The sequence below is a fragment of the Massilia phyllosphaerae genome (assembly GCF_034659755.1).
GTDB lineage: Bacteria > Pseudomonadota > Gammaproteobacteria > Burkholderiales > Burkholderiaceae_D > Telluria > Telluria phyllosphaerae.
On record NZ_JAXSQX010000001.1, the window covers coordinates 284,426 to 512,293 of the forward strand.

The window sequence follows — 227,868 nt, forward strand, 5'->3', positions numbered from 1 at the left end:
CATGGATGCGTCAATCGATAAGAAAGAAGAATTACGCCAGCAACTGCGGGCTGCAGCGCTCGAATATCACCAGTTTCCCACCCCCGGCAAGATCGCCGTCACGCCGACCAAGGCGGTGCTGAACCAGCGCGACCTGGCCCTGGCCTACTCGCCCGGCGTCGCCGCGCCCTGCGAGGAAATCGTCAAGGATCCGGCCAACTCCTACAAGTACACCTCGCGCGGCAACCTGGTCGCCGTCATTTCCAACGGCACCGCGGTGCTCGGCCTGGGCAATATCGGCCCGCTGGCATCCAAGCCGGTGATGGAAGGCAAAGGCGTGCTGTTCAAGAAGTTTGCCGGCATCGACGTGTTCGACATCGAGATCGCCGAGACCGACCCGGACAAGCTGATCGACATCATTGCCGCGCTGGAGCCGACCTTCGGCGGCGTCAACCTGGAAGACATCAAGGCGCCCGAGTGCTTCTACATCGAGCGCCAGCTGCGCGAGCGCATGAAGATCCCGGTCTTCCACGACGACCAGCACGGCACCGCGATCATCGTCGGCGCCGCCATCCTGAACGGCCTGAAGGTGGTCGGCAAGGACCTCAAGCAATGCAAGCTGGTGGTGTCGGGCGCGGGCGCGGCGGCGCTGGCCTGCCTCGAACTGATCGTCGACCTCGGCTTCCCGCTCGAAAACATCTTCGTCACCGACCTGGCCGGCGTGGTCTACAAGGGCCGCACCGAGCTGATGGACCCGGACAAGGAACGCTTTGCCCAGGACACCCCGCACCGCACCCTGGCCGAAGTCATCCCCGGCGCCGACATCTTCCTCGGCTTGTCCGCGGGCGGCGTGCTGAAGCAGGACATGGTCGCCAGCATGGGACCGAGCCCGCTGATCCTGGCGCTGGCCAACCCGAATCCGGAAATCCTGCCGGAAGACGCGAAGGCCGTGCGCAGCGACGCGATCATCGCGACCGGCCGTTCGGACTACCCGAACCAGGTCAACAACGTGCTGTGCTTCCCCTACATGTTCCGCGGCGCGCTGGACTGCGGCGCGACCACCATCACGCGCGAGATGGAAATCGCCGTGGTGCACGCGATCGCCGACCTGGCCCACGCCGAGCAGTCGGACATCGTGGCCTCGGCCTACGGCATCACGAACCTGTCGTTCGGACCGGAATACCTGATCCCGATGCCTTTCGATCCGCGCCTGCTGACCCATATCGCGCCGGCCGTGGCCAAGGCCGCGATGGATGGCGGCGTCGCCACCCGTCCGATCACCGACCTCGCCGCCTACGCCGAGAGCCTGCAGCAGTTCGTGTACCGCAGCGGCAGCTTCATGAAGCCGATGTTCCAGGTCGCCAAGACCACGCCGCCGGAACTCAAGCGCATCGTCTACGCCGAAGGCGAGGACGAACGCGTGCTGCGCGCGGTGCAGGTGGTGGTCGACGAGAAGCTGGCGCGCCCGATCCTGGTCGGCCGTCCGGCGGTGCTGGAACAGCGCATCGTGAAGTTCGGCCTGCGCCTGAAGCTGGGCGAGCATTTCGACGTCATCAACCCCGACTTCGACGAGCGCTACCGCGACTACTGGCAGACCTACCACCAGATGGTGATGCGCAAGGGCGTGACCCAGGACATGGCCAAGCTGGCGATGCGCCGCCGCCATACCCTGATCGGCGCCATGATGGTCCACAAGGGCGATGCCGACGGCATGATCTGCGGCACCTACGGCACCACCCAGGCGCACCTGGAATTCATCGACAAGGTGCTGGGCCGCCGTGCCGGCGCCAACGTGTATGCGGCGATGAACCTGGTCATCACCCAGGAGCGCCAGCTGGCGATGGTCGATACCCACGTCAACGAGAACCCGAACGCGGAGCAGCTGGCCGAGATCACGATCATGGCGGCCGAGGAACTGGAACGCTTCGGCATCACGCCGCGCGCGGCGCTGCTGTCGCACTCGAACTTCGGCACCTCGAACAGCGAATCGGCCTGCAAGATGCGCGAGACGCTGGCGCTGGTGCAGCAGAAGGCGCCCGGCCTGGAAATCGACGGCGAGATGCACGGCGACGCCGCGCTGGACTCGAAGCTGCGCGCCAAGATCATGCCGCAGTCGACCCTGACCGGCGACGCCAACCTGCTGGTGATGCCGAACATCGAGTCGGCCAACATCGCCTACAACATCCTCAAGACGGCGGCCGGCAACGGCATCGCGGTCGGTCCGGTGCTGCTGGGCTGCGCGCGTCCGGTGCACATCCTGACGCCGTCGGCGACCGTGCGCCGCATCGTCAACATGACCGCGCTGTGCGTGGTGGATGCGGTGTCGCAGCGCTGATCGTCCCTTTGGTCGTACAAGGAACCGCGGGTCTTCGGGCCCGCGGTTTTTTTTCGCCTTATGGATCAGCTCACGGCGATTAAGTTCCCGGCAGTTAATGCAACCGGACTAAAGCTTGAGCTACTCCTAAGGATGAGCCGATCGCAGGCCGTCAGCTCTGCTTTTCCCCGATAATACGCATATCGAATATTGCAAGTATTGCATGATTTCTCACCTGGAATCGGCTCGACATGCATACCTCAAAAAAAGCGCTGGTCACCGGCATCACCGGTCAGGACGGGGCCTACCTGGCCGAACTGCTGCTGGCAAAAGGGTATGCCGTGACCGGCACCTTCCGCCGTTCGAGTTCGGTCAATTTCTGGCGCATCGAGGAACTCGGTATCGCCGGCCACCCGAATCTGCAACTAACCGAGTATGACCTTACCGACCCGGCATCGAGTATCCGCCTGCTCGAATCGACCCGGCCCGACGAAGTCTACAACCTGGCGGCGCAGAGTTTCGTCGGCGTGTCCTTCGACCAGCCGGTCGCCACCGCGGCCATCACCGGCATCGGCGCGGTCAACCTGCTGGAAGCGATCCGCATCGTGCACCCGGAAGCGCGCTTCTATCAGGCCTCCACCTCCGAAATGTTCGGCAAGGTGCAGGCCGTGCCGCAGGCCGAGAACACGCCGTTCTATCCGCGCAGCCCCTACGGTGCCGCCAAGCTGTATGCGCACTGGATGACGGTGAATTACCGCGAGGCCTACGGCATCTTCGCCAGCTCCGGCATCCTGTTCAACCACGAGTCGCCGCTGCGCGGGCGCGAATTCGTCACCCGCAAGATCACCGATGCGGTGGCCCGCATCGTGCTCAACCGGCTCGACGTGCTCGAGCTGGGCAACCTGGACGCCCGGCGCGACTGGGGCTATGCGCGCGACTACGTCGACGGCATGTGGCGCATCCTGCAGGCTCCGGCGCCGGATACCTTCGTGCTGGCCACCCGCCGCACCGAGACCGTGCGCGACTTCGTGGCGATGGCCTTCCGCGCCGCCGGCATCCATCTCGAATGGCGTGGGCAGGGCGATGCCGAGACCGGCCATTGCGCCGAGACCGGCAAGCTGCTGGTGCGGGTATCGCCGAAGTTCTACCGTCCGGCCGAGGTCGACCTGCTGGTCGGCGACCCGTCCAAGGCCCAGCGCGAGCTCGGCTGGAAGGCCGGCACCACGCTCGAGGCGCTGTGCCGGATGATGGTCGAGGCCGACCTGCGCCGCAACGAACGCGGCTACGGGTTCTGACATGAAACGCATGGCCAGCGCCGAAGCGGCCGGCGCCACCGTCGAGGCGGCACGCGCCATCGGTCCGCGCGAAGGGGAGGGCCGGCGCGCCCTGATCACCGGGCTGCGCGGCTTTACCGGCAGCTACCTGGCACGCGAGCTGGCTGCGGCCGGCTACCGTGTATTCGGCACCGTGCTGCCGGACGGTGCGAATGAGGTCTTCAGCGCCGATGTCTTTGCCACCGATATCTTTGCGGCCGACCTGCTCGACCGCGCGGCGGTGGACGGCGTGGTCGAGCAGGTCCGTCCGGACGTGGCCGTGCACCTGGCCGGCATCGCCTGCGTGGCGCACGGGGACGCCGAACAGATCTACCGCGTCAACGTGGCCGCCACCCGCAACCTGCTGGAAGCCCTGGCGGCCAGCCCGCATGCGCCGTCCAGCGTGCTGCTGGCCTCGTCCGCCAACATCTACGGCAATGCCCAGGCCGGGCTGATCGACGAAAGCGTGGCGCCGCGGCCGGCCAACGACTATGCGGTCAGCAAGCTGGCGATGGAATACATGGCCAGCCTGTGGATGGACAAGCTGCCGATCGTGATCGCGCGGCCGTTCAACTACACCGGCGTCGGCCAGAGCGACAGCTTCCTGCTGCCCAAGATCGTGGCGCATTTCCGCCGCGGCGCGTCCTGCATCGAACTCGGCAACCTGGCGATCGCGCGCGATTTTTCCGACGTGCGCATGGTGGCCGGCAGTTATCGCCGGCTGCTGGCTGCGGCGCCCGCCGGCCAGGCCTTCAATGTGTGTTCGGGACGCTCGCATTCGCTGGCGAGCGTGCTGCGCATGATGGAAGAGATTGCCGGCTACCGCATCGAGGTGCGGGTGAAGCCGGCCCTGGTGCGTGCCAACGAGGTGCTGACGCTGGCAGGCGACAACACCAGGCTGGCCGCCGCCATCGGCGCGCTGGCGCCGATCCCGCTGGCCGACACGCTGCGCTGGATGTACGGGAGCTGACCATGCTGCCCCGCATCGGCCTCGGTACCACCATGATCGAGCCGGCGCTTCACGGCGGCCACATGGACGGCATCGGCGTCTACACGCGCGCCCTGCTGCGCCACCTGCCGCGCGCCGGCTGCGACGTGCTGCCGTTTTCCTGGCCGCGGGCGCGCGGGCGCGCCGTGCTCAGCGCCGGGCAGCCGCTGGCCCGGTCCTTCGAGCGCGCCTCGCTGTCCGACCTGCTGATGCCCGAGCGCCACCGCGTGCATGTGCCGGCCGACGTCTTCCACGTGACCGACTACCGCGTGGTGCGCATGGATTGTCCGGTGGTCGCCAGCCTGCACGATGCGCTGCCGCTCACGCATCCGGAATGGTGCAACCCGCGCCTGCGCAGCCTGAAAAACTGGCTGCAGCGCAAGGCGGCGCAAAAGGCCGACCACGTGATCGCGCTGTCGCACTTTGCCGTGGACGAACTGGTCGCGAGCTTCGGCGTCGATACGCGCCGCATCACGGTGGTGCCGTGCGGCGTCGACGAGGCCTGGCTGCAGGCGCCGCCGGCCGCGGCGGTGGCGGCGACGCTGGCCGCCAACGGCTTGCGCCCAGGCTATTTCCTGTTCGTCGGCACGCTGCAGCCGCGCAAGAATCTCGAGCGCCTGCTGGATGCCTACCTGGCGCTGCCGGCGGCGCTGCGCGCCGAACGCCAGCTGGTCATCGTCGGCCGTGCCGGCGCCCGCGCCGATGGGCTGCTGCGGCGCCTGGCGGCGGCCGGGCGCAACGGCGCCGCCGTGGTGTGGCTGAACCGGCTCGACGATCCGGTGCGGCTGCGCCACGTGTATGCCGGCGCCGCCGTGTTCGCCTTCCCCTCGCTGTACGAAGGGTTCGGCATCCCGGTGGTGGAAGCCTTTGCCGCGGGCGTGCCGGTGGTCGCGGCCAATACGACCTCGCTGCCGGAAGTGACGGCCGGCGCCGCCGTCGAGGTCGATCCGCTCGATACCGGCGCCATCGCCGATGCCCTGCTGGCCCTGGTGCGCCAGCCGCGGCTGCGGGCGCGCTGCATCGCGGCCGGCCGTGCGCGCGCCGCCCAACTGACCTGGCACGCGACGGCGCGCCAGACCGCCGCCGTGTACCACGGCCTCCTGTGATGGCCCGCCATGCGTGTCCTGCACTTCTACAAGACCTACTTTCCGGATTCGGTCGGCGGGATCGAGCAGGCCATCCGCCAGATGTGCGTCGGCACCGCGCGCCTCGGCATCGCCAGCGAGGTGCTGTCGCTGTCGCGCGACGGCCGCAGCGCGCCGCTGGCGGTGGAGGGGCACACCGTGCAGCGGGTGCCGCTCGACTTCGAGCTGGCCTCGAATGCGGTCTCGCTGCGCGCCATCGGCCGCCTGGCGCGCCTGGCGCAGGATGCCGACGTGGTGCATTACCATTTTCCGTGGCCCTTCATGGACGTCGCGCATTTCGCGGCGCGCACCGGCAAGCCGGCCGTGGTGACCTACCATTCCGACATCGTGCGCCAGCGAGCCCTGCTGCGCCTGTACCGGCCGCTGATGCACCGTTTCCTCGGCAGCGTCGACGCGATCGTCGCCACCTCGCCCAACTACCTGGCCACCTCAAGCGTGCTGGGCCGCTACCGCGACAAGACCCGCGTGATTGCCTTCGGCCTGGACCGCGTCACCTATCCCGAGCCGGACGCGGCGCGCCTGGCGCAGTGGCGTGCCCGGGTCGGGCCGAAGTTCTTCCTGTTCGTCGGCGTGCTGCGCTATTACAAGGGGCTGCACATCCTGCTCGATGCGGTCGCCGGCACCTCCTATCCGGTGGTGATCGCCGGCGCCGGCCCGATCGAGCGCGAACTCAAGGCGCATGCCGCCCGCCTCGGCCTGGACAGCGTGACCTTCGTCGGCGCGCTGGACGAGGCCGACAAGGTGGCGCTGCTACAGCTGTGCTATGCGGTGGCGTTTCCTTCCCACCTGCGTTCGGAAGCCTTCGGCATCTCGCTGCTGGAAGGGGCGATGTTCGGCAAGCCGATGATTTCGAGCGAGATCGGCACCGGCACCAGCTATATCAATGTGCACGGCGAAAGCGGGCTGGTGGTGCCGCCGTCGGATCCGGCGGCGCTGCGGGCGGCGCTACAGGCCTTGTGGGACGACCCGCAGATGGCGCGCGCGATGGGACGGCGCGCCGAGGAACGTTATTGGCGGCTGTTCACGTCGGCGCAGATGGCGGAGGGATACGCGGTGCTGTACCGCGAGGTCGCCGCACGCGAGGCGCCGGTGGTGCTGGCGCCCGCCGGAGCGTGATGATGCTTGCGTTTCGGGTAGGGTGGACGGGTCTCCCGTCCACGCGTTCAGGCGACGCATGCTCTGACTGGATGCGTGGACGGCAAAGCCGACTAGCCGTCCGCGTCCACCCTACGCGGCGGCTTTGTGCGGCACCGGCTCGGGCTCCTGCTCGGCCCAGCGCTGGCGGATCGCCCGGATCGCCGGCATCTGTGCGATGAACAGATCGACCAGCGTCGGATCGAAATGCTTGCCCTTCTGGTCGACCAGCAGCTTGATCGCTTCCTCCTCGGTCCAGGCCTTCTTGTACGGACGCACCGAGGTCAGCGCGTCGAACACGTCGGCCACCGCGCAGATGCGGCCCTCGAGCGGGATGGATTCGCCGGCCAGGCCGTACGGGTAGCCGCTGCCGTCCCACTTTTCGTGGTGCGAAAGCGCGATGTTGCGTGCCAGCGCCAGCATGCCGCCGTCGTGTTCGCCGATGATCTCGGCGCCGATCAGGACGTGGCTCTGCATGATCTTCCATTCTTCCGGGTCGAGCGGACCCGGTTTCTGCAGGATGCGGTCGGGGATGCCGATCTTGCCGACGTCGTGCATCGGCGCCGCGTGCAGCAGGTCGTCGGCTTCGGTTTCGGTCATGCCGGCAGCCAGGCCCAGCAGGCGCGCGAAATGGCTCATGCGGATCACGTGCAGGCCGGTCTCGTTGTCCTTGTATTCGGCGGCCAGGCCGAGGCGCTGGACGATTTCCAGGCGCGACGCGCGCAGCGCTTCCATGCGCACCAGCGACAGGTGGTTGCGCACGCGCGCACGCACGATCGGCGGGCTGATCGGCTTGGTGATGTAGTCGACCGCGCCGGCTTCGAAGCCTTCCAGCTCGTCGTCGGTGTCGTTCAGGGCGGTCACGAAGATCACCGGGACCGATGCCAGCGCCGGGTCCGCCTTGAGCGCGGCGCACACTTCGTAGCCGCTCATGCCCGGCATCATGACGTCGAGCAGGATCAGGTTGGGACATTCTTCACGTGCCAGTTCGAGCGCGCGGGTGCCGTCCTTGGCGAAACGCAGGCGGTAATGGTCCTGCAAAATCTGGCGCAGCAACTGCAGGTTGCTGGCTTCGTCGTCGACCGCCAGGATCAGCGGCAAATGGCGGTTGGTCATGGGTGGATCTCCGGTACGGATTCGTCGAGGACCTCCAGCACGGCGTCGAGCTGCTGCAGGGCCAGTTCAAAGTCGAAGTCGGACAGCGCCGCGTGCACTTGCGCCACGCGGGCGGCCAGCGGATGGCCGGTGAGGGCCGCCGCCAGGCCGGCCAGCGAGGTGTCTTCCAGACCGCCGCGGCGCAATGCCTCGCGCAGCGAGGTGCCGGCGCGGCGGGCGCGTTCCAGGTCGACCGTCGGGCGTACGCCCTGGGCCGGCTTGGCCGGCGCCTGCGCCTGTGCCGGCGCGGGCAGGACGGCGCGGATCGCTTCCAGGGCAAGGTCCAGCTGGGCGCACAGCTCGCGCAGGGTGTCCTGCAGCTTGGCTTCGGCGCCCGGGAACACCTTGCCGCTGTCGCCGTCCACCATGCCTTCGAGGTTGCCCAGGGTGTCGGCCAGCAGTTCCAGGCCGAGATTCGCGGCCACGCCGCGCACCTTGTGGGCCAGCATGCGCAGCGCGCAGTAGTCGGCGGCCGCGGCCTGTGCCGACAGCACCTGCGCCAGGCCGGCGTGCTGGCTGTCGAAATGGGCCAGCGCTTCGTCGTAGGCGGCCTGCTTGCCGCTCCAGCGGCGCAGGCCGGCGTGGCGGTTCAGCACCTCGCGCTCGCGCGCGGGCAGGTCGTCGGCCGGCAGGGTGGATGCCAGGCCGAGCACGCGCGCGATCTCGTGCGACAGCGCGAACCAGTCGACCGGCTTCGATGCGAAGCCATCCATCCCGGCCTCGACGCTGGCGCTGCGGTGGGCAGGCAGCACGCTGGCGGTCATGGCGATGATCGGCACGCGCTCGCGGCCTGCCGCTTCGGCCTGGGCGCGGATCAGGCGGGTCGCCGCGAGTCCGTCGATGGTCGGCATCTGGAAGTCCATCAGGATCAGGTCGAAGGATTCGCGCGCGGCCAGGTCAACCACTTCCGCGCCGTCGCTGGCGGCGGTCATGGTGTGGCCGCGGCGCGCCATCAGGAGCTGCAGCAGTTCCAGGTTCTGCGGCACGTCGTCGGCCACCAGCACGCGCAGCGGCGGCAGGGCGGCGGCGGTGCGCACGCGCGGCTGCTGCGGCGCGAAGCGTGCCAGCACCAGCGGCAGCATCACGTGGAAGGTAGTGCCCTGGCCCGGCTGGCTTTCGGCCCAGATGCGGCCGCCCATCAACTCCACCAGCTGCTTGCTGATGGTGGTGCCGAGGCCGGTGCCGCCGAAGCGGCGCGTCATAGAGGCGTCGGCCTGGGTGAACGGTTCGAAGATCGCGGCCAGGCGCTCGGGCGCGATGCCGATGCCGGTGTCCTTCACCGAGAAATGCAGCTGGCCGTCGTCCAGTTCGACATGCAGGGTCACGCTGCCCTGCTGGGTGAACTTGATGGCGTTGTCGAGCAGGTTGGTCAGCACCTGGCGCACGCGCAGCTCGTCGCCGCGCAGGCAGGTCGGCAGCGCCGGATCGTAGTGGATATCGACGTGCAGGCCCTTGGCGCGCGCGTTCGCGGCCAGGGTCGAGGACAGTTCGTCGATCAGCGACAGCAGGTTGTAGTCGTTCTGCTCGAGTTCGACCGCGCCTTTTTCCAGCTTGGCGGTGTCGAGGATCTCGTTCAGCAGGCGCAGCAGGGCGCGGCCGGCGCTGCGGATGGTGTCCAGGTGGCGCCGCTGGTCGGCCGCCAGTTCGCCGTCGAGCAGCACGTCGGTGAAGCCGAGGATCGAATTCATCGGGGTGCGGATCTCGTGGCTCATGTTGGCCACGAAGCTGGCGCGCGCGGCGGCAGCCTGCTCGGCGTTCTCCTTGGCGTCGCGCAGCGCTTCTTCCATCTGGCGGCGCTCTGTGATGTCGAGGATGACGCCGTCCAGCCAGTACGGTTCGCCGGCGTCGTTGCGCACGCTGGTGCCGTTTTCCCACAGCCAGCGGGTGCTGCCGTCGGCGTGCAGCAGGCGGTACTCCACCAGGTAGGGCCGGTTGTCGCGCAACGCGCCGGCGATGGTCTCGGACACGCGCACGCGGTCGGCGGCGTGGATCAGGTTGCCGAAGCTGCGGCGCGCCGGGGCGCCGATGAAATCGTTGGCCGGGTAGCCCGTCACACGTTCGACGGCGTCGCTGATGAACAGCATCGGATGCTCGCCCTGCAGCAGGCTGCGGTAGGAAATGCCGGGGATGTTGCCGATCAGCGAACGGAACTGCTGCTCGCTGGCACGCAGCGCCTGTTCCATCTCGCGCCGTTCAGTGATGTCGGTGATGAAGCAGACGAACAGTTCCTGCTCGCCGAGACGCGCATGGCCGACCGCGCGCCGGATCGGCACGATGCTGCCGTCCTTGCGGCGGCCGGTGACATCGGCGCTGCGGGCGCTGTCGCTGATCTCGCCGCTGGCCAGGGTGCGCAGCAGGCCGCCCCGTTCCGACGCTTCTTCGTTGCCGATCAGGAGGCGGATATTCTTGCCGACGATCTCCTCACGCTTCCAGCCGTAGATGCGCTCGGCCGAAGCGTTGAATTCCTGGATCGTGCCGGCGCGGTCGACCGTGACCACGCCGTCCACGGTGGTGGTGAGCAGGGCGCGCATCCAGGCTTCGCTGCGCGACAGTTCGCGGAACAGCTGGCGGTAGCGCAGCAGGCCGTTCAAGCCCAGTACGACGAAGGTGAAGGCCACCGTGATGATGCTGATCCACAGCGCCAGGGAGGTGCTGCCGGCGGCTTTCTGCGCGGTGAGCGTCGCACGGCCGACGAAGCGGGCGGCTTCCATGCCGGTATAGTGCATGCCGGCGATGGCGAAGCCCATCACGATCCCCCCAGCAGCAGCCGATGCGCTTCCTTCAGGCGCGTCACGTGCGACAGGCCGAAGCGCACCCACAGCGCCAGCGTCGCCAGCACCACCGCCACCACGATCGACAGCCCGAACATCAGCGGGTCGTAGCGCAGCTCAAGGCCCATCTGCATACCGGCCATGCCGGCGTAGTGCATGGCGCCGATGCCGGCACCGACCGCCACGCCGCCCGCCAGCAGGTTCCAGCCGCCCAGGCGCTCGCGCGCGATCAGCCACAGCGCAACGAACGAGGCGCCGATGCTGGGCAGGCCCGAGATGATGGTCGGTATCGGTGCGTAGTCGACGTCGGTGCACAGGTCGAAGGCGAGCATGCCGATGAAGTGCATGGCCCACACACCGGTGCCCAGCGCCAGGCTGCCGGTGCCGAGCACGATCCAGCGCTGGGCGCGATTGGCCACGGCCTGGCCGGCGATCAGCAGCCCCATCCAGGAAGCGAAGATCGCGACCAGTACCGACAGGAGCACCAATTTCGGCGTGTAGAAACCGTAGCTGAGCAGGGATGGATCGTCAGGCAGCGTGAAGATGGACAGCATGGATTGTAGGTATCCGAATTGATTCATGGAAACTATCGTACAGACGCCAGTATGTCACTTTTTCCGTGTGGAAAGTTGTTCCAAATAAAAAAATCCGGTAAAAACGATAACTCGCAAGCCAAGATGTGGCATGCGTGCCACCGATACGCCACAAAGTTGTACTTATAGCACGCATTGTGGTTGGCTCCGTCTTGCTGTTATGCTGGTTGAACAGGCAACCGCCGGTGCCTGCTCCAGCACGCGATGCGATGAAAACGAAGATTCTTGCGGCCTTGTTGACGGTTGTATTAGGGAATTTGACGGCGGCGCCGGCCTGGGCGCAGACCCTACCGCGCCTTTACCTCGCTACCGAACCGCTGCCCTATGCGCCGAGTGAAGGCGAGCAGGCCGCCGGTATCGCCACCGACATGGTGCGCGACATCATGCGCCGTGCCGGCATCGACTACACGATTCACCCGCTGCCCTGGAAGCGCGCCTACACGGCCGCGCTCGAACGTCCCGAAGCCTGTGTCTACGCGACCACCCGCACCCCCGAACGCGAACGCCAGTTCAAGTGGGCTGGCCCGATCGCAACTGCCGACTGGGTACTGATGGCGCGCGCCGACCGCAAGTTCGCACTGCGCAGCTTGGAAGACGCGCGTCCTTACCGCATCGGCACCTACCATGGCGATGCGCGCGACCAGTTCCTGCGGGCGCGCGGTTTCGACGTCGACCCGGCGTCGAACGACCAGACCAACCCGCGCAAGCTGTTGATGGGCCGCATCGACCTGTGGGCCGCCAGCCTGGGCCCGAACAGCCGCCAGACGCTGGCGCGCCTGGGCTACACCGACAAGCTGGTGCCGGTGCTGGTGTTCAATCGCATCCACGCCTACCTGGCCTGCAATTGCGCCGTGCCGGACCGGCTGGTGGCCCGGATGAATGCGGCGCTGGACGCGATGGAGCGTGACGGTACGGCAGGGCGCATCCGCCGCAAGTACGACGTCCAGCCCGCGCAGACGGCCAGGCGCTGAGTTGCAGAAACACGGCGTGCGACCCGGGGTGCGCGGCTTCTGTACCATCGTCAACTTGCTCCCCTTATCGAGACGGCCGTGAATTCGCACTTGATCCCCACCGACAATTTGTCCCTCAGTTCGTATCGCATGCTGGCGCTACGCGAGACCGTGCTGCACTCATGGGAAAAGCACGTGCGCGCCAGCCTGGCCAGCGCCCGCAAGCTGAGCCATCCGGTCCTGATCGACACCATGCCGGTGCTGTACGAGCGCCTGTGCTCGGTGCTGTCGCCGGCGTATTTCGAACGCGACGGCATCGACGTGCGCTCGATCGGCGAGGAGCACGGGATCGAGCGCGCCAACCTGTCCGATTTCGATGCCGAAGGCATCCTGGCCGAGTTCCAGATGTTCCGCAGCGTGCTGTTCGACGTGCTCGACGCCCACGACGTGATCCTGACCGTGCCGGAACGGCGCACGCTGCACCTGACCATCGACGGCGCAGTGCGCGAAAGCGTGCGTTCCTTCGTCGCGGCGACCGATACGCTGCGCGAGCGCTTCGCCGGCGCGCTGGCGCACGACCTGCGCCAGCCGGCCTCGAACATGGTGCTGGGCGCCAGCCTGATCCTGCGCCTGAACCCGTCGCCCGAGATCGCGCAATGGGCCCAGCGCATCGTCAAGAACGGCGAGCGCATGAGCACGATGCTGAACGAACTACTGGACGCGCTGTCGATCCAGTCCGGCGACCGCCTGGCGCTGGACCTGGCCGAATTCGACCTGATGGCGCTGGTGCGCAGCGTGACCGACCGCGCACGCGAATTCCAGGGCGCCGACGTGCGCCTGACCGGCGACAGCCTCAAGGGCTGGTGGAACGACGCGGCGCTCGAGCGCGCACTGGAAAACCTGTTGAACAATGCCCAGAAATACGGCGATGCCGGCACCCCGATCGACGTCAGCGTCGGGCAGAGCAACGGCCGCGCCATCCTGTCGGTGCGCAACCAGGGCAAGCCGATCCCGGCGGGCGAGCTGGATGCGATCTTCCAGCAATTCGTGCGCTCCAGCGATGCCGGCGCCCCCACCACCCCCACCACCTCCAGCTGGGGCCTGGGCCTGCCTTACGTGCGCAGCGTGGCGCAGAGCCATGGCGGCAGCGCGGTCGTGTACAGCGATGCTAATGCAGGCACGACCTTCGTGATCGACATTCCGGTGGATGCGCGGCCGTTCCAGCAGGGGTAGCCCGGCGCGGGGCAACAAAAAAACCGCGGTCTCACGTGAGCGGCGCGGGTTCGATGAACTTCTCTGACATGCTTGAAACTTGCTGGTGGTGCTCCGGCCAAAACCGAAAAGAGCCTGAAGAGCTAGTCTGGGGGCGGATCCTAACCTTTTTCGCCATTCAGGTACCAACAAAAATACCAACAAAATGCATTGCTATCCACAACTGGGCCTCAAATGCGAGCTTCTTCGCGTGCCAATCAAGCTACGACTTAGAACGCCTAACGAAGCCCTTTAGTTGCTCAGAAAACAACAGCTGCGTACGCTGAACCTGGCCAAACGTCTGCAGTCTGGTGGTCAGGTCTCGTTGGTCTGCGGATGTGAAAGCAACGTCACAAGTAGCAATTACGGATGTGGCTGCGTTGTCACTTGATGTGGAGTCAACGAGTCTTGCGCAAACTAGGCATACCAGCCCGGCATGTCGGATAATTCCGTACCTCTATCTACATCTCTAGAAATGAACAAACTTGATGATTTGAAACTTCTACGCCTGCAAGAAGAACTGAAGTACGTCAATGCCGAACTCGTTGAGCAATTGGCTCGTGTCGTACTTGACGGTTTGGTGAAGTGGAGCAACACGCATATTTTTTCCAAGCTTGGCGGCGAGTTGACGATCGAAATCCCGCTGGGGCCACCGAATGCAGGCGTTGGATACAAGTCACTTGAACCGCTACGTCCGCACATGGTGATTTACCTGGCAATGATCACGGACATCTATCGTGACGCGCTCGCGTTCCCGGTAGTATGCAGACGTCTTGTAGATGAGACCGAGACCTTAGAGGCTTTCCACCAGATTCCGGCATGGCAAGGATTCCCGTTTGCCTTCAAGACTGCGATGCCCACCTTGCAGGCTGGCCATGTACATGGCGATCTTTCAGCCTTCTGCGAAGTGATGGCTGAACAACATGAGCGACAGACCGAGAGCATATTGGACACGAACGACGTGAGATGCCGGTTTGTCATGTTTGAACTCATGTTGGTATGGACGTTCTTTCACGAGCTTGGCCATGTTGTGCAACAGCACTACCGTTTGAGAAACAAAACAGATTATCTCGACGCCGCTGAGACGTTCTTGGAATTCCCGGAGGAGACGCCCAGCACAGATCAAGCAAATGCCGGCTCAATAGGTGATGCTCCACCGGATCTTCCTGCGCAAGCCCGTGAGCTGATGGCTGATGGAGAATCCATAGATCTCACGTTGAAATATATCCATGTGACGGGGCGGCTTTGTTTTCCTCTGCTGTATTTACTGTACTGTTCCGTGGGCTGTATGTTCCAGCGGTTTTATCAAAACTACACTGAAAATTTGAATATTGTCGGTCGCTGGCACCCCCACCCAGCCCTTCGGGAGGAAGTATCTGAAGCCTTTCTTTCTGACACGATACGCGACCACTTGGTTGCAACGAAGAAAGTTCCTAATGATGAGGCTAGTGTTATGACGGTGTTGTATGCCAGTATCCGCGCAAACCTGCTTACTGGGCTTTTCCGAGCCCATAGGATTGAACAACGCGACGATGGAGATGGGCTACCCTCTTATATGCGTTTGTTAACAGAGGAACATCGTCCAGGCATGCTGAGCTATCAGGACACACTTATGCCTTACATCGAAGCTCAAATGGATGAGGTTCGGCAATGGCACCTGTTACCAGAAAACCGCATGGACGATTGGCTGGAAATGCTGAGACGCCAGCAAAGCCAGCGCATACAGTCGTCCGCAGAACCCTAACACCATGAAATGACGCACAGGTTTAGGCTGTCACTTTCGCGTGCGAAAGTGACAAGTCTTATGCAGCCAGTCAATACTTACCATTTTTGTATTGGGGCCCTGACCGCCGTTAACTAATATCAACTATTGATAGCCTAGCTTCATTAATTACAAGTCGAGTAAGGCGCAGGAGAGTCTGTGAATGATTATCTATAAAATGACCTCTTGCGCCTGCAGAGTTTGCGATTTTAGTTAAACGTACTCTGTCAAACGAAAGCCCGGCAGTACGAGATAAGTAACCGAAAACTTTGTGCGCTGTGACATTATGCGGGGTAGCAAAGGCACGAATTGGCTTTACCGGGGGAAGCTCCCTAACCCATCGGGTTAACTTGGCAAAGTCAAGATCATGAAGTTTGTCGAACCAATCAGTTCTTCCACATGCACATTGTCCTAAGACAAAAATTTGTCCTTTGCGTCGGTCAAGATTTTTCCAAACGACAAAATCCATTCCTTCGTCTTTAATGCTCGAAAGATCAGGCTCAGCTTCCGCAATCGGATCCCATAGCCATTCCCCTGTCTGGCTATGGAGATATTCGATCGCCTGCTTAAAAGTAGTTATTCCAGCATCGATCGGATAGGCAGGTGCCCCAGAACGAATAAACTTGCTTCCTTCACCCAAGTAATGGCAGACGGCGTCTCCAGAAAGAATTTCAAAGTAGCGTGCCAACTCAACATATGCGCCCGTGGTAATGTTAGGAGACGTGCTAACCGCTAAGCAATACTCATAAACGCCGGTTACGCTTGGAGTATAGCTAAGAGCGCCATCAGTAAGCTTAAATGGATAGTCGTTCCCGAGTAAATCTGCTCTTCTTCCAAGTTCTTCTATTACACGACCTGAGAGCGAGTCCAACTCCACGTCGGCTTGCACTTGAGCGTCGAGACGGGTTTGCCCTTCGGTAGGATCGTCTATTGATAACTCTAACTCTTCCGCAAGACGCTCATCATAGAGTGAGACTGCGGTAGGCGCCACATTTTGACGAATAGCTTCAACTTCTGCTTGGTCTGCGTTCAGTGCATCATCGGCTAAGGACACGCGTCGAGACCAACCATACATATCGACGACATCACTCATCATCGTCCTCACTTAGGATCGCTTCCAAACTACGGAAGATATCCGTCGCTTGTTTTCGCACCGATCGTGCAACCTCAATTAACTCAGATGCTTCTTTTGAGCCAGGCTCATATTCACTAAGGAGTGCATTAGCAGAACGTAAACTATCTCGTGCGATAATTAACTGCTCGGATATCCTGTCCGAAGCGGGCTTTGACTCTTGTTCGATCCTATCTACTGAGTAACCAGCGCGAAGTAAACTACGTTTGGTAGAATTTCCTAATGCCACTGCTAGTTGGCCGATTTGCCTAGAGTCGGAGATTGCTGACTCAATGCTCCGAGCTTTATCTCCGAACATAGCTTTTAGTGCTAACGAAGCTTCGTCAACCTTATCTGCTGGGATCGGAGCAACTGGATCTCCAACGGCACCCAAAGAGAGCCACTCTCTAACTGGCCCATACCCTAAGAGCGTGTAAACCCAAGAGAATGGGTAGTCAACGTTGCTGCCTCTGCCTTTTCTTGTACTAGACTTAGGGTCAAATTGTCCGCCAGCTTGCAACTGTTTAACAAAATTATAGCCTTCAAGCAGACGGGCAATTGTCCTGTTTTTATCTCCCGTAACCTCCGCAATTTGCTCAAGAGTTAACGTCCCTGAAGAAATGACCTCTGATATCCATGTGGCTTTGGCATACGAGTCCCACGGCTGCGAAGATACAATGTGACGGACCCCCAAATAAGAAAGTAGGGCTTGAGACTCTCCATCACCAAACTTAATAGCCGGTAATTTCTTTTTAGGGGACCAGTCAGTCGCTTGATTTCTCCGATGAAAATTTTCAGCTTTACGCCAGTGATTTTTGGCTCTCGGATCTTTAGCTAAAATTAGACATGCAGCAAGTCTACGATTACCCTCTTTGACTACATAGTCTTGTGTATTTGGAATTTGTTCGACAATGAGCGGTTCAGCGTCAAAATAGCCATTTATGGCTAGAGAACTTATCACATCGTCAACCCCAAATTGCTCGACTATCCAGTCTACGACTTCATTTTGAGTAGCGAACCCAGCAGCAGTTTCCCCAAATCTAGGGTTGCGTACGTCCAGCCGCAGCCGTTCGATGGCAATGCGATCTACCGGCTTTTGACTAATCGCAACGGTTGGCGAAGGTGGCATTTTTTCTCCTGATAATCTTGCTAAAAATATAACTTATTGATTTTTAGCAAGTTTCTTTACGGTTTTTTTTCTTGACTAGGCATTGTACAATAGTAGGTCGTAGTGGGGCCTACGGGTCTTAAGACTATGTTTTATTGTTGTTATTTGGGAAACTGTATGCCTACCGCTGTCTCGCTGTTCACTGGATGTGGAGGTTCAGACGCTGGACTCATCGCTGCCGGGTTCGATGTTCTGATGGCAAATGACGTCATCCCTTACGCTCGCGATACTTATTTGGCCAATCACCCTGAGACTGACTACAGGCTAGGTGATGTACAAAAGATTGAAACTTTTCCGCAGGCGGATTTATTGGTAGGTTGCTATCCTTGTCAAGGCTTCTCCCAAGGTGGCGCTCGGCAGGCTGATAGACGCATTAATTATTTGTATCTCGATTTTGTACGCGCTCTAAGACAAATTCAACCACGTGCTTTTATCGTTGAGAATGTGTCAGGAATGCGGAGTTCCACATATAAGCATTTGTTAAATGACCAAATCGAACAATTTCGCGCTTCCGGCGAACATGGGTATAACGTCAAGTGGAGTTTATTAAGCGCTGATGAGTACGGTGTTCCTCAGGAGCGGAAAAGGATACTTATTGTTGGGATCCGTTCTGATATTGGCCTTGAATATGAATTTCCTAGTCCAACCCATGGTCCACGTGGGACTCAGCCCTTTCGAACTATCGAAAATGCCCTAGCGGGCTTGCCAGAGTGGCCACTAGGCGAATTCTGCGAGGATCCCTTCCATTGGTATTACCTATCACGAAATCGACGTCGGGATTGGCATGAAACATCTAAGACGATCGTAAGTCACATGCGGCACATGCCTTTGCATCCAATTAGTCCGTCCTTAAGACGAATACACACGGATAGTTGGGTTTTTGAAACTGCAGAACGTGCGCGGCGGTTTTCTTATAGGGAAGCTGCGCGGCTTCAAGGTTTCTCGGATAACTTCGTTTTTCCAGATACCCCTAATAGCTCGCTGGCCATGAGGTATCGAGTGGTAGGTAACGCTGTACCTCCGCCACTATTTCAGGCTGTCGCAGGAAATCTGCCAAACATCTGGGATTGAGACTAATTTTAAACGCGGCGCCACAAACGAAAAATCTCTCTGCAGGGCGGCTAGATAGCAGAGGCATTTGTACATGAAGTAATAGAGGCGAGAGACAAGTTCACAAGCGAGAAGTGATTTTTGGTTCAACCTTCGTTGATTGTCAAGAAATCGAAGGATCATCAAATCACGCTAAAGAACTACATCAAGGGCTTTGTTAGCTTCGAGGGTGACGACGAGGAATCAGGGCCTTAAGAAAGGCGGCAGTGGGGGTGCTGTTGACTACCGCTCCGCCTGACCGATGTTTGCTGAGCCTTTCAGTCAGCTTGCGCGGCTTTTAGCAACTCGGCTTGTTTCGCTACCGTCCCACGGCTGCAGCCTACCAGCCCCATGATTTCCTTCCAGCTCGATTGGCCCGCTTTCAGATGCCGCTGGATTAAGGCGTTACGTACGGTGTCTTCCTTGCGTCCCTTATACACCCCTTTTCCCTTCGCTTTCTCGATCCCTTGTGCAGCACGACGGCGGCGGTCTTCGTAGTCCTTACGAGCGATAGCTGCCAGCATATCGAGCATCATGTCGTTGACGGCGGCGAACATGCGTGCCGTAGTCTGGTCAGTGGTAGTCATCATCCACGATGTAGGCAGGTCGAGCGCTACCACCTTGATTTGCTTCTTCTTGAGCGTAGCTTTTAGCGCTCCCCAGTCTGCCTCGTCCAGTCTAGACAGGCGATCTACCTGCTCGATAAGCAGGATGTCGTTTTCCTGGGCGTCGTCAATCAGCTCAAACAATTTAGGGCGCTTTAGTGATGCGCCTGATTCATTCTCAGTATAAAACTTGGCGATAGCCAAACTGTGTTCGGTGGCGAAGCCTTCGAGCTGTTGTCTGGCGCGAGTGGCGTTTTGTTGGCTTGTAGATGCTCGGAGGTAGGCTCGGACGAACATAATAAGCTCCTTTCAAACTCTGAGTTAGATAGTCTATTATATCTGGTGTAATAAACGTGGTCCGATATAAGTGGTCTATTATTTCTTTTTGTTAGGTTGGCTAATATCGTGCCACCGGTCTAGTTGAGGCAGGCCCAATTTAGACCATCCTAGTCAACCGCTTAATAACTTATTGTATGCGCATGTTAACGGTCCATCGCCGGAAAAACCCTTTGGAATAAGTATGAATAGACCCAATCTCCAAAGCATATTAATCTGCGTTTCAAAGGGAGTGGAATAGGTGCCTCTCCTTACAGCACTCACGCTATAGCTATACTGACTAAACATAGTCATCGACTTCTTACAAACTGCCAAGTCGGCGAAAAGCTGAATTCGTCTTTTTAAATACGAATTCGGCCCTAATTCGCAAAAAAGATGTGACAGTGCGTATATCGCAGTGCACTTAGCATTGCGATGTAAAGTTGATTATTTAACTGGCCCAGGAGATCGTATGAAGCGTAGCGAAAGTAGCCTTGAACTTACTGTGAAACAGATGCACAAGGAATCACGCGGCTTACCATTCGAAGTTGAAGGTGCTTGGGAGTGCACTTGTTACTACATGGCATTATATATGGATGAGCATGCTGACAACGGCGCAGGTTTGAATATTAAAAAATCCGCGTTAATGGCAGCAGGTCGGCTGTATTGGCTACTTCGTGAAACAAGGCCTACGCTTAGTGGATTGTTCAGCGAGGGGGACATACTTACCCTGCTTAACTGTCATCAAGGAAACATGTTCTATCCAGAGAGAATGGACAAGATCGAGTCGGATCTTTGTGATGAGTTTGGCGTTGCACTGGATGATGCTTACGAACCGACACTCGGGCAGCTGATCGAAAAGCTTCGTAGTCTCAACGCGTTGCAGCGAATGACGTTAGCTGATGCACTTGAACAGACTTGGTATCGAGGCATAGGTTTAGAAAAAAAACAGGCGAAAGATTTTCTTAAGACACTAGGAATTTACTTGAATTAGCGCTGTAACCAAGATTGATTTTCATACACTCGTATCAAGCTCAGCCTACCGGTTGTTTGCGGCTGAGCGCTGTGCTATATGGCGCAGTTTCTGAAGCTGACAGCGAAGAAGCCTTATAAGCCGTAGGCAGTTAAATCTCGTTCCCGCACAACACCCCTTTGATATTGAGGGTTCGCAATACTTCGGAAACTCGCCATGCAGCACACGATATGGCAGCGTGTGCCGAGAAGCTTTTCTGTCGTCATGGAAATACCTATCCCACGATAGTGGGCCGACACCTCTCGTAGAGAGGTAAGAGTCGGTTACTCATACCTCATAAAATCAAATAACTCTGCAAAAATCAATTTGCAAGAAATTCGAGGACTTTGGCGTGCTATTTTATTAATAAAAATTCAACAAGAATTGCGTATTAATACTAGCAAATAGCAAATCAGGGGAGACAACTCATGACTAACAGAATTACGCAAAGAATAGCAAATGACGCTATTACGCAAGGGTTTCAATTTGCAAGATACGAGCGCTTTTCGCTCTCGCCTAAATCAACGAATAAAAGCTTGGGCCATCACCATGCAGATTACGGTAAAACGCGCTCAGGGAATGCTTGGTCGGTATCAGATATTTTGCGAGAGGCGGCACGTGAGCCAGTAGATTGGAAAAAACATTTCCCACACGTGATCGAACCTCAGCCACCGACAGTGGCTTATGGCTGCCATCCGCTCGAAGTGGAAGAGATAGCCAAGCACTGGATCACGACAGTAAAACAGTCCAACGGTAAAAAGATGCGGTCTGACACGCCATGCATGGTCGCTGGTGTCATCAGTTGGCCCCCCCATCGCTCTGTAGAAGAATTCAATGAATTTCTTGCATATTCAGTCGAAAACCTAAAGGAAATATATGGCGAACGACTTCGAAGCGTCGTAGCTCATTATGATGAGCTCACAGATAGTCAGGGAGCGCTTCACCTCCACTTCTATTCCGTACCACTTGATGGCGAAGATTTCGGTATGGTCGACAAAGCTTATGCTGCCGATAAGGACGAGCGCAAAAGAGCTAACGCTACCAAAGACAAGAAGAAAAAAAAGATCGACAAATATGGAAAGAAATATGCGACCGGAGCGCGAAAAGTTATGGGAGCTCAGGCACTCGCTGAATGGCAGGACTTGATTCACGAAAAGATTAGCAAAAAATTCGGACTGCTGCGCACTGGGCCTCGACGTGAGCGTTGGACTCGCGACGAAACTATGCTTAGGTTGCGTATAGCTGAGTCAGAGCGCCTAAAGAAGATCGCTGAGGAAGCTTTGATGGAAGCGGCTGAGAAGCAGGCGAAGATCGATGAAGAGAACGAGAAGATACGTAGGCAACAGTTTGATCTAGCACACCTCCAGTCCCAGCGTGAGATCGAAGAGCGAGCTTTACAAGAGGCCTTCTATACTCAGCTCTTTGATTCTGAGGAACAAAAAGCCCGTCGCGAAGCAGAATTTGACCGTAGACAAAAAGCTATTGATGAGGAATTAGTGCAGAACGAGCGAGATCGCAGCGCTAACGAACGTGCAACTGAGCAAATCATGAAGCGTTTAATGAGAGTCCAGACTGACGAATTAAAGCTCCAAGAGCGTGGCGATATGCTCAAAAAATTAATTTCAGGTGACCCGAGTTCTAGACTTGAGGCAGTGGCTGAGATGGAGCTTAAGATTGCGAAAATAAAAAATGAGGCAGATGTCACGAGCCGCAAACTGCAGGAGGCGCAGAAAGAAGCGGCTGAGTATAAACGTAAAGCTATTGCTTTCAGCGAAGCTCTTCGATCTATGACTTTGGTACTCGACCAAGCGATTGAATGGCTCGTTGGGAGGCCTATAGCGGAATACATAACAGCGAAGAAGGCAAAATTGGTGAATGTCTTAAAAGATAGAATTTCAATGCCTCTTGGTGAGTTTATGAAAAAGCATCCTAACAAGGACTTTCAGTAATATTGAAGAGTAATCATACTAAGCAAATTCTATTTATTTATACTCGAACGGAATTGAATGAAAGTGCATGAAATATTTTCTCATAAACTTTTCATGTTCGTACTTCGATATTGCGTTTTCTTTGATAAGCTCGTCACGAGGCACAGTTTCATCCCCATCATCATATATTTGATATTTTGGTGCTTTCAAGGAATCGTACGTATTTGATATATCGCGCAGATACGAAACTACATATTCTGGATCAGCATTATTGTCGATGTAAATGGCAGAGTCAGGACTGTCAGCGAAAGACGGTTTAGGGTTTGACTTTAAGTCAGGCAAAAAATGCATTGCAACCAGTTTCTTTTTTTGATAGCTCACACCAAGCACGATACAGACGCCCTGGTGCATAGTATTTTTTGATAAGCCTTGCAGAAGGGATATGTCATTGCTGCGAATTTCCAAGATGGGAATTTCATCTGGGGTCGATATTGCTTTAGCGGCGTCGTAAAAGAGCGCAAGTCCAGCTATTTGTTCTCTAGGAATTATGGGCATCTTTATCCCTCAATTTATCTACTATGATTATGTCGATTTACATAATTCAATATTATAATAATTTTTACTAAAATTTTGGAAGCTTGCGGACAATGCAGAAATTTTTAGGTTTTGGTGCATATCCCAGATTTTTTGAAATAATATAAGGGAAGTATCGGTCGTATTCAGCGCTTAAAAATTTAGCGAATTAATGACCTTTCTAAACACACGTGCCACGGGAGGCGCTTGCATGTCGCAAAAAATTTATATTGACACAGAATTTACGGGTTTCTCTGATCCCAAACTTATTAGTATTGGTCTTGTAGCAGAGACGGGGCAAGAATTCTACGCTGAGGTCAAATTTGATTTTGATGAGTGCAGTGAGTTCGTGAGAGAGACAGTGATTCCGCTTCTAGGCCAAAACGAAAAATTTTCCCTAGAAGAGCTACAACCACGCCTTGCCGCATGGATTGAAAAAGTCAGGGTGCCAGGGCCGATGATGCTGTGTTTCGATTCTGATTACGATCGGAAAATGCTTGAATGTGTTTTTAAAAATGATTTTCCCAACGGCGTTGTCCTTCAACGTATACCGGTGTCGTTCATCAATCAGCTAAGGCAGTACGAGTTCCATATACTAAACAAGCAGCCCGAGCATCATGCACTTTGTGATGCGCGAGCTCTAAAATATGCAATTCGTAAGTAACATCAGCAGTCGCGACAAAACATAAGTTATCAAAAATTCGCTTTTTCATTGCTGGCCGCGACGATAGAATAGATGTCTATCTACTCAACATTTTAGGGCGCATATGAAACGGGAAGAATTTTTGGATGAGCTGACTGATAATTTCCCGCCGCTGGCGATTTATTCTTTCGACGAGAAATTTCGCTACGATTCCGAGCGCGCTCGGCTGCTGGAAGAAGTGCTAACTGGAGCTTTTGAGAAGTACGAGCGCATCGAGGCCGGCGGCGAATTCCGCTATACGATTGTTGCTGATTCTGAATTCACTTTAGAAGTAGAGGGCGAGGGAGAAGTCTGGACAAAGACTTTTGAATACATCGCAGAGGCATTTGATATCGCTGAAGCTGCATATCGCTTCTTCATAGTGATGCCGCGTGTCCTCACCGAAGGCGAGCATGCATTGATTAGCGAAAAAGACCTACCGATCGACGAAGAATCGTATGAGATGCATGATCACTGTGAACGCCATGGGGAGCAGAAGCAAGTAGACATCATCATGCCGCCGAACTTCGCCGTGCAAGGTGCTTGTATCAAGGCGACCGTCTATATTTGCACTGACGGAAACTACATATTGAGCGTTGTACACGTCATTCCAGGAATGGCAAAACGGCGTTTGCTTGATAAGTTTTATTCAGATCCTGAGTTTGCAGCGCTGATAGCTGCAGAATATGTAAAGCAGTGCGACACTACCAAGTTTCTTGGTATTGAAGAGGAAATTTACGAGCAGGTGTACAGTCGTGTCACGCACTAAGGGGTTTTAGATGTGCTCTATGACTTTGGATCCAGCCTTGGAAGTGCATCGCCTGGTCAATGCTGGATTGCTGACGAAAGCCATGTCTTATCGCTTCGATCCTGATGTTGAATGGTTCCTGTCATTCCACAATCTTGTTCAAGGCCGTCGCCTGGTTGCGGAGGTTTCGTTCGACTTGTCGAATGATGCAGGGTTCGAGCTACGTGTGACCGAAGAGGCAGTAGGGCAGGAGCCCGAGATTGTTTCGGTGTGCCGCCATGAGTCGTTGGAGCACCTAGTGCGTATAGCGAATGGGTTTCTCTGCCACTATAACAAGCGTGGTTCTCCAACCAAGAAGGCAGGCAAGGTCCCGGTTACCGTTCGCGTTGATGAAGACTTGCGTGCTGCTTTTGAGGCTGCTGCTGAGGCAATGGGTGAATCACAAGCGGTAGTGCTGCGGCAGCTGATGCGGTACTTCACAGGTATGGGTACGAATCCGAAACTTGAGTCAAATGTCTCGAAAAAAAGATGTCTGGTTGTTTAATCGCGATTCTACAGACGTTGCGGACCGCGACCGTAGTTGTGACTGAGACAACATCTTGGCTCGCGCTCAGACCACAGCCGTGAGCTGCATTACGGTCTTGCGTCGGGAACCCACATGGGCTTGGTAAGACCATTCTAGCGCCTGCGATTTTTTAATGTGACTCGTTTACCTTCAACAGTTTCGACATCGCTAAGATTTACGCTGATGGATCGGTAAGTTCCAATGGTTACGTGGCGAACTTGCGTACGCCAAAGATGCGTTTTCCACTCGTAACGTTGCAGAGTGAATGGAATGTTACTGTACCCGTCTGATCCACGTGGAGACCGTCGCGGCTGACGGGCTGGATCACATGGACCTCGATGACTTGACTGTGAATGATGGGGTAACCGCTGCGTTCGAAATGGCGTCGATTAGGACGCTGCTGCTGACCAAGGAATGGTTGCCGTGTCGTGAAAACGTATAGGGAAAATTTGATCGCAGCTATACGCGGAATCCTAGCTACTGGGGAGCAACTTCTACTCCCGAGTCTGCGTGCTCAACACAGCGAGTCGAGAAGTTATCTCTGTTCACCATAAGTTGGCCTGGCTTGCCACAGATTTCGCAGATGCGTGCAGACAGGGCTTCTGCCATCTCGATCATGCCGTCCTGTTCATCATTGGAGTTCTTCACGCTAAAAGATAGCTCCCCCCATTTTTCTTTTACTTCAGTGACAACGACTTGTGGAGCTCCGTTTCGGGCGGTCCAGGACTGCAGGCGTTCGCACAGAACGTCCATCAAGTCGAACCAACCTTCGCGGCACCTCGTTCGTTGGCAGTCAGCGAAGATCCTGGGGTAACGCTGGCATAGTAGGGCATCAAGCTCTTTTTTCATCGTTCTCTCCTTCCCACGGCTGTTCGAACTATTACTAGAGTGACGTTTGGCCCACAAGTCCGTTGCTCTCGCAGAAATTACCCAACAAGACAATGGCTTGAAGACCATTGAAATGCTTAGAGGCTAAATGCGTGTTACGGGCAACGGCGTCTGTAGCTGCGGGTGGTGAAACTCCACGCCTTCTTTAACGACATGCCGTTGGCCGAGCCGGTAGGGGGTACCAGTGGCCTTGCGACGAAATGCACGGTCTAGGTGTTGTTGGCTTTAAACCGAACCTTGCCCACGATAACGGCAGCATTGCGATGCATGGCATCAAGATTTCCGCCGGTAAGATTGGAGCGCCCAACAGAAGATGTATCGCTTGGGCAAGTGGGATTGAGCGCACTTTCAATCAAATTAGTAGTGCGCTCAGCTGATGATACTCTCTAGTCTAATGCTCGTGTTGCCGCATTAAACTGTTCCCTTGACCCGATTATGCTGCCCTTGGAAATGAATGTCTTATGAATAAAAAATGATACCAAAAATAATGCTGAGCAGGTTGCGGCAGTGCTCATCATCGTATTTCCATAGGGATCCGCACCGAAAACCCTGAAGATAAATGAAAGGACAAAGGCAAATGCAAAGAAAAGAAAAAACCAGATAATTGCGCCAACAATCGCAATTGCAGGAGCTAACTTACCAATTCCTACTAAGGTAATGAACCAAGCAGTCCCTGCTTTGAGCTCGGGCGTACGTTCAACTTTATTTCCCTGGCGAAAAGCTACGATCATGCCGGAAGAATTTTTTTTGGGTGCTGGAACTATCGATAACGTAATTTCTTTACCAATACAGTATTGAAAATCATCATTTATGTAATTGGCTACGTAGACATTGTCAAAGCGTTTTTCGTCTATTTTTATATACTCGTAATGCCAGGAATTTCCCTCTGCTTTCGTGGCCGAGGAAAACTGGGATAAGTTGCCGGATACGATATTCGATTTATTCATTATCTTGCCCCGATAATTATTAATTTTCATCTACGAATGTAGACTTACAAGCGAGGTCGCCGATTTTGAGTTTCCCAATAAGACTAGATGGGAACGGCGCAGACATCGTCTCACCGTTTTGGAGAGTGACAGTGACGTTGATGTAACCTTTCATCGGGCCATCGGTGAACCCTGTTTTAGCTATTTCAAGCACTTTGACAAGTTCCGACTTCTTGCATTTTTGTCCGGCAAAATCTTTGTATTCAGTAGCGGCGCTGGCCGGCGCGGAAATAAAGGCGCAGATCGTTAATCCGAGAAAAGAGTTTTTCAATTAACCTCCGAAATAAAGCTATGCAATCGATACAGGATTTCGCTTGCTGCGTGCGAGGATATTATGGGCAACCACGTTTGTAACTGCCGGTAGTGAAGCTCCACAACTTGTCGATCGACAGGCCGTTGGCCGAGCCGGTTGCAGCGCCAGTGGCCTTGCCGACGAAATGCACGTTATAGGTAGTGTTAGCCTTGAACGGAGCCTTACCCACGACGAATGCTACGTTCGTGCCCAGATAGGTCGTGTCCTGGGTGCTGGTGGCGCTGGTGATCAGGCGCACATCCAGCGGCGTGGTCTGGCCTGCTTCGGTCACCGTGAAGCTGGTCACGCTCAGGGTGGTCGAGGCTTCTGAGGTCAGACTGACCGGCGCACTGGTCTTGGTGCACATGTTCGCCTGAGTCATGTCCATTTCCTGATAGAACGGATTGGGCGACTCAACACTGTGAGTCAGCCACACGGCGGTCTGGCCGTTTGCCGGGTACACGCCAACATAATCGCCCGCGTTCAGTTGGGCCTTTGTCGCGCCGAAGTCCATGTACAGCGGGTTGGTCGCATCTTCGCCAGCGACGCCGACGGCGGTGAAGCCCTGATACATCATGCTGGCACGGTGGTAGACCGTGTTGATCAGGTTATCGACCGCCGAGGTGTCGGGGTTCGGGTATTCCAGGCTGAACGCGATTACCTCGCCTGCGATCGTTGCCGGGTAGCCAGCGGCCACGAGGCGATCCTTGACAGTAGCGCCTGTGAAGCCCGGCGTACCAGCAACTTCGACGTGGCCGTTAGCACCGCTGTTGTTCAGAGCCACGTACGCCTGGTGGTTCTTGGCAGCGATGTCGGCGTTCGCATTCTGATTTAGCGGACCAAGTCCTTGGGCTGCGCGGAACGCGTTGATTTTCTTGAACGCGATGTCAGCGGTCGAGCCAGCGACGTAGGTCGGAGCGACCGCGTCCTGCAGGATAGCCGCCTGAGCGGTCGAAACTGGAGTGGCCGGGGTGGTCGTGACTGGGGATGTGATGGGATTGGCGGCAACTGGAGTCGACGAACCACCGCTGCTCCCGCCGCCACATGCGGTAAGCGTAATTAGTACAAGGGCGCTAGGAAGGGTTAATGCGCGCATTAAGTGTCCTTATTTTTATGAGTGCTGAAAAGTAGGGGAGGAAAGTCTCGTCTTTTCAGCACGCAGACAGTTCTCCTTTGTATGGAGCTCCCACAACACGGGGAGGGAGGTTCGATCCAAGAAGTTATCTAGCTTCTCAGATCACTGGAGCATAGCCAGTATAGCAACTATCCATGCCATTTGTCACTCATAAAGGGTCCACTTATACAGGGTCCACTTATACAGGGTCGTTTGTTGTTTCTTGTCGCTCTAAGATCGCGTCTATCCTAGGAAAGCGCGATGAAGAAAACGGAACAGGACCCGCTCTGCAGACAATTTGGCGAGAATTTAGCCAAAATCAGACACGCTCAAAACTTCTCGCAACTGAAGCTTTCGCTCGACTCGGGGCTCGCACGCTCATATATCGGTGACATCGAACGCGGAGTGCGTAATCCGACGTTGGTCAATATTTTTCGAATCGCGGATACACTGAAAGTTGATGTCAGAGTGTTGTTCGAATTCGAGAGAAAGAGTGAAGATGCGGTGGTAGCTAGGCACGCCGCTAGCGACAATACGAGCGAAAGTTAGGAGTTGCCTCCACATCCAAGGTCGACCTGAAAGTAACTACAACTTGCTCTTCGTGCTATACTTCGACTATATTGGAAATATCGAATATAGGAGCGGTAGATCATGGAAAACAAAGACGCAGTGGCCGCTTTAGCAGCGCTCGCCCAAGAGTCACGCCTGCAGACTTTCCGGCTCCTTGTGCAGGCCGGTGCCCACGGCCTTGCCGCCAGCAAGATCGCAGAAGCGGTTAGCATGCCACCCTCGTCGTTGTCGTTCCACTTGAAAGAGCTGACCCACGCAAACCTCATCGCGCCGCGCCAAAAAGGTCGGTTCGTCATCTATGCGGCACGGTTCGACACGATGAACGCGCTGCTTGGTTTCCTTACTGAGAACTGCTGCGGAGGCAACCCCTGCTCTCCAAGCGGCAATGCGGCCTGTGAACCGGGCATATCCGATTGCGGCTCGTGAGCGGCCATTGGCCGATTGATTCATCACCCCTGGGATCTGATGTGAACGTACTTTTCCTCTGCACCGGCAACTCCTGCCGCTCGCTCATCGGCGAAGCGGTGTTTAATCACTTGGCGCCTGCCGGCTGGCATGCCATCAGCGCCGGCAGCCAGCCCACCGGCAAGCTGAACGAGCGGGCACTCGCCTTGCTGGCTGATAAAGGCATCCCGACCCAAGGCTACTACAGCAAGTCATGGGACAACCTGCCAGTAGCACCAGACATAGTGGTCACAGTCTGCGCCAGTGCAGCGGGCGAAACCTGTCCTGCCTATCTCGGCCCGGTCTTGCGAACGCACTGGGGTGTGGACGACCCGAGCCATATTGTCGGTACCGAAGACGAGATTAATTCTGCTTTCGAGACGGCCTACATGATCCTGCGTGCGCGTATCGGGGCCTTCCTGGCCCTTCCGCTGGACGAGCTAGCGACAGACCGTGCAAGGCTCAAGGCAGAACTCGATCGCATCGGTGGTAATGGTGCAGCCTGAAAGATAGTCGTGCTAATCGCGTCTCTCATTTTCCTGACTACCCTTATCCTCGTTATCTGGCAACCACGAGGGCTGGGCATTGGCTGGAGCGCAGTTGCCGGCGCTCTTGTGGCCTTACTGACCGGCGTCATCCATATTGACGACATCCCAATTGTCTGGCACATCGTATGGAATGCCACAGGCACCTTCGTCGCCGTGATCATTATCAGCTTGCTGCTCGACAAGGCAGGCCTCTTTGAATGGGCCGCGCTGCACATCGCACGTTGGGGGGGCGGGAACGGGCGACGCTTGTTCGCGATGTTGGTATTGCTTGGTGCAGCGGTAGCCGCACTATTCGCCAACGATGGCGCCGCGCTGATCCTGACGCCCATCGTCATTGCCATGTTGGCAGCCCTGAGGTTCTCGCCGAAGGCGATGTTGGCCTTCGTGATGGCAGCCGGATTTATCGCCGATACCGCCAGCCTGCCGTTCGTCGTATCCAACTTAGTCAACATCGTCTCCGCCGATTACTTCCGCATCGGCTTCGCGCGCTATGCCGCAGTGATGGTGCCAGTGAACCTAGTGTCAGTGGCCGTTACGCTGGCTGCGCTAGTCTGGTTCTTCCAAAAGGATATTCCTGTCGACTATGACTTGGCCCAGCTCAAGCGCCCGGAAGAAGCGATCCATGACCGAGCCACCTTCGTGATCGGCTGGTGGGTGCTGGCAATGCTGCTGGCTGGCTTCTTTGGTGTGGACAAGCTCGGAATCCCGATTAGCGCCGTAGCTGCAGTGGGCGCCGTCTTCCTGTTTATGGTCGCTGCGCGCGGACACCGAATCTCGACCCGCGACGTGCTGCGCGGGGCGCCGTGGCAGGTGGTCGTGTTTTCGCTAGGGATGTACCTGGTCGTGTATGGCCTGCGCAACGCGGGGTTGACCGGCTACCTGACGACTGTGCTCGACCGCTGCGCCCAGCACGGGGTCTGGGGCGCCGCCCTTGGGACCGGCTTCATCACCGCCATCCTGTCATCGATTATGAACAACATGCCGACGGTGCTGGTCGGCGCTCTGGCTATTGATGCCACTTCGGCCCATGGTGTAGTGCGGGATGCAATGGTGTACGCGAACGTCATCGGCGCTGACCTGGGCCCGAAGATCACGCCAATTGGCAGCCTTGCTACCCTATTGTGGTTGCATGTGCTGTCGACGAAGAATATCCAAATCTCGTGGGGCTACTACTTCAAAATCGGTGTCCTGCTTACGCTGCCGATCCTGCTGGTGACCCTCAGCGCTCTTGCCGTACGTCTCAGCTGAACCAAGGAACTATCATGGATAAGATCCCGAATCTCCCCAACGTCAAGCCCGAGCTGCTCGACCTTCCGACGATCCAGAAGCTCGAACCTATTGACGACCTGAACCACCCGCCGCGCATCCTGATGCTGTACGGTTCGCTGCGCGAACGCTCGTTTAGTCGCTTCCTCACCCATGAAGCGGCGCGCATCTTGGAACACTTCGGTGCCGAGGTGAAGATTTTCGATCCGATGGAGCTACCGATGGTCGGCAGTGTGCCTGAGACGCATGCGAAGGTGGTCGAACTGCGCGAGCTATGCCTGTGGTCGGAAGGCCAAGTCTGGTGCAGCCCGGAGCGCCATGGCACGATCGCGGCGGTGATGAAGAACCAGATCGACTGGATTCCGCTTGAAATGGGTGCGATTCGCCCTAGCCAGGGGAGAACCCTGGCAGTGATGCAGGTCTGCGGTGGCTCCCAGTCCTTCAACGTGGTGAACACCATGCGCCTGCTAGGACGATGGATGCGCATGTTCACGATCCCCAACCAGTCCTCGGTTCCAATGGCTTACAAGGAATTCGATGAGGCCGGTCGAATGCGTCCATCGGCCTACTATGATCGCGTAGTGGATGTGATGGAGGAGCTTTACAAGATGACGCTCCTGATGCGCGGTCGTACCGCCTACTTAACGGACCGGTACAGCGAGCGCAACGAGCGGTCCCGTAATGCGATCGACCGGCATATCCAAAAACTGTAGAGTGCTTATAGAGTTTGTTTTGGCCGTTGAGACATTTGAAAAGCCCAGTGTAAGTCGTTGTTGTTCCGGCGATAATAAAGGTTCCGTCGGGAGTTCTTTGATTGTATAGCGTTGCTCCCAGCTTCAGATTTTGCAGCTATTACCGCAGTAACGTGGAGGCAACGTGATTCACCCTCACGAGATTAGCCGTTTTTCCTAATGGTTCGTATCAGGATAGAGAGTCTTGATGTCTACTTAGGCGCGCTGAATTGTTGAATTTCAGAATCCAGTTCGTTTTTTCAGAAGTCAAAGGGTGCGTACTACTCAATTGATTTCTTCGCACCCTTCGGCTCTCTTGTTACTAAGTAGGGATGTCGGAAGGCGATAAACGCCAAGCCCAAGAGCCATCCATGCCAAGTTTGACAGCTTCGATTCCAAGCTGCCTTTTCACTTTTTTCGCTTTATCCCATGAGTACCCAGCTGCAAGAACCTCTTTTTCTAGTTCAGCTGATAACATCTGGCCGCCAGCATTTTGAATTTTCTCTATAAGCATCTTTTTTAGCTTACTATTCAATTCTTGACGATTATTTTCGCTAACCTCGACCTGTCCCAGCAAATCTCGCGCACTGCCATCGAGAATTTTTCCCCATTCAATGTAACTTGTTTCAATCCTATCCTTTGTAGCCTCGTTTTTTATTGAGCAAAAGCTAGTCTCGACTACCGAGTATTCAATACCGCCGGTATCAGGGCCAATATTGGACTTTGCTCTGGCCAAAATTCTCCTACTGCCATCCTCATCCTTAGCCGCAATCAGAACTACGCGAGCAAGTGCGCCAAATGCTTGAGACCCAATCACTCTATCGTGTGGGGTTCTCCCTGCGCTTCCTTTCGAAACATGAGTAATACCTATCACGGCACATTTATGCTCCTCAGCAAAATCAATTACGGCCTGTAGGCTTCGACGTACTTCATTTGCTCTATGCATATCTCCTGAAATTGCAGATACGATTGGGTCAATTATAAGTAGATCAACTCCGTCGGATTGTCGAAGCAAGCGTTGTAGCCCAGGCATATCTTGTGATGGGTCGAACGCTTTCTTTTCTCGATCCTGTCTTATGCCTTTTATATGAAAGCAACGGTCTAGATCAGCTCCAGCGGCTGTTAATCTAGGTACAATTGTATTGCTAAATGTGTCTTCAGAAGACCAGATAAGCACTTTGCCCTTATTTTCACATAACGTTCCATCAGGCCAATACCCACCGTTTGATATGGTCGCAGCAAGTGATAAGCTTAATGTGCTTTTGCTTGCTCCCATATCTCCAGCTAAGATCGTTAGCTTGCCGGCAGGAATCCAATGGCGCCAGAGCCACGATATTGGTTCAGGTACAATTTCTGAACATCGCTCTAAGATAACTTCCCTATCAATGATATTCAATGTGTTGTTGCTAAGATGCTTATGGCTCATTTGGAATGATTTATCTTTCATGTGTTCATTAACTTTATGAGGAGCGCCGTTCCAGCTTTCCACAAGTCCCGTTTTATAATTTCCAAACACGGCATATGTTTTTTTCCTCGACAAAATATACCAGCCTGAAGACTGATTTATTGCATCGTCAGTTACAGAAAAAATTTGCATCGCACCATCTGCGACAACCTTTTTAGGATAAAGTCCAAATAGGGAAAGTGCATTGCGAAATTCATCTTCAATCTCAAAAGGTAAGTCATCCAAAGCGAGACTCTCCCGATTTTAAGGAAAAACGTGTCGGCATTGCAGAATGCGAAGTCAGTGACCTTAATGAATAGTCATGGAAATTACATTTTTTGTAATGTGATTGCAGCATTTGACGGGTCATCTTTGCGCCCTTGACTGATAATGACTTGAAAATGCGCGAAGGGCGACGAAGAGTGCACGTAACGAAGTTGATGCAGTAAATCAACTTTCTGCACTCTTCTATGGGGTAATATGGAGCGAACATCAATCGATGACCTTTCGTTGCTCCATATGCTGAGCAAGGAACTCATCGACTAAAGCTTGGTCCCAAACGGTTGTGGATTTTCCCAATTTAAAAGGCTTCGGGAACTGGCCTTCGCGAACCCATCGCCAGATTGTGGCCGGACTGACTGGAAGCTTGCCCGGCTTGCCCCTAGTAGAGGCAAGTTCGGATATGCGGATAAGACGTTGTGACATGAAACACCCTTAAATAGAAGCTCGTAGCGCTGGATGCGCTGCGATGGGTGAACTGTCGTCTTTTTTACGAGGAGGAGGCAGGAATTCGGGTTAAGAAAACCCGAATTCGGATCGAGTTTAGGCTTGTAGCTGTCAGACCTTAGCTCATGAAGCTGCTTTGCGCAGTCGTGCCAGAATATCTTCTGTTCCGCCCTTTGTTTCTATGGCTAGACGAGCCTCTTCTAATTTACTTCTAATCGTGTCATCACTTATTCTGACGCCCATCCTCTCAACCATTTGCTTTAGTCGAGAAGTAGCATTGTGGTCAAATTTTTGCTCCAGGCTGAGATAGAGAGCACCAATCAATGTTAACAGAGTGTTCTTCTCGTTGGTCGATAGTGCTTTGGGCGCCGCGACATGCTGAGTAGGTAGGAGGAAATTGTACTTCGAGGAAAAATTATTATCGATAAGCCATCGGTTTAATTCTTTTCGAGAAAATCGCTGATCATCAAACTCATGAACATATTCACTTGCCCAAGTTTTTATCTCATTGGCGGTCGATCGCTTTAACTTCAAGACGTCGTTGTCAAATCTATCATCCCATTCTTCGTAACGAAGTATGAATTCCTCGTCAGATAATTTGGCTGCGGTATTTCTTGAAATATCTAAACTTTCAGATAGCGCACTGTTTTTATATACTGTATCATATCGGCATATTAGATCCTCGACTTCAATACTCCAGAGATGTGTTTTTTCTGGTGTTCTGTCTTTTAGTGGATTTATCATAAGCCCTACTAACCGGCCTTGAATTATAGGCTCGCCAGAACGATTTTGAAGTGCATCATTGGTTAATTCCCTAACTCCGGCATAATACGATTTTTTCATATGACGAATTATGGGCCATATTTCGTCCGTCTTTCCCTCGGTAGGAAGGGGTTTAACTCCTGCTATGAGACACGCTGCTTCATAGCCTGTAAAATCCGACGCAAAGTCCCACGCCTTTTCTTCGTTCATATTAAGCTGTTCAGTTTTAGATAAATTGCGTTTCAGGATACATTGTTGTATTAGTTGGTGACGTTTAGCAAACTATCTAAATAATCTGCCCAACGCTGCATCATTTCCCGACGCGCGGGCAGGTGAGCAGTTCGATTGTATGCTCGACCATTCACGTCCTTGACCATGTGTGCTAATTGATGCTCGATCAGATCAACACGCTCTCCAAGTACCTCATCGAGAATTGTACGGGCCATTGCACGGAAGCCATGGCCGACCATGGTATCGCCGTCGTAACCTAAGGTACGCAATGCTGCGTTGATTGTATTCTCGCTCATCGGGCGGCCTGGTCGCAAACTTGCAAACACATAACGTCGATTACCGGTTATCTTTTCCACGTCTCGCAGGATCTCGACAGCTTGGCGTGACAAAGGCACGATGTGGCCATTTTCCATCTTCATTTTTTGGGGCGGAATCTTCCATTCCGCTATGTCGAGATCTATTTCTGCCCACTCAGCCTGACATACCATGTGCGGACGCTGGAAGACGAGCGGGGCGAACTTTAGAGCTGCACGGGTGACAGCTTGGCCTTCAAACGAATAGATAGCTCGTAGAAGCTCGCCAACCTTCTTCGGCTCAGTGATTGCTGGGAAATGTCGTGGCGTTGGCTTTTTCAGCACATCGCCAATCCCTACAGTTGGATCGATGTCCGCTAGCTCAGCGACCATCGCCATGCGAAACACTTTACTGATGTAGCCGAGCACACGATGGGCGGACTCGATCGCTCCCCGTGCTTGCATGCGATTCATGAGGTCTAGGATATCGCGTGGTCGAAGGCTACTGATCGGCTGTTGGCCAATGATAGGAAGTACGTCGCGCTCGAACCAGCTTACGACACGCTTATGTGTTTCCTCGCTCCGCTGGCTGGCCGTGCTGCTCATCCAGTCACGTGAGATGCTTTCGAACACAGCGCTGGCTGCACGTTTGGCTTCCTTGAAGTCGTCCTGTTTTTGTTCGTTCGGGTCCTTTCCCTCTGCCAAGAGGGTACGCGCTTTATCTCGACCTTCGCGCGCTGCCTTCAGAGACACTGCCGGGTAGACACCCAGAGCCAACGTTTTTTGCTTGCCCAAAAAGCGATAGTTCATCCGCCAGTATTTACCTGACGTCTTGACCAACAGGTAGAGTCCGCCTCCATCGGAATGTTTGTCGCCGGCAGCGTTCTTCCCGCTGTACTTCGTTTGCCTGATGAAAGTGTCGTTCAGTGGCATCCCTGTCTCGCGTGTTGGTATCTGCGGGCCATCGATGGCGGGATACCATCAGACGTACCAACAAGATGTTGAGATGGGATGATACAAGGCGGGTCAAAAAGATCCAGCGGATTCTCTACTTTCAGAGTAGAGGAGCTGACGATGATGCGGGATGAAACGGCTTGATGCTTGCTAGTGGTGCCTCCGGCCGGAATCGAACCGGCACGCCTTACGGCGCTTGATTTTGAGTCAAGTGCGTCTACCAATTCCGCCACAGAGGCTGCAAGCGCAGGCGCGCATCTTAGCACACGCCGTGGCAAACTGACCAGTGCTGCGCGCGAGGCGGATGCTGCATCAGCGATCCATCTGCTGGCGCAGCTCGCGCAGGGCGGCGATCGGGCCGGTGACTTCGAGCGCATGGTCGCGCACGGTCACAGTGATTTCCTTGTGCTGCCATTGCGGCCAGCGCTCGGCGCGGGCGCGGTAGTGCACGGTGCCAGGGGCGCGGCCGGCCTGGGTGTAGCCGAGCTTGTCCAGGGCATCGTCGAGCGTGCCGACCAGGTGGAAGGCGTCGAAGCGGGTCTTGACCTGTAGCCGGCCCGGCAAAACGTGCATCATCGGCAGCAGGCCGCCGAGCAGCACCGGCACCACGATGTAAGCGAGCGGCGCGTCCGGATCCAGCAAGTGAAAGGCCATCATCAGGGCCGGCAGGCCGAGCGCAAGCGTCATCGCGGCCAGCGTCCGGCCGCGCATCGACCACAGGCTGGGCAGGAAACAGGCGCGATCGCGGGCGTGCTCGATATCGGAAAACGTTACGCTTTTCATGATGGGCTCCTTGGCTGGGACGGCATGTGCTGTATGCCGCAACGTCATTTTTGAACACCCGCTACCAAGGAGAATTGATCTTTCTCAAGCGAGGCTTTTCCTTGGATAAAATGCCTTGAGGCAAGATGCAACGAGGCCGGCCGTCCGTGCCGGCGATCCGCGGTGCCGGCCGCGGGCATAAAAAAACCACCCGGTTCACGGGTGGTTTTTTGCGGCAAGCGCGTTCAGTGCGAGCGCCGGTACAGGCGGAAGCGTTCGTCGCGGTCCGACGGGCGGCGGCCTTCCCACAGCAGGGTCCAGTCGCGCGGACGGAAGTCCTGCATCATGTCGCGCCCACCCCAGACGCCGTCGCCGTGCTGCATCACCCGGCCTTCCGCCAGGGCACGTTCCACCGGGCCGGTTTGCCCGGCGCGGCGCCCGCTGCTGTCCTGCACCAGCAGGAATTCGCAGCTGTCCTGGCCTACGCGGGCGAAGGGCAGGTGACCGAAGTAGGCGAGCGATGCGCGCTGGGCCGGGCCGACGTTGGTGCCGATGCAGCCGGCGTCGGCCGGCAGGCGCGCGGCGAGCTGCTGGGCCACGCTGGCGTAGCTGCGCGCATAGTTCAGGTCGGGCAGGAACAGTGTCATCAACAGCACCCACAGCAGGATCAGGCCGCCGGACGACAGCACCACCGCGCGCCACAGCACCGAGGGCTGGCGCGACAGGCGCCAGTTCACCAGGAAGATCCAGCCGACGGTCGCCGCGGCCGCCACCAGGAAGGCGACGATGCCGACTTCCGGATGGAAGCCGGGCACCAGCTTGAGCGCGTTTTTGGCGAGCTGGGCCGGCCAGCCGGTCAGCTTGGCGATCCAGAACAGCCACACCAGGGCGCCCAGCAGGGTCAGCACCATCACCGAGAACCAGTCGATCGCATTGATGGCGCCTCGCTTCATGGTCGGCAGGCCGAAGGCGGCCATCAGCGCCATCGGCGGCAGCAGCTTGAGCAGGTCGCCGTTTTCCGATACCGGGTCGCACAGCAGCAGCAGCACCAGCGCGCCCACGAACCAGGTCGGCAGGATGATGTGCATCAGGCCGTGCTGGCGGCGCCAGGCCCAGGCGGCCCAGGCGGCGAACGGCCAGGCCGGCCAGCAGTACCAGACGCCGACGCGCACGAAGGCTTTCAGCGCGGTCCAGTCAGGCAGGCTGAGCTGATTGGCGTTCCAGCTCAGCCAGTCGCCGACGGGGGACAGGCCGTAAGGCTTGGCCAGCGCCGCCGGCACGATCCAGACCAGCGATATCAGCACGGCGGTGCCGGCGGCCTGGCCGAAGTGTCGCAGGGCGTGCGCCGACGGCAGCTTGAGTACGCGCGTGCACAGGAACAGCGCCACCAGCAGGACCAGCGGCGACGCGAAGCCGCGCGTCAGGGTCTGCAAGCCGAGGGCGACGCCGACCAGCACCGCGTTGCGCGGCGTGGCGTCTTCGATATAGCGGACCGAGCGGAACAGGAACCAGGCGACCAGCGAACCCTGCAGGGTCACGGCCAGCGTTTCATGGCTGTGCAGCAGCAGGCCGAGGCAGCCGATATAGATCAGGACCGCGGTATCGGCCAGGGTGCGGCCGTAGTCGTCCGGCTCGGGCTGGCCGCCGAATGCCAGGCGCAGCGGCTGGGCTTCGGCGCGCCGGCCCAGGTGGAAGGCGGCATGCCACAGCGAGACCGTGCCCAGCACGAACACGCCGATGGTCGAGATGCGCGCGCCCATCACGTCGCCGACCAGCCAGCCGAACAGCTTGATGCAAAGCGCTCCCAGCCAGAACGCCAGCGGCCCTTCCTCGGGTGCCGGCAGGCCGGCGATGTTGGGCAGCAGCCAGTCCTGGATGCCGCCATGGGCCATGGTCCACATGATGCCGAAGCTGCCGGCATCGTCCTTCCACGGATCGCGCCCGATCAGGCCCGGCAGGATGTACAACAGGCCTAGTGCATACAGGGCCCATCGTGGCAGCGCAAGGGTGGCGGCGGCGGGGAGGCGGACTGGTTTCATCGATAAGCTGCGCACGCTGCGTGGTGCGTTGAATTATTGTTGTGGCGTAGTATAGGGCACCTCGAAAAACCGGTGCGGGCGCCAGCAAGGTTTGTCGAGGGCAAAAAAAAAGGAAGCCGGCTGGCTTCCTTTTGGAAAGCCCGCAGGCTTCCCGGGTAGTCGAGCCTCGGCGACTTAGCCGTTGGCGACCGAAGTCTTGGAGCCGACCGAACCGAACTTCTGGCGGAACTTCTCGACGCGGCCAGCGGTGTCGACGATCTTGTGCTTACCGGTGAAGAACGGGTGCGATTCAGCCGACACCTCGATCTTGACCAGCGGGTATTGCTTGCCTTCGAAATCGATGGTTTCGCGGGTGTTGATGGTCGAGCGGGTGATGAATTTGAAATCGCACGACAGGTCGTGGAAGACGACTTCGCGGTAATCCGGATGGGTATTGGTTTTCATGGTTTTGCCTCGGTTGAGTTGGTAGCCAAAAGGCACTTCGTCGGTCCTACTGCTTCTCGACCCGATTGCCGATCACTTGCCAGGGTTGGGTGCTGAACCGGCGATTATAAGCCAGCAGCGTCCCGGAGGCAACCATTGCCGCAGGCGCGGTGCAGGAGGCGCTTCAGGCGTGCGGCAGGCGCGACAGCACGGTCAGGATCATGCCACTGAAGCCGATGACCATCGTGATGGCGGTGACCGCCATCCATTTGCTGAGGTGGGCCGCTTCGCCGTGGATGTCGGCTTTCAGTTCGGCTTTCAGGTCCGACAGGTCGGCTTTGTTGGGCAGCATGGTGAGTGTCGTGTCGAAACGGGTTTCGAGGACCGTCAGGCGCCGGTCGAGCAAACCGTTGGCGCGCTGGGCGGTGACGTCATGCAATTCGTCGGAAATCATGGGGCTCTCCAGGAAGGTATCACCCCGAATTTTCCGGGCTGGACCGCCCCAAGCCTTGACATGTATATATCGTAGCGCAAAAAGCAGAAAAGGCGAGTCGCCTCGCCTTTTCCATGCGGGCGTGAGCCCGTCGATCCGGCAGGCCGGATCAGCCGCCGCGACGCATCAGGTCGAAGAATTCGACGTTGTTCTTGGTCGCGCGCATCTTGTCGAGGATGAACTCCATCGCCTCGATCTCGTCCATCGAGTACAGCAGCTTGCGCAGGATCCAGATCTTCTGCAGCTGGTCCGGCTTGATCAGCAGTTCCTCGCGGCGGGTGCCCGACTTGTTCAGGTTGATCGCCGGGTAGACGCGCTTCTCGGCCAGGCGGCGCTCCAGGTGCACCTCCATGTTGCCGGTACCCTTGAATTCTTCGTAGATCACGTCGTCCATGCGCGAACCGGTCTCGATCAGCGCGGTCGCGACGATGGTCAGCGAGCCGCCTTCCTCGACGTTACGGGCGGCGCCGAAGAAACGCTTCGGACGCTGCAGCGCATTGGCGTCGACACCGCCGGTCAGGACCTTGCCCGAGGCCGGGATCACGGTGTTGTAGGCGCGTGCCAGGCGGGTGATCGAGTCCAGCAGGATCACCACGTCCTTCTTCATTTCGACCAGGCGCTTGGCTTTTTCCAGCACCATCTCGGCGACCTGCACGTGGCGGGTGGCCGGTTCGTCGAAGGTCGAGGCGACCACTTCGCCGCGCACCGAACGCTGCATCTCGGTCACTTCTTCCGGACGCTCGTCGATCAGCAGGACGATCAGGGTGCAGTCGCGGTGGTTGGCGGTGATCGCGTGGGCGATGTGCTGCAGCATGACCGACTTGCCGGATTTCGGCGACGCCACCAGCAGGCCGCGCTGGCCCTTGCCGATCGGCGAGATCAGGTCGACGATGCGGCCGGTGATGTTTTCGGCGCCGTTCATGTCGCGTTCCAGGCGCAGCGGCTCGTTCGGGTGCAGCGGCGTCAGGTTTTCGAACAGGATGCGGTGCTTCGAGGCTTCCGGCGACTCGCCGTTCACCTTGTCCACCTTGACCAGTGCGAAGTAGCGTTCGCCGTCCTTCGGCGTACGCACTTCGCCTTCGATCGAGTCACCCGTATGCAGGTTGAAGCGCCGGATCTGCGACGGCGAGATGTAGATGTCGTCGGTCGATGCCATGTAGCTCGCATCCGGCGAGCGCAGGAAACCGAAACCGTCCGGCAATACCTCGAGCGCGCCGTCGCCGAAAATCTGCTCGCCTTGTTTCGCGCGTTTCTTGAGGATCGCGAACATCAGTTCTTGTTTGCGCAGGCGCGCCGCGTTGTCGATGTCCAGGCTGATCGCCATCTCCAGAAGGGCGGAGACGTGCATTGCCTTCAGTTCAGATAAGTGCATGTGTCGGGTGTCCCGTGACGGGAAAGTAAAGGTAGGGGAGGGAACTGCGTGGGTTAATAATTAGGGGGCATCGGAGTCGATCGCCTTCCCGTGCTGAAGAAAGGGCGGCCGCGCGGGCGCGCTGCCGCCGCCTATGGTATCAGATGTTGCTGTCGATGAAGGCCGTCAGCTGGCCCTTGGCCAGAGCGCCGACCTTCTGTGCGGCCGCGACGCCGTTCTTGAAAAGGATCAGGGTCGGGATGCCGCGGATGCCGAACTTGGCCGGCACGGCCTGGTTCGCGTCGACGTCCATCTTCGCGATCAGCAGCTTGCCGTCATATTCTTTTGCGACTTCTTCCAGGATCGGGGCGATCATCTTGCAAGGACCGCACCACTCGGCCCAGAAGTCGACCAGGACCGGGCGCTCGGACTTGAGCACGTCGGTTTCGAAAGATGCATCGCTGATGTGTTTGATGTTTTCGCTCATGTTTTCCTCAAGGAGAGGTAGGTCACTCAGTTATAGGTTCGCGCCTGGATGGGTCATTGCCGCTGTCGGTTATCGACCAGCGACAGCCGGTTCCCGTACTTGTCAGACTTGGTTCGGCAACACAATGGTGGAGGCAGTGTGTGCACTTTTCAAACAGTGGAAGATCTGCAAGAGGACGTCAGGCGGGGATTGGCTGAAATAATAACCTATTTTCCTGAAACGTGTTCGTGAGCTTTGTACAAAAACCTAACACGTCGCCGGACCCCGGTATCGCAACGGAAGATGAGGCATTATCGCGTACCGGCAAGCCCTGTGTACGATCTATCGTCAGCTTTTTTTGCAGGCGTGGCGTGCCTGATACTGTTTCACCCGACACTGCCGGTGAACTTGTACAAATCGCCCGGATGCCACATCGTCACCACCGACGCCACCAGCCCATTCGAGCTGGTCTGGCGCTTCAGCACCAGGCAGGCGCTGCCGGGGGAGATGGCCAGCATCTCGGCCACCTCGCGCGGCGCCGGCAGCGCCTCGATGCTGTAGGTGGCGCCCTGCAGCGGCGCCGCCACCATCAGGTGCTCGTTGGGCGTGATGCGCGTATAGTCCTGCTCCAGGTAGGCGGGGGCGCAGGCCGGGTTGACCCAGCGGTCCTCGACCTGGATCGGGCGGCCGTTTTCCTCGTGCACGATCAGCGAGTGGAACAGCGGCGCACCGGCCGCCACGCCGAAGCGCGCCGCCAGCGCCTCGCTCGCCGCGCCGCTTTCCAGCAGGCGCGGACGGCTGGCATGCACGTGGCCGCGCGCGCGTACTTCGTCGGCGATGTTGCGGATCTCGACCAGCGTGGCCTGGTATTTTTGCGGCGCGACATAGGTGCCCGAGCCTTGGCGCCGGGTCAGCACCTGCTCCGCGGTGAGCTCGCGCACGGCGCGGTTGACGGTCATGCGCGACACGCCGAACTGGCGTACCAGGGCCTGCTCGGACGGCACCAGGTCGCCTTCCTTCCAGCGGCCCGAGGCAATTTCCCCGAGCAGGTAATCCTTGATGCGCTGGAAGATGGGAATGTCAGGTGGCGTGCTCGGTGGCTTAGTATCTTGCGCGGTCTGTCCGTCCAAACTGGTTTCTCCGGGAGCCGGGCCGTGGCCCGGTCTACGTTCTAGTCAGGGGCGCATTCTAGCATCGCGGATTTGAAAGCAAGAGCCGGGGTGCGGGGTGCGGCGCGGCTGCGTACCATGCATGCATTCGTATTCATATTGTTATCGGGAGCGCAGACATGAACACACAGCAGGAGACGATTGCGGGCGACGACGCGCGCTGGGCCGCGGTCTGCGCCCGCTCGCAGGCGGCCGACGGCCAGTTCTATTATTCGGTGCGCAGCACCGGGGTGTACTGCCGGCCCTCGTGCCCGTCGCGCACGCCGCGCCGCGCCAACGTCGCCTTCCACGCCAGCAGCCTGGAGGCCGAAGCGGCCGGCTTCCGGCCCTGCCTGCGCTGCCGCCCGCTCGATCCCCCGCTGGCCGAGCGCCAGGCCGCCCTCGTGGCCCGCGCCTGCCGCCTGATCGAGGCCGCCATCGACGAACCCGACCTGGACACCCTGGCCCGGGCCTGCGGCATGAGCCGCTTTTATTTCCACCGCGTGTTCAAGGCCCATACCGGCATCACGCCCAAGGCCTATGCCGCGGCGCGCCGGGCCGAGCGCTTGCAACGCGAACTGGCGCAGGCGCCGACCGTCACCGCGGCCGCCTACGACGCCGGCTTCCAGTCGAGCGGCCGCTTCTATGCCGCCTCGAACGGCGTGCTGGGCATGACCCCGCGCCGCTACCGCGCCGGCGGCAGCGGCGAAGCGATCCGGTTCGCGGTGGCCGCCTGCTCGCTGGGCGCGCTGCTGGTCGCGGCCACCGGCAAGGGCATCTGCGCGATCCTGCTGGGCGACGATCCCGAAGCGTTGCTGCACGACCTGCAGGAACGGTTTCCGAACGCCGAGCTGGTCGGCGCCGAACCCGGCTTCGAGCGCACCGTGGCGCAGGTAGTGTCATTCGTGGAAGCCCCGCGCATCGGGCTCGAGCTGCCGCTGGACGTGCGCGGCACCGCCTTCCAGCAGCGCGTCTGGCAGGCGCTGCGCCAGATCCCGTCCGGCCAGACCGTCAGCTACGCCGAACTGGCCGAACGCCTCGGCATGCCGAAAGCCGCCCGCGCCGTCGCCGGCGCCTGCGCCGCCAACCCGGTCGCCATCGCCATCCCCTGCCACCGCGTGGTGCGCAACGACGGCGCGCTCTCCGGCTACCGCTGGGGCATCGAACGCAAGCGGGCGCTGCTGGACCTGGAACGGGAGCATTCGGGGTCAGAGCAGAATACCGAGTGAGTTCGGGGTCAGAGCACTTTTTCAGCCAAGTTCTTGTCTGCCACTGATAGCCGTTTTCGGTAAGGTCTCGCAGGAATCAGCCCTAGCGATCTGGATGTGTCAGCCACAAATGCTTCAGACCCGAGTGGGGAGTTGCGGTTGCTGGCATACCGAATTTGTTCGAGTAACTGGTCGGACATCACTTCCTGGAACAGATCGAGGTAGGCCGACCTTCGTTCAGCGGCGTGCAGTCCCAGACCCGCATACACGACATGGGGTGTGATCACAGGATTTTCCTCGCCTAGTGCATTGGCACGAAAACTGGACCAGGGGTAGGCGCCAGGGTCACTCACCATTTTGGCGCGAACCGGATTGAGCTCGATATAGCGGTGACATATCAGCAGGTAGCGTTCCTGTTCGACCAGACAGGAACGAAACCGGCCTTCCCACAGCGTGCCGCTCCTTCGGTAGCGTCGATTGAAATACTGAACATAGTGTTGCCCGAGTCGGCGCATCAGCATGCTCGGCCCGTTCCTGCTGCCGGATGACAGCAAGAGATGTACATGGTTCGTCATCAAGACATAAGCATGTATCTGGCAATTGCTCGTGGCTGCGTGTTGCCGGAGTAACGACAGATAAACCAGGTAATCGGTCTCATTGGCAAAACACGGATTCCGATTGTTCCCGCGTTGAATAATGTGGAGGGGTACGGCGGGGAGTACCAGACGTGGTCGTCGTGCCATGATTTCATAGAATAGAAAATGAAGGCATGACCATATCGAAGCCGTCTCCAACCGAATGGATGCAACTCAATGTCGCGTAGTCCCCTTCCATAAAATGTGCTCTGACCCCGAAGTGGCTCGACATTGTGCTCTGACCCCGAAGTTCGCTACACTGAATGCTTGCCTTTTATTCATTCGGAGATTACCGATGCGCTTCGCCCCCCTGCAGTGTTCCCTGTTCGTCCTGGCCGCATGCGGCGCCTTGTCCGCAGCCCATGCCGACACCGTGATCGACAACGCCAACGGCTACACGCTGAACGCGAAAGGGGACATCGTCCAGTTCGCATCGATGGCCTTCGACGACAATGGCCGCATCACCGCGGTCGGGACGGCCAAGGACGTGGCGGCCAAGGCGCCCAAGGCGCGTCACGTCGACCTCAAGGGACGCACCGTGCTGCCGGGCCTGATCGATGCGCATGGCCACGTGTTCGGCCTGGGCGAGATGCTGACCCAGCTCGACCTCTCCGGCACCACCTCGCTGCAGCAGGCGCAGGCCGCGATCGCCGATTACGCGCGTGCCAATCCGGGCCAGGGCTGGCTGCGCGGCCGCGGGTGGAACCAGGAAAACTGGAAGCTGGGGCGCTTCCCGACCGCGAAGGAACTCGACACCCTCGTCAGCAACCGCCCGGTGTGGTTCGAGCGCGTCGACGGCCACGCCGGCTGGGCCAACAGCCGCGCGCTGGCGCTGGCCGGCATCACCGATAAGACGCCGGACCCGGCCGGCGGCAGGATCGTCCGCGATGCCGATGGCCATGCCACCGGCGTGCTGGTCGACGCCGCCAAGGGATTGATGCTGAAGGTACTACCGCAGCCGACCGAGGCGGAAGGCCGCGCCATGCTCGAGAAGTCGCTGCAGAAGATGGCCAGCGTCGGTCTCACCAGCGCCCACGATGCCGGCATCACGGTAAGCCAGGACAAGCTGTACCGCAGCTTCGCCGACCAGGGCAAGCTCACCGCGCGCATCTACGCCATGATCGGCGGCACCGGCCCCGACTTCGACCAGTTGGCCAAGAACGGCCCGCTGAACAGCTACGGCGAGGACATGTACTTCCTGCGCGCGGTGAAGCTGTATGCCGACGGCGCCCTGGGCAGCCGCGGCGCCGCGCTGCTGGCGCCGTACAGCGACGACCCGCACTCGCACGGCCTGCTGTTCCACTCGAACGAAGAGATCGACACCATGATCGGCAAGGCCATGCAGAAGGGCTACCAGGTCAACGTGCACGCGATCGGCGACGCCGGCAACCGCCAGATCCTCGACGCCTTCGCCAAGGAGATCAAGGCCAACCACACCGAAGCGCAACGCAACCGCATCGAGCACGCCCAGATCGTCACGCTGGACGACATCCCGCGCTTCAAGAGCATTGGCATCGTGCCCTCGATGCAGCCGACCCACGCGACCTCGGACAAGAACATGGCCGAGAGCCGCGTCGGCCCCGAGCGCATCAAGGGAGCGTATGCCTGGCGTACCTTCCTGCAGCAGGGCTCGCGCATCGCCTGCGGCTCCGACTTCCCGGTCGAGGCGCCGAACCCGTTCTACGGCATCCACGCCGCGGTCACGCGCCAGGATGCGGGCGGCAACCCGATCGCCGGCTGGTATCCGGAGCAGGAGATGTCGCTGAAGGAAGCCTTCCGCTGCTTCACGCTGGACGCCGCCTGGGCCGGCCACCAGGAACAGAACCAGGGTTCGCTCGAAGTCGGCAAGTACGCCGATTTCATCGTGATCGACCGCGACCTGTTCAAGATGACGCCCTACGACATCCATAAAACCGGCGTGCTGGAAACCTGGGTTGCAGGCCGCCAGGTCTACCGCAAATAAGCAGCCGGCGGCTTGCAAATATGGATTGACGGTGTTGTATAGACAACTTAGACTGCTCTGAACATTCCGAGGAGCCGCCATGAGCCAAGCCGCGCCGCTGCAGGACCCGCGTTTCGATCCGTCGCGTACGATCCAGGCCCCGCGCGGCAGCCAGTTGCACTGCAAGAGCTGGCTGACCGAAGCGGCGTATCGCATGTTGCAAAACAACCTCGATGCGGCCGTGGCGGAAAACCCGCAGCACCTGGTGGTCTACGGCGGGATCGGCCGCGCCGCGCGCGACTGGGCCTGCTACGACCGGATCCTGGCCTCGCTGCGTGAACTGGAAGACGACCAGACGCTGTTGATCCAGTCCGGCAAGCCAGTCGGCGTGTTCCAGACCCACCCCGACGCCCCGCGCGTCCTGCTCGCCAATTCCAACCTGGTGCCGAAGTGGGCCACCTGGGAACACTTCGACGAACTCGATCGCAAGGGCCTGTTCATGTACGGCCAGATGACGGCCGGCAGCTGGATCTACATCGGTACCCAGGGCATCGTGCAGGGCACCTACGAAACCTTTGCCGAAGCCGGGCGCCAGCACTTCGGCGGCGACATGACAGGCAGGTGGATCCTGACGGCTGGCCTGGGCGGCATGGGCGGCGCCCAGCCGCTGGCGGCCAGCTTCGCCGGCGCGGTCTCGCTCACCGTCGAGTGCCGCCAGAGCAGCATCGATTTTCGCTTGCGCACCCGCTACCTCGACAAGCAGGCGCGCGACATCGACGAGGCGCTGGCCATGGTCGCCATGCATAAGGCGCGCCGCGAAGCCGTCTCCATCGGCCTGCTCGGCAACGCCGCCGAAGTGCTGCCGGAACTGGTGCGGCGCGCGCAAGCCGGCGGCCTGGTGCCGGACCTGGTTACCGACCAGACCTCGGCCCACGACCTGGTGCACGGCTACCTGCCGCTCGGCTGGACGCTCGCGCAGTGGCAGGCCGCCCAGCAGGACCCGGCGCAACACCCGGCCTTGAAGCAGGCCGCGGCGCAAGCCTGCGCGACCCACGTGCGCGCCATCCTCGACTTCAAGGCATTGGGTGCGCATGCGGTCGACTACGGCAACAACATCCGCCAAGTCGCGCTCGACCAGGGTGTGCGGGAAGCCTTTGATTTTCCCGGCTTCGTGCCGGCCTACATCCGCCCCCAGTTCTGCGAGGGCAGGGGACCGTTCCGCTGGGTCGCGCTGTCCGGCGACCCCGAGGACATCCATAAGACCGACGCCAGGATCAAGGAACTCTTCCCGCAGCACGCGCGCGTGCACCGCTGGCTCGACATGGCGCGCGAACGCATCGCCTTCCAGGGCCTGCCGGCGCGTATCTGCTGGCTCGGCCTGGGTGAGCGTCACCTGGCCGGCCTGGCCTTCAACGAGATGGTACGCACCGGCGAGCTGAAAGCGCCGGTCGTGATCGGGCGCGACCACCTCGATACCGGCTCTGTCGCCAGCCCCAACCGCGAAACCGAATCCATGCTTGATGGCAGCGACGCCGTATCCGACTGGCCGCTGCTGAACGCCATGCTGAACACCGCCGGCGGCGCCACCTGGGTATCGCTGCACCACGGCGGCGGCGTCGGCATGGGCTATTCGCAGCACGCCGGCGTCGTCATCGTGGCCGACGGCAGCGCCGCCGCCGACAAACGCCTGGCGCGGGTGCTGATGAACGATTGCGCCTCGGGCGTGATGCGCCATGCCGATGCCGGCTACGCACTCGCCATCGAGACCGCCAAAAAGTACGGCTTGACATTACCGATGATTAGATAAGTCATGAACCACGAAATACCCCACCACCTGACCCTGCAACCCGGCGCCCTGAGCCTGTCCGAGCTGCGCGCAGCCTGGCAGGCGCACGGCCGGCTCACGCTGGCGCCGCAAGCCTACGCCGCCATCGCGGCCTCGGCCGCGGCCGTGCAGGCCATCGTCGCCAAGGGCGATCCGGCCTACGGCATCAACACCGGCTTCGGCATCCTGGCCAAGCGCCACATCCCGCACGAACAGCTCGAACAGCTGCAGCGCAACCTGATCCTGTCGCATGCGGTCGGCACCGGCGAACTGCTGCAGGACGACGTGGTGCGGCTGATCCTGCTGACCAAGATCGGCAGCCTGGCGCGCGGCTTTTCCGGCGTGCGCCCGCTGATCGTCGACACGCTCATCGCCCTGTACAACGCCGGCATCATGCCCGCGATCCCGGCCCAGGGTTCGGTCGGCGCATCGGGCGACCTGGCGCCGCTGGCCCACATGACCCTGGCCATGCTGGGCGTGGGCCAGGTCCGCATGCAAGGCAAATTGCTCGACGCGCGCGAAGCGCTGGCCGCCGCCGGCATCGAACCGGTGGTGCTGGCGGCCAAGGAAGGCCTGGCGCTGATCAACGGCACCCAGGTCTCGACCGCGCTAGCGCTGCACGGCCTGTTCCTGGCCGAGCGCCTGCTCGAGGCGGGCATGGTGACGGGCAGCCTGTCGCTCGACGCCGCACGCGGCAGCGACGCCCCGTTCGATCCGCGCGTGCACGCCGTGCGCGGCCAGCCGGGCCAGATCGCGGCAGCCAGGATCTACCGCGCACTGGTGGCCGGCAGCGCGATCCGCGCCTCGCACCTGGTCGGCGACGAGCGCGTGCAGGACCCGTACAGCCTGCGCTGCCAGCCGCAGGTGATGGGCGCCGTGATGGACCTGATCGCCCAGGCCGGACGCACCCTGCTCATCGAATCGAATGCCGTCACCGACAATCCTTTGGTGTTTTTGGAAGACGGCATCCCCGCCATCATCTCGGGCGGCAACTTCCACGCCGAGCCGGTCGCCTTTGCCGCCGACACGCTGGCCCTCGCCATTGCCGAAATCGGCGCGCTGGCCGAACGCCGCATCGCGCTGCTGATCGACGCCACCCTGTCCGGCCTGCCACCCTTCCTGGTGCGCGAGCCGGGCGTGAATTCCGGCTTCATGATCGCCCACGTCACCGCCGCCGCGCTGGCGTCGGAAAACAAGTCGCTGGCCCATCCTGCCAGTGTCGACAGCTTGCCGACCTCGGCCAACCAGGAAGACCATGTCAGCATGGCGACCTTCGCCGCGCGCCGCCTCGGCCAGATGGCGCAGAATACCGGCGTCATCGTCGGTATCGAACTGCTGGCGGCGGCGCAGGGCATCGAGTTCCACCGGCCGCTGGCCAGCTCGGCGCATCTCGAGCACGTGCACGCCGCGCTGCGCCGGCATGTGGCACCGTTCGACGAAGATCGCTTCTTCGCGCCCGACATCGAGGCGGCGCGCAGGATGGTGATGGAAGGCGAACTGTCGGCGGCATGCAAGGACCTGTTCGCCGTACTGCATACCGACTGACAGCGAGGGGAAGCGATGGATTTCAGGTTCACCCCGGGTTCGACGCCGATGCTGCTGTCGATCCCCCACGGCGGCACCGATATCCCGGACGAGCTGGCCGGCCACTATGCGCCCAGCGCCGCGGTGCGCGCCGATACCGACTGGCACCTCGGCAAGCTGTACGACTTTGCCGGAGAGATGGGGATCTCGGTGCTGGCGGCACGCTGGTCGCGCTACCTGATCGACCTGAACCGCCCGCCGGAAGACAGCAACCTCTACCCGGGCCAGGACACCACCGGCCTGTGCCCGCTCGACACGTTTGCGCGCGAGCGCCTGTACCTGCCCGGCCACGAGCCGGACGCCGTCGAAGTTGCGCGGCGCCTGGAGCGCTACTGGCAGCCCTATCATCGCCAGCTGCAGGCGGAGCTCGGGCGCCTGCTGGCGCAGCACGGGCGCGTGGTGCTGTGGGATGCGCATTCGATCGCGTCGCAGGTGCCGCGCTTCTTCGAAGGCCGCCTGCCGGACCTGAACTTCGGCACCGCCGACGGCACGTCCTGCTCGCTGCAGCTGCAGGGCGCGATCATGCAGGGCGCCGCGGCCCAGGACCGTTTCTCGTTCGTCTTCAACGGCCGCTTCAAGGGCGGCCACATCACGCGCCGCTACGGCGACCCGGCGCGCGGCGTGCACGCGCTCCAGCTCGAGATGTGCCAGTGCCTGTACATGGATGAAGCGCCGCCTTTTGCCTATCGTCCCGAGGCGGCGGCCCGGGTCCAGCCGCTGCTGCGCGAACTGATGGGAACGGCGCTGGAATGGGTGCGCATGTGAACCGGGGCGGCGACGCGCTGTTTGCCCGCCATGCGCTGCTGGCCGATGGCTGGCGGCGCGACGTGCTGATCGCGTGGGATGGCGCCGGCGACCTGGTGCGGGTCGAGCCGGACGCCGTCGCCGCGGCGGGCTGCGCGCAGGCGGAGTACGTCCTGCCCGGCATGATCAACCTGCATTCGCACGCCTTTCAGCGCGCGCTGGGCGGCCTGACCGAGCGGGCGGGCGGGTCTGGCAACGGCGACCTCGACAGCTTCTGGACCTGGCGCGACCTGATGTACCGCTTCGCCAACCGCATCACGCCCGAGCAGATGGAGGCGGTGGCGGCGCAGCTGTACGTGGAATGCCTGCGCCACGGCTACACCGCCGTCTGCGAATTCCACTACCTGCACCGCGACAGCGATGGCGCCGCGTACGCCGATCCGGCCGAGACGGCGCGCCGCATCGCCGCCGCGGCCGGCGCTGCCGGCATCGGCCTGACGCTGCTGCCGGTGATGTATGCCTACGCCGGCTTCGGGGAAGCACCCTTGAAGCCCGAACAGCGGCGCTTCCGCAGCGACCCGGCGCTGGTATTGCGCATCGCCGAGGCCCTCGACGGCCTGCGCAGCCCGCAGCTGGAAGTCGGCGCTGCGCCGCATTCGCTGCGCGCGGTGTCGATCGGCCAGCTGAACGAACTGGCGCGGGCACTGCCCGCCGGCCGGCCGCTGCACATCCACATCGCCGAGCAGGCACTGGAAGTACAGCAGTGCCTGGACGCCAGCGGGCGCCGTCCGGTCGAATGGCTGCTGGACCAGGCCGAGGTCGATGCGCGCTGGTGCCTGGTGCATGCCACCCATTTGTCGGCAGGGGAGGTGGTGGCGCTGGCCCACAGTGGCGCCGTGGCCGGCCTGTGCCCGACCACCGAGGCCAACCTGGGCGACGGGCTGTTCCCGCTGGCGCCCTACCTCGCCGCCGGCGGACGCTTCGGCATCGGCAGCGACAGCCATGTGTCCCAGAGCCCGGTCGAGGAATTGCGCTGGCTCGAATATGGCCAGCGCCTGCAGCACGGGCGCCGCAACATCGTGGCCAGCCCCGGCCGGCCCGACGTCGCGGCCGGCCTGTGGCACGGCGCCTTGCTCGGCGGCGCCCAGGCCAGCGGACGCCGCCTGGGCGTGCTGGCACCCGGCCGGCGCGCCGATCTGCTGGTGCTGGACGGCGCGCATCCGAATCTCGACGGCGCCGCGCCCGACGATGTGCTCGGCCGATTCTTGTTTTGTGGCAACGACAATCTCGTGCGCGACGTGCTGGCCGGCGGCCGCTGGGCCGTGCGCAACGGTCGCCATCCGGACCAGGACACCATTGCCGCCCGTTACAAGACTGCATTGCGCCAGTTGCGCGAATCGTAAGGCCTGGGGTTTAATCACTGCAGTTCGCCCCCTCGCTGACGTTGGGTTAAATACGTCGAGATCAATTCGCTGAGGTAATAGCAATGACGATGCTGATTCCGTTTGCAGGCTTGTCGCCGGTCCCGTGGAAAAACGGCGCCGGCAGCACGACCGAGATTGCCGTGTTCCCGCAGGACGCCGGCTTCACCGATTTCGACTGGCGGGTGAGCCTGGCCACCATCGGCGCCGACGGTCCGTTCTCGGTCTTCCCCGGCGTCGACCGCACGCTGGCCCTGGTCGAAGGCCATGGCGTGACGCTCGACATCGACGGCGAGCCGGCCCTGGTGTCGGCGGCCGAACCGGTGGTCAGCTTCGAAGGCGATGCGCGTGTCAGCGCCAAGCTGAATCGCGGCACCACCACCGACTTCAACGCGATGACGCGCACCGACCGCTGCTACCACAGCTTCGGCCGGCGCCGCCTGGACGGCCCCTCGACCTTCGTCGCGCGCGCCCCGGTGACCGTGCTGTTCCTGGCCGAGGGCGAGAGCCTGGAATTGAGCAGCGACGACGAGCGCATCGCCATGGTGCGCTACGACGCCATGCTGCTCGACCAGGGTACGGTCTGGAAGCTGGATGCGGGGCAGGGCACGATCTTCATCGTCGACATCCATTACTACGACGACGAGGACGACCTCGACAACGAAGACGGCCACTATGACGATTAAGCCATGGTGACGGAATCCGCCGACCTGCTGTTCACCAACGTGCGCCTGGCCACGATGGTGGACGGGGTTGGCGACCTGCAGGATGGTGCACTGGCCGTGCGCGGCGGCCGCATCGCCTGGCTCGGGGCGCGCCGCGACGCGCCGCTGGCGGCCGCCATCCACGACTGCGGCGGCGCCTGGATGACGCCGGGGCTGGTCGACTGCCACACCCACATCGTCCACGCCGGCGAGCGCGGCGGCGAGTGGGAAGCGCGCCTGAACGGCGCCAGCTACGAAGACATCGCGCGCGCGGGCGGCGGCATCCTGTCCACCGTGCGCGCCACCCGCGCCGCCTCCGAAGACACGTTGTTGCACCAGAGCCTGCCGCGCATCCGTACCCTGCTTGCCGAGGGTGTGACCACGCTCGAGATCAAGTCCGGCTACGGCCTGAGCCTGCTTGATGAAGCCAAGATGCTGCGCGTGGCGCGCCGCATCGGCACGGTGTTGCCGGTGAACGTGCACACCACCTTCCTCGGCGCCCATGCGCTGCCGCCCGAATTTGCCGGTCGCGCCGACGCCTACATCGACGACGTGTGCGACCGCATGCTGCCGGCGCTGGCGGCCGAAGGCCTGGTCGATGCGGTCGACGCCTTTTGCGAGCGCATCGGTTTTACGCACGCGCAGACGGCGCGCGTGTTCGCCGCCGCGCGCCGCCTCGGCCTGCCGGTCAAGCTGCATGCCGAGCAACTGTCGGACCAGGACGGGGCGGCGCTGGTGGCGGAGTACGGCGGGCTGTCGGCCGACCACCTGGAATACCTGTCGCCCGCGGGCGTGGCGGCGATGGCGCGCGCCGGTACGGTGGCGGTGCTGCTGCCGGGCGCTTATTACTTCCTGAGGGAGACGCGCATGCCGCCGCTTGACGCGCTGCGCGCCGCCGGCGTGCCGCTGGCGCTGGCCACCGACTGCAATCCCGGCACCTCGCCGCTGACTTCCCTGCTGCTGGCGATGAACCTGGCCTGCACCTTATGGCGATTGAGCCCGCAGGAAGCGCTGCGCGGCTGCACCGTACACGCGGCGCGCGCGCTGGGCCGCAGCGACATCGGCATGCTGGCGCCGGGCATGCGCGCCGACCTGGCGCTGTGGGACGTGGCGCGGCCGTCCGACCTGGCGTATGCGCTGGGCGCGCGGCCGTGCCGGCTGGTGGTCCACGGCGGCGTGCCGCGGGCGCCGGATATCAGCTCGAACTGAGCGCCTTGCACCGGGCGCCTGGCCAACGCGCCTTGCTCAACCATGATCGGGTATGCTTGAGCGCTCGATCGATGGAGCTCTCATGCGTCGCTTTGCCCTGCTGGTGCTGGCCTGGACCGGCCTGCTTTTCCTGAACCCGGCAAGTGCCGAGGACGTGCTGCGGGTCGGCTCCAAGCGCTTCACCGAGTCCTATATCCTGGGCGAGATCCTGACCCAAACCGCCGCCACGGCCGGCCCCGCCCAGCACCGCCAGGGCCTCGGCAACACCGCCATCGTGCTGGCGGCGCTGCGCTCGGGCGACATCGACGTGTACCCGGAATATCTTGGCACCATCGACCTCGAGATCCTCAAGAATCCACAGCCGACCACGATCGACCAGATGCGCGCGGCGCTGCAGCCGCTCGGCCTGGGCGTCGCCGTGCCGCTCGGCTTTTCGAATGGCTATGCGCTGGCGATGCGCGGCCGCGATGCGGGCGACCCCGGCATCGCGCGCCTGTCCGACCTGGCGCGCCGCCCGGACCTGCACGTCGGCCTGTCGCACGAATTCCTGGGCCGCGCCGACGGCTGGCCGGGCCTGGCGCGGCGCTACGGCCTGCCGCAGACGCCGCGCGGCCTCGACCACGGCATCGCCTACGAGGCGCTGGCGCAGCGCCAGATCGACGTCACCGACATCTACTCGACCGACGCCAAGATCCGCCAGTACGGCCTGCGCGTGCTGGACGACGACCTGCACTACTTTCCGCGCTACGACGCGGTGCTGCTGTACCGTCTCGACCTGCCGCGGCGTTTTCCGGCAGCCTGGCGTGCCATCGGTGCGCTGGAGGGGCGTATTTCGGCAGATGCGATGATCGGGATGAATGCGGCGGCCGAGCTGGACGGCGACAGCTTTGCAGCGATCGCCAAGGACTGGATCGCCAAGCACACGGGTATTGGCCGCGTGGACGGGAAACCCGTCCACCCTACCGGTGCCCGAAGCGATCCCGAAGGCGTTCGACGCGACGGCCTGCTCGCCAAAACCTTCGGCAACGGCTTCGCCACGCTGGCGCGCCAGCACCTGCTGCTGGTGTGCGCCGCCGTGCTGCTCGGCTGCCTGGCTGGCGTCCCGCTCGGCATCCTGGCGGCGCTGGTGCCGCGTTTGCGCCAGGTGGTGCTGGCGCTGGCCGGCATGCTGCAGACCGTGCCTTCGCTGGCCCTGCTGGCGATATTGATTCCGCTGCTCGGCCGTATCGGCACGGTGCCGGCACTGGTGGCGCTGTGCGCGTATGCGCTGCTGCCGATCGTGCGCAACACCTGCACCGGCCTGCTGCAGGTGCCGGCCGGCTTGCGCACGGCGGCGCTGGCGCTGGGCCTGACGCGGGCGCAGGCGCTGCTCACGGTCGAACTGCCGCTGGCGGCGCCGGTGATCCTGGCCGGCGTCAAGACGGCGACGGTGATGAGCGTGGGCACGGCCACGATCGCCGCCTTCATCGGCGCGGGCGGCTTCGGCGAACGCATCACCACCGGGCTGGCGCTGAACGACAACGACATGCTGCTGGCCGGCGCCATTCCGGCGGCCCTGCTGGCGCTGCTGACCCAGGCCGGCTTCGAGATGGTCGAACGCCTGCTGGCACAGCGCAGAAGCCGCTGAAACCCGGCACGGAACAGGGGCACCCTACAGCGATTGCAGCCGCGAACGCATCGCGGAGATGTCCTGGTGCAGCAGGCGCTCGGCGTGGAAGTCGTTGGCGCGTTGTGCCGCGATCGTGTGCAGGCAGCGCGTGCAGGTGTCGAGCCGGTAACGCAACCAGATCCGCAGGCACGCCCGGTAGATCCATTCGGCGGCCCCGTGATGCGGCCGTGCAGGGGCGTGGGGCTTGAAGCTGAGTTTAAAGCTGAGTCTAGCGCTCGTTTTCATGGGAGTCCCTCGTTTGGAAGCCCCATTTTCATGCACGGCGCGTTGTTGTATTTGTGATCACTCAAGCGTGCGCAAGCAGGAGACGCTTGACTAATCTTAGCGTTCTGTTACCGAGGTAAGCATTTGTAAGGAACGCCCTGAGCGGGTAGGCCGGCGCTTATATTGGGGGCCGTTGGATTCAAGTCTCCCCTCCCCATCCTGACGAATGGGTTACCCACGGCGCTGCGAGCAGCCCGTGGGTTTTTTCTTTGGAGAAGCGCTCAGTCCTGCGCCAGCGCCGTCAGCGGCGCGCCGGTCACGCGGCAGATGCGCCAGTCCGGCAGCAGTTCGGCCCCCATGCTCTTGTAGAAGTCGATGGCGGGCGTGTTCCAGTCCAGCACCGACCATTCGAAGCGGCCGCATTCGCGCTCGACCGCGATGCGCGCCAGGTGCTTCAGCAGGCGGCTGCCGTAGCCCTTGCCGCGGTGCGCCTGGCGCACGTACAGGTCTTCCAGGTACAGGCCGCGGCGGGTCAGGAAGGTCGAGAAATTGTGGAAGAACAGGGCAAAGCCGACCACCTCGCCATCGGCTTCGGCAACGATCGCCTCGGCGCCCGGACGCGCGCCGAACAGGCCCTCGTGCAGCAGGGCTTCGCTGCTGACCACCATGTGCTCGAGTTTCTCGAACACGGCCAGTTCCATGATCATCGAATGGATGTGGACGATGTCGGCCGGGGTGGCGGGGCGGATGGCGAAGCTGGCGGTGATAGTGGATGCGGTCATGGGGTTTCGATTGGATTGTTCAGTTGGACTTCGGTTTCACTGTGGAGCACGGGTTTGGCGGCGGGCGCGCGCAGGGCCCAGGCGACGCTGCCCAGGCAGACCGCCATGCCCAGCCATTCGACCGGGCCGGGACGGTAGTGTTCGAGCTTGATCGACAGCAGCACCGAGATCACCGGCGTGATCACGCCGATGTACACCGCCTTGTTCGAGCCGATGCGGTTGATCAGGGTGAAGTAGCAGATGAAGGCGACCACCGAGCCAAAGAGCGACAGGTGCAGCAGGCCCAGCACGTAGCTCGGCGCGCGCGGGATGACGAATGCCTGGCCGGTTGCCAGGCACCAGATGGCCACCATGCAGGTGCCCCAGAACATCGACCAGCCGGTGGTCAGTATCAGGTTGTTCGATTGTTCGCGCACCTTGCCGACCACGATGCTGCCGGCCGAGCTGGCGATCGAGGCGCCGATGCCCAGCACCAGGCCGAGAATGAAGTGCCCCTGGCCGCCCTGGCTGATGTCACGCAGCGCGCTGTCGATCGAATGCCAGAACAGCAGCGACACCCCGGCGATCGCGGCCACGCCGGCACCCCAGGTGCGGTGCGCGATCGGGGTGCCGAAGGCGATGCGGGCGCAGATCGGCGTCCAGAACACCATCAGCGCAAACAGCACCGCCACCAGCGCCGACACCACGAACTGCTCGGCGTTGTAGGTACACACATACGACAGGCCGAACGTGAAGAAGCCCTGCAGCAGGGTCCAGCGCTGGACCCGCCAGGGCAGGCGCAGCTTGTCGCCGCGCAGCAGGCACCAGGCGAACAGCGTGCCCGATGCCAGGGCAAACCGGTAGACGACCGAAACCGCGGGCGGGACCTCGCCCAGTTGCAGTGTGATGGCCCAGAAGGTGGAGCCCCAGATCAGGGATGCGATGGTGAAGAGGACGTAGGATGGCATCGCGAAAGTATACGTGCTTTCGCGATTTCCATGGGGCAGGAATAAGGCGCCACCCTGTCAAAGCTGCGTCATGCCGCCATCGATGACGAGGTCCATGCCGGTCGAGAAACTGCTGTCGTCCGAAGCCAGGAACAGCGCGGCGGCCGCGAGCTCCTCGGGGCGCCCGATACGGCCGAGCGGCACATGGGCGGCAGCCTGTTTTCGGAACGCTTCGGCCGCTTCCGGCGATCCGACCTGTGCCTCGATGATGGGCGTGTCGACCGGTCCGGGACTCAGCGTATTCACGCGGATGCCGGCGGACACGAGTTCTGCAGCAGCAGTGCGGACCAGCGACCGTATCGCTGCCTTGGTCGCATTGTAGACGCTGTGTCCTGGATAACCCTTGGTCGCCAGGCAAGACGAGACGAGGATGACCGAAGCGCCATCGGGCATGAGCGGGAGCGCCTTTTGCAGAGTGAAGTAGGTGCCTTTCACGTTGACGTCGAACATGCTGTCGAAGTGTTCCTCGCTGGCTTCACGGATTGGACTGGCTGCAATCACGCCGGCATTGGCGACCAGGACATCCAGTCGTCCCTCTTCCTTGTCCACTGCCGTGAACAGTCGATCGAGGCTGCCGAGGTCCGAGACGTCGCTCTGGAAAGCCTTGGCCTTGTCGCCAAGCTTGTGGACGGCAGCTTCCAGTTCCGCTGTCCGGCGCCCCGTAATGTAGACCTTCGCACCTTCCTCGATGAAACGCTCGGCGATGGCGAAGCCGATGCCGCTTGACCCGCCGGTGACGACGGCGATTTTTGAGTCGAGTTTGCCCATGGTTACTGGTGACCTTGATGTGGTTGAAAATCGGCCAGGTTGTGCGAGACTGCACCACTGTTGCCGGCTTCAACTATCTTACGAAGCGCTCCGACGCCAGTAAACTGGCCAATAAAGCACAACACATGTGAGAAAACGCACCATGGATCACTGGGATGAAATTCGTATGTTCCTCGCCGTCGCGCAAGGGGGCACGGTGCGTGCCGCTGCGAATGCACTGGACGTCAACCATGCCACGATCATCCGCGCCATCGGCCGGCTCGAGCAGAAGCTCAATACCAAGTTGTTCGAGAAACTGGCGACCGGCTACCGGCTGACCGATGCGGGCAGCGAAATCGTGGAACTCGCAGCGCACATGGCGGCGACATCGTCGCAGATCGAGGCACGCATCTTCGGCCGCGACCAGAACGTCTCGGGCTCGCTGCGGTTCACGCTGCCGATCTCGTTCGCCACCGACCTGTTGATGCCGACGCTGGCCGGATTCAGGGCGCACTATCCCGACATCGCCCTGGAGATCCTGAGTTCGACATCGGTCGTCAACCTCGGCAACCGTGAAGCCGATGTGGCACTGCGGGTAGTGATCGGCAAAGCGATGCCGCCCGATAATCTCTATGGAACGCGGCTCTGCGAATTTCGTGTGGGGTCTATGTCGGCCGGACGCTGGCGCAAGCCGGTTCGCCGATGCATGCGGCCTGGTTGCTGGGCCCGGATGAAGCCGTGCCATCGACCTGGGAACCGGGCGAGGGCATGACGATGGCAGCGACGCCGGTCCGGTTTACCGAGATGCGGTCCCAATTCGAAGCGGCGCGCGCCGGGATGGGCGTCTCGCTTCTGCCTTGTTTCCTGGGCGATGCGGATCCGGCGCTGACCCGCGTCCCCGGCAGTCCAGTCGAGCATGTCGGGGACGTCTGGCTATTGACCCACAGCGATACCCGGCGAACCAAGCGCGTGCGGCTTCTGTGCGATACCGTGCGTACGGCGATCCAGGAGAATGCGGACCGGTTGGCGGGCCTTGGCTACGATGCCTGACCGTTGCCTCAGTGCGTCACGCGCGTCGTGTAGCCGTTGCTCAGCAGGCGCACCCGTTCGCCCGGACGGAACATTTCGTCGGCCAGTTGCGTCACCGAACGCAGTTCGCCATTCTCGAGGCGCACGGTAATCTCGAAGCCGGGACGGTTGTTCGCCTTGTTTTCGAGGCGGTTGCCGATGATGCCGCCGGCCACGGCACCGAGGATGCCGACCGCGGCAGAGCCGTTGCCGCTGCCGATCTGCGAGCCGCCCAGGCCGCCGAGGGCGGCGCCGGCGACGGTGCCGGTACCACTGTCCGGATTGGCGATGGTGACGTTGCGGACCGATTCGACCGTGCCCAGGCGGACCGTCTGTTCGTTCTGGGTCTGGTAGGCGCTGTAGACGCTGCCCGATTCGGGCGGCGTGGCGCAGCCGGCAAGCATGCCGGCAAAGGCGAGGGCGGCGGCAGAGAGAGTAAGCGCGCGGTTCATGATGTGCTCCGATCAATTCATTGTGTTCAGCAGATGATGTCAGATTACGCTTTTCACAAGAGCCGGCGCGCAATGCAGTGCTCGCTTATGCGAGCTGGATCAATCGGTCAGGCTCAGTAGGCCAAATTAAGCCGCCGGTAGAGAAAACCCAGCACGAACAGCGGCCCGATCAGCAGGAAACGCACATCGTCCAGGAACGACGGCTTCTTGCCCTCGATCTTGTGACCGATGAACTGGCCGATCCATGCGACCACGAAAATGGCGATCGACAGCGGCAGCACCGTCAGCGGCGGCATCAGCGACAACAGGCTCATCATGAGCAGGAACAGCGCCAGCATGCCGACCGCAAACGGCATCGACAACCGGCCGTAGTAGGCGAGCGCGGCCAGTCCGGCCATCCAGGCCAGCAGCGGGTGGATGCTCCACAGGATCCCCAGCAGCGTGAACACGATCAGGGGCACGCACACGAAGTGGATCAGTTCGTTGGTCGGGTTGCGATGGCTGTCGGCGTACTGCGCGAGCAGCACGTCGATCGGGCGCGGCTGGGCCATGGGTGTCTCCTCGGCGGGTGCATCTTATTAGTAAGAAAGATTCTACACCCACCGGTCAAGCCGTCGCCGCTTCCTCTTCCCCGCGCGGCTCCAGCTGCGGCAGCGCCCCGATCTGCATGTGCGGATGGCGCGCAAACAGCTCCGCCACCCACTCGACGAACACGCGCACCTTGGCCGACATGTGGCGGTTCTGCGGATACACGATGTGCACCGGCAGCGGCTTGCTGGCCCAGTCGCCTAGCACGCGCACCAGGCCGCCGCCGGCCACATGCTTCTCCAGCAGGTAGTCGGCCATCTGGATGATGCCGAGACCGGCAAGGCCGGCGCGCACGTAGGCATTCGAATCGTTGAGCGCGATCACGCCGGGCATCGGAATCTCGATGGTCTCGTCGCCGCGCTGGAAGTCCCAATCGTAGGTCTTGCCGGTCTTGGCCGAGAAATAATTGACGCAGCGGTGGCGGTCGAGCTCGCGCGGATGGCGCGGCATGCCGTGGCGCGCGATGTAGTCGGGCGACGCCGCAGTGACGAAGTTGATCACGCCGACGCGGCGCGCGATCAGGCTGTCGTCGAACAGGTCGCCGCCGCGGATCGCACAGTCGACCCCTTCCTCGATCAGGTCGACCGGGCGGTCGGTGCTGCCCAGTTCCATGAGGATGTCGGGATAGCGCTCGAAGAAGGCGGGCAGGGCCGGGATCAGGATTTCGCTGGCCAGCCCGGTGGCCATGTCGACGCGCAGCCGGCCGCTGGGCGACAGGCGGGTGCGCGACAGCGATTCCTCGGCGTCGCGCACGTCGGACAGGATGCGGATGCAACGTTCGTAATAGGCGGCGCCGTCGGTGGTGACTGTCACCATGCGCGTGGTCCGGTGCAGCAGCTTGGCCGACAGCGCCGTCTCCAGCGACTGCACCAGCGTCGATACCGTGGCCTTGGGCAGCTGCAGCATTTCGGCCGCGCGCGTGAAGCTGCCGGCATCGACCACCTGCACGAAGACTTCCATTGCCTGCAATTTGTTCATCGACCGACCTCATCTGTAGCGATTGTTCAGGAATCTGAATAATGGATTCGCGATTGCTCTATTTATCAGATTCTAGTTGAAGTCTATAGTCTCGTTATGGTCACAATAAAAAAGGAGCAGGTCATGAAACTTCATCTCGAGAGCATCGGTCCCGCCGTGGCGCTGATCCTGGGCGTGGTGCTCATGGCTATGCTGGTCCTCAGCGACGCGTACACGCATGGCGCCGCCGCCGAGGCACGCGGCTACCAGGCCCTGTTCGCCGTCGGGGGTGCGCGATGATCGCGCTGCACCCGGCGATCGAACGCCTGCGCGACGATACCCTGGTCGTGCGCGAACTGGAAGTGGACGGCTTCGAAGGGCCGCTGGCCGCGCGCCTGTACAAGGCGGAGCGTGAAGGCAAGCGCGAGGCGCTGGTGGTGTTCTTCCACGGCGGCGGCTTCGTCGACGGTGACCTCGATCATTCCGACAACTTCCTGCGCCACCTGGCCGAAGCCGGCAATGCGCCGATCGTGCTGGCCTCCACGTACACGCTGGCACCCGTGAAACCCTTCCCGGCGGCAGTCGAGGACGCGCATGCGGTACTGATGTGGGCCCGGAAGAACAAGACCAAGCTCGGCTGGAACGGCAAGCGCCTGCTGGTGGCCGGCATCGAAGCCGGCGCCAACCTGGCCGCCGTCAGCAGCCTGATGGCGCGCGACCGCGGCGCCCCGCAGGTAGCGGGCCAGATCCTGGTCATGCCGATGCTCGATCCCGGCCTCTCCACCTGCTCGATGCGCGAGATGCCGGCCGGCGTCGGCGCCGCCAAGGTCGTCAACGAGTGCGCCGCCGCCTACCGCGGCTACCTGCCGCATCCGGCCGACCGCAGCCATCCGTATGCCTCGCCGCTGCAGTCGAGCCGCATGAAGAACCTGCCCCCGGCGCTGATCCTGTCGGCCGAGGACGACCCCTTGCGCGACGAGGCCGAAGCCTATGGCAAGAAACTGATCGATGCGGGTGTGCCGGCCACGGTCCGGCGCATGTCTGCGGCGCGCCTGCAGGAACCCAACGCGCGTAACGAATGTGCCTGCCAGGCACATGCCTTGAGCGAAATCGCCAACTTCATTGCCGGACTCGACCAGGACAAGCTTCCTGCCGGCTGTTGATCCTACAGATCAGCGTTTTTCAATAAATAAACCATAACAAGCTGCCCCGGCAAACGGGGCAGTGGAGACCTGTCTTTTCCTGCAAAAGCCCGGAAAGGACTGCTTTCGTCCAAGCATTAATAAGTTATCAATAATTTTCCAAAAACGAGAGGGCAACATGAAAACGATGCATCAATTGAAGACGGCGGCACGACCGCTGGTGCTGGCGCTCGGGGCAGCCGGCGTGGCCATCCTGATCGCCGGCTGCTCGGATGCCACCGGCAAGGCCGATGCGCCGCCGGCCCAGGCTGCCGCCGGCGGTCCGCCGGTGTCGGCCGCCGCCGTGATCGAAAAACAGGTCGCCGAAACCCAGGAATTCTCGGGCCGGCTGGAAGCGGTCGAGCGCGTCGAGATCCGTCCGCGCGTGTCCGGCTTCATCACCGCCGTCAACTTCAAGCCGGGCGCCGAAGTCAAAAAGGGCGACGTGCTGTTCGTGATCGACGCGCGCCCCTACCAGGCCGAAGCCGACCGTGCCGACGCCGCCGCCAAGTCGGCGCGCGCCAAGACCGAATTGGCGCGCGTCGAACTGGCCCGCGCCGAGCGCCTGCTGGGCGATAAAGCCATTGCCCAGCGCGAATACGACGAGCGCGCATCCGGCCTGAAGGAACTCGATGCCACCGCGCGCGCCTTCGACGCCCAGGCCCAGACCGCGCGCCTGAACCTCTCGTATACCCGTGTGGTCTCGCCGATCGACGGCCGCGTCTCGAAGGCCGAGATCACCCTCGGCAACCTGGTCGACGCCTCGAACGTGCTGACCTCGGTGGTGTCGCTGGACCGCATCTACGCCAGCTTCGACGGCGATGAGGAGACCTATCTGCGCGTGAGCAAGGATGCGCATGCCGGCCGCGCCGTGGCGGTGAACGTCGGCCTGGCCGGCGAAGAAGGCTTCCCGCACGAAGGCAAGCTCGAATTCGTCGACAACCAGCTCGACAGCCGCACCGGCAGCGTGCGCATGCGCGCCACCTTCGACAACAAGGACCGCGGCATGGCGCCGGGCCTGTTCGCGCGCGTGCAGATCGGCGGCGGCAGCCCGAAAAACGCGCTCCTGATCACCGACCGCGCCGTCGGCACCGACCAGAGCCGCAAGTTCGTGTTCGTGGTCGACAAGGACGGCAAGGCCGAGTACCGCGCTGTCACCCTGGGCCCGGTCATCGATGGCCTGCGCGTGGTGCGCAGCGGCCTGAAGCCGGGCGAGAAGATCGTCGTCAATGGCCTGCAACGGGTGCGCCCGGGCGCCCCGATCACGGCGCAGACCGTGCCGATGGTGGCCAGTACCGGTGCGCCGGCGGCGAAGGACGGCGCCAGGATCGCCATGGCAGAGACCAAGTAAGGAACAATAAAATGAACATTTCACGCTTTTTCGTCGACAAGCCGATCTTCGCGGCGGTCTTGTCCGTCATCGTGTTCGTGGCCGGCCTGATCTCGATCTTCCAGCTGCCGATCTCGGAATACCCCGAGGTCGTGCCACCGTCGATCGTGGTGCGCGCCCAGTACCCGGGCGCCAACCCGAAGGTCATCGCCGAGACGGTCGCCACGCCGATCGAGCAGGAGATCATCGGCGTCGAGGGCATGCTCTATATGACCTCGCAAAACACCTCGGACGGCGCGCTGCAGCTGACCGTGACCTTTAAAATCGGCACCAACGTCGAGCAGGCCGAGACGGCGGTGCAGAACCGCGTCCAGCGCGCGCTGCCGCGCCTGCCGGAAGAGGTGCGCCAGATCGGCGTCACCACCGTCAAGAGTTCGCCCAACATCACGATGGTGGTGCACCTGAATTCGCCGGACGGCCGCTATGACGACCTGTACCTGCGCAACTACGCCACGCTGAACGTCAAGGACCAGCTGGCGCGCATCCCGGGCATGGGCGACGTCCAGCTGTTCGGCTCGGGCGACTACGCGATGCGCGTCTGGCTCGATCCGCAGAAGGTGGCCGGACGCAACCTGACGGCAACCGACGTCGTCAACGCCATCCGCGAGCAGAACGTGCAGGTCGCGGCCGGCGTGGTCGGCCAGGGCCCGTCCAAGGGCGCCGAGTTCCAGCTGACCGTGAACACCCAGGGCCGCCTGGCCAGCGTGGAGGAATTCGGCAACATCGTGGTCAAGACCAACACGGATGGCGCCACCACCCTGCTGAAGGACGTTGCACGCCTGGAAATGGGCTCGAACTCCTACGCCCTGCGCTCGCTGCTCGACAACAAGTCGGCGGTGGCGATCCCGTTGTTCCAGTCGCCGACCGCGAATGCGCTGCAGCTGTCGACCGACGTGCGCGCCAAGATGGAAGAACTGTCGAAGGATTTCCCGCAGGGGATGACCTACAGCATCGTGTACGACCCGACCCAGTTCGTGCGCGAGTCGATCGACTCGGTGCTGCATACGCTGATCGAGGCGATCGTGCTGGTGGCGATCGTCGTGATCGTGTTCCTGCAAACCTGGCGCGCGTCGGTGATTCCGCTGCTGGCGGTGCCGGTGTCGGTGGTCGGTACCTTTGCCGTGATGCTGGCCTTCGGCTTCTCGATCAACACGCTGTCGTTGTTCGGCCTGGTGCTGGCGATCGGTATCGTGGTCGACGACGCCATCGTGGTGGTCGAGAACGTGGAACGGAATATCGAGAACGGCCTGAACCCGCATGACGCCACCGTGCAGGCAATGAAGGAAGTGTCCGGCCCGATCATCGCGATTGCGCTGGTGCTGTGCGCCGTGTTCGTGCCGATCGCCTTCGTCTCGGGCCTGACCGGCCAGTTCTACCGCCAGTTCGCGCTGACGATCGCCATCTCGACCGTGATCTCGGCCTTCCTGTCCCTGACCCTGGCGCCGGCGCTGTCGGCCGTGCTCCTGAAACCGCACGGTGCGAAAAAGGACTGGCTGACGCGCGGCATGGACGCCGTGTTCGGCCGCTTCTTCAAGGGTTTCAACCGCTTCTTCACCCGCTCCTCGCACAAGTACGAAGCGGGCGTGCAGGGCGTCCTGAAGCGCAAGAGCGCCTCGCTCGGCGTGTATGCGCTGCTGACGATCGCCGGCATCTTCATGTTCAAGGCGGTGCCGCCGGGCTTCGTGCCGGCCCAGGACAAGGCTTACCTGATCGGCTTCGCCCAGCTGCCGGACGCCGCCTCGCTCGACCGCACCGATGCCGTGATCCGCAAGATGTCGGACGTGGCACGCGGCATCCCGGGCGTGGAGTCCTCAATTGCCTTCCCGGGCCTGTCGATCAACGGCTTCACCAATGCGCCGAACGCCGGTATCGCCTTCGTCAGCCTGAAACCCTTCGACCAGCGCGGCAAGGACCAGAGCGCCGAAGCCATCGCCGGCGAGATCAACAAGCGCATGGGCGCCGCCATCGAGGACGCCTTCGTGATGGTGCTCCCGCCGCCGCCGGTCAACGGCCTAGGCACCACCGGCGGCTTCAAGATGATGATCGAAGACCGCGGCAACCTCGGCTACGATGAGCTGAACAAGGCGGTGCAGGCCTTCATGGCCAAGGCCGCGACCGATAAACGCCTGGCTGGCGTGTTCTCGGGCTACCAGATCAACGTGCCGCAGCTGTTCGCCGACGTCGACCGCGTCAAAGCCAAACAGCTGGGCGTGCCGCTGGCCGAGATCAACCAGACCTTGCAGATCAACCTCGGTTCGCTGTACGTGAACGACTTCAACCAGTTCGGCCGTACCTACCAGGTGCGGGTGCAGGCCGATGCCCCGTTCCGTTCGCAGCGCGAGCAGATCGCCCAGCTGAAGGTCCGCAACGACAAGGGCGAGATGATCCCGCTGTCCTCGCTCATGACGGTCAAGGATACCTACGGCCCGGACCGCGTGCAGCGCTACAACAACTACGTCGCCGCCGAGATGAACGGCGGCCCGGCCCCGGGCGTCTCGTCGGGCCAGGCCCAGGCGGCGATGGAGGAAATCGCGCGCGAAGTGCTGCCGAAGGGGATCGCCTACGAATGGACCGACCTGACCTACCAGGACATCCTGTCGGGTAACACCATGATCTTCGTGTTCCCGCTGTGCGTGCTGCTGGTGTTCCTGGTGCTGGCTGCCCAGTACGAAAGCTGGACGCTGCCGCTGGCCGTGATCCTGATCGTGCCGATGTCGATCCTGTGCGCCCTCATCGGCGTGAAGCTGACCGGCGGCGACAACAACGTGTTCACCCAGATCGCGCTGTTCGTGCTGGTCGGCCTGGCCTCGAAGAACGCGATCCTGATCGTGGAATTCGCGGTCGAGCTGGAGCATCACGGCCGCAGCATCGTCGCTGCCGCGCTGGAAGCCTGCCGCCTGCGTTTGCGTCCGATCCTGATGACCTCGATCGCTTTCATCATGGGCGTGCTGCCGTTGGTGTTCTCGCACGGCGCCGGCGCCGAGATGCGCCATGCGATGGGTGTCGCCGTGTTCGCCGGCATGCTGGGCGTGACCTTCTTCGGCCTGTTCCTGACGCCGGTGTTCTATGTGCTGCTGCGCACCCTGGCCAAGCGTTTCGAGCGGCCTTCGCACAAGCCGGCCGCCGTTCCCGGCACCGAGCACGGTCCCGCACTGGAAGGAAACCACTGATATGAAAACCATGATTGCACGAGGTTTGCCTCCATTGTTCGCGGCACTGCTGCTGGCCGCCTGCTCGACGCCGGCATTCAAGCAGCCGGAGATCGCCGCGGTACCCGCCTTCAAGGAAGCGCAGGCGCCGGCGACCCGTACCGCGCCCGACGGCACCACCTGGAAGATCGGCCAGCCGGCCGAAGCCCAGCCGCGCGGCGAATGGTGGCGCGTGTTCCACGATCCGTCGCTGGATGCGCTGGTCGCCGAGGCGGCGGCCAACAACCAGAGCCTGACGGTGGCCGCGGCGCGCGTACGCCAGGCGCGCGCCATTGCCGGCGTCGCCGAGGCCGACCGCATTCCGCAGATCGGCGTGGATGCCGGTGCCCAGCGCACCCGCCTGTCGTCGCTGGAAGCCCTGCAGGCGCCGGGCACGCCGGTGGCTCCGGTCACCAGCTATTCGGCGCGGCTGTCGGCCAGCTACGAAATCGACTTGTTCGGGCGGGTGTCGGCCAACGTGGCGGCGGCGCGCGGCGATGCCGGCGCGGTGGAAGCGACCTACCGCTCGGTGCTGCTGTCGCTGCAGGCCGACGTGGCCCAGACTTACTTCCGCCTGCGTTCTCTCGACGCCGAACTGGCGACGGTGGAGCGCACGGTGCGCCTGCGCGAGGAAAGCGTGCGCGTGACCGGGCGCCGTTTCGAGCTCGGCGACATCGGCGAATTCGACCTGGCGCGCGCCCGTACCGAACTGGCGACCTCGCGCGCCGAAGCGATCGGGCTGCAGCGCCAGCGCACCACGGCCGAACACGCGCTGGCGGTCCTGCTGGGCAAGCCGGCCTCGATGTTCACGGCGCCGGCCAGTCCGCTCGAAGACGCGTCCGGGCTGCCGCTGATCCCGGCCGGGTTGCCTTCAAGCCTGCTGGAACGCCGGCCCGACATCGCCAGCGCCCAGCGCACGATGGAGGCGGCCAATGCCCGCATCGGCGTGGCGCGTTCGGCCATGTTCCCGGCGCTGAGCATCGGCGCCAACGGCGGCGGCGTGGCCGGGACGGTCGGCGACGTGTTCAAGTGGAGCAGCCGTTCCTGGCTGCTGGGCGCGGCGCTGTCGATGCCCTTGATCGACGGCGGCCGCAACCGCAACAACGTGGCGCGCAGCGAAGCCGCGCTGGACGAGGCGGTGGGTACCTACCGCCAGAGCGTGCTGACCGCCTTTGCCGAAGTCGAGGACAACCTGGCCGGCCTGCGCATCCTGGCAGGGCAGAGCTACGAGACCGAACAGGCGCTGGTGTCCGCGCGCCGTTCCTCCGACCTGGCACAGAAGCTGTACGACGCCGGCCGCGGCAGCTACCTGGAACTGCTGGATGCCCAGCGCAACCAGGCGGCGGTGGAGCGCAGCGCGGTACAACTGCGCGGCGACCGTGCCGTGACGACGGTGGCGCTGATCCGGGCGCTGGGCGGCGGCTGGGAAGGCACGCCTACGGGCGCGCAGGTGGATGGGATGGTACAGGCGCGCCGCTGATCGCGTCCTGAAACAGAAGTTTGTTCTGCCCTTTGCGGCAGTTCGCGCTACGCGTGGGCTGCCGTTTTTTTCGCTTTGTCGAAAAATTTTACAGTCATCAAATTAATCATATTAGTCAATTCTACATCACCGTTGCGGTGTTCTCCTATGATCGTCAAACTGACGACGAATTTTTCTTACCGTAAAAACTATTTTTTTCTGTCGAGAATCTTTACAGTTAAACGGTAAAATCAGAAGCAGGAATGCATAAGGCACTGAAAAGGCTGGGATTTTTCCATGTGGCATTTAAATTGCTTTAGGTAAAGTAAAAATAATTTGAAACAACACCCAACTGCTTAAGGATTCAAGATGCGCCACTTCCTCATCGCCACTTTCAGCATCACCGCCGCCTTGTTCTCGACCTCGTCGCAGGCGGCCATCATCGCCTCCAACACGACCACCATTACCCAGGGCGCCCAGGGCTTCAGCAAGACCTATGCCCTGGACGGCACCAGGTACACCGGCGTCACCGTGTCGGTCACCGCCAAGGGCGACTACGGCACCAACTATAACGCCTGGGACGACGAGTATTTCAACTTCTTCATCGATGGCAACCAGGCGGCCCACTGGAGCAATACCAGCTACCCGACCGGCGTGTCGGTGACCGAAAACATCCAGGACAAGGATTACACCTTGAGCGGCACCTTCAAGCTCACCGACACCCAGTGGGCAGCGCTGTCGGCCGACAACCTGCTGACGATCTCCTGGCAGAACGGCACGGACGTGGATGCGTACTGGAGCCTGTTCTCGGGCTGGCTGGGATCGGTCAGCTATACCGTGGCCGGCACTCTGATGCCGTCGACCACCCCGATCGCGGCCGCCCCGGTCACCAGCACCCCGGTAACGACGACGCCGGTTACCAGTGCCCCGGCCACCAGCGCTTCGCTGGCGTCGACCCCGCTCAGCACCGGTACCGACACCGGCGCGGGCGCATCGGCCAAGGTCCCGGAACCGGGTTCGCTCGCGCTGCTGGGCCTGGGCCTGGCCGGCCTGGGCTTCCTCCACCGCCGCCGCAACAAGAAATAACAGGAGTCAGGGCTGGGGCCATGGCGCCGGCACCGGGCGACGAACGGGGCAGATGCCCCGTTTTTCGTTTCTGGACTATGATGCGGCCATGTCCGCTCCTCTGCTTACCGGCCTGGCACCCGTCATTGCGCCCGATACCCGCATCCTGATCCTGGGCAGCTTTCCCGGCGCCGCTTCGCTCGCGGCCCAGCAGTATTACGCTCATCCGCGTAACCAGTTCTGGAAACTGGTTGGCGTCCTGGTCGGTGAAGACCTGTACGGCTTGCCCTACGCCGCGCGCCTGCCGCGCCTGCTGGCACACCGCGTCGGACTGTGGGACGTGCTGGCCGCCTGCGAGCGCGAAGGCAGCCTGGATTCCGCCATCCGCAGGCCGGCCGCCAACGATTTCGAGCGCCTGCACCGGCTGTGCCCGGGGCTGCAGACGGTCGGGTTCAATGGGCAGGCGTCGGGCAAGTTTGCCGGCCAGTTCGAGGAGGCCGGCTACCGCACCGTGGTGCTGCCGTCGAGTTCGCCGGCGCACATGGCCTTGAGCTTCGAACAGAAGCTGGCCGTGTGGCGGCGCCTGGTGGAGGGGGAGGCGGACGCCGCCTAGCGCGCGGGCGCCGGCATCACGGCTGCCGCGTCCACCTGCCTGAGCCTGGGCATGATCGAGGCGATCCGCTCGTCGGCACTCTTGCTGAGCTCTTCGGTCGTGCCCCAGCCCAGCAGTTTTTGCGAAGGCATTTCCTGGATCAGCAGGTAGTGGGTGGTGACGGCGACCGGCCTGTCGACCAGGTTGCAGGTCTTGGTGCAGATGGTCACCTTCTTCATGCGCGTGCCGGTCTTCAGCGCCAGCCGGCGCACGTGGTAGGTCTGGCCGTCGGCGTCGACGTCGTATCTGGCAGCCACGGTGGCCTTGCCCAGGATGGCGTTCAGGTCGGTGGCAGGGGTGTCGGCAGAAATGCGTCCGATCTGTTCGTTGGTCAGCGGCACGTGGGTCGCACAGCCGGCGAGGAGGATTGCAGCGAGTGCCGCACCAAGGGTTTTGATGGACATATGTATTCCGGGTAAGAATTTTGGGCACTACTATACAAGAGCTGTTTTTGTATAGCCAAGTACTTACAGCGCTTTTTTATGTCGCCTTGATCGTTCCGTTTTTTCCAGGGAACTTTGGCCTTCTCTGTGGAGATGTCCGTTGTCGTGTAGAATGACGGTGTTGGCTTGCTGCCGGACAAAAGTGTGAAGCTTCCCCTCTTTTAATCTGACGCAACGCCCCCATATTGGATGCATCCCCCAGTTCGCAACGCGCCAGCTGCACACGCGCTGCGTTTCCCGACTTTTCCCATTCTTGACCAGGCAGACTGGCAGCCTGTCCGACGGCGGTGCGGTATTCGCGCTTCGCCAGTCGATGCATTGCCGATCGTTGATTTCGCATCATCAGTCACGGAAAGAGTCGTTCATAGATAAAAGGACATGACATGAGTAAAGAAGAACTGATCGAAATGAGTGGCAAAGTGACCGAAGTGCTGCCGGAGATGCGCTTCCGTGTCGACCTGGAGAATGGCCATCAACTGGTGGCGTACACCTCGGGCCGCATGAAGAAGAACCATATCCGCATCATTGCGGGCGACCGCGTCACGCTGGAAATGTCGCCGTACGACCTGAACAAGGGCCGTATCACCTTCCGCCACATCGAGACGCGCGGCCCGGCACCGACCGGCGCACGTCCGCAGCAGCGCCGCCGTTGATCTGGCATCGCGCAGCGCCCTGATCCGGGATCGAAGAGGGCCGGGTTCCGTAAGGGACCCGGCCCTTTTTACTTTATAGCGGCGGCGGCCGGATCCCGGCCACGCGCTGCGCCAGCACCTGCGCTTCGTCCAGACGGCCGAGCCGGGCCAGCAGCGGCCACAGGTTCTGCATCGCCACCAGGTTGTCCGGATCGCGTCCGAGTGCCGCGCGGTAGGCGCGTTCGGCCAGCGCCGGCTGGCCATGATGCTGGTAGATCACGCCGAGGGTGTTGTAGGCGGTGGCGCTGGCCGGATTGGCGTGCACCGCGGCGCGCGCCCACCAGTAGGCGTCGTCGATGCGGCCCTGCACCAGGGTCTCGGCGGCGCGGTTGTTGAGGAACAGGGCGACCACTTCGCCTTCGTCGAGCGGACGCGTACGCAGGCGCGCGGCGTCGGGCGGCGGCATGAAGTCGACCACCAGTTCCTGGTCGGCCTTGTCGTCGTACAGCAGGTCGCGCGGCTTGCGGTGGCCGAGGGCGATGTTGACGTGGGCCGCGACCAGGTACAGCGTGCCTTCGCGGCGCCAGGCATCCTCCACGTCGACCGCCTGGTAGCGTACCGTCAGTCCGAGTTCGCGCGCGAAGGCGGCCGTCATGATCACCAGCGACAGGCAGTTGCCGGCACGCGCGGCATAGGTCCCGGCGGCAGGGCGGGTCGCGTTGGCGTCGTAGTCGAGCTTCAGGTCCTGCTGGCGGTACAGGGCGTCGAGCAGGCCGCGCTCGCGGCCGCGCGTGCGCAGCAGGGCCGTGAACGCGGGACTGCGCAGGTAGGCCTGCATGGCCGGGCTGAGGGTGAACAGGTCGGCGGCGCCGATGGTCTCGGAGGGCGGGGCAAAGGCCGCGTCGAGGAACAGCGATGGCGGCGGGGCGGGCGGGGGGGGACTGGCGCAGCCGGCCAGGATGGCCACCCACAGTGGCAGCAGCGGCAACAGCCGCAAAGGCTGGAACAGGCGCTTCATGTCTCCTCCGCGCGCGGCGATCTTCGATCTGTCTGGTCGAAGTATCCGCCGCCGCACGGAGGATGTAAATATGCCGGGTGGGCGTTTACTCGTCGTGGAAGGCTTCGACCAGTTCGTCCAGCAGTTCTTCCTTTTCGTCGTCCGACATGCCCAGGTAGGCCATCGCGCGCGCGCCGCCCTTGTTCCATTCGAGCGATTCGCCGTGGCCCTGGTATTTGCTGATCGCGCCTTCGGCCAGCAGCGACAGCGCGACCATCGAGCGCACCGTGGCCGGGCTGTCGGCGTCGTCCAGCACCGTGTAGTCGTGGTGGTGCAGGATGGCCCAGCCGATGTCGCCGGATAGGCCCCAGGTGCGCGCCAGCAGGCAGCCGACCGCCGCGTGCGAGGTGGCGTGGCGCTCGTCCTCGAGCGCGGTGAAGGGGCGTTCGGCATCCAGCGCCGCTTCGGCGTAGGTGGCGCCATAGTCGGCGAATCGTTCCATCAGCAGCGGTATCCCAGTGTCGCAGAACAGGCCGAAGGTATGAGCCACGTCCTGCTCGCCGATACGCAGGCGGCGCGACAGGAACACCATCGCCTGCGCGCGCCGGGTCGAGACGTCCCAGAAGCTGGCCAGGGCGGCGCTATTGGCGGGGATCGCGCGGCGCGCCAGCAGGCCGGTCATCAGGGCGGCGACCTGGTTAATGCCGAGGAACAGGATGGCCTGCTCGATCGACTTGGCCTTGCGGCCGCCGTAAACAGCCGAATTGGCTAATTTGAGGAGGGCGCCCGACATGCCGACGTCGCTGGCCACGATGCGGCCGACCGTTTCCGGGCTGGGCTCGGGCGATGCCAGTTCGCGTTGCAGCTCGGCCAGCAGGCTGGGACGCGGCGGGATACGGATCGACTTGATCAGCGCGTCGACCGGATCCTCGGCGGCGCTGGGACGTGCCAGGGCGGTTGCTGTACTCATGATCGGGGGAATATAGTGCTGCACGGAAATAAGTGCGAAGCGCATCACTGTACACCAGTGCCGTAAAAGTTGCAGCAATGCATTTACTTATTTGATGGCAAAATCGTCAAAAATGTTCTCTGCGAAAAGCGTTGTACAGACGGTGCGACCCGGCAAACGGGACCGTTGTAAGATGCATACATGTCTCCCCATATGCTCGCCGGTATCGATTTTCTAGCACCTTCCCACCGCGTGGCACGCCAGCTGATCGGCGTCACGGTGCTGGTCAACGGCGTCGGCGGATGCATCGTCGAGACCGAAGCCTATGACGGCGAAGATCCGGCCTCGCACAGTTATTCCGGTCCGACCGAGCGCAATCTCGCGATGTTCGGCCCGCCCGCCCATGCCTACGTCTACCGTTCCTACGGCATCCACTGGTGCCTGAACTTCGTCTGCCGTGAAGAAGGGCATGGCGCCGGGGTGCTGATCCGCGCGCTCGAGCCGGTGGCCGGCCTGGAGGCGATGCGCGAGCGCCGCGGCACGACGGATGAATGGCTGCTGTGTTCCGGACCGGGCAAGCTGTGCCAGGCGCTGGGCGTGACGCGCGCCTTGAACGGCCAGTCGATCGCCGTACCGCCGTTCGAACTGCAGGCGGCGCCGGAAGGGATCGAGGTGGTGAGCGGTCCGCGCATCGGCATCTCGAAGGCGGTCGACGTGCCGTGGCGGTTTGGATTGGCCGGGTCGCGTTACGTCAGCAAGCCGTTTCGTTGAACTACCGTTAGCGGTAGCGTCGCCCCTGCCTGCGCAGGGGCGACGGTCCTGCCGAGTGTGCGGCCTAAGCCCGCCGGCGCGCCTGTTGCGGGCGGCTCTCGGCGGCACGGTGCTCGAGAGCGGGACGGGCTCCGCGCATGGCACTGTGCGGCGAACGGCGCTCGCCCTGCACCGGCTGGATCTCGTCGTCCGCGTCTTCATGACCGGCCTGCGGCTGCGCTTCGCCTTCGATCTCGAACACCGACACCGCGCGCGCCAGGTTGACGGTCTGCTCGTGCAGGCTGGCCGCCGCCGCCGCGGCCTGTTCCACCAGCGCCGCGTTCTGCTGGGTCATGTCGTCCATCTGGCCGACGGCGAGATTCACTTCGGCGATGCCCTCGGCCTGCTCGTTGCTGGCCACGCTGATGCGGTTGATGATGTCGTTCACCTGCTGCACCGAGGCCACCACGCTGCCCATGCTCGATCCGGCTTCGTTGACCGAGGTGCTGCCGTTGTCGATGATCGCCACCGAATCCGCGATCAGGGCCTTGATCTCCTTGGCCGCCGAGGCCGAGCGCTGGGCCAGGGTGCGCACCTCCGACGCCACCACGGCGAAGCCGCGTCCCTGTTCGCCGGCGCGCGCCGCTTCCACCGCCGCGTTCAGGGCCAGGATATTGGTCTGGAACGAAATGCCGTCGATGACGCCGATGATGTCGACGATCTTGCGCGAGCTGGCGCGGATCGATTCCATGGTCGCCACCGCGCGCCCGACCGACTCGCCGCCGCTGGACGCCAGGCGTGCCGCTTCCGCCGCCAGTTCGGTGGCCAGGCGCGCGTTGCTGGCGTTGTCCTTGACCGCCGTGGTCAGCGTTTCCATCGCGCTGGCGGTCTGCTGCAGCGAGCCGGCCTGCATCTCGGTGCGGGTCGAGAGGTCGAGGTTGCCGCTGGCGATTTCCTTGGACGCGGTGTCGATCGAGCGCACAGAGCCGAGCACGCTGCGCAGCGTGCGGTTCAGGTTCGATATGGTCTGGTCGAGCGCGCGCGAGGTGTCGGCGATCTCGTCGCGGCCGTCGCTGGCGGCGCTGCCGGTCAGCTTGCCGTCGGCCATTTCGCGCACCACGCTCGAGATCGCGCCGATATCGCGCAGCATCACGCGGCGCAGGCGCATCGTCACCGCCAGCGACACCGCGATCGACAGCACCACCAGCACGATCATGCTGGTCTCGAGGTTGTGGAATTCCTCGCGCGCGGCGGCGTAGGCTTCCTCGCTCAGCGTCTTTTCCAGGGCTGCGAGCTGGGCCAGCTGCTGGTTCAGGATCACGAAATCCTTTTCCGCCTTCTGCATCGAATTGGTGGCGATGGACTGGTCGACCTGGGCCATTTCGATGGTCTCCTGCACCGCCTTGCGATACGCCGCCAGCGCCGCCAGCGAGGCGTCGATCGGCTTGCGCTCGGCCGCGCTGCCGACCTGCGCCAGCGCGTCGAGCTGGGCTTTCAGCGCCGCGTGGCGGCTGCCGACGTCGGCGATCAGGGCGTCCAGCCTGGCCTTGGCAAAGCTGCCGTTGACCCAGGCCAGCAGCTGATATGCATTGGCGTGCACGTACTTTGCGTCGCCCGCCACGTCGGCCACGCTTTTCAGGCGCGCCGCGCGCACCTGCACCATGTTTTCCAGCGATGCGTTCTGGCGCACCATGCCATACCAGGCGGCGCCCGCCAGCAGCAGCAGCAGCACCAGTACCAGGCCCGGCGCCAGCAGCAGCTTCGGACCGATCCGTAATTTGTTCAGCATGTTCGCTCCAGCTAAAGAGGGCGGTCGTCTGGCGCCCTGACAAAAAGGGCGGCGTGCACGCCGCCCATCATCGACTTGCCGCGGCGTCGATGCCGCGGTCCCATGCATCACTTCTTGTACAGGCCGGCCTCGAGCACGACGCCGTCGACCAGCAGGATGTAGGTCGTCTTCGGCTCGATCTTGCCGGTGGTCGGATTCTTGTACTGGTAGTCGACCCAGCCCTTGCCCTTGGCGGCGGCCAGTTCGATGATCTCGCGGCGGTATTTCTTGCCGTTGGCGTCGGGCACGTCGGTCAGGTCCTTGCCCACGATCGACGGGTTGTAGGGGTGGGCCAGCACGATGCCGGTCTTGACGTCGCGCAGGTCGACGTACAGCGACCCCTGGACGAAATCCGGATCCTTGGCGTTTATCCGTTTCATCATCTCATCCTTGCCCTTGGACTTGATCAGCGCGGCGCCACGCTCGGCCATGGCGATGGCGTCCTTTTCGGAAGGTTCGTTGGCGAGGGCGGCGCCACTGGCCAGGCACAGGGCGATTGCGGTTGCGGTCAGTTTCAGCGAAAAGGTCATGAGTACTTCCTTTCAAGAATATGCTCGGACTAAATGTTTCCTAATGGCATGATTACTCTACGCTGCAGGACATGCTGCAGGCTTGTGCTCGCGCAAAACCGACCCGGCAGGGCATCCCAAATACAACGCTGATTTTTCGCATTGCACGTGGAAATTGGTGAGAAAGGTCGGTTACAAGTTGATTGTTGGCAACTGCGGACTGGTGGACGAACCCTACTATCGGTTCCTGTTGGCAATTTAAATTCCTTAAGTCAACCATTATTCCTTTCCATCTCTCTTTGGAGAATGCCCGTGAGCACTGAAGCGACGCCCGCCAAGTTCAAGCCGTATACCCGTCAGTCGATCGCAAATGCCCGCCAATGGCAATGGATGAGCCCGGACTTGCAGGAAGCGGTCCAGGTCGTGTCCCATGTACTGCCTTTCCGCACCAACGAATATGTGATGGAGCAGCTGATCGACTGGAGCAACGTTCCCGACGATCCGATCTACCGCCTTACCTTCCCGCACCGCGACATGCTGCCGGCGCGCGAATACGAACAGCTGCGCGACCTGGTGCTGTATAAAAAGGACGATGCGGCGATCGCCAAGCTGGTGCGCGACATCCGCATGCGCATGAATCCGCACCCGGCCGGCCAGATGACGCACAACGTCCCGCGCGTCAACGATGCGCCGCTCAAGGGCCTGCAGCACAAGTACAAGGAAACCGTGCTGTTCTTCCCCAGCGCCGGCCAGACCTGCCACGCCTACTGCACCTTCTGCTTCCGCTGGCCGCAGTTCGTCGGCATGGACGACATGAAGTTCGATGCGCGCGAATGTACCGAGCTGGTGGCCTACCTGGCCACGCATCCGGACGTGACCGACGTCCTGATCACCGGCGGCGACCCGATGATCATGAATACCCGCTCGCTGGCCGAATTCATCGAACCGCTGCTGGCGCCGGAGCTGGCCCATATCCAGAACATCCGCATCGGCACCAAGTCGGTCGCCTACTGGCCGCAGCGCTACGTCTCGGACAAGGACAGCGACGACCTGCTGCGCCTGTTCGAGAAGGTAGTCAAGTCGGGCAAGAACCTGGCGATCATGGGCCACTACAACCACGCGGTCGAACTGCGCAACAGCATCGCCCAGCAGGCCGTGAAGCACATCGTCGGCACCGGCGCCACGCTGCGCATGCAGGGGCCGCTGATCCGCCACATCAACGAGGATCCGGCCAGCTGGGCCGAGCTGTGGACCACCGGCGTGCGCCTGGGCGCGATCCCGTACTACATGTTCGTGGAACGCGACACCGGCCCGAGCGACTACTTCGCGCTGCCGCTGGCGCGCGCGCACGAGATCTTCCAGTCGGCGTACAGCATGGTGTCGGGCCTGTCGCGCACCGTGCGCGGGCCGTCGATGAGCGCCTTCCCGGGCAAGGTCGTGATCGACGGCGTGGTCACCATCAACGGCGAAAAGCTGTTCGCGCTGCAGTTCCTGCAGGCCCGCAATCCGGACTGGGTGCGCCGTCCGTTCTTCGCCAAGTACGATCCGGATGCGACCTGGCTGGATCACCTGAAACCCGCCTTCGGCCGCAAGAAGTTCTTCTTCGAAGGCGACGAATCGGGCAATGGCGACGCCGTCCTGCACGGGCCGGCCGGGCGCGTGATCCCGATCCAGCCGCACGAGTCGATGCGCGACCGCCGCGCCAGCGACACCCAGCCCGATGCGGCCTGAGCACGCCTGATCGATCGACGACGACGCCATCCCATGGATGCCGACCAGAACACGCCACGCCTCTCCGGCGTGGCGGTTTTTTTCTACGTCTTCCTGCCATTCGCGCTGGGGCACTACCTGTCCTCCCTGCTGCGCAACGTGAACGCGGTGCTGGCGCCGCAGCTGGTCGGCGCGCTCGCGCTGACGCCGGGGCAGCTCGGCCTGCTCACCAGCGCCTTCTTCTTCGCCTTCGCGCTGGTCCAGCTGCCGGTCGGCATCGCACTCGACCGCTACGGGCCGCGCAAGGTGCAGCTGGTGCTGATGCTGCTGGCGGCCGGCGGCGCCTGGATGTTCGCCACTGGCCACAGTTTTACGCAGCTGGTGCTGGCGCGCGCCATCATCGGCTGTGGCGTGGGCGGCTGCTTCATGTCGGCGGTGAAGGCGATTTCGACCTGGATCGCGCCCAAGCGCCTGCCCTCGGTGCAGGGCTACCTGATCGCAGTGGGCGGCCTGGGCGCCGCATCGAGCACGATGCCGGTGCGCTCGCTCCTGCAGTACACCGACTGGCGCGGCCTGTTCATGCTGCTGGCATTCCTCACCGTATTTTCCGGGCTCCTGATCTGGCTGGTCACGCCGCGCAACCGAATCGCCGCCGGCGCCAGGGCGCCCACCGTGCGCTCGGTGCTCGACGTCTATCGCGCGCCGGCCTTCCGCACCACGATCTCGCTGGTGCTGATTCCGCATGCGGTGTTCTTCGGCATCCAGGGCCTGTGGATCGGGCGCTGGCTGTCCGACGTGGCGCGCTTTCCCGACAGCGCCGTGGCCTATCTGCTGTACCTCGGCATGGCTTCGGTGATCTTCGGCGCGATCGCGGTCGGCATGATCACCGAATGGGCCGGACGGCGCGGCATCGCCGCCATCGACGTGGCCGCGGTCGGGGTCGCGCTGTTCCTGCTGGTGCAGCTGGCGATCGTCTGCAACTACCGTCCCAGCCTGCAGACCCTGTCCGTGCTGTTCACGCTGGTCGGCACCATCACCGGCATCGAATACGCGATCGTGGCCCAGAACCTGCCGCGCGAGCTGACCGGGCGCGCGGCCACCTGCCTGAACCTGTTGATCTTCGTCGGCGCCTTCCTGGTGCAGGCCGGCTTTGGACAGATAGTCGGGTTATGGCAGGTAGACGGCGCAGGCCATGCACCGGCCATCGCCTACCGCATCGCCTTCGGCGTGCTGCTGGCGCTGCAATTGCCCGGACTGGTGCGGCATTGCCATCGAACCTTCCTTGAGCGGCGTCCGGTAGAATGCGGCATCGCTTTGCTCAATGAGAAGGAAGATTATGAGATTGGTTCGTTACGGTCGCCCCGGTAAGGAAAAGCCCGGCCTGTTCGACGAGGAAGGCCGGCTGCGCGACCTGTCCGGCGTAATCGAGGATATCGAAGGCGCGGCGCTGTCCGAAAAGGCGCTGCGCAAACTGTCCAAGGTCGACTGGAAGACCCTGCCGCTGGTCCGTGGCAACCCGCGCCTCGGCGTGCCGGTCAAGGGCACCGGCAAATTCATCGGCATCGGCATGAATTACTCGGACCACGCCGCCGAAGTCGGCGCGCCGATCCCGAAAGAGCCGATCATGTTCATGAAGGCGACCAGCTGCCTGTCCGGCCCGGACGACCCGATCCAGCTGCCGAAGGGCTCGAAGAAGACCGACTGGGAGGTCGAGCTGGGCGTGGTCATCGGCACCCGCGCGCAATACGTCAGCGAAGAAGACGCGCTCAAGTTCGTGGCCGGCTACTGCGTGGTCAACGACGTCTCCGAGCGCGCCTTCCAGTTCGAGCTGGGTTCGCAGTGGGACAAAGGCAAAGGCTGCGACACCTTCGGCCCGGTCGGCCCTTTCCTGGTGACCAAGGACGAGATCTTCGACGTGCAGGATCTCGATCTCTATCTGGAACTAAACGGCAAGCGCATGCAGACCGGGAACACCGCGAACATGATCTTCACGGTCGCACAGATCGTCAGCTACCTGTCGCGCTTCATGACGCTGGAACCGGGCGACATCATCTGCACCGGCACGCCGCCGGGCGTGGGATTCGGACGGTCGCCGCAGCGTTTCCTGAAGAAGGGCGACAAGCTGCGCCTGGGGATTGCCGGGTTGGGTGAGCAGCAGCAGGAAGTGGTGGCGTTTCCGAAGCCCTGATACGCCTTTACATCGTAGGGTGGGCTCTCCGAGCCCACGCGAACGTATGCGTCATGCCGGCTTCCGCGTGGGCACGGCGTGTCCACCCTACGACTTCAACACCTCCATCACCGCCGCATCCACCGCCTCCTTCAGGCGCGTCACGATCTCCGACAACTCCGCGGCACTGACGATGAACGGCGGCGCCAGCAGGATGTGGTCGCCCTGCCGCCCATCGATGGTCCCGCCCATCGGATACACCATCAACCCGCGCTGCATCGCCTGCTGCTTGACCGCCGCATGCAGTTTCAGCTCGGGCGCAAACGGTTCCTTGCTCGAACGGTTGCGCACCAGTTCCAGCCCGACGAACAGGCCGCGCCCGCGGATGTCGCCGACGTGCTCGTGCTCGCCGAACACGGCGCCCAGCATGCGCCGCAGGGTAGCGCCGCGCTTCTGCACCTGCACCAGCAGGTCGTCGCGCTCGATCACCTCCTGCACCGCCAGCGCCGCGGCCGCCGCCACCGGATGGCCGATGTAGGTGTGGCCGTGCAAAAAATTACCGCTGCCGTTGCGCAGGCGCTCGACGATGGCGCCGTTGGCCAGCACCGCGCCGATCGGCGCGTAGCCGGCGCCCAGCCCCTTGGCCACCGCGATCAGGTCGGGTGCCGCGCCGTCCTGCTCGATCGCGAACATGGTCCCGGTGCGCCCCATCCCGCACATCACCTCATCGGCAATGAACAGGATGCCGTACTTGTCGCACAGCCTGCGCACGCCGCGGAAGTAGCCCGGCGTCGGCGGAATCGCCCCGCCGGTGGCGCCGACCACGGTCTCGGCGCAGAAGCCGATCACGTTTTCCGGCCCGGCATGCAAAATCGCGGCTTCGAGTTCGTCCAGCAGGGTCTCGGTGTACTGGTCGACGCCCTGGCCCTCGGCACGCCCGCGGTATTCGTAGCAGGGCGAGACGCGCGGCACGTCCATCAGCAGCGGCGCGAACGGCTTGCGGCGCCATTCGTTGCCGCCCACCGCCAGCGCGCCCAGGGTATTGCCGTGATAGCTCTGGCGGCGCGCGATGAACACCGAGCGTTTCAGCTCGCCGGCTTCGACGAAGTACTGGCGCGCCAGTTTCAACGCCGTCTCCATCGCCTCCGAACCGCCCGACACCAGGTACACGCTGCCGATGCCGGCCGGCGCGCGCGCCACCAGGCGGTCGGCCAGGCGCTCGGCCACCTCGGTGCTGAAGAAGGCCGTGTGCGCGTAGGCACAGCGGTCGATCTGGCGGTGCATGGCGGCGATGATGTCCGGGTGGCCGTGGCCGAGCGAGGACACGGCCGCGCCGCCACTGGCATCGATGTAGGTGTTGCCCTGGCTGTCGCGCAGATAGATGCCGTCGCCGCCGACGGCCAGGGGCGGCGTCTGGCGCAGGCTGCGGTGCAGGATGTGGCTCATGTCTCCATCTCCAAAAGTTGACGATTGACAATAAACGCGAAGCCCACGGATTCTTTTGATTTTTGCCGGAATGCATGCGAATATTTCCGCATGACACCTCCATCCACCGAGCGCCTGAAACCGATTCCGCCGCAGGACTGGACCGACGCCCAGCGCGCCGCGGCCGAGGACATCATCAACGGCCCGCGCGGCGCCCTGTACGGCCCCTTCGTGCCGCTGCTGCGCAGTCCGGAACTGATGGGCTATGCGCAGCGCCTGGGCGAATATTTGCGCTACCGCAGCGCCATTGGCGTCAGGCTATCGGAACTGGCGATCCTGGTCACCGCCCGTGAATGGGACCAGCAAGTGGAGTGGGCGATCCACGCGCCGATCGCGCGCCAGGTCGGCGTGCCGCCCGACGTCATCGACGCCATCGCCCGGCGCGAACGCCCCCAGGCGATGCTGGTGGACGAAAGCGTGGTGGTCGACTTCTGCACCGAACTGCAGCGCACCAGGCGCGTGTCGGACCGCGTGTACGCCGATGCGCTGGCGCTGTTCGGCGAGCAGGGCGTGGTCGACCTGATGGGTGTAAACGGTTATTACACTTTTTTGGCGATGGTGATGAATACCGCGCAGACCGCGGCGCCGCCGTCCGAGGCGGCGCCCCTGCCGGACGCGTGACAAAGCGCGCATTTTCGCGCTTCGGTTTTTGCCACACTGTCTGCTTGCTCTTCATGGGGACGCAGATGATCCGTATTCTACCGGCCGTGGCGCTTGCCGCCATCTTGCTGGCCCCGGCCGTGCCGTCCATTGCCGCCGATGCGATGCCGCTGCCGCTGCCGCTGGCGCGCGAGGTTGTCGGCAAGACGATCGAACTGGTCGAGAGCAAGGGCGTCTATCCACGCAGCCGGGCCGAATACGCCCAGGCCAGGACGGCGCTGCTGGCACTGGTCGATGGCGATGCCGTGCAGGCCGACCGCGAGGCGGTCCATGAAGGTATCCGGAGGCTGCTCGCGACCCTCGATGCGGACGGGCACTCGCTGCTGTTCGCGCCGGTGCAGTACCAGCAGATGCAGTCCGCGAACGTGGCTCGCAACATGACGCGACCGTCTGCATTCAGGCTGGTCCAAACCAGCCGCGGCAAGGTATTGCGCTGGACACCGCCGCCGAACGTGGGCGGCGGCCAGCAGATGATCGATGCGAACGTGAAGCGTTTCTACGACGAGGCCGAGGCGCATCCTGAAATCAGGCAGGCCTGCGCCCTGGTCGTCGACCTCGGCGAACAAAACGGCGGCAACGCCTGGCCGCCCCTGATCGCGATGTATCCCTTGTTCGGCACTGCCAACAAGGCGAACGCAGTGGACCGCGACGGCAAGCGCATTCCCGTGGTCGATCGCGCGGGACTCGAACGCATGGCGCGCGCCAACGCGGGCGGCCGCGCCAATCCGCTGGCACCATATGCCGACGGGCCGCTGGCAGTGGTGGTCGGCAGCGATACTTCCAGCGCCGGTGAAATGCTGCTGGTGGCGCTGCTCGGCGAACAGAGGGTGCACACCTTCGGCCAGACTTCCGACGGGCGGTCGACGTTGAACGGCACCTACCCCCTGGCCGACGGCTCGTCACTGGTGTTGACGGAACTGCGCTTTGCGCTGGGCGATGGGCCGGTCTACCGTGGCGGTATCCCGGCCATGCATCCGTCGGCGAAGGGCGAGTCGGCCGATGCCACCGTCAGGACCGCCGCGGAATGGGCCGCGGCCCATTCGCCCAGGTGCGTACCCGCGCCCGGCGCGACTTAGTCCAGCGTCGCCAGCGCCGACGCCTCGAAGGCCTTCAGCCCGGCCTGGTCGCCCGCCTTGACCTTGCTGGCCCACTGCGCATCCGACAGCAGCGCGCGGCCGATCGCGATCAGGTCGAATTCCTCGCGTTCCATGCGTGCCACCAGTTTATCCAGGCTGGCGGTCTGCGCGCCCTTGCCGGTGAAGGCGGCGAGGAATTCGCCGTCCAGGCCGACCGAGCCGACGCTGATGGTGGCGGCGCCGGTCAGCTTCTTGGCCCAGCCGGCGAAGTTCAGGCCGTCGGCACCGTCGAGTTCCGGGAATTCCGGTTCCCAGAAGCGGCGCTGCGAGCAGTGCAGGACGTCGGCACCGGCTTCGACCAGCGGCAGCAGCCAATCGGTCATCTCGTCCGGCGTGGCGGCCAGGCGCGCCTTGTAGTCCTGCTGCTTCCACTGGCTGACACGCAGGATAATCGGGAAGTCGGGGCCGACGGCCGCGCGCATCGCCTTCAGCACCTCGGCGGCGAAGCGGCTGCGTTCGCGCAGGGTGGCGCCGCCCCAGCGGTCGCCGCGCTCGTTGGTGCCGTGCCAGAAGAACTGGTCGATCAGGTAGCCGTGGGCGCCGTGGATCTCGAAGGTGTCGAAGCCGAGGGCTTGCGCGTCCGCGGCAGCCGCGGCAAAGGCCGCAATGGTATCGGCGATGTCTTCATCGCTCATGGTTGCGCCGAAGGGCTTGCCGGGCGAGCCCAGGCCGGACGGGCCTTCCGGCTCGCCCGCGGGCGTCCAGTCGGTGCCTGGGCCGGGGACGGCGCCGACGTGCCAGATCTGCGGACCCATCTTGCCGCCGGCGCCGTGGACGGCATCGATGACCTGCTTCCAGCCGTCCAGCGCGGCGTCATGGAAATCGGGGATCTGCGGCAGGTTCTTCGAAGCCGGACGGGCGATGGTGGTGCCTTCCGACAGGATCAGGCCGACATCCGCGGCCGCACGGCGGCGGTAGTATTCGGCGATGGCGGCATTCGGCACGCCGTTCGGCGCGAAGTTGCGCGTCATCGGGGCCATCACGATGCGGTTCTTGAGCGCCAGCCCCTTGATGCGGGCCGGTTGAAACAGGACGTCGATTGCGGATGCGGTCACACATGCTCCTTGGACAATGGTTGAGAATGTCCGAGCATGGTAGCCCAACCCGCCAGACGGCGCTGGCGGGGCCCCGGTTTTATGCCAAGGCTTCTTTTGCGGCTTGTTCAGGCGTGAGGTCGTCGTAGAACATGTCGGTGAACCACTCGACGTGCTCCTCGATGTGTTCCTGCGCCTGGGCCTGGGTAGCGCCGCCGGCGACCAGATGCTTTTCGACTTCGATGCACCAGTTAATCAGTGCCATCGTTTCTTCGTCGAGTTCTTCCTTCTTTGCCATTTTGCTTACCTAAAATTAGCCCAACACTTTCTTCAACCAGGCCGACATCGCCTGGACTTCCTCGAGGCAGACCGTATGCTGCATGGCATATTCGTGCCACTCGACCTGGCAACCCATCGAGACCAGCAGGTCGCGCGACATCTCGGCGCGGTTGACCGGCACCACGTTGTCGTGGCGGCCGTGCGCCATGAAGATCGGCGTGTTCAGCGCCACTTCGCTACGTTCGGTCGGCAGCTTGGCGGACAGCGGCACGTAGCCCGACAGGCACAGCAGGCCAGCCAGCTTTTCCGGGTGGCGCAGGCCGGCCTGGATCGTCATCGCGCAGCCTTGCGAGAAACCGGCCAGCACGATGCGCGAAGCCGGCACGCCACGCGCCTTTTCGCGCGCGATGAAGGCTTCGACTTCCAGCTGCGAGGCGCGCAGGCCGTTCTCGTCCTCGCGCCGCACCAGTTCCGCGCCGGTGATGTCGTACCAGGCGCGCATCACGTAGCCGCCGTTGACGGTGACCGGAATCTGGCGCGCATGCGGGAAGATGAAACGGATGCCGGGCAGGCCGGACAGATCCAGCTCGCGCACGATCGGCACGAAGTCGTTGCCGTCGGCACCCAGGCCGTGCAGCCAGATGACGGAAATTTCCGGATTGTCGGCGGTGTCGATCGTGACGTGTTCCAGCAGCTCGCTCATGCGCTTCCTTATTCTTTATTGGCAGGACGCAGTGCGGATTTTGGCCGGAAAGCCTTGCACACGTCCGGATTGGTTTCCATGTACGGCCCGCCGATCAGGTCGATGCAGTACGGGACCGCGGCAAAGATGCCGCCGACGATGCTTTTACCCTCGCCATCCTTCAGGCCTTCCAGCGTTTCCTTGATCGACTTCGGCTGGCCCGGGAGGTTCATCACCAGGGCGGCATGGCCGTCGGTTTCGCGGATCACGGCGGTCTGGCGCGACAGGATCGCGGTCGGCACGAATTGCAGGCTGATCTGCCGCATCTGCTCGCCGAAGCCCGGCATCTCCTTGGTCCCGATGGCGAGCGTCGCCTCGGGCGTGACGTCGCGCCGCGCCGGGCCGGTGCCGCCGGTGGTCAGCACCAGGTGGCAGCCTGCCGTGTCGACCAGCTCGACCAGCGTCCGTTCGATGCTGGCGCGGTCGTCCGGGATCAGGCGGGTCTCGACGCGGAAGGGCGTCGTGATGGCCGATTGCAGCCACTCTTGCAGCGCCGGGATGCCCTTGTCTTCGTAGACGCCGCCGCTGGCGCGGTCCGAGACCGAGACCAGGCCGATCACGAGGTCGGCCGGCAGCTCGTCAATCTTGTTCGTCAGACTCATCGTCGTCGCCTTCGTGTTCGTCGTCGCCGTCGGCCGCAGGCGCAGCCTTCTTCTTGGAGACGTCCTTCAGGATCTGGAAGATCTCGCGGTAGGCTTTTGGCGGCTTGTTCTCGGCCTGCTCCTTGCGCGCATTGCGGATCAGGGTGCGCAGCTGCTGCACGTCCAGTTCCGGGTACTCTTCCAACAGCTGGGTGAGGGCATTGTCGTCGGCCAGCAGCTTGTCGCGGCGGCGTTCGAGCGCGTGCAGGGCGGCGGTTTCGGCTTTCGAGGCGCCTTTCCAGCTTTCGATGGCGCGCTGGATGACGGCGACTTCTTCCTCGTCGAGAGTACGCATCTTCTTGCCCACGAATTGCAGCTGGCGGCGGCGGCCTTCGTGGTTGGTGATGGTCTGGCATGCCAGGATGGCTTCCTTGACGTCCTCAGGCATCTCCACGCGCTTGACGCGGTCGCGCGGTGCATCGATCAGTTGTTCGCCGAGTTTTTGCAACTCGTTGCTCTGACGCTTGAGCTCCGACTTGGAGGGGCGCTCGTATTCCGGTTCGAACTCGTCGGAGCGGAAGCCGACGGCGCCGCGATTTGCATTTGGCATGATATTCAGATGAGCTGGCGCACGGCCGGCCGGTAAAAACAGTAAACGGCTGCTATGATAACTGTTTTAGGGCTCGCTACGAAAAACGCACATGAATGACGCCGTCTTCACCCACACCCAGGATCAGCTCAAGCAGCTCGCACGCGACGTGCTGGCATTCGCCAAGGAACAGGGCGCCAGCGCCGCATCGGTCGAGATCAGCGAGGGTAGCGGACTGGCGGTGACGGTGCGCAAAGGCCAGGTCGAGACTATCGAGCAGAACAAGGACAAGGGCATCGGCGTGTCGGTGTACTGCGGCCAGCGCCGCGGTCACGCCAACACCTCCGATTTCTCCACCGAGTCGCTGCGCGCGACCGTGGAAGCGGCCTACAACATTGCCCGTTTCACCGCCGAAGACCCGGCCGCCGGCCTGCCCGACGAAGCGCTGCTGGAAACCAATCCGCGCGACCTGCGCCTGTGCTACCCGTGGGACATCAGCGCCGAGGAAGCCGCGCAAATCGCCAAGAGCTGCGAAGACGCCGCCTTTGCGGTCGACAAGCGCATCACCAACAGCGAAGGCGCCAGCGTTTACGTCCAGCAATCGCACTTCGTGGCCGCCAACAGCCTCGGTTTCTGCGCCGGCTACCCGTTCTCGCGCCACACGCTGTCGGTGGCGCCGATCGCCGGCCGCGGCAACGCCATGCAGCGCGACGACTGGTACACCTCCGCGCGCGACCCGAAAAAGCTGGCCGACCCGGAAAAAGTCGGCCGCTACGCCGCCGAGCGCGCACTGGCACGCCTGAACGCGCGCAAGCTCGATACCCGCACCTGTCCGGTGCTGTTCGAGGCGCCACTGGCGGCGGGCCTGGTCGGTGCCTTCGTCCAGGCTACCTCGGGCGGCGCGCTGTACCGCAAGTCGAGCTTCCTGCTCGATTCGCTGGGCCAGTCGATCTTCCCGTCGCACATCAACATCGTCGAAGACCCGCACGTGGTCGGCGGCGTCGGCTCCTCGCCCTTCGACGAGGAAGGCGTGCGCACCCAGACCCGCAAGGTCGTCAGCGACGGCGTACTGCAGGGCTATTTCCTGTCAACCTACACGGCGCGCAAGCTGGGCATGCAGACCACCGGCAACGCCGGCGGTTCGCACAACCTCGAAATGAAGTCGAAGGAAACGAAAATCGCCGACGACTTCGAGGGCATGCTGCGCAAGATGGGCACCGGCCTGCTGGTCACCGAACTGATGGGGCAGGGCACCAATTACGTCACCGGCGATTATTCGCGCGGCGCCTCGGGCTACTGGGTCGAGAATGGCGTGATCCAGTATCCGGTGGAAGAGATCACCATTGCCGGCAACATGAAGGAAATGTTTCAGCAAATCGTAGGTATCGGCAATGACGTGCTGACGCGCGGCAATAAGTCGACCGGTTCGATCCTGATCGAAAAAATGGTGGTGGCGGGTAACTGACCCAGGCCACGTGCCGTAACACCATGAAGGCAGCCCCGGCTGCCTTTTTTCATGCCGGCGCGTCGAAGCGTTCGCGATACAGTCCCGCGATCCAGTCGACGAACACGCGCAGGCGCGGCGACAGCTGGCGCCGGTAGGGGTACAGCGCCGACAGCGGGAAATCCGGGCTGCGCCAGGCGCCCAGTACCTCGACCAGGCGGCCTTCGGCAAGTTCCTGCTCGATGTGGAAGCGCGGCACCTGGATCAGGCCGCAGCCGCGCAGCGCACCCAGCACGTAGTTTTCCGCATCGTTGACCGACAGCCAGCCCGGCAGGTCGAAGCGGCGTGCTGCGCCATCGACCTCCAGTTCGAGCGGGTAGTCGAGCGCGCCGCTGCTGGCGAAGAAACCCACCACCTGGTGCGCCGCCAGCTGGTCGGGATGGCGCGGCGTCCCGTGGGCGGCCAGGTAGTCCGGGCTGGCGACGATTGCCTGCGGCATCAGCGCCAGCCGCCGTGCCACCAGGCTCTGGTCGCGCGGGGCACCGGCGCGGATCACGCAATCGACGCCTTCGCGCACCAGGTCGACCAGGCGGTCGCCACTGCTCAGCACCAGCTCGACGTCCGGATACAGGGCATGGAATTCCCCGATGCGCGGCAGCACGACCCGCGTCGCATGGGTGCCCGACATGTCGACCCGCAGCACGCCATGCGGACTGGACGCGCCCTGGCGGAACACGGCCTCGGCATCGTCCAGGTCGCTCAGCACCTGCACGCAGCGCTCGTAATACGCCTGGCCATCCAGGGTCGGCCGGACGTGGCGCGTGGTGCGTTCCAGCAGTCGCGTGCCGAGCCGCGTCTCGAGGGCCTTGATCGCATGGGTAGCCGTTGCGCGTGGAATGCCGAGCAGGTCGGCAGCGCGGCTGAAGCTGTTCTGTTCGACGATGCGGGTAAACAGCTGCAAGGTATCGAGGCGGTCCATATTATTGATGAATATTGAATAGTGTTGTTCTGTGTGCTCAGTTTATCTCTTGTTTCGAAACGATGAGAATACCGACATCGCATCCAACCCCATTCAAGGAGAACAGCATGACCATCGAATTCAAGGGCGTGGCCCTGGTGACCGGCGCCTCGCGCGGCATCGGACGCGCTATCGCACTGCGCCTGGCGCGCGACGGTTTCGACATCGTCGTCAACTATGCGGGCAATGCCGCCAAGGCACAGGAAACGGCGGACGCCATCGAAGCGCTGGGCCGCAAGGCGCTCGCCGTGCAGGCCGACGTGGCCGACGCCGACGCCGTGGCACGCCTGTTCGAGGCGGCGCAGCAGGCGTTCGGGCGCATCGACGTCGTGGTCAACAGCGCCGGCGTGATGCCGATGGCGCAAATCAGTCCGGACAAGCTCGACGACTTCGACCGCGTGATCGCCACCAACCTGCGCGGCAGCTTCCTGGTGCTGGGCCAGGCCGCGCAGCACCTGAAGGAAGGCGGGCGCATCATCGCCCTGTCCACCAGCGTGATCGCCAAGTCCTTCCCGGGCTATGGCCCCTATATCGCCAGCAAGGCCGGTACCGAGGGACTGGTGCACGTACTGGCCAACGAACTGCGCGGCCGCGGCATCACGGTGAATGCCGTCGCACCGGGGCCGGTCGGCACTGAGCTGTTCTTGAACGGCAAGTCGGACGAGCAGATCGCCCAGATCGGGAAAATGGCGCCGCTGGAACGCATCGGCGCGCCGGACGAGATCGCGGCGGCCGTGGCCTTCCTGGCCGGTCCGGACGGCGCCTGGGTGAACTCACAAATCGTGCGCGTCAACGGCGGCTTTGCCTGAGCCAGGGCGGGCACGCGTGCAGCCGGTCGAAAATGGGCCGGCGCGCACGCGAATTTTAGGTTCCTGCAATAATGTGCGGCTACGCATTCCACATACACAAGGAACCCATGGACATCGTCAAAGTCTCCCAGCAGCGCTATAGCGCCAAAGCCTACGATCCGGCCCGCCAGGTCCCGGAAGAGATCATGCAGCAGATCTACGAAGTGGTGCGCAACAGCCCGTCGTCGGTCAACTCGCAGCCGTGGCACTTCATTGTCGCCAGCACCCCGGAAGGCAAGGCGCGCCTGGCCAAGGGCGTGCAGGGCGGCTACGCCTTTAACGAAGCCAAGGTGCGTGACGCCTCGCACGTGATCCTGTTCTGCACCCGCGTCGAGGCCGAGCCGGCTCAGCTGGAGCGCATCCTGGACAAGGAAGAAGCCGACGGCCGCTTTGCCGACGACACCGTCCGCGGCTACTCGGCCAACAGCCGCAAGCACTTCACCAACCTGCACCGCTACACCTATAAAGACCTGCCGCAGTGGTACGAGAAGCAGGTGTATATTGCGCTGGGCAACGCCATGCTGGCCGCCGCGGCACTGGGCGTCGACAGCACGCCGATGGAAGGCATCGACGTGGGCGCGCTCGACGCGGAACTGGGCCTGCACGAGCAGGGCCTGTCGAGTCTGGTGATGCTGAGCCTCGGCTACCACGCCGACGGCGACTTCAATGCCAAGCTGCCGAAGTCGCGCCTGGCGCAGGAAGACCTGTTTACTTTCCTGTAATTCGCTTCAGCTGACGATCCCGAACGGCCTGAGTAGCGGAAACCAGGCCCGTTCGAGGATCTTCCTGAATCCCGCACTGCTCGGGTACAGCTCGTTGTCCCAATCCTGGGCGTAGCTGCTGTCGTCGTTCGACAGCACCCCGCGGCTGTCGACATGGAACACGCGCTCGATCGGCGAGTGGAATTCCGCCAGCACCTGTTCGTTGATCGCATCCATCAGCCGCCGGAGGACTTCCTTGCGGTAGCCCAGATCCGGGTTGACCCCGGCCTCGTCCATCATCGTCGTGACCCAGCCGCCATGCGCATGGGTAAAGCTGCGGCCGTCCGGGACCGGATAGTCGTAACCGTTGAGGAAGATCGGCTGCAGCCAGGTGGTCTTGCGGTAGGCCCAGCGGATCGTGCGGATGATGCCGTTCAAGCCTTCGTCGATGTGGTACAGCAGCAGGTCGAGCCGCTCGGGCGACAGGCAATCGCCGGGTGCGAGCGCGGTCGAGCAGTCGTCGTGCAGTCGTCGTGCAGGGCCAGGCCGTATTCGAGGGCATCGTTGGCGGTGCCGCCGAGATAGAACTCGCTGAATCGGAAATCCGGTTTCAGGCGGGTGCGCAGCAGGTCGGCATAGATACCGTCGCCGATGTACTGGTTCAGGCGCGCGCCGTTGAAGCCGAGCAGGCGGATGACCGCATGCTCGGGCGCCACCGAGGGATGCGTGGCCAGCGCGTGCAGGAGGGTCTGGTCGCCGTGCCAGAACCAGGAGTCGCCGAGCGCCAGCCCGGCGGGCGGCAGGTCGCCCGCTTCCAGGCTGTCGCCCGGCCGATAGACCCTGCCGCCCGTGTTTGCCATGCCCGCTCCCCCGTTGGATCCCCCGTTTGACAGGGCAGGGCGCGGGCCGGTTCCGTCTGATTACTTGAGTGCGCGCAGCGCCTGCAGCACCGGTTGCAGCACGGCGGCGCCCAGGCGCGCACTGCGCGCGCCATCCCAGCCGACGTGCGGATCGGGGTCGTTGGCGTTGTCCTTGAACGGCAGTTCCAGCGTCAGCGACAGGCAGCCGAAGGCGTGCGTGATGTAGGGCGAACCCATGGTCAGCACTTCGTCGGTGAACGGCACTTTTTCGTAGCCGTAGTCGGTCTGGAAGTCCGGGCTGGCGATCATGAAGTTCTCGGCGAAGGCCTTTTCGGCCGCGGCCTGCTCCGGCGTGAAGTTGGGCAGGGCGTCGCTGCCGGCCACGAACACATAGGGCAGGCCCTCATCGCCGTGCACGTCGAGGCAGACGTCGACACCAACTTCGTGCATCTTCTGGCGCACCAGGAACACTTCCGGGCTGCGCTCCATGGTCGGGTTGTACCATTCGCGGTTCAGGTTGGCGCCGGCCGCATTGGTGCGCAGGTTGCCGCGTACCGAGCCGTCCGGGTTCATGTTCGGCACCACGTAGAACACGCTTTCTTTCAGCAGCTGCCGCCCGAACGGGTGCGCCGGATCGAGCAGGGCGTCGAGCATGCCTTCGACGAACCACTCGGCCATCGTCTCGCCCGGGTGCTGGCGTGCGATCACCCACACCTTCTTCTTGCCGGCGTCGGGTTCGCCGATGACCAGCATGTTCAGGTCGCGGCCGTCGACCGTCGAACCGAGGTCGAGCATGCGCACGTTTTCCGACAGCTGGGCACGGTCGAGCAGCTCCAGGTGGCGTTCCCACGAGTACGGCTCGAAATAGGCGTAGTAGACGCTGTCCATGCCCGGGGTATGCTCGATGGTCAGCACCTGGCCGTCGAAGCTGGTCGGCACGCGGAACCAGTTGATGCGGTCGTAGCTGGCCATGGCGTTGTAGTCTTCCCAGCCCTTCGGGTAGGCCGACTGGCCGGCGTTGAGCAGGCGGATCGTGCACGGCGTTGCTTGCGCGCCCTGCAGGCGGAAGTAGAACCACTGGGTAATGTCGGCGTGCGAATCCTTGCGGATGTTCAGGTCGATGGCGCTGGCGCTGGTGGCGTTCACGATCTCGATGGCGCCAGCGTCGAACTGGCTGCTGATCTTGATAGACATGGTCTGTCCTGTTGTTGTTGGGTGGTGAGGGCTGCATGATACCGCCTTTCTCCGACGGTATCGGCGGGTCTGCGACGGCGCAAAGTCCGGATGTGATGCTTTTGCTACCTTTCTTGCTCGGCCGCAGCGCCTATGCTCGGTCAATAAGAGAGGAGACGACATGTTGGAGATTTGTCTGAGGCAAACGGCCATCGTCAGCATCGACAGCCGCGGTTTCTGGCTGCGCTGCCGCGATGAGGAACTGTACGTGCCGTTTGCGCTGTTTCCCTGGTTCGAGCACGCCACGGTGGCACAGCTATGTCTCGTGCAGTGCATCGGCGAATCCTGCCTGTACTGGCCGGAACTCGACGTCGAACTGGGGCTCGACCGGCTGCGCACGCCGATGGCGGCAGCGCAGTATGCGGGCGGGGTGGACTGCTAGCGCAATCCGCCGAAGCGCGCATAGAAGGCCGCATCGGCGTCCGGCGCCCCCGCATCCTCGCGCCGCAACACCTGCATCAGGTGTTCTTCCGCCGGCGCCCACACCTGCCGGTAGATCGCCTGTGCCAGCGCATAGGCTTCCGAGCCCGGCCACGGTTGCGGCAGCAGGTCCAGCGGCAGCATCGGGTCGTGCAGTTGCACCCGGCGATAGGCGTGGATCAGCAGGCTGCGCATCACGAAGGCGGCCTGCGGTGCCGGGGATTTTCCGGCCTGCAACAGCGTCAGCAGCGGCGTGAAGTCGTCGATGAAGCGGCGGTAGCTGGCCATGACGCCCGACAGGTCCCAGCCTTCGCGCACCAGTTCGCCGAGCGGGCGCGCGCCGACGCCGGGCAGTTCGTTGGCATTGCAGACGAAGATCCTGCCCTCGCCATCGACGCGCGTCAGGATCTCGGCCAGGCTGTCGCCATCGAAGGCCGGATGCACCAGCAGCCCCGGCGCCAGCATGGCGAAACCTTCCCACTCCAGCTCCTTGCGCACCGCCGCGCGCAGCTCGGCCGTGATGCTGCCGTTGGGGGCCAGCAGCAGGGTCCAGCTGCCGTCCCAGTCGAGCCCGGGCGGCGCGTAGATGCGGCGGTTGGCGCGCTCGAAGCGCGGGCGCGCGGCTTCCTGCAGCGCATACGAACTGCGTCGTCCCTCGCGGTTCGCGACCAGCCAGCCTTCCTGCGCCAGGCGGAACACGCTGGTGCGCACCAGGCGCTCGGTCGCCCCCATGGGCGCCACCAGTTCGATCAGGCTGCCCAGCCACAGGCGCGTGCCGTGCGGGGCGATGGCGTCGCCCAGCATGGTCATGACCAGCGATTTCGAGCGCGGCGGATCGGTGCCGAGGAAGTGGTCGATCCACTGGTTGCCGGTGAGCTGGGTCATGTTTGTCGTATCTCGATATGATTCAAAATTCTGGTGTACATCGCATTTTTTGTATCGTATTATGGATTCAGACACGAGACAAGGGGAGACAGCATGTACGCCCAAATGGTGGAAACCGGCCTCAAGAAAGTGCAAACCGACGCCGACATGAGCGCGGAAGAACAAGCATTCCAGGCCCGTATCGACGCCGGCATCCGCATCGAGCCCAAGGACTGGATGCCGGAAGCCTATCGCAAGACCCTGGTGCGCCAGATTTCGCAGCACGCGCACTCGGAAATCGTCGGCCAGCTCCCGGAAGGGAACTGGGTCACGCGCGCACCCACGCTCAAGCGCAAGGCGATCCTGCTGGCCAAGATCCAGGACGAAGCCGGCCACGGCCTCTATTTATATAGCGCCGCCGAAACGCTGGGCGTCTCGCGCGACGAGCTGCTCGACGCCCTCCACGCAGGCAAGGCCAAGTATTCGAGCATCTTCAATTACCCCACGCTTACCTGGGCCGACATCGGCGCCATCGGCTGGCTGGTCGACGGCTCCGCCATCATCAACCAGATCCCGCTGTGCCGCTGTTCGTACGGCCCGTATGCACGCGCCATGATCCGCGTCTGCAAGGAAGAGTCCTTCCACGCGCGCCAGGGCTACGACATCATGATGAAGCTGGCGCAAGGCACGCCCGAGCAAAAGGCGATGGCGCAGGATGCCCTCAACCGCTGGTGGTGGCCGTCGCTGATGATGTTCGGCCCGTCCGACGCCGAATCGGTCAACAGTGCGCAGTCGAGCAAGTGGCGCATCAAGCTGTTCTCCAACGACGAGCTGCGCCAGCGCATGGTCGACCAGACCGTGCCGCAAGCCGAATTCCTCGGCCTGACGATTCCCGACCCCGACCTCAAGTGGAACGAGGAACGCGGCAGCTACGACTTCGGCAACATCGACTGGACCGAGTTCAACGACGTCCTGAAGGGCAACGGCCCATGCAACCGCGAGCGGCTGCGCACGCGCGTCAAGGCGTGGGACGACGGCGCGTGGTTCCGCGAGGCGCTGGTGGCGCACGCTGATAAACAAGCAGCGAAACAGAACGCTGCATAAAAGGGCACGCTGCATGTGATCCGTCGCCCCTGCGAAGGCAGGGGCCCAAGTTGCAAGAGTGGCCTGCAAACAAACTTGGGGGAATAGCGCCAGTGGCGCTATTCCGCCTTCGCGGGGACGACGGTGGTATGCACTAGCAGCGTCGCACACAAACACGGAGACAACAATGAGCAAAGAATGGCCCCTGTGGGAAGTCTTCATCCGCAGCCAGCACGGCCTCGCCCATAAACACGTGGGCAGCCTGCATGCCCCCGATGCCGCGATGGCGGTCAACAACGCCCGCGACGTCTACACCCGCCGCAACGAAGGCGTGTCGATCTGGGTCGTCAAGGCGGCCGACATCGTCGCCTCCAGCCCGGCCGACAAGGATGCGCTGTTCGAGCCGTCCAACAGCAAGGTCTACCGCCACCCGACCTTCTTCCCGATGCCGGAAGAAGTGAAGAACCTGTGAGCGCCTTAGTGGGATCGACCATGGAAACGAACCAGGCCAAGTTCGACTACCTTTTGCGCCAGGGCGACAATGCCCTGATCCTGTCCCAGCAGCTGTCGCAGCTGTGCGGCAAGGGGCCGGCGCTGGAGGAAGACATGGCGCTGACCAACGTCGCCCTCGACCTGCTCGGCCAGACCCGCATGTGGCTCGGCTACGCCGCCGAGATCGAGGGGCAGGGCCGCGACGAGGATTGCCTGGCCTACCTGCGTGACGTGCGCGCCTTCCGCAACTGCCTGCTGCTCGAGCAGCCGAACGGCGACTATGCGATGGTCATGGTGCGCCAGTTCTTCTTCGACACCTGGCATTATTTCCTGATGCGCGGCCTGCTCGCATCGAGCGACCCGCGCATCGCCGAGATCGCCGAAAAGTCGATCAAGGAAGTGACTTACCACCTGCGCCGCAGCGGCGACCTGGTAGTGCGCCTGGGCGATGGCACCGAGCTGAGTCACGCCAGGATGCAAGCCGCCGTCGACGAGCTGTGGACCTATACCGGCGAGATGTTCCTCTACGACGAGACCGACCGGGCGATGGTGGCGCAAGGTGTCGCACCGGCGCCGGAAGCGCTGCGCGAGGCCTTCCTGCAGCACGTCGCCGAGGTGTTCGACGAAGCGACCTTGCGCATGCCTGCACCGGACGCCTACATGCAGCGCGGCGGCAAGCAGGGCCGGCATGGCGAGCGCCTCGGCTACATCCTGGCCGAGATGCAGTTCCTGCAGCGCGCCTATCCGGGCGCGGAGTGGTGATGAGCGTGGACACGCCGCCGGTCGCCATCGAGCAGGTCTGGGCCTGGCTCGCCGACGTTCCCGACCCCGAGATCCCGGTGATCTCGGTGGTGGATCTCGGCATCGTGCGCGACGTCGGCATCGACGACAGCGGCGCCTGCGTGGTGACGATCACCCCGACCTATTCCGGCTGCCCTGCGATGCAGGTGATCGCCGAAGACGTCGAAGCCGCCTTGCGCGCACGCGGCCTGGCCCATGTGCGCATCGCCACCCGATTGTCGCCGGCCTGGACCACCGACTGGATGAGCGCCGCCGGCAAGGCCGCGCTGACCGGCTACGGCATCGCGCCCCCCAGGCAACAGGCGATCGACATCAGCGCGCTGTCAAAGGGTCGCAGTGCTACCCGCAGTGCTACTTTTTCGCGCCATGCGATCCAGCAGCCGCAGGTCGATTGCCCGCATTGCGGCTCCAGCCACACCCGCCTCACCAGCCAGTTCGGCTCGACGCCGTGCAAGGCGCTGTACCAGTGCCTCGACTGCCGCGAGCCTTTCGACTATTTCAAGTGTCACTGACATGAGCACATTCCATCCCCTGACCGTGGCCCAGGTCAAGCATGAAACGCGCGACGCGATCGCCGTCACCTTCGCCGTGCCGCCGCAGCTGAAAGAGACGTTCAAATACCGCCAGGGCCAGCACCTGACCCTGCGCACGATGATCGGCAGCGAAGAAGTGCGCCGCTCGTATTCGATCTGCGCCGCGGTGCAGGACGACCAGCTGCGGGTGGCGATCAAGCGCGTGGCAGGCGGCTTGTTCTCGACCTGGGCCAACGGGGCCCTGAAGCCGGGCATGACGCTGGACGTGATGCCGCCCGAAGGGCGCTTCAACCTGCCGCTGGAGCCGGAAAGCCGTCGCCACTACCTCGCGTTTGCCGCCGGCAGCGGCATCACGCCGATCCTGTCGATCGTCAAGACCACGCTGCTGGCCGAGCCGCACAGCCGCTTTACCATCCTGTACGGCAACCGCGCCTCGTCCTCGGTGATCTTCCGCGACGAGCTGGCCGAGCTGAAGGACATCTATATGGAGCGGCTCAACCTGGTCTACGTGATGAGCCGCGAGCAGCAGGACATCGAGTTGTTCAACGGCCGCATTACCCAGGACAAATGCCGCCAGTTGTTCCAGCGCTGGCTGCGCGTCGAAGACGTCGACTACGCCTTTATCTGCGGCCCGGAAGACATGATGCACGGTGTCTCGAGCGCGCTGCAGGAAGCCGGCATGCCGAAGGAGCGCATCCGCATCGAACTGTTCGCCGCTGCTGCCGCCAGCGCGGTGCGCGAACCGCGCACCCATTACGGCGCCGACACGGCCCAGCTGACCGAAGTCACCGTGATCATGGACGGCAGCCACGCCAGCTTCACGATGGACAAGGACAAGGAATCCCTCCTCGACGCCGGCTTGCGCGCCGGCATCGACATGCGCTATTCCTGCAAGGGCGGCGTGTGCTCGACCTGCCGCTGCAAGGTGGTCGAAGGAACGGTGGACATGGACGTCAACTACGCGCTCGAGGATTACGAAGTGGCGCGCGGGTTCGTGCTCAGCTGCCAGAGTTTCCCGGTGACGGACCGGGTGGTGGTCGATTTCGATGTGGCGGAGTAAGTAGCGCGAACCTTGGACCCCTGCCTGGGCAGGGGCGACGAGGTAACAAAAGAATCATTGCAGCGTCTAATCAAACAAAAGCGACGTACCGGAGGAGACACCATGACCTACGAAACCATCCAGTTCAACATCGACAAGGGCATCGCCGTCCTCACCCTCAACCGCCCCGACCGCCTCAACAGTTTTACCCAGGCCATGCACCGCGAAGTGCGCGCCGCGCTCGACCAGGTGCACGCCGACACGACCGTCCGCGTGCTGCTGCTGACCGGTGCCGGGCGCGGCTTCTGCGCCGGCCAGGACCTGAACGACCGCGCCGTCGAGCCGGGGGCGCCAGGCGTCGACCTCGGCGAATCGGTCGAAAAATACTACGCCCCGCTGGTCATGACCCTGCGCACGCTGCCGATGCCGGTGATCTGCGCCGTCAACGGCGTGGCCGCCGGTGCCGGCGCCAACCTGGCGCTGGCCTGCGACATCGTGCTGGCGGCGAAATCGGCCAGCTTCATCGAAGCCTTCAGCAAGCTGGGCCTGATCCCCGACACCGGCGGCACCTGGGCGCTGCCGCGCCTGATCGGTCCGGCGCGCGCGATGGGCTTGGCCATGCTGGGCGAACGCCTGCCTGCGGAAAAGGCCGAGGAATGGGGCCTGATCTGGCGCTGCGTCCCCGACGATGCGCTGATGCTGGAAGCGATGGCCATGGCCGAGCATTTCGCCGCCGCGCCGACGAAAGGCCTGGCCTATACCAAGAAAGCCATGCTGGCCAGTTCGACCAACACGCTCGAGCAGCAGCTGGCGTTGGAAGCGTCGATGATGCGCGAGCTGGGCTACAGCCACGACTACCGCGAAGGCGTGGCCGCCTTTATCGACAAGCGCCAGCCGCAATTTCAGGGCAACTGAGAGGAGAGTGATCATGGCACAGGCACTGGATAGCAGCGGCATCGTCGGCGTGGTCGGCAGCGGCGCCATGGGTGCCGGCATCGCCCAGGTGGCTGCCGTCGCCGGGCACACGGTGCGCCTGTTCGACACCCGTCCGGACGCGGTCGCCAAGGCGATCGCCGACATCGGCAAGGTGTTCGCGAAGCTGGTCGAGAAGGGCCGCATGGACGCAGGCGAGGCCGACCTCGCGCGCGAGCGCCTGCAGCCGGCCGCATCGCTGCAGGACCTGCGCGACGCCGCGCTGGTGGTGGAAGCGGTGGTCGAAGACCTGGAAGTCAAGTGCGCGCTGTTCCGCCAGCTGGAGGGCATCGTCGGCGACAACTGCATCCTGGCCACCAACACCTCGTCGATCTCGGTGACGGCGATCGCGGCCCCGCTGGCGCGCCCCGAACGCCTGGTCGGCATGCATTTCTTCAATCCGGTGCCGCTGATGGCGCTAGTCGAAGTCATCAGCGGCATCGCCACCGCCAAGGACGTCGCCGCCACCGTGGCCGCCACCGCCGCCGGCTGGGGCAAGCAGCCGGTGCACGCGACATCCACGCCCGGCTTCATCGTCAACCGCGTGGCGCGGCCGTTCTATGCCGAGGCGCTGCGTTTGCTGGGCGAGCAGGCCGGCGATCCGGCCACGCTCGACGCCGTAATGCGCGATGCCGGCGGCTTCCGCATGGGCCCGTTCGAATTGATGGACCTGATCGGGCACGACGTGAATTTTTCCGTCACCCAGTCGGTATTCAACGCGTATTTCAACGATCCGCGCTTCACGCCTTCGGTGCTGCAGCAGGAACTGGTGAATGCCGGCTTCCTCGGCCGCAAATCCGGACGCGGCTTCTATCGTTACGGCGACGATGTCCCACGGATCGAAGCGAAGACCGAACCCCTGGCGGAACGGCCGCAAACGGTGCGCGTCACCCGCGTGCGCCAGTTCCACGAACCGGTGTTCGACGCGCTGCACGACGTGGTCAACGCGCGCCTGGCGGCGGCCGGCGTCGCGGTCAGCCATCCGGGCCTGCTCGATGGCGTCGAGGGCCGCGAGGCGCCGGCCTTCCACGTCCATGGCGCCAGCATCTTCCTGACCGACGGCCGCAGCGCCACCCAGCGCGCTTTCGACGACGGCGTCCCGGACACCATCCTGTTCGACCTGATGCTCGACCCGACCAAGGCCACGCGCATCGCGCTGGCTCGCGCCGACCAGTGCGGCGAGGCCGCATGGCAGGCGGCGGTCGGCCTGTTCCAGGCCGCCGGTTTCGCCGTCACGCGCCTGGACGACGTGCCCGGCATGGCGGTGATGCGCACGGTCGCGATGCTGGCCAACGAAGCCGCCGACGCCGTCAACCAGGGCGTGTGCAGCGCCGAGGCGGTGGACCTCGCGATGCAGAAGGGCGTCAATTATCCACGCGGCCCGCTGGCCTGGGCCGACCAGATCGGTCTCCAGCATGTCGTGACGGTGCTGGCCAACCTGGCGGCAATTTATGGCGAGGACCGCTACCGTGTGTCCCCGCTGTTGCGCCGCAAGCTGTACGCCCATCCGGAGGGGGCATATTTCCATGCAGTCTGATTTCGTGAACGACCCGCAGGCATTGGCCGAACTGGCCGGCAAGACCATGTACGAGCGCGATCCCGCCAGCCAGGCACTGGGCATGAGGCTGGATGCGATCCGGCCCGGCTACGCGCGCATGTCGATGCCGGTGCGCGCCGACATGCTGAACGGCCACGGCACCTGCCACGGCGGCTACATCTTCATGCTGGCCGACAGCGCTTTTGCCTTTGCCTGCAATTCGCATAATTTCAACACGGTCGGCGCCGGCTGCACGATCGACTACCTGTCTCCCGGCCGCGAAGGCGACGTGCTGGTGGCCGAAGCGGTCGAGCAGGCGCTGTCCGGCAAGACCGGCGTCTACGACATCGTGGTCAGCAACCAGGAAGGGCGCAAGCTGGCGCTGTTCCGCGGCAAATCGCACCGCGTGAGCGGCATGGTGGCCGACCTCGGCACGCATGGCGGCACGGAATAAAAGGAGACTGAAAGATGGTGGAACGTACAGCGCACACCGGCGAACTGGAACCGATCGAGCGCGCCAGCCGCGACGAACTGCAGGCCCTGCAACTGGAACGCCTGAAGTGGAGCCTGCAGCACGCCTACGATAACGTGCCGCACTATCGCCGCGCCTTCGACGAGGCCGGCGTGCATCCCGACGACTTGCGGTCGCTGGGCGACCTGGCGAAGTTCCCGTTCACCGACAAGAAGACGCTGCGCGACAACTATCCGTTTGGCCTGTTCGCGGTGCCGCGTGAACAGGTAGTGCGCGTCCATGCGTCGAGTGGCACCACCGGCAAGCCGACCGTGGTCGGCTATACCCGCAACGACATCGACACCTGGGCGAACGTGGTGGCGCGCTCGATCCGCGCCGCCGGCGGGCGCCGCGGCGACATGGTCCACGTCGCCTACGGCTACGGCCTGTTCACCGGCGGCCTCGGCGCCCACTACGGCGCCGAGCGCCTGGGCTGTACCGTGATCCCGATGTCGGGCGGCCAGACCGAGAAGCAGGTGCAGCTGATCCAGGATTTCAAGCCCTCGATCATCATGGTCACGCCCTCCTACATGCTGAACATCGTCGAGGAATTCCAGCGCCAGGGGATCGATCCGGCCAGCTCATCGCTGCAGGTCGGCATCTTCGGCGCCGAACCCTGGACCGATGCGCTGCGCAGGGAGATCGAAGCGCGTGCCGGCATCGATGCGGTCGACATCTACGGCCTGTCCGAAGTGATGGGGCCGGGCGTGGCGAGCGAGTGCATCGAGAGCAAGGATGGCCCGGTGGTCTGGGAAGACCATTTTTATCCGGAGATCATCGACCCCGACACCGGCGAAGTGCTGCCGGACGGCGCCGAGGGCGAGCTGGTGTTCACCTCGCTGACCAAGGAAGCGCTGCCGATCATCCGCTACCGTACGCGCGACCTGACCCGCCTGCTGCCGCCGACGGCGCGTGCGATGCGGCGCATGGGCCGCATCAACGGCCGCTCGGACGACATGCTGATCATCCGCGGCGTCAACGTGTTCCCGAGCCAGGTCGAGGAACTGATCCTCGGCATGCCGGCGCTGGCGCCGCATTACCAGCTGGTGGTCACGCGCGACGGCCATCTCGACGCGCTCGAGGTCCACTGCGAACTGCGCGACGGCGAGGTGCCGGCGGACCTGGCCGACGCCGTCGGACGCGACCTGCAGCACCGCATCAAGACCTATATCGGCGTGACCACGAACGTCAAACTGCTGCCGGCGCAGGGCATCGAACGTTCGCTGACCGGCAAGGCCCGGCGCGTGCTCGACAAGCGCCCGAAACAATGAAGGACCGAGAGACGATGGTGAAAGTGTACGAAATCGACGGCCTGCGTCCGGTGATCCACCCGAGCGCCTACGTGCATCCGAGCGCGGTGCTGATCGGCGACGTGATCGTCGGGCCGCGCTGCTACGTCGGCCCGCTGGCATCGCTGCGCGGCGACTTCGGCCGCCTGATCCTGGAAGAGGGCGCCAACGTGCAGGACACCTGCGTGATGCACGGCTTCCCCGAAGACGACACCGTGGTCGAGGTGGATGGCCACATCGGCCATGGCGCCGTGCTGCACGGCTGCCGTGTCGGGCGCAATGCGATGGTCGGCATGAATGCGGTGGTGATGGACAAGGCCGTGGTCGGGGCCGAATCCATCGTCGGCGCGGCGGCCTTCGTCAAGGCCGGCATGCTGATCCCGCCGCGCAGCCTGGTGCTGGGCGCGCCGGCACGGGTAATACGCGCGGTGACGGACGAGGAGCTGGCGTGGAAGAGTTACGGCACGCGGCAATACCACGACCTGAACCTGCGCTCGATGCAGACGATGCGCGAGGTGGAGGCGTTTACCGAGGTGGAAGAAGGCCGGCGGCGCCTGGTGTTCGACGAACCCCATCGGCCTAAAAAATAGCTGTCGATCATATGTGCAACTTGGAGGGATAGCGTAGCTATCCCGCCTGCGCGGGAATGACGTGCTAGGGGTGAAGGCCACAACAGTATTTGTGGCTACGCACGGTAGAGCCGTCGTCCCCGCGAAGGCGGGGACCCAAGTTGAAGCATCAGAAATCGAATAACAACTGATATATACACCTCATCCGGAGGAGACAAAAATGAACGCTCCAACCCTGCAGAGCCACATCGCCGGCCGCTGGCACGGTGTCGAGGCCCACACCCCACTGCACAGCGCCCTCGACGACAAGCTGATCTTCCACACCCACGCGGAAAAGATCGATTTCGACGAAGCCCTGCACTACGCCCGCCGGACCGGTATCCGCAGCCTGATGCAGCTGGACTTCCAGAAGCGCGCCCAACGCCTGAAAGCCCTGGCCCTGTACCTGATGGAGCGCAAGGAAGAACTGTACGAAATCTCGCACCTGACCGGCGCCACCCGTCCCGACAGCTGGGTCGACGTCGAAGGCGGCATCGGCACCCTGTTCGCCTACGCCAGCATGGGTTCGCGCGAGCTACCTTCGTCGAACGTGCTGCACGAAGGCCCGGCCATGGCGCTCGGCAAGCGCGGCGGTTTTGCCGGCACCCACATCCTGGTGCCGCGCGGCGGCGTCGCGGTGCACATCAACGCCTTCAATTTTCCGATCTGGGGCCTGCTCGAAAAATTCGCGCCCACTTTTCTCGCGGCCATGCCCTGCATCGCCAAGCCGGCCACCGCCACCAGCTACCTGACGCACGCCGTCGTCAAGATGATGATGGAATCCGGCCTGGTGCCGGAAGGCGCGCTGCAGCTGGTCATTGGCGGCACCGGCGACCTGCTCGACCGCCTCACCGGCTTCGATGCCGTCACCTTCACCGGCTCGGCCGACACCGCCGTCAAATTGCGCAGCAACGCCAACCTGCTGCGCCAGGGCGTGCCGTTCACGGCCGAGGCGGATTCGCTGAACGCCGCCATCCTGGCGCCGGACATCACGCCCGACGATCCGGAATTCGATTTGTTCGTGAAGGAAGTCGCGCGCGAGATGACCGGCAAGGCTGGCCAGAAGTGCACGGCGATCCGGCGCGTGATCGTGCCCGAGCAGCACGTCGACGCCGTCGGCGAACGCCTGCGCGCGCGCCTGGCCAATATCGTGGTCGGCAATCCGAAGGTCGAGGGCGTGCGCATGGGCGCGCTGGCGTCGAAAGACCAGCACCGCGACGTCAGCGAGCGCGTCGAGATGCTGGCGCATGGCAACGAGGTCCTGTTCAGCGGCCGCGATGGTGCCAAGCCGGTGGGCGAGGGCGCTGCCGACGGCGCCTTCTTCGCGCCGACCCTGATCCTGTGCCGCAACGCCATGGGCAACGATGCCGTGCACGACATCGAAGCCTTCGGCCCGGTCAGCACCATGATGACCTACCGCGACATCGACGAAGCCCTCGACCTCGCGGCGCGCGGCCGCGGCAGCCTGGTGACCACGCTGGTCACGCGCGACCCGGTACTGGCGGCGCATGCGGTACCGATCGCAGCAAGCACGCACGGCCGCGTGCACATCCTGGAGCGCGAGGCGGCGGTCGATTCCACCGGCCACGGCTCGCCACTGCCGCAGCTGAAGCACGGCGGTCCGGGCCGCGCCGGCGGCGGCGAAGAGCTGGGCGGTATCCGTGCCGTCAAGCATTTCCTGCAGCGGGCGGCGGTGCAGGGCTCGCCGACCATGCTCACCGCGGTGACCGGAGAATATGTGCGCGGCGGCGCGGTCAAGGAAACCGAAGTGCATCCGTTCCGCCGCCATTTCGAGGACCTCGAGATCGGCCACTCGCTGCTGACCCACCGGCGCACCGTGAGCGAGGCCGACATCGTGAATTTCGGCGGCGTCTCGGGCGACTATTTCTATATGCATTTCGACGAGATCGCAGCCAAGGACACGCAGTTCGGCAAGCGCATCGCCCATGGCTACTTCGTGCTGTCGGCGGCGGCCGGGCTGTTCGTGTCGCCGGCGCCGGGACCGGTACTGGCCAATTACGGCCTGGACAACCTGCGCTTCGTGGCCCCGGTGGCGATCGGCGACACCATCCGCGCCCGCCTCACCTGCAAGCGCAAGGTAGACCGCAACCGCACGGACGAGCAGGGGCGCGGCCAGGGCGTGGTGGCGTGGGATGTGCAGGTGACCAACCAGAACGAGGAACTGGTGGCCAGCTACGACATCCTGACCCTGGTGCAGAAGCGCGCCTGAGCAAAATCGTTGCGCGCGCTATCCACAAAGGATGAGCGCGCGCAACGCCGGCACCGGAAGCGCAGCTTCGGCGCCCGATCAGGTGCGCACATGCTCACCGGAACAGCGACCTGGCCGCCAGTTGCGCTATCCTAGTCGGGTCGAAACACGTGTCCAATCAACAAGGAGCAGCGTCCCATGTCCAGGCTAGACTTGAGCAGTATTCCCGTGCTGACCGGCACCGATTACCCCGAACCCTTCGCCGAGGCCGTCAACGGACGCAGCCGCCAGGCGCTGGGCGAGGCCGGCGGCCTGAGCCAGTTCGGCGTCAACCTGGTCGAACTGCAGCCGGGCGCCGCGTCGTCGCAGCGCCACTGGCATTCCCACGAAGATGAATTCGTCACGGTGGTGTCGGGCGAACTGACCCTGGTGACGGACGAGGGCGAGACCCTGATGCGCGCCGGCGATTGCGCGGCCTTTCCGGCCGGGAGGCCGAACGGCCATCACCTGATCAACAAGGGCTGGGGCACGGCGCTGTTCCTGGTGGTGGGATCGCGCATTCCCCAGGACCGCGTCACCTATACAGACATCGACCTCATCTGGGACAACGGCGCCGACCAATATACGCACCGCGACGGCTCGCCGTATCCAAAGGCGGCAGCAGCCGCGTCGGGCGCCCCGGCGCAGCCGCTGGCCATCGATCCCGAGATCCTGAAGCCGCGCGTGTACCGCCACGACTGATCACGCTTCCGTATCCGCCTTCGGTCCCGCTGCGGCGAGGCGCCGCCCTGCCGCAGCGGCCCGGAGCCTTCCCACGGCTGCGGGACGGCGGCGCAGGCCGCGTCAGCCCGCGACTTGCAGGCGCAAGCCGCCTTCCGGCAGCGTGACGGCGCGCAGCTGCGCGTAGTCGAGCACCGCCACCACGTCCGTCTCCAGCGGGTGCGCGTGCGTCGTGGTGACCACCACGCTCGCCATCCCGGCCGCCGCTGCCGATTGCAGTCCGGCCAGGGTATCTTCGAACACCAGGCAATCGCCCGCTGCCACGCCGAGCTTGCGCGCGCCGAGCAGGAAGGGATCGGGCGCCGGTTTGCCGCGTTCGACGTCTTCGGCGGCCACCAGCACGTCCGGCGTCGGCAGGCCGGCGGCGGCGATGCGCGCCTCGGCCAGCTTGCGCGGGGCCGAGGTGACGATCGCCCAGCGCTGCGGTGGCAGGCTGGCGAGGAAGTCGGTGGCGCCGCGGATCGCTTCGATGCCGGCCACGTCCTCGATCTCGGCCAGGGTGATGCGCGCCGCTTCCGCCACCGCGTCGACGCCGGGCAGCGCCAGCGCGCGCACGGTTTCCTCGGTGCGCTTGCCGTGGATGGTCGGCAGGAAGGCGGCGACGTCGAGGCCGTGGCTGGCGGCCCAGTCGCCCCAGACGCGCTCGGCGGCCTTGATCGAGGTGAGGATGGTGCCGTCCATGTCGAACAGGAAGGCGGAGAAATGGCGGTCGGGGAGTTGCGTGTGGGTGGTGTGGGGCATGCTGGTCAGTCGAGTTTCCTGGAATTGATCTTGCGGACGTAGCGGTCGTACACGTGCTGGCTGATGAAGCTGCCGAGGCCATGGCCGGCCTGGGCCAGCGCCTGCATTCTGGCGATGTTGGCGGCGCCGGCGCTGTCCTCGGTATACAGGTAGCGCTCGCCGTTCCTGAACTGGACGATGATCTGGCCGGCGTCGATGTCGTAGGCGACGACGCCGGAGTCGCCGCCGGTGTTCTTGTAGCGCTGCATGGAGTGTCCTTTGCGTCCTGGCGCGCCGATTGTAACGGCTCGCCGCGGACGGCGGCGGACGGTAGCGGATGGCGCCCGGGGGCGGATCAGGAGCGGCGCGCGGCGATCCGGTCCGCCGCCTCGACCAGGCGGGCTTTTTCGTCCTGGCGGAAGCGCACGGTTTGCATGCTGTCGCCCAGGGTGTCGGCCATGCCGGCGTCGATCTGGTCCTTGACCCAGCCCTGCAGCGTGGCCGCCGGGATGCCGGCCCAGAACACCTCGGGCACGGTCTTGGCCAGCACGTTCGGGCGGTTGCCCGGGTTGGCCGCGGTCAGCCGGTCGAGCTGGCCGGTGAAGGTGGTCCAGGCCAGCTGCGGATGCTCGCCGGCCAGCGTCAGCACCAGGTTAAGGCGCAGCACGTCGGCTTGCGGCGGAATCTCGGGCGAGAGCGCGATCGCGGCCGCCCGGGCTGCCAGCTGCGGGTCGCGCACGCGCATCAGGATCGGGTAGAAGCGGCGCACCTCGGTCTCGTTCTTGGCCGCGCGCGCGATCGCATGCAGCTGGTCGAAGGTGGCGGCGTCGGCGTGCTGGGCGACGACGGTCAGCACCGCCGCCTGCTCGTCCGGGGCCAGGCTGGCGCGGTCGCGCACGAAGGCGTCGAAGCGGCGGCGCGCGTCGGCCAGCGTGTCCGGGTCGTCCCAGGCGCCCAGGTGGGCCACCAGGTTGCGCTGCAGGCGCTGCAAACCGGCGGTCTGGGCTCCCCCGGCCGCGCCCATGCCCGCCGCGACCGGCTTGACCAGCCCGCGCGCCCAGGCGACGAAGCCGGCGTGGCCGGGCGTGCCGCGTTCGGCGCGTTCGATGGTGTCGAGGGCGCCCAGGATCTGGTTCCAGGCCCGTTCGTTGGGACGGTCGCCCATCGCCTGCGCCAGCGCCAGGTAGCTGTCCAGCGGCCGGCGGCCGCTTTCCACCAGCGCCCACTGGTCGTCCAGCAGGGCGATGCGGTCGCCGTCCGGCAGGGCGGCGAACTGGCGCGTGTTCAGGGCCAGCAGGGCATCGTCGTAGGCGATGCGGAAGAAACCGTCGGCGTCCGCGTTCAGCGACAGCGGCTGGTCGCAGCGGCCGGCGGCGACGCGCTGGCCATCCTTTTCCAGCAGCACCGATTGCGGCGCCGCGCCGCCGACGCGCATGCGCAGCGGCACGGCCCAGCGCGGCTGTGCCGGGGCCTCCCCCTGCAGCAGGAAGCGCGACTGCGTCAGCGTCAGCGTGCGCGCGCCGGCGGCGTCGCATTCGGCGCGGGCGGCGACCAGCGGGAAGCCGGGTTGTTCGATCCAGTCGCGCGCCAGGCCGGCGACGTCGCGGCCGCTGGCCGCGCCCAGCGCATTCCACAGGTCGGTGCTGGTCGCATTCCCGTACTGGCGCGCCTTCATGTAGGCGCGGATACCATCGCGGAAGCGGTCCGGGCCGAGGTAGGCTTCGAGCATGCGCAGCACGGCCTGGCCCTTGTTGTAGATGATCAGCGGATCGGCATTGTTCTGCGGCTCGAGCTCGTTCTCGACCGGGTAGTGCACGGCGCGCGAAGCCAGGCGCGCATCGACCCGCATCGCCGCTTCCTTGCCGGCGTCTTCCGCTTCGCGCACGCGCCACGCCGGGTTGCGCTTGTCGGTTTCCTTGGCGGCGGCCCAGGAGGCGAAGCTTTCGTTGAGCCAGATGTCGTCCCACCAGCCCATCGTCACCAGGTCGCCGAACCACTGGTGCGCCATCTCGTGCGCCGAGATGCTGAAGACCAGCTGGCGGTTGTCGAGGGTCGAGGCGGGCGTGAGCAGCAGGGTCTGGTCGTTATAGGTGATCGCGCCCCAGTTTTCCATCGCCCCCTGGAAGCCGCCCGGCACGGCGATCGCATCGAGCTTGGGCAGCGGGAAGGACACGCCGAAATAATCGTTGTAGTCGAGCAGGATGGTGCGCGCGTCTTCCAGTGCCTGCTTGCCGTTCTGTTCCTGGCCGCGCACGGCCCAGACGTTGATCGCGGTGGCGCCGGCGCGGGTGCCGATGCTGGCCATGTCGCCGCCGGTGAATTCGACCAGGTAGGACGACATCGACGGCGAGCGTTCGAAGGTGGTGGTGGCCAGGTCGCCGTGCACCACGCGGCGCTTGACCGGCATGTTCGAGATCGCGGCCCATGCGGCCGGGACGGTCGCGGTCAGCTCGAAACGGGCGCGGAAGGCCGGCTCGTCCCAGCAGGGGAACATGCGGCGCGCATCGGTGGCTTCGAACTGGGTCGACAGCAGGATGTCGCGGCTGCCGTCCGGTTTCTGGAAGGGCTGCGCGAACAGGCCGCGCGGGCCGCTCTCGATCTTGGCATCGTAGGCCAGGTTCAGCACGTGGCGCCCGGGCCTGGCCTTGGTCGCCAGCGTCACGGTGACGATCTCGCGCTTGGCGTCGATGCTGACCGCCTTCACCGGCTTGCCGTCCAGGCGCACGTTGGCGAACTGCATGCCGATGGCATTGAACTGGATGGTGTCGGTGGCTTCGTCGAAGCGCAGGTCGATCGATCCGGTGCCGCGCAGGGTGCGCTTGGCCACGTCCGGCACGATCGCGATCCGGTAGTCCAGCGGGACCACGTTCTTGGGCAGGTGGCCGGGCGCGGCGGTGAAGGAAAACGGCGCTTGCGGGGCGGCTGGAACGGCAGCGGGCGCGGCAGCGGCATCGAACGCGAGGACGAGCGACGCCCACAGCGCGGCGCGGGCGAATGGAATGCGGGACATGGACGGATCTCCTTGGACTCATCCCAACTTAGGCGCCCGCATGAGGACGTGTCAATTCATTTTTTGCCAAATAACACTGTTTCGTTACGTCAAAGTGAACAGAAGCGAATTTCCAGATTTCGTTTGACACAAGATTTTCCGCGTTACTACATTAAAAAAGACCGCTGCAAACACAACCACAACCACAACCACAACAGCAGGCACCCAAGGAGAGAACATGTCCAGCAACATGAAAGTCTTGCCGCGCGCAATCCGCCACCTGGTGGCGGCCGGCGCGTTTTCCGCCGCCTTCGTGTCGGGCGCGATGGCCCAGCAGCAGCCGGGGCCGACCGCGCCGCAAGCCGACGGCCTGCCGGCGGGTGGCGTCCAGCGCGTCGAGGTCACCGGTTCCTACATCCGCCGCGCCGACGGCGAAACGCCGAGCCCGGTCCAGGTGCTGAATGCCAAGGACCTGCGCAATTCCGGCTACACCTCGGTCGGCGAAGTGCTGCAGAACCTGACCGCGAACGGCGCCGGCACGCTGAGCCAGAACTTCACGGGCGGCTTCGCGGCGGGCGGCAGCGGCATCTCCTTGCGCGGCCTGAACAACAACGCGACCCTGGTGCTGATCGACGGCCACCGCATGGCCTCGTATCCGCTGGCCGACGACGGCTCGCGCTCGTTCGTCGACATCTCCAACATTCCGTTCGAAGCGGTCGAGCGCATCGAGATCCTGAAGGACGGTGCCTCGGCCGTGTACGGTTCGGATGCAATGGCCGGCGTGGTCAACGTGATCCTGCGGAAGAATTTCAACGGCACCACGCTGTCGGCCGAGAAGGGCATCGCCACCGAGGGCGGCGGCAAGACCGAGCACTTCACGGCGACCTTCGGCCGCGGCGACCTCGACGCCGATGGCCACAACGCCTACATCAGCGTCGAATACCGGCACCAGGACCCGATCTACTACACCCAGCGCAAGGGCAAGGGCATCTGGCAGGAGCTGGACATGAGCCGCTTCGGCGGCGCCAACAAGGCGCTCGGCGTGTTCACGCCGCAGAACACGGCGCCGCTGACCCTGTCGCCCTACCTGCTGAACCCGAACGTGCCGCGCGTGGCCGGCGCCGACAACAGCGCCGCCTTCTCGTTCTTCCCGGGGACCGCCTGCGCCAGCTATGCCCAGGTGGCATCGGGCGGTTGCGCCTACGACGATCCGACCAAGCAGATCCAGCCCATGACCGAGAACGTCAACATCCTCGCCAGCTACACCCAGAAGCTGGGCGGCGACTGGCGCGCCGATCTCAAGGCGTCGATGTTCGAGAGCCGCGTCAGGCTCAACCAGGGCATCACGAATTTCCCGTCCTCGTACGGCAGCCAGCTCGAACTGATGTCGGGCGTGGCGCCGCACTACATCCCGAATTCGGCGATCCCGGCGATCCGCATCCCGGCCGGCTACCCGGGCAATCCGTTCGGCGTGCCGGCCATCGTGCGCGGACCGATCCCGGACGCGCCCGAGCACTACATCACCACCGATTCGCGCGCCTACCGCCTGGCGGCCGATTTCACCGGCAGCTGGCACGACTGGGACCTGGCCTTCTCGCTCGGCTACACCCGCAACAACCTGGAACGCAAGAACCACGGCGCCCTGAACACGCCGGCGCTGAACGCGGCCCTGAACCGCGCGGCCAATCCCTACCTGATCTATGGCGCCAACAGCGCCGCCGACCTGGAAACGATCTTCCGCACCCCGCGTTCGTTCGACACCTCGGAACTCGACTTCGCCGAGGCCCGCGCCGGCCGTTCGCTGATGAAGCTGGCCGGCGGCGACCTGCAGGTCAGCGCCGGCCTGAGTGCCTTCCACACCAAGCTGTCGGCGCCGGCCGCGCCGAACGCGGACGGCATCGTCAACGGCGCCTATGCCTTCGGCTCGGAGACGGTCAACTCGGCCTATGCGGAATTCACCGCGCCGGTGCTCAAGAACCTGGAAATCGACGGCGCGGTGCGCTACGACCGCTACAGCCTGGCCGGCAGCTCGACCACGCCCAAGCTGGCCTTCAAGTTCACGCCGAACGAGGTGTTCGCGCTGCGCGGCACGCTGGCCAAGGGCTTCCGCGCGCCGGGGCCGGCGGAAAACGGCAATTCGGCCAGCGCCGGCGGCGTCGGCAGCAATGCCGACCCGGTGCTGTGCGCGGGCGGCTACCGGCCGGACGGCCGCTATCCGGCCGGCACCGTGATCGCATCCTGCAACGAGTCGCTGATCGGCCTGACCACCACCAACCCCGACCTCAAGCCCGAGCACTCGGTATCGGCCACGCTCGGCCTGATCCTGGAACCGGTACGCGGCTGGAGCACGACGGTCGACCTGTACCAGATCCGCGTCAGCGACCAGATCGTCGGCGGCCCGCTGGCCGGCACGCCGGTGCGCATCGCGCCGGTGCCGAGCGACTGCGCCGACGGCAATGGCGGCACCGTGACCTGCACCCCGAGCATCGGCCGCATCGCCTACTACCCGGCGACGCCGATCAACGCCAACAGCACGCGCACCCGCGGCGTCGAATTCGATACCCGCTACCGCTGGAACCTGGGCAGCTACGGCCGCCTGCGCGCCGACTTCCAGTACACGCACGCCTTCAGCTACACGATGACGATCGCCGGCCAGGAATACGAACTGGCCGGTGGCCACGGCCCGGCCGGCATCGGCGCCGACACCGCCAACCCGAAGGACCGTGCGCAGTTCGAGCTCGGCCTGGAGCGCGGCCCGTGGGAAGCGACCACCACGCTGCACTGGGTGAAAGGCTACGACCTGACCGACCCGACCCAGGGCCAGGCCACCTGCGAGGAAGGCGCGGCGATGAACGGTGTGTTCCCGAGCGGGAACGTGCCGCAGAACTTCTGCCGGGTCGGTTCCTTCATGCAGACCGACCTGACGGTGAATTACAAGATGACCGGCCAGTGGACGCTGCACGCCTCGGTGCGCAACATGTTCAACCGCCAGCCGCCGGCCGACGTCAGCACCTACGGCAGCGGCTATCCGTACAACCTGTCGCTGCACTCGGCGGGCGCGGTTGGCCGTTTCGTCAACGTCGGCGCGGTGTACCGCTTCTGACAGTGTAAAAAAAGCCGCCCCCGCACATTACAGCCCAGGGCTGCACTGTGCGGCGGCGGCTGAGCCTTTTATTATCAGGCGCTGTTTGTGCGGCGTCGTTTAGTCGCCGAGCTGGCTTCGCACGCGTGCGATCGCCAGTCTTACCTGGTTCGGCGCGGTGCCGCCGACGTGGTCGCGCGCCGCCACCGACCCTTCCAGCGTCAGCACCGCGAATACGTCCTGCTCGATCAGCGGCGAAAATTCGCGCAGGCGCTCCAGCGCCATCTCGGACAGGTCGCAGCCGGCGTCGTCGCAGGCACGCACCGCATGCGCCACGGCTTCGTGGGCGTCGCGGAAGGGCAGGCCCTTCTTGACCAGGTAGTCGGCCAGGTCGGTCGCGGTGGCGTAGCCCTGCAGGGCGGCGGCACGCATGTTGTCCGCTTTCACGGTGATGCCGGCTGCCATGTCGGTGAAGATGCGCAGCGTATCCAGCACGGTATCGACGGTGTCGAACAGCGGTTCCTTGTCTTCCTGGTTGTCCTTGTTGTAGGCCAGCGGCTGGCCCTTCATCAGGGTCAGCAGGCCCATCAGGTGGCCGTAGACGCGGCCGGTCTTGCCGCGCGCCAATTCCGGCACGTCCGGGTTCTTCTTTTGCGGCATGATCGACGAGCCGGTGCAGAAGCGGTCGGCGATGTCGATGAAGCCGACACGCGGGCTCATCCACGTTACCAGCTCTTCCGACATACGCGAGATGTGCATCATCAAGATCGATGCCGCTGCCGTGAACTCGATCGCGAAATCGCGATCAGACACGGCATCGAGCGAGTTGTGGCTGACGTCTTCGAAGCCGAGCGTCTTGGCCACGCGCAGGCGGTCGATCGGGAAGGTGGTGCCCGCCAGGGCGGCGGCACCCAGCGGCAGGCGGTTCACGCGGCGGCGCGTGTCGGCCATGCGCTCGGCGTCACGGCCGAACATCTCGACATAGGCCAGCAGGTGGTGGCCGAAGGTCACCGGCTGTGCCACCTGCAGGTGCGTAAAGCCCGGCATGATGGTGCCGGCGTGCTGCTCGGCCAGGTCGGTGAGGGCGCCGCGCAGGCCTTTCAGCAGGGCGAGGATGTCGTCGATCGCGGCGCGCATGTACAGGCGGATGTCGGTGGCCACCTGGTCGTTGCGCGAGCGTCCGGTATGCAAACGCTTGCCGGCATCGCCGACCAATTCGGTCAGGCGTTTTTCGATGTTCAGGTGCACGTCCTCGAGGTCGAGCAGCCATTCGAACTGGCCGGCTTCGATCTCGCCCTTGATCTGGGCCATGCCGCGCTCGATCTCGGCCCGGTCCTCGGCGCTGATGATGCCTTGCGTCGCCAGCATCTCGGCGTGGGCGAGCGAGCCCTGGATGTCGAACAGGGCCAGGCGCTTGTCGAAGAAGACCGAGGCGGTGTAGCGCTTGACCAGGTCCGAGACCGGTTCGGAGAAGCGGGCCGACCAGGCTTCCGCTTTTTTGTCGAATTGTGAAGTCATGATGGAGGCGATGAGTGAGGCAATGAAGGGTGTTGACTGGATTGCTCGGATTGGATTTCCTGATTATAAACTGTGCACGCCGGACGGCGGCCAATGGCCACCGCGCTAGCCGCCGCATTGCCGCACATATTGCACGCGCATATTGCCCAATGACTTCGGCACCAAAATGCCGGATGATGTGGTCTCCTAATCTGATTGATAACTTGGAGACGCGAATGAAGGGGACGATTGCGGCGGCAGCCATGGTGGCGATGGGGACGATGGGCGCGGTGACGGGCGCGCAGGCACAGGCGACGGCCACGCCGGCAACCCCGGCAGCAGTGGCGCAGCCGGCCGGTGCAGCGCAGACTCAGCCGCAGACGCAGGCAGCGGTCCAGGCCCGCGCCGCCGACGTCGCCAGCATCGACGCCATCGTCGCGGCCCTGTACGACGTGATCTCGGGCGAGGCCGGCAAGCCGCGCGACTGGAACCGCATGCGCTCGCTGTTCGCGCCGGAAGGGCGGCTGATGGCGGTCGCGCGCCGGCCCGACGGCGAGGTGGTGATGCGCACGATGACGGTCGAAGACTATATCGGACGTAACGCGAAGGCCTTTGCGACGATGGGCTTCTTCGAGCGCGAGGCGGCACGCACCACCGAGACCTTCGGCCAGATCGCGCACGTGTTCAGCACCTACGAATCGCGTCACGCGGCCGGCGATGCCAAGCCTTTCCAGCGCGGCATCAACAGCATCCAGATGGCGTACGACGGCAAGCGCTGGTGGATCGTGAACCTGGTCTGGCGGGCCGAGGACAAGGAGCTGCCGCTGCCGGAGCGCTACCTGCCGAAACCGTGACGGAACACCGGCAGGGGCCGGCAGGCGCGCACGATTGGGCGTTTCGTCCGGCCTTTCGGGGATCGGCGCTAGAATTGGCTTTTTTACCAGAGTTGGTACGTGGCGTTCCATGATTTCAACGACTAACGACTCCAGTTTCCAGGTCAGCACCGACCGCACGCGGCTCGACGTGCCGATGATCTATCGCTTCCTGAGCGAGCATTCGACCTGGGCCATCGGCATTTCGCTCAGCGTGGTCGAGAGCTCGATCGAGAATTCGCTGTGCTTCGGCGGCTACATCGATGGCCGCCAGATCGCGTTCGCGCGCGTCGTGACCGACTACGCCACCATCGCCCATCTGGAAGACGTATTCGTCATCCCGGAATTCCGTGGCCAAGGTTATGCCAAGCAATTGATCCGTATGGTTATCGAGCACCCGAGCCTGCAGGGCTTGCGCCGCTTCACGGTCAATACCACCGATGCGCACAGCCTGTTCGAGCGCTTCGGCTTCTCCCTCCCCAAACGCCCCGACACCATCATGGAGCGCTTCCTGCCCAAGCTGTATTTGTCCTGACTGTTGCTCCGACTTTTGTCCCGCTACCGCAACGCAAGACATATTTGTCGAATGTCGGTCAACACGGCTGCATTGCCCTACAATTACGCTAAGCGCTGATCCTGGTCCGGACCACTCCCGGCCGGGATCGCCGCCCCGATCCATCGGTCTGCGCTCTTTGTTGGGAAGGAATCTCATGTTCCGCTCTGCCGTTCGCCATGTCGTCCGTGTGTTGTCCGTCCTTTCCGTCGTCCTCGCCGTTCCCCTGTGCGCCGCCGCCCAGCCGGCCGGCGCCGCACCCGTCCGGGCAGCCGAGGCGCCACCGCCCAAGGGGTCCCTCGTCATCATCGGCGGCAACCTGCGGCCGACCAACGGCGCGGTGTGGGAGCGCATCGTCCAGCAGGCCGGCGGCAAGGGGGCACGCATTGCCGTGTTCGCCTCCGCATCCGGCTATCCCGAGCGTTCGGGCCGCAGCCTGGTCGAGGTCTTCAACCGCTACGGCGCGCGCGCCTTCTTCGTGCCGGTGGCGGTCAAGCTGGCCGGCAGCGATTACCAGGCCGCGGCCGACGATCCCGAACTGGCGCAGGCGGTGCGCAACGCCAACGGCGTGTTCTTCGCCGGCGGCGACCAGAGCCGCATCACGCGCGCGCTGTTGCATGCGGACGGCAGCCGCACCCGCGTGCTCGATGCCGTGTGGGACCTTTACCGCAACGGCGGCGTGGTCGCCGGGTCCAGCGCCGGCGCCGCCATCATGAGCAGTACCATGTTCGGCCGCCCGCGCGCAGTGCTGGCCACGCTCAAGCTGGGCGTGGCGGAAGGGCAGGAGCTCGCCGACGGGCTCGGCTTCATCGGCAAGGACGTATTCGTCGACCAGCACCTGCTGGTGCGCGGCCGCTTCGCGCGCATGCTGCCAGCCATGCTGGCCAAGGGCTACAAACTCGGCCTCGGCATCGACGAGGACAGCGCCATGGTGGTGCTGCCCAACCGCGACGTCGAAGTGATCGGCTACAAGGGCGCGCTGGTGCTCGACCTGGCCGACGCCACCGTGCACGAGGGCGCCTTCAACGTCAGCAACGTGCGCGTCAGCTACCTCGACAACGGCGACCGCTTCAACATCGACACCCACGCCTTCACGCCGTCCGAAGACAAGGCCGACGGCAAGCTCGATGCGTCGCGCCCCTACTACCGCGAGCCGCTGTTCAGCGCCGACATCCTCGGCAACAGCACGGTGGTCGACCTGATGAGCAAGCTGATCGACAGCGACCAGCCGGAAGCCATCGGCATCACCCTCGGCAGCCCGAGCGGCGTGCAGCCCGACCTCGGCTTCGAATTCCGCTTCACGCGCGCCGGCGATAGCGTCGGCTACCAGTCGGCTTCGACCGAGGCCTATTCGATCTACAACCTGCGCCTGGACATCCGACCGATCCTGATCCGGCGCCCGCTGTATCAATATAAGTAGTCAGGCTGTCAGCGGCAGCCGCTGAAGTGCTGTGTGAGCAGCCGGTACTGGACGTCGACCATCGGCGGATTGGGATCGTGCCCGGCGCGCGGCACCAGCACGTAGTCCTTGCGCGGCGCCCGGATGAAATCGAAGTAGCGCTTGCTCGGCGCGGGCATGGTCAACAGGTCTTCCTGGCCCTGCACCATGTAGATCGGCATCGCGAAGGCCGGACCCAGTTGATAAAGGTCGATCTTCGAGGCAATACCGTCGCCCTTCAGACCGACGAACTGCAGCCAGGAGTAATCCTCGCCGGCCGTGTAGTCGGCGTCGTACTCGGGCGTCGCGTAAGCAGGCGCATTGACGGTCCAGGCTTTGGGCACGGGTTCGGTGCGCAGCCGTTCGTACTTGCGGATCACGCGGCGGAAGATGCCGGGCGCGCGCGGGTCGGTCCAGGGCAGGGGGCCGAGGGCCGTGATTTTGGCGATCGAGTCCTGGTCGCCGGCGGCGCGCGCCAGCGCCAGGGTGGCGTCCAGGCTGTCCTGCGCCGGCAGCGGGCCGACCACCTGCGAACTGGTGAGGAAGCCGCAGAACAGCCCGGGTCCGGCCTTGGCCATGTGCACGCCGAGCACCGAACTCCATGAGCCGCCCATCAGGATCAGCTGGCGCTTGCCGAAGCGCCGCGCCGCATAACGCGCCACCTCGAGGCCGTCGTCGCGCAACTGCTCGACTCGCAGCGGCACGTCGTCCCCCAGCGGATTGCGGCGCCAGGTCATGCCGGCGCCGCGCTGGTCCCACTGGACGAGGGTGAAATCCTTTTCCCAGGCCTGATAGACGGCATCGGCCCACGGCGTGGTTGGATTGCCCGGCCCGCCATGGACCATCAAGACGATCGGGTTGCTGCAGCTGCTGCCCTTGATTCTGACCCATTGCTCGATGCCGCCGATGGTGACGTAGCCGGTCTCGTCGACCGCCTTGCCGGGCGTGCGGCAGACCGTGTCCGGCAGGCGGGCGGCGCCGGCAGCCGGCACCTGGGCCAGAGCCGGGACCCGGGCCAGCACGAGAGAAGAAGCCAGAACGAGAGGAAAGGACATGCGCGGCATACGGGCTTTCGTCATGGAAGATTGCCCCATGCTAAGGTTGCCCAAAAGTTAGGTCAATGCAAACCGGGTAAGGTCGACAGGTGCCGCTACGCGATGGTGGGATTACAATGCCGGCATCCTCAGCCGCCAGAAAGACCCTGCCCATGTCGCTCCGATCGACCGTCTCCGCCGCGCTCCTGGCGCTGTGCGTCAGCCCCGGCGCCCAAGCCGCCCAGGCCTCCCAGCAGCCCGCCACCGTCCGCCTCGACTACATCCACAGCGGCAATGCGCTGGACGAGCACTACGCCGTCGAGCGCGTGCTGATCGAGCCGCTGTCCTGGCCGGGCGACCTGTCGCAGCGTTTCGACGACACCAACCGCGGCAACAACCGGGTCGAGGTGGCGGACGCGAAGACCGGCGACCTGCTGTATTCGCGCGACTTTTCGACGGTCTTCGGCGAGTGGAAGACCACCGAGGAAGCGAACAAGGTCAGCCGTGGCTTCCACGAATCGGTACGCTTTCCCAAGTTCGACAAGCCGGTGCGCGTGCGCATCCTGAAGCGCGACGAGCGCAACGGGTTCTCGGTGGCCTGGAGTGTCGAGGTCGACACCGATGGCCAGGACGTCGTGCGCAAGCAGGCGCCCGCGCCGGCACAGCCGATCCCGATCGTGGTCAACGGCCCGTCGCCGCAAAAGGTCGATCTGCTGATCCTGGGCGACGGCTACACGCAGGCCGACATGAAGAAGTTCGAAGCGGATGCGCGCCGCCTGTCGGCCCATCTGTTCGCGGTGTCGCCGTTCAAGGAGCGCGCCCGCGATTTCAACGTCTGGGCGATGGCGGTGCCGACGGGCGAATCGGGGATCTCACGGCCGTCGACCGGCGTGCACCACGCGTCCGCGCTCGGCACGCGCTACGACATCTTCGGCAGCGAGCGCTACGTGCTGACGCTGGATAACCGGGCGCTGCGCGACATCGCGCAATACGCGCCCTACGAATTCATCGAGATCCTGGTCAACAACGACACCTATGGCGGTGGCGGCATCTTCGGCCAGTTCAGCACGGCCGCGGCCAGCAACGAGTGGGCCGAGTACCTGTTCGTGCACGAGTTCGGCCATCACTTCGCCGGCCTGGCCGACGAGTACTACACCTCGCCGGTGGCTTACCAGTCGAGCGGGGCGCGGATGGAGCCGTGGGAGCCGAACGTGACCGCGCTGCGCGATCCGGCCCGGCTGAAGTGGAAGCAGCACGTCCAGGCCGGCACGCCGCTGCCGACGCCCTGGCCCAAGGCCGACTACGAGAGCGCCTCGCGCGCCTACCAGAAACGCCGCGCCGCGCTGCGCGCCGCCAACCGCCCCGAGTCCGAGATGAGCGCGCTGTTCCGGGAAGACCTGGCGCGCACGCGCGCACTGTTTGCGCCGGCGCGCTACCGCACCGCAATCGGCGCCTTCGAAGGCGCCAACTACGAGGCCAGCGGCTTCTACCGCCCAGCCATGCAATGCATCATGTTCGACCGCAGCGAGCAGTTCTGTCCGGTCTGCCGCGACGGCATCAGCGAGATCATCGACCTGTACGCACGCCCGGCAAAATAACTGGCCTGCAGGCAACACAGTGCAGGGGTGCGCTGCCGAACAGATAGGTGGCGCGCCGCCTTCTATCCTAGTTTCATAATCAGATCAAGAGTATTCCGGCTACAAACCGGCCGGGATACAGCCATCTCCTCCATATGAAACGGGATTTATCATGCATAAAATCGTCGCTACCCTGATCGCCGGCCTGCTGGCCGCTTCCGCCCAAGCCCAGACCCAAACCCAGCCGCAGGCCAAGCCGCAGCACGAATCGCAGCGCCAGAGCAGCGCCAACACGGCGCCGATCGGCCAGGCTGTGAGCGGCAACAACTCGACCGCCTCGGGCGTGTCGGGCACCGGCCTGCGCACCGACGGCACCGCCAACACCGGTTCCGCGCACGCCGCCACCGGCTTGCAGGCGGCCGGCGTCAACGCTGCCGGCAAGGTTACCGGCAAGAGCACGTCGGTGGTCGGCGTCGCCCCGGGCAAGTCGGACAACGTGAATGCCCAGGCCACCAACACCACCGCACCGAACAGCACTGCAGCCGACGCCCCGGCCACCGGCGGCCGCGGCGAGGCTGGCACCAAGGCCGAAAAGGAAGTGCGCAAGTCGAACACGACCAAGGTCAAGGAGCCGGTCGGTTCGCGCATGAAGACCGAGACGTCGGCCAAAGCGGGTCTCGAGAAGCGCGCCGAGGCCAAGGAAAAATCGGACCGTAAGTCGGCCGACCGTGCTGCCGGCGGCACTGGCGAAAACCGCTAAGACGGCCGCAGTCGCACGCTGAAAACTTTTGTCACAACTTTAACATTTTTCCAAAGTGCAGCGTGCGCTGGCGAACAGAAGCTGAGACGCCGCCAGCCTATTCTGGATACACAGCAAGACGAAAACAACAAGGCGCTCAAGCTGCCCCAACATAGACAACGACAAGGAGAAACACCATGAACAAACTGCTCGCCACCCTGATCGCCGGCCTGTTCGCCACTTCGGTCTACGCACAAACCGCCCCTGCGGTGCAGTCGGGCATGAGCGGCACCGCCGGCGTCACCGCGACCGGCAATGCAGGCGCCGACAAGGACATCGCCAAGGCCGACCAGAAGGAAGCCAAGGAAGTCGCCAAGCAGGACGAAAAGATCCACAAGGCCAGCACCAAGGCCAGCGAAAAGAAAGCCAAGGCCCAGCAAAAGGCCGACAAGAAAATCGCTGACGCTCAGGAAAAAGTAGCGAAGGCCGACCCGGAAGACCAGGCCAAGGCATCGGCCAAGGCCGAGAAGAAGATCGCTGACGCCCAGTACGACGCCCAGAAGACCATGATCAAGGCCGACGAAAAGGCCCAGAAGAAGATCGTGGACGCCAACGCCGACAAGGCCAAGGCACAAGCCAAGGCAACCGAGAAGCGCTCGGAAGCGATGGCTGAGGCGCACAAGGACGCTGCCAAGTAATTCGACGTGCAGAAATAAAAAACGGACCTTCGGGTCCGTTTTTTTTTGCGCTTTGAATTACGTAGGGTGGACGCGGACGGCGAGTCGGCTTTGCCGTCCACGCGGTGAAACGTAGCGGTCGCGCCGTCGAAAACTTGATCGGCGGGCATACGATCGTTGAACGCGTGGACGGCGAAGCCGTCCACCCTACACAAATACACGCTTACTGCCCGCCGCCGTCGGTCTGCCGCATCGCCAGGTCCTTCGCCTTCAACTTGGCGCTCAAAGGCTTGCCCTTCTTGGCGCGCTTGCCGAAGTGCGGCTCCAGGCCGACGCCGAACAGTTCCACGGTGCGCGGCTTGTCGCCGGCCCAGGTGCCGACCACGTTCACGCCGCGCTGGCTGATCGGCTGGGCCGCAGTCAAGGTTTCCTTCGGTTCCAGCTCCATCAGCGTGACGCCGCGGCCGCCGTTGGTCAGCGTCTTCATTTCGTCGATGCCGAACACCAGCACGCGGCCCTTTTCGGACAGGCAGGCGATGGCGCCGGCATTGTCCGGCACCACGCGCGGGGCCAGCGGCACGGCGCCGTCGTCCAGCGTGATGAAGGATTTACCGCCCTTCAGGCGCGTGACCATGTCGCCAGCCTTGGCGATGAAGCCGAAGCCGGCGCTGGTGGCCAACAGCAGGCGGGTATCGGCGCTGCCCGCGAAGTAGTACAGGATGCGCCCGCCGCCCGACAAATCGACCAGCGTGGTGATCGGCACGCCGTCGCCGCGCGCCCCCGGCAGCGCGACCACCGGCACCGAATACGCCTTGCCGTTGTCGCCGATGCACAGCAGGGTGTCGACGGTGCGGCATTCGAAGGCGTAGCCGAGCGAGTCGCCGGCCTTGAAGGTGAACTGGGCCGGATCGTGGCCGATGCCGGTGCGCGCGCGCACCCAGCCCTTTTCGGAAACGATCACGGTCACCGGCTCGTCGACGATCTTCTGTTCGAGCACGGCCTTCTGCGCTTCCTCGATCAGGGTGCGCCGGTCGTCGCCGTACTGCTTGGCGTCGGATTCGATCTCGCGGATGATCAGGCGCTTCATCGAGGACGGGTTGTTCAGGATGTCCTCGAGCTTTTCCTTTTCGCCGCGCAGCTCGGCCAGCTCCTGCTGGATCTTGATCGCTTCCAGGCGCGCCAGCTGGCGCAGGCGGATCTCGAGGATGTCCTCGGCCTGGCGCTCGGACAGGCGGAAGCGTTCGATCAGCGCCGCCTTCGGATCGTCCGCATTGCGGATGATGGCGATGACCTCGTCGATGTTCAGCAGGACGGTCTCGCGGCCTTCCAGGATGTGGATGCGGTCGTTGACCTTGCCCAGCTTGAATTCGGTACGGCGGCGGACCGTCACGAAGCGGTAGTCGATCCATTCCTGCAGGATCTCCGACAGGCCCTTCTGGCGCGGGCGGCCGTCGCCGCCGATCATCACCAGGTTGATCGGTGCCGAGCTTTCCAGCGAGGTGTGCGCCAGCAGCATCAGCATGAACTCGCCCTGGTCAAGGTTCTTCGACTTCGGCTCGAACACCAGGCGCACCGGCGCTTCGCGCCCGGATTCGTCGCGCACCGTGTCCAGCGCGCCGAGGATGGTCTGCTTCAGCGCGAGCTGCTCGGGCAGCAGGGTCTTCTTGCCGGCCTTGATCTTCGGGTTGGTCAGTTCCTCGATCTCTTCCAGCACGCGCTGGCTGGATACGCCCGGCGGCAGTTCGTTGACGACCGCCTGCCACTGGCCGCGCGCCAGTTCTTCGATCTTCCAGCGCGCGCGCACCTTCATCGAGCCGCGGCCGGAGGCGTACATGTCGGCGATGTTCGAGGCCGGGGTGATGATCTGGGCGCCGCCCGGATAGTCCGGACCGGTGACGATGGTCATCAGCTCGGCGTGGGTGATCTTCGGGTTGCGGATCATCGCCACCGCCGCCTGCGCCACTTCGCGCAGGTTGTGCGACGGGATCTCGGTGGCCATGCCGACCGCGATACCGGACGCGCCGTTCAGCAGCAGCATCGGCAGGCGCGCGGGCAGGGTGCGCGGCTCGTCGCTCGAACCGTCGTAGTTCGGCTGGAAGTCGACAGTGCCCATGTCGATTTCGTCGAGCAGCAGGCGCGATACCGGGGTGAGGCGCGCTTCGGTATAACGCATCGCCGCCGCGCCGTCGCCGTCGCGCGAGCCGAAGTTGCCCTGGCCGTCGATCAGCGGGTAGCGCAGCGAAAAGTCCTGGGCCATGCGCACCAGCGCGTCGTAGACCGACTGGTCGCCGTGCGGGTGGAGTTTACCGAGCACGTCGCCGACCACGGTCGCGGACTTGCGCGGCTTGGCGGTCGGGCCCAGGCCCAGTTCGTTCATCGAGTACAGGATACGGCGCTGCACCGGCTTCTGGCCGTCGGCCACGTCGGGCAGGGCGCGGCCTTTCACGACCGAGACCGCGTAGTCCAGGTAGGCGCGCTCGGCGAAGGTGGAGAGGGTCAGGGTTTCGGTGTCACTGCCGTCACCGCCGCCGGCGGGTGGGTTTTGTTGTTCGAAGAGGTTTGCTTGTTGGGTCATGTTCTTTGTTCGTTCCGTTCGGGCGGCATGCGTGGGCACGGGGTGCCCACCCTACGATCGCGGTGACGCGGTAGGGTGGGCTCCCCGAGCCCACGCGTTACCTGCGCATCAGATATCCGCTTCCGTCTCGTTACCGTGCTCTTCCAGCCAGGCCCGGCGCGCGGCAGCCTCGCCTTTACCCATCAGCATGTTGAAGCGCGCCGACGATTCGGCCAGGCCGTAGTCGCCGAAGGCCACCGGCAGCAGACGGCGGGTGTCCGGATTCATCGTGGTTTCCCACAGCTGTTCGGCGTTCATCTCGCCCAGGCCCTTGAAGCGCGAGATGCTCCACACGCCTTCCTTCAGGCCTTCCTTTTTCAGCTTGTCCTCGATCGCCAGCAGTTCGCCGTCGTCCAGCGCGTACAGCTTCTGGATCGGCTTCTTGCCGCGTGCCGGGACGTCGACGCGGTACAGCGGCGGACGGGCGACGCACACGTGGCCATTCCGGAACAGGGCAGGGAAGTGCTTGAAGAACAGCGTCAGCAACAGGACCTGGATGTGCGAGCCGTCGACGTCCGCATCGGACAGGATGCAGATCTTGCCGTAGCGCAGGCCCGAGATGTCCGGATTGTCGTCCGGGCCGTGCGGGTCGACGCCGATCGCCACCGCGATGTCGTGGATCTCGTTGTTGGCGAACAGGCGGTCGCGGTCGGTTTCCCAGGTGTTCAGCACCTTGCCGCGCAGCGGCAGGATGGCCTGGAATTCCTTGTCGCGGCCCATCTTGGCGGAACCGCCGGCCGAGTCCCCCTCGACCAGGAACAGTTCGTTGCGGGTGATGTCGCTCGATTCGCAATCGGTCAGCTTGCCCGGCAAGACGGCCACGCCCGAGGATTTTTTCTTTTCGACCTTCTGCAGCGAACGCAGGCGCGACTGGGCCTGCTTGATGACCAGTTCCGCCAGCTTGCGGCCGTATTCGACGTGCTGGTTCAGCCACAGTTCGAGCGGCGGACGGGTGAAGGTCGAGACCAGTTTCACGGCGTCGCGCGAGTTGAGGCGCTCCTTGGTCTGGCCCTGGAACTGCGGGTCCAGCACCTTGGCCGACAGCACGAACGAGACCCGCGCGAACACGTCTTCCGGCAGCAATTTGACGCCTTTCGGCAGCAGCGAGTGCATCTCGACGAAGCTTTTTACCGCGCCGAACAAGCCGTCGCGCAGGCCGGACTCGTGGGTGCCGCCGCTGACCGTCGGGATCAGGTTGACGTAGGATTCGCGCACCACGGCGCCGGCCTCGGTCCAGGCCACGACCCAGGCCGCGCCTTCGCCTTCGGCAAAACCTTCGTCGCCGGCGGCCGCATACTGCGCGCCTTCGAACAGCGGGATCAGGGTTTCGCCGTCGGAATTCTGCGCCAGCGCTTCGGTGAGATAGCCGCGCAGGCCTTCGTCATAGCGCCAGGTCTGGACATCGCCGGTCTTGCCGTTGGTGAGGGTGACGGTGACGCCCGGCAGCAGCACGGCCTTCGAGCGCAGAAGGCGCTGCAGCTCGGCCATCGGGATGTTCGGGGAATCGAAGTACTTGCCGTCCGGCCAGGCGGTGACGCGGGTACCGTTCTTCTTGCCGCCGCGCTCGGCAGGGCTGGAACTGAGCGGCTCGACCACGTCGCCGGCCTCGAAGGCCAGGTGGTGCATGCCGTTACCCTGCTCGTCCTTGCGCCAGACGGTGATTTCCAGGCGCTTCGACAGCGCATTGGTGACCGACACGCCGACGCCGTGCAGGCCGCCGGAGAAGGCGTAGGCACCGCCCGAGCCCTTGTCGAACTTGCCGCCCGCGTGTAGGCGCGTGAACACGATCTCGACCGTGGACACGCCTTCTTCCGGGTGGATGCCGACCGGGATGCCGCGGCCGTCGTCCTCGACCGTGATCGAGCCGTCGCCGTTCATCGTCACGGCGATGTTCTTGCAGTGGCCGCCGAGTGCTTCGTCCGAGGCGTTGTCGATCACTTCCTGGATGATGTGCAGCGGATTCTCGGTGCGGGTGTACATGCCCGGGCGCTGCTTGACGGGCTCGAGTCCCTTCAGGACGCGGATGGATGATTCGCTGTAGTCGGGTGCGTTTTTCTTGGTGGCCATGCTGGATCTTGATTAAGTCAAATGCTTGCGCATTCTATCTTGTCGCGCGGAAATAGAGCTTCAAAAAACCGCGAAGGCAGCAGTTTCAATCGGAACGCGCGATTTGGAAAGGGGTATGTCGACTTGTACTGTATATAGATACAGTATTCTTGCGTTTCAAGGCCAAGTTTGCAAGGTCAAAGTGTCAATTGACAACGCTAAGTCAGCATCATCATGACATTTCGACATTTTTTTCAGCACAAACGTACCACGCAGCCGCGGCGGGTCTATAGTTGAAACATGGCAGAAGACATCGAGAAGCGCGATACTGCCGGCCCGCCGCAGGACGGATTTCCCGGACCGTCGCGTGTGCCGGATCGGCGCGCCACGGGAGGATCATCGCGCTACCTCCGCACGGGCGACACGCCATTGAACCTGGCCGGACGCGTGCTGCGTTCGCGCTGGCGGGCCTTGACCGACCGTTTCCATCGCGACTTCATGCGGCGCACGCTGCGCATCGGCGTCTCGGCGCGCATCTACCATCCGGAACCCGGCGCCACCGGCCTGCGCAGCAAGAACCTGCAATACCTGGAAGAGTCGATCGCGCAATGGGTGATGTCGCGCGACGTGCTGGTGTTCATGGTCCCGACCGTGAACACGAACGGCCTGCTCCATCCCAGCAACATCACGCTGCGCCACTACGCGCGCCACCTGGATGGCCTGGTGCTGCAGGGCGGCGCCGACGTCTCGCCGATGACGTATTCGGAAAGCCCGACCCGGCCCGAGTGGAGCGGCGACCGCGCACGCGACGTCTACGAACTCGAACTGCTGCACGAATTCGTCGAAGCCGGCAAGCCGGTGCTCGGCATCTGCCGCGGCTGCCAGTTGATCAATGTCGCCTTCGGCGGCACCCTGCACCAGGACGTGGCCACCGACCTGCCCGATGCCCATCCCCACGTGCACGAGCTCTACGACGCGCACCGCCATCCGATCGTGTTCCCGAACGGCTCCTCCCTCAAGAAAATCTTTCCCAGCCAGGGGCGGGCGGTGGTGAACTCGATCCACCACCAGGCGGTCAAGGACCTGGGGCGCGATATCCACATCGAGGCGATGTCGGACCCGGACGGCGTGGTCGAGGCGATCCGCTACCAGCGCGCGCCCTTCGTGATGGGTTTGCAGTGGCATCCGGAATTCCACCGGGCCGGGGGCGGGGATCTGCTGGATTGCACGCCGGTGCTGGATGAGTTCTTGCGGGCGGCGCGGGAGACGCGGCTTTAAGCCATCGTTACACGCCAGACCGTCGCCCCTGCGAAGGCAGGGGTCCAAGTTACATGCGCTATCGAAACGCTTCAAACTTGGGCCCCTGCCTTCGCAGGGGCGACGTTTAGGCAAATATCAACTGAATCCTAGCTCACGATACGGCCGCACCGCCTCTTCCGCCGTATTCCCTGCCACCACCATCTCGCTGATCCCCGACAGCCCCACCACCCGGTACGGCGAGGCCGTCGCCAGCTTTTCCGGCGCAGCGTGCGCAGCAGGGCCCGGATCAGGCGGCAATCGAATTTCGCTTGCATTGCCCATCGGTGCACATCATAATTTGAATGAGAATCATTCTCATAAAGAGATGGTGTTCAACCGAGGAGGGTGGAATGGATCGAGATTTGCCGGACGAACTGAAGTTGCCGGGAGTACCCCCGGATTCGCGCTCTGCGCAGCACGCGGTGCTGGTGGCGGCGGTGCTGCACCTGATGTCGCATTACACGACGCGCGACCGCAACGAGCCCTGCATCAAGCTCGCCTCGGTGATCGAGCGTCACCTGGTCGCGCTGGCGCGCCTGCCGGACGCCGACCCGGTGCTGCGCGCCACCTGCGAGCAGCTCAGCGCCCAATGGGCCGGCCTGGTCGACCGCGCGCTGCCGGCGCCAGTGCCTGTCAAACGGCCGCTGCTGGAACGCATCCTGCGCCCGGGTGTGCGCAAGGCGGAAGCGCTGGCGGCGGTGGCCTGAGCGCGGGCGTCGGGTTTCGGCACGCAGGCCGGGTGTGAAGGCGCCGATCATGTACGCCGATTCCGCAAGACGGCCTCGCGCGCACGATAGAATGCTGGCCGATACCAAACATCGCCAAGCGCACCCCTGCCATGACTCCACCTGCATCGTCCGATCTTCCCAATCCACCCAAGCCACCCGCAGCGGCGCGTCCGCCGATCCGCCTGAGCGCACAGGTGCTGACCTGCCTGGTAATGTGCCTGATCGCCGCGGCCATCATCTGGTTCACGCAGGACGTGCCGCTGGCCGTCTTCACGCGTCCCGCGGCGCCGATGTGGCAGCTGGTGATCGGCCAGGGCCTGGCGCTGCTGGCGGCGGCGGTCTCGTATGGCCTGTACCGGCTGGGCGCCTCGTCCGAGTCCACGGCCAGGACCATCGCGACCTACGCGCGCCTCGACCTGGCCGGCTTCAACCCGCTGTGGATGGCGCTGGCTGCCGCCATCGGCGAGGAAATGCTGTTCCGCGCGGCGCTGCAGCCGCTGCTCGGCGTGTGGATCGTGTCGCTGCTGTTCCTGGTTACCCACGTGCCGGTGTACCGCTTCCGCAAGCTGGACCGGGCGTCGCTGGTGCAGGCCGCCGGGGTGTTCGGCAGCAGCGTGGTGCTGGGCTTGACCTTCCAGTACGTCGGCCTGATCGCGGCGATCCTGGTGCACCTGTGGATCGATATCGTCGGCCTGCTGGTGGTGCGCGCGGCGATCCGCTCGCGCACCATGTGAAGTTTATTTGCTCAACAGGCGCATCGCGCGCTCGAGCCCGTCGATCGTCACCGGGAACATGCGGTTGCCCATGATCTGGCGGATGATGGCGATCGACTGGCGGTACGGCCATAAATTCTCCGGCTCGGGATTGAGCCAGGCGAATTTCGGAAAGGCGTTGACGAAGCGCGCCAGCCACTCGGCGCCGGCTTCCTCGTTGTTGTACTCGACCGAGCCGCCCGGCGCCAGGATCTCGTAGGGGCTCATGGTGGCGTCGCCGACGAAAATCAGGCGCGTGTCCGGTGGGTAGGTACGCAGCACGTCCCAGGTCGGGAAGCGCTCCGCGTGGCGGCGCCGGTTGTGCTTCCACAGGTGGTCGTAGACGCAGTTGTGGAAGTAGAAGAATTCCATGTGCTTGAACTCGGACTGGGCCGCCGAGAACAGTTCTTCGGTGCGCTCGATGTGGTCGTCCATGGTGCCGCCGACGTCGAGCAGCATCAGCACCTTGATGCGGTTGCGGCGCTCGGGCTGCATCTTGATGTCGAGCCAGCCGGCGTTGTTGGCGGTCGAGCGGATGGTGTCGTCCAGCGCGAGCTCCTCGGCCGCGCCCTGGCGCGCGAAGCGGCGCAGGCGGCGCAGGGCCACCTTGATGTTGCGCGTGCCAAGCTCGCGTTCGCCGTCGTAGTCGCGGTAGGAACGCTGGTCCCACACTTTCACGGCGCTGCGCTTGCCGCCTTGGCCGCCGATGCGGATGCCTTCCGGATTGGTGCCGCCGTTGCCGAAGGGCGAAGTGCCGCCGGTGCCGATCCATTTGCTGCCGCCCTCGTGGCGTTCCTTCTGTTCCTTCAGCAGTTCCTGTAGGCGTGCCATCAACTTGTCGTAGCCGAGCTTCTGCAGTTCGGCCTTTTGTTCCGGCGTCAGCTCGCGTTCCAGGCGCTTGATCAGCCAGTCCAGGGGAATGTCGGCTTTGCTGTCGAACACCGTGTCGATGCCCTTGAAGTAGGCGCCGAACGCCTTGTCGAACTTGTCGAAATGGGCTTCGTCCTTCACCAGCGTCAGGCGCGCAAGATAGTAGAACGCGTCGAGCGAGGGCGCGATCACGTTCTTGTCCAATGCTTCGAGCAGGGTCAGGAATTCCTTGATCGTGACCGGCACCTTGGCGTCGCGCAGGGTGAAGAAGAAGTCGATCAGCATCTCACTGGCCTCCGGCGTACTGCTCCAGCAGGTAGTGCAGGTGGGTCTTCACCTCCGGCCATTCGCCGCGCAGGATGCTGTACATGACGGTGTCGCGCACGGTGCCGTCGCGGCGCAGGCCGTGGTGGCGGATCACGCCATCCTTCTTGGCGCCCAGGCGCTCGATCGCGGCCTGCGAAGCGTAGTTGAAATTGTCGGTGCGCAGGCCGACCACGGCGCAGCCCAGCGTATCGAAGGCATGCGACAACAGCAGCAGCTTGCGGCTGGTGTTCACGTGGGTGCGCTGGCGGCTGCGCGCGTACCAGGTATAGCCGATCTCGACGCGGTCGACGGCCGGCAGGATATCGTGGTAGCTGGTGGACCCGATGACGGTATCGGTGGCGGCATCGACCACCGCGAAGGCGAGGCGGTCGGGCATGGCCAGGGCGGCGCGGATGTAGTCTTCGGTGGTGTGCGGTTCCGGTACCGAGGTGATGCGCAGCTTCCACAGTTCGCCGTCGGAAGCCGCGGCGCGCAGGCCGTCCACGTGGTGCAGGGCCAGCGGTTCCAGGCGGATGCCGCGCAATTCGAGGGTGACCGGATCGACGCGGATCATCGGTTGTGCCTCGCCATCGCCACTAGGCGCTCGAACAGGTGCACGTCCTGCTCGTTCTTCAGCAGTGCGCCGTGCAGCGGCGGCACCACCGTGCGCGCATCCTGGCTGCGCAGCGCCTCCGCTGGAATGTCCTCGGCCAGCAGCAGCTTGAGCCAGTCAAGGAATTCCGAGGTCGACGGCTTTTTCTTGAGGCCCGCGACCTCGCGCAATTCATAAAAGCTGTGCAGCGCGGCGGCCAGCAATTCCTGCTTCAGGTGCGGGTAGTGCACCTTCACGATCTCGGCCATCGTGTCGCGGTCGGGGAATTTGATGTAGTGGAAGAAGCAGCGGCGCAAAAAGGCGTCCGGCAATTCCTTCTCGTTGTTGGAGGTGATGATCACCAGCGGCCGGTGCTGCGCCACCACCATTTCGCGCGTCTCGTAGACGAAGAATTCCATGCGGTCAAGTTCGCGCAGCAGGTCGTTCGGGAATTCGATGTCGGCCTTGTCGATCTCGTCGATCAATAGCACCACCGGTGCGGGCGCCGTGAAGGCTTGCCACAGCACACCCTTGACGATGTAGTTGTGGATGTCGCGCACGCGCTCGTCGCCCAGCTGCGAGTCGCGCAGGCGCGAGACCGCGTCGTACTCGTACAGTCCCTGCTGCGCCTTGGTGGTCGACTTGATATGCCACTGCAGCAGCGGCATGCCCAGGGCGGCGGCGACTTCCTCGGCCAGCATGGTCTTGCCGGTGCCGGGTTCGCCCTTGATCAGCAGCGGACGGGCCAGGGTGAGGGCGGCGTTCACCGCCAGTTTCAGGTCATCGGTGGCGACGTAGTTGTCGCTGCCTTCGAAGCGTGGGGAGGCTGGCATGGGCGTGGTCGGCTCGGCTGGCAATGATGTGGGAATGCCATCGAGTATATGCCAGAAACCGGCCGGGAGCGGGCGTGTTGCTTTGTAGACTGAGCCATGGTTCTCATATAGAATCGGCCAGTCGTAGTACAAATGCTATGTTTTTGTGCAGTGCGGTATTCGATCCAACCTTACGATTGCCCAACCATGAAAAAATTGTCAGCTGTACTTGTGCTCGGTGCGCTCGGTTCCCTCGGCAGCGCAGCGGGCGCCGCCGATATCGTCGGCAATCCGAAAGCGGCCCCCAACAAGATCGAACAATGCATCGGCTGCCACGGCATCCCCGACTACAAGACCGCTTTCCCCGAGGTCTACCAGGTACCCATGATCGGTGGCCAGTCCGCCAAGTACATCGAAGCCGCGCTGCAAGCCTATAAAAAGGGCGACCGCCAGCATCCGCAAATGACGCCGACCGCGAAGGTGCTGTCGGACCAGGACATCGCCGACATCGCTGCCTATTACGCGCAGCAGAGCGCGGCCACGCCGAACAAATAACCGGGGACGCCATGAAAAAACTCTTGCTGGCGCTGGTGTGCTGCGCCGTTTCCACGTCGGTCCTGGCCGCCGCCGACATCACGCGCGGCGCCGAACTGGCCAAGAAATACAATTGCGCGTCCTGCCACGGCGCCGACTACAAGACCCCGATCGACCCCAGCTATCCGAAGCTGGCCGGCCAGCACGCCGACTACCTGGCGCATGCGCTGCGCTCGTACAAACGCGGCAACAAGAGCATCAGCGGGCGCAACAACCCGATCATGGCCGGCATGGCGCAGCCGCTGTCGGACCAGGACATGGCCGACATCTCGGTCTACCTGCAAAGCCTGCCGGGGCCGCTTGTAGTTCGCAAGTAGGTACGTAAATAAGTAGGTAAATAAGTGCGCAGGCGAAAAAAATCCCCCCGCCGCATGCCGGCCGGGGGATTTTTTTCAGCGGATGCGCTTGCGCACGCACTCCACGTAAGCCTCGGTATCCGGCTGGGTGTTGTGGCGCTGCGCCGACCAGATCATCTCGCCCAGGCACTCCATGATCTGGTGGTGGGCGTCGTGCTCGCCGATGCGCGCGGCCAGGCCCTCGAAGGCGGCGCGGATGCCGCGCGGCTGGTCGATCGACACCTGCTCGGTGATCGACAGGTGCATCGACAGGTGCAGGAAGGGATTTGGCTGCCCGCCTTCGACCGAATAGTCGCGCGCCACGGCTTCGTCGGCGTCGCCGAGCGCGTCGTGGTATTCCGGGTGGTGGTCGATCCAGTCGGCGGCGATCGCATCCATCGGGGTCAGGATCTCGCCGGCACGGCGCTTGCGGTACGCCTCGCAGAAAAAGCGGCGCACGTCGTTGGAGGAGGGGGTGAACATGATGGGGACGTTGGAAAACGGACGGGAAGGGCGCCATTGTAGCGCGCCCGCTCCTGCTCCGCTGCGGCGGCGCCGGTCTTACAATTTGGCGGCTTTCTGCGGCGCGTCCGCACCGGGGGCGCAACGCGCGCGCAGGTCCGCGTGCAGCGGTGCGGCCTGCGCCTTGTCGCCGCGCGCCTCGTACCAGTCGGCCAGCAGGGCGGTGGCGGTGCAACTGTCGCGGTAGGCCGACGGCGACCCCTGGCCGGTTTCCGCCAGCGCCTGTGCGGCGCTTTCCTTGCCGAGGTAGAAACGCACCATCGGCGCCGGCCAGTCGTCATAGTCCTGAGTCTTGAAGGCGGTCTCGAGTTCGCGCGCAGCCAGCCCGGTCTCGCCGTTGGCTACCCGCGCGTTGTACAGCCACAGCGGGGCGAGGCGTTCGTCGGGCATCTGGTCGAGCGCCGCGCGCAGCAGGGAGACGGCTTGCGCGTACTTGCCTTCGGTGTAGTACTGGCGTCCCAGGGTCAGCTTGGCCTCGGCGTGGCCCTGCGCCACCGCCTTGTCCAGCCAGGCACGGGACTGGCGCGCGTCGTGCCCCATCCCGCTGCCATGCAGGTAAACCTGCGCCAGCACGAACTGCGCATCGGCATTGCCGCCTTCGGCTTCCGCGCGCACCCACGGCGCGATGCCGGCCGGGTGGCCGAAGATATCGCCGCCGATGTAGGCGACGTACAGCTTTTGCTGGCGCATGGCGAACAGCACGTGGTGGGCGCGCAGGAAGTCCTGGCCCAGCAGCAGGTCGGGCGTATATTCCGACTGCGAATCGATGACCCCGAGCCGCACGTTGCCGATCTTCTCGGTGCCGATCTCGAACGACTGGACCGGGATGCTCCAGCGCGCGATGCGCTTGGCGCCGATGCCGCTGCCCTCGCCGAGCAGGCGTGCATCCGGTGCCTTGACGTCGATGCCGATGCGCGTGGCCGCGTCCAGCGTCATGACCGTGCTTGACGCGCCAGTGTCGATTATCGCATCGACTTCCTTGCCGTTGATGCGCACCGTGAAATGCGGATTCGGGCTGTGCCCGCGCGTGCGCGCGAACGGCACGTCGGTCGCCGGCTCTTCCCAGTAGTTGAGCGGCGTGTGGTCGCAATCCTGCCCGCGGAAGAACTTGATCTGCTTGGCGCGCAGGTCGATTTCGAAGTCGGCCTGCAGCAGGAAAGGGGCGCCGACGATGGCGTCGTAGCCCGGCGTGGCCCCCATCGACTTGATGATGGACAGTTCCTTCCTGCCCGGGCTGCTGATCGGACCAACCGAGAAATCCTTTAGCCGTGCCGAGTACAGGCGCGACTTGCCGCCGACGCCACGGATCGTGCTCAGCGTCACGCGCAGCGGCAGGTCGCGCTTCAGGGTGGCGGTCATGGTCAGGTAATTCGCATCGGCGCCGGTATCGACCAGCATCACGGCCGGCATGCCGTCGATCACGCCGGCCACGGCCGGCTGCAGCGCGGTGCCGGCGTAGCGCAGCGGCAGTTGTGCGATTTCGGCATAGTTGCACCTGGAGGTTGAACTGTCCTGGGCCTGGGCCAGCTGCGGCAGCAGCAGCAGGGGCAGGGCGGCTGCGCCGAGGCCGCGCATGAGGTGGAGCGTCTTCATCGAGTCGGTGTGTCCTGGTTGGTTGCGGCGGATGCCGGGGTGGTGCAATGGGTGCGGGCGGCCGCCTTGAGCGCGTCGGCGCGTGCCTTGTCGCCGCACGCGGCGTGCCATTCCGCCATGTACGTCTCGGCCTGGCAGCTGCGGCTGCGCGCGGCGGGCAGCGCGCGCCGGGTCGACCGCGAAGTCGCGCACTTCCGCCATGTGGATCGCAGAGGTGCCGCCGACGCCGTGCACGCGGCGTGGCGTGGGCTGCAGCGCCAGTCCGTGGCGGTTGGCACCGTTCAGCGTCAGGTGGATCATGAATGCGCTGGTATCGACCAGCATGGTCGCCGGCTTGCCGTTGATGGCGCCGTCGATGGCGGATGCCAGCGCGAGCGCCAGCAGATGGTAAAACGATCTCATCGGTCGACACGTCGAATCACGGTGCGGATGATTCTACTGCGCAACCTTATAGATAAATCAATCAATATATAAAAAAAGGCAAGTCCGCCGGCGATCGGCGGAACTTGCCTTTTTTTGTGTTGCGTCTACGCTACTTTTGGTAGCGAATTCTCACTCTTTGTCACGCGCTAGCACCAGTTTGGCGCTGCTGGATGCATCGGCGATCGCCTTGCTGGCCACCACCACCGCCTTGCTGCTGGGGTTCGCAGCCGGCTTGCTCTGCTGATTGCCGGGCTGTCCCTGCGAACGCGACGCATGCGGCTGGCGCAGGTAACGCGAACTGTGGCGCCGCTCGCCCTGGCCGCCCGAAGGCCAGGTCAGGAAGCGCGACAGCTCCTGCAATGCGCGCTGGTAGACGTCGCGCTTGAACTCGATGACCACGTCCAGCGGCACCCAGTAGTTGTGCCAGCGCCAGGCGTCGAACTCCGGATGATCCGTCAGGCGCAGGTTGACGTCGTTGTCGCGGGCCACCATGCGCAGCAGGAACCAGATCTGCTTCTGGCCGCGGTAATGGCCGCGCACCTCGCGCTTGATGAAATGATCCGGCACTTCGTAGCGCAGCCAGTCGCGGGTGCGGCCCACGATCTTGACGTGCTCCTGGCGCAGGCCGATTTCTTCCTCGAGCTCGCGGTACATCGCCTGTTCCGGCGTCTCGCCGTATTTGATACCCCCTTGTGGAAATTGCCATGAGTGCTCGCGCACCCGCTTGCCCCACCACACCTCGTTGTTGGCGTTCAGCAGGATGATGCCGACGTTGGGGCGAAACCCTTCACGATCGAGCATGATTCACCTCGAAACTTTCTGCCGGCTTTTGCTCTCTTAAATTTTTACTTACAAATCCTGACACCCTGCCAAACCTACTGCGCGTTGCATTTTTGATCTGCGATGCTCGCTGTACTCACGTACAGCTGCGTTTCTCGCACTAAGCGTGCCTATCAAACTGCTGCCGCTCCCTACGGTTTTTCAGGGTGTCATTCAAGCATGTCTGTCGTTCTCAAGCACAGGAAGAACGCCAAGCACCACTTGTTTCGGACCCATTTGTATAAAGATTGGGTGCATCGGCCAGCTAATCCTTTAAAATTAAGGTCGATTATAACCCTCTCTTTTTAAAAAGAATTCATCGATATGCGTGCCTCACGATTTTTTATTTCAACTCTCAAAGAAGCGCCTTCCGACGCCGAGATCGTCAGCCACAAGCTGATGATGCGTGCCGGGATGATCAAGCGCCTGGGCTCCGGCATCTATACCTACATGCCGGTGGGCCTGCGCATCATCCGCAAAGTCGAGGCCATCATCCGCGAAGAGATGAATAAAGCCGGCGCGATCGAGTTGCTGATGCCCGTGGTACAGCCTGCCGAACTGTGGCAAGAGACTGGCCGCTGGGACAAGATGGGGCCTGAGCTGATGCGCGTCAAGGATCGCCATGGCCGCGACTTCGCGATCCAGCCGACCTCGGAAGAAGTCGTCACCGACGTCGTGCGCAGCGAGATCAAGAGCTATCGCCAGCTGCCCCTGAACTTCTATCACATCCAGACCAAGTTCCGCGACGAGCGCCGTCCGCGCTTCGGCCTGATGCGCGGCCGCGAGTTCACGATGAAGGATGCCTATTCCTTCGACCGCGACGTCGCCGGCATGCAAGTCTCCTACCAGACCATGTTCGACGCCTACGTCCGGATCTTCACCCGCTTCGGCCTGAAGTTCCGCGCGGTGGCGGCCGACAACGGCGCCATCGGCGGTACCGGTTCGCACGAATTCCACGTGATCGCCAGCACCGGCGAAGACGCGCTGGTGTACTGCCCGACGTCCGACTTCGCGGCCAACATGGAAGCGGCCGAAGCGCTGCCGCTGATCGCCGCACGCGGCGCCGCGTCGCAAGAACTGACCAAGGTCTCGACTCCCAAGACCACCAAGTGCGAGCAGGTCGCCAAGCTGCTCGGCATCGACTTGGCGCAGACCGTGAAGTCGATCGCGCTGACCGTCGAACAAGACGTCGACGGCAAACAGGTGAAAGAAAACTGGCTGCTGCTGCTGCGCGGCGACCACGAACTGAACGAAGTCAAGGTCTCGAAGGTCCCGGGCCTGAAGGACTTCCGCTTCGCCACCGAAGCCGAGATCCTGGAAGCCTACGGCAGCGTGCCGGGCTACCTCGGCCCGGTGGGTACCAAACAGCCGGTCAACATCGTGGCCGACCGCACCGTCGCCAACATGGCCGATTTCGTGTGCGGCGCCAACGAAGCCGAGTACCACCTGACGGGCGTTAACTGGGGCCGCGACCTGCCGGAACCGGTCGTCGCCGACCTGCGCAACGTGGTCGAAGGCGACGCCTCGCCGGACGGCAAGGGCGTGCTGGCGATCGAGCGCGGCATCGAAGTGGGCCACGTGTTCCAGCTCGGTACCGCGTATTCGGCCGCGATGAACGCCGTCTACCTGGACGAGAAGGGCCAGCCGGCGCCGATGCAGATGGGCTGCTACGGCATCGGCGTGACCCGCATCCTGGGCGCCGCGATCGAGCAGAACTTCGACGACAAGGGCATCGTCTGGCCGGACGCGATCGCGCCGTTCGAGCTGGTGCTGTGCCCGATGGGCTATGACCGCAGCGAATTGGTCAAGGCGGAAACCGACCGCCTGTACGCGGAACTGCAGGCAGCCGGCGTCGACGTCATCGTCGACGACCGCGGCCTGCGTCCGGGCGCCATGTTCGCCGACTGGGAGCTGCTGGGCGTGCCGCACCGCGTGGTGATCGGCGAGCGCGGCCTCAAGGAAGGCAACCTGGAATACCAGGGCCGCCGCGATACCGAGGCGACCGCCGTCGCCGCCGCCGGCATGGCCGGTTTCATCAAGGACAAGCTGGCCAAGTGATGTGTTCGGTTTTTTCTCGCCACCTCGCGGCCGGGTTGGGTGCCGCATCGTTTGCCGCTGCGCTGCTGAGCGGCGGGCAGGCCATGGCCGGCAACCAGAAGGAAGAAGCGATGGCCGATTCGGTCCGGCTGGCGCTCGAGCGTGCCATCAGCGACAGCCGCCCGCCGAAACCGGTGTTCCGTGACGAGGCGGGGCGCCTGCGCTACCAGCAGTGGTTCGACGCCACCTCGGCGCGCCTCAAGCGCCGCCTGCCGGACGAACAGGTGCGCCGCGAGTTCCTCGAAGCCGCCTGGTACGAGTCGACCCGTGCCGGCCTCGATCCGGCCATGGTGATGGGCCTGATCCAGGTCGAATCGGCCTACCGCAAGTACGCGGTGTCGATCGCCGGCGCGCGCGGCTACATGCAGGTGATGCCGTTCTGGACCAAGGTGATCGGCGACGCCAACCGCCGTGCGCTGTTCGACATGCAGACCAACCTGCGCTACGGCTGCTCGATCCTGCGCATGTACATCGATATGGAAGGCGGCAACCTGTACCTGGCGCTGGGCCGCTACAACGGCAGCCGCGGCCGGCCGGAGTATCCGAATGCGGTGCTGGCGGCGTGGAAGAACTGGGAACTCAAGCCGGAAGAGAGCATCGCGCGCTCGATCGCGTCGCGCTGACTGGTGTTGGCGATATCGTAGGGTGGGCACAGGGTGCCCACCCTACGGTGCATCGGACATCGGCAGCCAGCAAAAGCAAAAAGCCCCGGCAAACCGGGGCTTTTTCGTATCTTGGCTGGGGCACAGCCTGCATCTTTTTATTTGAGGTGATCCGAGATCAGTTTGGTCATTTCGAACATCGAGACCTGGGCCTTGCCGCCGAAGACGGCTTTCAGCTTGTCGTCGGCATTGATCATGCGACGGTTTGCGGCGTCCTGCAGGTCCTGCTTCTTGATGTATTCCCAGACTTTCTTGGTCACTTCGGTGCGCGGCAGCGGTTTGGTGCCGACGACTTCGGCCAGCGTTGCCGACGGGGTCATTTCCTTCATGAAGGCGGCGTTGGGCTTGCGCGCAGCGGCCGGCTTCTTGGCTGCCGCGGCAGTCGTTTTTGGTGCTGCTGCTTTGGCAGGAGCTGCTGCCTTTTTAGCTGCCGGCTTCGCCGCTGCAGCCGGCTTCGCGGCCGCCTTCTTTGCAGGCGCTGCGGTGGTTTTTTTGGCTGTTGCCATCTTCGAGCCTCCTAATCGGAACACATGGATAATTGCGCTATTGATCGCACGGCTTATATTGGTAGGGTTTTAGTGTTCGTGCAAGTCTTTTTCGAAATTTTTTCACTCTAACAAGCATGAAAATGGCAGGATGTGTTACCGACCTCGCCTTAGAGTGAAAAACGCGCGTTTTGAAGCGTAAAAAAGCCGTGCAAAGCTGGCTTTGCACGGCTTTTACGGGCCCCGCTTACGGACCCCGCTCATGGCCCCACTTGGGGCGCCGAAGAGGATCAGCGCATACCGGGCATCATGCCCTTCATCCCGCGCATCATCTTCATCAGGCCGCCGCCCTTGAGCTTCTTCATCATCGTGTTCATCTGCTCGTACTGGTTCAACATGCGGTTCACTTCCTGCACCTGCACGCCGGCGCCGGCGGCGATGCGGCGCTTGCGGTTGGCCTTGATCAGGTCCGGCTTGGCGCGCTCCAGCGGCGTCATCGAATCGATGATGCCGCACATGCGGCGCACCTGCTTCTCGGCCTGGTCCATGTTGGCGCCGGCCGCGGCTTGCTGGAACTGGGCCGGGAGCTTGTCCATCAGGCCGGCCATGCCGCCCATCTTCTTCATCTGGGTCAGCTGGGCCTTGAAGTCGTTCATGTCGAACTTGCCGCCCGACTTGATCTTGTTGGCCATGTCGGCCGCGGCCTGCATGTCCACGCCCTTGCGCGCTTCCTCGACCAGCGCCAGGATGTCGCCCATGCCCAGCACGCGGTTCGCCATACGGGCCGGATCGAAGGCTTCCAGGCCGTCCAGCTTTTCCGAGACGCCGGCGAACTTGATCGGCTTGCCGGTCACGTGGCGCACCGACAGCGCCGCACCGCCGCGCGAGTCGCCATCGAGCTTGGTCAGGATCACGCCGGTCAGGGGCAGGGCGTCGTTGAAGGCCTTCGCGGTGTTGATCGCATCCTGGCCGACCATGGCGTCGACCACGAACAGGGTCTCGATCGGCTTGACGGCCGCATGCACCGCGGCGATCTCCTGCATCATCGCTTCGTCGATCGCCAGGCGGCCGGCGGTGTCGATGATCAGGACGTCGTGGTAGTGCTTTTTCGCCCAGTCCAGCGCATTCAGGGCGATGTCGACCGGCTTGTCGCTGGCGGTGGACGGGAAGAAGTCGGCGCCGACCTGCTTGGTGACCGACTCCAGCTGCGCGATTGCGGCCGGACGATACACGTCGGCCGACACGGTCAGCACCTTCTTCTTCTGCTCCTTGAGGTACTTGGCCAGTTTGCCGGTGGTGGTGGTTTTACCCACACCCTGCAGGCCGGCCATCAGGATGATCGCCGGCGGCTGCTGCGCGAACGAGAGCTGCGACGCCTCGGGGCCGAGGTCGGCGCCCATCAGGGCCGCCAGTTCCTTCTGCACCACGCCGACCAGGGCCTGGCCCGGCGACAGCGAACCGATGACCTCTTCGCCCAGCGCCTTTTCCTTGACCTTGGCGATGAATTCGCGGACTGCCGGCAGCGCCACGTCGGCCTCGAGCAGGGCCAGGCGCACTTCGCGCAGCATCTCGGCGGTGTTGGCTTCGGTCAGGCGCGCCTCGCCGCGCATCGTCTTGACGACCTTGGCAAGGCGTTGGGTTAAGTTATCCAGCATGTTCTACCTTCTTACCTAATATGGATGTGTGAGCGCGTACGGGCAAACGCCCATTTTACCGCATGTCGGGCCATCTTTTTGCAGGACAAGGCCGCGGTACGGCGCTTTTCAAGCGGGCGAGTCAAGTGCCCTGTTTGATACTTGCTAAACATTGATTTCACGGTTTGACAAAATATTGCTCGGCGGTATAGCCTGCACTGTACGTACATACACCAGCGTCATCGCAACACCAAAGGCATCGAAGCAGATATCGAAGTAAAACCATTACGGAGAGACAGGCAATGAAGGCAAACGTGTTCGGCAAGACCATCTTCGCTGCGGCGGCGCTCGCGCTGGCCGCCGGCAGCGTGCAGGCGCAGGAGGTGGTCCGCCTCGGCAACCTGAAGTTCGCGCACTATGGCGCGGTGTCGTACATCAAGGAGATCGCACCGAAGTGCGGCATCAGGGTCGAGGAGCGCGTGTTTGCCAAGGGCCTGGACGTGATGCAGGCGATCATCGCCGGCGAACTGGATGTCGGCACCACCGCCTCCGAGGCGGCGATTTCCGGCCGCGCCGGCGGCGCCCCGATCTACGTGGTGGCCGGCTTTGCCAAGGGCGGCGCGCGCCTGGTCGCCGGCCAGGGCACCAATATCAAGAGCGTGCGCGACCTGAAAGGCAAGAAGGTCGGCGTCACGCGCGGCGGCATCCAGGAAGTGCTCCTGATGGCCGAACTATTGAAGGCCGGCCTGAGCGCTGCGCCGGGACCGGGCAAGGACGTGCAGCTGGTGTTCCTGGCCTACGCCGACCTGAACCAGGCGCTGCTGGGCAAGAACATCGACGCCATGATGCAGTCCGAACCCCAGTCCTCGCAGGCGATCAACAAGGGCTTCGGGGTCGAGGTGATCAAGCCCTACGACACGCCGATCGGGGAGCCGGTCCGCACCATGGTGATGACCGAGAAGTTCTACACCACGCACCGCCCGGTGGCCGAGAAGTTCATGCGCTGTTTCGTGCAGGCTACCTCGATCTTCCTGCGCGACCCGGCGCTGGCCGAGAAATACGTGCGCGAGACCGTGTTCAAGGGCCAGATCACGCAGGACGACTACCAGGACGCGATCGGCAATTCGATGTTCACCTATGACATCACGCCCCAGCATATCCAGGTCACCACCGACATCATGGCCGCCACCGGGGTCGGACGCATGGCCAGTCCGCCGCAGGCCAAGGAGTGGGTCAAGACCGACCTGCTGGACGCCGCCAAGAAAAGCCTGAACGTCAAATAATTCCATAGACGCAGGGTGGGCACCCCGTGCCCACGCGAACGCCGGCGTCACGCGAACGTCCGCGTGGGCTTGGGGAGCCCACCCTTGGGGAGATCGACATGAAACGACGTAATCGAAACGACATCGCGGTCGGCCTGGTGGTGCCGATTGCCGCGATCGCGATCTGGCAGTGGGTGGCGGTGCAGGGATGGGTCAACGAGAACATCCTGCCGTCGCCGCTGCAGGTGTGGCGCAAGTGGGTGGCTTACCTGCTGCCGCTGCAGGACTTCGCCGCCTACAGTGCTGGCAACGCCGGCAGCGGGCGGCTGGGGTGGCTGTTTTCCGGGGAATTAATTCACGATTCGCTGGGCAGCCTGTACCGGGTGGTGGTCGGCTTCGCGGTCGGCGCCGGGCTGGCGCTGCCGCTCGGCCTCGCCATGGGCGCCAGCCGCATCGTCTACGCCTGGATGAATCCCCTGGTGCAGCTGCTGCGGCCGATCCCGCCGATCGCCTACATCCCGCTGTCGATCCTGTGGTTCGGGCTTGGCAACCCGCCGGCGATCTTCCTGATCGCGCTCGGCGCCTTCTTCCCGGTGCTGATGAACACCATCGCCGGGGTGCGCCAGGTCGACGGCATCTACCTGCGCGCCGCCCGTAACCTCGGGGCCGGCGGCCCGACCCTGTTCCTGCGCGTGATCCTGCCGGCGGCCGTGCCCTACATCCTGACCGGCATGCGGATCGGCATCGGCACCGCCTTCATCGTGGTGATCGTGTCCGAGATGATCGCGGTGAACAACGGCCTCGGTTTCCGCATCCTCGAGGCGCGCGAGTACTTCTGGTCCGACAAGATCATCGCCGGGATGATCACGATCGGGATCCTGGGCCTGGCGATCGACGCCGGGATGAATAAACTGAACAACTACCTGCTGCGCTGGCACCGCGGCCTGGAGCACTGACATGAACGCTCACATCGTCGTCGACCGGGTCGGCAAGGTGTTCGACAGCGAGGGCCGCCGGATGGTGGCGCTGCAGGACATCAGCCTCGAAGTCCCGCGCGGCCAGTTCGTGTGCCTGCTCGGCCCCTCCGGCTGCGGCAAGTCGACGCTGCTGAACGCGATCGCCGGCTTCGCGCCGCCGACCAGCGGCCGCATCCTGGCCGACGGCGTGCCGGTGGCCGGGCCGGGCCCCGAGCGCGGCATGGTGTTCCAGGAATACGCGCTGTTCCCGTGGATGACGGTGGAGCAGAACGTCGGCTTCGGGCTCGAGATCAAGGGCATGGCACGGGGCCGCATCAACGAGCGCGTGGCCGGGCTCCTCAAGCTGCTGTCGCTGGAAGACTTCGCCAAGCGCTATCCGAAGGACCTGTCGGGCGGCATGCGCCAGCGTGTCGCCATCGCGCGCGTGCTGGCGCTGGATTCGCCGATCATGCTGATGGACGAACCCTTCGGCGCGCTGGATGCGCTGACCCGGCGCAATCTGCAGGACGAGCTGCTGCGCCTGTGGGCGGAGCTGAAGAAGACCGTGATCTTCGTCACCCACAGCATCGAGGAAGCGATCTACCTGGCCGACCGCATCGTGGTGATGACCTACCGGCCGGGCACGGTCAAGCGCGACCTGCTGGTCGAGCTGCCGCGCATGCGGGATCCGAGCGCGCCCGAATTCAATGCGCTCAAGCGCGAGCTGGGGCAGCTGGTGATGGAAGAGCAGCAGCGGCACCATGAGGCGGAGATCCGAAGCGCCGCCGTCGACTAGCTTTCCCTTCTGGCAACCCATCCCCCCGCTGCCGGGATGGTGTAGACTCGCCCCTATGCAAACCACCTTATTCATTGCCGCTGCCATCCTGTACGCGGTATGCGCCCTGCTGCCGTCGAAGCAGGGCGCGGCCATTTCGGGCGTGACCGCCGTGGCCTGGGCGCTGCATGGCGCGGCGCTGCTGCCGGACACGGTGGCGAACGGCACCCTGCGCGTCGGCTTCGCTTTCATGCTGTCGGCGGCGCTATGGGTCTCGGTCGCCGCCTACTGGCTCGAGAACCGCAATTTCGCGCTGGACGGCCTGCGCCGCATGGTAATGCCGTTCGCGGCGGTCGCCGCGGTGCTGCCGCCGCTGTTCCCCGGTACGCTGATGCCGGTGCAGGCCGAATCGCCCGCCGTCTGGCACGTCGTGGTCGCCGTGATGGCCTACAGCACGCTCACCATCGCCGCCTTCCACGCGGTGCTGATGGCGTTGCAGGAGGCGCGCCTGCACACCCGCAGCGCCAAGCCCGGTTTCCTGGGCGGCGCCATCGACCAGCTGCCGGCCCTGCTGACCATGGAAAAACTGCTGTTCCGGATGATCTCGATCGGTTTCATCCTGCTCAGCCTGACCGTGCTGTCCGGAATCGTGTTCTCCGAACAGCTGTTCGGCAAGGCGCTGCGCTGGGACCACAAGAACGTGTTCGCGCTGCTGTCCTGGCTGCTGTTCGCGTCGCTGCTGGCCGGACGCCGCTGGCGCGGCTGGCGCGGCAAGACCGCGCTGCGCTTCACGCTGGCCGGCTTCGCCACGCTGGCGCTGGCCTACGTCGGCAGCCGTTTTGTCTTTGAAGTCGTTTTACACAGGGGGTTCATATGATGCGACTGATCGTCTGGATCGCAGTCGCCATCCTGGTGATCTGGGCCGTGCGCAGCAAGGTGCGCGCGATGATGGCGCCGTACCGGGAAGGTTTCGCTCCAGGAGCCGCTCCCAACCGGCACGGGGGACAGCCGCAGGACGCCCGCCGCGTCCCCGACGGCGCCGAACGCATGTCCTGCTGCGCCGCCTGCGGCGTGTATTTCCCGTCGTCGGAAGCGGTGCGGGTGGACGGGCGCGACTATTGCAGTCCGGCGCACGCGCACCAGACGTCCCTGCACAAGGCCGGCTAAGCGGCTGCATGGCGCGCTGGCCGACCATCTCCGCCGGATCGCGGGCGACCTTCTGGCGCTCGCTGCAGACCTTCACCGTGACCCGCATCGTGATCACGGTGGTGCTGCTGCTGTACCTCAGCTTCGACGTCGGGCGCGCGCGCCTGGCCGGCAGCGGCTATGGCGAGACCTGCGTCATCTACGTTGCCGGCGCACTGCTGTTCGCCTGGCTGGCGCGCTTCCGCCGGCGCCGCTTCCTGCTGCAGCTGGGCGCCCAGGTGCTGGCCGACATCGGCTTCATCTCGCTGCTCTACCTGGCCGCCGGCGGCATGGCCAGCGGCTTCGGGCTGCTGTACCTGTTCCCGCTGGCCGGCGCCGCGATCCTGGCGCCGCTGCTGATGGCGCTGTTCTCGGCGGCGCTGGCGACCCTGTTCGTGCTCGGCGACAGCGTCTGGCAGATCCTGCGTTTCAACGATCCGCCGCTGATGCAGGCCGGGATGAGCGGCGCCGCCTTTTTCGCGCTGGTGCTGGTGGTGAACCGGCTGGCCGCCAAGCTGATCCGCCAGGAAGAGCTGGCCGCGCAGCGTGGCGCCGACCTGCGCATCCAGCAGGCGATCTACCGCATCGTGGTCGACGACGTCGACGACGGCATCCTGGTGCTGGGGCGCGACGGCTTCGTCTTTTCTGCCAATCCGGCGGCGCGCCGCATGCTCGGGCTCGAGCTCGACAGCGGCGAGGGAGAAGGCCAGACCGGCTTCCGCCTGGCCGAGGTGGCGGCGCTGGAACCGGTGGCGCACGGCTTCGAGGCCTGGCTCGCCGATGGCGGCGCGGACGGCATGGCGCCGCCCGATTTCGTGACCATCAAGCGCTGGCACGAACTGGACGGCGCGGTACGTGGCCGCCTCGACCAGCCGGTGCACCTGAAGCTGCGCTTCGCCAGCGTCGGTACGCCGGACAGCACCGCCGATGGCGCGGTCGAGCGCAGCGTGATCTTCATGCGCGACGTGAGCGCCATCGAAAACCAGGCGCAGCAGCTGAAGTTGGCGTCGATGGGCCGGCTCACGGCCAGCATCGCGCACGAGGTCAGGAATCCGCTGTCGGCGATCGGCCACGCGACCTCGCTGCTGGCCGAGGACCTGCACGGGCCGGCCGAGACGCGCCTGCTGCGCATCGTCAACGACAACGTGGTGCGCGTGAACCGCATGGTCGAGGACATCCTGAAACTGTCGCGCAAGGTGCAGCCGAACGGCACGCCAGTGGCCCTGGATGCCTTTCTGGCCGAGCTGCGCGCCGAATTCACGGAAACGCAAAAGCTGGCCGCGGACATGGTCTGGATTGGCGACAGCGGCGGCAGGAGCGTGCGCTTCGACAGCCTGCACCTGCGCGAAGTACTGGTCAACCTGCTCGGCAACGCCATCCGCTATGCCAGTGGCGCCGCGGCCAGCATCCGGGTGTTTCCGGTGCTGGACGCCACCGGGCGGGTCGAGCTGCACGTGCAGGACGACGGCCCCGGCATCACGCCGGAAGTGCGTGCCCACTTGTTCGAGCCCTTCTATACTACGTCCAGCAAGGGCACGGGCCTGGGCCTGTACCTGGCGCGCGAGCTGTGCCTGAACAACGGCGCCATGCTCGACTACGAATACCGGGCCGACGACAGTGCCGGCGGCGCGCCGGGCGGCCGCTTCGTGATCACCTTCGGGGCGTCCGCGTAGACCGCCGTATATATATTAGAGAGCCTGGGAACAAAGCATGAGTGCACCGCGGATTTTGGTGGTCGACGACGAGGCGGATCTCCGCGAACTCCTCGAGATCACCCTGCTCAAGATGGGCCTGGACGTGGACAGCGCCGCCACCGTGCGCGAAGCGCGGTCGCTGCTGGCCGCCACTACATATGCGCTGGTGCTGACCGACATGCGCCTGCCGGATGGACTCGGGCTGGAACTGGTGCGCGAAGTGGCGGCCAGTTACCGCAGCACGCCGATCGCCGTGATCACCGCCTACGGCAGCGCCGAGAACGCGGTGGTGGCGCTGAAGGCGGGCGCGTTCGACTACGTGTCCAAGCCGGTGGTGCTGGACGACCTGCGCACCATGGTGCGTTCGGCCCTGAAGCTGTCCGACGGCGGCGGCAAGGCCGCGGCGCAGGCAGGGGACGGCGGCGGGCAGGGCATGGCACAGGGAAGTTCGCGCCTGATCGGCCAGTCGCAGGCGATGGGGGCGCTGCGCGCCCAGATCGGGCGGCTGGCGCGCTCGCAGGCGCCGATCGCCATCAACGGCGAGTCGGGCAGCGGCAAGGAACTGGCCGCGCGCGAGATCCACGCCCAGAGTGCGCGTGCAAATAAACCTTTCGTGGCGGTGAATTGCGGCGCGATCCCGGAAGCGCTGATGGAGGCCGAGTTCTTCGGTTACCGCAAGGGCGCCTTCACCGGCGCCAGCGACGAGCGCGACGGCTTCTTCCAGGCCGCCAACGGCGGTACCCTGATGCTGGACGAGGTGGCCGACCTGCCGCTGGCGATGCAGGTGAAACTGCTGCGCGCGATCCAGGAGCGGCGCGTGCGCAAGATCGGCGCCACCGCCGAGGAAGCGGTCGACGTGCGCATCATCAGCGCCACCCACAAGGATCTCGCCAGGCTGGTCGAGAACGGTCAGTTCCGCCAGGACCTGTTCTACCGCCTGAACGTGATCGAACTGACGCTGCCGCCGCTGCGCGAGCGCCTCGACGACCTGCCCTTGCTGGTCGATGCGGTACTGGCGCGGCTGGCAGGTCCGGGCGGCGCACGCCTGGGCGACGGTGTGCTGGCGGCGCTGCAGGGCTATGCCTTCCCCGGCAACGTGCGCGAACTGGAAAACGTGCTGGAACGGGCGCTGGCGTTTGCCGACGATGGCGTGATCGAGGCCGGCGACCTGCTGCTGAAGGGGGCGCGCGTGGGGGAGGCGGCGCCGTCCGCGCCCGCTGCGCCGCCGCCGGCCGCGGTCGCGCCGGCTACTGGGGCACCGGCCGTGGAGCTGGCGCTGCCGCCTGCCGCAGCGGTCCAGCCGGCGCCTGCGGCATCGGAACCGGCGGCCGCGCTCGGCGCCGGCGAACTGCCGAGCAACCTGCCGGATTACCTGAACCAGGTCGAGCGCGACATCATCCTGCGGGCCTTGACCCAGACCCAGTTCAACCGCACCCAGGCCGCCAGCCTGCTCGGCATCAGCGTGCGCCAGTTGCGTTACCAGATGCAGAAACTGAACATCAACGCACCGGAACCTTGATCGTGCTCATGCGTTAGGCAGATGCTGTTGCCTTTTCGCCATTGCAGCATTCGAGCGCTCCCGGGCATGGCTGGTGCATGAAGCGCACCATGGTTGCGCCCTCAAAACGTGATGTTAGTGCTTGCTATCGGGCGGAGGCTTCATTGATCGGGCTTTAGCAAATGTCAAGCTCGGCACTATAAAAAAATCCGCCGAGCAAATCTCATGAGCTCGCTTAATATCGACTACAATTAGGTTCTAACGCCGGTCCATCACTATATCTAGTGGTCGGCGCCAGCAAGCAGAACAGTAGGAGCAGGGGCGCAACGAGCGTTTTCCAATCATGCGTCCCCGTTCACCATTCTCAAAAAGTTACTAGGTTGCCAACATTAATGGGTTGGCATCGGGAGCCCCAATGCAAACATCTTCGGCCATTTCCATCAATCCCAACGTCACAACGACGGCCGGCAGCAGTGCCGCCGAGCTGGTCGCCAAGGCCGATTACCGCATCATCCGCCGCAACGGCGCCGTGGTGCCGTTCGAGCCGAACAAGATCGAGGTTGCGCTGACCAAGGCGTTCCTCGCCGTGAACGGCGAGAGCGGCCGTGAATCGGCACGCATCCGCGCGCTGGTCGGCGAGCTGACCACCAACGCGGTCGGCGCGCTGGTGCGCCGCCAGCCGAACGGCGGCACTTTCCATATCGAAGACGTGCAGGACCAGGTGGAATTGTCGCTGATGCGCTCGGGCGAGCATGACGTCGCGCGCGAATACGTGCTGTACCGTGCCAAGCGCATGGACGAGCGCCGCGCCGCCAAGGAAGCGTCGGGCGGTGCCCAGGTCGCTGCGCAGCAATTTACCGTGGTCGACGGCGGCGTGCGCCGCGCGCTGGACATGAACGAAGTGGCGAGCCTGATCAATGCCGCCTGCGCCGGCCTCGAAAAGCACGTCGACGCCGACGCCATCCTGGCCGAAACCGTCAAGAACCTGTACGACGGCGTGCCGGTCGAAGAGCTGCACAAGTCGGCCATCCTGGCGGCCCGCGCACTGATGGAAAAAGACCCGGCCTACAGCCAGGTCACCGCACGCATCCTGCTGCACACCATCCGCAAGGAAGTGTTCGGCCACGAAGTGCCGCAAGCCGGCGCCGCGGCGGAATACGTCACCTACTTCCCGCAATACATCGCCAAGGGCATCGCCGCCGAGCTGCTCGACGAAGAGCTGGGCAAGTTCGACCTGCAGAAGCTGGCCAAGGCCATCGTCGCCGACCGCGACCTGCAGTTCGGCTACATCGGCCTGCAGACCCTGTACGACCGCTACTTCCTGCACATCCGCGAAACCCGCATCGAGATGCCGCAGGCGTTCTATATGCGCGTCGCCATGGGCCTGTCCCTGCGCGAGGAAAACCGCGAAGCGCGCGCGATCGAGTTCTACCACCTGCTGTCGAGCTTCGACTTCATGAGCTCGACCCCGACCCTGTTCAACTCGGGCACCCGCCGCTCGCAGCTGTCGTCGTGCTACCTGACCACCATCAGCGACGACCTGGAAGGCATCTACGACGGCATCAAGGAAAACGCGCTGCTGTCGAAGTTCGCCGGCGGCCTGGGCAACGACTGGACTCCGGTCCGTGCGATGGGTTCGCGCATCAAGGGCACCAACGGCAAGTCGCAAGGCGTGGTCCCGTTCCTGAAAGTGGCGAACGACACCGCCGTGGCAGTCAACCAGGGCGGCAAGCGCAAGGGCGCGGTCTGTGGCTACCTGGAAACCTGGCACCTGGACATCGAGGAATTCCTCGACCTGCGCAAGAACACCGGCGACGACCGCCGCCGCACCCACGACATGAACACCGCGAACTGGATTCCCGACCTGTTCATGAAGCGCGTGATGGAAAAGGGTTCGTGGAGCCTGTTCTCGCCGTCGGAAGTGCCGGACCTGCACGACAAGGTCGGCAAGGCCTTCGAGGAAGCCTACCTCGGCTATGAAGCCAAGGCGGCGCGCGGCGAAATGACCGTGTACAAGAAAGTCGAAGCGCTCGACCTGTGGCGCAAGATGCTGTCGATGCTGTTCGAGACCGGCCACCCGTGGATCACCTTCAAGGACCCGTGCAACATCCGTTCGCCGCAGCAGCACGTGGGCGTGGTGCACTCGTCCAACCTGTGCACCGAGATCACGCTGAACACCAACGCCGACGAGATCGCCGTCTGCAACCTGGGTTCGGTCAACCTGCCGGCCCACATGAAGGGCGACGGCCTGGATGCGGTCAAGCTGCAGAAGACCATCCGCACCGCGATGCGCATGCTGGACAACGTGATCGACATCAACTACTACGCCGTCGACAAGGCCCGTAACTCGAACCTGCGCCACCGTCCGGTCGGCATGGGCATCATGGGCTTCCAGGACTGCCTGCACATGATGCGCGTGCCGTTCGCCTCGGATAAAGCCGTGGAGTTCGCCGACCGCTCGATGGAAGCCGTCTGCTACTACGCCTACCTGGCGTCGACCGAGCTGGCCGAGGAACGCGGCCGTTACGAGTCGTACGAAGGTTCGCTGTGGAGCCGTGGCATCCTGCCGCAGGATTCGATCAAGCTGCTGGCGGAAGAGCGCGGCGGTTATCTCGAGCAGGACACGTCCGAGACCATGGACTGGAGCCTGATCCGCAGCCGCGTGAAGCAATTCGGCATGCGTAACTCGAACTGCGTGGCGATCGCCCCGACCGCGACGATCTCGAACATCATCGGCGTGTCGGCCTGCATCGAGCCGACCTTCCAGAACCTGTACGTGAAGTCGAACCTGTCGGGCGAATTCACCGAGATCAATTCCTACCTGGTGCGCGACCTGAAGGCGCGCGGCCTGTGGGACGAGGTCATGATCAACGACCTGAAGTACTTCGACGGCTCGCTGTCGCGTATCGACCGCGTCCCGCAAGACCTGCGCGACATCTACGCCACCGCCTTCGAAGTCGAGCCGAAGTGGCTGGTGGAAGCCGCCTCGCGCCGCCAGAAGTGGATCGACCAGGCCCAGTCGCTGAACATCTACATGGCCGGCGCCTCGGGCAAGAAGCTGGACGAAACCTATAAACTGGCCTGGCTGCGCGGCCTGAAGACGACCTACTACCTGCGCACCATCGCCGCGACGCACATGGAGAAGTCGACCACCCGTACCGGCGCGCTGAATGCGGTGCCGGTGGATGGCGGCCTGTCGGCGGCCCCGGCGGCAGCGGCAGCGGCGCCGGTGGCAGCACCGGCGGCTTCGGCGGATATCGTCGAAGGCGCGGCCTGCTACCTGCGTCCGGGCGACGCCGGTTTCGACGAGTGCGAAGCCTGCCAGTAATCAGCAAGCGTATTTGAAGCGTTAAGCTAAGAAGTCAAGCACGTCGTCCCCGCGCAGGCGGGGGCCCAAGTTCGTGGTGGACCACAAAACTTGGATTCCCGCCTGCGCGGGAATGACGGTTTTCCGGCAAACGACATTGGCAGCCAATCGTGCTGCCACCAAGAATTCAAGAAGGAACTCATCATGGCTCTCTCCTGGGACGACGAACCGGCCGCCGCGCCGGCCCCCGCAGCCACCTCCGAAGCAAGCTCGGCCGATGTCGCCAAGCGCGTCAACGCCGACGACAAGCGCATCATCAACGGCCAGACCGACGTCAACCAGCTGGTCCCGTTCAAGTACAAATGGGCCTGGGACAAGTACCTGGCCGGCTGCGCCAACCACTGGATGCCGCAGGAAGTGAACATGCAGCGCGACATCGAGCTGTGGAAGAACCCGAACGGCCTGACCGAAGACGAGCGCCGCATCGTCAAGCGCAACCTGGGCTTCTTCGTGACCGCCGACTCGCTGGCCGCCAACAACATCGTACTGGGCACCTACCGCCACATCACGGCGCCGGAATGCCGCCAGTACCTGCTGCGCCAGGCGTTCGAGGAAGCGATCCACACCCACGCCTACCAGTACATCGTGGAATCGCTGGGCCTGGACGAGAAGGAAATCTTCAACGCCTACAACGAGATCCCGTCGATCCGCGACAAGGACCAATTCCTGATCCCGTTCATCGAAGTCATCAACGATCCGGAATTCAAGACCGGTACGCTCGAGGCCGACCAGAAGCTGCTGAAGTCGATCATCGTGTTCGCCTGCCTGATGGAAGGCCTGTTCTTCTACGTCGGCTTCACCCAGATCCTGGCGCTGGGCCGCCAGAACAAGATGACCGGCGCCGCCGAGCAGTACCAGTACATCCTGCGCGACGAGTCGATGCACTGCAACTTCGGCATCGACCTGATCAACACGATCAAGATGGAAAACCCGCAGCTGTGGACCGCCGAGTTCCGCGAAGACATCAAGAACCTGTTCCTGCAGGCGGTCGAGCTGGAATACCGCTACGCCGAAGACACCATGCCGCGCGGCGTGCTGGGCCTGAACGCAGCGATGTTCAAGGGCTACCTGCGCTTCATCGCCAACCGCCGTGCGGTCCAGATCGGCCTCGATCCGCTGTTCCCGAACGAAGAGAACCCGTTCCCGTGGATGAGCGAGATGATCGACCTGAAGAAGGAGCGTAACTTCTTCGAGACGCGCGTGACCGAGTACCAGACCGGCGGTGCGCTGAACTGGGATTGATGCCGGTTCCCGTAGCGTCAGCCTGATAAGGAAAGGCTGGATCCTGAACAAGGATCCGGCCTTTTTTATTTGGATCAGCAGGTCCGGGCGTTTACTTCGCCGTCGCTGCTGCCCCCGCCGTTGCGCCATAAGGCAGGCGCTCCCCATTCGCCAGTCCCCACGCCACCACCGCCAGCACCTGCGCCGCCTGCGTCAGCGCGGCACGGTCGACGTGGTCGACCGCATCGACCTGGCTGTGCTGGGTGTGGCTGCGGTAGTCGCGCTCGTCCTGCAGCGCCGGAAACGCCGGCACGCCCGCGTTGACGAAGGGCTCGAAGTCGGAGCCGCCGGCGGGGCCGTACTGCACGTCCAGCGGTCCCAGGGTGGCGGCCGGTGCCACCGCCTTCGTCAGTGCCGCGTACCAGGCGTCGTTGCGCATGTCGGGAAAGCCGGTCACGCGCCCGCTGCCGGTGTCCTGCACCAGCACGGCCTGGATGCGATCCAGTTCGCCGCGGTGCGCCGCGACGTAGGCGCGGCTGCCCAGCAGGCCCTGCTCCTCGCCCGAGAACAGCACGATGCGCAGCGCGCGCTTGGGACGCAGCCCGAGCGCATGCCAGGCGCGCAGCACTTCCAGCATGGCGACGACGCCGCTGCCGTTGTCGGCCGCGCCGCTGCCGAGGTCCCAGGAGTCGAGGTGGGCGCCCAGCACGACCATCTCGCCGCCGGCGTCGCTGCCGGGGTAGTCGGCGACCACGTTGTAGGCCAGGACGGGGCGCGCGTCGAAGCCACCTTTCAGCTCCAGCTCGACCCGCGGCACGATGCCGCGCGCCAGCAGGCGTTTCAGCAGGTTGGCGTGCTCGCGCGTGACGATCGCGGCATGGCGGTCGAACAGCGAGCGCGGGCCGCCCCACATGTCGCGCAGGCCGTTGTCCTTGGACGAGACCAGCAGCACGCCGGCCAGCTGCGCGTCGCGGACCGCGCGGCTGGCGTCGGCGAACCAGGCCGGGTCCTTGCGCTGTTCGGGCGTGGCCCGCGGTGCGGACTCGACCAGCACGATCTTGCCTTTCAGCGCCGGCGCCGCTGCCTTGAACTCGTCCAGTGTCTTGACGTCGAGCAGCGCGACCTCGGCGCGTACCGGCCTCGCCGTGCCTTCGGTCCAGCCTTTCTGCACGACCTCGAGCGCCATTCCGCTGGCATTCAGCAGGCGTGCGCGTGCCGCTCCGCGCCGCCAGGGCCGGCCCATGTCGTAGGCTTCCAGATGGACGCCGACGGCGCCGTAGGCACGCAGCCGCGCCATCGCCCATTGCTGCGCCGCCTGCAGCTGCGGCGAGCCGGTGAGGCGGGCGCCGATGTCGTCGCATAGCCGCTCGAGGTTGGGCATCAGTTCGGCGTGGCTGCCGATCTCGTCGATCAGGCGCGCCTCGGGCGTCGCCATCGACGTGGACGTGGGCGAGGCCGGGGTGCGCGCCGCGGCCGCGGCGTACAGCATGCAGCCCGACAGCAGCGCCAATAAGATTCGCATCATGGCCGGGTCCGATCAGCGGCGCGGCATCGGCGGCAGGGCGGCGACGAATTGCGCCAGCGTGCCCTTGTCGCGCGCCGCCAGCGCCGCGTCCAGCTCCGCGGAGCGGATCGCGGGATGGGTGGGCAGCATGTTCTCGTAAGCGCGCAGCACGCCTTCGAGGCCGGCGAGGGTGACGCTCTCGAGGCTCTCCGCGAAGTTCTCCGATATTTTGCGCGGGTCCTGGATGTGGTGCTGCAGCTGGAAGGCGGCGGTGCTGACGGCGTGCTGGAAAATGACCACGCGCTTGAATTCACCCTTGGCCGCGCCGTTCATCAGCCAGAGGGCGGCCTTGTCGGGATTGAAGTTGTAGTCGGGGACCTCGTCACTCCACTTCTGGAACCAGCGGCCGTCGGCCGAGGTCATCGTGGCGACCGGGTCCTTGTCGGACGCTGTCGCGATCTGCGCGACGTGCGCGGCTTCTTCGGGCGTGGCCGGTCCGCGGCCGGTCTGGGCGTGGGCTGGCAGGGCGAGTGCGAGGCAGACCAGGACGGCTGCGTGGATGCGCTTCGTAAAACGGTGGAAGGTCATGGGTCTCTTTCAGTGGTGTGAGGGTTCGAACAGGGCGTTCGCCACATCCGTTTGCAAGCCGCGTGCCACTTGCCAAGTGCTTGATGAGGAAGGGAATTCGCCTGCGGCCGGGCGACCCGCCATGACCGGTTCCGGGCGCTGTCGACCGGATGCGGACACCCTGTTGGATGGCGGGCCCGAACGGCGCAGCGCCGTGGTCCGCGCTTGCGATCGCAGGTACCATCGGGGCACGATCGCGACACGCGCGCACGATGGATGCGTGCCTCGCGCCATAAGCCTGATAGTGCGGCTATGATGCGCTCAAGTTCAGATACGGCGCTGGAGACCACATGACGGACCGCTTTGCCCTGCACTACGTCCCCGACGCTTATGCGTCCGGCGGGCACAAGCCGATGGCGCGGCAAGCTGCCGGCGCCGGCTTGCTGCGTGCGGTGGCGCAAAGCGCGGCGCTCGATCGGGTCGGCTGCTTCAGCGACGACGAGGCGCACGCAAAGGCATGCGAGAGCCTGCTGCGCGCGCACGGCTACCAGGGCCGGGTCGAGCGCATCGCCCGTGGCCGGCCGCAGGATATCGGCCACTACGGCATCCTGTACCACCCGGCGCCCGGCATCGAGCGCCTGGCCTGGCGCCGCCTCGGCATCGGCGAGCGCCGCTACAGCCTGTGCGGGCTTGCCCACAGCACCGCCAGCCATGCGGGGATGAGTGCGCTCGCCGGTCTGCTGGCAGCGCCGGTGCGCAGCTGGGACGCAGTGATCTGCCCATCGCGCGTGGTGCGCGACAGCGTGCGCCGGATCCTCGAGCGCCAGGCCGACTATCTGCGTGCGCGCCTCGGCGCCCAGCGTTTCGAGTTGCCGCAGCTGCCGCTGATTCCGCTCGGCGTGCATTGCGCCGACCTGGGCATCGATGGCGAACGGCGCAGCGCCGCCCGCCGCATGCTCGAGATCGGCGACGGCGACGTCGCCTTCCTGTGCGCCGGTCCCCTGTCGTTCCACGCCGGGGCGCATCCGCAGCAGATGTTCAGCGCGCTCGAACGCGCGCAGCAGCAGGGCGGGCAGCCGGACCAGCGCGTGCACCTGATCCTGTGCGGTGCATTCGCCGGCGACGCGGTGCCGCAGGCCATCCATGAAGCGGCCGCCGCGCTCTGTCCTTCGATCCGGCTGGTACTGGTGGACGAACGCGAGGCGGACAGGCGGCAGGATGCCTGGGCCGCCGCCGACGTCTTCACCGCGCTCGCCGACAGCGTCCAGGACAGCTTCGGCCTGGCCGCGCTGGAGGCGATGGCGGCCGGGCTGCCGTGCGTGGTCAGCGACTGGGACGGCCATCGCGACACAGTGCGGGATGGCGTCGATGGCTATCGCATCCCGACGGTGATGCCGGAAGCGGGCGCCGGACTTGATCTCGCGCAGCGTTACGACGATGGCGTCGACAGCTACGACATGTATTGCGGTCATACCAGCCAGGCGGTGTCGGTGGATGGCGCGCAGCTCGCGCAGGCCTATGCCCGGCTGATTGGCGACGCGGACCTGCGCCGCCAGCTGGGCGCAAGCGGGCGCCTGCGCGCGCTGCAGGAATTCGATTGGGCGGTGGTGTTCGCGCGCTACCGCGCCTTGTGGAGCGAGCTCGATGAGCGGCGCCGCGCCGATGCGGCCCTGGCGCCGCCGCTGCCGCAAGTGGTGCCGGACCGGCAGGATCCGTTCGCACTGTTCGCGTCGTATCCGAGCGCGCAGATCACGCCGGCCTCGCTGGTGACGCTCGCACCGGATGCATCGCTGGCGCTGCTGCGCCAGTACCGCGAACTGGCGATCAACCGCTTCGCGGCGGCGTCGCTGCCGACGCTGGAAGAGTTCGGCCTGATCTTCGGATCGATCGAATCGCAGCCGATGCAGGTCGATGAATTGCTCGATACATTGGGGCCGTGCGACCGCCCGACGCTGCTGCGCGGACTCGCCTGGTTGAGCAAAATGGACTTGCTGCAGGTCGGCGGCGGCGATGAATAAAGCCTGTATATAAAGGCCTTATGCAATTGCAGTAATAGGGGAGTCATAGCAATAGAAACGATGGCAGTAACAGCGACGCAGTTGGCGCGCTTGTTTTTTTCGGACGAAGCAGAACGAAGAAGGAATCAAACGTTATCGCGTTGATCGATCTAAAAGATTGATATTACGGGTTCCCCCATATGCAAAGGCATGAAAAATATTGTGTGCGGGTTGCGCACTGACAAGGTTTTCATGTACCTTACGTGATTGAATTTGTCAAAACGTGAACACGCCTGTTTTAAAGGCGTTAAGCGGGAAACAGACCGATCGAAAATGGGACGCTGATTCATTCAGTATGCGCGTGAGCTTAGCGAAAAGAACAAGCCGCATTGCCTGAATAAGTTTCGGGCATGGCGGCTTTTTCTTTTCGCGCGCTTCATGGCAGCGATGTGAATGGCGTAGTGAACCGTCGGACTTCAGTCGTTTCGGTCGTCGGCGACGACGATAGCTGAAGCGCTGCAGACTTGAGGAGTTGCAGCAGTTCAGCTGGTGCCGGATTCATTGACGCAGACACCGTGTGTGCGCCGATGAATAATTCGCCCGACCAAGCAGACTGGGTTGGACGGGTTCAAACCTTGTAGCGTATTTCTCATCGCAGAGAAGGAGAACTTAAAATGGCAACAGCCACCAAGAAAGCCGCAGCAAAGCCGGCAGCAAAAGCTGCCGCTGCAGAAAAACCGGCCGCTAAAAAAGCAGCGGCTAAATCGGCAACCAAGCCGGAAACCAAGCCGGCCGTAAAAGCCGCCGCAAAACCGGCAGCCAAACCGGCAGCAAAACCTGCAGCGAAGAAAGCCGCTGCAACCAAGGCACCGGCGACCAAAACTGCCGCAACCAAAACCGCTGCTGCCAAAGCACCGGCCAAAACTGCTGCAACCAAGACCACCGCTGCTAAAGCACCGGCAAAAGCTGCTGCAACCAAGACCACTGCCTCCAAAGCATCGGCCAAGACTGCTGCAACCAAGACCGCCGCCAAGACCGCGACCAAGGCTGCTGCAACCAAGACCACTGCTTCGAAAGCACCGGCCAAGACTGCTGCAACCAAGACCGCTGCCAAGACCGCGACCAAAGCTGCTGCGACCAAGACCACTGCTTCCAAAGCTCCGGCTAAAGCTGCTGCAACCAAGACCGCTGCCAAGACCGCGACCAAAGCTGCTGCAACCAAGACCGCCGCTTCCAAGGGCTCGGCTTCGGCAGGGGCGAAGACGGGCGCCAAGACTGCTGCGACCAAGACCGCGACCAAAGCTGCTGCAACGAAGACCACTGCTTCCAAAGCGCCGGCTAAAGCTGCTACAAACAAGACCGCTGCCAAGACCGCGACTAAAGCTGCTGCAACCAAGACCGCTGCCAAGACCGCGACCAAAGCTGCTGCAACCAAAACTACTGCTGCCAAAGCACCGGCTAAGGCTGCTGCAACCAAGTCCACCGCTGCCAAAGCACCGGCCAAGACTGCTGCAACCAAGACCAACTCTGCCAAAGCACCGGCTAAAGCTGCTGCAACCAAGACTGCTGCAACCAAGACCACCGCTTCCAAAGCACCGGCCAAGACTGCTGCAACTAAAACTGCCGCAACCAAGACCACCGCTTCCAAAGCACCGGCCAAGACTGCTGCAACCAAGACCACTGCTGCATCGGCCAAGACTGCTGCAACCAAGACTGCCGCAACCAAGACTGCCGCAACCAAAACCGCTGCCACCAGCGCACCGGTGAAAGCTGCCGCAACCAAGACCGCCGCAGCCAAGACCCCGGCCAAGACCGCAGCCACCAAAACCGCCGACACCAAGTCGGCAGTGAAGCAGGCCGCCGCCAAGCCGGAAGCCGCGGCATCGACCGCGTCGACGGCACCGGCAGCGCCGGCCGCAGCAAAGAAAGCATCGGCTCCGGCCGCGAAAAAGCCGGCAGCAAAAAAAGCCGCCGCGCCGAAGGCCGAAGCCAAGCCTGAAGCGAAAGCGGACACCTCGGCTGACAGCAAAGCGGAAACCAAAGCCGAAGCGGCAACGGAAACCAAGTCGGACACCAAGCAGGACGCAAAGCAGGAGACCAAGGACGGCGCCCAGCCGGCCGCCAAATCGGTCCTCACGCCGGCAGCCGCATGGCCGTTCCCGACCAGCAGCCGTCCGTAACAGCTGCCGTTCCACGTCTGGATCAGGCAAAATACCGCTGTGTGAAGTTCACACAGCGGTTTTTTTTTAAGGAGTCTTTGTGCTGCCCATTCTTCAGTTGATCGTCGATACCGTGGCCGGTGTCCTCGGCGGCGTCCTGCTGCTGCGTTTCTGGATGCAGGTCATCCGGGTCCGCCCACCTGCCTCGATCGGGCAGTTCATCTTTACCCTGAGCGACTGGCTGGTACGCCCCTTGCGCCGCGTCGTGCCAGGCATGGGCGGTTACGACTGGGCCAGCCTGATCGGCGCCTTCCTGGTGGTGCTGGTCGCGAGTGCCGTCATGCTGCTGGCCGGCTGGACCGGGCAGCAGGTATTCCTGTATGCCCTGTTCCGGATCCTGAACTGGATCATCTACGGTTTCATGGGCCTGCTGATCATCGAAGTCATCTTCAGCTGGATCAATCCGCATGCGCCGCTGGCACCCTTCGTGCGTGCGCTCACGGACCCGCTGCTGCGTCCCCTGCGCCGCGTGATTCCACCGCTCGGCGGCCTCGACATCACCGTACTGGTCGCGGTGATCCTGCTGCAGATCATCCAGTACCTGCTGCGCCAGGGCTTCGGCCAGGCCTTCGTCATGATGTAAGGCGACGCCGGCAACGGCAGTAGAAACGCCAAGGGCCCAGGCCCGGCATGCAAGCCGGACCTGGGCCCTTTTTTATTGACGGATGGCGTGCGCCGCGATCAGTAGCGATAGCCGAACGCCGCCTCGAACTCGTCGGCGATCTCCTGGGCCGTGAAGCTGTGGTTCTGGCCACCCTGGTGCGCGATCTTGATCGCACCGAGCAGGCTGGCGATGCGGCCGGTGGTCGGCCAGTCGAGGTCGTTGGCGATGCCGTACAGCAGGCCGGCGCGATAGGCGTCGCCGCAGCCGGTCGGGTCGACCACGGCGCTCGCCGTGACTGCCGGGATGACGTGGTGTTCGCCGCCGGCGTAGATGCTCGAGCCCTGTTCGCCGCGGGTGACGATCAGCGCATCCAGGCGCGACGCGATGTCGTGCAGCGTCAGGCCGGTACGGTCCATCACCATCTCGAATTCGTAGTCGTTGCAGGCCAGGTAGGCGGCTTGCCCGATGAAGGTCAGCAGTTCTTCGCCGTTGAACATCGGCAGCTGCTGGCCCGGATCGAAGATGAAGGGCACGCCACGCTCGGCGCAGTCGCGTGCGTGCTTGATCATGCCGTCACGGCCGTCCGGAGCGATGATCGCCACGCGCAGCGGCAGGTAGTCGGCCAGGCTGTTTTCGTGCGAGAACTGCATCGCGCCCGGGTGGAAGGCGTTGATCTGGTTGTTGTCCAGGTCGGCGGTGACGAAGCACTGGGCGGTATAGGCGTCGCCGATGGTGCGGATGGCGTTGGTGGCCAGGCCCTGTTTTTCCATGCGGTCGAGGTAGTCGCCGCCATCCTGGCCGATGGTGCCCATGATCAGCGGCTCGCCGCCGAGCATGTTGAGGTTGTAGGCGATGTTGACCGCGCAGCCGCCGTATTCGGTGCGCAGGGTCGGCACCAGGAAGGAGACGTTCACGCGATGCAGCTGGTCGGCCAGCAGGGTTTCGCCGAAGCGCCCATGGTATTGCATGATCTTGTCGAAGGCGATCGAGCCGCAGATCAGCGAAGTCTTGGTCATGTGAAACCTTAAGGATAGAAGATGAATATGTGATAGCTGGAGGGCTTCAGGTCGGCCAGCGCGAAATGCAGCTTGATCGGCTGTTCCGAGCGCGGGCCGAAGCCGCCGGGCGCGGCAGCGCCGTTTTGCGGCAGATACTCGCCGGGGGCGAACACGCGGCGCAGCACGGCCTTGTCGTTGGCGTCGGTCAGCTCGAGTTCGATGCTCGGCCAGGCCTGCACGAGATTACCCTGGTTGCGTAACAGGGTATTGAGCGAATACGTGTCCGGGCCGAGCGTCGTCAATTCGCCGTTCTCGATGGCGAGATTGTCGATCTGGGTCGGCAGTTCGATGCGGCAGCCGAGCAGGGCACAGGCGGCGCCCAAGGCCGGCCGCGCGCCCGGATAGCGCGCCGCCAGCACGTTGCGGAAATTCAGCACGAGCTGGGCCGCCAGCACCAGCAGCAGCACGACGGCGCCGATGGCCATCGCGATGCGGCGGGTGCGGCTGGAGTGCTCCTGCTTGCGGCTGCGCTTGACGAATTCCGGCTCGTCGCTTTCCGGCACGCGCAGGCGCGGCGCTTCGATCCGGGTGGGGGTCAGCTTGGTGCGCCGCGCACGCGCATCGAGCGCCTTGGCACGCGCCGAGCGTGGTGCCGCGGCGGTGGCAGGCGATGGTTCATGCGGATCGGCGCCGGCCGAGGCGCGCAGCGGCAGCGGCGGCGCGCTCTCGTCCGGGACGGCGGCGGCATGCTGCGGCGCGCCATGCGGCCCGGCGTTGGTGGGGAACGCCTGCTCGTCGCCGGGCAGCGGCTGGGCCACCAGTTCCTCGTCCACCGGCAGGTCGAAGCTGGGCTCGATGCGCCCCGGCGGCGCGAACGAGGGCGGCGCTACGGACGCGGCGGACGCGGCGGGCGCGGCCGGCGTGTCGATTGTCGTGGGCGCCACGGGTTCGGGCGGAGCGGCCGCCGGCGCATTGTCCTCGGGTGCCAGGCGCGGTTCGCGCCGTGGTTCGGCCCACGGCTCGATGCGCGGCTCGATCCGGCCTTGCGGCGCGAACGTCAGCGTCTCGACGGCATGCGCGAGCACGTCGCCGTGCGGCGGTTCGGGATCCTGCGGTGGGGGCGGTAGCGGTTCGGTTCCGGCTTCTTCCACCGCATGCGCCAGTACATCGCCATGTGGCGGCTCAGGGTCCTGCGGCTGCGGCTGCGGCTGCGATTCAGCGGCTTCCGGTTCGGGCGCTTCGTCATCCGGCGGCGGCAGGTCGACGTCCACCACCGGACCGGCGCCGGCTTCTTCGAGCGCGTGGGCCAGCACGTCGCCATGCGGCGGTTCCGGATCCTGCGGCTGCGGTTCGGCGGCCTCCGGCTCGGGCGCTTCGACGCTTGGCGGCGTGAGGTCGATATCCACCACCGGACCGGCGCCGACTTCTTCGACGGCATGGGCCAGCACGTCGCCATGCGGCGGCTCGGGATCCTGCACGACGGGCGCAGCCGCTGCATCCGGGGCCGCCTCGGGCAGGATGCCGGGCGGAGCGAAGGTATTGGTGAAATCGAGGGTCTGGACCGGCTGCGCCATGAAGTCGGCGCTGCTGTCTCGTTCTTCTTGCGGGGCAGCTGCGGGGGAGGGCGCCGCCACCTCGGCGCCAGACGTCGGCGGCGGCATCTCGGGACCGGGGGCCGGCTTCGGCGCATCCAGGTCGATCAGGTGCGCGCTGCCGTCAAAGATGCGCTGGCAGGCGCCGCAGCGGACGATGCCGCCGCGGAGCTTGAGCTGGTCCGAGGCGACCCGGAACCTGGTCTGGCAAAACGGGCACTGGGTCGCGAGCGCCATGCGGTCACTCGCCGTTTTCGGCGGCGCGCGACGGCGGTGCGGACTCCAAGCCGAGCTGCCCGTGGAGGGCGACCCAGCCGTCGTGCTCGGCCCAGACGCCCAGCTTGATGAAAGGTGCGTAGGCGGCGGCCACTTCCTCGGCCTGGCGCGCCAGCACGCCCGACAGGATCAGCGAACCGCCTTCGGCCACGCGGCCGGACAGCATCGGCGCCATCAGTTTCAATGGGCTCGACAGGATGTTGGCCACCACGATGTCGAAGCGGCTGCCCTTGCGCTCGGACGCGCCGAAATCGTCCGGCACGTAGAAGTCGATGGCGCAACCGTTGCGTTCGGCATTCAGCTTGGCCGATTCGATCGCCTGCGGGTCGATGTCGACGCCGGCCACGTCGGCCGCGCCGAGCTTCTTGGCGACCATCGCCAGGATGCCGGAACCGCAACCGTAGTCCAGCACCGACTTGCCCGGTGCCGGATGCGCTTCCAGCCACTCCATGCACAGGCGGGTGGTCGGATGGCTGCCGGTGCCGAAAGCCAGGCCCGGATCGACTTCCAGGATCAGGCCGTTCGGATCCGGGGCTTCGTGCCAGCTCGGCACGACCCAGATGTTCTTGCCGATGTGGATGGGCGCGAACTGCGATTGCGTCAGGCGCACCCAATCCGCATCCGCCACCGAGCGCACCGAAAAGTCCGGCAACTGCTCGAGGCCGATGGCGCGCGCCGCCTCGGCCACGATGGTGGCCTGGTCGTCGACGTCGTCGGTCAGGGCCACCACGCGGCTGTGGTCCCAGGCGGCCTGTTCCGGCACCATGCCCGGCTCGCCGAACAGCGGCTTCTCGTCTTCGGTGCCTTCGTCGGCGTCTTCCACCGAGACCGACAGCGCGCCCGCTTCCATCAGGGCGTCCGACAGGGCCTCGGCGTGCTCGCGGGCGATTTCGATGACGACTTCAGTCCAGCTCATTGTTCAGCCTTGCTTTCCGATTTGGCGCCGAGCGCGCCATCCTTCGGCAGGTCCGGCTTGTGGGCCAGCTTCTGCTCCAGGTAATGGATGTTGGTGCCGCCTTCCATGAAGCGGGCGTCGACCATCAGTTCGCGGTGCAGCGGGATATTCGTCAGGATACCCTCGACCACCATCTCCGACAACGCGATCTGCATGCGGCGGATCGCCTGCTCGCGGGTGGCGCCGTAGGCGATGACCTTGCCGACCATCGAATCGTAGTGCGGCGGCACGTAATAGCCGGCGTAGGCATGCGAATCGACGCGGATGCCGGGACCGCCCGGCGGATGCCAGCCGGTGATGCGGCCCGGCGACGGAGTGAACTTGAACGGGTCTTCGGCATTGATGCGGCACTCGATCGCGTGGCCCGACAGCATGATGTCGCGCTGGCGGAAGCGCAGGCGCTCGCCGCAGGCGATGCGGATCTGTTCCTGCACGATGTCGATGCCGGTGATCATTTCGGTGACCGGGTGTTCGACCTGCACGCGGGTGTTCATCTCGATGAAGTAGAACTCGCCGTTCTCGTACAGGAATTCGAAGGTGCCGGCGCCGCGGTAGCCGATCTTGCGGCAGGCTTCGGCGCAGCGGTCGCCGATCTTCTCGATCAGCTTGCGCGGGATGCCCGGCGCCGGCGCTTCCTCGATCACCTTCTGGTGGCGACGCTGCATCGAGCAGTCGCGCTCGCCCAGCCAGACGGCCTGCTTGTGCTCGTCGGCCAGCACCTGGATTTCCACGTGGCGCGGATTTTCCAGGTACTTCTCCATATAGACTTCCGGATTGCCGAAGGCGGTGCCGGCTTCGGTCTTGGTCATCGCCACGGCGTTCAGCAGGGCCGCTTCGGTGTGCACGACGCGCATGCCGCGTCCGCCGCCGCCGCCGGCCGCTTTGATGATGACCGGATAGCCGATCTTGCGCGCGGTCTGGATGATTTCCTTCGGATCGTCGGGCAGGGCGCCATCCGAACCCGGGACGCACGGTACGCCGGCCTTGATCATGGCCTGCTTGGCCGAAACCTTGTCGCCCATCAGGCGGATCGATTCCGGACGCGGGCCGATGAACACGAAGCCCGATTTCTCGACGCGCTCGGCGAAGTCGGCGTTTTCCGACAGGAAGCCATAACCCGGGTGGATCGCTTCGGCGTCGGTGACTTCGGCCGCGCTGATGATCGCCGGCATGCTCAGGTAGCTTTTCGCGGATTGGGCCGGGCCGATGCAGACCGACTCGTCGGCCAGTTTGACGTACTTGGCATCCTTGTCGGCTTCCGAGTGCACGACGACGGTCTTGATGCCCATTTCACGGCAGGCGCGCTGGATACGCAGAGCGATTTCACCACGATTGGCGATGAGGATTTTTTCAAACATGGTAAGTTCGATGTTTCTGTGAGTGCCGGTAGATGGCCGGAGACAACTGAATCGGAAGGGCGGAGGGCAGAAGTCCGGAGGCTTCCTTGCGAAAGGCTCCGGACTTCGGTCCGTTGACGATAACGAGTCTTAGCCGATCACGAACAGCGGCTGGCCGAATTCGACGGGCTGGCCGTTTTCCACCAGGATCTTGGTGATGGTGCCGGAGAGGTCGGCATCGATTTCATTGAGGAGCTTCATCGCTTCGATGATGCACAGGGTATCGCCTTCCTTCACATTGGCGCCGACTTCGACGAATGCCGGGGCGCCCGGGGACGACGAGCGGTAGAAGGTACCGACCATCGGCGACTTCACGACATGGCCGGTTTCTACCGGCGCAGCGGCCGGCTCGGCTGCTGCGGGTGCCGGGGCTGCGGCGCCCTGGACTGCCGGTGCCTGGAATTGCTGCACGCCTTGCGGCGGCACCATGACCATCTGATTCTGCGGGATTGCCGAGGACTTGACGATACGAACCTTGCTTTCGCCTTCGGTCACTTCGAGTTCAGCGATATCCGATTCGGCGACGAGGTCGATCAATGTCTTGAGTTTTCTTAGATCCATGTGAAACCCCTGGAATTATATGTTTATGAGGATGCGGTGCGGAACTGCTCGCAAATCCGCACGGAATGCGTGAAGTTGACGTAGATTAACGCTCTTTGAGTGCAAAGTCGATGGCAAAGCGATATCCATCAGCGCCCAGTCCGCAAATCGTGCCTTGCGCAATCACGGACAAAAACGAATGGTGCCGAAACTCCTCACGCTTATAAATATTAGACAGGTGCACTTCCACAAACGGAATGTCCACCGCGGCCAGCGCATCGCGCAAGGCCACACTGGTATGCGTCAGTCCGCCCGGGTTGATGACGATGGCGTCGACCGCTTCCTGCCTGGCGGCATGGATACGGTCGATCAGCGCGCCTTCATGGTTGCTCTGGAAGCAGGCAATGCTTGCGCCCGCCGCCACCGCCTGGCGCGTCGCGGCCTGTTCGATGTCGGCCAGGGTGGTGGCACCGTACACTGCAGGCTCACGCGTCCCCAGCAAATTCAGGTTGGGGCCATTGAGCAGCAGGAGCTTTTTCGCCATGATGAACCGTCTGTTTGCCCGAAAGACAGGCATTTTGCCGCCAACATTACGTATTGGCAAGCGATATAAGGAAGTGCGAAAGGAAGTGAACGACCGTTCGCGAATGCTTCGGGCCGCCTACAGCTTGGCCAGGTCGGCACGCAACTGGTCGAACTTCAGCTTGCCCAGGTAGGTCTTGATCACCTTGCCATCGGCGCCGATCAGCACCGTGTAAGGCAGGCCGCCGTTGGTGTTGCCGAGCCCGCGCGCCAGGTCGGTCGCTCCCATGCCGCCGACGTACAGCGGATAGGCGACCTTGGTCTTTTGCGTGAACTGGACGAGATTGCTGGGCGAATCGATGCCGATGCCGATCACATGGAAGCGCTTGCCGCCGTCCTTGGCCGCCAATGCCGACAGTTCCGGCATCTCCTGCACGCAGGGCGCGCACCAGGATGCCCAGAAATTCACCAGCAGCGGCTTGCCTTTCCATTGCGCCAGCGATTGCGGCTTGCCGGTCAGGTCGTTCAGCGACTGCGCGTACAGGGCGGCACCGGAATTGGCCGGGGCGGCGCCGGCCGCGGCCTTGCCGTCCTGCTTGACGGCGGCAATCGCGCCGAGGGTGGTAAATGCGGCGGCCACGATCAGGTAGGCGGCCAGGCGCGGCTTGTTAACCTTCTTATTCATCTTGCTCCAGGGTTTCGTCAGTCATCATCAGGGCGCGCAGGCCCGCCAGGTCGACGCGCTGCAGGCGGCCGTCGGCACGGGGTTTCAGGGCACCGCGCAAATCGTTCATGTCATACAGTTCGGCGTGGACCGGTTCCTTATGCCACATGAAACTCACGGTCTCGACCGGATCGTGGCGACCACCCTTGAAGTGCGGGGTTTCCGAGATGTCGATATCGACGTTCCGGTTCAGCAGCCAGATCTCGACTTCCTTGGCGCTGTCCGCAAACAATTGCAGGTGGATGTCGTCATGTTCGCCGGCGGTGCCGTTCAGGACCGCGCCGGTGAGGTAGGGCCGGAACTCGGCCAGCGCTTCCATCACTTCCAGCGCGGCGCCGCGCAAATGCTTGAGGCGCGCCGCCTGGGCCGGTCCCTGGAACAGGGACTGGTAGCGGCGCACCTCGTCTGCGACTTGTATATTGTCGGGCAAATAATTCGGGGCAGGGCGGTCGACCCCCAGCACCTGGCGCGCCGCCTTGGCCTTGGCGGTGGCGTAGTCGGCGCCATCCTGGGCGATCATGCGCGCGGCCGTCGCAGCGATGCGGGTGCGCAACTGTTGGAGGTCATCATTTGAATTCGGCATCATGTCTCAGATCATACTCTTGAACGGAAAATGGCATCGCGTCGGGTAAAATCGCGTATTCCTTTATTTCCCTGCATCTTTTTCGACCACCATGCACATCCATATTCTCGGCATCTGCGGCACCTTCATGGGTGGGCTGGCTGTCCTGGCCAAGGAAGCCGGCCACCGTGTCACCGGCTGCGACGCCAACGTCTATCCCCCGATGAGTACCCAGCTCGAAGCCCAGGGCATCGAACTGATCCAGGGATATGGCCCGGAACAGGTCGCGCTGGAACCGGATCTGTACGTGGTCGGGAACGTGATGACGCGCGGGAATCCGCTGATCGAGGAAATCCTGAATCGCGGCCTGCCTTATGTATCTGGCCCGCAGTGGATCGGCGAACATATCCTGCGTAATAAATGGGTGCTGGCGGTGGCCGGTACCCACGGCAAGACCACGACCACCTCGATGCTGGCCTGGATCCTGGAAGATGCGGGTTACTCGCCGGGCTTCCTGATCGGCGGCGTGCCGATGAACTTCGGCATCTCGGCGCGCCTGCAGGGCGACAAGGATTCCGACTTTTTCGTGATCGAAGCCGACGAGTACGACACCGCCTTCTTCGACAAGCGTTCCAAGTTCGTGCATTACCACGCCAAGACCGCGGTCTTGAACAACCTGGAATACGACCACGCCGACATCTTCCCGGACATCGGCGCCATCGAGACCCAGTTCCACCACCTGGTGCGCACCGTGCCCGGCGTCGGCCGCCTGGTCGTGAACGGCGACGAAGCCTCGATCGGCCGCGTGCTCAAGCGCGGCTGCTGGAGCGAGAAGGAAGCCTTCGGCGTGGCCGAGGGCGTGGACTGGAGCCTGGTCGAGCATCCGGGCGGCGCCAGCTTCGACGTCATCTTCAATAAGGAAGTGCAGGGCACCGTGCACTGGGACTTGAGCGGCCACCACAACCGCACCAATGCGCTGGCCGCGATCGCCGCCGCGCGCCACGTCGGCGTGCCACCCGCGCAGGCGATCGAATCGCTGTCGCGTTTCCAGAACGTCAAGCGGCGCATGGAAGTGCGCGGCGTGGTGAACGGCGTGACGGTGTACGACGACTTCGCCCACCATCCGACGGCGATTGCGACCACGGTGGGCGGCCTGCGCCAGAAGATCGGTACGTCGGGGCGCATCCTGGCCGTGCTGGAACCGCGCTCGAACACCATGAAACTGGGCGCCATGAAGGATGCGCTGCCGGGCAGCCTGAAGGATGCCGACCTGGTGTTCGGCTTCGGCAGCCAGCAGGCGCTGGGCTGGTCGCTGGCCGACGCCTTGAAACCGCTGGGCAACATTGCCCACAGCTTCGACCAGATCGACTATATGGTGCAGGCGATCGTGCAGGCGGCCCAGCCGGGCGACCATATCCTGGTGATGAGCAACGGCGGCTTCGGCGGCGTGCACCAGAAACTGCTGGAAAGCCTGGCGGCATGAGCGGGCGTCCGCATATCCTTTATCTGCACGGCTTCCGCTCGTCGCCCCGCTCGTACAAGGCGCGCGTGGTGCACGGGCGCATGGCCGAGCTGGGGCGCGCGCATGAACTGATCTGTCCCCAGCTGCCGGCCTCGCCGAAAGCCGCGATGGACCTGGTGCTGACACTGGCCGGGCGTTACGCCGACAAGGGACCGGATCAGATCGCCATCATCGGCTCCTCGCTCGGCGGCTTTTATGCGACCTGGCTGGCCGAGCGCTTCGGCTGCCGCGCGGCGCTGGTGAACCCGGCGGTCGATCCGCTGAAAGACCTGGACAAGCACGTCGGCGTGACGACCGCCTGGCACTCGGATGAGCCGTTCGAGTTCAAGCGCGCGTACATCGACGAGCTGGCCGCGCTGAAAGTCGACAGGATCACGCGTCCGGAACGTTACTTCCTGCTGGCGGCGACCGGCGACGAAGTGCTGGATTATCGCGACATGGTCGCCCATTACGCCGGGGCGCACCAGCATGTGATCCAGGGCAGCGATCACGCCGTATCGGAATTCGCGCAATATGTCGACGAGGTGCTGGCATTCTGCATGACGGCAGCGCCGGCGTGAGGGCGACTTGAGAACGCCATCGCTGCGCCAGGCCCGCTGGCTGGCGCATTCCGCGGGCGTGCGCGCACCGGCCGCGATGCGCGGCTGGCTGGCCACGCCCGGTTCGCTGACCGCGCGCCTGGTGGCGCACAGCCGCGCTTTTCGGGTGCAGAAGGTGCGCCAGGCGGGCGCGCTCTGCCTGGCGGACGAGGCCGAGGCACTCGGCCTGGCGCGCCGCCAGCGCGTGTGGGAGCGCGAGGTGCTGCTGCGCTGCGACGGTCGCCCGGCGGTGTACGGCCACACGGTGGTGCCGCTGGACGCCACGGCGCACGACTGGCCGCTGTTTTCGGCACTGGGCGAGCGCTCGCTCGGCACCACGCTGTTTTACGATCCGCTGGTCCGGCGTGGCCGGCTCGAATTTGCCCGGATCCGGCCGGGCCACCCGCTGCTGGCGCGCGTGCGCGCGGCGCTTGGCCCGGAGGCGGACAATGCACTGGCGGATCCGGATGCGACTTATTATGCCCGGCGCTGCGTCTACCGCCGCCGTCAAGGCCTGCTGCTGGTCACCGAGGTATTCTTGCCTGCGGTACTGGACCTGGCGCCGGCCGCAACCAACATGAACCTGAAATAGATTATGAACGTATTTTTCGAAGAGTCCGGCGATTTCAAGGTCGGCACCGTGCTGTCGCAGGCCGGCGAGGCCTACCAGGTCGAGATGCCGAGCGGGAAACGCACCAAGGTCAAGACGCGCGACGTGCTGCTGCAGTTCGAGAAGCCGGATCCGGCCACGCTGCTGGAGCAGGCCAAGGCGATCGCGGCGGACGTCGACCTCGAATTCCTGTGGGAAGTCGCCGGCGACGAGGAATTCGGCTTTGCCGAACTGGGCGCCGAGTACTTCGGCCACGCCCCGCTGCCGGCCGAAGCGGCCGGCCTGGTGCTGGCCCTGCACGGTTCGCCCATCTATTTCTACAAGAAGGGCCGTGGCCGCTACAAGGGCGCGCCCGAACAGTCGCTGCGCGCGGCGCTGGCCGGCATCGAAAAGAAGAAGCAGCAGGCCATCGTACAGGCGTCCTACGTCGAGGAACTCAAGGCCGGCCGCCTGCCGGAAGCGCTGCAGCCGCTGGTCCAGCAGCTGCTGTTCAAGCCGGACAAGAACAGCATCGAATACAAGGCGCTGGACACCGCCGCCACCGAACTGCAGACCACCCAGCCGCGCTTGATGCTGGCGACCAAGGGCATCGCCTCGGCCAAGGAGCTGCACATGGGGCGCTTCCTGTTCGAGCACTTCCCGCGCGGCGCCGGTTTCCCGCCGGTCGAGGTACCGGCGGCGCCGGCCGACCTGCCGCTGGCCAAGGTGGCGGCGTTCTCGATCGACGACGTGACCACCACCGAGATCGACGACGCCTTCTCGGTCGAGACCCTGGACGACGGTACCGTACGCGTCGGCATCCACATCGCGGCGCCGGGCCTGGGCATCCGTCCGGACGACGCCATCGACAAGATCGCGCGCGCGCGCATGTCGACTGTCTACATGCCGGGCGATAAGATCACCATGCTGCCAGATGAGGTGGTGAACGCATTCACGCTGGCCGAGGGCAAGGATTGCCCGGCGCTGTCGCTGTACGCGGTGCTGGATCCGTCCACCTGGACCGTCCTGTCGACCACCACGCGGGCCGAGCGGGTGCCGATGAAGAGCAACCTGCGCCACAACGACCTCGACGAACTGGTGAATGAAGAGACCCTGGCCAGCGGCGAGGGCGAGTATCCGCACAAGACCGAGCTTGGCCTGCTGTGGCAGTGGGCGCTGCAACTGGAAGCCGGCCGCATGAAGAAGCGCGAAGCCTTCGGCCTGAAACCGGAACAGGCGAACCGCGTCGACTTCAATTTCTACGTCGAGGACGACGTGGTCACCATCGTGCGCCGCAAGCGCGGGGCGCCTCTGGACAAGATCGTGGCCGAGCTGATGATCTTCGCCAACAGCACCTGGGGCAAGCTGCTGCACGACTCGGGCGTGCCCGGCATCTACCGCTCGCAAGGTCCGGGTGCCGGCGGCTGGAACGCCAAGATCCAGGTGCGCATGGTGACCCACGCGGCGCCGCACCAGGGCCTGGGCGTCGACCAGTACGCCTGGAGCACTTCGCCGCTGCGCCGCTATACCGACCTGGTCAACCAGTGGCAGATCCTGGCCTGCGCCTCGAACGGCGTGACCGCGCCGCTGGTGGCGCCGTTCAAGCACCGCGACGCGACCCTGTTCGCGATCGTATCGAGCTTCGACGCCGCCTACGGCGCCTACAACGACTTCCAGCAGAACATGGAGCGTTACTGGTGCCTGCGCTGGCTGGGCCAGGAACAGGCGAAGCAGGTCGACGCCGTGGTGCTGAAGGACGAGGTGCTGCGCCTGGTCGACATCCCGCTGGTGATCCGCCTGCCGGGCATGCAGCAAGTGGCACGCGGCGCCCAGGTGCGGCTGGACATCGTGCGCTGGGACGAGGTCGACCTGTCGCTGGAGGCGCGCCTGCTGGAAGTGGCGGCCGTGGCGCCGTCGGAAGAACTGGCGCTCGAGGATGAGGAAGAGGGCAGTGACAGCGGCGAGGCGGCGGCGGTGGAAGGCGCCGAGGCGGAAGGCGCGGTGACCGTGGTCGATCCGGAGACGCAGACCGACGTGACGGCCGAGCCGCAGGCGCCGCAGGCGGCTGCCTGATCGTCATGGGGTGGGCATGATGTGCCCACCTTGCAACCCCGCGCACCGATACTTTCCCGCAACACTCGCAAACTCCCGCTCGCGCACGGTAGAATGGATCATTCCCTGACTCCAACCCTCCCTCCCCGCAGCGCGTGAAGTACTCCCGACAACAACGTCCCCTGATGATCGCCGTCGCCGTTTCGGTGCTGGCGCATGCGGCCCTGCTGGCGGTCCATTTCGCCGCGCCGGATGCGTTCCGGCTGCAGCCGGCCGATCCGGGGCTCGAAGTCATCCTGGTCAACGCCAAGCACCAGCGCGCGCCGCTCAAGGCCGAGGCGCTGGCCCAGGCCAACCTGGATGGCGGCGGCAATGCCGACGCCGGGCGCGCGCAGTCGCCGCTGCCGGACCTGAAGCGCATCGAGAACGGCGACAGCATGGAGGCCCTGCAGCGCCGCATCGCCGAACTCGAGCAGCAGCAGAAGAACGTCATGAGCCAGGTACGGCCCTCTAACTATGCCAGCGCCCCGGTCGCGGAGCAGGTCCGGCCCGACCCGAACCGCAACGGCGCCGACAACCTCGACACCACCAAGTCCATCGCGCGCATGTCGGCCGAGATCACGCAGCGCATCTCGGACGAGAACAAGCGTCCGAAAAAGACCTTCATCAGCCCCAGCACCCAGGAAGTCGGCTACGCCATGTACTACAAGGCGATGCAAAAGCGGGTGGAGGAGGTCGGCACCCTGAATTTCCCGCAGCAGAACGGCAGCAAGCTGTATGGCGAGCTGGTGGTCTACATTCCGGTGTTCCAGGACGGCAGCCTCTACGAAAAAGAGGGCGGACCGCGCATCGAGCGCAGTTCCGGCAACCCGGCGCTGGACAAGGCCGCGCTGGCCATCGTGCGGCGCGCGGCGCCGTTCGGGAAGTTCCCGGCCAACATGCGCTCGTCCGACAAGGACGACCTGTGGATCGTGATCACCCGTTTCAAATTTACCCGGGAAGAAAAGCTGCAGGCCGAACTGCGCGGAGAAGGATGAGATGACAGACCAGTATTCAGCCGACCGCTATTGTGTGATCGGCAACCCGATCGCCCACAGCAAATCGCCCGAGATTCACGCCGCCTTCGCGGCCACGAGCGGCCAGGACCTGGTGTACGAACGCTGCCTGGCGCCGCTAGACGGTTTCGCCGGCACGGTGCGGCGCTTGGTCGCCGAAGGCTATCGCGGCGCCAACGTCACCGTGCCTTTCAAGCTGGAGGCGGCAGCCATCGCCACCCGCCTGTCCGCGCGCGCGCGCCTGGCGGGCGCCGTCAATACGCTGCGCTTCGAGGGTGGCGAGATCGTCGGTGACAACACCGACGGCCCGGGCCTGGTGGCCGACATCGTGCGCAATGCCGGTGTGGCGCTGGCCGGCAAGCGCGTACTGCTGCTGGGGGCTGGCGGCGCGGCGCGCGGCATCGTGCTGCCGTTCCTGGAGCAGGGCCCGGCCGCGATCGTGATCGCCAACCGCACCCGTGCCACTGCCGACGCGCTGGTCGAGCAGTTTGCCGCGCATGCGTCCCACCCCGGGCAGGTGAGCGCGGTCGGCATGGACGCCATCGAAGGCGTGTTCGACGTGGTCGTCAACGCGACCTCGGCCAGCCTGGCGGCCGACATGCCGCCGGTACCGGCAGCCAGCTTCGGGCCGGACACGCTGGCGGTCGACATCATGTATGGCAAGGAGCCGAGCCAGTTCATGGAATTCGCGGCCTTGCATGGCGCCGCGGTGCGCGACGGCCTCGGGATGCTGGTCGAGCAGGCCGCGGAGGCGTTTGCGCTGTGGCGCGGCGTGCGGCCGGCCACCATGCCGGTGCTGGTGCAACTGCGTTCAAGCTTATGAGCACGGCGCTGAAGATGGGGGCGGCGGCCTCACGTTCAAAAAGTGGTGGCCGGCACTCCGGCGGCCGGCGCTGGCTGAAATGGCTGGTCATCGGGCCGGTGCTGGCGGTGGTGCTGGTGCAGCTGTATTTCTTCCTGATGATCTGCTGGTGGACCCAGTTCAATCCGTCGTCGACCAGCATGATGCGCACCCAGCTGTCGGCGCTGCGCGAGACCAATCCGAACGCCAGGCTGGAACAGGCGTGGGTGCCGTACGCGCGCATCTCGAACAACCTGAAGCGCGCCGTAATCGCCTCCGAAGACGCGAATTTCGCCGAGCACGACGGGGTCGACTGGGATGCGCTGGAAAAAGCCTACGAACGCAACAACAAGCGCCATAAAGTGGTCGGCGGCGGCTCGACCATCACGCAGCAGCTGGCGAAGAATCTGTTCCTGTCCGGCTCGCGCAACTACCTGCGCAAGGGCCAGGAACTGGTGATCGCCTACATGCTGGAAGCGGTGATGAGCAAGCAGCGCATCCTCGAGATCTACCTGAACGTGGTCGAGTTCGGGCGCGGCGTGTTCGGCGCCGAAGCCGCCGCACGCCACTACTACCGCGCGCCGGCCGCCAGCCTGAGCCCGGCCCAGGCCGCCCGCCTGGCCGTCATGCTGCCCAACCCGCGCTACTACGACGCCCACCGCCAGACCAACTACCTGGCACGCCGTAGCGCCATCATTCAACGCCGCATGAACGCCGCCGACCTGCCGTAGGTCAAACCGGGGTCAGAGCCCGATTTTTGGCAAGATCCTTTTGGTAACTTCAACAGTTGCTTTGTCCCGGACGGGGTATTGCTAAGCGGATGTTGCCAATATCCGGGCTCTGCCCCCGGTTTGAGGATGGGCAACGGGGCAAATTCTTGCCGACGGGGTGGCCGGGCTCAGGGCTTACGGGTACACTTGCGCTGTTTCCGAATCCCGGCCGAGAAAGCAGCGCATGATCAACGTATTTGTCCTACAAAATGGCCGACTGAACCAGGTACCCATCGCTTCCCGTGCCGATCTGGAGAACGCATCGGCCGTGTGGGTCGATCTCACCGATCCCACGGATGCCGAGCGTGCCTGGGTCAAGACGACCTATGACGTGGTCTTGCCGGGCGAGGACGAGGTATCCGATATCGAGGCGTCGGCGCGCTATTACGAAGGCGAAAACGGCGACCTGCACCTGCGCACCGACTTCCTGCGCGAGGAAGAAGACGGCCCGTCGCGCATCGTCACCGTCGCTTTCATCCTGGCCAAGAAAATCCTGTTTTCGGTCCATAACGACGAGCTCCCGGTGTTCCGCCTGGTGCGCCTGCGCGCGCGTTCGCGGCCTGGCTCGATCGAGGATTACATGGACGTGCTGCTCGACCTGTACGCGACCGACGCCGAGTACTCGGCCGATGCGCTCGAAGGCATCTACGAGAGCCTGGAAGAGGTCAGCCAGCGCGTGCTGCAGAAGGAATTCACCGACCAGGACGCGGCCGCCGCGCTGAATGCGATCGCGCACGAGGAAGACTTGAACGGCCGCATCCGCCGCAACATGATGGACACGCGGCGCGCGGTCAGCTTCCTGATGCGCGGCCGGCTGCTGAACGGCGACCAGTTCGAGGAAGCACGCCAGATCCTGCGCGACATCGAATCGCTGGACGGCCACACCTCCTTCCTGTTCGACAAGATCAACTTCCTGATGGACGCCACCGTCGGCTTCATCAACATCAACCAGAACAAGATCATCAAGATCTTCTCGGTGGCCTCGGTCGCCTTCCTGCCGCCGACCCTGATCGCCAGTATCTACGGCATGAACTTCGAGTTCCTGCCCGAGCTGCATTGGAAGATGGGCTATGGCTGGTCGCTGAGCCTGATGATCGTCAGTGCGATTGCGCCTTTCCTGTATTTCCGGCATCGGGGCTGGCTGAAGTAAGCCGCCATCACCGTCGTCCCCACTCGCGCGGGGACGACGTATTAGGCTATTCAAAACGATCGCTAACTAGTATGTTCACTATCTTTCAGTTGACTTTTGAATGAGAATCGTTATCATTCGCGCTTAGTTTCCGCTGTCTATCACCGCCAGCGGATTACCTCTTTCCGCTCAACTGATGGGATACCGATGAAAATGCAAGCGTCCGCCGCCCGGCGTCTGAAGCTCAACCGACTCGCCGTACTGATGGGCGCCGCCATGCCGCTGCTCGCGCAGGCGCAGGCTGCCCAGGACGCAGATAGCGCCATCCAGCAGGTGCAGGTGACCGCCCAGCGCAGCGCGAATTCGTACACCGCCGGTTCCACCCGCACCGCCACGCCGCTGGACCTGTCGCTGCGCGAGACGCCGCAATCGGTATCGGTGGTGACGCTGCAGCGCATCGAAGACCAGCGCATGCAGACCGTGACCGACGTCGTCAACAACACCACCGGCGTCTCGGTCAACCAGTATGAAACCAACCGCGGCCAATTCACTGCACGCGGCTTCGAGATCGACAACCTGCAGATCGACGGCCTGCCCACCACCTACGAACAGCAGTGGAGCGGCGGCGAAGTCGCATCCAGCCTGGCGATCTACGACCGCGTCGAAGTCGTGCGCGGCGCCACCGGCCTGATGACCGGCGCCGGCAACCCGTCGGCGGCGATCAACCTGGTGCGCAAGCATGCCGACAGCAAGCAGGTGACCGGCTGGGTCGAGGCCGGCGTCGGCAGCTGGAACGAGCGCCGCGTGATGGGCGACGTGTCCACGCCGCTGAACGCATCGGGCAGCGTGCGCGCACGCGTGGTCGGCGAATACACTGACGCCGACAGCTGGATCGACTACGGCGGCTCGCGCAGCAACACGCTGTACGCCACGGTGGCGGCCGACCTGACCCCGCGCACGCTGCTGCAGGCCGGCTACAGCCGCCAGGAGAGCCGCGCCCAGAGCCCGATGTGGGGCAGCCTGCCGTACTGGTACAGCGACGGCACCCCGACCAACTGGGACGTCTCGAAGACCAGCAGCGCCGCCTGGAGCCGCTGGCCGACCACCTATGGCAATGCCTTCGTCGACCTGCAGCACACCTTCGACAACGGCTGGAAGGTCCACGCCGTCTACAACAAGGCCAAGCGCGACGGCGATGCCTACCTGCTCTACCTGTCGGGCCGTCCCGACCGCGTGACCGGCCTGGGCATGAGTGCCTATCCGGCCAACTACGTCAACCATACCGACCAGGAAGACATCGGCCTGCATGCCGGCGGCGCCTTCGAACTGGGCGGGCGCCGGCACGAAGCCGCTTTCGGCTACATGCGCATGAAGCAGGACTTCCAGGCCGACAACCGGCCGTCGGACATCTTCCCGGTCCCGGGCGATTTCAACAACTGGAACCCGGCGGCCTTCCCGCAACCTAATTGGGGCGAACGCCAGTTCTACCAGGACCGTCATACGAAGCAGGAAGCCCTGTACGGCGTGGCACGCTTCGCGCTGGCCGATCCGCTCAAGCTGATCGTCGGCGCCCGCGTCACCGACTACGAGCGTTCCGGCAGCGGCGGTTTCGCCCCGGACTACCGGATCAAGCACGACCACGAAGTGACGCCGTACGCCGGCCTGGTCTACGACATCAATAAAACCTATTCGGCCTACGCCAGCTACACCGACATCTTCCAGCCGCAGAATGCCCTCGACCTGGCGGGACGCATGCTGGACCCGATCGAAGGCAAGAACTACGAAGCCGGCATCAAGGGCGAGTTCCTCGACGGCCGCGTGAACGGTTCGCTGGCGGTATTCCAGGTCAAGCAGAACAACCTGGCCCAGGCGGTCGACAAGATCGACCGCGGCGGCCCGCTCGGCCCGGAAACCTATTATGTCGCCTCCGAAGGCGCCAAGAGCGAAGGCTTCGAATTCGAACTGTCGGGCGAACTGGCCAGGGGCTGGAGCGCCAGTGCCGGCTACACCCAGTACCGCATCAAGGATGCGGCAGGCGCCGACATCAACAGCATCTACCCGCGCCGCCTGCTGCGCGTGTTCACCACCTACCGCCTGCCGGGCGCATGGGACAAGCTGAGCGTGGGCGGCGGCGTGAACTGGGAAGGCGAGACCTACACGATCGTGCCCAACGCCCCGGCGAACACCAATGGCGGCCGCGTCGAGCAGGAAGCGTTCGCCCTGGTCAACCTGATGGCGCGCTACGAGTTCAGCCGGCAGCTGTCGGCGCAGCTGAACGTCAACAACGCGTTCGACAAGAAGCACTTCGGCTTGTCGGCCGCGTATGAAGGCGTGAACTACCAGGCGCCGCGCGGCGCATCGCTGACGCTGCGCTACCGTTTCTGACGACTAACCGAGGCTTATCCCATGCGCGCCTTCTGGACCCTGATCCACCGTTACCTCGGTCTCCTGACCGCCGGCTTCCTGTTCGTCAGCGGTCTTACGGGCGCCGTGATCTCCTGGGACCACGAGCTGGACGACCTGCTCAACCCGCACCTGATGGAAGCGAAGAGCGCGGGCACGCCGCAGTCCGCGCTGGCCCTGGCGCAGCAGGTCGAGGCGCGCCATCCGCAGGTGCGCGTGTCCTACCTCGTGCTGCAGCCGGAAGCGGGCAAGTCGCTGGCGCTGGGCGTGTCGCCGCGCTTCGACCCGGCCACGAAGGAACTGGCCACGCCCGGCTTCAACCAGGTCTTCGTCGACCCGGTCAGCGGCGCGGAACTCGGCAAGCGCGAGTGGGGCGCGGTCTGGCCGATCACCCAGGAAACCTTCGTCTCCTTCCTCTACAAGCTGCACTACACGCTGCACCTCCCCGAGATGTGGGGCACCGACCGCTGGGGCTGGTGGCTGATGGGCGGCATCGCGATGATCTGGATGGTGGACAGCTTCGTCGGCTTCTACCTGACGCTGCCGGTGCGGAAAAAGAAGGCGGCGCTCGCTGCGTCGCCTGCCGTGAGTGCCAACAATGCGGGCAAGACCTGGTGGCAGCGCTGGCAGCCGGCCTGGAAGGTGCGCTGGCAGGGCGGGTCATCGAAACTGAACTTCGACCTGCACCGCGCCTTCAGCCTGTGGACCTGGATCCTGCTGTTCATCCTCGCGTTTACGGCCTTCTCGCTGAACCTGTACAACGAAGTCTTCTATCCGGTGATCAGCAAGGTGTCGAAAGTGACGCCGACGCCCTTCGACACCCGTCCGATGATGGACAAGCAGCACCTGATCGAGCCGCGCATCCCGCTCGCCGAGGTCATCGCGCGCGCCGGCGCCGAAGGGCAGCGCCGCCAGTGGAGCGACCCGGTCGGTGCCGTCTACTATTCGCAGGAATTCGGCATCTACATGATCAGCTTCTTCAAGCCGGGCGGCGACCACGGCACGGGCGGCGTCGGCCCGGCACTGCTGTACTACGACGGTGTGAATGGCAAGCTGCTGGGCCAGCGCCAGCCGTGGAAGGGCACCGCTGCCGACATCTTCGTGCAGGCCCAGTTCCCGCTGCATTCGGGCCGCATCCTCGGGCTGCCGGGGCGGATCCTGATTTCGGCGATGGGTCTGGTGGTGGCGATGCTGAGCGTGACCGGGGTGATCATCTGGTGGCGCAAGCGGGCGTCGCGCGCGGTGGCGGCGATCCAGCGGCGGGCGGTGATGCGGGAAGCGTAAGAAAATTCGGGTCAAATTCGGGGTCAGAGCACAATCATAAATACATGATTGTGCTCTGACCCCGAATTTGACCCCGAATTTGCAAGTTTGCGTGCGTTATCGATACGCTAGTAACTTGGGCCCCTGCCTTCGCAGGGGCGACGTTTACGTGGCGCGGGCTTAAGCGAGCCGCGCAAACACCCGGCGCGCCGCTTCCACCGTCTCGGCAATGATCGCATCGTCATGCGCCGCCGACACGAAGCCCGCCTCGAACATCGCCGGCGCGAAGTACACGCCTTCTTCCAGCATGCCGTGGAAGAAGCGGTTGAAGCGGTCCTTGTCGCCGGCCATCATCTGGCCGTAGCTGGCTGGGACGTGGGTCGAGAAGTACATGCCGAACATGCCGCCCACGGCATCCGCGCAGAAGTCGATGCCGGCTTCTTTCGCGGCGGCCGTCAGGCCCTCGACCAGCTTCACGGCCTGGCCGGACAGCTTCTCGTAGAAGCCCGGCTGCTGCACCAGCTTCAGCGTGGTCATGCCGGCCGCCACCGCCACCGGGTTGCCGGACAGGGTGCCGGCCTGGTAGACCGGGCCGATCGGCGCCATCTTTTCCATCAGGTCGGCACGGCCGCCGAAGGCCGCCACCGGCAGGCCGCCGCCGATGACCTTGCCGAGCGCGGTCAGGTCCGGGGTGATGCCGTACAGTTCCTGGGCGCCGCCGAGGCCGACGCGGAAGCCCGACATGACTTCGTCGAAGATCAGCACGGTGCCGTATTCGGTGCACAGCTCGCGCATGCGGCGCAGGAACTCCGGCGTGGCGCGGATCAGGTTCATGTTGCCCGCCACGGCTTCCACGATCACGCAGGCGATGGTGTCGCCCATCGATGCGAAGGCGTCTTCCAGTTGCGGGACGTTGTTGTAGTCGAGGACCAGGGTGTGCTTGACGAAGTCTTCCGGCACGCCGGCCGAGGTCGGGTTGCCGAAGGTGAGCAGGCCGGAACCTGCTTTGACCAGCAGCGAATCGGCATGGCCGTGGTAGCAGCCTTCGAACTTGACGATCTTGTCGCGGCCGGTGGCGCCGCGCGCCAGGCGCAGCGCGCTCATGGTGGCTTCGGTGCCGGACGAGACCAGGCGCACCTGCTCGATCGACGGCACCAGGCGGCAGATCTCCTCGGCGATCTCGATCTCGCCCTCGGTCGGGGCGCCGAAGGACAGGCCGTTGGCGGCCGCATCCTGCACCGCCTTGACCACTTGCGGGTGCGCGTGGCCGACGATGGCCGGACCCCAGGAACCGATGTAGTCGATGTAGCGCTTGCCGTCGGCGTCCCAGAAGTAGGGGCCTTCGGCGCGGGTGATGAAGCGCGGCGTGCCGCCGACCGAGCGGAAGGCGCGGACCGGGGAATTCACGCCGCCCGGGGTGCTTTGCTGGGCGCGGGCAAACAGGGTGTCGTTCTTGGAAGTGGATGCAGTTGTGTCGGTCATGGAAGTCGTGGGTAAGGTTCAGCAGTTGCCGCCGGCAATGCGATAGATCTTGTTCGGCACCAGGCGGCCCATGCCGAAGCGGCAGGCATGGACCAGGGCCCCGGTGGTGTATTCCTGGGCGGCGCGCACGGCGTCGGCGGCGGATACGCCGTGCGCCATCTGCGCCGCCAGCGCGGCCGACAGGGTGCTGCCGGCGCCGACGAAGGGGCCGGGCAGGTGCTGGCCCCAGGGCAGGCTGGCGACCAGGCCTTCGCCGTCGTACAGGTTGTTGATGCGGGTGCCGTCGCCGCCGCCGGTGCCGGTGACCAGCACGTGGCGGCAGCCGAGGGCCGTGAGTTCGGTCACGTCGTCTTCCAGCGGCGCTTCGGACGCCGGATCGCGCCAGCAGTCGGCAAAGCGCGCCAGTTCGGCCTGCGACAGCATCATCACCGTCGCCTGCGGCGCCAGCAACTGGTGGATCAGGGTCAGGATGTCGTCGTCGCGCATGCCGCAGTCGGGCAGGGACGAGGCGAACGGGTCGAGGATCAGCGGCAGGTTGGCGTAGTCGGAGACGATTTCGGCGATGGCGGCGATCTGTTCCAGGGTGGCCATGGTGCCGACCTTGATGGCGGCGATCGGCATGTCTTCGAGCAGCATGCGGGCCTGCGCGGCGACCGTCGGCGAGTCGACAGGGTGGATGTCGTCGACGCGTGCCGAATCGGCCACCAGCAGGCCCGTCACCACCGACAGTCCGTGGCAACCATGCATCGAGAAGGCGGCCACATCCGACTGGATGCCGAGCGCGCCGACCGGGTCTGCCGGCCCGAACGTAAGGATGAGAGGAGACAGTTGGTTTTGCACAGCGCGTAGATTAAGATACCTGACCTCTCATTTTACTAGATAGAAGGAAGCAAACGTGAGCAATGAAACGCAGGCTTACCAGACCTGGATGTGCCTGATCTGCGGCTGGGTCTACGACGAAGCCGCAGGCAGCCCGGAAGACGGCATTGCCCCAGGCACCCGCTGGGCGGACGTCCCCATGAACTGGACTTGCCCGGAGTGCGGGGCACGCAAGGACGATTTCGAAATGACGGAGATCTGATCGGATCTTCTTCGATCTACAACTTATCTGAGTATTTCATCAACGAATCTGGCCGGTTCGACATCACGCCGGCAAGATTTGTTTCCTGTCGAGTTGACGCGTAGCAACACTTCACGCACAAGGGCAATTCCCTATGCTATCGTGCGGTTTCATGCTGAAGTGAAATGAATATGACGACCCAATCGACAGGCCCGACGATCATGGTGATCGACGACAGCAACACGATCCGTCGCTCCGCCGAGATTTTCCTGACCCAGGCCGGCTACCGGGTGGTACTGGCCGAGGATGGTTTCGACGCCCTCGCCAAGATCAACGACCATCACCCGGCACTGGTGTTCTGCGACATCCTGATGCCGCGCCTGGACGGTTACCAGACCTGCGCCCTGATCAAGAAGAGCGCCCGGTTCCGGATGACGCCGGTGGTGATGCTGTCGTCCAAGGATGGCCTGTTCGACCGCGCGCGCGGCGCCATGGTCGGCTCGTCGGCTTATCTCACCAAACCGTTTTCCAAAGACAGCCTGCTTGCCACCGTGCGCGACCACGCGGGCGCCTGAGCGGCAGACAGCACTCCAACATTGATGCCGGAGCCATCGTGGCCATTAAAAAGATCCTGATCGTCGACGATTCCCCGACCGAACGCTACTACCTCACCGACATCCTGGTGCGCAACGGCTTTGCCGTGACCACCGCCGACAACGGCGAGGACGCGCTGAACAAAATCCGCGCCGAACGGCCGGAGCTGATCCTGATGGACGTCGTCATGCCGGGCGCGAACGGGTTCCAGGTCACGCGCTCGATCGCGCGCGATCCGGAACTGTCGTCGGTGCCGGTCATCATCTGCAGCAGCAAGAACCAGGAAACCGACCGTATCTGGGGCATGCGCCAGGGCGCCAAGGATTACTTCGTCAAGCCGGTCGATCCGGACCAGCTGCTGGCCAGGATCGCCACGCTCGGCGCCTGACCATGGCCGGCATCGACGTCGCCAGCCGTAGCGCCGACCCCGCGGCGCGCCGTACCCGCCTGCGCCAGTACCAGCAGCAGCTGCTCGAACGCGTGCAGGCGGCGCGCACCAGCAGCGGCGCCCGCGCCAACCAGCTGGGCGTCGAGATCGGCGGCGCGCGCTACCTGCTGGACCTGCTCGAAGCCGGCGAGATCGTGCCGGTGCCGGCGCTCACCCGGGTGCCGCTGACCCAGCCCTGGTACCTGGGCCTGGCCAACATCCGCGGCAACCTGGTCGGCGTGGTCGACCTGGCGGCCTATCTGGGACAGCCGGCGGCACCTAGCAGTGCGCAGGGTGCGCACAATGCAAGCGCCGCCCGTATCGTCACGCTGGCGCCGGCGCTGGGAGTGCCCTGCGGCCTGCTGGCCACGCGCGTGGTCGGGCTGCGCGATGCCGCCGACATGGAGCAAGTGCGGCATCCGGAAGGCGACAGGCTGATCGACGCCGATGGCCTCGACTGGACGCCGCTGGCGCTGGCGGAACTGGTGCGGGAAGAGCGCTTCCTGCAAGTCGGCCTGTAGGCCGGCATACAACACACAACACGACAGGTTCTGGACTGGAGCTGGTATGGGATTCGCATCAAAACTCTCGATGAATTTTCTGCCCAAGGACAAGGGCGACGGCAGCACCGTGCTGGCGTCGCCCGACACCCAGTTCGGCATCGGCACAATGTCAACGGTGGCCGCGGCATCGCCCGCCATGGCGCCCGATGCCGCGGCGGTGCCGGCCGGCGGCTCCGCCGACGATGCCGCTCTGCGGCTCGGTAACCTGACCCGGCGCAAGCAGCGCGCCGCCGCGGCCGCCCGCGCGAACGGTGCCGGCGCCGACGAGGCGCTGCGCCTGCCGCTCATCGGCCACCTGTCGCTCCCGCGCCAGCTGCGCATCCTGCTGGTGGCGTTCACGATCGGCGTGCTGGTCACGCTGCTGTCGCTGTGGCGCAATGCGGGCAGTGGCGCGGTGGCCGCCAGCCAGACCCAGATCGCCGGCGAAGCGCTGATGCATTCGCAGCGCCTCGGCAAGGCGGCGCCGACCGCGATGCAGGGCGTGCCCGACGCCTTCGTCCAGCTGCAGGACAGCTGGGTGGCGCTGGGCCGCGACCTCGACCTGCTCGGCAAGGGCGGCGAGTTCAACGGCAACACGATCCCGGCCGCCGACGGCGACCTGCATCGCCAGCTGGCCAAGGTGCGCGCCAAGTGGGCGGTGTCGTCCACGGCCGCCGCCAGCATCCTCAAGATGAAGCCGGAACTGGTCGACTTCGACAAGAACCTGAAGCAGCTCGACGTCCTGACGCCGGAAATGCTGGCACTCACCGAGCAGATCCTGACCGAACGCACCGCCCGCGGCGGCAGCGCGCGCGAACTGGCCGCCCTCGGGCGCCTGATGATGCTGACCCAGCGCCTGTCGCGCAGCGCCAGCGAATTCCTGACCTCGGGCGGCATCAGCCCCGAGACCGCGTTCCAGATGGGCCGCGACACCACCACCTTCCGCGTCACCGTCGACGGTCTCCTGAACGGCAACGAGTCGCTCGGCCTGGCCGCGCTGCGCGACGCCGAGCTGCGCGACAAGCTGACCGAGGTGCAGGCGAAGTTCGACATCTGCCAGCGCGTGGTCGCGTCCTTCCTCGACCACCTGGCCGACCTGACCGCGGCCAAGGCGGCCGAGCAGACCATCTTCCGCGACAACGAAGCGCTGCGCGCCCAGCTCACCGAGCTGCAGACCGCGCTGCGCAGCGGCGAGAAGGGCACCGGCGGCTGGTTCTGGCTGCTGGTCGCCTCCTCGATTTTCACGCTGGCGATGGCCGGCAGCATCTCGCGCGTCATGCTGCAGGACTCGCGCAACCGCACCCGCGCGTCGGATGCCCGCCGCCAGGAAGCGGAAGCGTCGCGCCTGCTGGCCCAGGCCAAGGAAGAAGAAGCCAAGGCCACCAACGACCAGAACCAGGCCGCCATTCTGCGCCTGATGAACGAGCTGCAGGAAGTCGCGGACGGCGACCTGACCGTGCACGCCACCGTGTCCGAGGACATCACCGGCGCGATCGCCGACTCGGTCAACTACACGGTCGAGGAATTGCGCGGCCTGGTGGTGCGCGTGATCGACACCGCGGGCAAGGTGAATACCGCTTCCGACGACGCCTATAAAGTGTCGGGCGAGCTGCTGGTCGCGGCCGGTCAGCAGTCGCGCGAGATCCAGGACGCCTCGTCGACCGTGCTGCGCATGGCCGGCCAGATCACCGAGGTCTCGAGCTCGGCCCAGCAGTCGGCCGAAGTGGCGCGCCAGTCGGTGGCCGCGGCGGAGCAGGGCGCGACGGCGGTGCAGAATGCGATCAAGGGCATGGGCGAGATCCGCGAGCAGATCCAGGAAACCTCCAAGCGCATCAAGCGCCTGGGCGAATCCTCGCAGGAGATCGGCGAGATCACCGAACTGATCTCGGATATCACCGAACAGACCAACGTGCTGGCGCTGAACGCGGCGATACAGGCGGCATCGGCCGGCGAGGCCGGACGCGGCTTCTCGGTGGTGGCGGAAGAAGTGCAGCGCCTGGCCGAACGTTCGGGCGACGCCGCCAAGCAGATCGGCGCGCTGGTGCGCACCATCCAGACCGACACCCACGACGCCGTGGCGGCGATGGAAAAGTCGACCCAGGGCGTGGTCGAGGGCGCACGCCTGTCGGACGCCGCCGGTGCCGCGCTGGCCGACATCTCGCGCGTGTCCAACCGCCTGGCCGAACTGATCGAGGGAATTTCGGTCGCGACCGGCCAGCAGGCTACCTCGGCCAACGGAGTGGCGCATAATATGCAGCATATCCTGGCCGTCAACCAGCACACCCAGGGCGGCACGCAGCAGACCGCACAGTCGATCCGCCAACTGGCCGAGCTTGCGCAGGAGCTGAAGAATTCGGTGTCGCGCTTCCGCGTCGCCGCTTGAGGACTACCCGACCTGATTTATGACCGAACCGATGCCCGTCCACGCCCCGCACTTCGACACCGGCCCCCTGTCCTGGGTATTGGGAGAAATCCGCGATGCCCTCGAGCGTTCGTCCAAGGCCTTGCAGGATGCGGCCGGACGCAGCCCGGAAGCCCAGCCGACCCTGCTGCTGCATGCGAAATCGCACTTGCACCAGGCGCACGGCGCGCTGCAGATGGTCGACGTGCATGGGGTCGAGCACCTGACCGGCATCGCCGAACAGGCGCTCGACCGCTTCAAGGACGGCTCGCTGGCGCTGGATGCGGCGCGCGCCGCGGTGGTGGGCGAGGCTTACCGGGCGCTGGCCGAATACCTGGAAGAGCTGCTGCAAGGCGCGCAGCAGCAGCCGGTGCGCCTGTTCCCGTATTACCGCGCGCTGCAGGAACTGCTCGGCGCCGAACGCGTGCATCCGGGCGCGATGCTGGCGCTCGACCTGGCGCCGGCGCTGCTGCCCGGCGGCACGGCGGGGCCGGCGCCGGACTACGCGGCCAGCCGCGCCCAGTTCGAAAAGGCGCTGCTGTTCTTCCTGCGTAGTACCGAACCAGGCACCCAGCGCAGCCAGGCCGGTGCCATGCGCGACGCCCTGGCGCCGGTCACGCGGGTGCAGGCCGACCCGCGCGCCCACGCGTTCTGGCTGGCGCTGCAGACCGCCGCCGACCTTGTGGCGCAGGGGCAGGTGGCGGGCGACCTCTACGTCAAGCAGCTGTTCGGCCAGGTCAACCTGCAGCTGCGCCGCATGACGCAGGGACACAGCAGCCTGCCCGAGGCGCTGCTGCGCGACGCCCTGTTCTTCGTCGCCCAGGCGCCGCAGCCGACGCCGGATGCGCGCCTGCTGCGCGATGCCTGGCGCCTGGAGGGCCAGGTGCCGCAGGATTACCTGGAGCGGCGCTACGCCCGCATCGACCCGGCTGCGCTGAAGGATGCCAAGGAAGCGCTGGCGCAGACCAAGCAGGGCCTCGACCGCATCGTGAGTGCCGAAGGGGGCGCCGACCTGCAGGAAGACGGCTTCGATGCAGCGCTCTCCAAGCTGGCCGGCGCCAGCGAGAAGCTGGGCGCCCCGGCGCTGGCCCAGCTGCTGCGCGAACTGGGCCAGGCCGCCAGCGAATCGGTGGCCGGCGCGCAGAGCGAACAGCTGCAGATGGAGATGGCACAGGCGATGTTGTTCGTCGAGCACGGCCTCGACCAGGTGCGCCAGCTGCCCGAGGATTTCGGCCAGCATGCGGAAGCGGTCGGCCAGCGCCTGCTGGCCCTGGCCAACGGCGAAACCCCGCCCGATCTGCCGCAATGGCAGGGCGGCATGGCGCGCGAGCACGACGGCGAGACGGTGGCGGTGCTGGCCGGCGAAATGCGCACCGGCCTGCGCCAGGTCGAAAAGCTGGTCGATGAATACTATGAAAACCCGGCGCGCACGGCCGCGCTGGAGCAGGCCGACCCGCTGCTGCACCAGCTGCAGGGCGCGCTGGCGATCCTCGACCAGGACGGGGCCATGCGCGCGCTCGCGCACGTGCGCGAGGCCGTCCGCGCGCTGGCCGCCGGCGCGCCGCGTGCCGAAGCGCGCGCTGCCGCGCTCGACAATTTGGCACAGAACATCGGCGCGCTCGGCTTCTTTACCGATGCGCTGGCGCAGAACGTCGATGCCGCGCGCAAGCGCTTCCGCTTCGACGAGGCGGCGGGTTTGTTCCGCGAGCTGCCGTTCGATGAGCAGGTGCAGGCGCAGGAGGCGGTGCAGGAACCGATGCAGGATGCGCTTGCCGACGTGGCCGAGGCCGAGGCCTCGCCGGCGCAAGCCATGCCAGCCGTGGCGCCGGCCGAGGTGCCTGCAGAGGTATCGGCCGAGGATGCGATCGAAGCCGAGCTGCTCGAGATCTTCATCGCCGAAGCCGGCGACGTGCTGGCGCTGGTCGGCGAGACGCTGCCGGCCGCGCACGCGCAACCCGGCGACCAGGAAACGCTGACGCGCCTGCGCCGCGCCTTCCACACGCTCAAGGGCAGCAGCCGCATGGTCGGCCTGGAAGAATTCGCGACTGGCGCCGCGGCCGTGGAAAAGACCATGAACCTGTGGCTGGCCGAAGCGCGCGCCGCCACCCCGGACCTGCTGGCGCTGCTCGAACATGCGCGGTCCGAACTGGCGGACTGGGTGGCCGAGCTGGCCGCCGGCGGCCGCTCGGCACGCAGCGGGGCGCCGCTGGCGGCGGCCGCGCTGCGTGTGCAGGAGGGTGAAGCGTTTGCGCTGCCGGATGCGGGCGAGGCAGCTGTAGCGGCAGCCGACGCGGATGCCGAGGTGCCGGCGATGCCGCAAGCCGACGCCGATCCTGAACCCGAGCCCGAACCCTTGGCTGACGCGCAACCCGCAGTCGAAGCGGAGGCCGCAGCTGAAACCAAAGCCGAAGCTGAAACCGAAGCCGAAGCTGAAACCGAAGCCGAAGCTGAAACCGAAGCCGAAGCCGAGGTGATCGAGCAGGCACCCGCGCCGGCATCCGTGCCTGAAGAGGACACCGTCAAGCGCGTCGGCGAACTCGAGATCCCGCTGCCGCTGTATAACATCTACCTGAACGAGACCGCCGGCATCGTCGAGACGCTCGACGCCGACTTTGCCGCCTGGCGCACGGAGCCGCTGCGTGCGGTGTCGGGCCAGGCGCTGGCGGCCGCGCACACGCTGGGCGGCATCTCGTCCACCGTCGGCTTCACGGCCCTGCAAAACATCGCGCTGGCGCTGGAAGCGGTGCTGCAGATGGCGACGCCGCCGCTGGCCGACGAGCAGCACGCGCTGCTGGGCGAAAGCGTCGAGCGCATCCGCGTCATGCTGCAGGTATTCTCGCTGGGCGAACTGGCGCCGCCGCAGCCGGAGCTGCTGGCGCGCCTGGACGCCCTGTGCGACGAGCTGGGACGGCGCAAGGCCGACGCCGTGTTCGGCGATGCCGATGCCGAACTGGCCGGGCGCCTGGATGCGCTGTTCGCCGCCACCTACGACAGCATCCTGGCCGACCCGCCGCTGCCCGGCGGACCGCTGCCGCTGGCCGAGACCAGCGTGAGCGCGCCGCGCCAGCCGGAAACGCAGCCGGCCGATCCGGCGGTCAGCGCCGTCGACGACCTGTTCGACAGCTATTTCGACGACCCGTTCGCGGCGCCGTCGCTGGAGCAGGCGCAGCCGGAGCCGGAGCCGGTATCCGAGCTGCCGCTAGAGGAGGAAGCGGCCGACGTGCCGTCGCAGGCGGAACCGGAGCCTGAACCGGAACCAGAACCGGAACCCGCAGTGGAACCTGCAGGGGAACTCGCGCCCGTACCGGCAGCCGAATCCGAAGCACAGCCCCTCGCCACGCCGGACACCGGCACCGCGGCGCACACTGCAGCGCCCGAAGCCGCAGCGCTGGACAGCGAGCTGGCCGCCGAGCTGGCGACCGAGCCGGTCTTCGCCGACGAACTCGATCCGGACCTGCTGCCGGTGTTCATGGAAGAAGCCACCGACCTGCTGCCGCAGATCGGCGACGGCCTGCGCCGCTGGCAGCAGAACCCGCTCGACACCGCCGCCGCGCACGGCCTGCTGCGCGCGCTGCACACGGTCAAGGGCAGCGCCCGCATGGCCGGCGCGATGCGCCTGGGCCAGCACACGCACGCGCTGGAAACCCAGATCGAGAACATGCTGCACGCCGGTACCACCAGCGCCGCCGCCTTCGACGAACTGCTGGCCAACTACGACCAGGCGCAGCTGCTGTTCGAGCAGCTGCAGCAGCCGGCTGCCGCGCCCGAGCCGGTGCCGGCAGCGGCGCCCGAGGTCACGGACGCCGGCACGGCTGCGGACCAGGCTGCAAATCAGGCCGAGCCTGCACGTACGCCGCTGGTCCGTGTCCGCGCCGACATCCTCGACCGCCTGGTGAACCAGGCCGGCGAGGTGTCGATCACGCGCTCCAAGCTGGAAACCCAGGTCGGCACGCTGAAGACTGCGCTGTCCGACTTCACCGACAACCTGGCGCGCCTGCGCCAGCAGCTGCGCGAAGTCGAGATGCAGGCCGAGTCGCAGATCGCGTCGCGCCTGTCGATCGCCGGCGAGCGCGAATTCGACCCGCTCGAATTCGACCGCTTCACGCGCCTGCAGGAACTCACGCGCATGATGGCCGAAAGCGTGAACGACGTCTCGTCCTTCCACGACAGCATGGCGCGCACCGTCGATGCCGCCGTCGAGGACCTGGCCGCGCAGTCGCGCCTGACGCGCGAGCTGCAGCGTGACCTGATGCGGGCGCGCATGGTGCCCTTCGCCAGCCTGTCGGAACGCCTGTTCCGCCTGGCGCGCCAGACCGCCAAGGAAACGGACAAGCGGGTCAACCTGGACATCCGCGGCGGCGCCGTCGAGATCGACCGGAGCGTGCTGGAACGGATGGCCGCGCCGTTCGAGCACCTGCTGCGCAACGCCATCGTGCACGGCATCGAGGCGCGCGCCGGGCGTATCGAGGCCGGCAAGGAAGAAACCGGCGAATTGCTGGTGCAGGCCAGCCAGCAGGGCAACGAAGTCGTGATCCGCGTGGCCGACGACGGCGCCGGCCTCGACCTGGCGCGCATCCGCGCCAAGGCCGCGGCCAACGGCTTGCTGGCGGACGGCGAAGTCATTTCCGACCAGGACGCCGCCGAGCTGGTGTTCGAGCCCGGTTTCTCGACCGCCGATGCGCTGACCGAACTGGCCGGCCGCGGCGTCGGCATGGACGTGGTGCGCTCGGAAGCGCGCGCGCTGGGCGGCCGGGTCGAGATCGAGACCACGGCCGGCCGCGGCGCCGCCTTCACCATCCACCTGCCGCTGACGCTGGCCGCGACCCAGGTGGTGCTGGTTGCCAGCGGGTCGCGCACCCATGCGCTGCCGGCGGTATTGGTCGAGCAGCTGCAGCAGGTGCGCGAGAGCGAGCTGGCCGCGGCGCGCGAACTCGGGTCGCTCAAGGTGCACGGCGAGGACGTGCCGCTGCACTACCTGCCCGAACTGCTGCGCGAACCCGGCGGCGCCGGCGGCCAGCGTTCGTATCCGGTGCTGATCCTCAAGAACGGCAATGCGCGCCTGGCGCTGCAGGTCGACGAGGTGCTGGGCAACCGCGAAGTGGTGGTCAAGAACATCGGCCCGCAGCTGGCACGCATGCCCGGCATCGCCGGCGCCACCGTGCTCGGTTCCGGCGAGATCGTGCTGATCCTCGATCCGGTGCTGCTGGCCGGGCAGGGCACGCGCCTGCCGCCGGCCGAGGCACTGGCCGCGGCAAGCGTGGCGCCGACGCCGTATCTGCCGGCCGTGATGGTGGTGGACGATTCGCTGACGGTGCGCCGCGTGACCCAGCGCCTGCTGGAGCGCGAGGGTTACCGCGTGCTGCTGGCCAAGGACGGCGTCGATGCCCTTGAGCAGATGCAGGAGACGCGTCCCGACCTGATGCTGGTCGATATCGAGATGCCGCGCATGGACGGCTTCGACCTGACCCGCCACGTGCGCGGCAACGAGGCCACCCATGCGATCCCGATCATCATGATCACCTCGCGCAGCGCGGACAAGCACCGCAACTATGCGATCGATTTGGGTGTGGATGCGTATTTCGGCAAGCCGTTCCAGGAAGATGTGCTGCTGGCGGCGATGGCGGGGTTGCTGGGGCGGAGTGCGCCGGCGGCGTAAGGCGGCGGCCAGCGGCCCAAGCACGTCGCCCCCGCGCAGGCGGGATAGCTGCGCTATCCCCCCAAGTTCGACACGTTTCGACAGCGCATGCAGAACTTGGACCCCCGCCTTCGCGGGGGTGACGTTGACACGTGCGCGGTGACGTTCAAGCGCTAGCTGTCTTCTTGCTGTTCCTGCTTTAACACACGAAACCGCGCCAGCGTCTTCGCCCGCGCCTGCTCATGGTCCACGACCGGCAGCGGATAATCCCGCCCCAGCACCACCCCCGCTTTGTCCAGCAGCGCCGCCTTGGCCAGCCACGGCGCGTGAATTGCCGCCCCTTCCAGCCCGCCTAGCTGCGGCAGGTACTGCCTGATGAACGTCCCGTCGGCATCGAAGCGGCGCGACTGCGTCACCGGGTTGAAGATGCGGAACCACGGCTGCGCATCGCAGCCGGTCGAAGCCGCCCACTGCCAGCCGCCGTTGTTCGAGGACAGTTCGTAGTCGTTCAGCCGGCGCGCGAAATAGCGCTCGCCGCGGCGCCAATCAATACCCAAGTCCTTCGTCAGGAAGCTGGCCGTCACCATGCGCAGGCGGTTGTGCATGAAGCCGGTGCGGTTCAGCTGCAGCATGGCGGCGTCCACCAGCGGATAGCCGGTGCGGCCCTCGCACCAGGCCGCGAACAGGGCGTCGGCCGGAAGGCCTTCATCCCAGCGCACGGCATCGAAGGCCAGCTTGAACGACTGCGTCGTCACGCGCGGATTGCGCGCCAGGATCATCATGTAGAACTCGCGCCAGATGAGTTCCGACAGCCACACCGGCGCCCCGGGGCCGCCGCTGCCGTCCTCGATACGCGCGCGCAGCATGCGCACCAGGGCGCGGATCGACAGCGTGCCGAAGCGCAGGTGCACCGACAGGCGCGAGGTGGCGTCGCGTGCCGGGAAGTCGCGCTCGGTGTCGTAGCGCGCCAGGCGGTCGGCAAAGGCGGCCAGCGTGCGTTCGGCGCCGTGCATGCCGGGTGCATCGATCGGCGTGGCGCCAGGCCGGAATCCAAGGTCTGCCAGCGACGGCAGCGCGTGATGGGCGGGGCGCGGCGCCAGTGCGGCCAGGTGCGGCAGGGTCGCGAACGGCGCCAGGGCCTCGGGCTGGGCGGCCAGGCGCTTGAGCCAGGCATTCTTATAGGGCGTGAACACGGCGTAGGGGCCGCCCGCCAGCGTCAGCACCTCGTCCTTTTCGAAGATCACCTGGTCCTTGAAGGTCTGCAGGCTGCGGCCGGCCCGGCGCAGCGCGTCGGCGACGGCGCGGTCGCGCGCGATCGCCTGCGGTTCGTAATCGTGGTTGGCGTACACCGATTCCACATCGAGCTCGGCAGCAAGCGCGGCGATCTCCTGCGCGGCGCGCCCGCGCCGCACGATGAGGTAACCTCCGGATGTGCGCAGGCGGTCGTCGAGTTCACGCACGCTGTCGTAGATAAATTGCACGCGCCGGTCATCGGCCGGCAAGCCGTCCAGGAGGTCGGTATCGAAGACGAACACGCCCACCACCCGGCGCCTGGAGAGCAGGGCGTGATGCAATGCGGCATGGTCGTCCAGGCGCAGGTCGCGCCGGAACCAGACCAACGAATTTCTCATAGTCATCTTCTGTGTTCTGATTTATGTGCAGGGCATTTTACTGTCTACCATTACTCAATAGTAATGACCGGAAATGCAGCTTCCAAAGGCTGCGTCTGGAAATCAGTGTAAACTAGCGAAAAGCCCAAGCTTGAAGTGTGCATACTGCGGTAAAAGGAGGTTCTGGAATCGCCGCCCATGGCAATGCATGCATCGCGGGTTTTCAGTAATTCCGAATACAGAGAGTGAGCCAACAGAGAGTATGAGCATGAAAAAAAGTAAGGTCGGCAACCCTCTTATCATGCCTGGCTTGTCCCAGGAAAGCACAGGCACGCTTCAGCCGGAGGTCAAGCAGCCCGAGTTGAACCTGGCTAACCACTTCCTGATCGCCATGCCGTCGATGAGCGATCCGGTCTTCGGCGGCACCGTCGTCTATATTTGCGAACACAACGACAAAGGCGTGCTCGGCGTCGTCATCAACAAGCCCACCGACATGACGATGGAGGTCCTGTTCGACCGCATCGACCTGAAGGTCGCCGACGGGCTGCGCGAGAGCGTGGTCGACGAGCCGATCATGTTCGGCGGCCCGGTGCAGGACGACCGCGGCTTCGTGCTGCATTCGCCGTCCGGCCGCTATTCGTCGTCGCTGAACGTGACGCCCGACGTTGCCTTCACCACCTCGATCGACGTGCTCGAAGCCGTCGCCAATGGCAGCGGTCCGCAGCGCATGCTGGTCTCGATCGGCTATGCCGGCTGGAGCCCGGGGCAGCTGGAGGAGGAAATCGCGCGCAACGGCTGGCTGACCGTCGGCGCCGACGCCCACGTGCTGTTCGACCTGCCGATCGAGGAACGCTACAACGCCGCCATCAAGCTGCTGGGCATCGATCCCTTGATGCTCGCGTCGGAGGCGGGTCATGCTTGAGGGAGTCGTGTCCCGGTAATGGTAGATATCGTTCTAGGCTTCGACTTCGGCATCAAGCGCATCGGTATTGCCATGGGCAATACCCTCACCGGGCAGGCGCAGCCCCTGTCCGTGATCAAGGCCATCGACAACGCGACCCGCTTCAAGGTCATCGGTGAGCTCATCGAACAATGGCGCCCGGCGCGCCTGGTGGTCGGCGAGCCGCGCCATCCGGACGGCGCCGAGCACGACATGACCCTGCGTGCGCGCCGCTTCGCCAATCAACTGCACGGCCGTTTCGACCTGCCTGTCGAGCTGGTCGACGAACGCTATTCGTCGGCCGTGATCCAGGCCAAACGTGGCGAGATCATCGACGCCAAGGCCGCCGCCATCATTTTGCAACAGTACTTTGACGACCATGTCCAATCCAACTTCTAACGCTGACGCGTTCGACGCTGAGGCGCTGTACCGCGCCTTGCTCGACGCGGTCCGCGCCGGCCTGGCCGGCGTGTCCGACGCCGCCATCGTCGGTATCCACTCAGGCGGCGCCTGGCTGGCCGAGCGCCTCGCCACCGACCTCGGCCTGGAAAAACGCCTCGGCTTCATCGACGTTTCGTTCTACCGGGACGACTATGCCAAGAAAGGCCTGCACCCGGACGTGAAGCCGACCCGCATCGACTTCAACGTCGACGGCGCCACCATCCTGCTGGTCGACGACGTGCTGTACACCGGCCGCACCGTGCGCGCGGCGATCAACGTGCTGTTCGACTACGGCCGCCCGCAGCGCATCATGCTCGGTGCATTGGCCGACCGCGGCGGCCGCGAACTTCCGGTCGCCGCCGATTTCGTCGGTGCCCATGCGCAGCTGGCCGCCGGCCAGTCGCTGTCGCTGACGCGCGACACCCAGGGTCAACTCTCGCTCACGATCGAAGACGACAATGCATAACCCGCAACTGAACAAGAACGGCGAGCTGCAGCACCTGCTCACCATCGAAGGCCTGCCCAAGGCCATCATCAACCACATCCTCGACACCGCCTCGAGCTTCGTGAGCATTTCCGACCGCGAGGTCAAGAAGGTGCCGCTGATGCGCGGGAAGAGCGTGTTCAACCTGTTCTTCGAGAACTCGACGCGCACCCGCACCACCTTCGAGATCGCTTCCAAGCGCCTGTCGGCCGACGTCATCAACCTGAACATCCAGGCCTCGTCGACCTCGAAGGGCGAGTCGCTGCTGGACACCATCGACAACCTGGCGGCCATGCACGCCGACATGTTCGTGGTGCGCCACGCGCAGTCGGGCGCGCCCTACCTGATCGCCAAGCACCTGAACGACACCAGGCAGAACCACGTGCACGTGGTGAACGCCGGCGACGGGCGCCATGCGCACCCGACCCAGGGCCTGCTCGACATGTACACCATCCGCCACTATAAGAAGGACTTCACCAACCTGCGCGTGGCCATCGTCGGCGACATCCTGCACAGCCGCGTGGCACGCTCGGACATCCACGCACTGACCACGCTGGGCGTGCCGGAAGTGCGCGCGATCGGCCCGCACACGCTGCTGCCGGGCGGCCTGGAACAGATGGGCGTGCGCGTGTTCACCGACATCGACGAAGGACTGAAGGACGTCGACGTGATCATCATGCTGCGCCTGCAGAACGAGCGCATGACGGGCGCGCTGCTGCCGTCGGCGCAGGAATACTTCAAGAGCTACGGCCTGACGCCGGAGCGCCTGGCGCTGGCCAAGCCGGATGCGATCGTGATGCACCCGGGGCCGATGAACCGCGGCGTCGAGATCGACTCGCAGGTGGCGGACGGATCGCAGGCGGTGATCCTGCCGCAGGTGACCTTCGGTATCGCCACGCGCATGGCGGTGATGAGTATTCTGGCAGGCGGACATTCCTGAGATGAGCATGAATTTACATATCAAGAACGGCCGCGTGATCGACCCGGCCAACGGCATCGATGCGGTGCAGGACCTGTACATCGGCGACGGTAAAGTGGTGGCTGTCGGCAGCGCGCCGGACGGTTTCACGGCCGCGCGCACCATCAACGCCGCCGGCCTGGTGGTCGCGCCCGGCCTGGTCGACCTGTCGGTGCGCCTGCGCGAACCGGGCTACGAATACAAGGCGACGCTGGAATCGGAAATGCGCGCCGCGATGCAGGGCGGCGTGACCACGCTGGTGTGCCCGCCCGATACCGACCCGGTGCTGGACGAGCCGGGCCTGGTGGAAATGCTGAAGCACCGCGCGCGCAACCTGAACCAGGCCAACGTGCACCCGCTGGGCGCCCTGACGATGGGCCTGAAGGGCACCGCGCTGACCGAAATGGCCGAGCTGACCGAAGCCGGCTGCATCGGCTTCGCCCAGGCCGAGCATCCGATCGAAGACACCACCGTGCTGCTGCGCGCCATGCAGTATGCAAAAACCTTCGGCTACACGGTCTGGCTGCGTCCGCAGGACCCGCACATCGGCCGCGGCGGCGTGGCCCACAGCGGCCCGCTGGCTTCGCGCCTGGGCCTGTCCGGCGTGCCGGTGATGTCCGAGACCATCGCCCTGCACACGATCTTCGAACTGATGCGCGCCAGCGGCGCGCGCGTGCACCTGTGCCGCATCTCGTCGGCCGCCGCGCTGGACCTGATCCGCGCCGCCAAGAAGGAAGGCCTGCCGGTCACCTGCGACGTCGGCGTTCACCACCTGCACATGACCGACGCCGACATCGGCTTCTTCGACGCCAACGCGCGCCTGACGCCGCCGCTGCGCAGCCAGCGCGACCGCGAAGCGATCCGCGCCGCGGTGCTGGACGGTACCGTGGATGCCGTGTGCTCGGACCACACCCCGGTCGACGACGACGAAAAGCTGCTGCCGTTCGCCGAAGCCTCGCCCGGTGCCACCGGCCTCGAACTGCTGCTGGCGCTGATGCTGAAGTGGGCGCACGAGCAGGGCGGCGACGATGCTGCGCTGGCGCGCGCGATCTCGCGCATCACGATCGACGCGGCGCGCACGGCCGGCCTGGGTGCGGGCACGCTGTCGGTCGGCGCGCCGGCCGACGTGGTGCTGTTCGATCCGGACACGCGCTGGACCGTGGCCGCATCGAGCCTGGCCAGCCAGGGCAAGCACACGCCTTTCCTGGGCTACGAACTGGCGGGGCAGGTGCGGGCGACCGTGGTGGCCGGCCAGGTGGCGTACGAACGCCGGCCCGCCTGAAACATTCGGCGGTAAAATCGGACATGCCGCGGCCTGCGCGGCGTGTCCCGCATCGTTCACTACCTTGACTATCCAGCTTGGATGGCGCCTGGCGCGCCTCGTCTTTCACCTGCTGCGGGGCCTGGCCACCTGCGCCCTGGTGTTCCCGTGGGCCGGCGCGCGCCTGCGCGAGCGCCTGGTGCGGCGCTGGTCGGCGCGCCTGCTGGGGATCTGCCGCGTGCGCGTCGAGCACATGGCGGGCGCCGCGCCTTTGGCCCACGCGCTGATCGTGTCGAACCACATTTCCTGGCTCGACATCTTCGTCATCAATGCCCTGCATCCCTGCCGCTTCGTCGCCAAGGCCGAGATCCGCGCCTGGCCGGTGCTCGGCTGGCTGGTGGCGCAGGCCGGCACCGTTTTCATCGCGCGCGGCAACCGGCGGGATTTGCGCCACATCTTCAAGGGCCTGGTGGATGCGCTCGGCCAGGGTCAGCGCGTCGCCTTCTTCCCCGAAGGGACCACCGCCAGCCAGGGACAGCTGCTCCCCTTCCACGCCAACCTGCTGGAAGCGGCGATCGACGCCCGGGTGCCGGTGCAGCCGTACGCGCTGGCCTACGTCGACGCGCGCGGCGGCTGGCATGCGGCGGTCGACTACACCGGCGAGACGACCTTCGTCGACAGCATCCTGCGCATCCTGCAGGGCGAGCCGGTGGTGGCGCGGCTGGGCTGCCTGGCGCCGATTGCATCGGAGGGGGCGCACCGGCGCGAATTGGGAGCGCAGGCGCGCGAGGCGATTGCGCAGGCCCTTGGGACGGTCGAGGTGCAGTAAGCGCCTGTTGTGGCCAGCGCTCCAGCACGTCGCCCTGCCTTCGCAGGGGCGACGTTTCAAAGTGACGGGATTACCGCTACTGCTTGCCGCTATGCGGCCGATACTCCGGACAATCCACCTGCAACAGCGAGCGGTCGTCCAGGCACACCGCCGTCAGCTTCCCGCCCCACACGCAGCCGCTGTCCAGGCCGACCAGGTTCGGCCGCAGCACCACGCCCATTGCCGACCAGTGGCCGAACACCACGGTGACGTCGGCCGTCTTGCGGTCCGGCAGGTCGAACCAGGGCTGCAGGCTTGAGCCTTCCGGCCCCTTGTCGCTTTCCTTGTGCTCGAAGTCCATGCGCCCGTCCGGCCAGCACAGGCGCATGCGCGTCAGCGCGTTGACGATGCAGCGCAGGCGCTCGATGCCCTGCAGGCCATCGTCCCAGCGGTCGGGGTGGTTGCCATACATCTGGCGCAGGAAGTCGACCCAGCCGTCGCCGCGCAGCACGGCCTCGACCTCGCCTGCCAGCGCCATCGTCTGGGCCGCGCTCCATTGCGGCGGCACGCCGGCGTGCACCAATAGGAACCTCTCCCGGCGGTCGGGAGTCGCGCCTGACGCGCCTGACAAGCCTGCGCGGCGTTGCTCGTCGTCGCATGGATCACCATGCTTCCTCCTCGCGCCTTGCCCAGACTCGTCATGCATCGTCATTCGCTTCCCCCCGACCGCCGGGAGAGGTTCCTGGTGCGCATCGACGAACATCGCCATCGGCCGCCGGCGCAGCCAGCCGACCAGTTCGTCGAGCTCGGGCGCGGCCAGGATCTCGTCCAGGGTGTCCGAGCGGCTCGCCTTGCGCACGCCGGCAGCCACAGCCAGCAGGTGCAGGTCGTGATTGCCGAGCAGGGCGTCGATGCGGCCTTCGCTCGCCTCCGACAAGGCTTTCATGCGGCGTAGCGCAGCCAGCGACTGCGGACCGCGGTTGATCAAATCCCCGACAAAAAGGATACGTGCTTGTTCCGGCGATGTCGCATCGCCGGCAATCCGGTCCAGCAAGAGGCCGGCTTCGTGGGCGCAACCCTGCAGGTCGCCAATGACATAGGTTCTCATGGCTGGATACTAAATGATTCGGCCCGTGCGTGCAGCCATGGATTACCCGATTTTGCTCAATCGGGGCAGGGCAGGGCGCGCGTAAACTCCTCGGTTCCGGCCTTGACGCCGATTCGGCGCGATGCATTGCCTTACGGGTAATTAAATAATAAATGTTTTCATTTCTCGTCAGCTTTGTCGTGTCCGCATTGTTGACCTTGCTGGTCATCCGGCATTCGAAATTGCACGGTCCGGCACTTGACAGCAATTTCAGCGGCGTCCAGAAAGTGCACGCGCATGCGGTCGCGCGTATCGGCGGACTTCCGATATTTCTCGCGGTGACCCTCAGTGCGGCGATTTCGGCGTGGCGCGTTCCCGATCTCGGCTATTGGCTGCTGGCACTGCTGGTATGCGCGTCGATCGCATTTATCGGCGGCATCGTCGAAGACTATACGGGAAAAGTGAGGGCTTCGCGGCGCCTGGTATTAACCATGCTGGCGGCCCTGCTCGGATATCTGGTACTGGACGCGAAAATCGCCCGCCTCGACATGCCGTTCTCGAGCTGGCCGCTCGATTCGCTGTGGATCGTATTGCCGCTGACGGTACTGGCAGTGGCCGGGATCGCGAATGCAGTAAATATCATCGACGGCTTCAACGGACTGGCAAGCGTGGTAACGATATTCATGCTGGTGTCGCTCGCCTATGTCGGCTGGCAGGTGGGCGACATGTTCATTCTGGTGTCGGCATTGACGGTGGCGGGGGCGACCGCCGGCTTCCTGGTCTGGAATTATCCGGTCGGCCTGATCTTCCTGGGCGACGGTGGCGCCTACTTCATCGGCTTCATGCTGGGCGAGCTGGCGCTGCTGCTGGTGATGCGCAATCCGCAGGTATCCACCTGGTATGCGGCATTGCTGCTGATATATCCCGCTTTTGAAACAATATTTTCCGCTTATCGCCGAATGTTTGTAAGAGGAAAATCTCCGGCAGTTCCGGACGGAATACACCTGCATAGCCTGATTTTTCGGCGGATTGTGCAATGGACTGTTGGTCCAAAGGAGGCGCGCGCACTGCTAAAACGGAATGCTCGCACTTCGCCTTACCTGTGGCTGTTTTCGCTCACCGCGGTTATACCGGCAACGGTGTTCTGGAAAAATACAGAAGTTTTGATATTCTTCAGTTTGTTGTTCATTATCAGTTACGTCTGGTTGTATGCGCGTATCGTTCGATTCAAGTCGCCGCGCTGGCTCATTTGGAACAAAAAAACTGATTAAACATCGAAGTTGTAGTATATTGCGACAATTGGTGATAATTCGATGAATTCGGTTCAACTCTACTTATAAGGAACGACGATGGATCTGTCTAATATGTCCTTGGGCGATTTGCGTAACCTGCAGGAGCAGATCAAGAAGGAAATGAAAACCCGCGAGCAGCAGGAAGTGCAAAAGGCACGCGAACAGATCCTGGCGATCGCACAAAGCGTCGGCATGTCGCCGAAAGACCTGATCAGCACCGCCGGCCGCGGCGCAAAAGCGACGGCGAACCCGGGTTCGGTCGCAGTTCGTTTCCGTAATCCGGACGATGCTTCACAACAGTGGACCGGCCGTGGCCGCCAGCCGAAGTGGGTCAAGGAATGGGTCGAAGGCGGTAAATCGCTGGATAAACTGCGCGTCTGAATCTGATTCGTTGTTTAACGGGAGTGTTTCCAATCGTGGGAATACTCCCGCGTATTTGCGGATATTCCTACGCCGCGATTTTTTCCATTCTGCAGTCCGTTATTTCTCCCCGCCGCGCATTCGCGCATGTCTTACCCCCGCACACGCTCGAATTCCCATCGATCGGTCTTGCCGCTACAATATCGGCTTTTGTCTCTTGTTCAACACAAGGTAAATCATGGTCACTCTCTCGAAAACGATTTTCAAGGCTTATGATATTCGTGGCGTCATCGGCAGCACGCTGGACGAGGGTATCGCCCGCAAGATCGGCCAGGCGTTCGGCGCCGCTGCGCTGGCGAAGGGAGAGCGCAAGGTCGTCATCGGCCGCGACGGCCGCCTGTCGGGTCCGGGCCTGGCCAAGGCGCTGGCCGAGGGCCTGCAGGCCGCCGGCGTCGACGTGATCGACCTGGGCATGGTGGCTACCCCGATGGTCTACTTCGGCACCAACGTGCTGGATGCGCATTCCGGCATCATGGTCACCGGCAGCCACAACCCGCCGGACTACAACGGCTTCAAGATGGTGCTGGCCGGCGAGGCGATCTACGGCGACGCGATCCAGGGTCTGTACCAGACGATCGAGCGCGACGATTTCACGCCAGCCGCCAGCGCAGGCGCCTATTCGACCCACGACATCCGCGACGCCTATATCCAGCGCATCGCCGGCGACGTCAAGATCGCGCGTCCGATCAAGATCGCGGTCGATGCCGGCAACGGCGTGGCCGGCGCCTTCGCGGGCGACCTGTTCCGCGCGATGGGCTGCGAGGTCATCGAAATGTTCTGCGAGGTCGACGGCCACTTCCCGAACCACCATCCGGATCCGGCACACCCGGAAAACCTGCAGGACCTGATCGAGAAGCTCAAGACGTCCGACGCCGAGATCGGCCTCGCCTTCGACGGCGACGGCGACCGCCTGGGCGTGGTCACCAAGGATGGCCAGATCATCTTCCCGGACCGCCAGATGATGCTGTTCGCAGCCGACGTCCTGTCGCGCAACCCGGGCGCCGAGATCCTGTACGACGTCAAGTGCACGCGCCACCTCGGCCCGTGGATCGCCGAGCACGGCGGCCGCCCGCTGATGTGGAAGACCGGCCACTCGCTGGTCAAGGCCAAGCTCAAGGAAACCGGCGCCCCGCTGGGCGGCGAGATGAGCGGCCACATTTTCTGGAAGGACCGCTGGTTTGGCTTCGACGATGGCCTATACACCGGCGCACGCCTGCTCGAGATCCTGACCCGCGAAGCCGATCCCTCGAGCCTGCTGAACGCCCTGCCGCAGGCGTCCAGCACCCCGGAACTGCACCTGCACCTGCAGGAAGGCGAGAACTTCGCGCTGATCGACAAGCTGCGCGCCAACGCCGAATTCCCGGGCGCCGAGCGCGTGGTCGACATCGACGGCCTGCGCGTGGAGTATGCGGACGGCTTCGGCCTGGCGCGCGGTTCCAACACCACGCCGGTGGTGGTGCTGCGTTTCGAAGGCGAGAATCCGGAAGCGCTGGACCGCATCCAGAAGGAATTCGCGCGCGTGATCCTGGCCGCCAAGCCGGATGCCCACCTGCCGTTCTGAAACCGCGCTCCAGTCTGTCAACGATGACGCATTAACAATGAAGATCCTGCTGGTCCGGGTATCGTCGCTCGGCGACGTGCTGCATAACCTGCCGCTGGTGGCCGATATCCTGCGCCACCACCCGGGCGCCCAGGTCGACTGGGTAGTGGAAGAGGGCTACGTCAGCCTGGTGCGCCTGAATCCGATGGTGCGCAAGGTCATTCCGTTCGCCCTGCGGCGCTGGAAAAAGGGACTCGGCGACGCGGCCGTGCGCGCCGAGCTGCGCGGCTTTTTCCGCGACCTGCGGGCCGAACAGTACGACTACGTGTTCGATACCCAGGGCCTGATCAAGACCGGCATCATCATGGCCGCCGCGCGCGTGCGGCCCGGCGGGCAGAAGATCGGCCTGGCCAACGGCACCGAGGATTCCGGCTACGAAGGCATCTCGCGCGTGTTCCATACCCGCAGCATCGCGGTCGAGCCGCGTACCCACGCGGTCGCGCGCGGACGCCAGGTGGTGGCCGCGGCGCTCGGCTATACGGTCGACTCTCCCCCCGACTTCGGTCTCCCGCCACCGTCGGCCGCGCGTCCGGACTGGATGCCGGCCGGCGATTACGCGGTTTTCTTCCACGGCACCGCGCGCGATGCCAAGAAGTGGGCGCCCGCTCACTGGATCGCGCTGGGCCGGGCATTGGCGCCGCTGCCCATCCTCCTGCCCTGGGGTTCGCCGCGTGAACAGCAGGAGGCCGAGGCACTGGCCGCGGCCCTGCCGAATGCGCGCGTGCTGCCGAAGCTGTCGATGATGGATGCGGTGGAACTGGCGCGCCACGCCGCGCTGGCGGTCGGCGTCGATACCGGCCTGACCCACATCGCCGCCGCTTTTGTCCGGCCCACGGTCGAGATCTATTGCGATTCGCCGCGCTGGAAGACCGAGGGCAACTGGTCGCCGCGCATCGTCAACCTCGGCGATACCGGCGCGCCCCCGACGGTCGAGCAGGTCGTGGCCGCGGCGCGCGGATTATTGCAACAGGTTTGAGATGCACTTTTTCTACGCTCTTTTGTATTCGATTCTCTGGTGGCTGGCGCTGCCGCTCGTGCTGGGCCGCTTGTGGTGGCGCGGGCGCAAGGAGCCGGGCTACCGCCTGCACCTGGGCGAGCGCCTCGGCTTCTACGGACGCAGGCCCAGGCATGGCGCGAGCGCGCGCCTGACGATCATGGTGCACGCGGTGTCGGTCGGCGAGACCCGCGCCGCCGAGCCGCTGGTCGAGATGCTGCTGGCGCGCTGGCCCGACTGCCGCATCCTGTTGACCCACATGACGCCTACCGGACGTGCCACCGGCGAGGCGCTGTTCAAGAAGCACGGGCGCGTCATCCAGTCCTACCTGCCTTACGACACCGGCTTCATGGTCGGCCGCTTCCTGCATCACTACACGCCGAAGATCTGCATCCTGATGGAGACCGAGGTGTGGCCGAACCTGATCGCGGCCTGCGGCGCCTACGGCATCCCGGTGGCGCTGGTGAATGCGCGCCTGTCCGAGCGTTCGCTCGAGCGCGGCCGGCGCTTCGGCGGCCTGATGATGGAAGCGGCGCGCGGGATCACGCTGGCGGCGGCCCAGACCGAGGCCGACGCCGCGCGCATCCGCTCCCTCGGCGCCCCCGACGTCGCCGTCACCGGCAGCATCAAGTTCGACGTGGTGCCGCCGCAAGCCGCGCTGCAGACCGGCGCCATGCTGCGCGCGCGCTTCGCCGCCCGTCCGGTGCTGCTGTGCGCCTCCACCCGCGAAGGCGAGGAAGCGCTGATCCTGGACGCCTTCCTGCGCACGGCGCGCCCCCAGGGCATGCTGCTCCTGCTGGTGCCGCGCCATCCGCAGCGCTTCGACGACGTGGCGCGCTTGGTGGAAGAGCGCGGATTGCGCCTGGCGCGCCGCTCCAGCCTGCCGGACCGGGGCGAGGCGGCGCAGTTAGAGGCTGACGTGCTGCTGGGCGACTCGATGGGCGAGATGTTCGCCTACTACGCGGCCTGCGACTGCGCCTACATCGGCGGCAGCCTGCTGCCGCTGGGCGGCCAGAACCTGATCGAAGCCTGCGCCCTCGGCAAGCCGGTGCTGGTTGGCCAGCACACCTTCAACTTCCTGCAGGCGACCGAGGAAGCGGTGGCCGCCGGCGGCGCGCTGCGCGTGACGGACGCCGATGCCTTGCTGCGCGAAGCCGCCGATCTGCTGCAGGACGATGCGCGCCGTGCCGCCATGGGTGCGCGGGCACTGTCTTTCGCCGGCAAGCATCGTGGCGCGACGGCGCGCACTGTTGAACTCTTGCAACGATTTATTGACTAGCTTTTGCTACCATACCTTTAGTATAAAGAACGAAAGGGGATGGACATGTTGTGGTCTCATCGCACGCGAGGGGGCGGCGGCGCCGAAGCCGACGCCGTGCTCATGGAACACCCGCACGCCGCCGATCTCGGTGCCGATGCGATGCCGGCGGCGGCGATCCCGGTCGTGCATCCGCCGGCCGCCTCCCAAGAACTGCATTTCTGGGTCCGTTATACTCTGTTCGAATACCTGGGTTTCATGTGGGAGCACGGCGGCTACCTGATCCGCCGCCGCCACATCCGTTGGCCGCTCGGTTTCTACCTGCGCACCAAGAGCACGCTGTCGGCGGCGCTGCACTTCATCCTGCTGCGCCGCGGGCGCCGCACCTACGAATTCGCGATCGACCAGCACGGCATCGTGCGCACTAGCGACACCGGCGTGTCGCTGATCGACTGGAACGACGTGAGCCGCATCCGCACCTATTCCAAGGGCTTCATGATGGTGCTCAAGCGCGGCACGCTGCCGATCCCGTTCCGCTGCCTGAGTGGTGCCGAGGTCGAGGCAATGAAAGTCATCGCCGCGGCGCGCGCCGCCGGCGAGCTGCAGTTCCGCGGCGCCGCTTGATCCGCGCAATCCGCGCGGATCGGGCGTTCACTCCTCTGGAAATAATACCGGCATCTCGACCGAGCGCTTCTTGAGCGCCGCCTTGGCGCCGTCGTAATCCGGGAACACCTCGCCGACCACGGCCCAGAAACGCGGGCTGTGGTTCATTTCGCGCAGGTGCGCCAGTTCGTGCACCACCACGTAGTCGAGCAGCGCCAGCGGGTAGTGCACCAGCTTCCAGTTCAGGCGGATGTTGCCGGCCACCGTGCACGATCCCCAGCGCGTACCGGCCGAGGAAATCGCATACGCGTTATAGCTGACGCCAACGCGCGGCGCGTACAGGTCGAGGCGTTCGCCGAACAGGCGCCGCGCCTCGTCCTGGAACCAGCGCTTGACGCGTTCGCGCAGCTGCCATTCGGACAGGCCGGGCGTCACGCCGACGTTCAGGGTGCGCGCCTCGGCATCGAACACGCAGTGGCTGCGCGCCGCTCCCTGCAGGCGCAGGGTGATGTCGCCGCCCAGGTAGGGCAGCCGGGCACCGTCGACCCATTCCACCGGCGCGCGTTGGGCGCGCATGACGCGCCGTTCGCCGCGTTCGAACAGCTTGGTCAGGATCCAGCCCTGCTTGGCGCGGATCGCGCTCTCGATGTCGGCATGGCTGGAACGCCGCGGCGAGGTCACGCGCAGGCCGTCGTCGTCGATCATGAATCCGTGCGAGCGGCGCGCCGAGCGGCGCAGCGCGTAGTGGACGGTGTGGGAGCCGAGCTGGATCTTCTGCAGCGGCGGGTCGTTCGGGCCGACCGGCGGCGCCGGCAGGCTGCGGGTCGGTGTAGACGGCGCCTTGAACAGCGGCGCCGGGGGGGCATAGCTTTGTGGAGCGGGTGGTGCCGCCGCCGGCGGGGCCGGCGACTTCAGGGCTGCGAACATGTCCTGGAACATTTCCAGCTGTTGCGCGTCGTTCTGCGGGGAGGTCATGGTGGGCTGCGATGAAGATGGTGCTTTGGTCCGCGCGCCCAATTCGTTCAGGTACCTTTGTAGGCGTGGGGCGAAATGACGCGCATTTCCGATTCTATCCAATTTTCGACCTCTTGCATCAGGCTGTCGGGAGTGTGGTTTTCAGGCGATATCGGCTTGCCAATCGAGACGGTGACCAGGCCCGGACGTTTGATGAACGAGCCCTTCGGCCAGCACTCACCTGAATTATGCGCGATCGGCACGACAGTTGCACCTGTCGCGATTGCCAGGCGGGTACCGCCGCTCTTGTAGGTGCCTTTCTCGCCGACCGGGATGCGGGTCCCTTCCGGGAACATGATGATCCACTGGCCGTCGGCCAGGCGCCGCTTGCCGTGGCGGACCACGTCGGCGAAGGCGCGCTTGCCGCGCTTGCGGTCGATCGGGATCATGCGCAGCAGCGCCATGGCCCAGCCGAAGAACGGGATGTAGAGGATTTCCTTCTTGAAGACGAACACCAGCGGGTGCGTCATGTTCGGCAGCAGGAAGATGGTTTCCCATGCCGACTGGTGCTTCGACAGCAGGACGGTCGGGCCCGACGGCAGGTTGTCGTAGCCCTTGAACTGGTAGCGGATGCCGCAGATGACGCGCGCGCACCAGATGATGAAGACGTTCCAGCGCGAGGTCACCCAGAAGCGCGTGTTGTACGGGAACGGCGCGGCCAGGAAGCACACGCAGGCCCAGACGACGGTGGCGGCCACCATGATGATCGTGAATAGCAAAGAGCGCAAAAACAGGGTGGCGGTACGCAAGAACGGTCTCCGACAGAGGGTGATTCAGCCGGCCTGGCTGGCCGTGGGGGATTTCAGGAACGCGGCAACCATCGCGGCGAGGTCGGAAAAGACCTGCGTCCCGGGTGGCAGGCCGCCGGTCTCCAGCGTCTTTTCGCCCTTGCCGGTCAACACCAGGTAGGGCAGGCAGCCGCTGATGAAGCCGGCCTGCAGGTCGCGCAGCGAGTCGCCGACGGTCGGCACGCCCTTCAGGCCGACCTTGAAGCGCTTGCTGATCTCCTCGAACATGCCGGCCTTGGGCTTGCGGCAGTCGCAGTTGTCGATCGCCGCGTGCGGGCAGAAGAAGATGGCATCGATGTCGGCGCCGACCAGCTGCGCCGCCCCGTGCATCTTCTGGTGGATCGCGTTCAGCGTCGTCATGTCGAACAGTTCGCGCGCGATGCCCGACTGGTTCGAGGCGATGACGACGCGGTAGCCGGCCTGGTTCAGGCGTGCAATCGCCTCGAGCGATCCCGGGATCGGGATCCACTCGGCCGGCGACTTAATGAAATCGGGGGAGTCCTGGTTGATGACCCCATCCCGATCGAGGATGATCAGCTTCATGGTGCGTTCCGCTTATGCCGCCAGCTTGGAGATGTCGGCCACGCGGTTCATCAGCGCGTGCAGGCGCTGCAGCAGGGCCAGGCGGTTGTTACGCAGCGCCACGTCCTCGGCCATCACCATCACGTCGTTGAAGAAGGCGTCGACCGCGTCGCGCAGCTGGGCCAGGGTCTTCAGCGTGCCACCGAAGTCGCCGCTTGCGAAGGCGGCATCGACTTCCGGCTGCACCCGCGTGACGGCGGCGAACAGGGTCTTTTCCGCTTCGTCCTGCAGCAGGGCCGGATCGACGCTGCTTGCCTGGGCCAGCGCTTCCTCGTTCTTTTTCAGGATGTTGGTGATGCGCTTGTTGGCGGCGGCCAGCGATGCGCTTTCCGGCAGCGCGGCAAAGGCCTGCACCGCTTCCAGACGCTGCACCACGTCGTCGACGCGGTCCGGATTCTGCGCCAGCACCGCTTCCACCTCGTTCGGCGAGAAGCCGCGGTCGCGCAGCAGGCCGCGCAGGCGGTCCAGCATGAAGGCGGTCACCTCCTGGGTCGGGTCCTTGAAGCCGGCCTGGCCTTCGAACACGGCGGCGGCTTGCCGCAGCAGGTCGGCGATGCCGAGCGGCAGGCGCTTCTCGACCAGCATGCGCATCACGCCCAGCGCGTGGCGGCGCAGCGCGAACGGGTCCTTCTCGCCGGTCGGCTGCAGGCCGATCGACCAGATGCCGACCAGGGTTTCCAGTTTATCGGCCAACGCCACCACCAGGCCGGTGTTGGTCGAGGGCAGGGCGTCGCCCGAGAAGCGCGGCTGGTAGTGCTCGGAGGCGGCCAGCGCGACTTCTTCGGGTTCGTTGTCGTTGCGGGCATAGTAGGTGCCCATGATGCCCTGCAGCTCGGGGAACTCGCCGACCATGTCGGTCAGCAGGTCGGCCTTGGCCAGCTGGGCGCCGCGCTCGGCCAGCTGCACGTCGTAGCCGAGGCGCGCCGCGATGGCGCCGGCCAGGCGGGTGACGCGCTGGGTACGCTCGGCCTGGGTGCCCAGCTTGTTGTGGTAGACCACGTTGGCCAGCTGCGGCAGGCGCGAAGCCAGGGTCTTCTTCTTGTCCTGCTCGAAGAAGAACTTGGCATCCGACAGGCGCGGGCGCACCACGCGCTCGTTGCCGCCGACGATGGCGCTCGGATCGTCGGTCTCCAGGTTGGACACGATCAGGAAGCGCGAACGCAGCTTGCCGGCGCTGTCGGTCAGCGCGAAGTACTTCTGGTTGGTCTGCATGGTCAGGATCAGGCATTCCTGCGGCACCGACAGGAACGCGTCCTCGAACTTGCATTCGTAGACCACCGGCCATTCGACCAGCGCCGCCACTTCGTCGAGCAGCGATTCCGGCATCAGGACTTGGTCGCCGCCGGCCTTGGCCAGCAGCTGGGTGCGGATCGCTTCCTTGCGTTCCTCGGTGGAGGCGACCACCTTGCCGCGGGTCTTCAGCAGGTCGTCATAGGTGTCGGCATCGGCCACGTCGAAGGATTGTCCGTCCGACAGGAAGCGGTGGCCGAGGGTGCTACGGCCGGCTTCCAGGCCGAGCAGCGACAGCGGGACCACATCGGCGCCGTGCAGCGCCAGCAGCGAGTGCACGGGACGCACGAACTGCACGGTGGCACCGTCCGGGCGCTGGTAGCTCATCACCTTCGGGATCGGCAGCTTGGCCACCGATTCTTCCAGCACCGGCTGCAGGCCGGACGCCAGGGCGCTGCCCGGGGCGGTGTGGGTGTAGAAGAAGCTTTCGGCCTTGCCGTCCTGGGCGCGTTCGAGGTCGGCTACCTGCAGATCGGGGAAACCGAGCGCGGCCAGCTTCTTGGCCAGCGGCGCGGTCGGGTTGCCGTCCTTGTCCAGGGCGACGCTTACCGGTAGCACTTTTTCGCGGATGGTTTTATCGGGCGAGGTGGCACGCACTTTGGTAATCGACACGGCCAGGCGGCGCGGGGTGGACCAGGCGCTGACGACGCTGTCGTCGTCGAGGAAGCCACGTGCTTTCAGTCCGTTGGCGATGCCGTTCGCAAAGGCGGCGCCCAGTTTCACGAGCGCCTTCGGCGGCAGCTCTTCGGTCTGCAATTCGACAAGTAAGGTCTGGTTCATGTTCGTTCTATTCTGTTCTTAGGCGGCTTTGGCTTCGGCGGTTTTCGGCAGCATGGGGAAGCCCAGCTTCTCGCGCGAATCGTAATAAGCCTGGGCGACCAGGCGCGACAGCGTGCGCACGCGGCCGATGTAGGCGGCGCGCTCGGTGACGGAGATCGCGCCGCGCGCGTCCAGCAGGTTGAAGCTGTGCGAGGCCTTCATGATCTGCTCGTAGGCCGGCAGCGTCAGCGCCAGCTCGATCAGGCGCTTGGCTTCGCTCTCGTGGTTGCCGAAGGCCTGGAACAGCAGGTCGGTGTTCGAGTGCTCGAAGTTGTAGGTCGATTGTTCGACCTCGTTCTGGTGGAACACGTCACCGTAGGACAGCGACTTCTTCTCGCCGTTTTCTTCCCACTCGGTCCATACCAGGTCGTACACGTTTTCCACACCCTGCAGGTACATCGCCAGGCGTTCGATGCCGTAGGTGATCTCGCCCAGCACCGGCTTGCAATCGAGGCCGCCGACCTGCTGGAAGTAGGTGAACTGGGTGACTTCCATGCCGTTCAGCCAGACTTCCCAGCCCAGGCCCCAGGCGCCCAGCGTCGGGCTTTCCCAGTCGTCCTCGACGAAGCGCACGTCGTTCTTCTTCAGGTCCAGTCCAAGGGCTTGCAGCGACCCGAGGTACAGGTCGAGGATGTTTTCCGGGGCCGGCTTCAGGACCACCTGGTACTGGTAATAGTGCTGCAGGCGGTTCGGGTTTTCGCCGTAGCGGCCGTCTTTCGGGCGACGCGACGGCTGCACGTAGGCGGCGCGCCACGGCTCCGGTCCGATCGCGCGCAGGAAGGTGCCGGTGTGGAAGGTGCCCGCGCCGACTTCCATGTCGTACGGCTGGAGCAGGGCGCAACCCTGCTTGTCCCAGTAGGTTTGCAGCGTCAGAATGATTTGTTGGAATGTGAGCATCTTTGGGCTTCGAGCTAAAGGCTTCGCGCGCACAGGTCGCGAACACGGTGAGTTTGCTAAAACACCAATTTTAGCGGTTTTTATAGGCGGGATCGACATGGAATCGTGAATCGGCGGTGCGACCCACGATTTTATTCGGCGGGGCCGGCCCGATTTCATGCGTCGGCCCGGCGCCGGCGCCGTCCGGCCAGCCAGGCGCCGGCCAGGGCCAGCACACCCAGGCCCAGGAACAGCAGGTTGCCGCAACGGATGTAGGGCGTCATGCCGGCCATGCCTTGTACGCGCGCGGCCAGCACGTCCTGGCGGTAGTACGGAATCTGCTGCTGCACGTTACCGCGGCCGTCGATGATGGCGGTGGCGCCGTTGTTGGTCGCGCGCAGCATCGGGCGCCCGGTTTCCAGCGAGCGCATGCGCGAGATCTGCAGGTGCTGCGGGATCGCCACCGATTCGCCGTACCAGGCCAGGTTCGACACGTTCAGCAGCAGCGTGGCGGGACGCGGCGCGTCGCGCAACTGCTTGGCGATCTCTTCGCCGAACACGTCTTCGTAGCAGACGTTCGGCAGCACCAGCTGGTCCTTCACCGGGAACGGCGCCTGCACCGCCGCCCCGCGCGTGAAGTCGCCCAGCGGGATCTGCATCAGGTTGGTGAACCAGCGGAAGCCGGTCGGGATGAATTCGCCGAAGGGCACCAGGTGGTGCTTGTCGTAGCGGTAGGCCTGGCCCTGCGGACCGATGCCGGCCACGCTGTTGGCGTAATCGGCGGCGTTGTTCGCCAGCGGGATGCCAAATAAATAGTAGCTGCCGCTGCGGGCGGCGAAATCGTTGAAGGTGCCCAGGTAGCCCCGCGGCAGCTGGTGCGGGAATACCGGGATCGCGGTTTCCGGCGCGGCGATCAGGTCGGCCGGGGCGGCGGTCAGCATGTCGCGGTAGCGCACCAAAATCTCGCCCAGGTATTCGGCGGCGAATTTTTCATCTTGGCGGATGTTTCCCTGCAGCAGGCGCACCGTGATCGGCTGGCCGCTCGGGTGCGTCCATTCGACCTGGCGCAGCAGGCCGCCGGCCACCAGCAGCGCGCCGAACAGCGCCAGCGCCGGCATCTTGTGGCGCTGGGTCAGCATCACCAGGCAGGACGCGCACAGCGCCACCAGCACGCCGATGCCGTACACGCCGACCAGCGGCGCGAAGCCGCCCAGCGGCGCCACGTTGTGCGCATAGCCGGATGCGGCCCAGGGAAAACCGGTGAACACCCAGCCGCGCATCCATTCCGACACGCCCCACAGGACAGGGAGCACCAGCAGCAAGAAGGCGGGGACCGGCAGCGACCAGCGCTTGCGCAGCCAGGTGGACAGGCCGGTCGCCAGGGCGCCGAACAGGCCCATGTACAGGCCGAGCAGGGCGATCGCGATCGCGCCCAGCACGGCCGGCAGGCCGCCGAAACGGGTGATCGCGATGTACAGCCAGTGCATGCCGGCCACCGACCAGCCGAAGCCGAAGGCCCAGCCGAGGAAGGTGGCGCGCTTGACCGAGCTGCCCATGCCGACTTGGTAGAACAGCCAGGCCAGCACCAGGAACTGCAATGGCCACCAGCCGAAGGGGTCGAAGGAGAACAGGCTCAGGCCGCCGGCGATGGCGGCAAGAACGAGGGCCTTGAGGGAGGGGCGGGTGCCGCGCAGCGCCGGGTCGGGGGCGGTGGCAGTCTTGGTTGGGCGGCGCAGGATCAAGCGTGGGTCCAATGTCGTTAGCTCGTCGCCCCTGCGGAGGCAGGGGCCCAAGTGATGCGGTCTGCCTGCAACTTGGGCCCCTGCCTCCGCAGGGGCGACGGGGTGGTGTGCAACGGTGTTCGGTGTCTAGTCGTGCTCGTCTTCCGATACCGGAATCTTCTCGACCAGCAGCACATGGATCTGCCGCGCGTCGGCACGCAGCACCTCGAAGCGCAGGTTCTCGAGGTCGAATACCTCGCCCTTGTGCGGCATGCGGCCCAGGTGGCTGGCGACCAGGCCGCCGATGGTGTCGACGTCGTCTTCCGGGAGGTCGACGCCGATCTCTTCGTTGAACTGGTCGATCTCGGTCAGCGCCTTGACGCGCCAGCGCGGGCCGAACTGGCCTTCCTTGATCGAGAGGACGTTGTCTTCTTCCTCGTCGAAGTCGTATTCGTCCTCGATGTCGCCGACGATCTGTTCCAGCACGTCCTCGATCGTGATCAGGCCGGCCACGCCGCTGTATTCGTCGACGACGATGGCCATGTGGTTGTGGTTGGCGCGGAAGTCGCGCAGCAGCACGTTCAGGCGCTTCGACTCCGGGATGAAGATCGCCGGGCGCAGCATGTCGCGCACGTCGAAGGACTCTTCCGCGTAGTAGCGCAGCAGGTCCTTGGCCAGCAGGATGCCGACCACCTTGTCGCGCTCGCCCTCGATGGCCGGGAAGCGCGAGTGCGCGGTTTCCAGCACGATGGGCAGCCATTCCTCGATCGGCTTGGTGATGTCGATGACGTCCATCTGCGAGCGCGGCACCATGATGTCGCGCACCGACAAATCGGATACCTGGAACACGCCCTCGATCATGGAGAGGGCGTCGGCGTCGATCAGGTTGCGTTCATGGGCGTCGTGCAGGACTTCGAGCAGCTCGGCGCGATTTTCGGGCTCAGGGGAGATCAGTGCGGTCAGCCGTTCAAACAGCGACCGGTGGGTTTTGCCGTCCGTGCGGACGTCAGAAGGGTGCTCGGGCATAGTTGGCGTAAAGCCGTTGTTGCGATGGGCGTTAGGATACACCAAAAGTCAGAATGCCTGTTTTTTATGCAGTCCGTGTGAGTAAAACCACAGTGCCGAGCGGCCTTCCGGCAAGCGCGTTATGCTTGTCACGTTGTTCATTATTCGTGCGTCATCTAATAGACAAGGAGACTCGCCCCATGCCTGCCCTGAACGTCAATGGCACCACCACCAATCTCAACGTCCCCGACGACATGCCCCTGCTGTGGGCCCTGCGGGACGTGCTCGGCCTGACCGGCACCAAGTTCGGCTGCGGCGTCGCCCTGTGCGGCGCCTGCACCGTGCACCTGGACGGCCAGGCGATCCGTTCCTGCGTGACGCCGGTCTCAAGCGCGGCCGGCAAGAAGATCACGACCATCGAGGCGATCGGCAACGATCCGGTCGGCGCCAAGGTGCAGCAGGCCTGGCGCCAGATCGACGTCGTGCAGTGCGGGTATTGCCAGTCCGGCCAGATCATGTCGGCCACGGCCCTGCTGCACGCGACGCCGAAGCCGAACGACGCCGACATCGACAATGCGATGGCGGGCAACATCTGCCGCTGCGGCACCTATGGCCGGATCCGCAAGGCCATCAAGATTGCAGCTGCCTGAGCGAGGAGACCGACATGACCAGAGAACCACAAAAGGATGTGCCGCTGTCCACCTCGCGCCGGGGATTGTTGAAAGCCGGCGCCGTCGCCGGCGGCGGATTGGTGTTCGGCTTCTCGCTGTTCGGCTGCGGCAAGAAGCCCGAAAGCGACCGCAAGGAAGCCCCGCCCGAGAAAGCCGTCGGCCAAGCCGCCACCGCCGCCAGCGGCGACGCGCCGGGCCTGGCGCACGACGCCTTCATCCGCATCGACCGCGAAGGCATCGTCACCCTGATCATCCACAAGGTGGAAATGGGGCAGGGCACCTTCACCTCGATGCCGCAACTGCTGGCCGAGGAACTCGGCGCCGACCTCACCAAGGTGAAGCTGGAACAGGCGCCGGCCAACAACAGCTTGTACGCCGACGCCCTGCTGGGCGGCCAGGTGACCGGCGGCTCGACCTCGGTGCGCGCCGCCTGGAAGCCGCTGCGCGAAGCCGGCGCCAAGGTGCGCACGGTGCTGGTGCAGGCGGCCGCCAAGAACTGGAACGTCGACCCGGGCGAGCTGAAGGTCGTGGGCGGCACCATCCGCCATGAGGCGTCAAACCGTTCGGCGCATTTCGGCGAAGTGGCCGAGGCCGCCTCCAAGCTGAGCTTCCCGGCCACCGTGAAACTCAAGAACCCGGCCGACTTCACCCTGATCGGCACCTCGCAGAAGCGTCTCGACTCGGCCGCCAAGACCGACGGTTCGGCGCAGTTCGGCATCGACGCGCGCCTGCCCGACATGGGCATCGCGGCGGTGGCGGCGTCGCCGGTGCTGGGCGGGAAGGTGGCGGCGGTGGACGAGCAGAAGGCGATGGCGGTCAAGGGCGTGCGCCAGGTGCTGCGCCTGGAAGGCGCGGTGGCGGTCGTCGCCGACAACTTCTGGGCCGCGAAACAGGGCCTGGCGGCCGCAGCGCCGCGCTTCGACGACGGCGCCAACGGCAAGGTCAGCACGGCATCCATCGTGGCCGACATGGCAAAGGTATCGGAAGGCACCGGCGCCGTCGCCCGCAATGACGGCGATGCGCTGAAGGTACTCGGACAGCAGGATGGCCGCCGCATCGACGCCATCTACGAACTGCCGTTCCTGGCGCACGCGACCATGGAACCGATGAATTGCACGGTCGACCTGCGCAACGGCGAATGCCACCTGTGGGTCGGCACCCAGGTGCCGGCGCTGGCCCAGGGCGCGGCGGCCAAGGTGGCCGGGGTGCCGGTCGAGAAAGTCCAGGTGCACAATTTTTATATCGGCGGCGGCTTCGGACGCCGGCTCGAAGTCGACAACGTGATCCAGGCGGTGGCGCTGGCCAAGCTGGCCAAGGGTCCGCTGAAAGTCATCTGGACGCGCGAGGAGGACATGCAGCACGACATGTACCGCCCCTATTATTATGACCGGCTGTCGGCCCGGATCGACGACAAGGGCATGCCGGTCGCGTGGTTCCACCGCGTCACCGGGTCCTCGATCATGGCGCGCTTCGCGCCGCCGGCGGTCAAGAACGGGGTCGATCCGGATGCGGTGGAAGGCGCGGCCGACCTGCAGTACAGCATTCCCGCGATGCGCGTGGAATACGTGCGCCACGAACCGGCGGGCCTGGCCACCGCGTTCTGGCGCGGCGTCGGTCCGACCCACAACGTGTTCGTGGTCGAGAGCTTCATCGACGAACTGGCGTATGCGAGCAAGACCGACCCGGTCGCGTTCCGGCGTTCGTTATTGCAAAAATCGCCGCGCACGCTGGCGGTGCTGAACCTGGCGGTGGACAAGGCAGGCTGGGGCAAGCCGCTGCGCCCGATCGCCGGCCGCAAGATGGGACGCGGGGTATCGACCCAGTTCGCCTTCGGCAGCTACATGGCGCAGGTGGCGGAAGTCTCGGTCGGCGCCGACGGCGACGTGCGCGTGCACCGGGTGGTGTGTGCGGTGGATTGCGGCCAGAACATCAACCCGGATACCATCGTCGCGCAAATGGAGGGCGGCATCGTGTTCGGCGCCAGTGCGGCGCTGTGGGGGCAGGTCACGCTGGACGGGGGCAAGGTGCAGCAGACCAACTTCGGCGATTACCGGGTGATGCGCATGAACGAGGCGCCGGCGGTGGAGGTGTATATCGTGAACAGCCGCGACGAGCCGGGCGGGATCGGCGAACCGGGGACGGCGGGGATTGCGCCGGCGCTGGCGAATGCGGTGTTTGCGGCGACCGGGAAGCGGGTGCGCAAGCTGCCGATCGGGGAGCAGCTTAAAAAAGCTTGAAGCTTTAAAAGCCACTCGGGCCCCTGCCTTCGCAGGGGCGACGTAGTCCAGGTGCACGGTGATGCAGATATTGCGGATCCGGAACCGTGAAACCGTCGCCCCTGCGCAGGCAGGGGCCCAAGGTCTACGTCATGCCGATTTATTCGTACTCGGCGTAAGGATCCGGATACGACAAGGCCTCCATGATGTCGCGCTCCAGCTGCTCCATCTCCTCGGCCTCTTCATCGTTCTCGTGGTCGAAGCCCTGCGCATGCAGCACGCCGTGCACCACCAGGTGCGCCACGTGTTCCTCGACCGTCTTCTTCTGCTCGTCGGCTTCGCGCTGCAGCACGTCGGTGCACAGCACGATGTCGGCCTGGGTCGGTTCGTCGTCGGCGATTTCCTCGCCTTCGTTATAGGCGAAGGTGAGGACGTTGGTCGCGTAATCCTTGCCGCGATACTCTTTGTTCAGGCTCCGGCCTTCTTCGGCGTCGACGAAGCGGATCGCCAGTTCGGCCGGGCCGAGCAGCGAGGCTTGCACCCAGCGTTCAATCATCGCGGGCGTGATGTCGGCTTCCAGGCGGGTATCCGGGTACTGGACATCGAGGTCGAGATTATGTTTTTTTTCTTGCATTTCGGGTCACGGTTGCGGTTTTGGGCAGGGCGCCGATCTCCTGGATCGATGCCGCCTTTTCATAGGCGTCGACGATGCGGCCCACCAGCGGATGGCGCACCACGTCGGCGCTGGAGAAGTGGGAGAATGCGATGCCGCGGGTATCCTTCAGCACGTGCATCGCGTCGGCCAGGCCGCTGCGCTGGGTCTTGTGCAGGTCGACCTGGGTGATGTCACCGGTGACCACGGCCTTGCTGCCGAAGCCGATACGGGTCAGGAACATCTTCATCTGTTCGACCGTCGTGTTCTGGGCTTCGTCCAGGATCACGAAGGCGTGGTTCAGCGTGCGGCCGCGCATGAAGGCCAGCGGCGCGATCTCGATCACCTGTTTCTCGAACAGCTTCTGGGTGCGGTCGAAGCCGAGCAGGTCGTACAGCGCGTCGTACAGCGGGCGCAGGTAGGGGTCGACCTTTTGCGCGAAGTCGCCCGGCAGGAAGCCGAGGCGCTCGCCGGCTTCCACGGCGGGGCGGGTCAGGATGATGCGCTTCACCGCATCGCGCTCGAGCGCATCGACCGCGCACGCCACCGCCAGATAGGTCTTGCCGGTACCGGCCGGGCCGATGCCGAAGCTGATGTCGTGCTCCAGCACCGCCTTCAGGTACTGGATCTGGTGCGGCGTGCGGCCGCGCAGGTCGGTGCGGCGGGTCTTCAGCGTCGGACTGACCAGTTCGTCGTCGGAGGCGGCCGCGTCGCCATTCTCGGCGGACGCGGCGGCGGTCGCGGCGGCGGCCGATGCGGTGGCGCCCGGTTCCTTTTTCGGCGCGTCGGCCGGTTCGGGAATCGTCGGCTTCAGGCCCGCACGCTGTTCGACCAGCGCCAGCTGCACTTCCTCGATCGGCACGACCTTGTCGGCCACGGCATAGAAGCGTTCGAGCAGCTCGACCGCGCGCTCGGCATTGCTGCCGCTGACGATGAAGCGCTCGCCGCGGCGGAAGATTGTCACGTCAAGCGCGGCCGAGATCTGGCGCAAATTCTCGTCCAGCGGGCCGCACAGGTGGGCGAGCCGGGTGTTGTCGAGCGGCTCGGGGACGAAATACGAAGGCTGGGTAGGCGTCTGGGTTTTCAACTGGCTTTTGCTATCGTCTCAATGCTGGCGACCAGGTCGCCACGCAGGCTGTAATCCAGGCTTTCGGTGATGCGCACGTCGACCAGTTGGCCGATCAGCGCGTCGCCGGCTGCGCCCGGGGCGAAATTCACTGCACGGTTGTTTTCCGTGCGGCCTTGCAGTTCGGGCTGTCCATCGGCGTTGACGCCCTTCTTGGACGGCCCTTCGACCAGGATGCGCTGGACCGTGCCGACCATCGCGGCGCTGGTCTTGCGGGTGTTGGCGTCGATCAGCGCCTGCAGGCGCTGCAGGCGCGCCAGTTTCACGTCATGCGGCGTGTCGTCTTCCAGGTTGGCGGCCGGCGTGCCGGGGCGCTTGCTGAAGATGAAGCTGAAGCTGTTGTCGAAGCCGACGTCTTCCACCAGCTTCATCATCGCTTCGAAATCGGCGTCGGTTTCGCCCGGGAAGCCGACAATGAAGTCGGACGAGATCGCGATGTCCGGGCGTACCGCCTTGATGCGGCGGATGATCGATTTGTATTCGAGGCCAGTGTAGCCGCGCTTCATCGCCTGCAGGATGCGGTCGGAACCGTGCTGCACCGGCAGGTACAGGTGGTTCACCAGCTGCGGGATCTTCGCGTAGGCGTCGATCAGGCGCTGGGTGAATTCCTTCGGATGGCTGGTCACGAAGCGCAGGCGCTCGATACCCGGGATCTCGGCCACGTACTCCAGCAGCAGGGCAAAGTCGGCAAATTGCGGCTCAACTTCGCCGTTCTCCATCGTGCCGCGGTAGGCATTCACGTTCTGCCCCAGTAGCATGATTTCCTTGACGCCCTGGGCGGCCAGGCCAGCGACTTCGGTCAGCACGTCCTCGAAGCGGCGCGACACTTCCTCGCCGCGGGTGTAGGGCACCACGCAGTAGCTGCAGTACTTGCTGCAGCCTTCCATGATCGAGACGTAGGCGATCGGGCCGTCGACCTTGGCCGGTGGCAGGTGGTCGAACTTTTCGATTTCGGGGAAGCTGATGTCGACCTGGGCCGCGCCGGTGTGGCGGCGCAGCTGGATCATCTGCGGCAGGCGGTGCAGGGTCTGCGGGCCGAACACCATGTCGACGTGGGGCGCGCGCTTGACGATGGCTTCGCCTTCCTGCGACGCCACGCAGCCGCCCACGCCGATGATGAGCTCCGGTTTGGCGCGCTTGAGTTCCTTCAGGCGGCCGAGGTCGGAAAAGACTTTTTCCTGGGCCTTTTCGCGGACCGAGCAGGTGTTGAACAGGATCACATCGGCATCGTCCGGCGTGTCGGTGCGCACGAGTCCGTCGGAGGCGCCCAGCACGTCCGCCATCTTGTCCGAGTCGTACTCGTTCATCTGGCAGCCGAAGGTCTTGATGAATACTTTTTTCTGCATGAAGGCTTGTTCTGATCGTAAAGCTTTGACAAGTGGGATTCAGTTTACCGTAAATCGGAAAGTCGCCCGGTAAAGCGGCGTGCGCCCGGTATGAATTGTCCCGCGGAATTGATAATTTCTATAAGTTAAAAAAGATACAGTCAGTTACATTGTTAATTCTTGAAATCTTATTGCCAACTGTTATCTTAAAGTTGCCTATGCGACTCGAACTAGTTTCCTCTTGTAAATCAATAAGTTCCTGCGCAAAGGCAATTGCAAAAATTTGTCCAAAAAAACTCTTGCGTGCGCCACAATCTGTCACCATGTGCTGAAATGACTATGTGACAAGCTTTCCAGACGATAGCTTGATTTCGACCAATGCATTTCGTGCTCAGGTCGAGGGTGGGACCCTCGTACGAGTTTGATAATTTGTTCGAAAGGCAAGTGCGTGCTGGAAGCTAGTTTGGGGTCCCGAAAGGCTTTTCGAGGTATCCGAAGTGTATTAGGGAGCGCACGCGGTCCGGTAGCGTTGTCAAGCGCGAACCGGGAACTTAAGTAGACGAAAACTGGTCCTTAACGAAACTTCGTAAAGGAACTATTTTAACCACTCACGAGGTAATCATGGCACATCACGCACTGTCATCGCAGGAAAGCTACAACCCGAACCACTTGCTCGATATTCTGCTGGGCAAGATGCAACTGAAAAACGACGCCGCGCTGTCGCGCATGCTGGAAGTGGCCCCGCCGGTCATCAGCAAGATCCGTCACCATCGCCTGCCGGTCGGCGCTTCGCTGCTGATCCGCATGCATGAAGTGACCGGCATGAGCATCCGCGACCTGCGCGACCTGATGGGCGACCGCCGCACCAAGTATCGCCTGTCGGACGCCCAAGGCCGCCCGAAGCCAGAAGAAAAAGCTGCGCAACTGGCTGCCCAGCAAGCTGCACAGCAAGCCCAGCCGCAAGGCCAGGAAGCGCAAGGCAACGACAAGTCGGGCAACTATGCGCACTAATGCCGAGGGCATGACAGGCGGTTCTGTCATGCCTGAGGCGCAACCCGGCGGGAGGCTTGGGTTTTTCCGGCCCAGGCTTCCCTCCGTCACCGTATGATCGGGCCATCCGGCATCACGCCGCCATGATGGCCGACATTTCCTCGCATTGCCGTTTCGTCTCCTGGAACAGGTACCCGTAAGCTTCCTCGTTCAATCCCATCGCTTCCCAGGCCACGACAGACACCGGCGGCACCAGCTCGTCCTCGGCACCGGCGATGTCGAGTGCATGCACGATGGCATCGGCCACGTGCACGATCGCAGCCAGCATGCCGGCGCCGGGCGTGTCCGGCGCATGGTGACGCGCGATCGCCTGACGCATGACGTCGGAAAAATGCCAGTGGGTGGCCAGCGCCACGCCGGCATCGACATGGTCGACACCCAGTACCGCACGCTCGGCCTCGATCAGGGGGCAATCGTGCTGCCGGCGCCACGCGAGCACGGCGCTGTAGGCCTCGGGATGACTGCATACGAGCACCAGTTGACCCAGATCATGTAACAGGCCTGCCGTAAAAGCGACATCCTGGTTGAATCGCATCCGCCGAGCCAACGCGCGAGCACAGACGGCGCTGGCGCTGGCATGGCGCCAGAAGGCCCTGTCGTTAAAGCCGGGGCAACGCCCGGTCGGAAAACATCCCGTCACCGCCGCCGCGGTAATCAGGTTGCGCATGGTCTGGAAGCCGAGAAAAGTGATCGCCTGCTGGATCGTCGTGACCTTGACCTGCAGACCGAAGGCCGAGGCATTTGCCAGGCGCAAGGTCTTCGCGGTCAGGGCCGGATCAAGCGACACCTTTTTTGCCAGCACCGAAATATCGATATCGTCGTCTTCCAGCGTGCCGAGCAGGTCCAGCACGACCGCCGGCGGCGAGGGCAGGTCATGAATCGCCTCGACCAGTTGTTCAAGTACGAGCTTCATGGCCGGCTCTCCGCCTCCACGGCAGCCGCCAGGCGGTAGCTTTCCATATAGCGGCGCAAGGCTTGCGTCGCCACGTTGGCGGGATCGTCGCGTACGTGGTGGCGGAACAGGTAATCGAAGCGGGCTTGCTGCGCCGCCGATGGCACGGGACAGGATGCCGGAGATTGGTCAGCTGCACTCATTATTTCCTCCTACTAATATATTTATACTATCATCCACGGTGAGCCAGGGAAATCGGCCCGGCAGCAAACCGCGCCCATATGTTGTATTCTCGTCCGCCTTTGCCCCTGCAAAGACCGTTATCCCGAACCGATAGAGACTTCACATGAAACTGTATTTCAGCCCCGGCGCCTGCTCGCTTTCTCCCCACATCGTCCTGCAGGAAGCAGGCCTGGACTTCACGCTGGAGCGCGTCGACCTCCGTGCGCGCCAGACCGCCGGCGGCACCGACTTCCTCACCATTAACAGCAAGGGCTATGTGCCGGCACTGGAACTCAAGGACGGCACCGTCCTGACCGAAGGCCCGGCCATCGTCCAGTTCATCGCCGACCTGGTGCCGGACCGCCAGCTGGTCCCCGCCCACGGCACGCTGGAGCGCTACCAGCTGATCGAATGGCTGAATTTCATCGCGACCGAAGTACACAAGGGCTTCGGCCCGCTGTTCCGCCCGAACACGACCGAAGACGCGAAGGAAGCGGCACGCAGCAACCTGGGTAATCGTCTGGGCTGGATCGCGGCGCGTCTGGATGGCCGCGACTTCCTGATGGGTTCCCAATTCACGGTGGCCGACGCCTACCTGTTCACCGCGCTGGGCTGGGCTGCCTTCGTCAACTTCGACCTGGCGCCATGGCCGGCCCTGGCTGCCTACCAGCAGCGCGTCGGCAGCCGTCCGGCCGTGCAGCAGGCGCTGCGTGCGGAAGGCCTGCTCAATTAAGTAAAATATAAGGGTGCGCATGTGCCGTGCGGTCGCGCGGCAAGGTACCATGCGCGCCATGACCAGCAAACGCTACATTGCCCTGCTCAGGGGCGTGAATGTCGGGCGAGCAAAACGCATCGCCATGGCCGACCTGCGCAAACTCATCGAGGACCTCGGCTACACCGAGGTGCGCAGCGTCCTCAACAGCGGCAACGTGGTGTTCAGCGGGGCGGCGCGGCCGCAGGCCGAGGTCGCCGCCGGCATCGAGGAAGCCCTGGTGCTCAAGCTCGGCGTGGCGGCGCGCACCCTGGTGCTCGACGGCGCTGAACTGGCCGCGATCATGGCCGCCAATCCGCTGCTCGACCAGGCGCCCGACCATGCGCGCCTGGTCACGTTCATTTTGTCCGACCCCCTGTCCATGCCAGACACGCTGCGGGCGATCGACACGCTGTGCCACCAGGACTGGCGACCCGGTGCGCTGGCGCTGGGCGAGCGCGCCGTCTACGTCTGGTGTCCGGACGGCATCCTCGATAGCGCGGCGGCAGCGGCGCTTGGCAAGCTACTGGGCGACGCGACCACCTCGCGCAACTGGACCACGCTGCTCAAGCTGCATGCGCTGTCGGGCGCAGCGGCCGCGTAATTGCCCCAGGGCTTGATTTCGCCAAAGCCGGCACCATCTATGTTGCATGACGGCGACCGTGCCGCCTTGCCTCATTTCTTCATTCGAATTTCTCGCTGCTGTCGCGGCTGGCCCGGTAACCGATCAGCACCAGGCCGACCAGCATCATGGCAAGCACTTCCGGTTCGGGCAGTTCGGACATCGACGTCGGCGGCCTTACCGGCTGGTTGTGCGGGGCGGGCGACAGATCCGCCGTGCGCACGCCGGCAGCGCCGCTGCCGGGATCGGCAAGATCGCCAAGGTCGATGATGGCGGCCTGCACCGCACCGCCGAACAACAACAGCAATAGACCGAGTGCTGCCAGTGCATGAGCTTTCACGATCATTCCTTCGCAGTGTCTGCCTGCCCTGCAACGATGTACTCCGGCGCAGGCAGGGTTGCCTTCAGCGCCGGCGTCTAGTGCACCGCTGCCTCATTGAGCATAGCAAAAAATACGCAGCGCATCAGACTCGCTTTACACAGCCCAGGCTTTTCATAGCTTGTTGAAATTAATCTTCTTTAAATGTAATAACTGCAATTTGCTGTATCGGGGAGCTTTGTCAAATAGATAAAAAACGCGGCATTCTTTGTATTTTGTTTAGTTTGATTATTGAAAAGCCAAGGAAAAGCGATGGCAGATCAATAGCAGATGTTGCGACTCAAGATTTTTTCGGCGCACGGTATACACCTCCCTTTTTTTTGCGAGTATAGTCTCCCTAAACCTATTGCCTACCGGCATCGAAACATTAGCAAACGCACATGTTTGCGCATCACCCCGCGGTCCCGCACCGCCGCCTTCACGTCCAGCCGGCTTCACGAAGGCAAGCAAGACCCGACGCTGCATCCAGGCCGTACCAAGCGTGATCAGATGGGGTCAGAGCCCACCCGAGTACACCGGGCGCTGACCCCATGAAAAGTACATCGCACCCTTTTTGTTTTATAGAGTACCGATATGCCCAATTTCGCTCGAATCCAAATTGCCTTCAAGAACGTCTACGTTCGTATCCTGACTGCGGTGCTGCTCGGCATCCTGACGGGATGGGCAATTTACAAAGCTGACATTCCGCAGGACACCGCCCCGGTCGTCCATTCGCAGAACATCGCCGAAATCACCCAGCTGGCCGCCCAGAAGGACCGCCTGGACTACCTGTTGGTGGCCAAGCCGCTGTCCGATTCGCCACGCTATATCTACAAATTCAAGGACGCGCCGCAATTGCACGTGGTGAAGGTGCCGAGCACCTCGCACCTGTCGCTCGAGCGTGAAGTCCTGCTCAAGAACGCGATTCCGTATTCGATCGCCAAGGACGATTTCCTGAACACGCACAAGGCCGTGATGGAAGAAGAGGGCGAAGGCTTTGCCAGCAACGCCATCGAATTCCTGAAGCGCCATGCGCTCGACCTGACCGTGCTGGTGGCGATCCTGTACTTCATGAAGTTCGGTATCCCCGGCATGAACGGCGGCGCCCAGATGATCGCCCCGGACAAGCTGAAAGGCAGCATGGACGACCTGATCGGCATGGAAGACATCAAGCAGGAAGTGCTGCACCTGGAAGACATGATCCGCAACCGCGACCTGTACCAGGAACACAATATCGACAAGCCGTTCAACGTCATGCTGACTGGTCCGGCCGGTACCGGCAAGACCAAGCTGGTGGGTTACCTCGCCAAGCGCCTCAACATCCCGCTGATCCAGGCTTCGGGTTCGGCGCTGGAGTCGGGCTATGTCGGCGGCGGTTCCAAGGCCCTGAACGCCCTGTACCGCAAGGCGTGCGCCAAGGGCAAGTGCATCATCTTCCTGGATGAAGGCCAGAGCCTGTTCATGCCGCGCGGCCGCAGCGAAAAGAAATGGGAAGACGACACCGCCAACACCCTGCTGGGCCTGCTGGACGGCGTGAAGAGCGACAAGGGCCAGGGCGTGATCTGGGTAATCGCCTCGAACTTCGACGACGCCTCGACCGAGATGGACGAGGCGATGCTGCGCCGCTTCTCGGTGAAGATCAACTTCCGCCTGCCGAACAAGAACGAGCGGCGCGAACTGCTGCGCAGCTTCCTGGCCAAGAAGAAGGACGGCCTGGTCGACTGGAACAACTTGGATCTCGACCAGGTCGCGGAAATCACCCAGAACCTGAGCCCGGCGCTGCTGGAAACCGTGGTCGAACGCGCCTCGATGCTGTCGATCCAGGAAAAAGCGATCATCGATACGGATCTGCTGTTCCGTGCCTACGAGCGTGCCACCATCGGCCTGACCGACCGTGCCACCACCGCCGAGAAGCACAAGCAGCGCGAGCGTATCGCGGTGCACGAACTGGGCCACTTCTTCATGCAGATCGATCCCTATCTGCGCGCCGGCATGAGCCTGGCCGAAGTGAAGGAAAAGTCGCACCTGCTGAAGATCAGCACCGAAGCGGTGTCGAAGATCGGCGCGCTGGGCTATGTGCTGCAGTCGGGTGAAGACATGTCGCTGCGCACCCTGGAAGAACTGGAGCGCGACGTGGTCGGCCTGTACGGCGGCGTGGCGGCGGAAGAGCTGTTCTATGGCGCCCGCGGCATCTCGGTCGGCAGCCAGAACGACATCGAGAAGATCACCAAGATGCTGAACCTGATGGTCGGCCGCCTGTCGATGTACTCGCGTGCCAAGATCGACTACAGCCAGCTCGGCAACGACGCCAGCGGCGAACACACGCTGCGCCAGGTCGAAGAGAAGTCGGACGAGCTGTACAGCTACACGCTGGATGCGATCCGCGACTACCGCGACGTGATCGTGGCGATCAAGGACACGCTGCTCGACCAGTACGTGCTGTCCAAGGATGCCGTGTTCGCACTGCTGGAAGAGCACCACGATGCCCTGCAGGCCGGCCTGGCGCACCAGCGTCACGCCAACCTGAAGCTGTGTGCCGAGGAAGCCGTGGCCTGATAGCGGCCGGTTTGAAATAGCTTGAAATAAAAACGCCGCGGGAGCGATCCCGCGGCGTTTTTTTGTTTTATCGAACCGGTCAGACGTCGCTCAGTGCACCGCTCAGTGCGCGACGGCGGCGACGTGCGCCAAGCCTTCCAGCACATGGCGCGTCATGCTGCGCGCCAGTTCATGCTCGCCCACCAGCACCGTGCCGCCGGTTTCCTCGCGCAGCAGGCGCGCCTCTTCCTCGTTGTGGGTCCGCACCAGCACCTTGATGCCGGGGTTCAGCACTTTCGCGGTCTCGATCATGGCGCGCACGTGGAATGTGTCGGGCGTCGCGATCACCAGCATCGCGGCGCGCGCGATATGGGCCTGGATCAGCACCGCCGGCTCGGCCGCATTACCGGCCACCGCCGGCTGGTCGCGCCGGCGCAGGTCTTCGACCATCTCGCGGTTCTGTTCGGCCACCACGAAGTGGACGCCCTGGCGCGTCAGCTCTTCGGCGATGCGCCGGCCGACGCGGCCATAACCGACCAGTACCACCTGGTCGGTCAGGCGCTCGTGGGTGACCGTGGCCGGCAGTTCGGCCAGCGGGTCGGGCGAACGCTCCATGTGGCGCGCGTGTGCCGAGCGGGCGCGCACCCAGCGCTCGAGCGGCGCGATGGCCTTGAACATCACCGGGTTCACCGCGATCGAGACGATGGCGCCGGCCAGGATCAGGTTCTGGCCGAGTTCCGGCAGCAGGCCGAGCGACATCCCCAGCGCCGCCAGGATGAACGAGAATTCGCCGATCTGGGCCAGGCTGGCCGATACCGTCAGCGCGGTGTTGAGCGGATAGCGCAGCACCAGCACCAGCACGAAGGCGGCCAGCGATTTGCCGAACAGGATGATGGCCAGCACCGCCAGCACCTGCAGCGGGTGCTCGACCAGCACGAGCGGGTCGAACAGCATGCCGACCGAGACGAAGAACAGCACCGAGAAGGCGTCGCGCAGCGGCAGGGTTTCCTCGGCCGCGCGGTGGCTCAGCTCCGATTCGCGCAGCACCATGCCGGCGAAAAAGGCGCCCAGCGCGAACGACACGCCGAACAGGTGCGAGGAACCGAACGCGATGCCGACCGCCGCCGCGATCACGGCCAGCGTGAACAGCTCGCGCGACCCGGTCTTGGCCACGCGCCACAGGAACCACGGGAACAGCTTGCGCCCGACCACCAGCATGAAGGCGACAAAGGCGCCCACCTGCAGGAAGGTCCAGCCCAGCGTGGCCCACAACGACGCGTCCGGATCGCCGGTGGTCTTGCCGCCCAGCGGACCGGCCAGCGCCGGCAGCAGCACCAGCACCAGCACCGTCACCAGGTCTTCGACCACCAGCCAGCCGACCGCGATGCGGCCGTTGAAGGAATCGAGCTGGCCGCGGTCTTCCAGTGCCCGCAACAATACCACCGTGCTGGCCACCGACAGCGCCAGGCCGAACACCAGGCCGGCGCCCATGCCCCAGCCCCACCAGTGGGCGACACCGAGGCCGAGCAGGGTCGCCACCGCGATCTGAAGCACCGCGCCGGGCAGGGCGATGCCTTTCACCTCGAGCAGGTCGTCGAGCGAAAAATGCAGGCCGACGCCGAACATCAGCAGCATCACCCCGATCTCGGCCAGCTGGGAAGCCAGCGCGACGTCGGCCACGAAGCCCGGCGTGGCCGGGCCGATGATGACGCCGGCGGCGAGATAGCCGACCAGGGCCGGCAGGCGCAGCCGCACGGCGAGCATGCCGAGCAGCAGGCCGAGCCCGAGGGCGGCAGCGATGGTGGTGATCAGACTGATGTTGTGATCCATGCGGGGGTGGCCTCCTTGTCAATAGTCCGCGACAGTATAAGGGACGATGGCGCTTCAAGCCCAAAAAAGGCCTCAAATGGCTGAAAATACCCATGTTTTCTACTGCGAACGCGGCAAATGATCGTAAATCGACGCAAGATGGGTAGCCCGGCGCGGCATGCGCCCGACTGCGG

210 protein-coding genes and 1 tRNA gene are annotated in these 227,868 nt (G+C 64.2%); 120 read left to right on the forward strand and 91 right to left on the reverse strand.

The annotated features are described in order from the left end of the window. The first annotated feature begins 1 nt into the window (after position 1). The 5 genes from U1H99_RS01235 to U1H99_RS01255 all read left to right on the forward strand — a co-directional run bounded on the left by U1H99_RS01235 (position 2) and on the right by U1H99_RS01255 (position 6,855). Positions 2-2,314: an NADP-dependent malic enzyme gene (locus U1H99_RS01235; protein ID WP_323139965.1), complete on the forward strand. Its 2,313-nt coding sequence runs from the start codon at positions 2-4 to the stop codon at positions 2,312-2,314. A 230-nt stretch (positions 2,315-2,544) separates the two neighbouring features. Next, the gene (gmd, locus tag U1H99_RS01240; RefSeq protein ID WP_323139966.1) at positions 2,545-3,588 is read left to right on the forward strand and encodes a GDP-mannose 4,6-dehydratase; all 1,044 of its coding nucleotides are present in this window, start codon (positions 2,545-2,547) and stop codon (positions 3,586-3,588) included. Positions 3,589-3,598: 10 nt separating this feature from the next. Then, positions 3,599-4,576: an NAD-dependent epimerase/dehydratase family protein gene (locus U1H99_RS01245; RefSeq protein ID WP_323141192.1), complete on the forward strand. Its 978-nt coding sequence runs from the start codon at positions 3,599-3,601 to the stop codon at positions 4,574-4,576. Between the two features lie 2 nt (positions 4,577-4,578). Beyond that, positions 4,579-5,700: a glycosyltransferase family 4 protein gene (locus U1H99_RS01250; RefSeq protein ID WP_323139967.1), complete on the forward strand. Its 1,122-nt coding sequence runs from the start codon at positions 4,579-4,581 to the stop codon at positions 5,698-5,700. Positions 5,701-5,709: 9 nt separating this feature from the next. Further along, positions 5,710-6,855: a glycosyltransferase family 4 protein gene (locus U1H99_RS01255; RefSeq protein ID WP_323139968.1), complete on the forward strand. Its 1,146-nt coding sequence runs from the start codon at positions 5,710-5,712 to the stop codon at positions 6,853-6,855. A gap of 111 nt (positions 6,856-6,966) precedes the next feature. Here the strand turns inward: U1H99_RS01255 and U1H99_RS01260 are convergent, their stop codons facing one another. From U1H99_RS01260 to U1H99_RS01270, 3 genes are read right to left on the reverse strand one after another with little or no spacing between them, the layout of a single operon-like run. Continuing rightward, positions 6,967-7,989, reverse strand: coding sequence for a response regulator (locus U1H99_RS01260; RefSeq protein ID WP_323139969.1), 1,023 nt, complete (start codon positions 7,987-7,989; stop codon positions 6,967-6,969). Further along, positions 7,986-10,775: a PAS domain S-box protein gene (locus tag U1H99_RS01265; RefSeq protein WP_323141193.1), complete on the reverse strand. Its 2,790-nt coding sequence runs from the start codon at positions 10,773-10,775 to the stop codon at positions 7,986-7,988. The genes U1H99_RS01260 and U1H99_RS01265 overlap by 4 nt, the downstream gene beginning before the upstream one ends. Next, complete coding sequence (locus tag U1H99_RS01270) at positions 10,775-11,353, reverse strand: MHYT domain-containing protein (RefSeq protein ID WP_323139970.1); 579 nt, start codon at positions 11,351-11,353, stop codon at positions 10,775-10,777. Before U1H99_RS01270 ends, U1H99_RS01265 begins: the two co-directional genes overlap by 1 nt. A gap of 248 nt (positions 11,354-11,601) precedes the next feature. Between U1H99_RS01270 and U1H99_RS01275 the strand changes: the two genes are divergently transcribed. The 3 genes from U1H99_RS01275 (at position 11,602) to U1H99_RS01285 (ending at position 15,337) form a co-directional block, all read left to right on the forward strand. Continuing rightward, positions 11,602-12,363 carry a substrate-binding periplasmic protein gene (locus tag U1H99_RS01275; RefSeq protein WP_323139971.1) on the forward strand — a complete coding sequence of 254 codons (762 nt, stop codon included), beginning with the start codon at positions 11,602-11,604 and terminating at the stop codon, positions 12,361-12,363. A 78-nt stretch (positions 12,364-12,441) separates the two neighbouring features. Continuing rightward, a complete protein-coding gene (locus U1H99_RS01280) occupies positions 12,442-13,575 on the forward strand; it encodes an ATP-binding protein (protein ID WP_323139972.1) in 1,134 nt (377 codons plus the stop codon). Between the two features lie 454 nt (positions 13,576-14,029). After that, positions 14,030-15,337 (forward strand): hypothetical protein, encoded by a 1,308-nt coding sequence (locus U1H99_RS01285; RefSeq protein ID WP_323139973.1) that lies wholly within the window; start codon positions 14,030-14,032, stop codon positions 15,335-15,337. A 109-nt stretch (positions 15,338-15,446) separates the two neighbouring features. On the opposite strand, the gene U1H99_RS01290 is transcribed toward U1H99_RS01285, so the two are convergent. Beyond that, on the reverse strand, positions 15,447-16,451 hold the full coding sequence (locus U1H99_RS01290; RefSeq protein ID WP_323139974.1) for a hypothetical protein: 1,005 nt from the start codon (positions 16,449-16,451) through the stop codon (positions 15,447-15,449). Continuing rightward, positions 16,441-17,595 (reverse strand): hypothetical protein, encoded by a 1,155-nt coding sequence (locus tag U1H99_RS01295; RefSeq protein WP_323139975.1) that lies wholly within the window; start codon positions 17,593-17,595, stop codon positions 16,441-16,443. The genes U1H99_RS01290 and U1H99_RS01295 overlap by 11 nt, the downstream gene beginning before the upstream one ends. A 156-nt stretch (positions 17,596-17,751) precedes the next feature. Here U1H99_RS01295 and U1H99_RS01300 point away from each other — a divergent pair, with 156 nt between their 5' ends. Beyond that, a complete protein-coding gene (locus tag U1H99_RS01300; RefSeq protein ID WP_323139976.1) occupies positions 17,752-18,705 on the forward strand; it encodes a DNA cytosine methyltransferase in 954 nt (317 codons plus the stop codon). A 296-nt stretch (positions 18,706-19,001) separates the two neighbouring features. On the opposite strand, the gene U1H99_RS01305 is transcribed toward U1H99_RS01300, so the two are convergent. Further along, entirely contained in the window at positions 19,002-19,625 is a 624-nt protein-coding gene (locus tag U1H99_RS01305; protein ID WP_323139977.1) for a recombinase family protein, read from the reverse strand. A gap of 490 nt (positions 19,626-20,115) precedes the next feature. Here U1H99_RS01305 and U1H99_RS01310 point away from each other — a divergent pair, with 490 nt between their 5' ends. Together U1H99_RS01310 and U1H99_RS01315 are read left to right on the forward strand one after the other, a co-directional pair. Then, positions 20,116-20,637, forward strand: coding sequence for a hypothetical protein (locus U1H99_RS01310; RefSeq protein WP_323139978.1), 522 nt, complete (start codon positions 20,116-20,118; stop codon positions 20,635-20,637). Positions 20,638-21,083: 446 nt separating this feature from the next. Further along, positions 21,084-22,604: a plasmid recombination protein gene (locus U1H99_RS01315; protein ID WP_323139979.1), complete on the forward strand. Its 1,521-nt coding sequence runs from the start codon at positions 21,084-21,086 to the stop codon at positions 22,602-22,604. A 33-nt stretch (positions 22,605-22,637) separates the two neighbouring features. Here the strand turns inward: U1H99_RS01315 and U1H99_RS01320 are convergent, their stop codons facing one another. After that, on the reverse strand, positions 22,638-23,138 hold the full coding sequence (locus U1H99_RS01320; protein WP_323139980.1) for a hypothetical protein: 501 nt from the start codon (positions 23,136-23,138) through the stop codon (positions 22,638-22,640). A gap of 229 nt (positions 23,139-23,367) precedes the next feature. On the opposite strand from U1H99_RS01320, the gene U1H99_RS01325 reads away from it, so the two are divergent. The 3 genes from U1H99_RS01325 (at position 23,368) to U1H99_RS01335 (ending at position 25,130) form a co-directional block, all read left to right on the forward strand. Beyond that, positions 23,368-23,820, forward strand: a complete 453-nt coding sequence (locus U1H99_RS01325) for a 3'-5' exoribonuclease domain-containing protein (protein ID WP_323139981.1) — start codon at positions 23,368-23,370, stop codon at positions 23,818-23,820. A gap of 103 nt (positions 23,821-23,923) precedes the next feature. Continuing rightward, entirely contained in the window at positions 23,924-24,607 is a 684-nt protein-coding gene (locus U1H99_RS01330) for a hypothetical protein (protein WP_323139982.1), read from the forward strand. 37 nt (positions 24,608-24,644) lie between these two features. Next, the gene (locus U1H99_RS01335) at positions 24,645-25,130 is read left to right on the forward strand and encodes a hypothetical protein (RefSeq protein WP_323139983.1); all 486 of its coding nucleotides are present in this window, start codon (positions 24,645-24,647) and stop codon (positions 25,128-25,130) included. Positions 25,131-25,628: 498 nt separating this feature from the next. Here U1H99_RS01335 and U1H99_RS01340 read toward each other — a convergent pair whose 3' ends face one another. The 4 genes from U1H99_RS01340 to U1H99_RS01355 form a co-directional block, all read right to left on the reverse strand. Beyond that, on the reverse strand, positions 25,629-26,000 hold the full coding sequence (locus U1H99_RS01340) for a hypothetical protein (RefSeq protein ID WP_323139984.1): 372 nt from the start codon (positions 25,998-26,000) through the stop codon (positions 25,629-25,631). 425 nt (positions 26,001-26,425) lie between these two features. Then, positions 26,426-26,986, reverse strand: coding sequence for a hypothetical protein (locus U1H99_RS01345; protein ID WP_323139985.1), 561 nt, complete (start codon positions 26,984-26,986; stop codon positions 26,426-26,428). A 19-nt stretch (positions 26,987-27,005) separates the two neighbouring features. Next, positions 27,006-27,296 (reverse strand): hypothetical protein, encoded by a 291-nt coding sequence (locus tag U1H99_RS01350; RefSeq protein WP_323139986.1) that lies wholly within the window; start codon positions 27,294-27,296, stop codon positions 27,006-27,008. Positions 27,297-27,357: 61 nt separating this feature from the next. Then, the gene (locus tag U1H99_RS01355) at positions 27,358-28,413 is read right to left on the reverse strand and encodes a CAP domain-containing protein (protein WP_323139987.1); all 1,056 of its coding nucleotides are present in this window, start codon (positions 28,411-28,413) and stop codon (positions 27,358-27,360) included. 279 nt (positions 28,414-28,692) lie between these two features. On the opposite strand from U1H99_RS01355, the gene U1H99_RS01360 reads away from it, so the two are divergent. From U1H99_RS01360 to arsH, 5 genes are all read left to right on the forward strand, one after another. Continuing rightward, positions 28,693-28,980, forward strand: a complete 288-nt coding sequence (locus tag U1H99_RS01360; RefSeq protein WP_323139988.1) for a helix-turn-helix domain-containing protein — start codon at positions 28,693-28,695, stop codon at positions 28,978-28,980. A gap of 102 nt (positions 28,981-29,082) precedes the next feature. Beyond that, positions 29,083-29,427 (forward strand): ArsR/SmtB family transcription factor, encoded by a 345-nt coding sequence (locus U1H99_RS01365; RefSeq protein ID WP_323139989.1) that lies wholly within the window; start codon positions 29,083-29,085, stop codon positions 29,425-29,427. Positions 29,428-29,468: 41 nt separating this feature from the next. Continuing rightward, positions 29,469-29,951 (forward strand): arsenate reductase ArsC, encoded by a 483-nt coding sequence (locus U1H99_RS01370; RefSeq protein WP_323139990.1) that lies wholly within the window; start codon positions 29,469-29,471, stop codon positions 29,949-29,951. Positions 29,952-29,960: 9 nt separating this feature from the next. Then, a complete protein-coding gene (locus U1H99_RS01375) occupies positions 29,961-31,241 on the forward strand; it encodes an arsenic transporter (RefSeq protein WP_323139991.1) in 1,281 nt (426 codons plus the stop codon). A 14-nt stretch (positions 31,242-31,255) separates the two neighbouring features. Next, positions 31,256-31,972, forward strand: coding sequence for an arsenical resistance protein ArsH (arsH, locus tag U1H99_RS01380; protein WP_323139992.1), 717 nt, complete (start codon positions 31,256-31,258; stop codon positions 31,970-31,972). A gap of 340 nt (positions 31,973-32,312) precedes the next feature. On the opposite strand, the gene U1H99_RS01385 is transcribed toward arsH, so the two are convergent. The 12 genes from U1H99_RS01385 to hutC all read right to left on the reverse strand — a co-directional run bounded on the left by U1H99_RS01385 (position 32,313) and on the right by hutC (position 43,064). Further along, positions 32,313-33,680, reverse strand: a complete 1,368-nt coding sequence (locus tag U1H99_RS01385; protein WP_323139993.1) for an AAA family ATPase — start codon at positions 33,678-33,680, stop codon at positions 32,313-32,315. A 246-nt stretch (positions 33,681-33,926) separates the two neighbouring features. Next, a complete protein-coding gene (locus tag U1H99_RS30095; RefSeq protein WP_375341574.1) occupies positions 33,927-34,139 on the reverse strand; it encodes a helix-turn-helix transcriptional regulator in 213 nt (70 codons plus the stop codon). Positions 34,140-34,283: 144 nt separating this feature from the next. After that, positions 34,284-35,132 carry a hypothetical protein gene (locus U1H99_RS01390; protein ID WP_323139994.1) on the reverse strand — a complete coding sequence of 283 codons (849 nt, stop codon included), beginning with the start codon at positions 35,130-35,132 and terminating at the stop codon, positions 34,284-34,286. 50 nt (positions 35,133-35,182) lie between these two features. After that, positions 35,183-36,379: a tyrosine-type recombinase/integrase gene (locus U1H99_RS01395; protein WP_323139995.1), complete on the reverse strand. Its 1,197-nt coding sequence runs from the start codon at positions 36,377-36,379 to the stop codon at positions 35,183-35,185. A 175-nt stretch (positions 36,380-36,554) separates the two neighbouring features. Continuing rightward, positions 36,555-36,639 (reverse strand) — tRNA-Leu (locus U1H99_RS01400). A 73-nt stretch (positions 36,640-36,712) separates the two neighbouring features. Next, positions 36,713-37,183: a hypothetical protein gene (locus U1H99_RS01405; RefSeq protein ID WP_323139996.1), complete on the reverse strand. Its 471-nt coding sequence runs from the start codon at positions 37,181-37,183 to the stop codon at positions 36,713-36,715. Between the two features lie 224 nt (positions 37,184-37,407). Continuing rightward, complete coding sequence (locus U1H99_RS01410) at positions 37,408-39,201, reverse strand: ArnT family glycosyltransferase (protein ID WP_323139997.1); 1,794 nt, start codon at positions 39,199-39,201, stop codon at positions 37,408-37,410. A gap of 174 nt (positions 39,202-39,375) precedes the next feature. After that, positions 39,376-39,645, reverse strand: a complete 270-nt coding sequence (locus tag U1H99_RS01415) for a type B 50S ribosomal protein L31 (RefSeq protein WP_141831579.1) — start codon at positions 39,643-39,645, stop codon at positions 39,376-39,378. A 163-nt stretch (positions 39,646-39,808) separates the two neighbouring features. Next, the gene (locus U1H99_RS01420; RefSeq protein ID WP_323139998.1) at positions 39,809-40,078 is read right to left on the reverse strand and encodes a hypothetical protein; all 270 of its coding nucleotides are present in this window, start codon (positions 40,076-40,078) and stop codon (positions 39,809-39,811) included. Positions 40,079-40,226: 148 nt separating this feature from the next. Continuing rightward, entirely contained in the window at positions 40,227-41,489 is a 1,263-nt protein-coding gene (gene rho / locus U1H99_RS01425) for a transcription termination factor Rho (protein ID WP_141831583.1), read from the reverse strand. A 139-nt stretch (positions 41,490-41,628) separates the two neighbouring features. Beyond that, a complete protein-coding gene (trxA, locus tag U1H99_RS01430) occupies positions 41,629-41,955 on the reverse strand; it encodes a thioredoxin TrxA (RefSeq protein ID WP_141831585.1) in 327 nt (108 codons plus the stop codon). 365 nt (positions 41,956-42,320) lie between these two features. Then, positions 42,321-43,064 (reverse strand): histidine utilization transcriptional repressor HutC, encoded by a 744-nt coding sequence (gene hutC / locus U1H99_RS01435; protein WP_323139999.1) that lies wholly within the window; start codon positions 43,062-43,064, stop codon positions 42,321-42,323. A gap of 158 nt (positions 43,065-43,222) precedes the next feature. Here hutC and ada point away from each other — a divergent pair, with 158 nt between their 5' ends. Beyond that, a complete protein-coding gene (ada, locus tag U1H99_RS01440) occupies positions 43,223-44,311 on the forward strand; it encodes a bifunctional DNA-binding transcriptional regulator/O6-methylguanine-DNA methyltransferase Ada (protein ID WP_323140000.1) in 1,089 nt (362 codons plus the stop codon). An 8-nt stretch (positions 44,312-44,319) separates the two neighbouring features. Here the strand turns inward: ada and U1H99_RS01445 are convergent, their stop codons facing one another. Then, on the reverse strand, positions 44,320-45,033 hold the full coding sequence (locus U1H99_RS01445; RefSeq protein ID WP_323140001.1) for a transposase: 714 nt from the start codon (positions 45,031-45,033) through the stop codon (positions 44,320-44,322). A gap of 187 nt (positions 45,034-45,220) precedes the next feature. On the opposite strand from U1H99_RS01445, the gene U1H99_RS01450 reads away from it, so the two are divergent. The 8 genes from U1H99_RS01450 to U1H99_RS01485 all read left to right on the forward strand — a co-directional run bounded on the left by U1H99_RS01450 (position 45,221) and on the right by U1H99_RS01485 (position 55,981). Beyond that, positions 45,221-46,888 (forward strand): amidohydrolase, encoded by a 1,668-nt coding sequence (locus tag U1H99_RS01450; protein WP_323140002.1) that lies wholly within the window; start codon positions 45,221-45,223, stop codon positions 46,886-46,888. 79 nt (positions 46,889-46,967) lie between these two features. Further along, the gene (gene hutU / locus U1H99_RS01455) at positions 46,968-48,674 is read left to right on the forward strand and encodes a urocanate hydratase (RefSeq protein ID WP_323140003.1); all 1,707 of its coding nucleotides are present in this window, start codon (positions 46,968-46,970) and stop codon (positions 48,672-48,674) included. A 3-nt stretch (positions 48,675-48,677) separates the two neighbouring features. Beyond that, positions 48,678-50,237: a histidine ammonia-lyase gene (gene hutH, locus U1H99_RS01460; RefSeq protein ID WP_323140004.1), complete on the forward strand. Its 1,560-nt coding sequence runs from the start codon at positions 48,678-48,680 to the stop codon at positions 50,235-50,237. Positions 50,238-50,252: 15 nt separating this feature from the next. Then, a complete protein-coding gene (gene hutG, locus U1H99_RS01465) occupies positions 50,253-51,041 on the forward strand; it encodes an N-formylglutamate deformylase (RefSeq protein ID WP_323140005.1) in 789 nt (262 codons plus the stop codon). Continuing rightward, positions 51,026-52,423, forward strand: a complete 1,398-nt coding sequence (locus tag U1H99_RS01470; protein WP_323140006.1) for a formimidoylglutamate deiminase — start codon at positions 51,026-51,028, stop codon at positions 52,421-52,423. The genes hutG and U1H99_RS01470 overlap by 16 nt, the downstream gene beginning before the upstream one ends. A gap of 83 nt (positions 52,424-52,506) precedes the next feature. After that, complete coding sequence (locus U1H99_RS01475; RefSeq protein WP_323140007.1) at positions 52,507-53,127, forward strand: HutD/Ves family protein; 621 nt, start codon at positions 52,507-52,509, stop codon at positions 53,125-53,127. A 3-nt stretch (positions 53,128-53,130) separates the two neighbouring features. Continuing rightward, a complete protein-coding gene (gene hutI / locus U1H99_RS01480; protein ID WP_323140008.1) occupies positions 53,131-54,354 on the forward strand; it encodes an imidazolonepropionase in 1,224 nt (407 codons plus the stop codon). Between the two features lie 82 nt (positions 54,355-54,436). Beyond that, complete coding sequence (locus U1H99_RS01485; protein ID WP_323140009.1) at positions 54,437-55,981, forward strand: ABC transporter permease/substrate-binding protein; 1,545 nt, start codon at positions 54,437-54,439, stop codon at positions 55,979-55,981. Positions 55,982-56,005: 24 nt separating this feature from the next. On the opposite strand, the gene U1H99_RS01490 is transcribed toward U1H99_RS01485, so the two are convergent. The 4 genes from U1H99_RS01490 to U1H99_RS01505 form a co-directional block, all read right to left on the reverse strand. Continuing rightward, complete coding sequence (locus tag U1H99_RS01490; RefSeq protein ID WP_323140010.1) at positions 56,006-56,248, reverse strand: hypothetical protein; 243 nt, start codon at positions 56,246-56,248, stop codon at positions 56,006-56,008. Positions 56,249-56,508: 260 nt separating this feature from the next. After that, positions 56,509-57,009, reverse strand: a complete 501-nt coding sequence (locus tag U1H99_RS01495) for a GNAT family N-acetyltransferase (RefSeq protein ID WP_323140011.1) — start codon at positions 57,007-57,009, stop codon at positions 56,509-56,511. Beyond that, on the reverse strand, positions 57,006-57,956 hold the full coding sequence (locus U1H99_RS01500) for a DMT family transporter (protein WP_323140012.1): 951 nt from the start codon (positions 57,954-57,956) through the stop codon (positions 57,006-57,008). Before U1H99_RS01500 ends, U1H99_RS01495 begins: the two co-directional genes overlap by 4 nt. Before the next feature lie 57 nt (positions 57,957-58,013). Beyond that, positions 58,014-58,763, reverse strand: coding sequence for an SDR family NAD(P)-dependent oxidoreductase (locus U1H99_RS01505; protein ID WP_323140013.1), 750 nt, complete (start codon positions 58,761-58,763; stop codon positions 58,014-58,016). Positions 58,764-58,905: 142 nt separating this feature from the next. On the opposite strand from U1H99_RS01505, the gene U1H99_RS01510 reads away from it, so the two are divergent. After that, positions 58,906-59,514 (forward strand): LysR family transcriptional regulator, encoded by a 609-nt coding sequence (locus tag U1H99_RS01510; RefSeq protein WP_323140014.1) that lies wholly within the window; start codon positions 58,906-58,908, stop codon positions 59,512-59,514. Beyond that, positions 59,511-59,792 (forward strand): LysR substrate-binding domain-containing protein, encoded by a 282-nt coding sequence (locus U1H99_RS01515; RefSeq protein ID WP_323140015.1) that lies wholly within the window; start codon positions 59,511-59,513, stop codon positions 59,790-59,792. Before U1H99_RS01510 ends, U1H99_RS01515 begins: the two co-directional genes overlap by 4 nt. 8 nt (positions 59,793-59,800) lie before the next feature. On the opposite strand, the gene U1H99_RS01520 is transcribed toward U1H99_RS01515, so the two are convergent. From U1H99_RS01520 to U1H99_RS01530, 3 genes are all read right to left on the reverse strand, one after another. Next, on the reverse strand, positions 59,801-60,262 hold the full coding sequence (locus U1H99_RS01520; protein ID WP_323140016.1) for an outer membrane lipoprotein: 462 nt from the start codon (positions 60,260-60,262) through the stop codon (positions 59,801-59,803). 113 nt (positions 60,263-60,375) lie between these two features. Next, the gene (locus U1H99_RS01525) at positions 60,376-60,813 is read right to left on the reverse strand and encodes an Mpo1 family 2-hydroxy fatty acid dioxygenase (RefSeq protein WP_141831613.1); all 438 of its coding nucleotides are present in this window, start codon (positions 60,811-60,813) and stop codon (positions 60,376-60,378) included. A 55-nt stretch (positions 60,814-60,868) separates the two neighbouring features. Next, positions 60,869-61,828 carry a LysR family transcriptional regulator gene (locus U1H99_RS01530; protein WP_323140017.1) on the reverse strand — a complete coding sequence of 320 codons (960 nt, stop codon included), beginning with the start codon at positions 61,826-61,828 and terminating at the stop codon, positions 60,869-60,871. 123 nt (positions 61,829-61,951) lie between these two features. Between U1H99_RS01530 and U1H99_RS01535 the strand changes: the two genes are divergently transcribed. From U1H99_RS01535 to U1H99_RS01565, 7 genes are all read left to right on the forward strand, one after another. Next, positions 61,952-62,107: a hypothetical protein gene (locus U1H99_RS01535; RefSeq protein ID WP_323140018.1), complete on the forward strand. Its 156-nt coding sequence runs from the start codon at positions 61,952-61,954 to the stop codon at positions 62,105-62,107. Further along, positions 62,104-62,970 carry an alpha/beta hydrolase gene (locus U1H99_RS01540; RefSeq protein ID WP_323140019.1) on the forward strand — a complete coding sequence of 289 codons (867 nt, stop codon included), beginning with the start codon at positions 62,104-62,106 and terminating at the stop codon, positions 62,968-62,970. The genes U1H99_RS01535 and U1H99_RS01540 overlap by 4 nt, the downstream gene beginning before the upstream one ends. Positions 62,971-63,127: 157 nt before the next feature. Beyond that, positions 63,128-64,339 carry an efflux RND transporter periplasmic adaptor subunit gene (locus U1H99_RS01545; RefSeq protein ID WP_141831616.1) on the forward strand — a complete coding sequence of 404 codons (1,212 nt, stop codon included), beginning with the start codon at positions 63,128-63,130 and terminating at the stop codon, positions 64,337-64,339. Between the two features lie 11 nt (positions 64,340-64,350). After that, positions 64,351-67,548 carry an efflux RND transporter permease subunit gene (locus U1H99_RS01550; protein WP_323140020.1) on the forward strand — a complete coding sequence of 1,066 codons (3,198 nt, stop codon included), beginning with the start codon at positions 64,351-64,353 and terminating at the stop codon, positions 67,546-67,548. Position 67,549: 1 nt separating this feature from the next. Next, positions 67,550-69,046, forward strand: coding sequence for an efflux transporter outer membrane subunit (locus U1H99_RS01555; RefSeq protein WP_323140021.1), 1,497 nt, complete (start codon positions 67,550-67,552; stop codon positions 69,044-69,046). A 348-nt stretch (positions 69,047-69,394) separates the two neighbouring features. Continuing rightward, positions 69,395-70,111, forward strand: coding sequence for a PEP-CTERM sorting domain-containing protein (locus U1H99_RS01560; RefSeq protein WP_323140022.1), 717 nt, complete (start codon positions 69,395-69,397; stop codon positions 70,109-70,111). Positions 70,112-70,199: 88 nt separating this feature from the next. Beyond that, on the forward strand, positions 70,200-70,703 hold the full coding sequence (locus U1H99_RS01565) for a DNA-deoxyinosine glycosylase (RefSeq protein WP_323140023.1): 504 nt from the start codon (positions 70,200-70,202) through the stop codon (positions 70,701-70,703). Here the strand turns inward: U1H99_RS01565 and U1H99_RS01570 are convergent. After that, positions 70,700-71,146: a hypothetical protein gene (locus U1H99_RS01570; RefSeq protein ID WP_323140024.1), complete on the reverse strand. Its 447-nt coding sequence runs from the start codon at positions 71,144-71,146 to the stop codon at positions 70,700-70,702. The two genes, U1H99_RS01565 and U1H99_RS01570, sit on opposite strands and share 4 nt — an antisense overlap. 422 nt (positions 71,147-71,568) lie before the next feature. On the opposite strand from U1H99_RS01570, the gene infA reads away from it, so the two are divergent. Continuing rightward, positions 71,569-71,838 carry a translation initiation factor IF-1 gene (infA, locus tag U1H99_RS01575; protein ID WP_323140025.1) on the forward strand — a complete coding sequence of 90 codons (270 nt, stop codon included), beginning with the start codon at positions 71,569-71,571 and terminating at the stop codon, positions 71,836-71,838. Between the two features lie 73 nt (positions 71,839-71,911). On the opposite strand, the gene U1H99_RS01580 is transcribed toward infA, so the two are convergent. Continuing rightward, on the reverse strand, positions 71,912-72,835 hold the full coding sequence (locus U1H99_RS01580) for a tetratricopeptide repeat protein (protein WP_323140026.1): 924 nt from the start codon (positions 72,833-72,835) through the stop codon (positions 71,912-71,914). 85 nt (positions 72,836-72,920) lie between these two features. Further along, the gene (locus U1H99_RS01585) at positions 72,921-73,784 is read right to left on the reverse strand and encodes an HDOD domain-containing protein (RefSeq protein WP_323140027.1); all 864 of its coding nucleotides are present in this window, start codon (positions 73,782-73,784) and stop codon (positions 72,921-72,923) included. Between the two features lie 180 nt (positions 73,785-73,964). Here U1H99_RS01585 and U1H99_RS01590 point away from each other — a divergent pair, with 180 nt between their 5' ends. After that, the gene (locus U1H99_RS01590; protein ID WP_323140028.1) at positions 73,965-74,534 is read left to right on the forward strand and encodes a DNA-3-methyladenine glycosylase; all 570 of its coding nucleotides are present in this window, start codon (positions 73,965-73,967) and stop codon (positions 74,532-74,534) included. 64 nt (positions 74,535-74,598) lie between these two features. On the opposite strand, the gene U1H99_RS01595 is transcribed toward U1H99_RS01590, so the two are convergent. Continuing rightward, positions 74,599-76,302 (reverse strand): methyl-accepting chemotaxis protein, encoded by a 1,704-nt coding sequence (locus U1H99_RS01595; RefSeq protein ID WP_323140029.1) that lies wholly within the window; start codon positions 76,300-76,302, stop codon positions 74,599-74,601. A 107-nt stretch (positions 76,303-76,409) separates the two neighbouring features. Continuing rightward, the gene (locus U1H99_RS01600) at positions 76,410-76,871 is read right to left on the reverse strand and encodes a cache domain-containing protein (RefSeq protein WP_255517428.1); all 462 of its coding nucleotides are present in this window, start codon (positions 76,869-76,871) and stop codon (positions 76,410-76,412) included. A gap of 291 nt (positions 76,872-77,162) precedes the next feature. Here U1H99_RS01600 and U1H99_RS01605 point away from each other — a divergent pair, with 291 nt between their 5' ends. From U1H99_RS01605 to U1H99_RS01615, 3 genes are read left to right on the forward strand one after another with little or no spacing between them, the layout of a single operon-like run. Beyond that, complete coding sequence (locus U1H99_RS01605) at positions 77,163-78,581, forward strand: KamA family radical SAM protein (protein ID WP_323140030.1); 1,419 nt, start codon at positions 77,163-77,165, stop codon at positions 78,579-78,581. Positions 78,582-78,614: 33 nt separating this feature from the next. Continuing rightward, a complete protein-coding gene (locus U1H99_RS01610; RefSeq protein WP_323140031.1) occupies positions 78,615-79,928 on the forward strand; it encodes an MFS transporter in 1,314 nt (437 codons plus the stop codon). Beyond that, positions 79,897-80,748, forward strand: coding sequence for a fumarylacetoacetate hydrolase family protein (locus U1H99_RS01615; RefSeq protein ID WP_323140032.1), 852 nt, complete (start codon positions 79,897-79,899; stop codon positions 80,746-80,748). The genes U1H99_RS01610 and U1H99_RS01615 overlap by 32 nt, the downstream gene beginning before the upstream one ends. Positions 80,749-80,835: 87 nt before the next feature. Here U1H99_RS01615 and U1H99_RS01620 read toward each other — a convergent pair whose 3' ends face one another. After that, positions 80,836-82,173, reverse strand: a complete 1,338-nt coding sequence (locus tag U1H99_RS01620) for an aspartate aminotransferase family protein (RefSeq protein WP_323140033.1) — start codon at positions 82,171-82,173, stop codon at positions 80,836-80,838. Positions 82,174-82,263: 90 nt separating this feature from the next. Here U1H99_RS01620 and U1H99_RS01625 point away from each other — a divergent pair, with 90 nt between their 5' ends. After that, a complete protein-coding gene (locus U1H99_RS01625; protein WP_323140034.1) occupies positions 82,264-82,833 on the forward strand; it encodes a carboxymuconolactone decarboxylase family protein in 570 nt (189 codons plus the stop codon). Between the two features lie 65 nt (positions 82,834-82,898). Beyond that, entirely contained in the window at positions 82,899-83,948 is a 1,050-nt protein-coding gene (locus tag U1H99_RS01630) for a S41 family peptidase (protein WP_323140035.1), read from the forward strand. Here the strand turns inward: U1H99_RS01630 and U1H99_RS01635 are convergent. From U1H99_RS01635 to yjgA, 5 genes are all read right to left on the reverse strand, one after another. Next, positions 83,945-85,063 carry an NADH:flavin oxidoreductase gene (locus tag U1H99_RS01635; RefSeq protein WP_323140036.1) on the reverse strand — a complete coding sequence of 373 codons (1,119 nt, stop codon included), beginning with the start codon at positions 85,061-85,063 and terminating at the stop codon, positions 83,945-83,947. The genes U1H99_RS01630 and U1H99_RS01635 overlap by 4 nt on opposite strands. 79 nt (positions 85,064-85,142) lie before the next feature. Further along, positions 85,143-85,340, reverse strand: a complete 198-nt coding sequence (locus U1H99_RS01640) for a hypothetical protein (protein ID WP_141831662.1) — start codon at positions 85,338-85,340, stop codon at positions 85,143-85,145. A gap of 15 nt (positions 85,341-85,355) precedes the next feature. After that, the gene (locus tag U1H99_RS01645; protein WP_323140037.1) at positions 85,356-86,024 is read right to left on the reverse strand and encodes an alpha/beta hydrolase; all 669 of its coding nucleotides are present in this window, start codon (positions 86,022-86,024) and stop codon (positions 85,356-85,358) included. Positions 86,025-86,032: 8 nt separating this feature from the next. Then, on the reverse strand, positions 86,033-86,665 hold the full coding sequence (mog, locus tag U1H99_RS01650; protein WP_323140038.1) for a molybdopterin adenylyltransferase: 633 nt from the start codon (positions 86,663-86,665) through the stop codon (positions 86,033-86,035). Continuing rightward, complete coding sequence (gene yjgA / locus U1H99_RS01655; RefSeq protein ID WP_323140039.1) at positions 86,643-87,254, reverse strand: ribosome biogenesis factor YjgA; 612 nt, start codon at positions 87,252-87,254, stop codon at positions 86,643-86,645. The genes mog and yjgA overlap by 23 nt, the downstream gene beginning before the upstream one ends. A 91-nt stretch (positions 87,255-87,345) precedes the next feature. Here yjgA and pmbA point away from each other — a divergent pair, with 91 nt between their 5' ends. After that, complete coding sequence (pmbA, locus tag U1H99_RS01660) at positions 87,346-88,698, forward strand: metalloprotease PmbA (protein WP_323140040.1); 1,353 nt, start codon at positions 87,346-87,348, stop codon at positions 88,696-88,698. Between the two features lie 49 nt (positions 88,699-88,747). Here the strand turns inward: pmbA and U1H99_RS01665 are convergent, their stop codons facing one another. Then, complete coding sequence (locus U1H99_RS01665) at positions 88,748-89,656, reverse strand: LysR family transcriptional regulator (RefSeq protein ID WP_323140041.1); 909 nt, start codon at positions 89,654-89,656, stop codon at positions 88,748-88,750. 107 nt (positions 89,657-89,763) lie between these two features. Here U1H99_RS01665 and U1H99_RS01670 point away from each other — a divergent pair, with 107 nt between their 5' ends. Both U1H99_RS01670 and nfsB read left to right on the forward strand, forming a co-directional pair. After that, a complete protein-coding gene (locus tag U1H99_RS01670) occupies positions 89,764-90,504 on the forward strand; it encodes an SDR family oxidoreductase (protein ID WP_323140042.1) in 741 nt (246 codons plus the stop codon). A 107-nt stretch (positions 90,505-90,611) separates the two neighbouring features. After that, positions 90,612-91,265: an oxygen-insensitive NAD(P)H nitroreductase gene (gene nfsB, locus U1H99_RS01675; protein WP_323140043.1), complete on the forward strand. Its 654-nt coding sequence runs from the start codon at positions 90,612-90,614 to the stop codon at positions 91,263-91,265. Between the two features lie 6 nt (positions 91,266-91,271). Here nfsB and U1H99_RS01680 read toward each other — a convergent pair whose 3' ends face one another. The 3 genes from U1H99_RS01680 to U1H99_RS01690 are packed head-to-tail and all read right to left on the reverse strand — an operon-like array spanning position 91,272 to position 93,298. Next, entirely contained in the window at positions 91,272-91,682 is a 411-nt protein-coding gene (locus tag U1H99_RS01680) for a hypothetical protein (protein WP_323140044.1), read from the reverse strand. After that, on the reverse strand, positions 91,679-92,104 hold the full coding sequence (locus U1H99_RS01685) for a hypothetical protein (RefSeq protein ID WP_323140045.1): 426 nt from the start codon (positions 92,102-92,104) through the stop codon (positions 91,679-91,681). Before U1H99_RS01685 ends, U1H99_RS01680 begins: the two co-directional genes overlap by 4 nt. 60 nt (positions 92,105-92,164) lie before the next feature. After that, the gene (locus tag U1H99_RS01690) at positions 92,165-93,298 is read right to left on the reverse strand and encodes a M14 family metallopeptidase (protein WP_323140046.1); all 1,134 of its coding nucleotides are present in this window, start codon (positions 93,296-93,298) and stop codon (positions 92,165-92,167) included. A 160-nt stretch (positions 93,299-93,458) separates the two neighbouring features. On the opposite strand from U1H99_RS01690, the gene U1H99_RS01695 reads away from it, so the two are divergent. Continuing rightward, the gene (locus U1H99_RS01695; RefSeq protein WP_323140047.1) at positions 93,459-93,719 is read left to right on the forward strand and encodes a DUF2442 domain-containing protein; all 261 of its coding nucleotides are present in this window, start codon (positions 93,459-93,461) and stop codon (positions 93,717-93,719) included. Here U1H99_RS01695 and paaX read toward each other — a convergent pair. Further along, complete coding sequence (paaX, locus tag U1H99_RS01700; RefSeq protein WP_323140048.1) at positions 93,716-94,642, reverse strand: phenylacetic acid degradation operon negative regulatory protein PaaX; 927 nt, start codon at positions 94,640-94,642, stop codon at positions 93,716-93,718. The two genes, U1H99_RS01695 and paaX, sit on opposite strands and share 4 nt — an antisense overlap. Before the next feature lie 93 nt (positions 94,643-94,735). Between paaX and paaA the strand changes: the two genes are divergently transcribed. The 12 genes from paaA (at position 94,736) to U1H99_RS01760 (ending at position 106,436) form a co-directional block, all read left to right on the forward strand. Next, positions 94,736-95,725 carry a 1,2-phenylacetyl-CoA epoxidase subunit PaaA gene (gene paaA, locus U1H99_RS01705; protein ID WP_323140049.1) on the forward strand — a complete coding sequence of 330 codons (990 nt, stop codon included), beginning with the start codon at positions 94,736-94,738 and terminating at the stop codon, positions 95,723-95,725. 166 nt (positions 95,726-95,891) lie between these two features. Then, on the forward strand, positions 95,892-96,176 hold the full coding sequence (gene paaB / locus U1H99_RS01710; RefSeq protein ID WP_141831688.1) for a 1,2-phenylacetyl-CoA epoxidase subunit PaaB: 285 nt from the start codon (positions 95,892-95,894) through the stop codon (positions 96,174-96,176). Positions 96,177-96,196: 20 nt separating this feature from the next. Further along, positions 96,197-96,958 (forward strand): 1,2-phenylacetyl-CoA epoxidase subunit PaaC, encoded by a 762-nt coding sequence (gene paaC / locus U1H99_RS01715; RefSeq protein WP_323140050.1) that lies wholly within the window; start codon positions 96,197-96,199, stop codon positions 96,956-96,958. Then, on the forward strand, positions 96,958-97,509 hold the full coding sequence (paaD, locus tag U1H99_RS01720) for a 1,2-phenylacetyl-CoA epoxidase subunit PaaD (RefSeq protein WP_323140051.1): 552 nt from the start codon (positions 96,958-96,960) through the stop codon (positions 97,507-97,509). Before paaC ends, paaD begins: the two co-directional genes overlap by 1 nt. A gap of 1 nt (position 97,510) precedes the next feature. Continuing rightward, on the forward strand, positions 97,511-98,590 hold the full coding sequence (gene paaE / locus U1H99_RS01725; protein ID WP_323140052.1) for a 1,2-phenylacetyl-CoA epoxidase subunit PaaE: 1,080 nt from the start codon (positions 97,511-97,513) through the stop codon (positions 98,588-98,590). A 102-nt stretch (positions 98,591-98,692) separates the two neighbouring features. Beyond that, positions 98,693-99,484: a 2-(1,2-epoxy-1,2-dihydrophenyl)acetyl-CoA isomerase PaaG gene (paaG, locus tag U1H99_RS01730; protein ID WP_323140053.1), complete on the forward strand. Its 792-nt coding sequence runs from the start codon at positions 98,693-98,695 to the stop codon at positions 99,482-99,484. 13 nt (positions 99,485-99,497) lie between these two features. Beyond that, the gene (gene paaH / locus U1H99_RS01735) at positions 99,498-101,078 is read left to right on the forward strand and encodes a 3-hydroxyacyl-CoA dehydrogenase PaaH (protein WP_323140054.1); all 1,581 of its coding nucleotides are present in this window, start codon (positions 99,498-99,500) and stop codon (positions 101,076-101,078) included. Further along, positions 101,068-101,532 (forward strand): hydroxyphenylacetyl-CoA thioesterase PaaI, encoded by a 465-nt coding sequence (gene paaI / locus U1H99_RS01740; protein WP_323140055.1) that lies wholly within the window; start codon positions 101,068-101,070, stop codon positions 101,530-101,532. The genes paaH and paaI overlap by 11 nt, the downstream gene beginning before the upstream one ends. A gap of 14 nt (positions 101,533-101,546) precedes the next feature. Beyond that, positions 101,547-102,860, forward strand: a complete 1,314-nt coding sequence (gene paaK, locus U1H99_RS01745; RefSeq protein ID WP_323140056.1) for a phenylacetate--CoA ligase PaaK — start codon at positions 101,547-101,549, stop codon at positions 102,858-102,860. 14 nt (positions 102,861-102,874) lie between these two features. After that, positions 102,875-103,468: a phenylacetic acid degradation protein PaaY gene (paaY, locus tag U1H99_RS01750; RefSeq protein WP_323140057.1), complete on the forward strand. Its 594-nt coding sequence runs from the start codon at positions 102,875-102,877 to the stop codon at positions 103,466-103,468. Between the two features lie 199 nt (positions 103,469-103,667). Then, positions 103,668-105,716 carry a phenylacetic acid degradation bifunctional protein PaaZ gene (gene paaZ, locus U1H99_RS01755; protein ID WP_323140058.1) on the forward strand — a complete coding sequence of 683 codons (2,049 nt, stop codon included), beginning with the start codon at positions 103,668-103,670 and terminating at the stop codon, positions 105,714-105,716. Positions 105,717-105,893: 177 nt separating this feature from the next. Beyond that, positions 105,894-106,436 (forward strand): cupin domain-containing protein, encoded by a 543-nt coding sequence (locus U1H99_RS01760; RefSeq protein WP_323140059.1) that lies wholly within the window; start codon positions 105,894-105,896, stop codon positions 106,434-106,436. A gap of 102 nt (positions 106,437-106,538) precedes the next feature. Here the strand turns inward: U1H99_RS01760 and U1H99_RS01765 are convergent, their stop codons facing one another. The 3 genes from U1H99_RS01765 to U1H99_RS01775 all read right to left on the reverse strand — a co-directional run bounded on the left by U1H99_RS01765 (position 106,539) and on the right by U1H99_RS01775 (position 110,205). Further along, complete coding sequence (locus U1H99_RS01765; protein ID WP_323140060.1) at positions 106,539-107,216, reverse strand: HAD-IA family hydrolase; 678 nt, start codon at positions 107,214-107,216, stop codon at positions 106,539-106,541. A 5-nt stretch (positions 107,217-107,221) separates the two neighbouring features. Beyond that, entirely contained in the window at positions 107,222-107,464 is a 243-nt protein-coding gene (locus U1H99_RS01770) for a hypothetical protein (protein ID WP_323140061.1), read from the reverse strand. An 86-nt stretch (positions 107,465-107,550) separates the two neighbouring features. After that, positions 107,551-110,205 carry a M1 family metallopeptidase gene (locus U1H99_RS01775; protein WP_323140062.1) on the reverse strand — a complete coding sequence of 885 codons (2,655 nt, stop codon included), beginning with the start codon at positions 110,203-110,205 and terminating at the stop codon, positions 107,551-107,553. A gap of 217 nt (positions 110,206-110,422) precedes the next feature. Here U1H99_RS01775 and U1H99_RS01780 point away from each other — a divergent pair, with 217 nt between their 5' ends. Further along, positions 110,423-113,287, forward strand: a complete 2,865-nt coding sequence (locus tag U1H99_RS01780) for a TonB-dependent receptor plug domain-containing protein (RefSeq protein ID WP_323140063.1) — start codon at positions 110,423-110,425, stop codon at positions 113,285-113,287. Between the two features lie 99 nt (positions 113,288-113,386). On the opposite strand, the gene argH is transcribed toward U1H99_RS01780, so the two are convergent. Next, entirely contained in the window at positions 113,387-114,784 is a 1,398-nt protein-coding gene (gene argH / locus U1H99_RS01785; RefSeq protein ID WP_323140064.1) for an argininosuccinate lyase, read from the reverse strand. A 215-nt stretch (positions 114,785-114,999) separates the two neighbouring features. On the opposite strand from argH, the gene U1H99_RS01790 reads away from it, so the two are divergent. The 3 genes from U1H99_RS01790 (at position 115,000) to U1H99_RS01800 (ending at position 117,608) form a co-directional block, all read left to right on the forward strand. Further along, the gene (locus U1H99_RS01790; protein ID WP_323140065.1) at positions 115,000-115,617 is read left to right on the forward strand and encodes a hypothetical protein; all 618 of its coding nucleotides are present in this window, start codon (positions 115,000-115,002) and stop codon (positions 115,615-115,617) included. A gap of 109 nt (positions 115,618-115,726) precedes the next feature. After that, on the forward strand, positions 115,727-116,170 hold the full coding sequence (locus tag U1H99_RS01795) for a GNAT family N-acetyltransferase (protein WP_323140066.1): 444 nt from the start codon (positions 115,727-115,729) through the stop codon (positions 116,168-116,170). Positions 116,171-116,345: 175 nt separating this feature from the next. Further along, on the forward strand, positions 116,346-117,608 hold the full coding sequence (locus tag U1H99_RS01800) for a cyanophycinase (protein ID WP_323140067.1): 1,263 nt from the start codon (positions 116,346-116,348) through the stop codon (positions 117,606-117,608). Positions 117,609-117,616: 8 nt separating this feature from the next. Here U1H99_RS01800 and U1H99_RS01805 read toward each other — a convergent pair whose 3' ends face one another. Further along, positions 117,617-118,705 carry an alpha/beta hydrolase gene (locus U1H99_RS01805; protein ID WP_323140068.1) on the reverse strand — a complete coding sequence of 363 codons (1,089 nt, stop codon included), beginning with the start codon at positions 118,703-118,705 and terminating at the stop codon, positions 117,617-117,619. A 128-nt stretch (positions 118,706-118,833) separates the two neighbouring features. Between U1H99_RS01805 and U1H99_RS01810 the strand changes: the two genes are divergently transcribed. The 3 genes from U1H99_RS01810 (at position 118,834) to U1H99_RS01820 (ending at position 121,674) form a co-directional block, all read left to right on the forward strand. Continuing rightward, on the forward strand, positions 118,834-120,258 hold the full coding sequence (locus U1H99_RS01810; RefSeq protein ID WP_323140069.1) for an IgA Peptidase M64: 1,425 nt from the start codon (positions 118,834-118,836) through the stop codon (positions 120,256-120,258). A 151-nt stretch (positions 120,259-120,409) separates the two neighbouring features. Continuing rightward, on the forward strand, positions 120,410-120,997 hold the full coding sequence (locus tag U1H99_RS01815) for a hypothetical protein (protein WP_323140070.1): 588 nt from the start codon (positions 120,410-120,412) through the stop codon (positions 120,995-120,997). A 176-nt stretch (positions 120,998-121,173) separates the two neighbouring features. Beyond that, positions 121,174-121,674 (forward strand): hypothetical protein, encoded by a 501-nt coding sequence (locus tag U1H99_RS01820; protein WP_323140071.1) that lies wholly within the window; start codon positions 121,174-121,176, stop codon positions 121,672-121,674. Positions 121,675-121,876: 202 nt separating this feature from the next. Here the strand turns inward: U1H99_RS01820 and parC are convergent, their stop codons facing one another. Together parC and U1H99_RS01830 are read right to left on the reverse strand one after the other, a co-directional pair. Continuing rightward, complete coding sequence (gene parC, locus U1H99_RS01825) at positions 121,877-124,228, reverse strand: DNA topoisomerase IV subunit A (protein ID WP_323140072.1); 2,352 nt, start codon at positions 124,226-124,228, stop codon at positions 121,877-121,879. Positions 124,229-124,336: 108 nt separating this feature from the next. Continuing rightward, positions 124,337-126,334: a DNA topoisomerase IV subunit B gene (locus tag U1H99_RS01830; protein ID WP_323140073.1), complete on the reverse strand. Its 1,998-nt coding sequence runs from the start codon at positions 126,332-126,334 to the stop codon at positions 124,337-124,339. A gap of 279 nt (positions 126,335-126,613) precedes the next feature. On the opposite strand from U1H99_RS01830, the gene U1H99_RS01835 reads away from it, so the two are divergent. After that, positions 126,614-127,591, forward strand: coding sequence for a gamma-glutamyl-gamma-aminobutyrate hydrolase family protein (locus U1H99_RS01835; RefSeq protein ID WP_323140074.1), 978 nt, complete (start codon positions 126,614-126,616; stop codon positions 127,589-127,591). A 117-nt stretch (positions 127,592-127,708) separates the two neighbouring features. On the opposite strand, the gene U1H99_RS01840 is transcribed toward U1H99_RS01835, so the two are convergent. Continuing rightward, positions 127,709-127,894: a hypothetical protein gene (locus U1H99_RS01840; protein WP_323140075.1), complete on the reverse strand. Its 186-nt coding sequence runs from the start codon at positions 127,892-127,894 to the stop codon at positions 127,709-127,711. Between the two features lie 68 nt (positions 127,895-127,962). Between U1H99_RS01840 and U1H99_RS01845 the strand changes: the two genes are divergently transcribed. Continuing rightward, on the forward strand, positions 127,963-128,319 hold the full coding sequence (locus U1H99_RS01845) for a hypothetical protein (RefSeq protein WP_323140076.1): 357 nt from the start codon (positions 127,963-127,965) through the stop codon (positions 128,317-128,319). Between the two features lie 131 nt (positions 128,320-128,450). Next, positions 128,451-129,074, forward strand: coding sequence for a CPBP family glutamic-type intramembrane protease (locus U1H99_RS01850; protein ID WP_323140077.1), 624 nt, complete (start codon positions 128,451-128,453; stop codon positions 129,072-129,074). A gap of 3 nt (positions 129,075-129,077) precedes the next feature. Here U1H99_RS01850 and U1H99_RS01855 read toward each other — a convergent pair whose 3' ends face one another. The 3 genes from U1H99_RS01855 to U1H99_RS01865 are packed head-to-tail and all read right to left on the reverse strand — an operon-like array spanning position 129,078 to position 131,693. After that, positions 129,078-130,247, reverse strand: a complete 1,170-nt coding sequence (locus U1H99_RS01855) for a vWA domain-containing protein (RefSeq protein ID WP_323140078.1) — start codon at positions 130,245-130,247, stop codon at positions 129,078-129,080. A gap of 1 nt (position 130,248) precedes the next feature. Next, entirely contained in the window at positions 130,249-130,842 is a 594-nt protein-coding gene (locus tag U1H99_RS01860; protein WP_323140079.1) for a GNAT family N-acetyltransferase, read from the reverse strand. After that, positions 130,839-131,693, reverse strand: coding sequence for an AAA family ATPase (locus U1H99_RS01865; RefSeq protein ID WP_323140080.1), 855 nt, complete (start codon positions 131,691-131,693; stop codon positions 130,839-130,841). Before U1H99_RS01865 ends, U1H99_RS01860 begins: the two co-directional genes overlap by 4 nt. A 186-nt stretch (positions 131,694-131,879) precedes the next feature. Between U1H99_RS01865 and U1H99_RS01870 the strand changes: the two genes are divergently transcribed. Then, complete coding sequence (locus tag U1H99_RS01870; protein WP_323140081.1) at positions 131,880-132,227, forward strand: c-type cytochrome; 348 nt, start codon at positions 131,880-131,882, stop codon at positions 132,225-132,227. A gap of 11 nt (positions 132,228-132,238) precedes the next feature. Beyond that, positions 132,239-132,583: a c-type cytochrome gene (locus U1H99_RS01875; protein WP_323140082.1), complete on the forward strand. Its 345-nt coding sequence runs from the start codon at positions 132,239-132,241 to the stop codon at positions 132,581-132,583. Positions 132,584-132,658: 75 nt separating this feature from the next. Here the strand turns inward: U1H99_RS01875 and U1H99_RS01880 are convergent, their stop codons facing one another. The 3 genes from U1H99_RS01880 to U1H99_RS01890 form a co-directional block, all read right to left on the reverse strand. Continuing rightward, positions 132,659-133,084 carry a DUF1841 family protein gene (locus U1H99_RS01880; protein WP_141831760.1) on the reverse strand — a complete coding sequence of 142 codons (426 nt, stop codon included), beginning with the start codon at positions 133,082-133,084 and terminating at the stop codon, positions 132,659-132,661. A 78-nt stretch (positions 133,085-133,162) separates the two neighbouring features. After that, positions 133,163-135,118: an aspartyl protease family protein gene (locus tag U1H99_RS01885; protein WP_323140083.1), complete on the reverse strand. Its 1,956-nt coding sequence runs from the start codon at positions 135,116-135,118 to the stop codon at positions 133,163-133,165. Positions 135,119-135,268: 150 nt separating this feature from the next. Continuing rightward, a complete protein-coding gene (locus U1H99_RS01890; RefSeq protein ID WP_323140084.1) occupies positions 135,269-135,940 on the reverse strand; it encodes an RNA pyrophosphohydrolase in 672 nt (223 codons plus the stop codon). A 342-nt stretch (positions 135,941-136,282) separates the two neighbouring features. Here U1H99_RS01890 and U1H99_RS01895 point away from each other — a divergent pair, with 342 nt between their 5' ends. Together U1H99_RS01895 and U1H99_RS01900 are read left to right on the forward strand one after the other, a co-directional pair. Continuing rightward, positions 136,283-138,016 (forward strand): proline--tRNA ligase, encoded by a 1,734-nt coding sequence (locus U1H99_RS01895; protein ID WP_323140085.1) that lies wholly within the window; start codon positions 136,283-136,285, stop codon positions 138,014-138,016. An 83-nt stretch (positions 138,017-138,099) separates the two neighbouring features. Further along, positions 138,100-138,678 carry a lytic transglycosylase domain-containing protein gene (locus U1H99_RS01900; protein WP_323141194.1) on the forward strand — a complete coding sequence of 193 codons (579 nt, stop codon included), beginning with the start codon at positions 138,100-138,102 and terminating at the stop codon, positions 138,676-138,678. A gap of 137 nt (positions 138,679-138,815) precedes the next feature. On the opposite strand, the gene U1H99_RS01905 is transcribed toward U1H99_RS01900, so the two are convergent. Further along, positions 138,816-139,223 (reverse strand): SWIB/MDM2 domain-containing protein, encoded by a 408-nt coding sequence (locus U1H99_RS01905; RefSeq protein ID WP_141831770.1) that lies wholly within the window; start codon positions 139,221-139,223, stop codon positions 138,816-138,818. 269 nt (positions 139,224-139,492) lie between these two features. Then, complete coding sequence (gene ffh, locus U1H99_RS01910; RefSeq protein ID WP_323140086.1) at positions 139,493-140,857, reverse strand: signal recognition particle protein; 1,365 nt, start codon at positions 140,855-140,857, stop codon at positions 139,493-139,495. Positions 140,858-141,138: 281 nt separating this feature from the next. Here ffh and U1H99_RS01915 point away from each other — a divergent pair, with 281 nt between their 5' ends. The 9 genes from U1H99_RS01915 to U1H99_RS01955 all read left to right on the forward strand — a co-directional run bounded on the left by U1H99_RS01915 (position 141,139) and on the right by U1H99_RS01955 (position 152,815). Beyond that, positions 141,139-142,119 (forward strand): ABC transporter substrate-binding protein, encoded by a 981-nt coding sequence (locus U1H99_RS01915; protein ID WP_323140087.1) that lies wholly within the window; start codon positions 141,139-141,141, stop codon positions 142,117-142,119. Between the two features lie 98 nt (positions 142,120-142,217). Then, positions 142,218-143,054 (forward strand): ABC transporter permease, encoded by an 837-nt coding sequence (locus U1H99_RS01920; RefSeq protein ID WP_323140088.1) that lies wholly within the window; start codon positions 142,218-142,220, stop codon positions 143,052-143,054. Between the two features lies 1 nt (position 143,055). Continuing rightward, entirely contained in the window at positions 143,056-143,850 is a 795-nt protein-coding gene (locus U1H99_RS01925; RefSeq protein WP_323140089.1) for an ABC transporter ATP-binding protein, read from the forward strand. A 55-nt stretch (positions 143,851-143,905) separates the two neighbouring features. Further along, entirely contained in the window at positions 143,906-144,706 is an 801-nt protein-coding gene (locus U1H99_RS01930) for a cytochrome C assembly family protein (protein ID WP_323140090.1), read from the forward strand. After that, a complete protein-coding gene (locus U1H99_RS01935) occupies positions 144,703-144,996 on the forward strand; it encodes a PP0621 family protein (protein WP_323140091.1) in 294 nt (97 codons plus the stop codon). Before U1H99_RS01930 ends, U1H99_RS01935 begins: the two co-directional genes overlap by 4 nt. A gap of 8 nt (positions 144,997-145,004) precedes the next feature. Next, a complete protein-coding gene (locus U1H99_RS01940) occupies positions 145,005-146,687 on the forward strand; it encodes a sensor histidine kinase (protein ID WP_323140092.1) in 1,683 nt (560 codons plus the stop codon). 37 nt (positions 146,688-146,724) lie between these two features. Beyond that, the gene (locus tag U1H99_RS01945; RefSeq protein ID WP_323140093.1) at positions 146,725-148,227 is read left to right on the forward strand and encodes a sigma-54-dependent transcriptional regulator; all 1,503 of its coding nucleotides are present in this window, start codon (positions 146,725-146,727) and stop codon (positions 148,225-148,227) included. 394 nt (positions 148,228-148,621) lie between these two features. After that, entirely contained in the window at positions 148,622-151,534 is a 2,913-nt protein-coding gene (locus U1H99_RS01950; RefSeq protein ID WP_323140094.1) for a ribonucleoside-diphosphate reductase subunit alpha, read from the forward strand. 183 nt (positions 151,535-151,717) lie between these two features. Continuing rightward, positions 151,718-152,815 carry a ribonucleotide-diphosphate reductase subunit beta gene (locus U1H99_RS01955; protein ID WP_323140095.1) on the forward strand — a complete coding sequence of 366 codons (1,098 nt, stop codon included), beginning with the start codon at positions 151,718-151,720 and terminating at the stop codon, positions 152,813-152,815. Between the two features lie 91 nt (positions 152,816-152,906). Here the strand turns inward: U1H99_RS01955 and U1H99_RS01960 are convergent, their stop codons facing one another. Beyond that, positions 152,907-154,319 carry a M20/M25/M40 family metallo-hydrolase gene (locus U1H99_RS01960; protein WP_323140096.1) on the reverse strand — a complete coding sequence of 471 codons (1,413 nt, stop codon included), beginning with the start codon at positions 154,317-154,319 and terminating at the stop codon, positions 152,907-152,909. 12 nt (positions 154,320-154,331) lie between these two features. Beyond that, on the reverse strand, positions 154,332-154,886 hold the full coding sequence (locus U1H99_RS01965; RefSeq protein ID WP_323140097.1) for a hypothetical protein: 555 nt from the start codon (positions 154,884-154,886) through the stop codon (positions 154,332-154,334). Between the two features lie 329 nt (positions 154,887-155,215). Here U1H99_RS01965 and U1H99_RS01970 point away from each other — a divergent pair, with 329 nt between their 5' ends. The 3 genes from U1H99_RS01970 to U1H99_RS01980 all read left to right on the forward strand — a co-directional run bounded on the left by U1H99_RS01970 (position 155,216) and on the right by U1H99_RS01980 (position 159,664). Beyond that, entirely contained in the window at positions 155,216-156,883 is a 1,668-nt protein-coding gene (locus tag U1H99_RS01970; RefSeq protein ID WP_323140098.1) for a glycosyltransferase family 4 protein, read from the forward strand. A 653-nt stretch (positions 156,884-157,536) separates the two neighbouring features. Then, on the forward strand, positions 157,537-159,042 hold the full coding sequence (locus U1H99_RS01975) for a transcriptional regulator (protein ID WP_323140099.1): 1,506 nt from the start codon (positions 157,537-157,539) through the stop codon (positions 159,040-159,042). 79 nt (positions 159,043-159,121) lie between these two features. Continuing rightward, positions 159,122-159,664: a YggT family protein gene (locus U1H99_RS01980; protein WP_323140100.1), complete on the forward strand. Its 543-nt coding sequence runs from the start codon at positions 159,122-159,124 to the stop codon at positions 159,662-159,664. A gap of 98 nt (positions 159,665-159,762) precedes the next feature. Here U1H99_RS01980 and U1H99_RS01985 read toward each other — a convergent pair whose 3' ends face one another. From U1H99_RS01985 to U1H99_RS02020, 8 genes are all read right to left on the reverse strand, one after another. Continuing rightward, the gene (locus U1H99_RS01985) at positions 159,763-160,701 is read right to left on the reverse strand and encodes a carbohydrate kinase family protein (RefSeq protein ID WP_323140101.1); all 939 of its coding nucleotides are present in this window, start codon (positions 160,699-160,701) and stop codon (positions 159,763-159,765) included. Positions 160,702-160,709: 8 nt separating this feature from the next. Continuing rightward, entirely contained in the window at positions 160,710-162,512 is a 1,803-nt protein-coding gene (locus tag U1H99_RS01990; RefSeq protein ID WP_323140102.1) for a DUF3426 domain-containing protein, read from the reverse strand. A gap of 4 nt (positions 162,513-162,516) precedes the next feature. Beyond that, positions 162,517-163,467, reverse strand: coding sequence for a 50S ribosomal protein L11 methyltransferase (prmA, locus tag U1H99_RS01995; protein ID WP_323140103.1), 951 nt, complete (start codon positions 163,465-163,467; stop codon positions 162,517-162,519). After that, entirely contained in the window at positions 163,464-164,864 is a 1,401-nt protein-coding gene (gene accC / locus U1H99_RS02000; protein WP_323140104.1) for an acetyl-CoA carboxylase biotin carboxylase subunit, read from the reverse strand. The genes prmA and accC overlap by 4 nt, the downstream gene beginning before the upstream one ends. Positions 164,865-164,993: 129 nt before the next feature. Further along, positions 164,994-165,464, reverse strand: a complete 471-nt coding sequence (gene accB, locus U1H99_RS02005) for an acetyl-CoA carboxylase biotin carboxyl carrier protein (protein ID WP_323140105.1) — start codon at positions 165,462-165,464, stop codon at positions 164,994-164,996. A gap of 85 nt (positions 165,465-165,549) precedes the next feature. Then, complete coding sequence (gene aroQ / locus U1H99_RS02010) at positions 165,550-165,987, reverse strand: type II 3-dehydroquinate dehydratase (RefSeq protein WP_323140106.1); 438 nt, start codon at positions 165,985-165,987, stop codon at positions 165,550-165,552. Between the two features lie 117 nt (positions 165,988-166,104). Next, positions 166,105-166,650 (reverse strand): TlpA family protein disulfide reductase, encoded by a 546-nt coding sequence (locus tag U1H99_RS02015; RefSeq protein WP_323140107.1) that lies wholly within the window; start codon positions 166,648-166,650, stop codon positions 166,105-166,107. After that, positions 166,643-167,275 (reverse strand): hypothetical protein, encoded by a 633-nt coding sequence (locus U1H99_RS02020; protein WP_323140108.1) that lies wholly within the window; start codon positions 167,273-167,275, stop codon positions 166,643-166,645. The genes U1H99_RS02015 and U1H99_RS02020 overlap by 8 nt, the downstream gene beginning before the upstream one ends. A gap of 88 nt (positions 167,276-167,363) precedes the next feature. On the opposite strand from U1H99_RS02020, the gene mpl reads away from it, so the two are divergent. From mpl to U1H99_RS02070, 10 genes are all read left to right on the forward strand, one after another. Beyond that, positions 167,364-168,734, forward strand: coding sequence for a UDP-N-acetylmuramate:L-alanyl-gamma-D-glutamyl-meso-diaminopimelate ligase (mpl, locus tag U1H99_RS02025; RefSeq protein WP_323140109.1), 1,371 nt, complete (start codon positions 167,364-167,366; stop codon positions 168,732-168,734). Further along, positions 168,731-169,333: a YqiA/YcfP family alpha/beta fold hydrolase gene (locus tag U1H99_RS02030; protein WP_323140110.1), complete on the forward strand. Its 603-nt coding sequence runs from the start codon at positions 168,731-168,733 to the stop codon at positions 169,331-169,333. The genes mpl and U1H99_RS02030 overlap by 4 nt, the downstream gene beginning before the upstream one ends. A 7-nt stretch (positions 169,334-169,340) precedes the next feature. Further along, complete coding sequence (locus U1H99_RS02035) at positions 169,341-169,943, forward strand: chorismate--pyruvate lyase family protein (protein WP_323140111.1); 603 nt, start codon at positions 169,341-169,343, stop codon at positions 169,941-169,943. Positions 169,944-169,946: 3 nt separating this feature from the next. Then, on the forward strand, positions 169,947-172,013 hold the full coding sequence (locus U1H99_RS02040; protein ID WP_323140112.1) for a ribonuclease catalytic domain-containing protein: 2,067 nt from the start codon (positions 169,947-169,949) through the stop codon (positions 172,011-172,013). A 164-nt stretch (positions 172,014-172,177) separates the two neighbouring features. After that, positions 172,178-173,029, forward strand: a complete 852-nt coding sequence (locus U1H99_RS02045) for a TonB family protein (protein ID WP_323140113.1) — start codon at positions 172,178-172,180, stop codon at positions 173,027-173,029. A gap of 1 nt (position 173,030) precedes the next feature. Next, on the forward strand, positions 173,031-173,870 hold the full coding sequence (gene aroE / locus U1H99_RS02050) for a shikimate dehydrogenase (protein ID WP_323140114.1): 840 nt from the start codon (positions 173,031-173,033) through the stop codon (positions 173,868-173,870). A gap of 14 nt (positions 173,871-173,884) precedes the next feature. Next, positions 173,885-174,619, forward strand: a complete 735-nt coding sequence (gene mtgA / locus U1H99_RS02055; protein ID WP_323141195.1) for a monofunctional biosynthetic peptidoglycan transglycosylase — start codon at positions 173,885-173,887, stop codon at positions 174,617-174,619. A gap of 223 nt (positions 174,620-174,842) precedes the next feature. Further along, positions 174,843-175,808 carry a magnesium/cobalt transporter CorA gene (gene corA / locus U1H99_RS02060; protein ID WP_323140115.1) on the forward strand — a complete coding sequence of 322 codons (966 nt, stop codon included), beginning with the start codon at positions 174,843-174,845 and terminating at the stop codon, positions 175,806-175,808. Between the two features lie 186 nt (positions 175,809-175,994). After that, a complete protein-coding gene (locus U1H99_RS02065; protein ID WP_323140116.1) occupies positions 175,995-178,172 on the forward strand; it encodes a TonB-dependent siderophore receptor in 2,178 nt (725 codons plus the stop codon). 21 nt (positions 178,173-178,193) lie between these two features. Further along, the gene (locus U1H99_RS02070) at positions 178,194-179,474 is read left to right on the forward strand and encodes a PepSY-associated TM helix domain-containing protein (RefSeq protein WP_323140117.1); all 1,281 of its coding nucleotides are present in this window, start codon (positions 178,194-178,196) and stop codon (positions 179,472-179,474) included. Positions 179,475-179,633: 159 nt separating this feature from the next. Here the strand turns inward: U1H99_RS02070 and hemL are convergent, their stop codons facing one another. Both hemL and thiD read right to left on the reverse strand, forming a co-directional pair. After that, positions 179,634-180,935, reverse strand: coding sequence for a glutamate-1-semialdehyde 2,1-aminomutase (hemL, locus tag U1H99_RS02075; protein WP_323140118.1), 1,302 nt, complete (start codon positions 180,933-180,935; stop codon positions 179,634-179,636). Between the two features lie 18 nt (positions 180,936-180,953). Next, positions 180,954-181,775: a bifunctional hydroxymethylpyrimidine kinase/phosphomethylpyrimidine kinase gene (gene thiD / locus U1H99_RS02080; RefSeq protein ID WP_323140119.1), complete on the reverse strand. Its 822-nt coding sequence runs from the start codon at positions 181,773-181,775 to the stop codon at positions 180,954-180,956. Positions 181,776-181,863: 88 nt separating this feature from the next. On the opposite strand from thiD, the gene U1H99_RS02085 reads away from it, so the two are divergent. The 6 genes from U1H99_RS02085 to U1H99_RS02110 all read left to right on the forward strand — a co-directional run bounded on the left by U1H99_RS02085 (position 181,864) and on the right by U1H99_RS02110 (position 191,615). Next, the gene (locus tag U1H99_RS02085) at positions 181,864-182,016 is read left to right on the forward strand and encodes a rubredoxin (protein WP_141834357.1); all 153 of its coding nucleotides are present in this window, start codon (positions 181,864-181,866) and stop codon (positions 182,014-182,016) included. Between the two features lie 164 nt (positions 182,017-182,180). Then, positions 182,181-182,570: a response regulator gene (locus U1H99_RS02090; RefSeq protein WP_323140120.1), complete on the forward strand. Its 390-nt coding sequence runs from the start codon at positions 182,181-182,183 to the stop codon at positions 182,568-182,570. Between the two features lie 38 nt (positions 182,571-182,608). Next, positions 182,609-182,977 carry a response regulator transcription factor gene (locus U1H99_RS02095; RefSeq protein ID WP_141831833.1) on the forward strand — a complete coding sequence of 123 codons (369 nt, stop codon included), beginning with the start codon at positions 182,609-182,611 and terminating at the stop codon, positions 182,975-182,977. A 2-nt stretch (positions 182,978-182,979) separates the two neighbouring features. After that, a complete protein-coding gene (locus U1H99_RS02100; protein WP_323140121.1) occupies positions 182,980-183,537 on the forward strand; it encodes a chemotaxis protein CheW in 558 nt (185 codons plus the stop codon). 70 nt (positions 183,538-183,607) lie between these two features. After that, positions 183,608-185,941, forward strand: coding sequence for a methyl-accepting chemotaxis protein (locus U1H99_RS02105; RefSeq protein WP_323140122.1), 2,334 nt, complete (start codon positions 183,608-183,610; stop codon positions 185,939-185,941). Positions 185,942-185,960: 19 nt separating this feature from the next. Continuing rightward, positions 185,961-191,615: a hybrid sensor histidine kinase/response regulator gene (locus U1H99_RS02110; protein ID WP_323140123.1), complete on the forward strand. Its 5,655-nt coding sequence runs from the start codon at positions 185,961-185,963 to the stop codon at positions 191,613-191,615. A gap of 152 nt (positions 191,616-191,767) precedes the next feature. Here U1H99_RS02110 and U1H99_RS02115 read toward each other — a convergent pair whose 3' ends face one another. Beyond that, positions 191,768-193,231, reverse strand: a complete 1,464-nt coding sequence (locus tag U1H99_RS02115) for a cryptochrome/photolyase family protein (protein ID WP_323140124.1) — start codon at positions 193,229-193,231, stop codon at positions 191,768-191,770. Positions 193,232-193,505: 274 nt separating this feature from the next. Here U1H99_RS02115 and U1H99_RS02120 point away from each other — a divergent pair, with 274 nt between their 5' ends. From U1H99_RS02120 to U1H99_RS02145, 6 genes are all read left to right on the forward strand, one after another. Beyond that, on the forward strand, positions 193,506-194,126 hold the full coding sequence (locus U1H99_RS02120) for a YqgE/AlgH family protein (protein WP_323140125.1): 621 nt from the start codon (positions 193,506-193,508) through the stop codon (positions 194,124-194,126). 18 nt (positions 194,127-194,144) lie between these two features. Continuing rightward, positions 194,145-194,543 carry a Holliday junction resolvase RuvX gene (ruvX, locus tag U1H99_RS02125; RefSeq protein WP_323140126.1) on the forward strand — a complete coding sequence of 133 codons (399 nt, stop codon included), beginning with the start codon at positions 194,145-194,147 and terminating at the stop codon, positions 194,541-194,543. Further along, positions 194,524-195,051, forward strand: a complete 528-nt coding sequence (gene pyrR / locus U1H99_RS02130; RefSeq protein ID WP_323140127.1) for a bifunctional pyr operon transcriptional regulator/uracil phosphoribosyltransferase PyrR — start codon at positions 194,524-194,526, stop codon at positions 195,049-195,051. The genes ruvX and pyrR overlap by 20 nt, the downstream gene beginning before the upstream one ends. Then, positions 195,044-196,009 (forward strand): aspartate carbamoyltransferase catalytic subunit, encoded by a 966-nt coding sequence (locus U1H99_RS02135; protein ID WP_323140128.1) that lies wholly within the window; start codon positions 195,044-195,046, stop codon positions 196,007-196,009. Before pyrR ends, U1H99_RS02135 begins: the two co-directional genes overlap by 8 nt. A 7-nt stretch (positions 196,010-196,016) precedes the next feature. Continuing rightward, a complete protein-coding gene (locus tag U1H99_RS02140) occupies positions 196,017-197,309 on the forward strand; it encodes a dihydroorotase (protein ID WP_323140129.1) in 1,293 nt (430 codons plus the stop codon). Positions 197,310-197,373: 64 nt separating this feature from the next. Continuing rightward, positions 197,374-198,117, forward strand: coding sequence for a lysophospholipid acyltransferase family protein (locus tag U1H99_RS02145; RefSeq protein WP_323140130.1), 744 nt, complete (start codon positions 197,374-197,376; stop codon positions 198,115-198,117). A 76-nt stretch (positions 198,118-198,193) separates the two neighbouring features. Here the strand turns inward: U1H99_RS02145 and U1H99_RS02150 are convergent, their stop codons facing one another. Further along, positions 198,194-199,204 (reverse strand): symmetrical bis(5'-nucleosyl)-tetraphosphatase, encoded by a 1,011-nt coding sequence (locus tag U1H99_RS02150; RefSeq protein ID WP_323140131.1) that lies wholly within the window; start codon positions 199,202-199,204, stop codon positions 198,194-198,196. Positions 199,205-199,356: 152 nt separating this feature from the next. On the opposite strand from U1H99_RS02150, the gene U1H99_RS02155 reads away from it, so the two are divergent. The 6 genes from U1H99_RS02155 (at position 199,357) to U1H99_RS02180 (ending at position 205,371) form a co-directional block, all read left to right on the forward strand. Beyond that, positions 199,357-200,454 (forward strand): glycosyltransferase family 4 protein, encoded by a 1,098-nt coding sequence (locus tag U1H99_RS02155; protein WP_323140132.1) that lies wholly within the window; start codon positions 199,357-199,359, stop codon positions 200,452-200,454. 78 nt (positions 200,455-200,532) lie between these two features. Beyond that, positions 200,533-200,856 (forward strand): H-NS histone family protein, encoded by a 324-nt coding sequence (locus U1H99_RS02160; protein WP_141831857.1) that lies wholly within the window; start codon positions 200,533-200,535, stop codon positions 200,854-200,856. A 217-nt stretch (positions 200,857-201,073) separates the two neighbouring features. Continuing rightward, the gene (locus U1H99_RS02165) at positions 201,074-202,456 is read left to right on the forward strand and encodes a phosphomannomutase/phosphoglucomutase (RefSeq protein WP_323140133.1); all 1,383 of its coding nucleotides are present in this window, start codon (positions 201,074-201,076) and stop codon (positions 202,454-202,456) included. 37 nt (positions 202,457-202,493) lie between these two features. Next, positions 202,494-203,471 (forward strand): lipopolysaccharide heptosyltransferase I, encoded by a 978-nt coding sequence (waaC, locus tag U1H99_RS02170; RefSeq protein ID WP_323140134.1) that lies wholly within the window; start codon positions 202,494-202,496, stop codon positions 203,469-203,471. A gap of 1 nt (position 203,472) precedes the next feature. Next, complete coding sequence (gene waaA / locus U1H99_RS02175) at positions 203,473-204,768, forward strand: lipid IV(A) 3-deoxy-D-manno-octulosonic acid transferase (RefSeq protein ID WP_323140135.1); 1,296 nt, start codon at positions 203,473-203,475, stop codon at positions 204,766-204,768. Between the two features lie 45 nt (positions 204,769-204,813). Continuing rightward, positions 204,814-205,371 (forward strand): YcxB family protein, encoded by a 558-nt coding sequence (locus U1H99_RS02180; RefSeq protein WP_323140136.1) that lies wholly within the window; start codon positions 204,814-204,816, stop codon positions 205,369-205,371. Between the two features lie 27 nt (positions 205,372-205,398). Here U1H99_RS02180 and U1H99_RS02185 read toward each other — a convergent pair whose 3' ends face one another. The 7 genes from U1H99_RS02185 to U1H99_RS02215 form a co-directional block, all read right to left on the reverse strand. Continuing rightward, positions 205,399-206,325, reverse strand: a complete 927-nt coding sequence (locus tag U1H99_RS02185; RefSeq protein WP_323140137.1) for a M48 family metallopeptidase — start codon at positions 206,323-206,325, stop codon at positions 205,399-205,401. 47 nt (positions 206,326-206,372) lie between these two features. After that, a complete protein-coding gene (locus U1H99_RS02190; protein ID WP_141831867.1) occupies positions 206,373-207,113 on the reverse strand; it encodes a lysophospholipid acyltransferase family protein in 741 nt (246 codons plus the stop codon). 24 nt (positions 207,114-207,137) lie between these two features. After that, on the reverse strand, positions 207,138-207,695 hold the full coding sequence (gene gmhB, locus U1H99_RS02195) for a D-glycero-beta-D-manno-heptose 1,7-bisphosphate 7-phosphatase (protein ID WP_323140138.1): 558 nt from the start codon (positions 207,693-207,695) through the stop codon (positions 207,138-207,140). Between the two features lie 12 nt (positions 207,696-207,707). After that, positions 207,708-209,804: a glycine--tRNA ligase subunit beta gene (gene glyS / locus U1H99_RS02200; RefSeq protein ID WP_323140139.1), complete on the reverse strand. Its 2,097-nt coding sequence runs from the start codon at positions 209,802-209,804 to the stop codon at positions 207,708-207,710. A gap of 18 nt (positions 209,805-209,822) precedes the next feature. Beyond that, positions 209,823-210,740, reverse strand: a complete 918-nt coding sequence (glyQ, locus tag U1H99_RS02205; RefSeq protein ID WP_323140140.1) for a glycine--tRNA ligase subunit alpha — start codon at positions 210,738-210,740, stop codon at positions 209,823-209,825. Positions 210,741-210,895: 155 nt separating this feature from the next. Further along, on the reverse strand, positions 210,896-212,461 hold the full coding sequence (lnt, locus tag U1H99_RS02210; protein ID WP_323140141.1) for an apolipoprotein N-acyltransferase: 1,566 nt from the start codon (positions 212,459-212,461) through the stop codon (positions 210,896-210,898). A gap of 126 nt (positions 212,462-212,587) precedes the next feature. Next, positions 212,588-213,466, reverse strand: coding sequence for a CorC family transporter (locus tag U1H99_RS02215; RefSeq protein ID WP_141831873.1), 879 nt, complete (start codon positions 213,464-213,466; stop codon positions 212,588-212,590). Positions 213,467-213,645: 179 nt separating this feature from the next. Between U1H99_RS02215 and U1H99_RS02220 the strand changes: the two genes are divergently transcribed. Both U1H99_RS02220 and U1H99_RS02225 read left to right on the forward strand, forming a co-directional pair. Then, positions 213,646-214,095, forward strand: a complete 450-nt coding sequence (locus tag U1H99_RS02220; RefSeq protein WP_323140142.1) for a (2Fe-2S)-binding protein — start codon at positions 213,646-213,648, stop codon at positions 214,093-214,095. 14 nt (positions 214,096-214,109) lie between these two features. After that, positions 214,110-216,353 carry a xanthine dehydrogenase family protein molybdopterin-binding subunit gene (locus U1H99_RS02225; protein WP_323140143.1) on the forward strand — a complete coding sequence of 748 codons (2,244 nt, stop codon included), beginning with the start codon at positions 214,110-214,112 and terminating at the stop codon, positions 216,351-216,353. A 139-nt stretch (positions 216,354-216,492) separates the two neighbouring features. Here the strand turns inward: U1H99_RS02225 and ybeY are convergent, their stop codons facing one another. Genes ybeY through miaB form a run of 3 tightly spaced genes read right to left on the reverse strand, consistent with a single transcriptional unit; the run spans position 216,493 to position 219,456 of the window. Then, the gene (ybeY, locus tag U1H99_RS02230) at positions 216,493-216,966 is read right to left on the reverse strand and encodes an rRNA maturation RNase YbeY (RefSeq protein ID WP_323140144.1); all 474 of its coding nucleotides are present in this window, start codon (positions 216,964-216,966) and stop codon (positions 216,493-216,495) included. Further along, on the reverse strand, positions 216,947-218,071 hold the full coding sequence (locus tag U1H99_RS02235; RefSeq protein ID WP_323140145.1) for a PhoH family protein: 1,125 nt from the start codon (positions 218,069-218,071) through the stop codon (positions 216,947-216,949). Before U1H99_RS02235 ends, ybeY begins: the two co-directional genes overlap by 20 nt. Further along, positions 218,068-219,456, reverse strand: a complete 1,389-nt coding sequence (miaB, locus tag U1H99_RS02240) for a tRNA (N6-isopentenyl adenosine(37)-C2)-methylthiotransferase MiaB (RefSeq protein WP_323140146.1) — start codon at positions 219,454-219,456, stop codon at positions 218,068-218,070. The genes U1H99_RS02235 and miaB overlap by 4 nt, the downstream gene beginning before the upstream one ends. A gap of 600 nt (positions 219,457-220,056) precedes the next feature. Between miaB and U1H99_RS02245 the strand changes: the two genes are divergently transcribed. After that, positions 220,057-220,446, forward strand: a complete 390-nt coding sequence (locus tag U1H99_RS02245) for a hypothetical protein (RefSeq protein WP_141831885.1) — start codon at positions 220,057-220,059, stop codon at positions 220,444-220,446. A 112-nt stretch (positions 220,447-220,558) separates the two neighbouring features. Here U1H99_RS02245 and U1H99_RS02250 read toward each other — a convergent pair whose 3' ends face one another. After that, a complete protein-coding gene (locus U1H99_RS02250) occupies positions 220,559-221,398 on the reverse strand; it encodes an HDOD domain-containing protein (protein WP_323140147.1) in 840 nt (279 codons plus the stop codon). Continuing rightward, positions 221,395-221,580, reverse strand: coding sequence for a hypothetical protein (locus tag U1H99_RS02255; RefSeq protein ID WP_323140148.1), 186 nt, complete (start codon positions 221,578-221,580; stop codon positions 221,395-221,397). Before U1H99_RS02255 ends, U1H99_RS02250 begins: the two co-directional genes overlap by 4 nt. 143 nt (positions 221,581-221,723) lie before the next feature. Between U1H99_RS02255 and gstA the strand changes: the two genes are divergently transcribed. Together gstA and U1H99_RS02265 are read left to right on the forward strand one after the other, a co-directional pair. Further along, positions 221,724-222,332, forward strand: coding sequence for a glutathione transferase GstA (gstA, locus tag U1H99_RS02260; RefSeq protein WP_323140149.1), 609 nt, complete (start codon positions 221,724-221,726; stop codon positions 222,330-222,332). Positions 222,333-222,381: 49 nt separating this feature from the next. After that, positions 222,382-222,954: a DUF1697 domain-containing protein gene (locus U1H99_RS02265; RefSeq protein ID WP_323140150.1), complete on the forward strand. Its 573-nt coding sequence runs from the start codon at positions 222,382-222,384 to the stop codon at positions 222,952-222,954. 79 nt (positions 222,955-223,033) lie between these two features. Here the strand turns inward: U1H99_RS02265 and U1H99_RS02270 are convergent, their stop codons facing one another. Further along, positions 223,034-223,312 (reverse strand): hypothetical protein, encoded by a 279-nt coding sequence (locus tag U1H99_RS02270; protein ID WP_323140151.1) that lies wholly within the window; start codon positions 223,310-223,312, stop codon positions 223,034-223,036. Between the two features lie 612 nt (positions 223,313-223,924). Here U1H99_RS02270 and U1H99_RS02275 point away from each other — a divergent pair. Next, on the forward strand, positions 223,925-225,886 hold the full coding sequence (locus tag U1H99_RS02275) for an AAA family ATPase (protein WP_323140152.1): 1,962 nt from the start codon (positions 223,925-223,927) through the stop codon (positions 225,884-225,886). A gap of 102 nt (positions 225,887-225,988) precedes the next feature. On the opposite strand, the gene U1H99_RS02280 is transcribed toward U1H99_RS02275, so the two are convergent. Further along, positions 225,989-227,695 carry a cation:proton antiporter domain-containing protein gene (locus U1H99_RS02280; RefSeq protein ID WP_323140153.1) on the reverse strand — a complete coding sequence of 569 codons (1,707 nt, stop codon included), beginning with the start codon at positions 227,693-227,695 and terminating at the stop codon, positions 225,989-225,991. Between the last annotated feature and the right edge of the window lie 173 nt (positions 227,696-227,868).

Bases quoted from the DNA above. Each gene is read 5' to 3' on its own strand.
- U1H99_RS01905 (WP_141831770.1), bottom strand. From the start codon at position 139,223: ATGGCAACAGCCAAAAAAACCACCGCAGCGCCTGCAAAGAAGGCGGCC.
- hutI (WP_323140008.1), top strand. From the start codon at position 53,131: ATGGTGACGGAATCCGCCGACCTGCTGTTCACCAACGTGCGCCTGGCC.
- U1H99_RS01885 (WP_323140083.1), bottom strand. From the start codon at position 135,118: ATGAGATCGTTTTACCATCTGCTGGCGCTCGCGCTGGCATCCGCCATC.
- U1H99_RS01520 (WP_323140016.1), bottom strand. From the start codon at position 60,262: ATGAACCGCGCGCTTACTCTCTCTGCCGCCGCCCTCGCCTTTGCCGGC.
- U1H99_RS01920 (WP_323140088.1), top strand. From the start codon at position 142,218: ATGAAACGACGTAATCGAAACGACATCGCGGTCGGCCTGGTGGTGCCG.
- U1H99_RS01630 (WP_323140035.1), top strand. From the start codon at position 82,899: ATGATCCGTATTCTACCGGCCGTGGCGCTTGCCGCCATCTTGCTGGCC.
- U1H99_RS01645 (WP_323140037.1), bottom strand. From the start codon at position 86,024: ATGAGCGAGCTGCTGGAACACGTCACGATCGACACCGCCGACAATCCG.
- U1H99_RS01300 (WP_323139976.1), top strand. From the start codon at position 17,752: ATGCCTACCGCTGTCTCGCTGTTCACTGGATGTGGAGGTTCAGACGCT.
- U1H99_RS02245 (WP_141831885.1), top strand. From the start codon at position 220,057: ATGGCACATCACGCACTGTCATCGCAGGAAAGCTACAACCCGAACCAC.
- U1H99_RS01975 (WP_323140099.1), top strand. From the start codon at position 157,537: ATGGCAACAGCCACCAAGAAAGCCGCAGCAAAGCCGGCAGCAAAAGCT.
- U1H99_RS01565 (WP_323140023.1), top strand. From the start codon at position 70,200: ATGTCCGCTCCTCTGCTTACCGGCCTGGCACCCGTCATTGCGCCCGAT.
- U1H99_RS02150 (WP_323140131.1), bottom strand. From the start codon at position 199,204: ATGAGAACCTATGTCATTGGCGACCTGCAGGGTTGCGCCCACGAAGCC.
- glyS (WP_323140139.1), bottom strand. From the start codon at position 209,804: ATGAACCAGACCTTACTTGTCGAATTGCAGACCGAAGAGCTGCCGCCG.
- U1H99_RS01795 (WP_323140066.1), top strand. From the start codon at position 115,727: ATGATTTCAACGACTAACGACTCCAGTTTCCAGGTCAGCACCGACCGC.
- corA (WP_323140115.1), top strand. From the start codon at position 174,843: ATGATCAACGTATTTGTCCTACAAAATGGCCGACTGAACCAGGTACCC.
- U1H99_RS30095 (WP_375341574.1), bottom strand. From the start codon at position 34,139: ATGTCACAACGTCTTATCCGCATATCCGAACTTGCCTCTACTAGGGGC.
- trxA (WP_141831585.1), bottom strand. From the start codon at position 41,955: ATGAGCGAAAACATCAAACACATCAGCGATGCATCTTTCGAAACCGAC.
- U1H99_RS01810 (WP_323140069.1), top strand. From the start codon at position 118,834: ATGTCGCTCCGATCGACCGTCTCCGCCGCGCTCCTGGCGCTGTGCGTC.
- U1H99_RS01770 (WP_323140061.1), bottom strand. From the start codon at position 107,464: ATGCAGCGCTACAAGAACACCGGCGGCGACTCCGGCGTCGTCGCCTAC.
- U1H99_RS01410 (WP_323139997.1), bottom strand. From the start codon at position 39,201: ATGAAACCAGTCCGCCTCCCCGCCGCCGCCACCCTTGCGCTGCCACGA.
- U1H99_RS01490 (WP_323140010.1), bottom strand. From the start codon at position 56,248: ATGAAAACGAGCGCTAGACTCAGCTTTAAACTCAGCTTCAAGCCCCAC.
- ruvX (WP_323140126.1), top strand. From the start codon at position 194,145: ATGGTAGATATCGTTCTAGGCTTCGACTTCGGCATCAAGCGCATCGGT.
- U1H99_RS02185 (WP_323140137.1), bottom strand. From the start codon at position 206,325: ATGACCTCCCCGCAGAACGACGCGCAACAGCTGGAAATGTTCCAGGAC.
- U1H99_RS01310 (WP_323139978.1), top strand. From the start codon at position 20,116: ATGAAGCGTAGCGAAAGTAGCCTTGAACTTACTGTGAAACAGATGCAC.
- U1H99_RS01610 (WP_323140031.1), top strand. From the start codon at position 78,615: ATGGATGCCGACCAGAACACGCCACGCCTCTCCGGCGTGGCGGTTTTT.
- U1H99_RS02015 (WP_323140107.1), bottom strand. From the start codon at position 166,650: ATGAATAAGAAGGTTAACAAGCCGCGCCTGGCCGCCTACCTGATCGTG.
- U1H99_RS02065 (WP_323140116.1), top strand. From the start codon at position 175,995: ATGAAAATGCAAGCGTCCGCCGCCCGGCGTCTGAAGCTCAACCGACTC.
- U1H99_RS01840 (WP_323140075.1), bottom strand. From the start codon at position 127,894: ATGGGCAATGCAAGCGAAATTCGATTGCCGCCTGATCCGGGCCCTGCT.
- paaK (WP_323140056.1), top strand. From the start codon at position 101,547: ATGGTGGAACGTACAGCGCACACCGGCGAACTGGAACCGATCGAGCGC.
- U1H99_RS01315 (WP_323139979.1), top strand. From the start codon at position 21,084: ATGACTAACAGAATTACGCAAAGAATAGCAAATGACGCTATTACGCAA.
- mtgA (WP_323141195.1), top strand. From the start codon at position 173,885: ATGGGGGCGGCGGCCTCACGTTCAAAAAGTGGTGGCCGGCACTCCGGC.
- hutU (WP_323140003.1), top strand. From the start codon at position 46,968: ATGAGCCAAGCCGCGCCGCTGCAGGACCCGCGTTTCGATCCGTCGCGT.
- mog (WP_323140038.1), bottom strand. From the start codon at position 86,665: ATGAGTCTGACGAACAAGATTGACGAGCTGCCGGCCGACCTCGTGATC.
- paaA (WP_323140049.1), top strand. From the start codon at position 94,736: ATGTACGCCCAAATGGTGGAAACCGGCCTCAAGAAAGTGCAAACCGAC.
- U1H99_RS01640 (WP_141831662.1), bottom strand. From the start codon at position 85,340: ATGGCAAAGAAGGAAGAACTCGACGAAGAAACGATGGCACTGATTAAC.
- parC (WP_323140072.1), bottom strand. From the start codon at position 124,228: ATGACCCAACAAGCAAACCTCTTCGAACAACAAAACCCACCCGCCGGC.
- U1H99_RS02215 (WP_141831873.1), bottom strand. From the start codon at position 213,466: ATGCCCGAGCACCCTTCTGACGTCCGCACGGACGGCAAAACCCACCGG.
- U1H99_RS01805 (WP_323140068.1), bottom strand. From the start codon at position 118,705: ATGACGAAAGCCCGTATGCCGCGCATGTCCTTTCCTCTCGTTCTGGCT.
- U1H99_RS01365 (WP_323139989.1), top strand. From the start codon at position 29,083: ATGGAAAACAAAGACGCAGTGGCCGCTTTAGCAGCGCTCGCCCAAGAG.
- U1H99_RS01955 (WP_323140095.1), top strand. From the start codon at position 151,718: ATGGCTCTCTCCTGGGACGACGAACCGGCCGCCGCGCCGGCCCCCGCA.
- accB (WP_323140105.1), bottom strand. From the start codon at position 165,464: ATGGATCTAAGAAAACTCAAGACATTGATCGACCTCGTCGCCGAATCG.
- U1H99_RS01560 (WP_323140022.1), top strand. From the start codon at position 69,395: ATGCGCCACTTCCTCATCGCCACTTTCAGCATCACCGCCGCCTTGTTC.
- U1H99_RS01665 (WP_323140041.1), bottom strand. From the start codon at position 89,656: ATGGACCGCCTCGATACCTTGCAGCTGTTTACCCGCATCGTCGAACAG.
- U1H99_RS02115 (WP_323140124.1), bottom strand. From the start codon at position 193,231: ATGACTATGAGAAATTCGTTGGTCTGGTTCCGGCGCGACCTGCGCCTG.
- U1H99_RS01245 (WP_323141192.1), top strand. From the start codon at position 3,599: ATGGCCAGCGCCGAAGCGGCCGGCGCCACCGTCGAGGCGGCACGCGCC.
- U1H99_RS02180 (WP_323140136.1), top strand. From the start codon at position 204,814: ATGTTGTGGTCTCATCGCACGCGAGGGGGCGGCGGCGCCGAAGCCGAC.
- pmbA (WP_323140040.1), top strand. From the start codon at position 87,346: ATGAATGACGCCGTCTTCACCCACACCCAGGATCAGCTCAAGCAGCTC.
- U1H99_RS02070 (WP_323140117.1), top strand. From the start codon at position 178,194: ATGCGCGCCTTCTGGACCCTGATCCACCGTTACCTCGGTCTCCTGACC.
- U1H99_RS01485 (WP_323140009.1), top strand. From the start codon at position 54,437: ATGCGTCGCTTTGCCCTGCTGGTGCTGGCCTGGACCGGCCTGCTTTTC.
- U1H99_RS02160 (WP_141831857.1), top strand. From the start codon at position 200,533: ATGGATCTGTCTAATATGTCCTTGGGCGATTTGCGTAACCTGCAGGAG.
- U1H99_RS01900 (WP_323141194.1), top strand. From the start codon at position 138,100: ATGGCCGGCAACCAGAAGGAAGAAGCGATGGCCGATTCGGTCCGGCTG.
- U1H99_RS02045 (WP_323140113.1), top strand. From the start codon at position 172,178: ATGATCGCCGTCGCCGTTTCGGTGCTGGCGCATGCGGCCCTGCTGGCG.
- U1H99_RS02085 (WP_141834357.1), top strand. From the start codon at position 181,864: ATGTGCCTGATCTGCGGCTGGGTCTACGACGAAGCCGCAGGCAGCCCG.
- U1H99_RS01545 (WP_141831616.1), top strand. From the start codon at position 63,128: ATGAAAACGATGCATCAATTGAAGACGGCGGCACGACCGCTGGTGCTG.
- U1H99_RS01695 (WP_323140047.1), top strand. From the start codon at position 93,459: ATGTTGGAGATTTGTCTGAGGCAAACGGCCATCGTCAGCATCGACAGC.
- U1H99_RS01270 (WP_323139970.1), bottom strand. From the start codon at position 11,353: ATGCTGTCCATCTTCACGCTGCCTGACGATCCATCCCTGCTCAGCTAC.
- U1H99_RS01290 (WP_323139974.1), bottom strand. From the start codon at position 16,451: ATGATGAGTGATGTCGTCGATATGTATGGTTGGTCTCGACGCGTGTCC.
- paaH (WP_323140054.1), top strand. From the start codon at position 99,498: ATGGCACAGGCACTGGATAGCAGCGGCATCGTCGGCGTGGTCGGCAGC.
- U1H99_RS01235 (WP_323139965.1), top strand. From the start codon at position 2: ATGGATGCGTCAATCGATAAGAAAGAAGAATTACGCCAGCAACTGCGG.
- U1H99_RS02030 (WP_323140110.1), top strand. From the start codon at position 168,731: ATGAGCGGGCGTCCGCATATCCTTTATCTGCACGGCTTCCGCTCGTCG.
- rho (WP_141831583.1), bottom strand. From the start codon at position 41,489: ATGCACTTATCTGAACTGAAGGCAATGCACGTCTCCGCCCTTCTGGAG.
- gstA (WP_323140149.1), top strand. From the start codon at position 221,724: ATGAAACTGTATTTCAGCCCCGGCGCCTGCTCGCTTTCTCCCCACATC.
- U1H99_RS01935 (WP_323140091.1), top strand. From the start codon at position 144,703: ATGATGCGACTGATCGTCTGGATCGCAGTCGCCATCCTGGTGATCTGG.
- U1H99_RS01600 (WP_255517428.1), bottom strand. From the start codon at position 76,871: ATGACCTTTTCGCTGAAACTGACCGCAACCGCAATCGCCCTGTGCCTG.
- U1H99_RS01500 (WP_323140012.1), bottom strand. From the start codon at position 57,956: ATGCCATCCTACGTCCTCTTCACCATCGCATCCCTGATCTGGGGCTCC.
- aroQ (WP_323140106.1), bottom strand. From the start codon at position 165,987: ATGGCGAAAAAGCTCCTGCTGCTCAATGGCCCCAACCTGAATTTGCTG.
- U1H99_RS01330 (WP_323139982.1), top strand. From the start codon at position 23,924: ATGAAACGGGAAGAATTTTTGGATGAGCTGACTGATAATTTCCCGCCG.
- U1H99_RS01285 (WP_323139973.1), top strand. From the start codon at position 14,030: ATGTCGGATAATTCCGTACCTCTATCTACATCTCTAGAAATGAACAAA.
- U1H99_RS01820 (WP_323140071.1), top strand. From the start codon at position 121,174: ATGAACAAACTGCTCGCCACCCTGATCGCCGGCCTGTTCGCCACTTCG.
- U1H99_RS02255 (WP_323140148.1), bottom strand. From the start codon at position 221,580: ATGAGTGCAGCTGACCAATCTCCGGCATCCTGTCCCGTGCCATCGGCG.
- U1H99_RS01760 (WP_323140059.1), top strand. From the start codon at position 105,894: ATGTCCAGGCTAGACTTGAGCAGTATTCCCGTGCTGACCGGCACCGAT.
- paaY (WP_323140057.1), top strand. From the start codon at position 102,875: ATGGTGAAAGTGTACGAAATCGACGGCCTGCGTCCGGTGATCCACCCG.
- U1H99_RS01940 (WP_323140092.1), top strand. From the start codon at position 145,005: ATGGCGCGCTGGCCGACCATCTCCGCCGGATCGCGGGCGACCTTCTGG.
- U1H99_RS01275 (WP_323139971.1), top strand. From the start codon at position 11,602: ATGAAAACGAAGATTCTTGCGGCCTTGTTGACGGTTGTATTAGGGAAT.
- U1H99_RS02040 (WP_323140112.1), top strand. From the start codon at position 169,947: ATGAACGTATTTTTCGAAGAGTCCGGCGATTTCAAGGTCGGCACCGTG.
- U1H99_RS01445 (WP_323140001.1), bottom strand. From the start codon at position 45,033: ATGGCACGACGACCACGTCTGGTACTCCCCGCCGTACCCCTCCACATT.
- U1H99_RS01475 (WP_323140007.1), top strand. From the start codon at position 52,507: ATGACGATGCTGATTCCGTTTGCAGGCTTGTCGCCGGTCCCGTGGAAA.
- U1H99_RS01780 (WP_323140063.1), top strand. From the start codon at position 110,423: ATGTCCAGCAACATGAAAGTCTTGCCGCGCGCAATCCGCCACCTGGTG.
- U1H99_RS01525 (WP_141831613.1), bottom strand. From the start codon at position 60,813: ATGGCCCAGCCGCGCCCGATCGACGTGCTGCTCGCGCAGTACGCCGAC.
- U1H99_RS01985 (WP_323140101.1), bottom strand. From the start codon at position 160,701: ATGACCAAGACTTCGCTGATCTGCGGCTCGATCGCCTTCGACAAGATC.
- U1H99_RS01965 (WP_323140097.1), bottom strand. From the start codon at position 154,886: ATGACCTTCCACCGTTTTACGAAGCGCATCCACGCAGCCGTCCTGGTC.
- U1H99_RS01865 (WP_323140080.1), bottom strand. From the start codon at position 131,693: ATGCCAGCCTCCCCACGCTTCGAAGGCAGCGACAACTACGTCGCCACC.
- U1H99_RS01550 (WP_323140020.1), top strand. From the start codon at position 64,351: ATGAACATTTCACGCTTTTTCGTCGACAAGCCGATCTTCGCGGCGGTC.
- U1H99_RS02225 (WP_323140143.1), top strand. From the start codon at position 214,110: ATGACCAGAGAACCACAAAAGGATGTGCCGCTGTCCACCTCGCGCCGG.
- U1H99_RS01835 (WP_323140074.1), top strand. From the start codon at position 126,614: ATGGCAGAAGACATCGAGAAGCGCGATACTGCCGGCCCGCCGCAGGAC.
- U1H99_RS01535 (WP_323140018.1), top strand. From the start codon at position 61,952: ATGAAACTTCATCTCGAGAGCATCGGTCCCGCCGTGGCGCTGATCCTG.
- U1H99_RS01875 (WP_323140082.1), top strand. From the start codon at position 132,239: ATGAAAAAACTCTTGCTGGCGCTGGTGTGCTGCGCCGTTTCCACGTCG.
- argH (WP_323140064.1), bottom strand. From the start codon at position 114,784: ATGACTTCACAATTCGACAAAAAAGCGGAAGCCTGGTCGGCCCGCTTC.
- hemL (WP_323140118.1), bottom strand. From the start codon at position 180,935: ATGACCGACACAACTGCATCCACTTCCAAGAACGACACCCTGTTTGCC.
- U1H99_RS01415 (WP_141831579.1), bottom strand. From the start codon at position 39,645: ATGAAAACCAATACCCATCCGGATTACCGCGAAGTCGTCTTCCACGAC.
- U1H99_RS01570 (WP_323140024.1), bottom strand. From the start codon at position 71,146: ATGTCCATCAAAACCCTTGGTGCGGCACTCGCTGCAATCCTCCTCGCC.
- U1H99_RS01590 (WP_323140028.1), top strand. From the start codon at position 73,965: ATGTCTCCCCATATGCTCGCCGGTATCGATTTTCTAGCACCTTCCCAC.
- U1H99_RS01325 (WP_323139981.1), top strand. From the start codon at position 23,368: ATGTCGCAAAAAATTTATATTGACACAGAATTTACGGGTTTCTCTGAT.
- U1H99_RS01890 (WP_323140084.1), bottom strand. From the start codon at position 135,940: ATGCTCGATCGTGAAGGGTTTCGCCCCAACGTCGGCATCATCCTGCTG.
- U1H99_RS02120 (WP_323140125.1), top strand. From the start codon at position 193,506: ATGCCTGGCTTGTCCCAGGAAAGCACAGGCACGCTTCAGCCGGAGGTC.
- U1H99_RS01620 (WP_323140033.1), bottom strand. From the start codon at position 82,173: ATGAGCCACATCCTGCACCGCAGCCTGCGCCAGACGCCGCCCCTGGCC.
- U1H99_RS01670 (WP_323140042.1), top strand. From the start codon at position 89,764: ATGACCATCGAATTCAAGGGCGTGGCCCTGGTGACCGGCGCCTCGCGC.
- U1H99_RS01580 (WP_323140026.1), bottom strand. From the start codon at position 72,835: ATGAAGCGCCTGTTCCAGCCTTTGCGGCTGTTGCCGCTGCTGCCACTG.
- U1H99_RS01555 (WP_323140021.1), top strand. From the start codon at position 67,550: ATGAAAACCATGATTGCACGAGGTTTGCCTCCATTGTTCGCGGCACTG.
- U1H99_RS01255 (WP_323139968.1), top strand. From the start codon at position 5,710: ATGCGTGTCCTGCACTTCTACAAGACCTACTTTCCGGATTCGGTCGGC.
- paaZ (WP_323140058.1), top strand. From the start codon at position 103,668: ATGAACGCTCCAACCCTGCAGAGCCACATCGCCGGCCGCTGGCACGGT.
- yjgA (WP_323140039.1), bottom strand. From the start codon at position 87,254: ATGCCAAATGCAAATCGCGGCGCCGTCGGCTTCCGCTCCGACGAGTTC.
- U1H99_RS01510 (WP_323140014.1), top strand. From the start codon at position 58,906: ATGGATCACTGGGATGAAATTCGTATGTTCCTCGCCGTCGCGCAAGGG.
- U1H99_RS01790 (WP_323140065.1), top strand. From the start codon at position 115,000: ATGAAGGGGACGATTGCGGCGGCAGCCATGGTGGCGATGGGGACGATG.
- U1H99_RS01860 (WP_323140079.1), bottom strand. From the start codon at position 130,842: ATGATCCGCGTCGATCCGGTCACCCTCGAATTGCGCGGCATCCGCCTG.
- paaI (WP_323140055.1), top strand. From the start codon at position 101,068: ATGCAGTCTGATTTCGTGAACGACCCGCAGGCATTGGCCGAACTGGCC.
- U1H99_RS01615 (WP_323140032.1), top strand. From the start codon at position 79,897: ATGAGATTGGTTCGTTACGGTCGCCCCGGTAAGGAAAAGCCCGGCCTG.
- prmA (WP_323140103.1), bottom strand. From the start codon at position 163,467: ATGAGCTGGACTGAAGTCGTCATCGAAATCGCCCGCGAGCACGCCGAG.
- U1H99_RS02020 (WP_323140108.1), bottom strand. From the start codon at position 167,275: ATGATGCCGAATTCAAATGATGACCTCCAACAGTTGCGCACCCGCATC.
- U1H99_RS01250 (WP_323139967.1), top strand. From the start codon at position 4,579: ATGCTGCCCCGCATCGGCCTCGGTACCACCATGATCGAGCCGGCGCTT.
- U1H99_RS01765 (WP_323140060.1), bottom strand. From the start codon at position 107,216: ATGCCCCACACCACCCACACGCAACTCCCCGACCGCCATTTCTCCGCC.
- U1H99_RS01390 (WP_323139994.1), bottom strand. From the start codon at position 35,132: ATGAACGAAGAAAAGGCGTGGGACTTTGCGTCGGATTTTACAGGCTAT.
- U1H99_RS01295 (WP_323139975.1), bottom strand. From the start codon at position 17,595: ATGCCACCTTCGCCAACCGTTGCGATTAGTCAAAAGCCGGTAGATCGC.
- nfsB (WP_323140043.1), top strand. From the start codon at position 90,612: ATGGACATCGTCAAAGTCTCCCAGCAGCGCTATAGCGCCAAAGCCTAC.
- U1H99_RS01870 (WP_323140081.1), top strand. From the start codon at position 131,880: ATGAAAAAATTGTCAGCTGTACTTGTGCTCGGTGCGCTCGGTTCCCTC.
- U1H99_RS02280 (WP_323140153.1), bottom strand. From the start codon at position 227,695: ATGGATCACAACATCAGTCTGATCACCACCATCGCTGCCGCCCTCGGG.
- U1H99_RS01530 (WP_323140017.1), bottom strand. From the start codon at position 61,828: ATGAACAAATTGCAGGCAATGGAAGTCTTCGTGCAGGTGGTCGATGCC.
- paaB (WP_141831688.1), top strand. From the start codon at position 95,892: ATGAGCAAAGAATGGCCCCTGTGGGAAGTCTTCATCCGCAGCCAGCAC.
- U1H99_RS01340 (WP_323139984.1), bottom strand. From the start codon at position 26,000: ATGAAAAAAGAGCTTGATGCCCTACTATGCCAGCGTTACCCCAGGATC.
- U1H99_RS01815 (WP_323140070.1), top strand. From the start codon at position 120,410: ATGCATAAAATCGTCGCTACCCTGATCGCCGGCCTGCTGGCCGCTTCC.
- infA (WP_323140025.1), top strand. From the start codon at position 71,569: ATGAGTAAAGAAGAACTGATCGAAATGAGTGGCAAAGTGACCGAAGTG.
- waaA (WP_323140135.1), top strand. From the start codon at position 203,473: ATGCACTTTTTCTACGCTCTTTTGTATTCGATTCTCTGGTGGCTGGCG.
- U1H99_RS01830 (WP_323140073.1), bottom strand. From the start codon at position 126,334: ATGGCCACCAAGAAAAACGCACCCGACTACAGCGAATCATCCATCCGC.
- U1H99_RS02250 (WP_323140147.1), bottom strand. From the start codon at position 221,398: ATGAAGCTCGTACTTGAACAACTGGTCGAGGCGATTCATGACCTGCCC.
- arsH (WP_323139992.1), top strand. From the start codon at position 31,256: ATGGATAAGATCCCGAATCTCCCCAACGTCAAGCCCGAGCTGCTCGAC.
- aroE (WP_323140114.1), top strand. From the start codon at position 173,031: ATGACAGACCAGTATTCAGCCGACCGCTATTGTGTGATCGGCAACCCG.
- gmhB (WP_323140138.1), bottom strand. From the start codon at position 207,695: ATGAAGCTGATCATCCTCGATCGGGATGGGGTCATCAACCAGGACTCC.
- U1H99_RS01420 (WP_323139998.1), bottom strand. From the start codon at position 40,078: ATGATTTCCGACGAATTGCATGACGTCACCGCCCAGCGCGCCAACGGT.
- U1H99_RS01970 (WP_323140098.1), top strand. From the start codon at position 155,216: ATGACGGACCGCTTTGCCCTGCACTACGTCCCCGACGCTTATGCGTCC.
- U1H99_RS01945 (WP_323140093.1), top strand. From the start codon at position 146,725: ATGAGTGCACCGCGGATTTTGGTGGTCGACGACGAGGCGGATCTCCGC.
- U1H99_RS01800 (WP_323140067.1), top strand. From the start codon at position 116,346: ATGTTCCGCTCTGCCGTTCGCCATGTCGTCCGTGTGTTGTCCGTCCTT.
- U1H99_RS01855 (WP_323140078.1), bottom strand. From the start codon at position 130,247: ATGCTGATCGACTTCTTCTTCACCCTGCGCGACGCCAAGGTGCCGGTC.
- U1H99_RS01405 (WP_323139996.1), bottom strand. From the start codon at position 37,183: ATGAAAAGCGTAACGTTTTCCGATATCGAGCACGCCCGCGATCGCGCC.
- U1H99_RS01355 (WP_323139987.1), bottom strand. From the start codon at position 28,413: ATGCGCGCATTAACCCTTCCTAGCGCCCTTGTACTAATTACGCTTACC.
- U1H99_RS02140 (WP_323140129.1), top strand. From the start codon at position 196,017: ATGAATTTACATATCAAGAACGGCCGCGTGATCGACCCGGCCAACGGC.
- waaC (WP_323140134.1), top strand. From the start codon at position 202,494: ATGAAGATCCTGCTGGTCCGGGTATCGTCGCTCGGCGACGTGCTGCAT.
- gmd (WP_323139966.1), top strand. From the start codon at position 2,545: ATGCATACCTCAAAAAAAGCGCTGGTCACCGGCATCACCGGTCAGGAC.
- U1H99_RS02155 (WP_323140132.1), top strand. From the start codon at position 199,357: ATGTTTTCATTTCTCGTCAGCTTTGTCGTGTCCGCATTGTTGACCTTG.
- U1H99_RS01360 (WP_323139988.1), top strand. From the start codon at position 28,693: ATGAAGAAAACGGAACAGGACCCGCTCTGCAGACAATTTGGCGAGAAT.
- U1H99_RS01495 (WP_323140011.1), bottom strand. From the start codon at position 57,009: ATGACCGCATCCACTATCACCGCCAGCTTCGCCATCCGCCCCGCCACC.
- ada (WP_323140000.1), top strand. From the start codon at position 43,223: ATGAACACACAGCAGGAGACGATTGCGGGCGACGACGCGCGCTGGGCC.
- U1H99_RS02100 (WP_323140121.1), top strand. From the start codon at position 182,980: ATGGCCGGCATCGACGTCGCCAGCCGTAGCGCCGACCCCGCGGCGCGC.
- U1H99_RS01690 (WP_323140046.1), bottom strand. From the start codon at position 93,298: ATGTCTATCAAGATCAGCAGCCAGTTCGACGCTGGCGCCATCGAGATC.
- U1H99_RS01345 (WP_323139985.1), bottom strand. From the start codon at position 26,986: ATGAATAAATCGAATATCGTATCCGGCAACTTATCCCAGTTTTCCTCG.
- U1H99_RS01320 (WP_323139980.1), bottom strand. From the start codon at position 23,138: ATGCCCATAATTCCTAGAGAACAAATAGCTGGACTTGCGCTCTTTTAC.
- U1H99_RS01925 (WP_323140089.1), top strand. From the start codon at position 143,056: ATGAACGCTCACATCGTCGTCGACCGGGTCGGCAAGGTGTTCGACAGC.
- U1H99_RS01265 (WP_323141193.1), bottom strand. From the start codon at position 10,775: ATGGGCTTCGCCATCGCCGGCATGCACTATACCGGCATGGAAGCCGCC.
- hutG (WP_323140005.1), top strand. From the start codon at position 50,253: ATGGATTTCAGGTTCACCCCGGGTTCGACGCCGATGCTGCTGTCGATC.
- U1H99_RS01880 (WP_141831760.1), bottom strand. From the start codon at position 133,084: ATGTTCACCCCCTCCTCCAACGACGTGCGCCGCTTTTTCTGCGAGGCG.
- U1H99_RS01915 (WP_323140087.1), top strand. From the start codon at position 141,139: ATGAAGGCAAACGTGTTCGGCAAGACCATCTTCGCTGCGGCGGCGCTC.
- U1H99_RS02105 (WP_323140122.1), top strand. From the start codon at position 183,608: ATGAATTTTCTGCCCAAGGACAAGGGCGACGGCAGCACCGTGCTGGCG.
- U1H99_RS01305 (WP_323139977.1), bottom strand. From the start codon at position 19,625: ATGTTCGTCCGAGCCTACCTCCGAGCATCTACAAGCCAACAAAACGCC.
- U1H99_RS01505 (WP_323140013.1), bottom strand. From the start codon at position 58,763: ATGGGCAAACTCGACTCAAAAATCGCCGTCGTCACCGGCGGGTCAAGC.
- U1H99_RS01930 (WP_323140090.1), top strand. From the start codon at position 143,906: ATGCAAACCACCTTATTCATTGCCGCTGCCATCCTGTACGCGGTATGC.
- U1H99_RS01395 (WP_323139995.1), bottom strand. From the start codon at position 36,379: ATGCCACTGAACGACACTTTCATCAGGCAAACGAAGTACAGCGGGAAG.
- paaE (WP_323140052.1), top strand. From the start codon at position 97,511: ATGAGCACATTCCATCCCCTGACCGTGGCCCAGGTCAAGCATGAAACG.
- U1H99_RS02135 (WP_323140128.1), top strand. From the start codon at position 195,044: ATGCATAACCCGCAACTGAACAAGAACGGCGAGCTGCAGCACCTGCTC.
- hutH (WP_323140004.1), top strand. From the start codon at position 48,678: ATGAACCACGAAATACCCCACCACCTGACCCTGCAACCCGGCGCCCTG.
- paaG (WP_323140053.1), top strand. From the start codon at position 98,693: ATGACCTACGAAACCATCCAGTTCAACATCGACAAGGGCATCGCCGTC.
- ffh (WP_323140086.1), bottom strand. From the start codon at position 140,857: ATGCTGGATAACTTAACCCAACGCCTTGCCAAGGTCGTCAAGACGATG.
- U1H99_RS02110 (WP_323140123.1), top strand. From the start codon at position 185,961: ATGACCGAACCGATGCCCGTCCACGCCCCGCACTTCGACACCGGCCCC.
- U1H99_RS02220 (WP_323140142.1), top strand. From the start codon at position 213,646: ATGCCTGCCCTGAACGTCAATGGCACCACCACCAATCTCAACGTCCCC.
- paaX (WP_323140048.1), bottom strand. From the start codon at position 94,642: ATGACCCAGCTCACCGGCAACCAGTGGATCGACCACTTCCTCGGCACC.
- U1H99_RS01850 (WP_323140077.1), top strand. From the start codon at position 128,451: ATGACTCCACCTGCATCGTCCGATCTTCCCAATCCACCCAAGCCACCC.
- mpl (WP_323140109.1), top strand. From the start codon at position 167,364: ATGCACATCCATATTCTCGGCATCTGCGGCACCTTCATGGGTGGGCTG.
- U1H99_RS02265 (WP_323140150.1), top strand. From the start codon at position 222,382: ATGCGCGCCATGACCAGCAAACGCTACATTGCCCTGCTCAGGGGCGTG.
- U1H99_RS01470 (WP_323140006.1), top strand. From the start codon at position 51,026: ATGGGTGCGCATGTGAACCGGGGCGGCGACGCGCTGTTTGCCCGCCAT.
- U1H99_RS01585 (WP_323140027.1), bottom strand. From the start codon at position 73,784: ATGAGTACAGCAACCGCCCTGGCACGTCCCAGCGCCGCCGAGGATCCG.
- U1H99_RS01895 (WP_323140085.1), top strand. From the start codon at position 136,283: ATGCGTGCCTCACGATTTTTTATTTCAACTCTCAAAGAAGCGCCTTCC.
- U1H99_RS01960 (WP_323140096.1), bottom strand. From the start codon at position 154,319: ATGATGCGAATCTTATTGGCGCTGCTGTCGGGCTGCATGCTGTACGCC.
- U1H99_RS02165 (WP_323140133.1), top strand. From the start codon at position 201,074: ATGGTCACTCTCTCGAAAACGATTTTCAAGGCTTATGATATTCGTGGC.
- U1H99_RS01450 (WP_323140002.1), top strand. From the start codon at position 45,221: ATGCGCTTCGCCCCCCTGCAGTGTTCCCTGTTCGTCCTGGCCGCATGC.
- pyrR (WP_323140127.1), top strand. From the start codon at position 194,524: ATGTCCAATCCAACTTCTAACGCTGACGCGTTCGACGCTGAGGCGCTG.
- U1H99_RS01260 (WP_323139969.1), bottom strand. From the start codon at position 7,989: ATGACCAACCGCCATTTGCCGCTGATCCTGGCGGTCGACGACGAAGCC.
- U1H99_RS01515 (WP_323140015.1), top strand. From the start codon at position 59,511: ATGACGATGGCAGCGACGCCGGTCCGGTTTACCGAGATGCGGTCCCAA.
- paaC (WP_323140050.1), top strand. From the start codon at position 96,197: ATGGAAACGAACCAGGCCAAGTTCGACTACCTTTTGCGCCAGGGCGAC.
- ybeY (WP_323140144.1), bottom strand. From the start codon at position 216,966: ATGCAAGAAAAAAAACATAATCTCGACCTCGATGTCCAGTACCCGGAT.
- miaB (WP_323140146.1), bottom strand. From the start codon at position 219,456: ATGCAGAAAAAAGTATTCATCAAGACCTTCGGCTGCCAGATGAACGAG.
- U1H99_RS02090 (WP_323140120.1), top strand. From the start codon at position 182,181: ATGAATATGACGACCCAATCGACAGGCCCGACGATCATGGTGATCGAC.
- U1H99_RS01685 (WP_323140045.1), bottom strand. From the start codon at position 92,104: ATGGCAAACACGGGCGGCAGGGTCTATCGGCCGGGCGACAGCCTGGAA.
- accC (WP_323140104.1), bottom strand. From the start codon at position 164,864: ATGTTTGAAAAAATCCTCATCGCCAATCGTGGTGAAATCGCTCTGCGT.
- U1H99_RS01625 (WP_323140034.1), top strand. From the start codon at position 82,264: ATGACACCTCCATCCACCGAGCGCCTGAAACCGATTCCGCCGCAGGAC.
- U1H99_RS01540 (WP_323140019.1), top strand. From the start codon at position 62,104: ATGATCGCGCTGCACCCGGCGATCGAACGCCTGCGCGACGATACCCTG.
- U1H99_RS01990 (WP_323140102.1), bottom strand. From the start codon at position 162,512: ATGGCGCTCGCGACCCAGTGCCCGTTTTGCCAGACCAGGTTCCGGGTC.
- paaD (WP_323140051.1), top strand. From the start codon at position 96,958: ATGAGCGTGGACACGCCGCCGGTCGCCATCGAGCAGGTCTGGGCCTGG.
- glyQ (WP_323140140.1), bottom strand. From the start codon at position 210,740: ATGCTCACATTCCAACAAATCATTCTGACGCTGCAAACCTACTGGGAC.
- U1H99_RS01595 (WP_323140029.1), bottom strand. From the start codon at position 76,302: ATGCTGAACAAATTACGGATCGGTCCGAAGCTGCTGCTGGCGCCGGGC.
- U1H99_RS02275 (WP_323140152.1), top strand. From the start codon at position 223,925: ATGCCCAATTTCGCTCGAATCCAAATTGCCTTCAAGAACGTCTACGTT.
- U1H99_RS01950 (WP_323140094.1), top strand. From the start codon at position 148,622: ATGCAAACATCTTCGGCCATTTCCATCAATCCCAACGTCACAACGACG.
- U1H99_RS01845 (WP_323140076.1), top strand. From the start codon at position 127,963: ATGGATCGAGATTTGCCGGACGAACTGAAGTTGCCGGGAGTACCCCCG.
- U1H99_RS01775 (WP_323140062.1), bottom strand. From the start codon at position 110,205: ATGTCCCGCATTCCATTCGCCCGCGCCGCGCTGTGGGCGTCGCTCGTC.